Origin of the sequence: Bdellovibrio bacteriovorus (genome assembly GCF_048286975.1) — a bacterium.
In the GTDB taxonomy this organism is placed as follows: Bacteria; Bdellovibrionota; Bdellovibrionia; order Bdellovibrionales; family Bdellovibrionaceae; genus Bdellovibrio; species Bdellovibrio bacteriovorus_H.
This window is the reverse complement of sequence record NZ_JBLVRT010000001.1, coordinates 455,533-681,977: the sequence shown is the minus strand read 5'-3', so window position 1 is coordinate 681,977 and position 226,445 is coordinate 455,533. Positions and strand designations below refer to the sequence as shown.

At 49.9% G+C, this 226,445-nt stretch carries 223 protein-coding genes, 2 tRNA genes and 1 other RNA gene (2 of these 226 only partly in view); 138 read left to right on the top strand and 88 right to left on the bottom strand.

The features are described 5' to 3' along the window. The 4 genes from ACNQKP_RS03355 to ACNQKP_RS03340 form a co-directional block, all read right to left on the bottom strand. Positions 1-2,498: the 5' portion of a penicillin-binding protein 1A gene (locus ACNQKP_RS03355; RefSeq protein ID WP_417862839.1), read on the bottom strand. 178 nt of this gene lie to the left of the window's left edge; the window shows 2,498 of its 2,676 coding nt (coding positions 1-2,498); the start codon lies at positions 2,496-2,498; its stop codon lies beyond the left edge, outside the window. Between the two features lie 81 nt (positions 2,499-2,579). Further along, on the bottom strand, positions 2,580-3,977 hold the full coding sequence (locus tag ACNQKP_RS03350; RefSeq protein ID WP_417862838.1) for a hypothetical protein: 1,398 nt from the start codon (positions 3,975-3,977) through the stop codon (positions 2,580-2,582). A gap of 177 nt (positions 3,978-4,154) precedes the next feature. Next, positions 4,155-4,589: a large conductance mechanosensitive channel protein MscL gene (mscL, locus tag ACNQKP_RS03345; RefSeq protein WP_417862836.1), complete on the bottom strand. Its 435-nt coding sequence runs from the start codon at positions 4,587-4,589 to the stop codon at positions 4,155-4,157. A gap of 15 nt (positions 4,590-4,604) precedes the next feature. After that, positions 4,605-5,315 (bottom strand): DUF481 domain-containing protein, encoded by a 711-nt coding sequence (locus ACNQKP_RS03340; protein ID WP_417862835.1) that lies wholly within the window; start codon positions 5,313-5,315, stop codon positions 4,605-4,607. A gap of 71 nt (positions 5,316-5,386) precedes the next feature. On the opposite strand from ACNQKP_RS03340, the gene ACNQKP_RS03335 reads away from it, so the two are divergent. The 6 genes from ACNQKP_RS03335 (at position 5,387) to ACNQKP_RS03310 (ending at position 10,438) form a co-directional block, all read left to right on the top strand. After that, positions 5,387-5,689 (top strand): hypothetical protein, encoded by a 303-nt coding sequence (locus ACNQKP_RS03335; protein WP_232468877.1) that lies wholly within the window; start codon positions 5,387-5,389, stop codon positions 5,687-5,689. A 72-nt stretch (positions 5,690-5,761) separates the two neighbouring features. Continuing rightward, positions 5,762-6,424, top strand: a complete 663-nt coding sequence (gene ftsE, locus ACNQKP_RS03330; RefSeq protein ID WP_417862834.1) for a cell division ATP-binding protein FtsE — start codon at positions 5,762-5,764, stop codon at positions 6,422-6,424. Further along, positions 6,421-7,314, top strand: coding sequence for a cell division protein FtsX (locus tag ACNQKP_RS03325; protein WP_417862832.1), 894 nt, complete (start codon positions 6,421-6,423; stop codon positions 7,312-7,314). Before ftsE ends, ACNQKP_RS03325 begins: the two co-directional genes overlap by 4 nt. 3 nt (positions 7,315-7,317) lie before the next feature. Continuing rightward, positions 7,318-8,433, top strand: a complete 1,116-nt coding sequence (locus ACNQKP_RS03320; protein ID WP_417862831.1) for a murein hydrolase activator EnvC family protein — start codon at positions 7,318-7,320, stop codon at positions 8,431-8,433. Positions 8,434-8,437: 4 nt separating this feature from the next. Beyond that, positions 8,438-9,814 (top strand): S41 family peptidase, encoded by a 1,377-nt coding sequence (locus tag ACNQKP_RS03315; protein WP_088566621.1) that lies wholly within the window; start codon positions 8,438-8,440, stop codon positions 9,812-9,814. A 63-nt stretch (positions 9,815-9,877) separates the two neighbouring features. Then, complete coding sequence (locus ACNQKP_RS03310) at positions 9,878-10,438, top strand: hypothetical protein (RefSeq protein ID WP_417862830.1); 561 nt, start codon at positions 9,878-9,880, stop codon at positions 10,436-10,438. Positions 10,439-10,499: 61 nt separating this feature from the next. On the opposite strand, the gene ACNQKP_RS03305 is transcribed toward ACNQKP_RS03310, so the two are convergent. Together ACNQKP_RS03305 and ACNQKP_RS03300 are read right to left on the bottom strand one after the other, a co-directional pair. Next, entirely contained in the window at positions 10,500-11,201 is a 702-nt protein-coding gene (locus tag ACNQKP_RS03305; protein WP_015089357.1) for a hypothetical protein, read from the bottom strand. 126 nt (positions 11,202-11,327) lie between these two features. Then, positions 11,328-14,093, bottom strand: coding sequence for a hypothetical protein (locus tag ACNQKP_RS03300; protein ID WP_417862828.1), 2,766 nt, complete (start codon positions 14,091-14,093; stop codon positions 11,328-11,330). Between the two features lie 181 nt (positions 14,094-14,274). Here ACNQKP_RS03300 and ACNQKP_RS03295 point away from each other — a divergent pair, with 181 nt between their 5' ends. Then, entirely contained in the window at positions 14,275-14,625 is a 351-nt protein-coding gene (locus ACNQKP_RS03295) for a thioredoxin family protein (RefSeq protein ID WP_011162783.1), read from the top strand. Continuing rightward, positions 14,612-15,070 (top strand): DUF4430 domain-containing protein, encoded by a 459-nt coding sequence (locus ACNQKP_RS03290; protein WP_417862826.1) that lies wholly within the window; start codon positions 14,612-14,614, stop codon positions 15,068-15,070. The genes ACNQKP_RS03295 and ACNQKP_RS03290 overlap by 14 nt, the downstream gene beginning before the upstream one ends. 53 nt (positions 15,071-15,123) lie before the next feature. Here ACNQKP_RS03290 and ACNQKP_RS03285 read toward each other — a convergent pair whose 3' ends face one another. The 7 genes from ACNQKP_RS03285 to ACNQKP_RS03255 are packed head-to-tail and all read right to left on the bottom strand — an operon-like array spanning position 15,124 to position 22,439. Then, on the bottom strand, positions 15,124-15,759 hold the full coding sequence (locus ACNQKP_RS03285; RefSeq protein ID WP_417862824.1) for a peptidylprolyl isomerase: 636 nt from the start codon (positions 15,757-15,759) through the stop codon (positions 15,124-15,126). A 35-nt stretch (positions 15,760-15,794) separates the two neighbouring features. Continuing rightward, positions 15,795-18,095: a glutamine-synthetase adenylyltransferase gene (locus ACNQKP_RS03280; protein WP_417862822.1), complete on the bottom strand. Its 2,301-nt coding sequence runs from the start codon at positions 18,093-18,095 to the stop codon at positions 15,795-15,797. Continuing rightward, positions 18,088-19,473 carry a protein TolB gene (locus ACNQKP_RS03275; protein ID WP_011162787.1) on the bottom strand — a complete coding sequence of 462 codons (1,386 nt, stop codon included), beginning with the start codon at positions 19,471-19,473 and terminating at the stop codon, positions 18,088-18,090. The genes ACNQKP_RS03280 and ACNQKP_RS03275 overlap by 8 nt, the downstream gene beginning before the upstream one ends. Before the next feature lie 13 nt (positions 19,474-19,486). Beyond that, entirely contained in the window at positions 19,487-20,347 is an 861-nt protein-coding gene (locus ACNQKP_RS03270) for a TonB family protein (RefSeq protein WP_417862820.1), read from the bottom strand. 8 nt (positions 20,348-20,355) lie between these two features. Beyond that, positions 20,356-20,772 (bottom strand): ExbD/TolR family protein, encoded by a 417-nt coding sequence (locus tag ACNQKP_RS03265; protein WP_011162789.1) that lies wholly within the window; start codon positions 20,770-20,772, stop codon positions 20,356-20,358. A gap of 2 nt (positions 20,773-20,774) precedes the next feature. After that, complete coding sequence (gene tolQ / locus ACNQKP_RS03260; RefSeq protein WP_011162790.1) at positions 20,775-21,512, bottom strand: protein TolQ; 738 nt, start codon at positions 21,510-21,512, stop codon at positions 20,775-20,777. Between the two features lie 60 nt (positions 21,513-21,572). Continuing rightward, positions 21,573-22,439 (bottom strand): hypothetical protein, encoded by an 867-nt coding sequence (locus ACNQKP_RS03255; RefSeq protein WP_226987880.1) that lies wholly within the window; start codon positions 22,437-22,439, stop codon positions 21,573-21,575. A 196-nt stretch (positions 22,440-22,635) separates the two neighbouring features. Here ACNQKP_RS03255 and ACNQKP_RS03250 point away from each other — a divergent pair, with 196 nt between their 5' ends. The 7 genes from ACNQKP_RS03250 to ACNQKP_RS03220 are packed head-to-tail and all read left to right on the top strand — an operon-like array spanning position 22,636 to position 29,075. Beyond that, positions 22,636-23,091 carry an RrF2 family transcriptional regulator gene (locus tag ACNQKP_RS03250; protein WP_011162792.1) on the top strand — a complete coding sequence of 152 codons (456 nt, stop codon included), beginning with the start codon at positions 22,636-22,638 and terminating at the stop codon, positions 23,089-23,091. After that, complete coding sequence (sufB, locus tag ACNQKP_RS03245) at positions 23,084-24,541, top strand: Fe-S cluster assembly protein SufB (RefSeq protein ID WP_011162793.1); 1,458 nt, start codon at positions 23,084-23,086, stop codon at positions 24,539-24,541. The genes ACNQKP_RS03250 and sufB overlap by 8 nt, the downstream gene beginning before the upstream one ends. A gap of 42 nt (positions 24,542-24,583) precedes the next feature. Then, positions 24,584-25,342 (top strand): Fe-S cluster assembly ATPase SufC, encoded by a 759-nt coding sequence (gene sufC / locus ACNQKP_RS03240; RefSeq protein ID WP_011162794.1) that lies wholly within the window; start codon positions 24,584-24,586, stop codon positions 25,340-25,342. A 9-nt stretch (positions 25,343-25,351) separates the two neighbouring features. After that, positions 25,352-26,611 (top strand): Fe-S cluster assembly protein SufD, encoded by a 1,260-nt coding sequence (gene sufD / locus ACNQKP_RS03235; protein ID WP_417862817.1) that lies wholly within the window; start codon positions 25,352-25,354, stop codon positions 26,609-26,611. Between the two features lie 5 nt (positions 26,612-26,616). Continuing rightward, positions 26,617-27,846, top strand: a complete 1,230-nt coding sequence (locus tag ACNQKP_RS03230) for an aminotransferase class V-fold PLP-dependent enzyme (protein ID WP_417862815.1) — start codon at positions 26,617-26,619, stop codon at positions 27,844-27,846. Then, entirely contained in the window at positions 27,843-28,403 is a 561-nt protein-coding gene (locus ACNQKP_RS03225) for a NifU family protein (protein ID WP_011162797.1), read from the top strand. The genes ACNQKP_RS03230 and ACNQKP_RS03225 overlap by 4 nt, the downstream gene beginning before the upstream one ends. Before the next feature lie 6 nt (positions 28,404-28,409). Next, complete coding sequence (locus tag ACNQKP_RS03220; protein ID WP_417862813.1) at positions 28,410-29,075, top strand: hypothetical protein; 666 nt, start codon at positions 28,410-28,412, stop codon at positions 29,073-29,075. Here ACNQKP_RS03220 and ACNQKP_RS03215 read toward each other — a convergent pair. From ACNQKP_RS03215 to ssrS, 3 genes are all read right to left on the bottom strand, one after another. After that, positions 29,046-29,603 (bottom strand): hypothetical protein, encoded by a 558-nt coding sequence (locus ACNQKP_RS03215; RefSeq protein WP_417862812.1) that lies wholly within the window; start codon positions 29,601-29,603, stop codon positions 29,046-29,048. The two genes, ACNQKP_RS03220 and ACNQKP_RS03215, sit on opposite strands and share 30 nt — an antisense overlap. Next, positions 29,585-31,555: a hypothetical protein gene (locus ACNQKP_RS03210; protein WP_417862811.1), complete on the bottom strand. Its 1,971-nt coding sequence runs from the start codon at positions 31,553-31,555 to the stop codon at positions 29,585-29,587. Before ACNQKP_RS03210 ends, ACNQKP_RS03215 begins: the two co-directional genes overlap by 19 nt. Before the next feature lie 118 nt (positions 31,556-31,673). Then, a non-coding RNA gene (gene ssrS / locus ACNQKP_RS03205) (6S RNA) lies at positions 31,674-31,853 on the bottom strand. Between the two features lie 140 nt (positions 31,854-31,993). Here ssrS and ACNQKP_RS03200 point away from each other — a divergent pair. From ACNQKP_RS03200 to ACNQKP_RS03170, 7 genes are read left to right on the top strand one after another with little or no spacing between them, the layout of a single operon-like run. Beyond that, positions 31,994-32,152 (top strand): hypothetical protein, encoded by a 159-nt coding sequence (locus ACNQKP_RS03200; protein WP_157865624.1) that lies wholly within the window; start codon positions 31,994-31,996, stop codon positions 32,150-32,152. A 56-nt stretch (positions 32,153-32,208) separates the two neighbouring features. After that, on the top strand, positions 32,209-33,615 hold the full coding sequence (xseA, locus tag ACNQKP_RS03195; protein ID WP_417862810.1) for an exodeoxyribonuclease VII large subunit: 1,407 nt from the start codon (positions 32,209-32,211) through the stop codon (positions 33,613-33,615). A gap of 1 nt (position 33,616) precedes the next feature. Further along, the gene (locus tag ACNQKP_RS03190; RefSeq protein ID WP_011162803.1) at positions 33,617-33,841 is read left to right on the top strand and encodes an exodeoxyribonuclease VII small subunit; all 225 of its coding nucleotides are present in this window, start codon (positions 33,617-33,619) and stop codon (positions 33,839-33,841) included. Positions 33,842-33,844: 3 nt separating this feature from the next. After that, positions 33,845-34,714, top strand: coding sequence for a polyprenyl synthetase family protein (locus ACNQKP_RS03185; protein ID WP_417862808.1), 870 nt, complete (start codon positions 33,845-33,847; stop codon positions 34,712-34,714). Position 34,715: 1 nt separating this feature from the next. Continuing rightward, the gene (locus tag ACNQKP_RS03180; protein ID WP_417862807.1) at positions 34,716-35,492 is read left to right on the top strand and encodes a TlyA family RNA methyltransferase; all 777 of its coding nucleotides are present in this window, start codon (positions 34,716-34,718) and stop codon (positions 35,490-35,492) included. After that, positions 35,461-36,465 (top strand): patatin-like phospholipase family protein, encoded by a 1,005-nt coding sequence (locus ACNQKP_RS03175; protein ID WP_417862806.1) that lies wholly within the window; start codon positions 35,461-35,463, stop codon positions 36,463-36,465. The genes ACNQKP_RS03180 and ACNQKP_RS03175 overlap by 32 nt, the downstream gene beginning before the upstream one ends. An 8-nt stretch (positions 36,466-36,473) precedes the next feature. Then, positions 36,474-37,796 (top strand): aminopeptidase P family protein, encoded by a 1,323-nt coding sequence (locus ACNQKP_RS03170; RefSeq protein ID WP_417862804.1) that lies wholly within the window; start codon positions 36,474-36,476, stop codon positions 37,794-37,796. A 42-nt stretch (positions 37,797-37,838) separates the two neighbouring features. Here ACNQKP_RS03170 and ACNQKP_RS03165 read toward each other — a convergent pair whose 3' ends face one another. Continuing rightward, positions 37,839-39,155 carry a PAS domain-containing protein gene (locus tag ACNQKP_RS03165; RefSeq protein WP_417862802.1) on the bottom strand — a complete coding sequence of 439 codons (1,317 nt, stop codon included), beginning with the start codon at positions 39,153-39,155 and terminating at the stop codon, positions 37,839-37,841. 297 nt (positions 39,156-39,452) lie between these two features. Between ACNQKP_RS03165 and ACNQKP_RS03160 the strand changes: the two genes are divergently transcribed. Further along, positions 39,453-40,814 (top strand): hypothetical protein, encoded by a 1,362-nt coding sequence (locus ACNQKP_RS03160; RefSeq protein WP_417862801.1) that lies wholly within the window; start codon positions 39,453-39,455, stop codon positions 40,812-40,814. Here ACNQKP_RS03160 and ACNQKP_RS03155 read toward each other — a convergent pair. Next, on the bottom strand, positions 40,811-41,554 hold the full coding sequence (locus tag ACNQKP_RS03155) for an HAD family hydrolase (RefSeq protein WP_417862798.1): 744 nt from the start codon (positions 41,552-41,554) through the stop codon (positions 40,811-40,813). The genes ACNQKP_RS03160 and ACNQKP_RS03155 overlap by 4 nt on opposite strands. A gap of 51 nt (positions 41,555-41,605) precedes the next feature. Here ACNQKP_RS03155 and ACNQKP_RS03150 point away from each other — a divergent pair, with 51 nt between their 5' ends. Next, on the top strand, positions 41,606-42,061 hold the full coding sequence (locus ACNQKP_RS03150) for a hypothetical protein (protein ID WP_417862796.1): 456 nt from the start codon (positions 41,606-41,608) through the stop codon (positions 42,059-42,061). Between the two features lie 3 nt (positions 42,062-42,064). Beyond that, entirely contained in the window at positions 42,065-43,699 is a 1,635-nt protein-coding gene (locus ACNQKP_RS03145) for a glycerol-3-phosphate dehydrogenase/oxidase (protein WP_417862794.1), read from the top strand. Here ACNQKP_RS03145 and ACNQKP_RS03140 read toward each other — a convergent pair whose 3' ends face one another. Then, positions 43,700-48,493 carry a hemagglutinin gene (locus ACNQKP_RS03140; RefSeq protein WP_417862793.1) on the bottom strand — a complete coding sequence of 1,598 codons (4,794 nt, stop codon included), beginning with the start codon at positions 48,491-48,493 and terminating at the stop codon, positions 43,700-43,702. A 261-nt stretch (positions 48,494-48,754) separates the two neighbouring features. Here ACNQKP_RS03140 and ACNQKP_RS03135 point away from each other — a divergent pair, with 261 nt between their 5' ends. The 8 genes from ACNQKP_RS03135 to ACNQKP_RS03100 all read left to right on the top strand — a co-directional run bounded on the left by ACNQKP_RS03135 (position 48,755) and on the right by ACNQKP_RS03100 (position 58,754). Next, complete coding sequence (locus ACNQKP_RS03135; RefSeq protein ID WP_417862790.1) at positions 48,755-49,786, top strand: hypothetical protein; 1,032 nt, start codon at positions 48,755-48,757, stop codon at positions 49,784-49,786. Between the two features lie 102 nt (positions 49,787-49,888). Continuing rightward, a complete protein-coding gene (locus tag ACNQKP_RS03130) occupies positions 49,889-50,932 on the top strand; it encodes a rod shape-determining protein (RefSeq protein ID WP_015089392.1) in 1,044 nt (347 codons plus the stop codon). Positions 50,933-50,991: 59 nt separating this feature from the next. Beyond that, positions 50,992-51,462: a hypothetical protein gene (locus ACNQKP_RS03125; protein ID WP_417862788.1), complete on the top strand. Its 471-nt coding sequence runs from the start codon at positions 50,992-50,994 to the stop codon at positions 51,460-51,462. After that, entirely contained in the window at positions 51,443-52,399 is a 957-nt protein-coding gene (locus tag ACNQKP_RS03120; RefSeq protein WP_417862786.1) for a zf-HC2 domain-containing protein, read from the top strand. Before ACNQKP_RS03125 ends, ACNQKP_RS03120 begins: the two co-directional genes overlap by 20 nt. After that, positions 52,396-54,363: an ATP-binding protein gene (locus tag ACNQKP_RS03115; protein WP_417862784.1), complete on the top strand. Its 1,968-nt coding sequence runs from the start codon at positions 52,396-52,398 to the stop codon at positions 54,361-54,363. Before ACNQKP_RS03120 ends, ACNQKP_RS03115 begins: the two co-directional genes overlap by 4 nt. 316 nt (positions 54,364-54,679) lie before the next feature. Continuing rightward, complete coding sequence (locus ACNQKP_RS03110) at positions 54,680-55,423, top strand: molecular chaperone (protein ID WP_417862783.1); 744 nt, start codon at positions 54,680-54,682, stop codon at positions 55,421-55,423. After that, entirely contained in the window at positions 55,420-57,837 is a 2,418-nt protein-coding gene (locus tag ACNQKP_RS03105) for a fimbria/pilus outer membrane usher protein (protein ID WP_417862782.1), read from the top strand. The genes ACNQKP_RS03110 and ACNQKP_RS03105 overlap by 4 nt, the downstream gene beginning before the upstream one ends. Continuing rightward, positions 57,834-58,754, top strand: coding sequence for a hypothetical protein (locus tag ACNQKP_RS03100; RefSeq protein WP_417862780.1), 921 nt, complete (start codon positions 57,834-57,836; stop codon positions 58,752-58,754). Before ACNQKP_RS03105 ends, ACNQKP_RS03100 begins: the two co-directional genes overlap by 4 nt. Positions 58,755-58,808: 54 nt before the next feature. On the opposite strand, the gene ACNQKP_RS03095 is transcribed toward ACNQKP_RS03100, so the two are convergent. Further along, positions 58,809-59,330 carry a hypothetical protein gene (locus ACNQKP_RS03095; protein WP_015089400.1) on the bottom strand — a complete coding sequence of 174 codons (522 nt, stop codon included), beginning with the start codon at positions 59,328-59,330 and terminating at the stop codon, positions 58,809-58,811. Between the two features lie 340 nt (positions 59,331-59,670). Here ACNQKP_RS03095 and ACNQKP_RS03090 point away from each other — a divergent pair, with 340 nt between their 5' ends. After that, a complete protein-coding gene (locus tag ACNQKP_RS03090; RefSeq protein ID WP_417862778.1) occupies positions 59,671-60,276 on the top strand; it encodes a hypothetical protein in 606 nt (201 codons plus the stop codon). On the opposite strand, the gene ACNQKP_RS03085 is transcribed toward ACNQKP_RS03090, so the two are convergent. Beyond that, positions 60,266-60,682 (bottom strand): JAB domain-containing protein, encoded by a 417-nt coding sequence (locus ACNQKP_RS03085; protein WP_417862777.1) that lies wholly within the window; start codon positions 60,680-60,682, stop codon positions 60,266-60,268. The two genes, ACNQKP_RS03090 and ACNQKP_RS03085, sit on opposite strands and share 11 nt — an antisense overlap. A gap of 160 nt (positions 60,683-60,842) precedes the next feature. Here ACNQKP_RS03085 and lpoB point away from each other — a divergent pair, with 160 nt between their 5' ends. The 3 genes from lpoB to ACNQKP_RS03070 all read left to right on the top strand — a co-directional run bounded on the left by lpoB (position 60,843) and on the right by ACNQKP_RS03070 (position 63,329). After that, a complete protein-coding gene (lpoB, locus tag ACNQKP_RS03080) occupies positions 60,843-61,442 on the top strand; it encodes a penicillin-binding protein activator LpoB (RefSeq protein ID WP_038450554.1) in 600 nt (199 codons plus the stop codon). A gap of 3 nt (positions 61,443-61,445) precedes the next feature. Further along, positions 61,446-62,696, top strand: a complete 1,251-nt coding sequence (locus tag ACNQKP_RS03075; RefSeq protein WP_417864085.1) for a COG3014 family protein — start codon at positions 61,446-61,448, stop codon at positions 62,694-62,696. A 168-nt stretch (positions 62,697-62,864) separates the two neighbouring features. Further along, positions 62,865-63,329, top strand: coding sequence for a hypothetical protein (locus ACNQKP_RS03070; RefSeq protein WP_417862776.1), 465 nt, complete (start codon positions 62,865-62,867; stop codon positions 63,327-63,329). A gap of 70 nt (positions 63,330-63,399) precedes the next feature. Here the strand turns inward: ACNQKP_RS03070 and ACNQKP_RS03065 are convergent, their stop codons facing one another. Further along, positions 63,400-63,945, bottom strand: a complete 546-nt coding sequence (locus ACNQKP_RS03065; protein WP_011162824.1) for a polyhydroxyalkanoate synthesis regulator DNA-binding domain-containing protein — start codon at positions 63,943-63,945, stop codon at positions 63,400-63,402. A gap of 264 nt (positions 63,946-64,209) precedes the next feature. On the opposite strand from ACNQKP_RS03065, the gene ACNQKP_RS03060 reads away from it, so the two are divergent. Beyond that, entirely contained in the window at positions 64,210-64,713 is a 504-nt protein-coding gene (locus ACNQKP_RS03060) for a hypothetical protein (RefSeq protein ID WP_417862774.1), read from the top strand. Between the two features lie 105 nt (positions 64,714-64,818). After that, a complete protein-coding gene (locus tag ACNQKP_RS03055; protein WP_417862772.1) occupies positions 64,819-66,702 on the top strand; it encodes a tetratricopeptide repeat protein in 1,884 nt (627 codons plus the stop codon). 61 nt (positions 66,703-66,763) lie between these two features. Here the strand turns inward: ACNQKP_RS03055 and ACNQKP_RS03050 are convergent, their stop codons facing one another. Further along, a complete protein-coding gene (locus tag ACNQKP_RS03050; RefSeq protein ID WP_417862770.1) occupies positions 66,764-67,402 on the bottom strand; it encodes a hypothetical protein in 639 nt (212 codons plus the stop codon). A 44-nt stretch (positions 67,403-67,446) separates the two neighbouring features. Between ACNQKP_RS03050 and ACNQKP_RS03045 the strand changes: the two genes are divergently transcribed. The 7 genes from ACNQKP_RS03045 to ACNQKP_RS03015 all read left to right on the top strand — a co-directional run bounded on the left by ACNQKP_RS03045 (position 67,447) and on the right by ACNQKP_RS03015 (position 74,830). Continuing rightward, complete coding sequence (locus ACNQKP_RS03045) at positions 67,447-68,046, top strand: hypothetical protein (RefSeq protein WP_417862769.1); 600 nt, start codon at positions 67,447-67,449, stop codon at positions 68,044-68,046. Positions 68,047-68,122: 76 nt separating this feature from the next. After that, entirely contained in the window at positions 68,123-70,198 is a 2,076-nt protein-coding gene (locus tag ACNQKP_RS03040; RefSeq protein ID WP_417862768.1) for a PrkA family serine protein kinase, read from the top strand. Further along, entirely contained in the window at positions 70,198-71,295 is a 1,098-nt protein-coding gene (locus ACNQKP_RS03035; protein ID WP_011162830.1) for a DUF444 family protein, read from the top strand. The genes ACNQKP_RS03040 and ACNQKP_RS03035 overlap by 1 nt, the downstream gene beginning before the upstream one ends. A 12-nt stretch (positions 71,296-71,307) precedes the next feature. Next, the gene (locus ACNQKP_RS03030; RefSeq protein ID WP_417862766.1) at positions 71,308-72,837 is read left to right on the top strand and encodes a SpoVR family protein; all 1,530 of its coding nucleotides are present in this window, start codon (positions 71,308-71,310) and stop codon (positions 72,835-72,837) included. A 101-nt stretch (positions 72,838-72,938) separates the two neighbouring features. Further along, the gene (locus ACNQKP_RS03025) at positions 72,939-73,196 is read left to right on the top strand and encodes a translation initiation factor (protein ID WP_200859546.1); all 258 of its coding nucleotides are present in this window, start codon (positions 72,939-72,941) and stop codon (positions 73,194-73,196) included. Between the two features lie 96 nt (positions 73,197-73,292). Beyond that, a complete protein-coding gene (locus ACNQKP_RS03020) occupies positions 73,293-73,970 on the top strand; it encodes a response regulator transcription factor (protein WP_232468861.1) in 678 nt (225 codons plus the stop codon). Positions 73,971-74,017: 47 nt separating this feature from the next. Continuing rightward, positions 74,018-74,830 (top strand): gamma-glutamyl-gamma-aminobutyrate hydrolase family protein, encoded by an 813-nt coding sequence (locus tag ACNQKP_RS03015; protein ID WP_417862764.1) that lies wholly within the window; start codon positions 74,018-74,020, stop codon positions 74,828-74,830. Between the two features lie 13 nt (positions 74,831-74,843). Here the strand turns inward: ACNQKP_RS03015 and ACNQKP_RS03010 are convergent, their stop codons facing one another. From ACNQKP_RS03010 to ACNQKP_RS02995, 4 genes are read right to left on the bottom strand one after another with little or no spacing between them, the layout of a single operon-like run. Further along, entirely contained in the window at positions 74,844-76,364 is a 1,521-nt protein-coding gene (locus tag ACNQKP_RS03010) for a DEAD/DEAH box helicase (RefSeq protein WP_417862763.1), read from the bottom strand. Positions 76,365-76,414: 50 nt separating this feature from the next. Continuing rightward, positions 76,415-77,356: a tRNA adenosine(34) deaminase TadA gene (gene tadA / locus ACNQKP_RS03005; RefSeq protein ID WP_417862762.1), complete on the bottom strand. Its 942-nt coding sequence runs from the start codon at positions 77,354-77,356 to the stop codon at positions 76,415-76,417. Continuing rightward, positions 77,356-78,108, bottom strand: a complete 753-nt coding sequence (locus tag ACNQKP_RS03000; protein WP_417864084.1) for a TerC family protein — start codon at positions 78,106-78,108, stop codon at positions 77,356-77,358. The genes tadA and ACNQKP_RS03000 overlap by 1 nt, the downstream gene beginning before the upstream one ends. Positions 78,109-78,146: 38 nt before the next feature. Continuing rightward, positions 78,147-79,205, bottom strand: coding sequence for a hypothetical protein (locus ACNQKP_RS02995; protein ID WP_417862761.1), 1,059 nt, complete (start codon positions 79,203-79,205; stop codon positions 78,147-78,149). 178 nt (positions 79,206-79,383) lie between these two features. Here ACNQKP_RS02995 and rpsU point away from each other — a divergent pair, with 178 nt between their 5' ends. The 6 genes from rpsU to ACNQKP_RS02965 all read left to right on the top strand — a co-directional run bounded on the left by rpsU (position 79,384) and on the right by ACNQKP_RS02965 (position 84,716). After that, positions 79,384-79,578 (top strand): 30S ribosomal protein S21, encoded by a 195-nt coding sequence (gene rpsU, locus ACNQKP_RS02990; protein ID WP_038452062.1) that lies wholly within the window; start codon positions 79,384-79,386, stop codon positions 79,576-79,578. A 92-nt stretch (positions 79,579-79,670) separates the two neighbouring features. Next, complete coding sequence (locus tag ACNQKP_RS02985) at positions 79,671-80,117, top strand: GatB/YqeY domain-containing protein (protein ID WP_011162840.1); 447 nt, start codon at positions 79,671-79,673, stop codon at positions 80,115-80,117. Positions 80,118-80,131: 14 nt separating this feature from the next. After that, positions 80,132-82,000: a DNA primase gene (gene dnaG, locus ACNQKP_RS02980; RefSeq protein WP_417862760.1), complete on the top strand. Its 1,869-nt coding sequence runs from the start codon at positions 80,132-80,134 to the stop codon at positions 81,998-82,000. 14 nt (positions 82,001-82,014) lie between these two features. Continuing rightward, the gene (rpoD, locus tag ACNQKP_RS02975; RefSeq protein ID WP_417862758.1) at positions 82,015-83,844 is read left to right on the top strand and encodes an RNA polymerase sigma factor RpoD; all 1,830 of its coding nucleotides are present in this window, start codon (positions 82,015-82,017) and stop codon (positions 83,842-83,844) included. Positions 83,845-83,990: 146 nt separating this feature from the next. Next, positions 83,991-84,067, top strand: a tRNA-Met gene (locus ACNQKP_RS02970). A 292-nt stretch (positions 84,068-84,359) separates the two neighbouring features. Further along, positions 84,360-84,716: a hypothetical protein gene (locus ACNQKP_RS02965; RefSeq protein WP_417862757.1), complete on the top strand. Its 357-nt coding sequence runs from the start codon at positions 84,360-84,362 to the stop codon at positions 84,714-84,716. Between the two features lie 17 nt (positions 84,717-84,733). Here the strand turns inward: ACNQKP_RS02965 and ACNQKP_RS02960 are convergent, their stop codons facing one another. Both ACNQKP_RS02960 and ACNQKP_RS02955 read right to left on the bottom strand, forming a co-directional pair. Continuing rightward, positions 84,734-85,411, bottom strand: coding sequence for a hypothetical protein (locus ACNQKP_RS02960; RefSeq protein ID WP_417862756.1), 678 nt, complete (start codon positions 85,409-85,411; stop codon positions 84,734-84,736). Positions 85,412-85,532: 121 nt separating this feature from the next. Beyond that, positions 85,533-85,859: a hypothetical protein gene (locus ACNQKP_RS02955; RefSeq protein WP_417862755.1), complete on the bottom strand. Its 327-nt coding sequence runs from the start codon at positions 85,857-85,859 to the stop codon at positions 85,533-85,535. Positions 85,860-85,948: 89 nt separating this feature from the next. Between ACNQKP_RS02955 and ACNQKP_RS02950 the strand changes: the two genes are divergently transcribed. Beyond that, entirely contained in the window at positions 85,949-86,719 is a 771-nt protein-coding gene (locus ACNQKP_RS02950) for a helix-turn-helix domain-containing protein (protein ID WP_417862754.1), read from the top strand. Positions 86,720-86,734: 15 nt separating this feature from the next. Here the strand turns inward: ACNQKP_RS02950 and ACNQKP_RS02945 are convergent, their stop codons facing one another. Together ACNQKP_RS02945 and ACNQKP_RS02940 are read right to left on the bottom strand one after the other, a co-directional pair. Next, positions 86,735-87,262 carry a hypothetical protein gene (locus tag ACNQKP_RS02945; protein ID WP_417862753.1) on the bottom strand — a complete coding sequence of 176 codons (528 nt, stop codon included), beginning with the start codon at positions 87,260-87,262 and terminating at the stop codon, positions 86,735-86,737. Between the two features lie 149 nt (positions 87,263-87,411). Next, on the bottom strand, positions 87,412-87,654 hold the full coding sequence (locus tag ACNQKP_RS02940) for an AbrB/MazE/SpoVT family DNA-binding domain-containing protein (protein ID WP_417862751.1): 243 nt from the start codon (positions 87,652-87,654) through the stop codon (positions 87,412-87,414). Between the two features lie 280 nt (positions 87,655-87,934). On the opposite strand from ACNQKP_RS02940, the gene ACNQKP_RS02935 reads away from it, so the two are divergent. Next, the gene (locus ACNQKP_RS02935; RefSeq protein WP_417862749.1) at positions 87,935-88,135 is read left to right on the top strand and encodes a hypothetical protein; all 201 of its coding nucleotides are present in this window, start codon (positions 87,935-87,937) and stop codon (positions 88,133-88,135) included. Between the two features lie 45 nt (positions 88,136-88,180). Here ACNQKP_RS02935 and ACNQKP_RS02930 read toward each other — a convergent pair whose 3' ends face one another. The 6 genes from ACNQKP_RS02930 to ACNQKP_RS02905 all read right to left on the bottom strand — a co-directional run bounded on the left by ACNQKP_RS02930 (position 88,181) and on the right by ACNQKP_RS02905 (position 95,264). Further along, positions 88,181-88,666 (bottom strand): methylated-DNA--[protein]-cysteine S-methyltransferase, encoded by a 486-nt coding sequence (locus ACNQKP_RS02930; RefSeq protein ID WP_417862747.1) that lies wholly within the window; start codon positions 88,664-88,666, stop codon positions 88,181-88,183. After that, positions 88,663-90,102 carry an AlkA N-terminal domain-containing protein gene (locus ACNQKP_RS02925; RefSeq protein WP_417862744.1) on the bottom strand — a complete coding sequence of 480 codons (1,440 nt, stop codon included), beginning with the start codon at positions 90,100-90,102 and terminating at the stop codon, positions 88,663-88,665. Before ACNQKP_RS02925 ends, ACNQKP_RS02930 begins: the two co-directional genes overlap by 4 nt. A 153-nt stretch (positions 90,103-90,255) precedes the next feature. After that, a complete protein-coding gene (locus tag ACNQKP_RS02920; RefSeq protein WP_417862742.1) occupies positions 90,256-90,771 on the bottom strand; it encodes an outer membrane protein in 516 nt (171 codons plus the stop codon). 124 nt (positions 90,772-90,895) lie between these two features. Beyond that, complete coding sequence (locus tag ACNQKP_RS02915) at positions 90,896-91,129, bottom strand: CsbD family protein (protein WP_088566556.1); 234 nt, start codon at positions 91,127-91,129, stop codon at positions 90,896-90,898. 194 nt (positions 91,130-91,323) lie between these two features. Beyond that, positions 91,324-92,889 carry an exonuclease domain-containing protein gene (locus tag ACNQKP_RS02910; protein WP_417862740.1) on the bottom strand — a complete coding sequence of 522 codons (1,566 nt, stop codon included), beginning with the start codon at positions 92,887-92,889 and terminating at the stop codon, positions 91,324-91,326. Next, entirely contained in the window at positions 92,880-95,264 is a 2,385-nt protein-coding gene (locus ACNQKP_RS02905; RefSeq protein ID WP_417862738.1) for an ATP-dependent DNA helicase, read from the bottom strand. Before ACNQKP_RS02905 ends, ACNQKP_RS02910 begins: the two co-directional genes overlap by 10 nt. Positions 95,265-95,364: 100 nt before the next feature. On the opposite strand from ACNQKP_RS02905, the gene ACNQKP_RS02900 reads away from it, so the two are divergent. Beyond that, positions 95,365-96,306, top strand: a complete 942-nt coding sequence (locus ACNQKP_RS02900) for a hypothetical protein (RefSeq protein WP_417862736.1) — start codon at positions 95,365-95,367, stop codon at positions 96,304-96,306. On the opposite strand, the gene ACNQKP_RS02895 is transcribed toward ACNQKP_RS02900, so the two are convergent. Then, positions 96,303-97,058: a substrate-binding periplasmic protein gene (locus tag ACNQKP_RS02895; protein WP_417862735.1), complete on the bottom strand. Its 756-nt coding sequence runs from the start codon at positions 97,056-97,058 to the stop codon at positions 96,303-96,305. The genes ACNQKP_RS02900 and ACNQKP_RS02895 overlap by 4 nt on opposite strands. A gap of 51 nt (positions 97,059-97,109) precedes the next feature. On the opposite strand from ACNQKP_RS02895, the gene ACNQKP_RS02890 reads away from it, so the two are divergent. The 5 genes from ACNQKP_RS02890 (at position 97,110) to ACNQKP_RS02870 (ending at position 102,386) form a co-directional block, all read left to right on the top strand. After that, positions 97,110-97,382 (top strand): peptidylprolyl isomerase, encoded by a 273-nt coding sequence (locus tag ACNQKP_RS02890; RefSeq protein ID WP_417862734.1) that lies wholly within the window; start codon positions 97,110-97,112, stop codon positions 97,380-97,382. Positions 97,383-97,384: 2 nt separating this feature from the next. Then, on the top strand, positions 97,385-98,668 hold the full coding sequence (locus ACNQKP_RS02885) for a Na+/H+ antiporter NhaC family protein (RefSeq protein ID WP_417862732.1): 1,284 nt from the start codon (positions 97,385-97,387) through the stop codon (positions 98,666-98,668). A 43-nt stretch (positions 98,669-98,711) separates the two neighbouring features. Further along, positions 98,712-99,515: a hypothetical protein gene (locus ACNQKP_RS02880; protein ID WP_417862731.1), complete on the top strand. Its 804-nt coding sequence runs from the start codon at positions 98,712-98,714 to the stop codon at positions 99,513-99,515. A 9-nt stretch (positions 99,516-99,524) separates the two neighbouring features. Next, a complete protein-coding gene (locus ACNQKP_RS02875) occupies positions 99,525-100,940 on the top strand; it encodes a HAMP domain-containing methyl-accepting chemotaxis protein (protein WP_417862729.1) in 1,416 nt (471 codons plus the stop codon). A 168-nt stretch (positions 100,941-101,108) separates the two neighbouring features. Then, entirely contained in the window at positions 101,109-102,386 is a 1,278-nt protein-coding gene (locus ACNQKP_RS02870) for a hypothetical protein (RefSeq protein ID WP_417862726.1), read from the top strand. Here ACNQKP_RS02870 and ACNQKP_RS02865 read toward each other — a convergent pair. Further along, positions 102,367-103,254, bottom strand: a complete 888-nt coding sequence (locus tag ACNQKP_RS02865; protein ID WP_417862725.1) for a DMT family transporter — start codon at positions 103,252-103,254, stop codon at positions 102,367-102,369. The two genes, ACNQKP_RS02870 and ACNQKP_RS02865, sit on opposite strands and share 20 nt — an antisense overlap. 150 nt (positions 103,255-103,404) lie before the next feature. Here ACNQKP_RS02865 and ACNQKP_RS02860 point away from each other — a divergent pair, with 150 nt between their 5' ends. Continuing rightward, the gene (locus tag ACNQKP_RS02860; RefSeq protein WP_417862723.1) at positions 103,405-103,959 is read left to right on the top strand and encodes a DUF4383 domain-containing protein; all 555 of its coding nucleotides are present in this window, start codon (positions 103,405-103,407) and stop codon (positions 103,957-103,959) included. A 49-nt stretch (positions 103,960-104,008) separates the two neighbouring features. Here the strand turns inward: ACNQKP_RS02860 and ACNQKP_RS02855 are convergent, their stop codons facing one another. The 3 genes from ACNQKP_RS02855 to ACNQKP_RS02845 all read right to left on the bottom strand — a co-directional run bounded on the left by ACNQKP_RS02855 (position 104,009) and on the right by ACNQKP_RS02845 (position 106,281). Then, on the bottom strand, positions 104,009-104,416 hold the full coding sequence (locus ACNQKP_RS02855; protein ID WP_417862721.1) for a glycine cleavage system protein H: 408 nt from the start codon (positions 104,414-104,416) through the stop codon (positions 104,009-104,011). A gap of 81 nt (positions 104,417-104,497) precedes the next feature. Continuing rightward, positions 104,498-105,910 (bottom strand): type I glutamate--ammonia ligase, encoded by a 1,413-nt coding sequence (gene glnA, locus ACNQKP_RS02850; protein ID WP_011162866.1) that lies wholly within the window; start codon positions 105,908-105,910, stop codon positions 104,498-104,500. A 32-nt stretch (positions 105,911-105,942) separates the two neighbouring features. Next, on the bottom strand, positions 105,943-106,281 hold the full coding sequence (locus ACNQKP_RS02845) for a P-II family nitrogen regulator (protein ID WP_015089459.1): 339 nt from the start codon (positions 106,279-106,281) through the stop codon (positions 105,943-105,945). A gap of 252 nt (positions 106,282-106,533) precedes the next feature. Between ACNQKP_RS02845 and ACNQKP_RS02840 the strand changes: the two genes are divergently transcribed. From ACNQKP_RS02840 to ACNQKP_RS02815, 6 genes are all read left to right on the top strand, one after another. After that, on the top strand, positions 106,534-107,136 hold the full coding sequence (locus ACNQKP_RS02840) for a gamma-glutamylcyclotransferase family protein (RefSeq protein ID WP_417862718.1): 603 nt from the start codon (positions 106,534-106,536) through the stop codon (positions 107,134-107,136). Continuing rightward, positions 107,129-107,611 (top strand): tRNA (cytidine(34)-2'-O)-methyltransferase, encoded by a 483-nt coding sequence (locus tag ACNQKP_RS02835; protein ID WP_417862717.1) that lies wholly within the window; start codon positions 107,129-107,131, stop codon positions 107,609-107,611. Before ACNQKP_RS02840 ends, ACNQKP_RS02835 begins: the two co-directional genes overlap by 8 nt. Before the next feature lie 130 nt (positions 107,612-107,741). Further along, entirely contained in the window at positions 107,742-110,408 is a 2,667-nt protein-coding gene (gene secA, locus ACNQKP_RS02830) for a preprotein translocase subunit SecA (RefSeq protein ID WP_417862715.1), read from the top strand. A 120-nt stretch (positions 110,409-110,528) separates the two neighbouring features. After that, entirely contained in the window at positions 110,529-111,203 is a 675-nt protein-coding gene (locus ACNQKP_RS02825; protein ID WP_417862713.1) for a hypothetical protein, read from the top strand. After that, positions 111,184-111,789, top strand: coding sequence for a hypothetical protein (locus tag ACNQKP_RS02820; protein ID WP_417862711.1), 606 nt, complete (start codon positions 111,184-111,186; stop codon positions 111,787-111,789). Before ACNQKP_RS02825 ends, ACNQKP_RS02820 begins: the two co-directional genes overlap by 20 nt. 86 nt (positions 111,790-111,875) lie before the next feature. After that, positions 111,876-112,319, top strand: coding sequence for an outer membrane protein assembly factor BamE (locus tag ACNQKP_RS02815; RefSeq protein WP_041576814.1), 444 nt, complete (start codon positions 111,876-111,878; stop codon positions 112,317-112,319). Positions 112,320-112,322: 3 nt separating this feature from the next. Here ACNQKP_RS02815 and ACNQKP_RS02810 read toward each other — a convergent pair whose 3' ends face one another. The 5 genes from ACNQKP_RS02810 to ACNQKP_RS02790 all read right to left on the bottom strand — a co-directional run bounded on the left by ACNQKP_RS02810 (position 112,323) and on the right by ACNQKP_RS02790 (position 116,862). Next, entirely contained in the window at positions 112,323-113,015 is a 693-nt protein-coding gene (locus tag ACNQKP_RS02810; RefSeq protein WP_417862709.1) for a hypothetical protein, read from the bottom strand. Position 113,016: 1 nt separating this feature from the next. After that, entirely contained in the window at positions 113,017-113,673 is a 657-nt protein-coding gene (locus ACNQKP_RS02805; protein WP_417862707.1) for a matrixin family metalloprotease, read from the bottom strand. Positions 113,674-113,739: 66 nt separating this feature from the next. Continuing rightward, on the bottom strand, positions 113,740-114,264 hold the full coding sequence (locus tag ACNQKP_RS02800; RefSeq protein ID WP_011162876.1) for a hypothetical protein: 525 nt from the start codon (positions 114,262-114,264) through the stop codon (positions 113,740-113,742). A gap of 73 nt (positions 114,265-114,337) precedes the next feature. Further along, complete coding sequence (locus ACNQKP_RS02795) at positions 114,338-115,837, bottom strand: acyl-CoA synthetase (protein WP_417862705.1); 1,500 nt, start codon at positions 115,835-115,837, stop codon at positions 114,338-114,340. A gap of 14 nt (positions 115,838-115,851) precedes the next feature. Continuing rightward, positions 115,852-116,862 (bottom strand): ketoacyl-ACP synthase III, encoded by a 1,011-nt coding sequence (locus ACNQKP_RS02790; protein ID WP_417862703.1) that lies wholly within the window; start codon positions 116,860-116,862, stop codon positions 115,852-115,854. Between the two features lie 144 nt (positions 116,863-117,006). On the opposite strand from ACNQKP_RS02790, the gene fabG reads away from it, so the two are divergent. The 10 genes from fabG (at position 117,007) to cyoE (ending at position 125,602) form a co-directional block, all read left to right on the top strand. Then, positions 117,007-117,756: a 3-oxoacyl-ACP reductase FabG gene (gene fabG / locus ACNQKP_RS02785; RefSeq protein WP_417862702.1), complete on the top strand. Its 750-nt coding sequence runs from the start codon at positions 117,007-117,009 to the stop codon at positions 117,754-117,756. Positions 117,757-117,790: 34 nt separating this feature from the next. Continuing rightward, the gene (locus ACNQKP_RS02780; protein ID WP_417862700.1) at positions 117,791-118,792 is read left to right on the top strand and encodes an alpha/beta fold hydrolase; all 1,002 of its coding nucleotides are present in this window, start codon (positions 117,791-117,793) and stop codon (positions 118,790-118,792) included. Beyond that, complete coding sequence (locus ACNQKP_RS02775; RefSeq protein WP_417862698.1) at positions 118,789-119,568, top strand: alpha/beta fold hydrolase; 780 nt, start codon at positions 118,789-118,791, stop codon at positions 119,566-119,568. Before ACNQKP_RS02780 ends, ACNQKP_RS02775 begins: the two co-directional genes overlap by 4 nt. A gap of 145 nt (positions 119,569-119,713) precedes the next feature. Beyond that, the gene (locus tag ACNQKP_RS02770; protein ID WP_417862697.1) at positions 119,714-120,250 is read left to right on the top strand and encodes a c-type cytochrome; all 537 of its coding nucleotides are present in this window, start codon (positions 119,714-119,716) and stop codon (positions 120,248-120,250) included. Positions 120,251-120,286: 36 nt separating this feature from the next. Then, complete coding sequence (locus tag ACNQKP_RS02765) at positions 120,287-121,144, top strand: SCO family protein (protein ID WP_417862696.1); 858 nt, start codon at positions 120,287-120,289, stop codon at positions 121,142-121,144. A 6-nt stretch (positions 121,145-121,150) separates the two neighbouring features. Beyond that, positions 121,151-122,107, top strand: a complete 957-nt coding sequence (coxB, locus tag ACNQKP_RS02760) for a cytochrome c oxidase subunit II (RefSeq protein WP_011162884.1) — start codon at positions 121,151-121,153, stop codon at positions 122,105-122,107. A 10-nt stretch (positions 122,108-122,117) separates the two neighbouring features. Beyond that, positions 122,118-123,725: a cytochrome c oxidase subunit I gene (ctaD, locus tag ACNQKP_RS02755; RefSeq protein WP_011162885.1), complete on the top strand. Its 1,608-nt coding sequence runs from the start codon at positions 122,118-122,120 to the stop codon at positions 123,723-123,725. Beyond that, on the top strand, positions 123,712-124,377 hold the full coding sequence (locus ACNQKP_RS02750; protein ID WP_080701406.1) for a cytochrome c oxidase subunit 3 family protein: 666 nt from the start codon (positions 123,712-123,714) through the stop codon (positions 124,375-124,377). Before ctaD ends, ACNQKP_RS02750 begins: the two co-directional genes overlap by 14 nt. A gap of 3 nt (positions 124,378-124,380) precedes the next feature. Continuing rightward, complete coding sequence (locus ACNQKP_RS02745) at positions 124,381-124,716, top strand: cytochrome C oxidase subunit IV family protein (RefSeq protein ID WP_011162887.1); 336 nt, start codon at positions 124,381-124,383, stop codon at positions 124,714-124,716. Between the two features lie 7 nt (positions 124,717-124,723). Next, positions 124,724-125,602 carry a heme o synthase gene (gene cyoE, locus ACNQKP_RS02740; protein ID WP_038450612.1) on the top strand — a complete coding sequence of 293 codons (879 nt, stop codon included), beginning with the start codon at positions 124,724-124,726 and terminating at the stop codon, positions 125,600-125,602. A gap of 27 nt (positions 125,603-125,629) precedes the next feature. Here the strand turns inward: cyoE and maiA are convergent, their stop codons facing one another. Then, positions 125,630-126,286, bottom strand: a complete 657-nt coding sequence (gene maiA / locus ACNQKP_RS02735; RefSeq protein ID WP_417862694.1) for a maleylacetoacetate isomerase — start codon at positions 126,284-126,286, stop codon at positions 125,630-125,632. 118 nt (positions 126,287-126,404) lie between these two features. Between maiA and ACNQKP_RS02730 the strand changes: the two genes are divergently transcribed. Genes ACNQKP_RS02730 through ACNQKP_RS02720 form a run of 3 tightly spaced genes read left to right on the top strand, consistent with a single transcriptional unit; the run spans position 126,405 to position 128,692 of the window. Next, positions 126,405-127,076 carry a hypothetical protein gene (locus ACNQKP_RS02730; protein ID WP_417862693.1) on the top strand — a complete coding sequence of 224 codons (672 nt, stop codon included), beginning with the start codon at positions 126,405-126,407 and terminating at the stop codon, positions 127,074-127,076. 54 nt (positions 127,077-127,130) lie between these two features. Further along, on the top strand, positions 127,131-127,688 hold the full coding sequence (locus ACNQKP_RS02725) for a porin family protein (protein ID WP_226987892.1): 558 nt from the start codon (positions 127,131-127,133) through the stop codon (positions 127,686-127,688). 23 nt (positions 127,689-127,711) lie between these two features. Next, the gene (locus tag ACNQKP_RS02720; protein ID WP_417862691.1) at positions 127,712-128,692 is read left to right on the top strand and encodes a fumarylacetoacetate hydrolase family protein; all 981 of its coding nucleotides are present in this window, start codon (positions 127,712-127,714) and stop codon (positions 128,690-128,692) included. A gap of 28 nt (positions 128,693-128,720) precedes the next feature. Here the strand turns inward: ACNQKP_RS02720 and ACNQKP_RS02715 are convergent, their stop codons facing one another. After that, a complete protein-coding gene (locus ACNQKP_RS02715) occupies positions 128,721-129,290 on the bottom strand; it encodes a superoxide dismutase family protein (RefSeq protein ID WP_011162893.1) in 570 nt (189 codons plus the stop codon). 57 nt (positions 129,291-129,347) lie between these two features. After that, complete coding sequence (locus ACNQKP_RS02710) at positions 129,348-129,470, bottom strand: hypothetical protein (RefSeq protein ID WP_015089486.1); 123 nt, start codon at positions 129,468-129,470, stop codon at positions 129,348-129,350. A 242-nt stretch (positions 129,471-129,712) separates the two neighbouring features. Here ACNQKP_RS02710 and ACNQKP_RS02705 point away from each other — a divergent pair, with 242 nt between their 5' ends. Both ACNQKP_RS02705 and pbpC read left to right on the top strand, forming a co-directional pair. After that, on the top strand, positions 129,713-135,181 hold the full coding sequence (locus ACNQKP_RS02705) for an alpha-2-macroglobulin family protein (protein WP_417862690.1): 5,469 nt from the start codon (positions 129,713-129,715) through the stop codon (positions 135,179-135,181). After that, entirely contained in the window at positions 135,178-137,196 is a 2,019-nt protein-coding gene (pbpC, locus tag ACNQKP_RS02700; RefSeq protein ID WP_417862688.1) for a penicillin-binding protein 1C, read from the top strand. Before ACNQKP_RS02705 ends, pbpC begins: the two co-directional genes overlap by 4 nt. On the opposite strand, the gene ACNQKP_RS02695 is transcribed toward pbpC, so the two are convergent. Genes ACNQKP_RS02695 through ACNQKP_RS02680 form a run of 4 tightly spaced genes read right to left on the bottom strand, consistent with a single transcriptional unit; the run spans position 137,197 to position 141,882 of the window. Beyond that, entirely contained in the window at positions 137,197-137,604 is a 408-nt protein-coding gene (locus tag ACNQKP_RS02695; RefSeq protein WP_011162896.1) for an OsmC family protein, read from the bottom strand. A 52-nt stretch (positions 137,605-137,656) separates the two neighbouring features. Continuing rightward, the gene (locus ACNQKP_RS02690; protein ID WP_011162897.1) at positions 137,657-138,160 is read right to left on the bottom strand and encodes a response regulator; all 504 of its coding nucleotides are present in this window, start codon (positions 138,158-138,160) and stop codon (positions 137,657-137,659) included. Positions 138,161-138,171: 11 nt separating this feature from the next. Next, positions 138,172-141,570 (bottom strand): ATP-binding protein, encoded by a 3,399-nt coding sequence (locus ACNQKP_RS02685; protein WP_417862686.1) that lies wholly within the window; start codon positions 141,568-141,570, stop codon positions 138,172-138,174. A gap of 6 nt (positions 141,571-141,576) precedes the next feature. Beyond that, positions 141,577-141,882, bottom strand: coding sequence for an Hpt domain-containing protein (locus ACNQKP_RS02680; protein ID WP_417862684.1), 306 nt, complete (start codon positions 141,880-141,882; stop codon positions 141,577-141,579). Between the two features lie 123 nt (positions 141,883-142,005). Between ACNQKP_RS02680 and ACNQKP_RS02675 the strand changes: the two genes are divergently transcribed. Beyond that, positions 142,006-142,899: a phosphate/phosphite/phosphonate ABC transporter substrate-binding protein gene (locus ACNQKP_RS02675; protein ID WP_417862682.1), complete on the top strand. Its 894-nt coding sequence runs from the start codon at positions 142,006-142,008 to the stop codon at positions 142,897-142,899. 218 nt (positions 142,900-143,117) lie between these two features. After that, positions 143,118-143,534: a nucleoside diphosphate kinase regulator gene (gene rnk, locus ACNQKP_RS02670; RefSeq protein ID WP_417862680.1), complete on the top strand. Its 417-nt coding sequence runs from the start codon at positions 143,118-143,120 to the stop codon at positions 143,532-143,534. On the opposite strand, the gene ACNQKP_RS02665 is transcribed toward rnk, so the two are convergent. Continuing rightward, the gene (locus ACNQKP_RS02665) at positions 143,531-143,911 is read right to left on the bottom strand and encodes a cell wall hydrolase (protein WP_417862678.1); all 381 of its coding nucleotides are present in this window, start codon (positions 143,909-143,911) and stop codon (positions 143,531-143,533) included. The genes rnk and ACNQKP_RS02665 overlap by 4 nt on opposite strands. Positions 143,912-144,038: 127 nt before the next feature. Here ACNQKP_RS02665 and ACNQKP_RS02660 point away from each other — a divergent pair, with 127 nt between their 5' ends. After that, a complete protein-coding gene (locus ACNQKP_RS02660; RefSeq protein WP_417862676.1) occupies positions 144,039-145,019 on the top strand; it encodes an NAD(P)H-quinone oxidoreductase in 981 nt (326 codons plus the stop codon). Between the two features lie 6 nt (positions 145,020-145,025). Here ACNQKP_RS02660 and ACNQKP_RS02655 read toward each other — a convergent pair whose 3' ends face one another. Beyond that, positions 145,026-145,892: a M14 family metallopeptidase gene (locus ACNQKP_RS02655; RefSeq protein WP_231839245.1), complete on the bottom strand. Its 867-nt coding sequence runs from the start codon at positions 145,890-145,892 to the stop codon at positions 145,026-145,028. A gap of 114 nt (positions 145,893-146,006) precedes the next feature. On the opposite strand from ACNQKP_RS02655, the gene ACNQKP_RS02650 reads away from it, so the two are divergent. Then, entirely contained in the window at positions 146,007-146,909 is a 903-nt protein-coding gene (locus tag ACNQKP_RS02650; RefSeq protein WP_417862673.1) for an aminoglycoside phosphotransferase family protein, read from the top strand. Positions 146,910-146,971: 62 nt separating this feature from the next. Continuing rightward, positions 146,972-147,586 carry a DUF899 family protein gene (locus ACNQKP_RS02645; protein ID WP_417862672.1) on the top strand — a complete coding sequence of 205 codons (615 nt, stop codon included), beginning with the start codon at positions 146,972-146,974 and terminating at the stop codon, positions 147,584-147,586. Here ACNQKP_RS02645 and ACNQKP_RS02640 read toward each other — a convergent pair. Together ACNQKP_RS02640 and ACNQKP_RS02635 are read right to left on the bottom strand one after the other, a co-directional pair. Continuing rightward, positions 147,583-148,431, bottom strand: a complete 849-nt coding sequence (locus ACNQKP_RS02640) for a pirin family protein (RefSeq protein WP_417862670.1) — start codon at positions 148,429-148,431, stop codon at positions 147,583-147,585. The two genes, ACNQKP_RS02645 and ACNQKP_RS02640, sit on opposite strands and share 4 nt — an antisense overlap. Further along, the gene (locus ACNQKP_RS02635; RefSeq protein WP_417862668.1) at positions 148,388-148,798 is read right to left on the bottom strand and encodes an STAS/SEC14 domain-containing protein; all 411 of its coding nucleotides are present in this window, start codon (positions 148,796-148,798) and stop codon (positions 148,388-148,390) included. Before ACNQKP_RS02635 ends, ACNQKP_RS02640 begins: the two co-directional genes overlap by 44 nt. Before the next feature lie 111 nt (positions 148,799-148,909). Between ACNQKP_RS02635 and ACNQKP_RS02630 the strand changes: the two genes are divergently transcribed. Next, positions 148,910-150,070 carry a benzoate/H(+) symporter BenE family transporter gene (locus ACNQKP_RS02630; RefSeq protein WP_417862666.1) on the top strand — a complete coding sequence of 387 codons (1,161 nt, stop codon included), beginning with the start codon at positions 148,910-148,912 and terminating at the stop codon, positions 150,068-150,070. Here the strand turns inward: ACNQKP_RS02630 and ACNQKP_RS02625 are convergent, their stop codons facing one another. Next, positions 150,071-150,688, bottom strand: a complete 618-nt coding sequence (locus ACNQKP_RS02625; protein WP_417862664.1) for a 16S rRNA (guanine(527)-N(7))-methyltransferase RsmG — start codon at positions 150,686-150,688, stop codon at positions 150,071-150,073. It lies immediately after the preceding gene. 196 nt (positions 150,689-150,884) lie between these two features. Between ACNQKP_RS02625 and ACNQKP_RS02620 the strand changes: the two genes are divergently transcribed. From ACNQKP_RS02620 to infA, 5 genes are all read left to right on the top strand, one after another. Further along, positions 150,885-151,655, top strand: a complete 771-nt coding sequence (locus ACNQKP_RS02620) for a transglycosylase SLT domain-containing protein (RefSeq protein ID WP_417862663.1) — start codon at positions 150,885-150,887, stop codon at positions 151,653-151,655. A gap of 61 nt (positions 151,656-151,716) precedes the next feature. Beyond that, positions 151,717-152,214, top strand: coding sequence for a thiol peroxidase (gene tpx, locus ACNQKP_RS02615; protein ID WP_417862661.1), 498 nt, complete (start codon positions 151,717-151,719; stop codon positions 152,212-152,214). 94 nt (positions 152,215-152,308) lie between these two features. After that, positions 152,309-153,664: a DEAD/DEAH box helicase gene (locus tag ACNQKP_RS02610; protein ID WP_417862660.1), complete on the top strand. Its 1,356-nt coding sequence runs from the start codon at positions 152,309-152,311 to the stop codon at positions 153,662-153,664. A gap of 256 nt (positions 153,665-153,920) precedes the next feature. Beyond that, complete coding sequence (locus tag ACNQKP_RS02605) at positions 153,921-154,238, top strand: RNA recognition motif domain-containing protein (RefSeq protein WP_374031806.1); 318 nt, start codon at positions 153,921-153,923, stop codon at positions 154,236-154,238. A gap of 64 nt (positions 154,239-154,302) precedes the next feature. Continuing rightward, positions 154,303-154,524, top strand: coding sequence for a translation initiation factor IF-1 (gene infA / locus ACNQKP_RS02600; RefSeq protein WP_011162918.1), 222 nt, complete (start codon positions 154,303-154,305; stop codon positions 154,522-154,524). 34 nt (positions 154,525-154,558) lie between these two features. Here infA and ACNQKP_RS02595 read toward each other — a convergent pair whose 3' ends face one another. Together ACNQKP_RS02595 and ACNQKP_RS02590 are read right to left on the bottom strand one after the other, a co-directional pair. Further along, a complete protein-coding gene (locus tag ACNQKP_RS02595) occupies positions 154,559-155,806 on the bottom strand; it encodes an NAD(P)/FAD-dependent oxidoreductase (protein WP_417862659.1) in 1,248 nt (415 codons plus the stop codon). A 79-nt stretch (positions 155,807-155,885) separates the two neighbouring features. Continuing rightward, entirely contained in the window at positions 155,886-156,470 is a 585-nt protein-coding gene (locus ACNQKP_RS02590) for a dihydrofolate reductase family protein (RefSeq protein ID WP_417862657.1), read from the bottom strand. A gap of 183 nt (positions 156,471-156,653) precedes the next feature. On the opposite strand from ACNQKP_RS02590, the gene ACNQKP_RS02585 reads away from it, so the two are divergent. After that, a complete protein-coding gene (locus tag ACNQKP_RS02585; RefSeq protein WP_417862656.1) occupies positions 156,654-157,892 on the top strand; it encodes a DEAD/DEAH box helicase in 1,239 nt (412 codons plus the stop codon). A gap of 20 nt (positions 157,893-157,912) precedes the next feature. On the opposite strand, the gene ACNQKP_RS02580 is transcribed toward ACNQKP_RS02585, so the two are convergent. The 3 genes from ACNQKP_RS02580 to ACNQKP_RS02570 all read right to left on the bottom strand — a co-directional run bounded on the left by ACNQKP_RS02580 (position 157,913) and on the right by ACNQKP_RS02570 (position 159,749). Beyond that, positions 157,913-158,260, bottom strand: coding sequence for an arsenate reductase family protein (locus tag ACNQKP_RS02580; protein WP_417862654.1), 348 nt, complete (start codon positions 158,258-158,260; stop codon positions 157,913-157,915). Positions 158,261-158,262: 2 nt separating this feature from the next. Next, the gene (locus tag ACNQKP_RS02575; RefSeq protein WP_417862653.1) at positions 158,263-158,811 is read right to left on the bottom strand and encodes a glutathione peroxidase; all 549 of its coding nucleotides are present in this window, start codon (positions 158,809-158,811) and stop codon (positions 158,263-158,265) included. Between the two features lie 80 nt (positions 158,812-158,891). Beyond that, positions 158,892-159,749, bottom strand: a complete 858-nt coding sequence (locus ACNQKP_RS02570) for a class I SAM-dependent methyltransferase (protein WP_417862652.1) — start codon at positions 159,747-159,749, stop codon at positions 158,892-158,894. Positions 159,750-159,896: 147 nt separating this feature from the next. Between ACNQKP_RS02570 and ACNQKP_RS02565 the strand changes: the two genes are divergently transcribed. The 14 genes from ACNQKP_RS02565 (at position 159,897) to ACNQKP_RS02500 (ending at position 172,680) form a co-directional block, all read left to right on the top strand. Further along, positions 159,897-160,652, top strand: a complete 756-nt coding sequence (locus ACNQKP_RS02565; protein ID WP_417862651.1) for an SDR family NAD(P)-dependent oxidoreductase — start codon at positions 159,897-159,899, stop codon at positions 160,650-160,652. Positions 160,653-160,780: 128 nt separating this feature from the next. Further along, complete coding sequence (locus ACNQKP_RS02560; RefSeq protein ID WP_417862650.1) at positions 160,781-162,286, top strand: CRTAC1 family protein; 1,506 nt, start codon at positions 160,781-160,783, stop codon at positions 162,284-162,286. Further along, complete coding sequence (locus tag ACNQKP_RS02555) at positions 162,286-162,618, top strand: nuclear transport factor 2 family protein (protein WP_374031815.1); 333 nt, start codon at positions 162,286-162,288, stop codon at positions 162,616-162,618. The genes ACNQKP_RS02560 and ACNQKP_RS02555 overlap by 1 nt, the downstream gene beginning before the upstream one ends. Before the next feature lie 385 nt (positions 162,619-163,003). After that, positions 163,004-164,656, top strand: coding sequence for a recombinase family protein (locus tag ACNQKP_RS02550; protein WP_417862649.1), 1,653 nt, complete (start codon positions 163,004-163,006; stop codon positions 164,654-164,656). 60 nt (positions 164,657-164,716) lie between these two features. Then, positions 164,717-164,908, top strand: coding sequence for a hypothetical protein (locus ACNQKP_RS02545; RefSeq protein ID WP_417864097.1), 192 nt, complete (start codon positions 164,717-164,719; stop codon positions 164,906-164,908). Next, on the top strand, positions 164,842-165,489 hold the full coding sequence (locus ACNQKP_RS02540) for a recombinase family protein (protein WP_417862647.1): 648 nt from the start codon (positions 164,842-164,844) through the stop codon (positions 165,487-165,489). Before ACNQKP_RS02545 ends, ACNQKP_RS02540 begins: the two co-directional genes overlap by 67 nt. Positions 165,490-165,597: 108 nt before the next feature. Further along, positions 165,598-166,791: an HNH endonuclease gene (locus ACNQKP_RS02535; RefSeq protein WP_417862645.1), complete on the top strand. Its 1,194-nt coding sequence runs from the start codon at positions 165,598-165,600 to the stop codon at positions 166,789-166,791. Beyond that, entirely contained in the window at positions 166,781-167,683 is a 903-nt protein-coding gene (locus tag ACNQKP_RS02530; protein ID WP_417862644.1) for a hypothetical protein, read from the top strand. Before ACNQKP_RS02535 ends, ACNQKP_RS02530 begins: the two co-directional genes overlap by 11 nt. Further along, positions 167,680-168,396, top strand: coding sequence for a hypothetical protein (locus ACNQKP_RS02525; RefSeq protein WP_417862642.1), 717 nt, complete (start codon positions 167,680-167,682; stop codon positions 168,394-168,396). The genes ACNQKP_RS02530 and ACNQKP_RS02525 overlap by 4 nt, the downstream gene beginning before the upstream one ends. A 68-nt stretch (positions 168,397-168,464) precedes the next feature. Next, positions 168,465-169,376, top strand: coding sequence for a hypothetical protein (locus ACNQKP_RS02520; RefSeq protein ID WP_417862640.1), 912 nt, complete (start codon positions 168,465-168,467; stop codon positions 169,374-169,376). Then, entirely contained in the window at positions 169,330-169,878 is a 549-nt protein-coding gene (locus tag ACNQKP_RS02515) for a hypothetical protein (RefSeq protein WP_417862639.1), read from the top strand. Before ACNQKP_RS02520 ends, ACNQKP_RS02515 begins: the two co-directional genes overlap by 47 nt. A 273-nt stretch (positions 169,879-170,151) precedes the next feature. Further along, entirely contained in the window at positions 170,152-170,460 is a 309-nt protein-coding gene (locus ACNQKP_RS02510) for a hypothetical protein (protein ID WP_417862637.1), read from the top strand. Further along, complete coding sequence (locus tag ACNQKP_RS02505; protein WP_417862636.1) at positions 170,418-170,825, top strand: hypothetical protein; 408 nt, start codon at positions 170,418-170,420, stop codon at positions 170,823-170,825. The genes ACNQKP_RS02510 and ACNQKP_RS02505 overlap by 43 nt, the downstream gene beginning before the upstream one ends. A gap of 100 nt (positions 170,826-170,925) precedes the next feature. Beyond that, complete coding sequence (locus ACNQKP_RS02500) at positions 170,926-172,680, top strand: DUF262 domain-containing protein (RefSeq protein ID WP_417862634.1); 1,755 nt, start codon at positions 170,926-170,928, stop codon at positions 172,678-172,680. A 996-nt stretch (positions 172,681-173,676) separates the two neighbouring features. Here the strand turns inward: ACNQKP_RS02500 and ACNQKP_RS02495 are convergent. From ACNQKP_RS02495 to ACNQKP_RS02480, 4 genes are all read right to left on the bottom strand, one after another. Continuing rightward, positions 173,677-173,767: transfer RNA gene (locus ACNQKP_RS02495), tRNA-Ser, on the bottom strand. 78 nt (positions 173,768-173,845) lie between these two features. Then, positions 173,846-174,349, bottom strand: a complete 504-nt coding sequence (locus ACNQKP_RS02490) for a hypothetical protein (RefSeq protein ID WP_417862633.1) — start codon at positions 174,347-174,349, stop codon at positions 173,846-173,848. Then, the gene (locus ACNQKP_RS02485; RefSeq protein ID WP_417862631.1) at positions 174,346-175,455 is read right to left on the bottom strand and encodes a 3-oxoacyl-[acyl-carrier-protein] synthase III C-terminal domain-containing protein; all 1,110 of its coding nucleotides are present in this window, start codon (positions 175,453-175,455) and stop codon (positions 174,346-174,348) included. The genes ACNQKP_RS02490 and ACNQKP_RS02485 overlap by 4 nt, the downstream gene beginning before the upstream one ends. Positions 175,456-175,499: 44 nt before the next feature. After that, complete coding sequence (locus ACNQKP_RS02480) at positions 175,500-176,771, bottom strand: NAD(P)/FAD-dependent oxidoreductase (RefSeq protein WP_417862630.1); 1,272 nt, start codon at positions 176,769-176,771, stop codon at positions 175,500-175,502. 61 nt (positions 176,772-176,832) lie between these two features. On the opposite strand from ACNQKP_RS02480, the gene ACNQKP_RS02475 reads away from it, so the two are divergent. Together ACNQKP_RS02475 and ACNQKP_RS02470 are read left to right on the top strand one after the other, a co-directional pair. Further along, entirely contained in the window at positions 176,833-177,459 is a 627-nt protein-coding gene (locus ACNQKP_RS02475) for an ABC transporter ATP-binding protein (RefSeq protein ID WP_417862629.1), read from the top strand. Continuing rightward, positions 177,456-178,691, top strand: a complete 1,236-nt coding sequence (locus ACNQKP_RS02470; RefSeq protein ID WP_417862627.1) for an ABC transporter permease — start codon at positions 177,456-177,458, stop codon at positions 178,689-178,691. Before ACNQKP_RS02475 ends, ACNQKP_RS02470 begins: the two co-directional genes overlap by 4 nt. A gap of 25 nt (positions 178,692-178,716) precedes the next feature. Here ACNQKP_RS02470 and ACNQKP_RS02465 read toward each other — a convergent pair whose 3' ends face one another. From ACNQKP_RS02465 to ACNQKP_RS02450, 4 genes are read right to left on the bottom strand one after another with little or no spacing between them, the layout of a single operon-like run. Beyond that, on the bottom strand, positions 178,717-180,057 hold the full coding sequence (locus tag ACNQKP_RS02465) for an AmpG family muropeptide MFS transporter (RefSeq protein WP_417864082.1): 1,341 nt from the start codon (positions 180,055-180,057) through the stop codon (positions 178,717-178,719). Next, entirely contained in the window at positions 180,054-181,697 is a 1,644-nt protein-coding gene (locus ACNQKP_RS02460) for a hypothetical protein (protein WP_011162931.1), read from the bottom strand. The genes ACNQKP_RS02465 and ACNQKP_RS02460 overlap by 4 nt, the downstream gene beginning before the upstream one ends. A 20-nt stretch (positions 181,698-181,717) precedes the next feature. Continuing rightward, entirely contained in the window at positions 181,718-182,173 is a 456-nt protein-coding gene (locus ACNQKP_RS02455; protein WP_417862626.1) for a GNAT family N-acetyltransferase, read from the bottom strand. Beyond that, positions 182,170-182,649, bottom strand: a complete 480-nt coding sequence (locus ACNQKP_RS02450) for an HNH endonuclease (protein WP_417864080.1) — start codon at positions 182,647-182,649, stop codon at positions 182,170-182,172. Before ACNQKP_RS02450 ends, ACNQKP_RS02455 begins: the two co-directional genes overlap by 4 nt. A 214-nt stretch (positions 182,650-182,863) precedes the next feature. On the opposite strand from ACNQKP_RS02450, the gene ACNQKP_RS02445 reads away from it, so the two are divergent. From ACNQKP_RS02445 to ACNQKP_RS02415, 7 genes are all read left to right on the top strand, one after another. Next, positions 182,864-183,337, top strand: coding sequence for an FKBP-type peptidyl-prolyl cis-trans isomerase (locus ACNQKP_RS02445; protein WP_011162933.1), 474 nt, complete (start codon positions 182,864-182,866; stop codon positions 183,335-183,337). Positions 183,338-183,600: 263 nt separating this feature from the next. Continuing rightward, positions 183,601-184,086, top strand: coding sequence for a YajQ family cyclic di-GMP-binding protein (locus ACNQKP_RS02440; protein ID WP_011162934.1), 486 nt, complete (start codon positions 183,601-183,603; stop codon positions 184,084-184,086). 129 nt (positions 184,087-184,215) lie between these two features. Then, entirely contained in the window at positions 184,216-184,578 is a 363-nt protein-coding gene (locus ACNQKP_RS02435; protein ID WP_011162935.1) for an RNA recognition motif domain-containing protein, read from the top strand. Between the two features lie 66 nt (positions 184,579-184,644). Next, positions 184,645-185,244 (top strand): arylesterase, encoded by a 600-nt coding sequence (locus tag ACNQKP_RS02430; protein WP_011162936.1) that lies wholly within the window; start codon positions 184,645-184,647, stop codon positions 185,242-185,244. Next, positions 185,241-185,906, top strand: a complete 666-nt coding sequence (locus ACNQKP_RS02425; RefSeq protein ID WP_011162937.1) for an ABC transporter ATP-binding protein — start codon at positions 185,241-185,243, stop codon at positions 185,904-185,906. Before ACNQKP_RS02430 ends, ACNQKP_RS02425 begins: the two co-directional genes overlap by 4 nt. After that, positions 185,906-188,455: an ABC transporter permease gene (locus tag ACNQKP_RS02420; RefSeq protein ID WP_038450659.1), complete on the top strand. Its 2,550-nt coding sequence runs from the start codon at positions 185,906-185,908 to the stop codon at positions 188,453-188,455. Before ACNQKP_RS02425 ends, ACNQKP_RS02420 begins: the two co-directional genes overlap by 1 nt. 46 nt (positions 188,456-188,501) lie before the next feature. After that, the gene (locus tag ACNQKP_RS02415; RefSeq protein ID WP_011162939.1) at positions 188,502-189,518 is read left to right on the top strand and encodes an L-threonylcarbamoyladenylate synthase; all 1,017 of its coding nucleotides are present in this window, start codon (positions 188,502-188,504) and stop codon (positions 189,516-189,518) included. On the opposite strand, the gene ACNQKP_RS02410 is transcribed toward ACNQKP_RS02415, so the two are convergent. Both ACNQKP_RS02410 and ACNQKP_RS02405 read right to left on the bottom strand, forming a co-directional pair. After that, positions 189,508-190,392, bottom strand: coding sequence for a cation:proton antiporter (locus ACNQKP_RS02410; protein ID WP_417862623.1), 885 nt, complete (start codon positions 190,390-190,392; stop codon positions 189,508-189,510). The genes ACNQKP_RS02415 and ACNQKP_RS02410 overlap by 11 nt on opposite strands. Then, positions 190,389-190,907 (bottom strand): hypothetical protein, encoded by a 519-nt coding sequence (locus ACNQKP_RS02405; RefSeq protein WP_144313896.1) that lies wholly within the window; start codon positions 190,905-190,907, stop codon positions 190,389-190,391. The genes ACNQKP_RS02410 and ACNQKP_RS02405 overlap by 4 nt, the downstream gene beginning before the upstream one ends. Before the next feature lie 120 nt (positions 190,908-191,027). Here ACNQKP_RS02405 and ACNQKP_RS02400 point away from each other — a divergent pair, with 120 nt between their 5' ends. The 5 genes from ACNQKP_RS02400 to ACNQKP_RS02380 all read left to right on the top strand — a co-directional run bounded on the left by ACNQKP_RS02400 (position 191,028) and on the right by ACNQKP_RS02380 (position 194,407). Beyond that, a complete protein-coding gene (locus ACNQKP_RS02400; RefSeq protein WP_417862620.1) occupies positions 191,028-191,903 on the top strand; it encodes a GNAT family N-acetyltransferase in 876 nt (291 codons plus the stop codon). A 35-nt stretch (positions 191,904-191,938) separates the two neighbouring features. Further along, the gene (locus ACNQKP_RS02395; protein ID WP_417862619.1) at positions 191,939-192,703 is read left to right on the top strand and encodes a lysophospholipid acyltransferase family protein; all 765 of its coding nucleotides are present in this window, start codon (positions 191,939-191,941) and stop codon (positions 192,701-192,703) included. A 32-nt stretch (positions 192,704-192,735) separates the two neighbouring features. After that, the gene (gene dinB, locus ACNQKP_RS02390; RefSeq protein WP_038450667.1) at positions 192,736-193,806 is read left to right on the top strand and encodes a DNA polymerase IV; all 1,071 of its coding nucleotides are present in this window, start codon (positions 192,736-192,738) and stop codon (positions 193,804-193,806) included. 213 nt (positions 193,807-194,019) lie between these two features. Further along, positions 194,020-194,190, top strand: coding sequence for a hypothetical protein (locus ACNQKP_RS02385; protein ID WP_417862617.1), 171 nt, complete (start codon positions 194,020-194,022; stop codon positions 194,188-194,190). Positions 194,191-194,257: 67 nt separating this feature from the next. Beyond that, positions 194,258-194,407, top strand: coding sequence for a hypothetical protein (locus tag ACNQKP_RS02380; protein ID WP_417862615.1), 150 nt, complete (start codon positions 194,258-194,260; stop codon positions 194,405-194,407). A 27-nt stretch (positions 194,408-194,434) separates the two neighbouring features. Here the strand turns inward: ACNQKP_RS02380 and ACNQKP_RS02375 are convergent, their stop codons facing one another. Next, positions 194,435-194,794 (bottom strand): arsenate reductase family protein, encoded by a 360-nt coding sequence (locus tag ACNQKP_RS02375; RefSeq protein ID WP_417862613.1) that lies wholly within the window; start codon positions 194,792-194,794, stop codon positions 194,435-194,437. Continuing rightward, complete coding sequence (locus ACNQKP_RS02370) at positions 194,787-195,842, bottom strand: agmatinase family protein (protein ID WP_417862611.1); 1,056 nt, start codon at positions 195,840-195,842, stop codon at positions 194,787-194,789. Before ACNQKP_RS02370 ends, ACNQKP_RS02375 begins: the two co-directional genes overlap by 8 nt. A 154-nt stretch (positions 195,843-195,996) precedes the next feature. Between ACNQKP_RS02370 and ACNQKP_RS02365 the strand changes: the two genes are divergently transcribed. From ACNQKP_RS02365 to ACNQKP_RS02345, 5 genes are all read left to right on the top strand, one after another. Then, positions 195,997-197,613, top strand: coding sequence for a peptide-binding protein (locus ACNQKP_RS02365; RefSeq protein ID WP_417862609.1), 1,617 nt, complete (start codon positions 195,997-195,999; stop codon positions 197,611-197,613). A 53-nt stretch (positions 197,614-197,666) separates the two neighbouring features. After that, positions 197,667-198,698: an ABC transporter permease subunit gene (locus ACNQKP_RS02360; protein ID WP_011162951.1), complete on the top strand. Its 1,032-nt coding sequence runs from the start codon at positions 197,667-197,669 to the stop codon at positions 198,696-198,698. Further along, complete coding sequence (locus ACNQKP_RS02355; protein ID WP_088566475.1) at positions 198,695-199,714, top strand: ABC transporter permease subunit; 1,020 nt, start codon at positions 198,695-198,697, stop codon at positions 199,712-199,714. The genes ACNQKP_RS02360 and ACNQKP_RS02355 overlap by 4 nt, the downstream gene beginning before the upstream one ends. Positions 199,715-199,877: 163 nt before the next feature. Next, the gene (locus tag ACNQKP_RS02350) at positions 199,878-200,471 is read left to right on the top strand and encodes a hypothetical protein (protein ID WP_417862607.1); all 594 of its coding nucleotides are present in this window, start codon (positions 199,878-199,880) and stop codon (positions 200,469-200,471) included. Positions 200,472-200,578: 107 nt separating this feature from the next. Further along, a complete protein-coding gene (locus ACNQKP_RS02345; RefSeq protein WP_417862605.1) occupies positions 200,579-201,469 on the top strand; it encodes a hypothetical protein in 891 nt (296 codons plus the stop codon). A 58-nt stretch (positions 201,470-201,527) separates the two neighbouring features. On the opposite strand, the gene speA is transcribed toward ACNQKP_RS02345, so the two are convergent. Together speA and leuS are read right to left on the bottom strand one after the other, a co-directional pair. After that, positions 201,528-203,432 carry a biosynthetic arginine decarboxylase gene (speA, locus tag ACNQKP_RS02340; RefSeq protein ID WP_417862603.1) on the bottom strand — a complete coding sequence of 635 codons (1,905 nt, stop codon included), beginning with the start codon at positions 203,430-203,432 and terminating at the stop codon, positions 201,528-201,530. 85 nt (positions 203,433-203,517) lie between these two features. Beyond that, complete coding sequence (leuS, locus tag ACNQKP_RS02335) at positions 203,518-205,908, bottom strand: leucine--tRNA ligase (RefSeq protein ID WP_417862601.1); 2,391 nt, start codon at positions 205,906-205,908, stop codon at positions 203,518-203,520. A 464-nt stretch (positions 205,909-206,372) separates the two neighbouring features. Between leuS and ACNQKP_RS02330 the strand changes: the two genes are divergently transcribed. The 4 genes from ACNQKP_RS02330 (at position 206,373) to ACNQKP_RS02315 (ending at position 209,552) form a co-directional block, all read left to right on the top strand. Then, entirely contained in the window at positions 206,373-207,371 is a 999-nt protein-coding gene (locus tag ACNQKP_RS02330; protein WP_417862599.1) for a diguanylate cyclase, read from the top strand. 44 nt (positions 207,372-207,415) lie between these two features. After that, on the top strand, positions 207,416-208,453 hold the full coding sequence (locus ACNQKP_RS02325; protein WP_417862597.1) for a cation diffusion facilitator family transporter: 1,038 nt from the start codon (positions 207,416-207,418) through the stop codon (positions 208,451-208,453). Further along, entirely contained in the window at positions 208,422-209,120 is a 699-nt protein-coding gene (gene trmB, locus ACNQKP_RS02320) for a tRNA (guanosine(46)-N7)-methyltransferase TrmB (RefSeq protein ID WP_417862595.1), read from the top strand. The genes ACNQKP_RS02325 and trmB overlap by 32 nt, the downstream gene beginning before the upstream one ends. Before the next feature lie 123 nt (positions 209,121-209,243). Further along, positions 209,244-209,552 carry a hypothetical protein gene (locus ACNQKP_RS02315; RefSeq protein WP_417862593.1) on the top strand — a complete coding sequence of 103 codons (309 nt, stop codon included), beginning with the start codon at positions 209,244-209,246 and terminating at the stop codon, positions 209,550-209,552. 3 nt (positions 209,553-209,555) lie between these two features. Here the strand turns inward: ACNQKP_RS02315 and ACNQKP_RS02310 are convergent, their stop codons facing one another. Next, complete coding sequence (locus ACNQKP_RS02310) at positions 209,556-209,843, bottom strand: 2Fe-2S iron-sulfur cluster-binding protein (protein WP_417862591.1); 288 nt, start codon at positions 209,841-209,843, stop codon at positions 209,556-209,558. Between the two features lie 107 nt (positions 209,844-209,950). Here ACNQKP_RS02310 and trxB point away from each other — a divergent pair, with 107 nt between their 5' ends. The 4 genes from trxB (at position 209,951) to ACNQKP_RS02290 (ending at position 214,039) form a co-directional block, all read left to right on the top strand. After that, on the top strand, positions 209,951-210,895 hold the full coding sequence (gene trxB, locus ACNQKP_RS02305) for a thioredoxin-disulfide reductase (RefSeq protein WP_417862589.1): 945 nt from the start codon (positions 209,951-209,953) through the stop codon (positions 210,893-210,895). 7 nt (positions 210,896-210,902) lie between these two features. Then, the gene (locus ACNQKP_RS02300; RefSeq protein WP_015089558.1) at positions 210,903-211,400 is read left to right on the top strand and encodes a response regulator; all 498 of its coding nucleotides are present in this window, start codon (positions 210,903-210,905) and stop codon (positions 211,398-211,400) included. Between the two features lie 181 nt (positions 211,401-211,581). Further along, a complete protein-coding gene (locus ACNQKP_RS02295; RefSeq protein ID WP_417862588.1) occupies positions 211,582-212,319 on the top strand; it encodes a hypothetical protein in 738 nt (245 codons plus the stop codon). Then, entirely contained in the window at positions 212,306-214,039 is a 1,734-nt protein-coding gene (locus ACNQKP_RS02290) for a S8 family serine peptidase (protein ID WP_417862587.1), read from the top strand. Before ACNQKP_RS02295 ends, ACNQKP_RS02290 begins: the two co-directional genes overlap by 14 nt. On the opposite strand, the gene ACNQKP_RS02285 is transcribed toward ACNQKP_RS02290, so the two are convergent. The 4 genes from ACNQKP_RS02285 to ACNQKP_RS02270 all read right to left on the bottom strand — a co-directional run bounded on the left by ACNQKP_RS02285 (position 214,036) and on the right by ACNQKP_RS02270 (position 217,568). Continuing rightward, the gene (locus tag ACNQKP_RS02285) at positions 214,036-215,166 is read right to left on the bottom strand and encodes a hypothetical protein (protein ID WP_417862586.1); all 1,131 of its coding nucleotides are present in this window, start codon (positions 215,164-215,166) and stop codon (positions 214,036-214,038) included. The genes ACNQKP_RS02290 and ACNQKP_RS02285 overlap by 4 nt on opposite strands. Positions 215,167-215,411: 245 nt before the next feature. After that, complete coding sequence (locus ACNQKP_RS02280) at positions 215,412-216,269, bottom strand: PilZ domain-containing protein (RefSeq protein WP_417862585.1); 858 nt, start codon at positions 216,267-216,269, stop codon at positions 215,412-215,414. 94 nt (positions 216,270-216,363) lie between these two features. Further along, positions 216,364-217,026: an HAD family hydrolase gene (locus tag ACNQKP_RS02275; protein WP_417862584.1), complete on the bottom strand. Its 663-nt coding sequence runs from the start codon at positions 217,024-217,026 to the stop codon at positions 216,364-216,366. Positions 217,027-217,052: 26 nt separating this feature from the next. Beyond that, the gene (locus ACNQKP_RS02270; protein WP_417862582.1) at positions 217,053-217,568 is read right to left on the bottom strand and encodes an OmpA family protein; all 516 of its coding nucleotides are present in this window, start codon (positions 217,566-217,568) and stop codon (positions 217,053-217,055) included. 111 nt (positions 217,569-217,679) lie between these two features. Here ACNQKP_RS02270 and ACNQKP_RS02265 point away from each other — a divergent pair, with 111 nt between their 5' ends. Further along, entirely contained in the window at positions 217,680-218,336 is a 657-nt protein-coding gene (locus ACNQKP_RS02265; RefSeq protein ID WP_417862580.1) for an O-methyltransferase, read from the top strand. A gap of 169 nt (positions 218,337-218,505) precedes the next feature. Beyond that, entirely contained in the window at positions 218,506-219,597 is a 1,092-nt protein-coding gene (locus ACNQKP_RS02260) for a hypothetical protein (protein ID WP_417862579.1), read from the top strand. Positions 219,598-219,639: 42 nt separating this feature from the next. On the opposite strand, the gene ACNQKP_RS02255 is transcribed toward ACNQKP_RS02260, so the two are convergent. The 5 genes from ACNQKP_RS02255 to ACNQKP_RS02235 all read right to left on the bottom strand — a co-directional run bounded on the left by ACNQKP_RS02255 (position 219,640) and on the right by ACNQKP_RS02235 (position 226,375). Next, positions 219,640-220,437 carry a hypothetical protein gene (locus ACNQKP_RS02255; protein ID WP_417862578.1) on the bottom strand — a complete coding sequence of 266 codons (798 nt, stop codon included), beginning with the start codon at positions 220,435-220,437 and terminating at the stop codon, positions 219,640-219,642. Between the two features lie 49 nt (positions 220,438-220,486). Further along, the gene (locus ACNQKP_RS02250) at positions 220,487-223,681 is read right to left on the bottom strand and encodes a DNA polymerase III subunit alpha (protein ID WP_417862576.1); all 3,195 of its coding nucleotides are present in this window, start codon (positions 223,679-223,681) and stop codon (positions 220,487-220,489) included. Beyond that, positions 223,665-224,987, bottom strand: coding sequence for a hypothetical protein (locus tag ACNQKP_RS02245; protein WP_417862574.1), 1,323 nt, complete (start codon positions 224,985-224,987; stop codon positions 223,665-223,667). Before ACNQKP_RS02245 ends, ACNQKP_RS02250 begins: the two co-directional genes overlap by 17 nt. Further along, entirely contained in the window at positions 224,935-225,591 is a 657-nt protein-coding gene (locus tag ACNQKP_RS02240) for a recA protein (protein ID WP_417862572.1), read from the bottom strand. Before ACNQKP_RS02240 ends, ACNQKP_RS02245 begins: the two co-directional genes overlap by 53 nt. A gap of 139 nt (positions 225,592-225,730) precedes the next feature. Next, positions 225,731-226,375, bottom strand: coding sequence for a hypothetical protein (locus ACNQKP_RS02235; RefSeq protein ID WP_417862570.1), 645 nt, complete (start codon positions 226,373-226,375; stop codon positions 225,731-225,733). A 16-nt stretch (positions 226,376-226,391) separates the two neighbouring features. Here ACNQKP_RS02235 and ACNQKP_RS02230 point away from each other — a divergent pair, with 16 nt between their 5' ends. Then, positions 226,392-226,445 carry the 5' end (the start) of a hypothetical protein gene (locus tag ACNQKP_RS02230; RefSeq protein WP_417862569.1) on the top strand. 921 nt of this gene lie beyond the right edge of the window, so 54 of the gene's 975 nt are visible here — the first part of the coding sequence; its start codon is at positions 226,392-226,394; its stop codon lies beyond the right edge, outside the window.

Below are 226,445 nucleotides of genomic sequence, written 5' to 3'. Positions count from 1 at the left end.
GTCATCTGCGGAAGACCTTCGTGAGCCGCTTTCATGTAGTCCACCCAAATCGGCAAAGCAGAGCGTCCACCGACCTCGCCTTTACCCAAGCTTTTCTCTTTGTCAAAGCCCACCCACACGCCAGTGGAGATCTGCGGGCTGTAGCCGATAAACCACGCGTCAAAGTAGTTGTTCGTGGATCCAGTCTTACCAGCGACCTCACGGCCCACAGCTCTTGCGCGACCACCCGTACCACCGGCGTCTTCAACCACGCCTTTCAACAATGTTGTCATCACATAGGCTGTGGAGGGACGAATCAGCTGATCGGCATCCTGGAAGAAGATACTTGGATCAAGTTTGGCATTCTTGCCTTCTTTCTTTTTCATTTCCTCGACCTTGGCTGGATCATTCATGGCTTCCAGGAAGGCTTTGCGACGCTCTTCAAAACCGTCATTGATGGTTTTGATCTCTTTGTCAAAACGTGCATCCAAAGAAACTGTTTTTAGCAGATTCTTACCGTTGGCATCATCAACCTTGTGAATCAGCAGCGGTGAGAGTCTTTTGCCAAGACGACCGAATTCAGCGAAAGCCTTGGTCATCTCGTACAAAGTCACGCTGCTGGAGCCCAGAGCCAGCGTGAAATCCGGATTCAAAGGACTGTAGATTCCCAAACGGCGAGCGTATTCCATAGACCAGGGAACACCGACGTCCTCGATGATTTTTACTGTCGGGATATTCAAAGACTTTATCAAAGCGTTGCGGAACAGGATGTCGCCACCGAAGCTTTTGGAGTGATTGGATGGCTTCCAAACCTTCATGTCACCCTGGCCTTCAGCATCGTCAGCGGCGCCACCTTCTTCATATACAATCGGGGCATCCATGATAGGAGTTGCCGGAGTGTAGCCTTTTTCCAGGGCTGAAGCGTAAACAATGGCTTTAAAAGCAGAACCTGTCTGGCGGGGAGCTTGAATTGCACGATTAAATTCACTTTTTGCAAAGCTGGATCCGCCGACCATCGCCAGGACATCCTGATTTTCCTGATCAAATGAAATCAAGGCCCCTTCAACAAGTGGTTCCTGATCCAGCTCAAGACCGATGAATTTGCTTAAGTCCGGCGCAGCGGCGGTTGGCAGGCCTTTTTTCTTGCTGGCCAGTCGTGTGGAGCTGAATTGATCTGCAACCACCTTCACCAAAATCACATCACCTTTTTTTAGTGCGTCTGAAGGCTTTTTGATAGCGGCCAGATCATAGCGAGCCTCAGAATCCGGCTTGCGCGCCCAAGTCATGGTTTCAATGTCAATCACGCCGCGGGTCTCTGGCAGTTTCACGTAAACCAAACCCAGCGCATCGTCGACTTTTTCAACGACACCATTCACGGTGTCTTTCAGTTTGATATACGGAGGCAGCAACGGATGCAGCTTTTCATCCTGCGCTGATTTCACCGGTACGATATCGGCGAACTTTCCGTCCGGAAGAATGATTCTTTCCGGAGTGAAGTCCGAGATCAGCTTCTTTTGATTTTCCTTCAGGAATTCTTCGATAGCGTCTTCATCAGAAAGATTTTTGGCCGGACCACGGTAGCCCTGACGTTTATCCAAAGACTTCAGACCTTCTTTTACAGAGTCCTGAGCGGCCATCTGTTTGGTCAGATCAAGGCTGGTGTAAATTTTAAGGCCCTTATCCAAAACCATGTCTTCACCCAGTTGATTCACCAGCAACTGACGAACGGTTTCCAGATAGAACGGCGCATATTCTTCGTAGTTTTCACGAACGTAAACCTTCACCGGCTCTTTGATGGCCGCTTCAGACTCTTCCTTGCTGACGTAACCGACATCAGCCATGCGGCGCAGAACATAGATCTGACGTTCTTTGGCGCGCAAAGGATTTGAAACCGGGCTGTAACGGGAAGGCGCCTGAGGAAGACCCGCCAGGATTGCCATTTCGGACAAAGTCAGTTTGGAAACCGGCTTGCGATAATAAGTCTGGGCGGCCTGTTCAACACCGTAAGCTCCCTGACCGAAATAGATCTGATTCAGATAAAGGAAAAGGATGTCTTCCTTGCTCAGATTCTTTTCCATCTCAATTGCCAGCAGAATATCACGCAATTTTCGAGTCAGAGTTTTTTCAGAGGACAGAAGCAGTGTTTTTGCCACCTGCTGCGTGATCGTCGATCCCCCTTGAACGGAGCGACCGGCGCGCAGGTTGGCTAATGCCGCACGGAAGATGGCTTGGGGGTTGATCCCTTTGTGCGAGAAGAACTGATCATCTTCGGCCGCCAGGAACGCATTGACAAGATTCTTTGGAATCTTTTCGTAAGGAACCAAGGTGCGGCGTTCGCGGAAGAACTCACCGATTTTCTTATTGTTGCGATCATAGACCTGACTGACCAGCAGGGGCTGGTAGTCTTTCACAGTGATCAATTGTGGCAGGCCGGATCTGACAGACTGAATGATGAGATAGACACCGAGGATGCCGACAAGACCGAGGGCGACGCAAAATAGCAGGATCTTTTTTAACACTGTGGGGGGCTCCTTTAATAAGCCCCCATTCTAACAGTGCAAATGGGCAGGGTCTAGGGACACTGGCCCGAAGGCTGGGTCTTACTTTCTGCCTGATTTGGATCCCGAACTGCGGGAACGTTTCGAGGAGCCCTTCGCAGCTTCACCCAGGTAGCAATCAATTCCGGAACTAGCTATGTTGGCCTTTACGTCTTCGATAATCTCAGTTTGCGCGGAAATCTCACTAGAAGCTTCCTCAGATGTGTATTCCGCACCACGTTTTGGCGCAGGACCCAAAGTCATCAGGGAATTGTTGGCCCGGTTCAAAGCCTCGGTGTAGCTCTGCTGTTTAGTAGCCAGGGCTTTCAATTTGGTCTGCATGTTTTCCTGAGCCGCCTGCATCTTGTTCTGAGTCAGGGTCATCAGTTCAGTGACCTTCTTTTCGGCCTGTGTTTTTCTTTTTGTTGTGTCCGCTTTCATCTGATCCAACTGCGTGGAAGCCAGATTCAAAGAATCATTCAGCTCGTCCGTGCTGGCTTCAGCATTGCGGATTTGATCGGTGATCGATTCCATCTTGGCAGAGCTTTGTTCATTCAAAGATATGCGCGCTTGCTGGAAGCGGTTCATACATTTGTTGAACGCATCCAGAGCCGCTGCTTTTTGGGCTTTGGCTTTGGAAATATGGCTTTTGTTGGAGGTCGCGTTCACTTTACCATAGGATTCTGCGGCCTTGGTGTATTCTTGATTGCAAGCATACTTGGATGTTTCTGCTGTCAATTCCAGCATTTTGGTCGCTTTTTCACGAACCGCATTTGTCATCTCAGAACGCAAAGAGATGATTTTGGAGTTGTACTCGCGCAGCTTTTCTTTGGCAGCATTTTGGCTGGCCTGGAATTCAGAGATCTTCTCACGCTCTTGCTCGTCCAACGACGTTTTAGTCTCTTCCAGTTCCTGCTGGGCATCGGTCAGAGCCTGTTGTAGTTCCTGAATGGTCGTATTGAACGTTTCCTTGATCTCAGCTTCATCATCAGCCAGTTCGGCGATGTCTTTTTGAGTGTCTTTGATCTCGGTTTCAAGACGCTTTTTTTCGTCGTAATAGTCGCGACCATTCATCTGGGGGCAAGAGCCACCAATATTGGAGCCTGCCGGAAGACCCATCAAAGTTCCAATGGCGTCAGTGGTGTCAAAGCTATCAGTGCCCAAAGTTTCGGAGCAGGCAGCGGCTTTTTCCGCACATCCGGAACCCAGGCCGGCTTTGCGGCAGGCTTCGGCGATTTTGTTTTTAGCAGAAGAGATTTCGCTGCGAGCCTGGTTGCACTCAGATCGCTCGCGTGCTTTTTTGCTTTCAGCTACGTCTTCGGCAGATCTGGTGCCAATTGTGATTCCGCCAGTACTTGATTCAGCAAAGGATACAGAAGGGGCTATCAATGAAAGCACGCTCAGGATGTTGATAACTGTTTTGACAGATGCATTTTTTTTAGAGCTTGAAATCTTATTCATTTGATTTCCTCCCCGATGATAATGAGTGGTGCAATACCAGTACCAATTATCGGCAGACCTGCCCAAAAGGTTTACGTCTCAGAGTGAGATTTCGGCCAAAGCCAGTACAGGTGGGAAAAGAAAATAAAAAAGCCCGGCTTGGGACCGGGCTTCGAGGTGTTTTGAAACTGAAAAGGTCTAGGAAGCAACCGCACTTCCGCAGTGAGCGCACTTGCGTGCTTTCATCGGGATGCTTGAGCAGCACTCTGGACATTCTTTCGTGGTCACTGGGGCGGGCTCTTCGGCCCGCTTCAATTTGTTTGCGGCTTTAATAATCAGGAAGATTGAAAAGGCCACGATGACAAAGTCCAGAACCACGTTGAGAAAGGTTCCGTAGTTCAATGTCGCGACACCGGCGGCCTTGGCGGCGTCCAGTGTCGGGTAGGAGTCGCCATTGAGAACAAGGAAAAGATTTGAGAAATCAACTTTGCCCATTCCCAAAGAAAGAACTGGCGTCAGAACATCTGTTACAAATGAAGTAACAATCTTGCCGAACGCCGCACCGATAATGATACCCACAGCCATGTCCAGGACATTGCCGCGCATGATAAACGTTTTAAACTCCTTAAACATGGTTGCAGTCCTTTCTTAGAATTTTGCCACAAGGTTCATTGTACTTGTGGTTGTTGTGTACTTGCCATCAACAGGAATGGAATTTTGATATTGTAATAGATAAGCCAACTTCAAAGAGAAAACGGAGTTCAACATCACATTCAATGAAGCTTCCGTGTTGAACAAATAAGCATCCGTGGTTGTGAAGTTCGGCAGATACTCCGCCCAGTACTTGAATGACAAAGTTTTATCCAAAGCTTTGTTAAATTCGGTGAACAGACGTCCCATGTTGTCATGAGTCGTTCCGCCGCCTGTGGGAAGTGTTTTTTGATAACGATAACCGACCTCGAAGAACCAGTTCATTTCGTCAGATTTGATCACGCTGTACTTCAAACCCAGGTCGGAAGAGTCCCTTTGGATGTAGCCGTTGAAGATATCGCTTTCTGCCTTTTGGCCGGCAAACACGCCCAGATAGTCGGTCAGTTCACGTTCGTAACGAGCACCGATTTCCCAGTTGCGGGCAGATTCAACACCGTTGGAGTCCGTTTTTAAATAGCGCCCGAACGCGGAGTAAACGTTCTTGTCTTGAGTGTAAGTGGTTTTTGCTTTCGCAGCATAACTCTCAGAATCACTGTTACCGCTGACAATTACGGCACCAGCTTCTGCTTCACCGGTAACCGGTGCTGCGGCGGCAGAGAACGAACAAAGCAAGGCGAACACACTTGCGGCAATCGAGAACATCTTCATACACAAATCTCCTTTTATTTATCCAGGATTTGACTCTAGTTTTAATTCGCCGTTCGTCCAAGAAAAAATTGATGAGAAACACAGTAAAATCTGCTAATTTTTCCGGGAGGTTTGTGCAGGTGCAAAAAGGTTTTAACTCAGATATTACAGTGCGCGGTCAGAAGTTCCACATTCAGACAGAGGATTGGGGAACGCAAAATCCTTATCTGGTCAGCAGAATCTTCTGCAACGGAGCTGTGATGAAGACCATCAAAACACCCTATGACACTGTTTTGAAGCTGGGGTCTGTTCAGTCGGAGGAAGCCATCAAGTTGGCCCTGCGCCGTCAACACACCACGATAATTGATACCCTGATGGCGGGAAGCCTTCCTTAAATCCTTCAAAAACACCAAAACCTCGACTTGTGGCGAGTATTCATCAGCAGTCATCTTTCATAAGATGAAGGGATGATTGAATTCTCTCATGTCTATAAGACCTACCCCGGCCCGGTTCATGCGCTGAAAAATATCGATTTGCGCATCGACAAGGGTGAGTTCGTGTTTTTGACCGGTCCCAGTGGGGCGGGAAAAACAACTCTGTTCAAGATGATCTCGGCCTACGACATCGCCACATCAGGCGATGTGAAAGTGGCCGGTCACGATCTTTTGACGATGCGAGATGCACAGATTCCCTTCTTTCGCCGAAAAATTGGTGTGATCTTCCAGGATTTCAAACTTTTGAAGGATCGAACGATCTTTGAAAACGTCGCGCTGCCATTGCAGGTGCGCGGCGATAAGGCACCGGCCATTCAGCGCCGCGTGTATGAAGTTCTGGAGCAAGTCGGTCTTGCACACAAACATGATCAGTACCCTGATTTTGTTTCCGGTGGTGAGCAGCAAAGAACCGCGATTGCCCGTGCGATTATTCATCAGCCGGGTGTATTGATCGCCGATGAGCCGACGGGAAATCTGGATCCGCGCTTAAGTGAAGAGATCATGGATCTTTTGGAGCGGGTTTGTTCTCAGGGAACCACGGTCTTCGTGGCCACGCATGATCATGAGATGGTTCGTCGTCGCAAGAAGCGTACGTTGCAGTTACAAGACGGCATGATCGTGGGGGACACCAAGTGAGACCACACCAAAAGAACTGGGCGTTGAAGGTTTCCACCTTGGTTGTTGTGACTGCGTGTTTTGTGGTGATGGGCGCAGCCCTTCTGGTATCGCAGAACTTCCGAAATATCCTGACCCTGTGGGGTGAGGACGTGCAGATGACGGTTTATCTTTCTCAGGATCTGTCTGAAAAAGGCCGTCAGGACATCGAAAGCAAAATCAAAGAAAATGAAAATGTGGCAGGCGTTAAGTTTGTCACGCAAGAGCAGGCCTTGGGGGACTTCCGCTCCCAGATGGCCAGTTATGCTCCGGATATTTCCCAGGATGAAGAGCTGCTTCGCCTGATTCCGGCAAGCCTTCTGGTGCAGTTGAAATCCGATGTGGCCGCCGCTGAACAGACCACGGTTTTGCAGTCCATGGCCGGAAAGCTTCGTCAGCTGGAGGGTGTGGATGAAGTCAGCTATGGTCAGGACTGGGTCGAAAAGTATGCTGCACTGGTGAATGCGATCGAGCTGACCTTGCGCGCGTTATGTCTGGTGATTCTGGCAGCGTCCCTGTTTGTTATGTCCAACGCCATTCGTGCCTCGGTTCAGGCTCGCAAGGACGAGATTGTGGTTCTCGAGATGATTGGTGCCACGCCTTCCATGATCCGAAAGCCATTCCTGGTGGAAGGAGCGGTGTTGGGGGTTGTTTCCTCGGTCTTGTCGCTGGGTCTTTGCTTCGGCGTTTATATCGGGATCAAAAATCTGCTGACCACGAAGTTAAGCTTCCTGCAGCTGGGGGAGCACATTCAGTTCCTGGGCCCGGTGCTTTTGGTGGTGTTTGTTGTCGCCGGCACTGGTCTGGGCGCTTTGGGATCTTATCTGTGTGTGCGCCGTATGAATGACGGTTTCGCCGGAAGTCAGGGGTAGTCGTTGAAGCTTGCACAGATTCTTTTGGCATTGGTGTTTTCATTGTCGTTGGGGGCGAAAGCCGCAAACCCCAGCGATGTGGACAGCCTTGCCAAAGACTTTGAAGCGACAAAAAAGAAGCTGGAAGACGCCGAGCTGAAGCAGCGTCAGGTCCTGTCCGCCCTTTATCAGTTGAATAAGAAGATCAAAAAAATCGTGACTGAAAAAGGGGAGATGTCCCAGCAGCGTGCTTTCCTGGAAGTGAATATCCGAAACCTTACCCAAAAAGTGGAAGACCTGGACCAGAAGTCCCGCCAGCAGAGAACCCTTTTGGCGGAACGTCTGCGGGCTATGTACAAGCTGGGCGGGCCTTCGATTGCACGTTTCCTTTTTTCATCCAGCAGTTCGGCTTCTTTGGAAAGAAATCTGAAGATTCTGGGAGTGGTTGCGGGCCGCGATCTTGAGCTGATTAAAAATTATTCCCGGGACCTTAAAGATCTTGAAACCAAACGCAAGACCCTGGCACAGCGCCTGGACAACATGAAGTCGGTCGAGCAAAAGATCGCTTCGCAGGAAAAGGCCCTGCGTAAAGAGCAGGACCTTAAAGGCAAGCTTTTGGACGGGATCCGCAAGAACAAGCTTTTTGCCATCAACAAGATCAATGGCCTTCGTGAAAAGTCCCTGCAGTACAATATCGATGATACGGGTCTGTTTGATCTGCTCTTTAAACCTTCGTTTGCAGACCAAAAAGGTGAGCTTTCTGCACCTCTTGAAGGTGTGATCACCCGTAAATTTGGACTTATGAAAGGTCAGGATCACCCCTATACTTTAACTCACAAAGGAATCTTTATTTCGGCGGCCAAGGGTAGCAATATCAAAGCCGTGTTTGAAGGCAAGGTTTCCTATGTCGGAACGCTTCCGGGCTTTGGAACAACTCTGATTGTGGATCATGGAGATCATTACTACAGCGTCTATTCCCATGCACAAGAAGTGAAAGTGAACACCGGTGATGAAGTCACGGGTTCCCAGGTGCTGGCTCAAGTGGGTGAAGCCCCGCAGGACGGCAGTTCCGGACTGTATTTTGAAATTAGACATTTTTCTGAACCCTACGACCCGCAACAGTGGATGAAAGGACTCTAACACTATGCAATCACTCAAACGCTACTGGAAAACCTATATTTTGGGCGGCGCCCTTCTGCTGGTTTTGTTCATCATGGCAGAAACAGGTTTTCAGGTAAGAGCCTTTGCCCAGGAAAGGTATGCGGATCTGCAGAACTTCAGCAAGGTTCTTAATCTGATTCAACAGTACTACGTTGAAGAAGTGAATACCAAGAAGCTGGTTTACGGGGCGATCAAAGGGATGTTGCGCGAGCTTGATCCACACACGAACTTCATGCCACCGGAAATGTTCAAGGATTTTGAAACAGAGACCAGCGGTGAGTTCGGCGGTTTGGGTATTGAGATCTCGATTCAAAACGGCATTCTGACGATCATTTCTCCGATCGAGGATGCTCCAGCCTGGGAAGCGGGTATCAAGGCTGGGGATAAAGTTGTGGCTATCGATGGAACCACAACCAAGGGGATGAGTCTGGCCGAAGCCTCCGTGATGATGCGCGGGAAAAAAGGCAGCAAGATCGTTTTGCGTGTGGTTCGTGATAACGAAGAAAAGCCTCGTGATATCACCGTGGTTCGTGGCAGTGTGAAAATCAAATCTGTAAAGTACACGGATCTGGGTGATGGTTTTGCTTACGTTCGTATCACGAGCTTCATCGAAAACACCTCCAAAGATCTGCAAAAGGTTGTTGAAACCCACATCAAGAACAACAAGAACATGTCGGGCCTGTTGATTGATATGCGCAGGAATCCGGGTGGCTTGTTGGATCAGGCGATCAAGGTTAGTGATATGTTCCTGAAAGAAGGAACAATCGTGTCCACTATCGGTCGTAACAAAAACGAAAAAGAAGTGGCGACGGCCTCTAAAAAAGGTCAGTACACCAACTTCCCGATCGTGATCCTGGTGAATGAATACACGGCAAGTGCCAGTGAGATCGTGTCCGGAGCTTTGCAAGATAACAAACGTGCTTTGATCGTGGGTCAAAGAACATTTGGTAAGGGCTCTGTGCAGTCTGTGATCAAGCTGGGTGATGGCAGCGGTCTGAAGTTGACTGTGGCTCGTTACTACACGCCGAACGGTGTTTCAATCCAGGCTGAAGGTATTCATCCTGACATTGAAATCGAAGACGTGGATCCAGATGCATTCTCTAAAGCGATTGTGAAATCTGTCACAACTCGTGAAGGCGATATTGCCGGTCACTTGAAAGGTGATCGTGAAAAAGCCGCAGAGAAGCTGGATGTGAAAGAGGGCGCAGAAGAAGGCGCACTGGCTTGGTGGAAAGACGTGGGATCAAAAAAAGATGAAAAGCTGTCGCCGCGCGATAAGCTGTTCAAAGCTGATTATCAAGCATATCAAGCATTTAGCTACCTCAAAGCATGGGATACTTTGAAGGCTTTGACGCGCTAGTTATTGATTAAGAATTTTAGAGGCCCTACTCTAGCCGCACATCCAAGGCAGAGGGGGCCTTTCATGTTAAAGTTTGTTATCTTCATCACAGCGCTGTGTTCTTTGGCTCACGCTCAGAACGTCGGCTTCGAAAAAGGGAACTCCCTCACTGTCACTCCAATTCAAGGTCAGGTTCGTGTTATCTGCGGCGGTTTTAACGGCAACGGAACGGCATTGTATTCTTGTCGTGATATCGTGATGAAACCGGGTGCCTACGATCACTTTGTGGGCCCACGTGATGCCCGAGTCACTAAGGTGGAACTGACGGCGTTCCATCAGGATGGTTCCAATCGTTCCAAAACAGAAGACTATCAGGGCGCTCGTGGTATCAGTGCAGATGCCTTTAATCTGTGGATCTCCACATTGTTCCAAAAACCATTGTTGGAGCTGGGCACGAACAACGTGAACTACCGTTTGGTCAGTGGAAACACCGTTTATGCGGAAGGATCTTTCCAGGCGGTGGTTACGAAAACAGCCATGCGTGAGTGCCCGATGGCAACTTACCAGTCCACGGATGTGAATGACTGCAACTCGCAGTATTCCATCTGCCAGCGCTACTTCAAAGAATTCAATAACTGCCAGTAAAAAATAAAAAAGCCGGCGTCATTACTGACCCGGCTTTTCGGAGTAGAGATCTTCTTAAGTCTTACACGCACTCTTTAAGCTTTTTCACAACTTCCATTGCTTTAGCTTTATCAACGCCTTTTACTTCCATGATCGCATCTACGAATGCCTCTTCAGAAGTGCCGCGTTTGCCGGATTCTACGATCTGGTCGTGGCGCTCGATGATTTGAGTGTAAGAGTCACGCTCTGCTTTAGAGAATCTGGTCAAGATAGCCTCTGGCAGAGTTTCCAGTTTGGACAATGCTGCTGTGGTTTCGGTCAGCTCTGCTGCGTTCAGGTCTTTTGCTGTTTTACGAGCGCCCGTCAAAGAAGAGTTCGCCATCAGTTTCGCAGAAGCAGTTGCTGCTGCATCGATGGATTGACCTTCGTTAGCGTCGTTTTTGCTGATCTCTGCCGCCATCTTTTTAGCTGCAACGATCGTTGCCAGGCTGTCCAGACGTTGTGCGGACTTGGATGGATCTGCTTTCAGAGCCATGGAAAGAGCATTGTTCTTGCCAGAAGGAAGCGCCAGCTCATTGATGATGTTGTCCTGAGCGACTTTCAGCTTCTGGGCATCCAAACCTTTGGAGGTCATGCCTTTACCGAAAGCGGCTGCTTTAACCTGCTTCGTGTATTCCACCAAAGCTTCACGCGCTGGTTTTGCACCAGGGGCTGCGTGGACCGTCAAAGACAGGGACATAGTTGTCACCAGGGCTGCCATACCGAACACAAATGCTTTTTTCATACTCTCTCTCCTTAGTACTTGTTAATTTTTTAAACAGGGCACTCCAATTTTTGGGACTCTCCAATCCCAGAAGCACCTTGCTTAGTTTAATCGTTTCAACACTCTATATATCAAAGGCCGTACCAACTAGTTCTTGCCCGGCATCGCCATGCCTCTCATCTGAGCGATCTTGGCCTGAATCTCATTTTGGAACTGACCTTGTTCCGCATTGAGACGTTTGATATTGCGGATCTTGTCCCAGCTCACAGCATTCGCCATAGAGCCGTACATCATCACTTCCTGCGCCAGGGACTGAAGCTGCTCCAGCGCCTGAACCGCGATATCACGTTGTTGTTGGTTCAAAGCCACCACCGCACCCTCAGTCGCGTCGCCCACACCCAACAGGGTGGAAACGCCCGCCAGAGCCGTTTGAATCTTGGTCACTTGTTCTTCCAGCTGATAGTTTTCCAGAGGGGACTGAATCACTTCACGGCCTTCGATGGTTCTAACTTCAATTTTCTTCAGCAAATTGTTCAGAGCAAAGAACTCGCCTTCAACAGCCTTCAATGCCGCGTGGGTCGGAGCGTTTTTAAGAAGATTTTCAAACTTCAGATCAAACTTCGCGGATGGCTGAAGCATTTCCTGCAACAGCGCCAGGTACACGCGCTCTTCCTGGAAGACAGCGTTGATGATTCCATTTGCCATTGGCCCGCGGTTGAAGCTGCTTCTTTCGTTGTTGTACATTTTGCGAACCATCTTCACGACGATTTCGTCATAGCTCTTGGAGAATTCACCAAAGGCCTTTTGCATCTGGGATTCTGTTTTAGCTGTCCACCAAGCCGGGAATGCAGACTCTTCTTTAGAGCCAACTGCATTGTCACGGGCTTCGTGAACCAGGTATTCCACAAAACCTGTATATTTTTTGCCGCTGGCTGCGCGCACTGGCCAGTTGTAGATTCTTTCAACCGGAGCATCGGCCTTGATGCCAAAGCACGGATCAAATTCATCATTCTGATTTGCCAAAGTCGGTGGCAGGAACACAGACGGGAAGCCCGTGTGAGCACCGGCAATTTTTGGAGTTTTCACAACTTTGCCGTTAGCCTCCACATCCGGACCGCAGATCATCTGCATGACCAGGAAGTCTGTGATCTTCGGAGTTTTAAACAAACCCACCTGACGGTAGTAGCTTGTGCCAGCCAAAGTTTCCGCCGTGCTTGGAGCTTTTTCGTAAGCCTGACCGAACCCACGGCCCACTTCCAGAGAAGGATCCGGAGAACCCATGTAGCTGCGGATCTCGTTCATCACACGGAAATAGTTTTGAGAGCTTGAAACATTCTGAGCAGCAATGCGCATGTTGTTGTTCAGCTCCAGCAAACCTTTGCCGATCTGGTCGCGGTCACCGGTGGAAAGTTTGGCGATGATGCCATTGATCGCTTTCTTTTCAGCTGGGTACAGATATTTCGTTTTGTCAGATTTCATCAAAGCTTCGGCCTTGATCGCCGCTTCAGCCACGGTGTCCAGCTGCATGCCTTCGATAAACTGTGGGTGAGTCAGGTAAAGGTCCTCGCGACCTTCAGCCATATCCAGCGGAGTCACGCCATTCAGTGGAGCCGTGCGCAGCAATGGCTGCACCTGGGATTCGTTGAATCTGGCGTTGCGGATTTCATTCACGAAATCGTTATAGAAGGAATAGCTGCTGTTAAACATGCTCGTCAGGCTTTTCAAAGCTTCAGACCAGTTGTGGTGAGCTTCATAGACCTCAGCCATGTTGATCATGCGCCAGTCCATCATCTTCTGATGGAAGTGTTTCATTTCATGTTTCAAGTTGTCGGTAGAACCATTCCACTTCGCGGTTTTCAGGGTGTTCACATGGTTCACCATGTCGCGGTTCATGTCGTGGAAGTCAGCTCCGTCAAAGATGTTTTTCCAGGCAAAGGTCACATGACGGTTAAACCACATGTCCAAAGCCACGAACGCCGAGATCTGAAGACCTTTAACAATCAAAAGACGCAGACCTTTTACCTGCATCGTGCCCGGAGTCAGCCAGACAGCGATATCAACACCAGTCACACGCAAAACCACTTTCGTCAGAAGAGCCTGACCCAAAGCTGCCGCACCGGAGGAAATCAACATGGAAGCGATACCTGGAGCGTACTCCCAGATTTTCTTGTGGATAACAAGGTACTCGTAGGCTTTGCCGCACGGATCTTCTTCCACACCAGCCGCCGTGTCTTTCTGGGAAACTTTTCCGCCCATCATGACTTTGGCACACGCCTTCACGTTAGGATCCGAAGCGACAGACGAAAGATATGTCTGCAGGAAAGCACCCACGGTCATGCCCAGGTACGGGATCATGTGGTGAAACTTAGGGTTTTTGATGTAAGTGGAAAGCAGGTTGGAAGTCAGACCTTGGGAATACATGAAAGTGAAGAAGCCAAACACTCCCATCGGTGAAAGCTGGTGCTGGATATGCTGTTGCATTGCCACGGGATTTTGCGAATAGTTCGTGATCAGCTGACCGGCCACAACCGCGCCCATCGCCACGAAGAACATCGCAGATTCCGTCGGCAGGTTTCTTACAGTGTGGGACAGGGATGCTTTGGAGGCGTTTTTAATGCGCACCATTTCATCCAGCATCATCTTGTTGATGGATTTTGGAGAGAACTTGCGAAGTTGTTTTTCTTCCCCGAATGGGATTTCCATCGCCAGCTTTTTGGTTGTTTTATCAAAGACTTGAGCTTTCTTGGATTCCTTGTCGACATAAAGGGTGTAGCCCATGGGCTCCAGGAAATCGCGGTACTGGGCAAGTTGAGCTTTCTCTTTCTCAGTCCAATTGGCTGCGGCCTGGGCCACAGGGGCCAGGATCATGTTAACAGCGGCAATGGCAGTCAGAATCTTAGAGAACCATTTCATAGCTTCACCTCAGTCTCTGAATGTATAGAAGCAAGCTTTGGGCCCCTCAAAAGCGATTAAATGGCACGGGACTTGTCTCATACCGCGACGAGGCCGCAAACGGGCACCGGGGTGTCTAAATCTTGTGATTGTCTCATTCTGGGATTTGGGATAAGCCTAGCGCCACAAAACAGGAGGCCCCATGGCTGTCGTAGAAATCACCAAGAACAACATTCAAGAGATCGTTGAAAGCAACAACATGATCATTCTGGATTTCTGGGCGACGTGGTGTGCACCTTGCCGTCGTTTTGCCCCGATCTTTGAGTCTGTGGCTGCAAAACACCCGGACGTGATTTTCGGAAAGATCGACACCGAAGCGGAAGTGGAGTTGGCGGACAAGTTCCAGATCAAATCCATCCCGACTTTGATGATCATCAAAGAAAGCGACATCATCTTCAGCCAGCCAGGTGCTTTGCCGGAAGAGATCTTTGAGCAGATCGTGGTGAAGGCTAAAGAAATCGACATGGAAGAGGTTCGCCGTGAAAACTCTTAAGCCGTTGTTGCCACTGCTGGTGGTGCTGGCAGCATCCCAGTCCAAGGCAGTGTCCTGGAGAATCTTTGGCGCCTGCAAGAACACTCCTGTGCATGAGGGAACCTATCAGGCGGACCTGACTAAATCAGTAGGCGTTCTGAGCCTTGAAATCTTTGATGCGAACAAGATCCCGTACGTGGGATCTGCGGAAGGCATTAATTCCATCATCAACAGCCCGATCGGTCTGGACAGCATTGAAGTTGTGTCCGACACCGAACTGCGCGCTTATGGCTGGTGTTACACTATCAACGGCAAGCAGCCGACAGAAATGCCGGACAAGATTCATTTCAAATCCCAGGACGACAAGCTGACCTGGTTCTATGCGTACTCCACCAATAAGAATAATGAGTGGACGGATTACTGCTCCCCGGCCTACTGGATCGCGGCCGATCAGTTCTGCAAATAAAAAAAGCCCGGTGTTTCCACCGGGCTTTTTAGTATTCAAATTTGAATTCGAAATTACTTCTGGATCGTTACGTGTTTGATCACGATTGGTTCAACCGGGCGATCCATAGCTCCTGTTTTGGAGTTCTCGATGGATTTAACCACGTCCATACCTTCAACAACTTCACCGAACACAGTGTGACGGCCATCCAACCAAGGAGTTGGAACAGTTGTTACGAAGAACTGGGAACCATTGGTGTTAGGACCCGCGTTCGCCATGGAAAGGATGCCTGGTTTGTCGTGTTTCGGAGCGCCAGCTGGGAACTCATCTTCGAAACGGAAGCCTGGGCCGCCAGTTCCAGTTCCAAGTGGGCAACCACCCTGAATCATGAAATCTTTGATCACGCGGTGGAAAGTCAGACCATCATAGAATGGCTTCTTCACTTTCTCGCCAGTTTTAGGATCAGTCCATTCTTTGGTGCCTTCGATCAGGCCCACGATGTTTTCTACTGTTTTCGGCGCTTTATCTGCGAAAAGTTTTACTTTGAAAGTGCCTTTAGATGTCTCAAATACTGCGATCATGTCTTTTCCCTTCTTCGTAGTCTTTGCCTTGGATTCGGTCTTTGCATCTGCGCGGAAGCTGAAAGCTGCCAATAGGAATGCAAAAAGGTAGATCCAAAATACCTTCTTAACATCGATATTCTTCGACATTGGGGTCTCCTGACTTTTGTCCAACCCCTTCACTATTAGTGAGGCAGCCGTCGAGGGTCAAGTTCCTTCAAAAGTGCAACGTTGGCCTGAAGTAGGCCTAAGACTTCATTCAGAAGCTCTGATGGAGGCAGATGAAGCGCCAAGGCAAGCGCATGAAACGACTCATGATTTGGGCTCAGTTCAGCAAGCGACTCTGACGCAACAAGTTGAAGCATCTGCTCAATCTGTCGCAGTCGGTCATAGTTCTTGAGCAAAACACCTGATTTCTCCTCTAAAGCGCTGATTAAATCAGCGGTTCCCGTTGAGGAGGGTTTGAATTTCTTCTTTAAAACTGCGGTCTGCGCCGCCAGTTCCACATCCACAAGTCCGCCTTCGCTGTACTTCAAATTGGGATGTGCTCCCTCAACCTTCAACTGAGTGCGGATGCGCTCAAGTTCATCCAGCTCAGCGGAAGAAAGCCCCAGATCCAAAAAGCCCAGATTATTGTGAGTGCTTTCGCCAATCCAGCGGGCTTTCAAATAAGCCTGACGTTCCCAGGCCGAACTTTGAGTTTGCAGATAATCTTCCAGATCCTTTTGCACAATAACCAAGGGCCCGGCTTTTCCGGACGGGCGCAGGCGCATGTCGATGGAATAGATATTTCCACCACGATGACTTTCAGTCAGACGGGTGATGAAACGTTTGGCGAGCTTAAAGTCTATTTCGACCGGTTCCTCCGGCACGACAAAGATGAAATCTAGATCTGAGCGGAAGCCCATTTCGCGGCCGCCCCATTTGCCCAACGCCAGAATGCGCAGCTTTGAGGGATATTCTTTTTTCAGAGCATCCAGCAACGTGGTCGCCACAGAATCCGCAGTGGAGGTCAGATTCGCGGTCAGCTGCTGAAGGTTTTTATCTTCAAGATACTCGCTTCCGTTGATGACTTCAGAAAGAAGCTTCTTTTCAGCCAGCTCTTCCAGCAGGGTGCCCAGATCTTCCGAGTGTTTGTCCTGAGCGCGGTACACGAAACTGTCCAGCAGTTCAGGGCGGTTGCACAGAATGCGGGAAAGATACGGCGAATGACCGAACAGCCACGCCAGTTCCTGCAGCAGTTCTTTTTCGCGCAATAGCAGCGCAAAGAAGCTGGCTTTGGCCCGCGTGCTGCCGATGAAATCTTTTAACAGCAACAAACCCCGGCGAATGTCGCCTTTTTGTTCCTGCAAGGTTTCTAGAAAAGCCCCCAAAAAGGCTTTGCGTGAAAGCTCATCGCGGCCCTTGTTGCGGGAAAGAACTTCCTGCCCCAGAATTTCCTGCCAAAGTTCCTGCAGATCCTGATCCGGCAAGCCTGTGCGTTTCAGTTCTTCTTCCAGCGAAATCTCTTTCGGGGCTTCCCCCAACAGACTTTTTACGATGGAATCACAGCGAATCATGTCGAACTTCAGATTCGGCAAGGCCTGCATCACAAATTCAGGATGCGTTTCGTTCAGTACCAGTAAGTGAGTCTGTTCATCGTTCAGTGCCTGAACATAGTTTTCAAGCCGGCGCAGATTCCAATAGTGCTGGCGCAGGAACTTGGCTTCTTCAGACGGCAGAAGCTCTTTCATTTCCAGCAGTAATAAAGCCTCAGTGGTTCCGCGCACCTGCAATGTCAGATCGCGGCCACCGTGAATGACCTGAAGGGCGTGGGTGAAAAGCTCGACATCGCGAATGCCCCCGATGCCCAGCTTTAAATCCACCACTTGATCCTGCGAGCGTTCCCAGTAATGCACCTGAATTTTAGAGCGCAGGGTTTTTAAGTCTTCCAGCAAAGTAAAATCCAGATGTTTGCGGAAAGAAAACTTCTGTGCAAATGCCAGCACTTCCTTCTGCACATCTTCATCACCGGCAATCGGGCGCAGACGAACAAAGGCCAGACGTTCCCAGGTTTCGCCATAGTTGCCATAGTAATCTTTGAATTGATCCAGGGTTGGAATCAGCGGCCCTTGTTTGCCGCCGGGGCGCAGGTCAAAGTCCACGCGAAAGACAAAGCCCGCCGCAGTTCGTTCAGTCAGAATCTTTTGAAACTTGCGCAAAGCCGAAAGGCCTTGGGCAGAGTCCTCCTGACTGACCAGTAGAACATCCACATCCGAGCTTAAATTCAGTTCTGAAGACCCCAGCTTGCCCAGGGCGAAAAGTGCGATTTTTTGATTGGAAAAGCAGTGAGCAAAAGCGTGGCGTAAAAGAAGATCCGCGGCCCCACTCCATTGCTGGCAGATTTGATCGGGGGCCATAGAGTCGGTCTTGGCGGCGTCAGCAAAGCGAGACCAGATCTCGCTGCGCTCCTGCCGTAACTGATCCTCGATGGATAAGTTAGTCAATGTTGTTGGACCATTTTGGCTTGTAGTAATTGTTGTTGTCGTTGGTCACACGACGCTCTTCAGTTCCGTCCACGGTGGAAATATAGATCTGATTTTTCCCAGTGCGGTTGGACGTGTACATCACGAATCTTCCATCCGGAGAGAACGAAGGGTCTTCGTTACTTGCCATGCGACCGTTTGGTTTCTTTGCGGAAGTCAGACGGATCATTCCAGTGCCGTCCGCGTTCATCACAAAGATATCAAAGTTGTTGTCGCTCTGGCCGGCAAAGGCGATTTTCTTGCCATCCGGAGACCACGACGGGGACGAGTTAAACACACCTGCAAAAGTGATGCGTTTCACATTGTTCCCGGCAGCGTCTGCCGTGTAAATCATCGGGCGGCCCGCACGGTCTGAAGAGAAGCTCAGCAACCCTTGTGGGGATACTGTCGGCTCCACGTTCAATGCTCCGGCAGGTCCATTGGTGATTTTTCCAACCAGAGTTCCATCCAGTCCCATTTTGTAGATGTCCGGGCTGTTACCCTGGGAAATGGTCAGATAAATGTGTTTTCCGTCAGCCGAGAAGGACGCGCCTGAATTGATACCCTGGCGGTAAGAGATCAAAGATCTTTTCCCGGTCGTCAGATCCAACAGCAGCATGTCGGCGTTGCGGAACTTTGCACCCACACGTTTCACATAAGAAGTGTAGGCGATCTTTTTACCGTCCGGAGACCATGCTGGAGAAATCGAGATACTGCGATGATTGGAAACCTGTTCCATGTTCGCCCCATCCCAGTCCATCGTGAAGATTTCTTTGCTCTGGCCGCTGCCTTTGTCGCTGGAAACAACCACGCGGGACAGGAACGGACCTTCAACTCCGGTCAGGGCTTTCATGACGTCGTTGGCGAAAGTGTGCGCGATACGTCGGGCACTGCTGGTTGGGCCTTTATACTTTTTGCCCAGAACCAAGGCCGCACGGGGAACGTGGTAGGTGTAGGTTTCCAAAGTCACTTCGTTGCCGACAACCGAGTAACCCGCACGGATCAGGAAGTCAGCGCCGATGGAGGACCAGCTTTGGAATTTGAATCCGTTCGGCAGACCCGGAGCCGGCATCAAGCCGGTTTTGGAGGTGTCTTCCAGGAAAGCACTCTGGTTGATGAACTGGAAGTAAGAGGAAACGGTCAGATCGTTTGTGATCGTATTAAAGATCTCAACCCCGACACCCTGATTGCGGGAGGCCGTTGAAGGGGAGCCTGTGTATTGCAAAGGCGGGAACGCCATCAGGCTTTTTTTGGTGCGTGCTTCGCCCAACTTAATATAGATGCCATTGTTGTTTTGGGCATGGGAGAAAAGAGGGAATAGGCCGATAATCAGAGCAAGGGCCAGTATCTGTTTCATCATGATGTCCTCCTAGTTATTCCGGGAATCCGATCAGGATTCCGTCCACAGAGAATACGGCAATCAGTTTTTCCGGCGGAGCCGGGAATGGTGCCGAACGGTCAATGGTTGCTAATACTTCTTCATCGTAGCTGGGATTGCCACTGGATTTAACAATTTTTCTGCCCAGAATATTGCCGCGCGAATCCACGAACACACGCACCTGCGCTTTGTAATCGCGCTTCGCCAGCCATTCCGGGATTGTCCAATTTTGTTTGATGTGACGATCCAGATCGGAAATGTAGTTGTCGTTCTGAAGCTTGGCAATTCCCGTCAAAGATGTGCCAGGCGACAGGACGTTTCCTCTTATCGGCGCACTTCCGGTGGCGGCCTTGCCGGTTCCGGCAGCGGCCGCGGCTTTTTTCTTATCTTCGGCCACGTCCTCTTTGATTTTTTCCAATGCAGCCATGGCTTTGAGTTTGTCCAAAGCGTTTTGCTGCTGGGATTTCACTTTTTCCAGATTGATGCCCTCTTCCTTGGCTTTCGCCGGAGGAAGTTTCACAGGTTCTGGTTTTGGTGGGGTTTTCTTTTCCACCACTTTTTCCGGGGCCTTTTCAGGCGGTTTTTCTTTTACGGGTTCCTTGGCGACTTCTTTTTCAGGAAGGGCCGGTTTGGGATTTTCTTTTGCCGGGGGCGCCAGATCCTTGGGTTCCACCTTGTCCGGCAGGCCCACCATATCCACACGCACGGCTTGCGAGAAATCAATCGGTTCCGGATCAAAAAAGACCGTCTTCAAAGTAAAGATCGAGATAATAAGCGCGTGCAGGGCAAAGGAGATCCCTATGCCGCGGGTTACTTGCTCATCATTCTGCTGATCTTTTTCCTCTAAATAATTCACAGCTCAGGTCATTGATCTTTCGGCTGAGTGATCAGGCCGATGTTAAAGATGCCAGCGGCACGCACTTCGGCCATAGCTTCCGCGACGAAGCCATAGTCCACTTTGCGGTCTGCCTGAATGTACACCTGTTTGTTCTTTTTATTTTCGAAGATCGCTTTCAGTTTCGGGCGCAGTTCGTTCATGGCGATCTTTTGTTTGGCGATGGTCATTCTTTGATCTGAATTGATCACCAGTACAAAAGGCTCTTCATTGACTTCAACACCGGAAGAAGAGGTCTTGGGCAGATCCACTTCAATCCCCTGTTGCATCAAAGGAGTCGTCACCATGAACATGATCAGCAATACCAGCATCACGTCCACCAAAGGCGTGATGTTGATTTCGCTTAATGTCGCCCGGCTTTTTCCGCCGCCGCCACTCATTCCCATGATTAATTTCCTTGGAAGAAGTTACGTTTAACGATGTTCAGGAAGTCGGCGCCGAAGTTATTCAGAACGATCTCCTGTTTGCGGATTTTAGAGATAAAGTTGTTGTACAAAACAACCGCTGGAATCGCTGTTGCCAGACCGATTGCGGTGGCAATCAGGGCTTCCGAGATACCCGGCGCTACAACCGCCAAGCTGGCTGTTCCGGTCTGACCAATCTTGTGGAAGGAACCCATGATCCCCCAAACGGTACCGAAAAGACCGATGAATGGACCGGTGGAGCCGGTTGTTGCCAGAACTGTCAGGCGGGATTCCAGTTTGGAAATTTCGCTTTCAGTGGCTTTGTTCAAAACGCGCTCCAGATTGTCGATGCCGGAAAGGATCGGTTTATCGCCTTCGGTTTTGGAAAGCAGCGGGGATTCAGAGATCTTTTTCATCTCCAGGTACACGGCTTTAAACACGCGGGCGACAGAGGAGTCTTTATATTGGTCGATGTCTTCAAACAACGTGTCTAAAGAATTTACCTTCCAGAATTTGGACAAGAACAGTTCATCGGACTGTTTCATGTTTTTGAACGTGACATATTTGGAGTAACCAATGGCCCAGCAGAAAACGGACATCACAATCAGCATCAACAAAGTCAGCTGAACAATGGGACTTGCTTGAGCGATAGCATCAATGGAGCTGGTGTTCACTGATACAGAGGGTGCAGCTTGGGCCGCGTTGACAAAAATAGGGGACATATCTAGACCTCCGTTAAGGTACGTCTTAAAAAGATATGCCCAAATGCATTTTGGATCAACCTATTGAGCAGGACCTTGGTTTAGAAGACGGAGCAATTCTGGCAAATTCGTCGTGATAAGGCCTTCTGCCTTATAGCGAGTTGCATCAGCAAGCTGAGCTTCATTCTCGATAGGACCCAGGAAGATTCTTTTGTTGCGACGACGCATCTCTGTGATGATCTCGTCGTTGAACGCCGGACGCTTCATCAATGTAAATGGAGCGATGAACACATCACCCTTAAATTGAGTCGATGGCAGAATCCACAACGAATCAAAGCTGAGCAATCTCATAATATCCGGATGGCTGGTGCCGTACACCCATTCTGGTTTCAGCTCTTTGATGGTTGTCATCACGATCAAAGCGTCGCTTTGAATCAGCGTGCGTTTGTTGGGTTTGAAAGCATCAATGGCGTTGACCACTGTGGAATGCACGTCGTGCACGTTATCCACGACATTCAGGACAAAGCGCGTTTCCGGGAACTGTTCGTAGTATTCTTTCAGTGCCGGAGTGGTCTTATAGAACTCGTTGATCTGCTCCCACGGATATTCCGACAGTTTTCCACCGGTCATGATCTTGGCCGTCGGATTGGCTTTTTGTTCGGCCATCTTCATATCGATGAATTCACGGTCGCGGTTGGCCGGCAAAATGAACGGCACTTTGTCCTGGGAGATGCGCACATCGGCCCAGATCACGGCATCAGGTTTGAGTTTCAGGGTCTCTTGAACCTTCTCCAGGGTGTCGGCTTTGACGATCACGATCGGAGCGGGGCCAGAAAAGAAGGCGTGTTCGTAGACCGGGAAGGATTGGCCCAAGCCCCATATACGGGCCATAAGCAGTAAAATACCAAGGATAAGGAAGCTGACAGCGGTAATGAAAAGGATTCTCATAGGACCTTCGTATAGCATCCTAAGACTTTGAAATCAGCACATTTTTTCAAAACAGAAGGAAAGATTCCTGTCATAACCTTAAATACGTTAAAATTAGGCGTATTTCGCCTTGTTTTTCAATTGGCTTTCTATTAGATAGAAGGCGACGCCGTGTCCGCAGAGGACCCTCTGAGGGCGCCGGTGAAGGGAACCTTACATGAATAAAATCAATCGCAAGCTTGAATACGCTCTGATGGCTCTGAAATACATGAGCCAAAAGATCCCCGGGGAGCTCACAACCGCCAAAGAAGTGTCGGATTCATTCCACACACCTTTTGATGCGACTGCTCGTGTGATGCAGCAGATGGCCCAAAAGGGTGGGATTTTGCGCGCCGAATACGGAGCTAATGGCGGATATCAAATCACTAAAGACCTTGCGAAGGTTTCCATACACGACCTTGTTGAGGTGATTGAAGGACCAACTGCGTTGGTGAAATGCCTGCACAAGGAAGCACCTTGTGAAATTCAAGGCACCTGCAACATCGTGTCTCCGATCACAGCTTTGAACGACAGACTTACAGACTTCTACAAAAGCCTGAGCCTGAAAGAACTATTGGTGGAAAGAATGGCAATGCCAGCGAAAAAATCCTCAGAGGCGGTGGCCCATGGATAATAACAAATCCTCCAGCAATCCGCTGGAAAGTTACGAATACAAATACGGTTTCACCACCGACATTGAAACAGATCAGGTTCAGCTGGGTCTGAACGAAGACATCATTCGTCTGATCTCTGCAAAAAAGAACGAGCCAGAGTGGATGCTTGAATACCGCTTGAAGGCGTTCCGTCACTGGCTGACGATGGTGGAGCCTGAATGGGCGCACGTGTCTTATCCGAAGATCGACTTCCAGGCGATCCGCTATTATTCCGCGCCGAAAAAAGCGACGGACGAAGCTGACAAACCAAAATCTCTGGATGATCTGGATCCGGAGCTGATCAAGACATTTGAGAAGCTGGGTATTCCGCTGACCGAACAAAAGCGCATCTCCGGTATTGCCGTGGATGTGGTGTTTGACTCTGTGTCTGTGGGCACGACTCACACCGAAGTGCTGGATAAAGCCGGTGTGATCTTCTGTTCTATTTCTGAGGCGATTCACAAACATCCGGATCTGGTGAAAAAGTACCTGGGCTCTGTTGTGCCTCACACGGACAACTATTATGCCGCTTTGAATGCGGCGGTCTTCACTGACGGATCATTCTGTTACATCCCGAAAGGCGTTCGTTGTCCGATTGATCTTTCCACTTACTTCCGTATCAACGCCAAAGACACCGGTCAGTTTGAAAGAACTTTGCTGGTGTGTGATGAAGGCGGTTACGTGAATTACCTTGAGGGCTGTACGGCGCCTCAACGTGATGAAAACCAGCTGCACGCCGCAGTGGTTGAACTTGTGGCCTTGGACAATGCCGAGATCAAGTATTCCACAGTTCAGAACTGGTACACAGGCGATAAAGAAGGCCGTGGTGGTATCTATAACTTTGTGACCAAGCGTGGAAAAGCTCTTGGGAAGTATTCCAAGATCTCCTGGACCCAAGTGGAATCCGGTTCTGCGATCACTTGGAAATATCCTTCCTGCATTTTGCAGGGTGAAGGCTCTGAAGGGGCGTTCTACTCTGTGGCTTTGACTCACGATCTGATGCAGGCGGATACCGGCACGAAGATGATTCACATTGGTAAAAACACCAAGAGCACGATCATCTCCAAAGGTATTTCCACGGACAAGTCCTCCAATGCTTACCGTGGTCAGGTGAAGATCCTGCCTTCGGCGGAAAATGCGCGCAATTACTCCCAGTGTGATTCCATGCTGGTGGGCGATCAAAGCAGCGCGCACACTTATCCTTATATTGAAGTGAAAAACAAAACTGCGACGATTGAGCACGAAGCGACGACTTCACGTATCAGTGAAGATCAGATTTTCTATTTGCAGTCCCGCGGTCTGGATATGGAAAAAACAATTTCGATGCTGGTGAACGGCTTCTGTAAAGAGGTCTTTAAAGAGCTTCCTCTGGAATTCTCTGTCGAAGCCGTAAAACTGATCGAAATGAAACTTGAGAATAGTGTCGGCTAGGGCCGGCAGAGCGTGGCTGAAGCAGCTCAATAAAGGTGAAATATGAATTTACTAGAGATCAAAAACCTACATGCAAGAGTTGAAGAAAAAGAAATCCTGAAAGGTCTGAACCTGACAGTGAAACCGGGTGAAGTTCATGCCATCATGGGCCCGAATGGTTCCGGCAAATCCACACTTTCCAAAGTGCTTGCCGGTCACCCGGCGTATGAAGTCACTTCCGGTGAAGTGAAATACGAAGTGAACTTCAACATGACCAACTTGTTGGATCTTGAGCCGGATGAAAGAGCCAAAGAAGGCATCTTCCTGGCATTCCAGTATCCGATTGAAGTTCCGGGTGTTTCCAATTTCACGTTCCTGCACACGGCTTTCAACTCTGTATTGCAGCACCAGGGTTCTGAACCAATGCCGGAAGGCGAGTTCCGTGAATTCCTTTATCAGAAAATGAAACTGGTCAGCATGAAGCCTGAGTACCTGGATCGCCCGGTGAACACAGGTTTTTCTGGTGGTGAGAAAAAGAAAAATGAAATTCTGCAGATGGCGGTTTTGTCCCCGCGTCTGGCGCTTTTGGATGAAACAGATTCGGGTCTGGACATCGATGCTTTGCGTGTTGTTTCTGAAGGGGTGAATAAACTTCGCCGTAAAGACAACGCGATCATTCTGGTCACTCACTATCAGCGTCTGTTGGATTATATCAAACCGGACTTCGTTCACGTTTTGGCGAACGGCAAAATCATCGAGACTGGCGACAGCTCTTTGGCGCTGAAGCTGGAAGAAAAAGGCTACGACTGGCTGACGGTATAGGAAGTGACTATGAACCTGTTAACGAGCTATGAAAAATTCAGTCAATCCAACCCTGCAGAAGGCGCATTGTCCGCTTTCCGCAAGGCCGGGTATGACTATGCTCTGAATAAAGGTCTTCCGACCCGCAAGGATGAAGACTGGCATTATACCAGCGTGAAGACTTTGAACGAAGGCACGTTCCTGCCAAGCGCAGTGAACCCGGTAGAGCCCAGCCACGAAACTCTGGTAGAAATCAAAAAAAATCTGAATCCGGAATTTGCCAATATCGTTTTCTTTAACGGTGTATTGAACAAGACCCTGTCGGCAGAATTGCCAGCGGGTGTGAGTCTAAAAGAACTTTCCCAGTATCCGGCACAATTTGATGACACCTTTGATGCCTTGAACGGCGCCTATATGGCAAAACCGTTTGTGGTGACTGTTGCCAAAGAAACGTCTGTGGAAAAACCTGTGAATTTCGTCTTCTTCACGTCTGCGGAAGGGGGCCCATCACTGATGGTAAATCCTCGCCTGAGTCTTGACGTGGGCGCGCGTTCTTCCGTGCGTGTGCTGGAAAGCCATTACGGCAAAGCTGGCACCACTTACTTTGCAAACTCTGTCAGTGATGTGCATGTTGGAGAAAGTGCCAAGCTTGTGTACGTGCGTGTTCAGGCTGAAAGCGAAAGTGCGGTGAATATCGGTCGCACACGTCTGGTGGTTGAAAAAGACGCCAACGTGGAAAGCCTGGCTTTTGCGACGGGCGCCAGACTGTCCCGTCATTCTTTGGATGTGATCTTGAACGGCCCTGGTTCCAATACGGAAATTCTGGGTGTGTACGCGGTTCGTGGCAATCAGCATGTGGACAACACTTCCTTGATCAACCATAAGGTTGGCGAGTGCAATACCAATCAGCTTTATAAAGGAATCCTGGACGGGGAGTCCCGTGCGGTATTCTGCGGAACTGTTCGCATCGAAAAGGGTGCGCAGAAAGCCAACTCGGCCCAGTTGAATAATAATCTTCTTTTGAGCGGCAAAGCGGAAGCTGACAGCAAACCTTGTCTGCAGATTTATGCTGACGATGTGAAAGCGGCGCACGGATCCACAGTGGGTCAGTTGAACCGTGAAGAACTGTTCTATCTGCAGTCCCGCGCCATTCCGAAAGAGAAAGCCATCCCGATGCTGAGCTACGGGTATCTTTCTGAAGTGATTTACAAAATTTCCGACGAGAACATCCAGAAATGGTTGTCTCGCCATCTGGACGAGGCGTTCAGCAGCCTTGCCCTGAATCGGTAAGTGATATGAGTAATCTAGACGACATATTTGCCTCTGTAAGATCCCAGTTTCCGGCTTTGACTCAGAAAGTTCATGGCAAGAACCTGGTTTATCTGGACAGTGGTGCGACAACTTTGAAGCCGCAATCGGTGGTCGACCGTATTGCGCATTTTTATTCTTATGAAACTTCCAATGTTCATAGGGGTGCGCACTATCTGGGTGACGTGGCGACCGGGCATTTCGAAGCGGCCCGCCAGAAGGTGGCCGAATTCCTGGGCGCCCGTCAGTCCGAAGAAATCATCTTTGTTCGTGGCACCACCGAGGGCGTGAACCTGGTGGCAAATTCCTGGGGCCTTTCCAACTTGAAGGCCGGGGATGAGATCCTGATCACCGTGATGGAACATCACGGAAACATCGTGCCTTGGCAGATGGTCGCGGAAAAAGTCGGCGCCAAAGTTGTGGCCGCGGATATTCTGGACAATGGCGAGCTGGATCTTGAAGACTTCAAAAAGAAATTGAACGCCCGCACGAAGATGGTGGCGTTCACCGCGTCTTCGAATGTTCTGGGCACGAACACAGACATGAAACTTTTAACCAAGCTTGCTCACGAAGTGGGTGCGAAGGTTCTGGTGGATGGGGCGCAGATCGTGTCTCAGTTGCCGGTGAATGTTTCTGATATTGATTGCGACTTCTTTGTGTTTTCTGCGCACAAGCTTTTCGGCCCGTTTGGGTTTGGGGCTGTGTACGGGAAAAAAGAGATTCTGGATCAGATGCCCCCTTATCAGGGTGGTGGCAGCATGATCTCCAAGGTGACGATCGAAAAAACCACGTTCAATGATGTGCCGACTCGTTTTGAGGCCGGAACTCCGCATGTGGAAGGTGCCGTGGGTTTGCATGCAGCGCTGACGTTCGTTGAGAACATCGGTCTGGATAAGATTCATAAATATGAGATGGATCTTTTGAACTACGCAACTGGCAAGCTTCTGGAGATTCCGGATTTGAAAATCTATGGAACCTCTCCGGATAAAGGGGCGATTTTGTCCTTTAATCTGAAAGGGGCTCATCACTCTGACATTGGTCAGATTCTGGACCAAGAAGGTGTGGCTGTCAGAGCAGGACACCATTGTACGCAACCCCTGATGGCGCGTTTGGGAGTTCCAGGCACAGTCAGAGCGTCCCTTTCAGTGTATAATAATCGTGAAGATATTGATTCTATGGTTAAAGCCGTGGTGAAGGCCCGGGAGATGTTGTTATGAGCACCCAAGATGTACTGATTCGTATTCAGGCAACTCCAAACCCCAATGCGTGGAAATTCGTTTTGGATCGCGCTGTATTGAATGACGGCAAGGCGACCTATGCTGATGCCAAGGAAGCTGAGCAGAGCATTCTGGCGTCTTCCTTGTTCCAGGTGGAGGGCGTTCGTCAGGTTCACTTCTTCCAGAACGTGATTACGATCACGCACAACTTTGATGCGGATCCGGAAGAGATTCAACGCAACGTTTGTTCGGTGATTCAGACCCGCATGCCGGCGCACAACCCGGCAGTGACTCAGATGGATGAAAAGAAACTTCGCCGTGCCAGCCTGCCTCCGGAGGTCCAGCAGATCGAAGAGATTCTGGACCAAACGGTCCGTCCCGGTTTGCAAGGTGACGGCGGGGACTTGGATGTGGTGAAATATGAAGACAACAAGCTATATGTCTTCTATCAGGGAGCTTGTGGAACCTGCCCGAGTGCCACTTCAGGTACACTGATGGCCATCGAGGGAATTTTGCGGGATCAATTCAATCCAACAATTGAAGTTATCCCGATGTGAGGATGAATGCAGTCAGCGCAAGGTGCTCAGAAGCAAACTCCGGACAAGGTTGAAAGATTTCGTCTGCTGTGTGAGCGCCTCTCGCTGGTTCTGCAAAAAGAGGGTTTGTCCGTCAAACCCTACCGTGACCCCTCTCTGCAGCACTTCTGTCGGCTCGCAGATGAGCAAAAAGACCTGGCTCTGCAAACTCTGAAAGATTATGTGGAGATCTGCCAGGAAGTTCAGGCTGAAAGTTACTCACTGAAAGACTCTCCGCGCTTTTGCTGGAAAGCGCTGCGCCGGTGGGGTCTTGTGCCTTCTTCGGACTTCTTCGACAAGCTTGAAATGTCGAATATCGTCGAGATCTATACCAGCGACAATCTGCAAATCTTCCGCAACCTGCGCTTCTTTGAGGTTTCAACCTACACTCTGGAAGAGCTTTATACCCTTGAGTGGTGGAAGCTTTACGGGCGTGACGAGGCGGTGACCCGGAACCTCTTTGCGGCGGCCTTGGATCTGCTCAGTGGCAAGGTCCCGGGAACCATGAGGTTTCAGGTGGGAAAGCATCAATTGTGGGAACTGTGTTCAGAGGGCCTGCGGCGCTTTGAAGTGGAGCCTCGTTATGCGAGCTCTCTCCGTCGCAACGGAGAGATTCGTGGGTTTCTATTTACGACGACGGTGGACTGTCTCTGATCCCAGTTGTTCTTCTGCGGATCTTTTCATATCAAGCGCTGTGGCTTCCATGGTGTCTTCGTTGCGGCTGACAATCACCGCTGAATTGCCCAGAACTTCTTCCTGAGCCAAAGCTTTCACCGCCAAAGAGATGGCTTTCTGTTTTTCTTTCGAGAATCCCGTCACTGTGATTTTTAGTTCAACCACCTGGCCGATTTTAACGCCGGACAAAGTGTCAGAGGTGATGCCGTCAACAACGCTCACGCCTTCCGGCAGGGACCAGGTGTATGCCAGATCCCCTTGCAGGGTCTGATTCACCAGAACGCGGCCGACAAGGTTCACTTCGTCGCTGCCGGATTCAGGGATTTCGTCCTCGGATTTTAGTTCAACATGGAAAAGAGCCAGATGCTTGCCAACAGGAGCCGGTCGCCACGTGGACTTGCCAGTGGAGGCGGGTGTGCGGTTTTCCGATTTCCCCGCGAATGAGAAAACGGAAACGCCAACTGCCAGGGAGAGAACTGCGGTGATGGTTATCTTTCGGTTCCACATATGGCGGCCCCCCCTTTGGTTAAGCTGTAGGTCGCATTGGTGTTCATCTGCGATGCTGTTTTGTTATAGGCATTAATCTTAACGTTAAGGATGTAGTATCCTGCCGGCACTCCACTTAGGGAGATACTCTCCGAAGTGGTGGCCACATTGCGACTTTGTTTTACGATGTAATCTGATGAATATCCGGCTTTCCAGTAAGTATCTTCAAAGTAGACGTAGTCTTTCTTGTACAAGACAAGGTCCAAATCCAGTTTGGTACTGGTGTAACTCAACCCCAGGGTCGTGGAAGTTCCATCGTGATAGTAAAGATAGAAGTCGTTGTTCACCTGCTGGTCCGAGCGCTTGACGCTGTCCCGGGCTGTCATCAGCTGTTCTTCTTTTCCGACGGTGAACTCGGTCGTACCTGAACAGGCTCCGCCGGTTGCGCCCAGATAGAAGGCATAGTCCTTGGTGGTCTTGGTCTGCTTTTCTTCCGTCAGAATCGCATCCCACTTTGCGTTGGCGCCGCCGATATTGCGGGAGAGCAGATTGTTAAACAGTCCCACGCTTGGCACCGGATAGGTCGTAGTGTTCACAAGGCTTGTCGTAATTGGATTGGATTTCTTGTGGCCTGAAGTGTCTTCGCCAGCGAATGTTTTCCAAATATTGGTGAAGGTGACGCCGCCGCCGTATTTGGTGGCTTCATACTGTGCATCATCCTTGCGGGTGGCTTTATACAAAGCGCGTGACACAGAAACTTCACGGAAGGTTCCTGTGCCTGCAAGGTCCGCTGACGTATTGTCATAGCTGGCGGCCGTTCCGTCCTGCCAAAGGTTGAAGGAAATGCTGACCCCAGCCGTGTTGCCGGAAGCGCGATAGCCGTAGGTGTCCACGTAATAATGATACCGAGGATCTGTCGGTGCACGACTTTCATCGGCACTGTTGAAAGCGGCATCTGCACCGCTCAGTACGGCCGCCTGGAAATAGTTGGCCCAGCCTTCGCTCCAGGAAAGTCTGGCATCAATGACAAAGTTCCCGGTATGAGATCCCCCTGGAGACCCGGAGTTCCCATAGACGTCTTCAAGGAAATGACCGTACTCGTGCAGGATCACTGAATCATCAAAGTGGTCCGTGTCCGAAGACTTCACATCACCATTCACGCCGCCTAAAATATATAATTTGCGCTCTCCCGGCGAATAAAATGACAGTGGAGAATTTGAGCCAAAATAAGAGTAAGGATTAAATCCGGCTTTCCAGAATACGGTCACTTTGTCAGCCACCCACCAGGCGTTGGTGTCTGTGGACGGGGTGCCACCGTTGTTCTTACCGATATTTCTGCGGATGTATTCATTCGCTAACAGAATGTCATACATGATGTTAAAGGCGCCGCCCTCAACACGGGAAGAAATGCTTTCGTTGGCCTCGGCATAAACCGGGGTCGATGTCAGATCCTTCGTTCCGGCTGTGATGTCGCCAGCCGTGATAGTGAAGGACTTTTCAGCATAGTGAGGAGTATTGGCATAAATGTCTGCCAGGACGCTCACTTTCAAATAGTCATTGTAGGCGCGCGAGAACACTTTGAACGTGTAGGTGCCAGCCGTCTTTGGGATCTTGAAGGACGCAATCCCTTGGGTGGTGGTTTCGCCCTGCTGGATGCGGGTGCCGGAAGCATCATAGATATGGAATTCAGCAAAGGCGATCGGAATGGCATTGGCTGCAGAAACCACGGAGGTCAGTCCGTTGGTAGAGCTGCCTGGAGTGAAGCTTAAACCGCGATAAAGGAACTTCGCCGGCAGTGTGACGGTCACGGATTGGGAGGCATCCATGTCGGTGGGCTTGCCGTAATAGGTCGGTTCAGGGGAGGCCGGGGCATTGGATGAATAGTCGCCGCCTTCAAGGCCGCCACCACCACAAGCTGTCAGAATAAGAGTCCACGCGCTGATAAAACCAGCCATCATCCGGTTCAAAGTCATGTAGAACTTATCGGACTTACGGGGGGTGGGCTGAACGCGGGAAAGCCCTATTTCTTAATCGAAATTATTGAGGAAATGACGAAGTTTTTTGCAGGACTGTCTCGGCTTGAGACAAATAAAAAAAGGCTCGAAGACCACTCTGAAAAAGTAAACCTGTTTTAGCTAAGGTGGGTAACCATGATAACAACTTTAGGCTTCTCAGTACGAGCTGAGCTTGCTCACCATTGTCAGGGACAGTCCCCAAAAATATGCTTGTAAGGTTTATTTTCGATAGAGATTTACGCCGTCGAACCCTTCTGTAAACCATTCTATCATGTCTTTTTATATCGTCAATCGAACCGGACTCTTACTTTCCGGTAAAGCTCCGATAAATTGCTTATGACACCAGAAAAGCTCGATTTTATTTTTCCCTTCGTGGTTTTTTTCTATGGACTCCTGATGGTTGTTGTGTTGGAGAACCCTGTCCTGGCGCGCATCGGGCAGGAGCGCATGGGTCAGGCCTATGCCAATTTGGCCAAACACAAATCCCTGGGTTGGGTGTGCTTTTTCGTGGGCGGATTGTGGTCCGTTCAGAACGTTTGGCACTCCAGTCTATAGGTCGTTGACTCTCAATGTATTGACTCCACCCCGAGGGAGCATTAGCCTCTGCTCCCATGTCGGACTCTCCTAATCAGCCTCTTCGCAAAACAGATGTTTCAGCCCAAGCCAGTCTTGGAGCTGCGGACCTATTGACGAAGAACAACGAACCTTCCGTGCTTTCCGTCGAGCAGCTTAATATCTATGTGAAGCAGTTGCTGGAAGGTCAGATCGGCCAGGTGTGGGTGAAGGGTGAAATTTCAAACTTCAAGGCTCACACCTCCGGTCACTTTTATTTCAGCCTGAAAGATTCCCGCTCCCAGATCACGGCCGTGATGTTCCGTGGTAACAACGCCCGTTTGAAATTCAAACCTGCCGATGGGATGGAAGTCATCGTTCGCGGCCGCATCACGGTGTATGAGCCGCGTGGTAACTATCAGCTGATGTGCGAGATGATGGAACCCGTCGGTGCCGGAGCTTTGCAAAAAGCTTTCGAGCAACTGAAAATGAAATTGAAGGCTGAGGGTTTGTTTGAATCAGCCCGCAAAAAACCGATTCCGACTTTCCCAAGACATATTGCGATCGTGACGTCTCCGACCGGAGCGGCGATTCGTGATATTTTGAACGTTCTTTCCCGTCGCGCCAAAGCCATCCAGGTGACGGTGGTTCCAACCATCGTGCAGGGTGAGGCGGCAGCTCCACAAATTTGCGAGGCCTTTAAAAAAGCCACCGCCCTTCCGGGTGTGGATGTGGTGATTGTCGGGCGCGGTGGTGGATCCATTGAAGACATGTGGTGTTTCAATGATGAACGGCTTGCGCGTTTGATTGCGGCAAGCCCGGTCCCGGTGATTTCTGCCGTGGGACATGAAATTGATTTTACTATCGCTGACTTTGTGGCGGACTTGCGTGCGCCGACACCTTCGGCTGCGGCAGAACTTGTGGCGAAAAGCTCGGGCGAACTGGCCAACAAGGTTGTGTCGCTGGAGCGCATGCTGCATCTGACTTTTGAAAAGAAGATGAAGTTCCTGCGTGAAAAGATGCTGGGTCTTTCCAAGCGCCTGGTGGATCCGAAGCGCCGCTTGCAGGATCTGGAGCTTCGCAATGATGATCTATTGAACCGTCTGGAGTTCGCGATCAACCGCCGTCTGGCGGAGCGTCGCCACCGGGTGGAGCTGATGAGTCAGAAACTGGGAAGCCCCCAGGATCTGATTGATGAAAAGAAAAAGGATCTGGAATATCTGAAGGCACGCTCTGAAAAGGCGCTGCATTTTTCGATTGAAAGAAAAAAGGCCCGCATGGGCAAGGTCATGGCTATGCTGGATAGTCTCAGTCCCCTGAAGGTGGTTGAGCGTGGCTATTCAATCGTGACCAAAAATTCTGAAGTTATTAAATCTGCGAGTCAGGTGAAAAAGGGAGACCTTTTGGATATCCGCCTGGCTCAGGGCTCAGTGACCGCCATCGTGGATGGCGTGAAGGAGGAATAGAATGGATTTTGAGAAGAAACTAGGCCGTCTTGAAGAGATCGTGCAAAAGATGGAAAAAGGCGATCTGGCTTTGGAAGAGTCTTTGAAGCTGTTCGAGGAAGGTGTGAAGCTTTCCCGCGAATGCCATCAGCGTCTGAATGAAGCTGAATCCAAAGTGAAACTGTTGATGTCTGTGGGAGCTGACGGCCAGCCGGTGACCACTGATTTCACTTCAGAGGAGAACTAAGCCTTGGATCTCGCAATTCAGATTGATCAGGAAATCGCCGCGCGCACCCAGGCTGTGAACCAGTTTGTGGAAAAATATCTGTCTGATATGGAGCTGCCAGCAGGCAGCGCCATTTCTGAGTTGCGAAAGTCCATGCTTTATTCCGCCACCAATGGCGGAAAACGTTTCCGTCCGGTTCTGTCTTTGCTGGTCGGTGAGTTGTTTGGTGCCGGTAAAGAGCGCATCTTGCCTTTCGCCGCTGCCGTGGAAATGATTCATACGTATTCTTTGATTCATGATGATCTGCCGTGCATGGATAACGATGACATGCGCCGTGGGAAACCCACCAATCACAAAGTGTTCGGCGAAGACTTTGCCCTGCTGGCCGGGGACGCTCTTTTGACTGAAGCTTTCATGCTGATTGCGGAAAATTATGGGGACAACAGTTTCCTGGTAGGTCAGTTAACACGCCTGTTGTCTTCGGCGGCAGGAATTCGAGGCATGGTCGGCGGTCAGGCAATTGACCTGCGTGCTGGTGACAAACAAATGTCACTGGAAGAACTAACCCATCTGCATCGTCTTAAAACCGGTGCGTTGATTCGTGTGGCGGTTGAGGGTGCGGCTGTGATTGCCGGGGCGAAGCCGACTGAAATTGAAAGTCTTAAAAAATTCGGCGAAGGCCTGGGCCTTGCTTTCCAAGTGGCCGATGATGTTCTGGATCACGGCGAAAAAGGTCAGGATCTTCGCAGCTTCACTGGTATCCTGGGTCTTGAGGGCACAAAGACCTATTTGAAGGATGTCAGTGCTTCGACTTTGGCGGAATTGCACAAGGTTTCTGCCGATGCTCCGCTTTTGGAGTATCTGATCAGCTTTAATCAAAACCGTCAGGTGTAATATGAGCGATAAACTGCGTTTGGATCTTTATCTTGTCGAAAAGGGTCTGGCGCAGTCGCGCACTCATGCTCAGGAACTGATCGAGGCCGGTCAGGTTTTTCTTTTTGAAAATTCGCAAAAGCGCATTCTGAAAAAGGCAAGCTTTGCCGTTTTGGACTCCCACCATGGAAAAATTGAAGTTGAAGCCGGTCCGGCAAATCGTTTTGTGTCCCGCGGGGGCTTGAAGCTGGAAGGCGCTTTGGCGCAAGCCGGGGTTTCCGTGCAAGACCTGAAAGTTCTCGACGTGGGTATTTCCACAGGGGGCTTTACCGATTGCCTTCTGCAAAAGGGCGCTGCCCAGGTGCTGGGTGTGGACGTGGGCCACGGCCAGGTTCACAGCAGCCTTCTTACCAATCCGCGACTGACAGTGATTGAGGGTATCAATGCCCGAAATCTTTCCCGTGAAGAAGCGGTCAATCAGGCGACCCCAAAGGAAAAGTTTGATCTGGTCGTCATGGACGTTTCTTTTATTTCGATCTCTTTGATTGTGCCGGAATTGGCGCATTTTCTTAAGACTGAAGGCTGTCTTTTAAGTCTGGTGAAGCCCCAATTCGAGGTCGGCGTTGACGGCCTTGCCAAGGGGGGTATAGTCAAAGATGTTTCACTGTACAAAGAAGTCGAGACGCGAATAAAGGAACTTTGTTCGCAAAATGGATTTAAGGTTCTCGACTACTTCCCATCTCCGATTCAGGGAAAGGACGGAAATAATGAGTTCTTCGTTTTTGCCAAAAAAATCTAGTTGGATTGTCTTGTTCCTGTTTCTGGCAAGTTGTCAAAACTTGAGAACCCGTGAAGACATCCGCAAAACTCCGCAGCCAACACCAGGTCGTCCGGGAGTCACCCAACCGCGTCCGCCTGAAAACGTCGGCACTCCGCCTCCGATGGAAGCTGACGACGAAGAAATCACTGAGGTGGCGCCACCACCTCCTCCGGCGCCTGTGATTCCCACAATGCCCAAGATCGGCGTGATCCTGGGTGGCGGCGGGGCCAAGACCTACGCGCACATTGGGTTCTTGCATGAGCTGCAAAGAGCCAAGGTTCCGGTTTATGCCATTGGTGGAGTTGAATTTGCCGCTCCGATGGCGGCCCTTTACGCCAACAAAGAACTGGCCAACGATGTAGAGTGGCAGATGTTCAAGCTGAAGGATGAAGAGGTTTTGAAAAAATCCCTTCTGGGCGGCGTGAACAAGAATAACGAGGTGACGGTGTTGAAGGACTTTGTCGGTGTGGCATTCAACCGCGCCAAAGTGGAAGACTTCAAAGTGCCGTTTGCCTGTCCGTCATACAACTTGAAGAAGAATCAGGTATACCTGATGAACCGCGGAGGCATCGATCAGTTGATGTACTCGTGCATGGCGTATCCGCCGTTCTTTAAGCCTTATCAGAACAGTGTGGCAGGCGTTCGGGACATCACGGCTTTGGCGAATTACCTGCGCCAAAAAGGGGCTAACTATATCGTGATGGTCAACGTGCTGCAGGCTCCGGGGGGTTCCAAACCCTTCACGCTGGAGTCCAGCGCTACTGACAACGTCTTATGGAGTGAAGTCGCGGGACTGTATAATAAGCCTTTGCCAGGAGTTGACACTGTCATCTCGCTTGACACATCCAGCTATGGTATTATGGATTTCGACAAGCGTCGTGAGATCATGAACAAGGGCGCAGACTCAGCTGCCCGTCAGTTGAAGGGTCTCACCCGCAAGTGGGGACTTTAGGAGAATTTATGAGCAGAAAACCCATCTATGACATGAACATCTTTTCCGAAAGAAGAAAGAAAGCCGGGGAGCAAATCCCAGGCGGCGCTCTGGTAGTGGCTTCTCATCCGGAATACATTCGTAACCATGATTGCCATTTCCCGTACCGTCAGGATTCCAATCTGTTTTATCTGACCGGCTGGGAAGAGCCCGAGTCTGTTTTGATTCACCGTCCGGGTTTGACTCCGGAAACAGTGATGTTCGTGCGCCGTCGTGACGTGGAAAGAGAAACCTGGGATGGTTTCCGCTATGGCCCGGAAGGTTGCGAGCGCGAATTTAAAATCGACAAAGCCTATCCGTTTGATGAACTGACCAAGGTGGCGCCTCAGCTTTTGAAGGAAGTCGACCGCGTTTATTACAGCCAGTACAAAAACCAGGAGATGGATCACAAGATGCAGGAAATTCTGCAGACAGTGAAAGCTCTTCAGGGTCGCATGGGGAATGGCCTGTTGGCGATTCACGATGCGGATATTTTGCTGGGCGAGCTTCGTCTGGTGAAATCCGAATACGAACTGACTCAGCTGCGTGAGGCGTGCGAAATTTCCGCTCAAGCTCACTTGGCAGCAATGCGTTTCACCCGCCCGGGTGTGACAGAACGCCAGGTGCAAGGGGTGCTTGCGCACAACTTCTATATGAGAGGTTCTGCCCGTGAAGGTTACAACTATATCGTAGCTTCCGGAAATGCCGCGACGACTTTGCATTATAACTTCAACGATCAGGTCTGCAAAGACGGGGATCTGTTGCTGATTGATGCCGGTGCGGAGTTTAATTACTATACGGGCGATATCACCCGCACCTATCCGGTGAATGGCAAGTTCACGGACGAGCAGGCGCGTGTGTATGAAGGTGTTTTGAAAGTTCAAAAGCAGATCTGTGACTATGTAAAGCCTGGAATCTTCTTTAAAGACCTGCACGACATGGGAACGTCTTTGCTGACGGATCTGATGTTGGATCTGGGTTTGTTGTCCGGGCGCAAGGATGATCTGATTCAGGCGCTGGCGCAGAAAAAGTATTATCCACATGGTATCGGCCACTGGCTGGGCATGGATGTGCATGATGCGGGTTTGTATTTCAAAAAGAATGAACCGCGTCCGATCGAAGCCAACATGTGCTTCACGATCGAACCAGGTCTTTATATTCCTGCAGACGACGCGTCGGCTCCTCAGAAATACCGTGGTATCGGTATTCGTATCGAGGACAACCTGCGTGTGACGTCTTCAGGTTCCGAGAATATGACTTCGTCTGTTCCGAAAGAGATTGCTGACATTGAAAAGGTTGTTGGCCAGGCTTAAGCGTTTTATGCCAAAAAGGCTCACCGAAAGGTGGGCCTTTTTTTATGCCATCATGCTGTTGTCAACATGACGAAGGCTTTGTGAAATCACGTAAAGATGATTCTTCAACTCGCTGGATCGAACCAGTCCCCATTGGCTTTCGTTTTCGATAGAGCGCAGGGTCTTTTTAAAGCTCGCGGTCAGATTCTCCATGTCCCCGAGTAAGGACTCCAGGGCGCTGGAAAATTCCTTCACCCGGGCCATTTCGATTTTCCCCACAACGCAAATCACATCCATGCCGGCGGTCACCTTGGACAGCATATTGATAGAGCGGTTCAGGGACTTGTTTTCTTTGATTAATTTCTTGGCGGTTTCTTCCACGTCGGCGAAGTTGGCCGAAATAAGATTTTTCAAAAGATGGCAGTTCTTTAAAAGGAACTCCTCCTGTTCAGAACTTTGAGTCTCGTCGATCAGGTGATTCATCATTTCAATTTGCAGGCGTGACGTGGCCATTGAAAAGTACATGCGCGAAGCCGCGACGCTGAAGTTGGCAAAGATCTCGTCAAACTCCCGCGAACTTTCGGCAATTTCCATCGCCAGTCGTTCCAGATTTTTGGAAACCACGCTGAGGGTTTTCCCGGCTTCGCCCAGTTTGGCGGCCGAGATGGTCAGATTGGTGGTGACGATCTGCACTTCGCGGCAGATGTCGCTGATGTTCTGCGCCTGGTTGTTGCGGCTGAATCGTTGGTTCAGTGAATCGGCCAGATCAAATGCCGTGCGTGCGGCTTTGGTGCATTTACCTGAGGCCTCCTGCATTTCGCCCACGCGTTCGGAGCGTTCGGCAGTCAAAGAAGATTTTTTTTCAAAGTGCAGCAGCAGCTGGTCACGGGACTTCATTTCTTCCAGCAGGGCTCGGGTCATAAAGGCGTCATAGCTATGAAAGCCCCGCTTAAGAAGTTCTGAAAGTAAAAGGTCCTGGCTTTGCTCCACGCTCAGTCCTGAGTTTTCACGGGAAACCAGTTCTGCATAGATCTTTTGCACTTCGCCCAGAAAGACGGAAGTTGGCTTCAGGCGGATCGACAAATACCCATCGGACATCGGAAAAGCCATGGCAAAGACCCAGTAGTACTTTCCGTTCTTCGATCTATTCTTGACGAAGGCGGCAATGGGCAGGTTGTTTTGCAGATAGCTCCAGAACAGTTTGAAAACGCTGCGGGGCATGTCCTGATGGCGAATGATGTTGTGGGGGCGACCCAGTATTTCCTCTTCTGAGTACTCGCTGACTCTGATGAAGACTTGATTGCCTGACTCGATCCGCCCTTTAAAATCAGTCTTGGAAAAAAACAGCTCGTCCAATGCAAAGTCGGCTTCAAGAGTCATCGTATCACCTCGTGCAAGGTCCGCTATATACTCGACAGCAAATTCGCAGCAACAAATATGAGAGATCTAATGGAATATTCCACCGCCTCGGTGGAGGTGTTCCTCGGGTCTGCTGGGTGAAACGTTCGGCGAGTTTCCGGGCGCTGGTTGTTGCTGTGGGAGCGGATTTGCGGCTGCTATCGTGGAAGCTCTGTAACAAGCACCGGTCGGAACGACCCTCTGCTGATCTGGTACGGAACACCTGCTTGGCACAATCATTGATCTCTAAGGCTTTGAAAACTTAAACAGGAGATATCCATGAAAAACAATTCAGTGAACTGGAACAAGCTGGGCTTGGTGAGTCTTTTGATTGCCGCCGGCCCTGCGGGAGCCGCAGATAAAACCGTCCATTGGGACACAAACGCCTATTGGAGAGGTGCAGATCAATCCTATGAGTGTTACGACCGGGTTGGAATTTACCACGAAGGCATCTGTCTGGAGGGCTCTGCTTCCGCTCAGGTGGCGGCGGTCATCAACAATGATCTTCGCCGAGAAGGTGGTAACGAAACTTCGATGGGCGACATGGTCACAGAGGTGGAAGGAAAGATATCCAAAACTTTCGCCAATCGCCATTTCAAGCAAATATTTATTTCGATCAGCGCCATCCCGAAAAATCAGGTGCTCGACTACAATGAAAAAAATGAACAGAACTTTCACAACTCAGATCGTTTGCGCGCGGATGGCTATGTGGATCGTCCGTGGTTCCTGGCCAACATCGGTGCCAATATCCGGATGACCGACTCTCAGGATGTGACGGTTCTGGCCGGAGCGTTCCCGGTCAGCGGCCTGAACCCACTGCAGGGTAAGCCCAGTCGTTACTATGTGACAGCTCCCTATGGCTTGATGGTTCGCTATGACAAAGGCATTCAGATGAACTATCAGCTGAAAGAAGAGCTGGACCGCGTGTTGCTGGCGTCCTTCAGTGTGGTGGACGGGGACACCATCAAAGGTGAATCCAGTCTGGATCCGGCGGACTCACGCGCGAATTCTTATCCAGCCTATGGTGGGACGGTGGAATTGCGCGTAGCCAATGCCCTTCGCAAGGTCTTCGACAAGTCAGCTCCGTATCTGAAAAATCATGACCTGTACATCGGAGTGACGGGTGCGCATGGAGACGTGGGAAGCTTCCCGGGTGAAAAAAGAGCCCAGGATGATATGACCACTTACTTGGGATACATGTTCACATCCAAGTACGGTGAGGCCGAAGTGCGCGTCTTCCGCGCGGACTTCACCCGCAACAAACAAGGTGATGGCAACGGCCGTCGTCCTCATGCCCAGCATGTGAATTCAAAAGCTCATGGTGTGGAAGTGGCGATGCGTGGGGTGGAGGCGGGGCCCTGTGCCTGGGACTTCTATTACAACCAGCATGTGTTCAATACGGACGCTGCGTTTGCCGATGGTGAATTTACGTTTGAAAAGGTTCGCGGGGTGCGCGGCTGGGCTGCCGGCACCACCTGTCGTAATCTTTTGGGTCTGAAGAATCTGGATATCGGTTTTGAGTATGGCAGCACCCAGCTGGATCGCAAAGGTGCCAAGGAAAACTTGAAATATCCAAACAAGGCCAATCAGTTCAATCTGACATTAAGCTATCGCTTTAACATGAATAAACTTGTTCGTTAGATAAAGCGATGGGACAGCCAGGAGAACTTTTCTGCGTTCTCCTGCAGTTCCTTTTCAGTTTTGAAAAGTTTGTCATCACGGGAAGCGGCGCTGACGGCTAGGCTCAGATGCGTCGCTGATTGCAGCAGGTTGTAATCCCCCATGGTGTTGCCGGAAGCAAAGAACGGCTTTTTGCCGCCGGTGGCTTCCAGAAGTGCTTCCACTTTTCCTTCGCAATAAGTGATAGTGCCTTTTTGGCGATCGCTGATCACGCCGTTATCCACCTGCGTTTCCACACCCAGCACGTCGTTTTTGGTCAGTCCCAGCATTTCAGCGCCGGGTTCCACCGCCCATTTTACCGAAGCGGTGATGATGTAGACTTTCACACCCTTGGAAATAAACAGATCAATTAATTTTTTTTGTTCCAAAAAAACAGGAACCGGGAAGTGACCTTTGACCGCATCGATGGCCCACTGGTGCACCTGCTCCAGTTTTTGTCCCTGACAGATTTGGGCTAGCCAAAGGTAGGCTTTGCGCGGATCTGCGGCTTTCATGTTTTCGTAGTGCTCCCAGGGTTGTGGCGGAAGAGTCACAAGTTTGTTGTCGATCTGGTGATGGAAGAAAGTCTCCCCAAGATCGGTATCCCACAAAGTACCATCCGCATCAAAGGCGGCCACGGGTGCAGAATCCTGTTTTAAAACTTGGTCCAGTGTCGTATTTATGCGGTTCCAAATGTCGGTGGAATAGTCTTTGTATTTCATAGTGTCTTAGTATGAAATATGAAAAGTAAAATGACAAGGAGACCTGAGGGCATGAGCCTGTATTGCCGCGTGATTCAGCCGGAAGATTTGCAACAGATTTTGGATCTGGAAAACAAGAAACTCGCAGAAACCTATCCGGATGAAATGGAACGAATGATTGCCACATGGAATTCCAAATTCCGCGTCGAGGCTCTGAACCATTACATTGCCCTGGGCTGGAGCTTTCTGGCCTTGGAGCAGGACACCAACAAACTGATGGGCTATTTCATTGCCCAGCCGTTGTTGTTCCTCGATGGGCAGACGCAGACGCTGTGGGTGGAGCATGTTCAGTACAACTCCTTGCAGGCCCGGGATGAACTTTGTGAGCTGGCCTATAAACTGGGCCGCGAAAAGCATCTGCAACGGGTTTACTTCCCTAACGACAACGGAGTGCCAAACTCTGTAAAAGCTTTCAAGGCCGAAAGCTGGCAGCCGGGGACTCTTTCCGTCAAGACGACAAAAGGATAAGCCATGAAGAATTTCTCCTTCGCAAACAGAATTCAAAATATCAACAAGATGAAATCCCAGGATTTTGATCTGGTGATAATCGGAGGAGGAATCAATGGAGCAGGGGTGGCGCGGGACGCCTCGGCGCGCGGCATGCGTGTGGCTTTGATTGAGGCCCGTGACTTTGCTTCTGGCACGTCGTCAAAATCTTCCAAACTTATTCACGGCGGCATTCGTTATCTTGAAAACATGGAGTTCAAACTTGTTTTCGAGGCACTGAATGAAAGAGGCCGTTTGTTTGAAATGGCGCCGCATCTGGTGCATCCGCTGCGTTTCATGATTCCTCTTTATCAGGAAAGCCGTGTGGGCATGGGTAAGATGGGTCTTGGTATGTGGCTGTACGATGCCTTGTCATTGTTCCAGGCGCCCGAGATGCATGAGCGTCTGAATGCCCAAGCCTCTATCGAGCGAATGCCGGCAATCCGTCCCAACAACCTGCTGGGCTCTTATGTTTATTCTGACGCCTATATGGATGACGACCGCCTGGTTCATGAAACCATGAGATCGGCCAATGAAAACGGCGCGCTGTGTGTGAACTATGTGAAAGCCACCGGGGTTCATTTTGGCCCGGATGGAAAAATTCAATCGGTAAAGTGCGAAGACCAGCACTCCAAAGAAAAGTTTTCTATCAAAGCCCGTCACGTGATCAGCAGCGTGGGCCCATGGACAGATGAGCTGGGTGAAAGCATCTTTAAAGACTGGAAAAAGATTCTTCGTCCAACCAAAGGGATCCACCTGACATTACCGAAGCACCGTCTGCCTTTGACCAGTGCAGTGGTGATGGGTGCGGAAAAAAGTGATCGCATTGTGTTCGGTATTCCCCGTCATGAGATGATCATTATTGGAACCACGGATACCGACTTTAAGGAATCCCCGGAAAATGTGACTACCACACCGGAAGATGTGAAGTATCTGCTTTCAATCACGGATCACTATTTCCCCGGTGCCAACCTGACCGCTCACGACATTATCGCAAGCTATGCAGGCGTTCGTCCTTTGGTGGCGGATGGATCCAGCAGCGAAGGAAAAACCAGCCGAGAGCACACGATTCTGACTGATGATCGCGGCATTACGTTTGTGGCTGGTGGAAAGTACACTACTTATCGTTTGATGTGTGAACAAACCGTGAAGGCGGCGTTGAAGTCTTTCACGTTTGAAGAGCGTGTGACCTGGGCTAAATCAAACACCGTCAAACCATTGAATCAATACACCAGTGTTGATGCCTTCCAACAAGCCAAGATTCAGGCGGATCTGTGGGCGCGTGAAACAGGGCACCCGGTTGAAGACATGCGTCTGCTGGCAGAGCGTTATGGCATGGAAGGCGAAGAGATTCTGAACAAGTATTCTTCTGACATGACCTACTGGCAGTTGGAAGCAGCTCAGGCGATTGATTCCACAATGTGTCTGCATATGCGAGACTTCTTTGCACGCCGGGTTCCGTTATTCCTGGCGGACCGCAATCACGGAGTAAAGCACATGGAAGAAATCGGCAAAGTCTTTCAGGAAAAGCTGGGCTGGAATGAAGTCCGCCTGAAAGAAGAACTGCATATGCTGACCGAATACATGGCCCACGAAGTGGAATGGAAAAAGCATTTCTAATTAAGGAATAAAGTATTCAGAAACGGCCGGCAGACCATTTTGCATGGCCATAAAGACCAGGCGTTTTGGTTTCGGCCCTGACGCCGCTTTGATCAGAATGCGACGGCCCTGACAGGTGATGGAATCCGTCGGCATCGGAAGCTCGGTGATGGTAAAGTGAGTCCCGGAAGCCAATGGCCATACGGCGGTATTTCCCAGATCCCCGGCATTGTGTATCGCAACCTTATATAGTTTCTTATCAACATTTCCACAGTAGTAAATCGCAGATCCTGCGGAATCATAAGCATAGGCGCTTGGAATCTGCGGCAGGGTTAGCAGCGTTTTAACATTTCCTGAGTACAGCACGTGCATTTTTGCCGTCAGGATCGAAGCATTCAATGGCGGCGTGTACATCCAGCCACTGAGCTGATCAAAATACACGGGCGCAGCCACCCGGTGAACCCCGGCGACGCCCAAAGAGCAGTCCGTGGAAAGTCCATCCGGACAGTCGTCGGAATCAGAATCCACGCTAATACGCCCACCGACGTGATGGGTGGTGGTGGGGGTGATCAGACGGAAGGTGGCATTGTTGTGGGCCGTTCCGTTCCAGTAAAGATTGTTCATCAAAAGATCACCGGCCTTGTAGGCCACGATCTCGGGCGAATAACCGGCCAGCAGCAGGTCGCCATAATTGATCGAAGCTTGGGTATAGCTTGGTGTGGCTCCTTCACCGTTCAGAATCTCTTCCCACATGCCGGTGGTGCGATTCAGGCGGCAGATGCTGTGATAAACGGTGTAAGTGCTTGGAGGGGTGGTCAGCACTCTGTTGCTGGCGCAGTTCATGTAGACATCACCATTGTCAGGATTGGTGGCGAATTGGTTGGCATCCCACCAGTTCCCCAAGAGAATGGACTGCAGATTGGCGGCAATGCCGAAATTGACTCCCGCATTGGCGCCATCACCGGCCACGAGACGGACTTCCGGAGAAGCCCCCGGGAATATCTCACGCAGTTTGTTTTGCTGGTGATCCAACAACATCACGCCATCGCCCACACTGTGATCAATGTAGGTGACGGATGCCAGACGCATATCAAATCCGGACCCGCCATCGCCAGCGTCTTTGCGCTGACCGAACAGGGTATAGACCTTTCCATTCACAACGGTGCGGATAATTCCGCGCGCCGAGAAGAAGATTCGGCCATAGCGATCAACAAAGACGTCATCCAGTGCGACCGGGCAGGAAGTCGCGTCGACTCCATCCGCACATTCCCCTTGAGCACCGGTTCCCAGAACCCGCACCCAGGTGCCATCATCCTGCAGCTGGCTGACGCCATTTTCGGTGGATCGATTGGCGCGGTAAACTCGGCCGTCCATGCCCTGAACATCATAATAAGTCAGTGAAGAGTTCCCAAAAGGATGATTCGGGAACACGCCATTACCAACGAGGGTCACCGGATCAAGCTCTGTCATCGGGCCGTAGGCATTGCCCGGCACACTGTAGATTGCCTGAACGTAGGCTTTCTGAATAGCGCTGGACGCAGGGTCAAATCTTAGGCTGAAGAATGAATAAGGCATCGTGTTTAGATCCCAGGTCGGTTGACCAAAGACCCCGGCCCCCGAGAATCGCACGCTTTCGACGCGAGGAACTGCCAAAGAACCTTTATACAGACGGATACGACCCCCGTTGTCTTTGGCAGTCTGGGGTTTTTCCGAAATGAAATAAAGATCCCCGTTAGGCATGGGTATGAACGGGGAACGTCGGCGAATTGACCAGGTTTCATCAACTGACGAAGTCTTGATCAGATTGATTTTCAAGTCCCGTGGATCGGCCACTGTGTCAGCGGTGTCCGTTCCAAGATTTCCTGCCGGATCCGCGCCGATCAGGGTTTCAATCGTCATCGGTGTGACGTTGGTGTCGATTCGACGAATCATGTCGCGGTCATAAACCAGAATGCGGTTTTGATAATCCAGCGCTGTACGCAAGATCGCCTCGGCCCGGGCCTGTTCCACCGGAATGCCATCTCCAAAGGCATTTTCATTTTCTTTCGCCAGACGCAAAAGGACCTTCGAGTTGTTGGTGGTCGGATCGATATAAATGATGCCGTATGAGGAATCGTTGAAGAAGATTTTTCCATCGGTCGTGACCAGCACAGTGCCGGGCGCGGTGTCCGTGTTCACATTGGTATTGAAGACGGTGCTTTTGGCATTTCCGTCATGTCCCGGATCCTGGTTTCCGGCAATAAGATTGTAAGCACCACTGTTCAGCGGGGGGCTGGTGACCTGTGAGGTTTGTCCGTTATTGTCAGTCACGCGAATCTGCAGCTTAAAGAAAGTGTCGTTGGGAACAGTCGAGTTCCAAAGATAGCAACCCGTGCGCGGAGCCGAATACGCACACGCTGTTGCATTGCTGGAATTGTTTGCCAGTGTATCTGAAATCAGAGTGAACGGCTGACCGTCGATGGCATAAAACAGTTCGACTTTCGCGATCGTGCCATTGTCGCTGGCTTGCCAGCTGATGTGAGCGGCAGCGCCATTGGCAAAGTTCATATCAAAAGTATTCGGTGGATTATTCGGGGTGGTCGAATTCACCGTCAGGAAGTTTGCCACCAGGGGAGGTGGATCGTTGATATAGTTGATGGTGTTATAGTCCTTTTCAAGGGTTGCGGAATTGGTGCTGATATTGCCACCGACGTCCATCACCCAGGCATAGATGCTATAGCTGCCAAAATTGATTCCCAGGAAGAAATCAAAATCCACCAGAGTCAACGTCGGCAGTTCAGCAAGGCCCGGTTTTGGCGCTTTTACGCTGACCCAGCAGCTGTCAGAGGCATTCGGTGCGCTGTTGGTGGTCTTTAAACAGAACTTGGTGACGGCAGTTTCCGCATCTGACGCTTTCAGGCTGACGGTGACGTAAGACCGTACTGTATCGTCCGGATCAAGCTGCCCATTGATCTTCATTTCACTTGCCGTGATCACGGGCTTGATGGTGTCCAGAATCACATCAAAAGCATTGCTGGTGCCGGTGCCAGTCAATCCGTGGCTGTCAGTCAAACGTGCGCGCACCAGCACATTGGTGTTGTAGGCATTTGGCGTCCAATTCACGGTGAAGGATTTGTTATTCATGGGACCTGCAAGTCCCAACGCGCGACTGGCAGCCACATTCCAGGTGGTGCCGCCGTCAGTGGAATAGTCCAAATACAACGTGTCTGCGGCAGTCACTGTGGCTTCAGTGATGTACACCACAAATGGATAGCTGATGTTGATAGCCAGAGTCGGCACTGGATCCAAAGTCAAAATCGGCGCTTTGCTGTCATAAGTGATAGTAAAGACAGTCGCGGTGGAAACGTTGCCGGCTTCATCACGGGCGTAGAAGCGCACGTTACGAAGGCCTTGCTGGTCACCATTGGCACTCAGATCAAAAGAATAGTTCTGAGCCGCTGTCGAGCAGGCAATCCAGCCGGAATCACCCAACGCCGGAGGCGCATTGATTTCTTTCATCATAATGAAAGTTGCATCACTGCAGTCATTGACCGTGAATCGTGCATCCGGATTGTTTGTGGTACTGGCTGAATTCAAAGTGACTGACGGAGCCACAATCACATTATCGCGAATCACAGAGTAAGCGGTGTGATTTGTTGTGTTGCCCGCGCCGTCCGTCGAGGACAAGGTGAAGTTTTTTAGGCCATCAACGGCCGTCAGGGTGACGTTAAAGCTGAAAGTTCCTCCAACACTGCAGGTCCCGGCGGAAGGAGAGGTTGTATAGTCACCGGCAAAGCTCAAAGAGGTTCCGGCCTCGCATGTCCCCGAAACAGTGACCGCGGACTTGTGTTTGCTGCCAGCCAACGGGCTTGTGATATTCAACGCCGGACCAACGGTGTCGATGATGACCGAGCCGGATTCAATAACCGCCGTGTCGGGCTGCCAGTTGTCGGCCTGGTCCCCGGCGATGAAACAAAGGCGGTATTCGCCATCACCTGCAAAGCTTAAAGTCGCCGGAGTTCCCGCAGGAACCGGAGTGGTGGCCATGATCGCCGCCCACTGATTGCTGCAATCGGTGTCCTTCACAATCACATAGCGATATTGAGTGGCATCGGCAGGCACGGTCACAGTGATGGAGCGATCCGCATCGTTGTTTGAAAGAGCACTGCCTAAAGAACCTAAAGTCACCGGCAAAAGTGGCGCTAAAGAGTCTTTGTTGAAAGAAGAGCTGTTGGCCGTACCCGTGTTCCCGGCACTGTCAGTTTGCGAAACCTGCAAAACAGTTGCGCCATCATTCAGCGCACCCACAATCACCGGACCGCTGAAAGTGCCATTGCTGCAAGAGAAGGTCGCCAGCGTCGTGCCCTGGAAAAGAATCGAAACCGGACCGTCATCACTTTCGCAGGTGCCATCCACCGGCAGGGCCACAATCAGCGCATTGCCAACTTCAGGCGGCAGCGGTGTGGTGAAACTGACGTTCGGTGCGATGATGTCTTTGGTAACTGCGGTTTCATTCGACGACTTCACGCCCGCCAGGGAGGTCACTTCCAGCTTTACTGTGTATTCCGCATCCGGCCAGCCTTGAGTGTTCACATCCAGGCTGAAACTTCCGTCCTGGCAGACAGTGGTAAATGTCTTAGGCTCCATCGTCGAAAGGCTGTTCAGGCTGGGCTGAATGATCACGTCAATTTTTTGATTCGGGTAATAGCATTCACCGCGCAGATTGTAGCTTGAAAGGCTGTCAGAGGAATTGATGACCAGGGATTCAATTTTGGTCCCGTTGCTGTCGGTCAGTATCGGCGCTGTCAGGGAATTATAGTCCGTAAGATTGCCCACGAGGGTACAACCCGAGACCAGACCCGTGATAAGGAGTATCGATAGTGCCGTTACGTTCATCTACTACACTTATCGGCTGATGTTTCGTCGTATTTAGACGAGGATCACTGGCATTTCGCGAAATCTGGCGGAAAAGTGTCTCAAATTGTCACACCTGTCACGGAAGTAACAGAATGGCACTCTGATTCCCTAACAGTTGCATTATGACGTTGGCAGGGTCTTTGAAGTAAAGGCGGTGTTGACCGTATGTGGAGGTATAGCATGCGCATTCATCTGCAACTTGCCCTGTCTGTTTTGGCTCTGTCTGTGGCAGCCTGCTCCAATGGTGGAGGCGGTGGCGGCGGCGGTGCTGCTCCGGTTCCGACAACTTCCACACCCACACCAGCTCCTGTCGATGTTCAGGGTGAATTCACCTATGAATACAAATTCAACGGCTGCACCACCGGTCGTCAGAAGCTGACCTCCAAGAACGCTTATTGTGATGCCCTTTTGAACGATGCTTTGAACAACAATTGTGCCCGCGAAATGCGTATTGAAACCTACAACCGCATGTGCACCACCAACACTCAAGTCAGCAGTCCCGGAACTTTGCCGGCGATGAGCACGGCTCGTTGCGTGGTTAACGGGATGGATTTGAAAGATCGTACGTTCCTGCAAAACATGAATCCGTTCAATCCGCAAAGACGTCAGATTTATCGCGATATGTTCTGGAGCGGAAAGAACGATCAGGGCTACGACATTCTGGGTAGTCTGGTTGACTCTTATGGGAAGGGTCGTCTGTTGTTGACGCCATCGCAGGCCGGCCGATCCGCTATGGGTGAAATCCAGTTGCACCAGCAGCGTGGTGACAGCAAGTTCTCCGTACGCTCGGGCCTGGGTTCACAGATCAGCCTGAAGGTCACCAATCTGGAAATTCAAAAAGAAGTCGAAGCAGTTTGTCTGTCGGACAAGTCCTTCAAACGTACCAAGGCGGATCTTCGCCGGGTGAAATGCTCCCTGACTCACTCTGAATCCGGTCGAAAAGAAACCCGCCGTGATGAAGAGATCGTGTGGGACGTTGCCAATAAAGTGGAGCGTGAAATCTTCCGTGGACGTTCAACGGAAAGAATCACTCTGCGCCTGAAACCCGCTGCTGGAGCGCAAGAAGAGCGCATCGCCATTGAGGCGGTGGATTTGGATATCGACAAAACCATGCTGGCTGAAACAACCTTGAACGAGGGCTTGGAGGTTCGCTTCCGTGGTCAATTGACGGGCACCGACCTTACGATCCAGTGCGCACCTGCGTCAAAATAAACTCAAAAAAGGCCTAAATATCAGTATTGACTCCGGTTTTTATAGAACCTAGACTTGAACTGTTTAAAGCCCGATGAATATTACACTGAAGTGAGATTCAGCATGAGTTTTTTTGACAAAGTTCAAGACTATTTTTCCAATGACATCGCCATTGACCTTGGCACCGCCAACACACTTGTTTACGTAAAAGGCCGCGGAATCATCCTTGATGAACCTTCCGTGGTTGCGGTCCAAAAAAATTATCGTGGCATGCAAAACCGCGTTCTTGCCGTAGGTAAAGAAGCCAAAGACATGTTGGGACGTACACCTGGCAGCATCGTGGCGATCCGCCCGATCAAAGATGGTGTTATCGCTGACTTCGAAGTCACCCAGTCCATGCTGAAGTACTTCATCGGCAAATCCCTTGGCGAGAAAAAATCCTTCATCCGTCCTCGTATCATCATCTGCGTTCCTTACGGAATCACTCAGGTGGAAAAACGCGCGGTGAAAGAGGCGGCTCAATCCGCAGGGGCTCGTGAGGTTTATCTGATCGAGGAACCAATGGCGGCAGCTATCGGTGCCGGTCTTCCGATCACTGAACCATCCGGCAACATGGTTGTCGACATGGGCGGTGGTACCACGGGTGTGGCGGTGATTTCTTTGGGTGGTATTGTTTACTGCAAATCCATCAAAGTTGCCGGTGACAAGTTTGACGAGGCGATCGTGAACTACGTTCGTCGTCAGTTCAACCTTCTGATCGGTGAAAGAACCGCAGAAAACATCAAAATCCAAATCGGTAACGCATATCCCTTTGAAGAAGAAAAATCCATGGAGATCAAAGGCCGTGACCTTGTGGCCGGTGCTCCTAAAACCATCGAAATCACTTCTTCTCAAGTGAACGATGCTTTGATGGATCCTTTGTCTGAAGTTGTGGATGCTGTTCGTACCGCGCTGGAAAAAACTCCACCGGAACTGGCTTCCGACATCGTGGATAACGGAATCGTTCTGACGGGCGGGGGCGCTTTGCTGGCGAACCTGGACGTGCTTCTGAGAGAAAGAACTGGACTGCCGGTTTCTATCGCCGAAGACCCACTTTCCTGTGTGGTTATGGGCTCCGGTAAAGTTCTCGACCAGCTTGACCTTCTCAGACAGCTTACAGTCGATTAGTATAGTAAGGGCATCCACAAACGGATGCCCTCGAACGCACGAATGGACTTAAAGGTTCTATGACTGAAGCTGACGTACAATCTATCGCTTTGTTTTTCTATTTTTCCCTGCTTGATGATCAAAAAGCGATAGAGGCTTCATCCCAAGCGCTGGCCCTTTGTCGGGCTCGCAAGGCGCGAAATCCTGATTTAAAAAACTCTGTAGCCATAGTTGCCGCCACCAAAACGGTCTGGGACAAATTTAAAGTGCGCGTTTCCCGCGGGCGTCCCAACACCACGGTGGAATCCGGCTGGCTGATTCCTGATGCGGTCGATCTGGGCCCATGGCGTGAATTTCAGAAATCCGCCTCAGAAGACGAGCTATTGACTGTTATTTGGTCTAAAATCCTGAAGATAAGTGACGATGATATTTCAGCCGGTTTGGGCATCACCGAAGGCACCATTCGATATAGATTGGGCCGGGCTTTGCGCAAACTGGGAAGCATGACCCAAGGTGTGAGTAAATTAAAGCATGGCTCAGCAGGAAAATAAAGTTCAGCTCTCCAAGAAAAACAAAAGAGAGATTTCTCCGTTCATCGGGCATGAGCTGCTTTATGACTATTTGACGGGGACTCTGGATCCAGAACGCCGTTCGGCGGTTGAAGATCATGTGAAGTTTTCGCGTGATGCCCAGTTGGATCTGGGTAAAATTGAAAATGGCCAAAAGTACGCTGAACGCCTGGCTGACACCCGTGTGTCTGAACCAATTATTTCACAAATCAACGCACCTTCCAGCTATCTGACAGTTCTGATGCAAAAATCCAATTTCGACAAGTGGCCTCAAGGCCTTAAATGGGGCCTGGAAGCTCTGGTTGTTGTCGGGGTGATTGTGACTTTGCTGTCTGTGACTCCATGGCAAAAAGTCATGCAGTTGGGCAGCCTGACCGGATCCAAAGAAGTGATCCTGGCTGAAGTTTCCAAAACTGAAACCACTACGGTGGTGCAGGAAACTCCTGAATTCGTGGATGAGGGGGCCAAAGAGGCGGCTCCGGCCGTGACGGCGAAGGCTCCGGATAAACCTGCGGCTGTCACTCCGACTCCGGTGGCTCCGGCGATACCGACACCTGCGGCACCGGCTGCGGTGGCGGCAAAACCTGAAAAACCGGCAGAGACTGCTCCGGCAGCGGCTTCCGGTGGGTTCCTTTATCGTGGTGAAATCTCTGCGACCAACATTGAAAGCATTGGCCCCAAGATCAATGAGAAGATCCTTGAACTGGGTGGTCGAAAAGCCGGCTCTGTGGAGCTGGGCTGGAGGAAAACTCCGACTTCCATGTACTATCACCTCACAATTCCTGAAGCGAAGTATCAGGATCTGATGAACTATCTGGGCACTTATGGGAAGACCAAATTTTCCAAAGAAAAACACCCTCGGGTGATGCCAGACGGAATCATCCGTCTGATCTTCACTTTGGATGAATCCAAAAAGTGAAAACACTCCGGAAGAAACCCAAACGATCCCTGCGCACGATCCTGATTATCTGGTTCGTCCTGTTCTCAGTCGTGCCGCTGGCGTTTGTTACCGGTTATTCCATGATCAAATACGAAAAAGCCATCGATCATGAGCTGTCCCAGCGCCTGAGCGGCAATGCCCGTGAAGTCGAATTGATTCTGGCGGATCTTTTAACAAGCATTCAACAAAAGCGTGACCGTTACGTGCGTGATCCAAGTCTGGTGTATCACATGGCGGAAGGCGACAGCGGCACCATCCGAAATATCTCGTCCCAGTGGATCAAGGCAGACAATCTTTCCAGTCTGACTTTCTTCAATCGCGAAGGCCGCATGCTGGCCTCGGTTTTCAAGGATGAAAAAGAAAACGTGCGCAGCTTTGTTCCTGTGCAAGACGCTGTCTTCCTGTCGGCGAAATACATGGCGCAGGTCAAAGATCAGCGAGAAATTTCTTTGGCTGAATTCGGTGACAAACAGAAAGTAAATCTGATCCTGATTTCAAAAATCACCGGGGCCGGTGGCCGCGTTGTGGGTTACATGGAACAGGTGATGGATCTGAACAAAGCCTTTGTATCTAAGATCAAAAGCCGCCTGAAACTGGAACTGATCTTTTTCTCGGACAACGGTCAGGCCATCGTTGCCAGTCATCCGGATTTTTATCTTTATAAAAAAGACTTCTTCCGTCCTTATTTCCGCCCGGGGTCTGAGCCCTTCTTTGATCTGAATGTGCGCAGCACGCCCTATGGTTTTTTGATCTATCCACTGAATTGGGGTATCACAAAGTTCTATGTGGCGTTGGGTGCTTCCAAGAGTGAAGCCAAAGCGGTTCTTAAGAACGTGAACTATGCCTTTATCAGCGTCGTGGGTGCGGTTATTGTCTTGTTGGTTCTGACGATTCTGGTGACTTCAAGCTGGGTTCTGAAGCCGCTTTATGAGCTGGTTGAAGCCCTGCAGTCCTTTGAATCCCAGGAACAGGCCGTCACCATCCCGGTGAAAAACGACACCGAAATTGGCCTTCTGACCGAGTCCTTCAATGAAATGAGCAAAAAAATCTGGGTGGCCCGTTCGGATCTTCGCAAGAAAATCACCGAGCTTGAAGCGGCCAACAAAGAGCTGAAAGACACTCAGACCAAGCTTGTTCACTCTGCAAAAATGGTCAGCCTGGGTCAGTTGGTGGCAGGTGTGGCGCACGAGCTGAATAATCCGATTGGATTTATTTACAGCAACATGACCCACCTTAAAGAGTATTCTGAAAGACTGATCGAACTTGCTGAAGTGGCAGAAAAAGATCCGCCGAAACTGCCGGCCCTGAAAGAAGAGTACGAATTTGACTATATCGTGAAGGATCTGCCGAAGCTGGTGGCATCTTGCCAGGATGGAGCTCGTCGTACGCGTGATATCGTTTTGGGTCTGCGCAACTTCTCGCGTTTGGAAGAGGCCAAACTGCAGGAAATCGACGTTCATCAAAGTTTGGATACTACTTTGAATCTGTTGCAGGGTGAAATCAAAAACCGCATCGAGATTCATCGTCAGTATGAACCAACTCCGTTGATCCATTGTTATGCCAGCCAGGTGAATCAGGTGTTCATGAACATTCTGTCCAATGCGGTTCAGGCGATTGAAGGCAGCGGTCACATCTGGATTTCCACTTCGGCCTTGAAGGACTACAAAGGTTCCAAGGACAAACGTGGCTGGGTGCAAGTCTCAATTCAAGACAGCGGTAAGGGCATGTCCGCCGATGTTTTGGAAAAAATCTTCGACCCGTTCTTCACCACCAAGGGTGTCGGTCAGGGGACGGGTTTGGGGTTGAGTATCTCTTACGGTATTGTTCAGAATCACGGGGGCGAAATTCAGGCCCGCTCGGAAGTGGGCGTAGGTACAGAGTTTATCGTGATCATCCCGGTGTATCCGCCGATTCAGGAAAAAAATCCCCAACTAACGTCCTAAAGCTTTAGTCCAGTTAATCCGAGAAGAAAGACATGCGTATCATGGCAGTCTTTCTTTCGATTTTGATGTTTTCCGGGATGGCAGTGGCAAAAAGTCATAAGCTGCATTTCTCCGGAAGAGTCGCGGAAAAAGTCGACGTGAAGACAGCGAAGAATGGTGAATTGCAAATCACAAAAAATTCACCTCACCTTAAAGTCGTAGTTCACAAGCGGGCTCCGGCTTCTCTCGTCACCGTTCAAGCGCCCTAAGACTAGTTGTTAAGGACTGGTTTAAGATGTCTTCTTTTGCCGAAAAATAGCCCCTATCATTGGGATATATGGCAAAAATCTTCTCAATGTCACTGATCCTGATTTCGGTCACTTTGGCAGTTCCGTCCCTTTCGTGGGCTTTCCGATTTTCTCCAATGGTTGTGGAGTTCGCTCCCAGTGGATCAAGGTCCACGCAAGTGCTGGTGATTGAAAATCCCGGAGATGAAAAACTTCCTGTACAAATTGAAGCCTTCGCCCGCAGCACCAATGCCAAGGGTGAAGAGGTGCGCACTAAGACCGAAGACTTTGTGATTTACCCTGAGCAGGTCGTGCTGCTGCCGAAAGAAAAGCGCAACGTGCGTGTGTCGTGGTCCGGAGAAATCAAAGACGGAAAAGAAAAAGCCTATCGCCTGGTGGCTTCACAACTGCCGGTGGACTTCCGCGAAAAAAACTCTGATCCGAAAAAAACCAGTGTGAATCTGAAGTTCCTTTTGCAGTACGTGGCCTCGGCTTATGTGATCCCGGAAGGGGCCGCACCCAAGGTCATCGTCAAGGAAGTGAAACGTATTGGGGCCCGCAAAGTGGCCGTGACGTTCACGAACGACGGAAAAGCCCACAAGGTTCTGCTGTTCAAACACTTAAAAATCAAAGCCGGTGAATCAGTGATTGCGGATCTCACGACGAACAAAGCCGTTGAATCCATCAATCTTCTGGCCGGCGACACGGCCACGGCCGAAGTTGAAACCACGAAAGATGTCCCGGCCAATCAGGCTTTGAGCGCCACCATCGAATTGAAGGATCTTGAGAATTGAGATCCTGTTTCGTTTTACTTCTTACTATTCTGCTTCCGGTGCTGGTTATGGCCCAAGGCCGTCCGCCGTTGGGAAAACCCTTCCTGATGGCGCCCGTGGTTTTGGATGGCCGTCCGCTGACGGAAGCATGGTTGTTCCCGCGCGATCGTGCTGAAGAGTTTTCCATCGAGGCGCGCACCTTGCTGGAAGCGGTAAAACCTTACATGAAGGATGAATTGTTTTTGCGCCTGCAAAGCAATGTGACACCGGACGGTGTTTTGACCACGCAGTTCCTGGAGGCCGTGGGCTTTTCAGTGTCCTTTGATCCGCCCACGCTGGAGCTGCGTCTAAGTCTGCCAGCCAAGTATCGCAAGGCTCAGGATCTGGATTTGAACTTTGTTGAATTTGAAAATCAGAAATACCTGCGGCCGGATCAGCACAGCGGGTACCTGAATCTCAGAACCCAGCAATCCTGGCAGTATGGGCCTGATGTGGAAAGCGAACGCCGTCCCCTGACTGGAAACCTGGAACTGGTTGAAAACATCAAAGGCTTTGTCTTTGAATCCAGCGCGGATTTTTTAGAGGACGCCGATTCCCAATGGCGCCGTCAGGACACACGCATTCGCTATGACGATGAAGAGCGCATGATCCGCTACACGTTGGGGGATTTAACCTTCCGTTCAACCGGTTTTCAAATCACACCCTCGATCGCGGGTCTTGCGGCCACGCGGGAGTTTGCAATCCAGCCGTATAAAACCTTAAGGCCGCTCAGTGACACGGAAATCATCATCAAACGAACTTCTATTGTGGAAATCTATGTCAACGGCCTGCTGTTCAGTCAGGTGCGTTTGGCCCCGGGGGTTTTCAATATTCGTGATTTCCCTTTGGCAACCGGCCAAAGCAATGTGCGCATCAAGGTGAAGGATGATCTGGGACAGGAAGAAGTTTACGACTTCTCGCTGCTTTATGAAAACAGCCTGCTGGCTCGTGGGGTGGAAGAGTTTTCGTACGCTGCGGGTCTTCCGTGGCAGCTGTCCGGTGGTGACCGGGCTTATGATGATTCGGCGGCCTTTGTCAGTTTGTACAACCGTCGTGGGATCACGGATCAGCTGACGGTTGGTGTGAACTATCAGGGCTATTATGAAAAGATGCTTTTGGGCGCTGAGGTTTCCGGTGTGTCGAATCTGGGATATCTGTCTTTGCAGGTGGCGCAAGGATCACAGTCTGCACAGGAAAGTGGTTTTGCCGAACGCCTGACGTATCGAAGTCTGGACAAGGTTTTGGGTCGTCAGATGCCATTGCTCTTGGCTTTGGAGTTTGAAAATCAGGATCGTGATTTCAGTCCTGTGACCGTGCAGAATCCCGTCGTGGATCCTTTGCGGTACCTGCGCCGTTACGATGCGCAGTTGAACTTCCGTTTGGATTCATCCTGGTTGTGGGGCGTGGGTGCCAACACACTGGAATATATGACGGGTGAAGACCAGCGCACTTACAGATCCAATTTGATGATCCCGCTTAAAAGCCAGATGCGCCTTGAATTTGTCTATAACAAGGTTCTGCAGGACGAGGAAGAAGACCGCTTCCTGATTTCATTCTATTGGAATGAAAGCCAGGGTTATTACAGTGCAAGTTCCTATTACGATTCACTTCAAAAAACCACCAATGCCACCGTGGCTCGCAACAATCGCTATCAGTATGATGATTATCGCTGGAATGCAAATATCCAAAACAGCGAACTGGGCAACACCCGAAGCATTTCGGGGGAATATCTGAAGCAGCCTTTCAGTGTGCGTCTGGATCACATGAACAATGCCCAGCAGGGGAGCGAATACAACCTGACGTCGTTGGGATTGAATACCGGCTTTGCCTGGGTGGGTGGACATGGGGCCTTCACACAACCAGTCACCGACAGCTTTGTTTTGCTTCACGCCAAGAATCTGGAAGACGGTCAGGCCATCATGATCAATCCAACCGGAGATCGCGGGCAGGCTCAGCTGGGGCCGCGCCGAACCGTGGTGCTGCGTGATCAGTCGTCATATTACCGAAATACGGTGAATGTAGATATCACGTCTTTGCCGATGGGCTATTTGCTGGATAAAGAATTCTATGGAACTCAGACCACTTATCGCAGTGGTATCCTGCTGGATTTAAAGATCGCCAAAAAAGTCATGGTGAAGGGGCAATTGCTGAACTCTTCAGGCAAAGCGGTGGAATACGCCGCCGGAGATGTGTTTGATGCCAACGGACAGCTTGTTGATAATACCTTCTTTACCAACAAGCAGGGACGTTTCCTGATTGAAGGTTTGGAACCAGGTGTTTACCGGGTTGTGACAGATCAGTCGAGCCTTGCACCATTCACATTTGAGATTCCAGGCAATGCCGATAGAATGCTGAATCTGGGTACAGTCAAAACCGGAACCAAGGAGCAACGATGAAACTGATCGTGGGTCTTCTGCTTGCAGCCCTCACTTTCGCCGCGGTCAGAGCTTCGGCCTGCTCTGCGATGGGCTTGATTCTGGCGCAACCTGCGCCGTATTTCCAGACGGGCGGGACGATGAAGGACACCTTCAACGTCACCGTCTTTGGCAACACCACCCAAGGTGCTTGCAACTATTTTCTGACTTTCGATTATGGATCTTCGAATTCCTACACGAACCGTTCGGCGAAAAAAGGTTCTGATGTCTGGCCTTATCAGATCTCGGCTGACAATGCGGGATTGCAGATACTAAAAAAGTTCCCGGAAGTGAACTCGTGCTCGGATGTTATCTGCGACAAACTTCAGGGAAACACGTTCTATAACACCAAGACTTCGTCCTACACTGTCGCCTTTAATACTGCCAATGACTGGCGCTCGGCGGGGACCTATCTTGATACGGTGACGGTGCGTTTATATCAGGGAAATACCTCGAATTATACGCTGGTGGCGTCGCAGGCATTTCTGCTGACGTTCGGATCACATAAAAAAGCGGATCTGTCCGTGGTGTCTTCGGGCGGGGCGTTTGATCTTTCCAAAACCACGCACACGATCAACTTCGGAAACAATCTGACCACCGGTGCGCAGGGTACGGCGGATGTCATTGTTAAATACAACTCGGGTTATAACTTGTATGCCTGGTCTGACAACGGTGGAAAGCTGAAGCAGGTCAATGGCACTGACACGATTGATTATACGTTTAAGATCAACGGAACCACTTATGCGATCCCGTGGTGGACTCAGATTGCCACACAGACGGGGACTTCACCAGCCAGCGGGTTGGTGAATCCGGTGACGATCATCATCGGGAACACCAGTGGCAAGGCTCAAGGGTCTTACAGCGACACGATCAATCTGACCATCCAATCCAGCCAATAAAAAAAAAGCCGGTCACTGGGACCGGCTTTTTAGTTTGTTTTTCAGTTCTTAGAATTACTGAGCTGCGATCGTTACGGTCACAACGTCAGAGTATGTGCCGGATGGAAGAGCTGCAATTTCAGCTGCCGTGGAAGTGGCTTTAACAACCACAGAAACCGCAGAGCTTGTTTTTGCCGTCAAACCACCAGAAGATGCTTCACATGCCGCCGTCAAAGCGCAGTCAGCAATAGTGATTTTCGCCGAAGAATAATCCAAAGAGTACTTTACTTTGGCTGTGCCTGGGCCGCGCAATTCACCAGCTTGAGCAGAGGACACCGTGATCTTGTAACCACCCGTGGAGTTTGAAACTTCATGGAAGATACTTGCGAAAGTTTTGGAAGTCACAGCTCCGTTTACGATCTGATCCACGTTCAGAGTCTGGTCCACGTTGGCATCGTTGCCACCCATGCTGGTCAGGGAAAGATAAGTGTTATTTCCAACAACACCAGTGATCGTCAAAGCGCCTTGGGAAGCGGCGAATGCGTTAACAGAGAAAGCCAGGGCACTGACAGCGGCAAGAGTTTTGATCATTTTCATGGAGGGGGATCCTTTCAAAGGGGGTTCGGGGGTAATGAGTTAAGTTGACAGCTTCTTAACTTCACTTTCTATGCCGACACCCGGAAGGCCCTAAAGTGGTTAATGACTCGTGATTGATGCGCAGTTTTTTGACAATTGAGACAAAATTTTATCTCACCCGTTCAGAGTAGCCTGAAAAACCCGCGGCTTTGATCAAGAAAATGTATGGAAGTCTCTGTTTTTAAACGAACTTTAACCGGGAACGTAAGGCTGTAAACCCGTGGATCAAAACCCCAAAAGTGTCTCATTTCAAGACAGTACTAAACTTGAGAAATGGAACACATTGGCCGATAAGGGGGCTATGACATCGCAGAAGTCTCAAAAGGAAAACTCTATGCTTCTGGCTTTGCTGCTCTTTGTGGGGGCGGCAGTGATGATCTTTGTCTATTTGGGTTCAGAGGATCCACCGAAGAAAGTGGCCTCGGCTCCAGCCGCTGCGAAGTCCGAAAAGTTTGAAAAGTCAGTGAACCGCCATCTGATGTTGACCAACGAAAAGATGGAGATGGCCCGCCAGCGTATGCAGGTGGAAAACGCACGACTGATGAATTCAGATTTCAATTCCACCACCGCTCAAAGTGCCTATCACAATGAAAACCGTCTGGATCTGACTTCAGACACACGTGCTCAGGAACTGGCAGAAGAGTTGGGGCGTGGTTCGCGCAAAGAGGAAACTCTTTCACCGCACGACATTGTTCAAAAGGAATTGTTCAACGCCGAACAACAGGCCGAATATTCTCAAGCCTATAAAGAAGAGTACGCACGTCAGTTTGTTGAAAATGCCCGCCGTGGTGGATACCGTGTGATTTTAAGTGAAGACTTGTCCCGCGTTCTGTCGGTGACTCCGATTCGCAATCCAAGTGGTGCGGGCATGAATGTGTTCGACTACAGTTCAGAGGCTATACAGTAAGACTGCGCACCGCCCGCGTCTTTCGCCACTTCTTAAAATACCCATGATCAGCCATACTGAAATAGTTGTTTTCACAGACGACGAGATGATCGTTCAGGGGAATTTCAAACATCTGTGCCAGTTGATGAATTTTCCGGGTCAGGATCAGATCCTGTTCGGATGGCAGCACGTTTTGGCTGGGGTGATTGTGCGCCAGAATAAATGAACTGGCGTTGGCCTTGACCAGGCAGCGGAAGATGTCGCGTGGGTGAATCATGCAAAAATCCACAGTCCCCCGAAACAGCATTTCTTTGCGGACCAGATTCATTTGCGAGTCCAGGGCGATGACCCAAAGCTCCTCGGCATAGGGGTTGATTTCGTTGCGCAGGATTTCATAGGCTTGCAGGCTTGTGGACACTTCTCTCATATTTGTCCTTTGTTGCAAAATTACGGGGTTTTTAATGGAAATCTGGCCTGATTTAGCGGACGGATTTAGGACAGCCGTCCTGAAACGGAGGGGCATGACTTGCGCCCCGAAATACCCCAGCATAGACTTTGGAAGTGTCCGAAATGGACAGGAAGGTATTATGAAAAAGAATCTGACTTTTGCAGCCGTGGCTCTTTCTTTCTTGGCAATGACCAGTTGTGGTCCGAAAGCTTTCGTGAAAGGCCAGTACGACGACGTGAACCGTGAAAATCTTCTGAATGATCAGTGGTCAGAAACTGACATGCAGAAAGCAGTTCAGGATCTGGTGGCAAGTTTGATGACTTCTCCGTCCATCAATGGCGCTAAAAAAATGCCAGTGGTTATGGTGACCGGCCTTCAGAACAAGACCAGCGAACACATCGACACTCAAAGCATCATGGACATGGTTCGTGTTGAGCTTATGAAATCCGGCAAAGTTGGTTTCATCGACAAAGAAGCCCGTCAGGATATCGCTGATGAATACAACTATCAGAATTCCGGCATGGTTGAAGAAGGCACCAAAAAAGGCCCAGGCGGTCAGATTGGCGCAGACTTCATCATCAACGGTCGTCTGGATTCCATCGTTCAGGAAGTGGGCAAAGACAAGTCCGTTTACTACAAACTGACTTTGAATCTGACCAACCTGAAATCCAGCATGATCACATGGTCTGACCAGAAGCAAATCCGTAAAACATTCAAAAAGAAATCTATTGGTCTGTAATTGATGAATCGTTTTGCTCAAAGACTCACGCACGCCGTGGGTCTTTTTTTAGTTTTGCCTCTGATGGGCTGCGCGACTTACCAAAATAAGGTGCAGCCGGCCCGCGAGGCATTGGCTCGTCATGATTTCACCAAGGCACTGGCGGATTTAAAACCGCTGGCCGACAAGGAAAATGACGATCAGCTGGCGTACCTGATGGACTACGGTGTAGCCCTTCAAGTCGCCGGGCAACTGAAAGAGAGCAATCAGATTCTGATGAAAGCCGATCGCCTGGCCGAACTGGTCGACTATCAGTCGGTTTCCCGCATCGCCGGTTCTCTGGCGCTGAATGAGGAAATGGTTCAGTACAAGGGCGACACTTTTGAAAAGATCTTCATCAACGCCTATCTGGCGATGAATTTCCTGGAGATGGATCAGCTGGATGATGCTCTGGTTGAAGCCCGTCGTATCAATGAAAAATATCTGAAATACCGCGCCGATGAAAAACAGGCGTTTGAACTGAACTCGTTCAGTAAATATCTGTCGGCCGTGATCTGGGAAGCCAGCCGCAGTTATGACGATGCTTACATCGCCTATGCCGAAGCCTACAAAATTGACCCGTCGATTGCCACGATCCGCGAGGACCTGATTCGTTCGGCGAAACTGGCCCGTCGCATGGACAGCTACAAGGAATGGAAAAAGAAATTCCCCGATGTTGTGGAATCCGACCGTTGGTATGACCGGGCAAACGGGGAGCTGGTGATTATCTATCAGCAGGGTTGGGGGCCGCGAAAATCCGCGGGTAAAAACAACGGTCACACTTTGCCGACGCTGGTGCCGGTGATCAGCCAAACTCAACGAGCACGCCTGTATCTTTCCACCGACGTGGAGCCTTTCCTAAGCCGCGAAGTTTACGATGTGCAAACCGCCGCAATGAAAACCCTGGAAGAGGATTACGGAATTCTTTTCGCCAAACGGGTGGCGGGTGTTGCCACCAAAGCGGTGTTGTCCGATCAAATCCGTCAGCAGAATCAGGCTTTGGGGGATTTGGCTTACATCGCCTTGTTGATGGCGGATCGCGCGGATGTGCGACAGTGGTCTTTCCTGCCACAGACTATTCAAATCATCCGTGTGCCGTTGCGCGCGGGAACCTACAAGTTCCGTCTGGAAGGCGTGGACTACAGCAACACAGCCACCGGGGAAGGTCTTGATTCCCGCGACGTGGAAATCAAAGCCGGTCAGAAGAAATTCGTGATCTGGCGATCGCTGAAATAACTGATCCCGAATCAAATTGTGTCTTTCAGTTGTGGCTTAGACAGTCGCCACACCATGAGATGAAAATAAACAAACAAATGAACTGGCCCGCTCTTGGCAATCCTTCTTGGCGATGTCGGCCCATGACCTGGGTTGATTGAGTTTTTAATTCAAAACCAAGGAGTTTATATGAAATGTCTTTTGATGAGTCTTGTGATGTTGGCTTCCGCACCTGCTTTTGCGGATTTTGGTGGCACGCCTGAAAGCAAGGATTCTGCCTCCGTGATGGTGGGAAGCGGGGATATGTCGGATCGCGTGGAAAAGGCGAACTGCCGTGTTATTTATAAAGTCGGACAGGGACTTATTGAAGTCTATGGAATCTATGACGAGGATCGCAGACAGTCCGTGGGTCTGGGGGCCGGTATTGCGGTGAACAGCAGCGGTGTGACGCGAACAAAGCATTTCTGCACCAGCATGGGTTTAAAGTTCAGCTATCATCTGGATGATAATGCCATCAATCTGTTCTGTAATTCTGCCGACGGGAACGTGGCTCAAAAGGTCGAGATCATTCTGGATAAATCCGGCAAGCTGGCTAGCTACAGCACACGAAGCACTGTTTATGGCAGAACAGAGTCTTTCAGCTGTTCTCGTTAATTCCGTTAAGAAAAATAAAAAAGGCCCCGCATTGCGGAGCCTTTTTTGAAACCCTTGCTGAAAGGTCTTCTTAGTTGTTCAACAAAGAAGTGCCTGGCAGGTTTGGAGTTTCGTCGTCTTGCTGAAGACCTGGAAGTACAGTCGCTTTTTCAGCAGCTACTTTAGCAGTAGTGTCTGTGTTGTAGCGAGTCGCTGCAGTTGCAACGCGGTTTTCCAAGTTTTGCTTAACGCTGTCAGTAGAAGCGTTTTCAACAACTGTGTTTACTTGTTGCTTGGTCATGTAGTCCTGAGGGAACGCGCCAAGTTTAGCCAAGTAACCAGAGATGCTGCCGTTACCGTTCTGGATGATCTCACGCAGTGTGAAAAGAGGAGCGTACTGAGATGCTTTCTTTTCAGCTTCGAAGATGATCTGAGTCAGAGTCGCAGCAGTGATGTCATTTTTAGACTTGTTGTCGATAACCATCACTTCTTCGTTAGTGCGGATCATCTTAGCGATATCGTCCAAAGTCACATAGCAGCTTTGTTGAGTGTCGTAGAGTTTGCGGTTCTGATAGCGCTTGATGATTTTAACTTTAGAATTTGGCTTCGATGTCATTGTTTCGTTTTGGTTGATCAAAAGTGCCTCCCAATTTGAAATTTCCCCAAAGTCCCAAGGGGTTAACAGTGCCTTATGATTCGGCGTCCCCTTGCAGATGGGCGCAACCTATCCCTGCCGCCACCCCTTGTCAAGGGGTCCTAAAATCAAAAGAAAAGACTCTAGGCGTTATTTATTCTGCAAATAGCCATTCGTTTTTTCGAATTTTACAGACCTTTGTCTAAAGTTTTTTCCAAAGGCCGCCGAAATGTTAAAGAACGACCTTCAATCTTGGGCGGATTATTAATGAAAAACGAGCAAAAACAAGAGTTTAAGTCCTCTGGTGTCTTGGCCCTGCTGGGTCTTGTAGGATTCTCTACAGCCATCATTGCGACCCCCTGGAATCGCCAGATTCAGGACTCTAAAAGTGAGACAGCCCGCCAAAAAGCCGAGGTCGTTGGGTATCAAGTTGTACAAATTTACCGCGAAGCATCAAAAGATACAGTGTCGGAAGACAAAGCCGGAGGCAGGCTGCCAGCTTCGGTTTCAGAGGATAAGTCCGCTTTGAATGCTGAAAACCTGCGCAGCACAGGGACCATGGGAACCGACCCGTGGGGCCAGCCATACCGCTATCGCATCCTGTCCGGAGCTGCCGATGCTGCCGGCAAAATCAAAATCCTGGTGTGGTCTTCCGGTCCAAACCAGAAAATCGAAACAGCTTCTCTTGATGACGAAGGCAGGCCTCTTGAAACCCAGCCTCTATATGAAGGGGATGATCTGGGAGTCCTTTTGAGTGTGTCTCATAACTAGGCACTTTCGCATCCGCGCCCTTGGTCGCGTTTCCTCAATGGGTGCTTAAGCCGCATCAAGCAATTCTCATAAGAAGCCGATCAGCCTAGTGACTAAGGAGATTTCATGTTTCCATACACTAGGACCGCAATCATCGTTCCTTTCCTGATGACCCTCACGGCTTGCGCGACCTTCACGTCAAATGAGTCTGACGACAAAGCCCCTTACTACGAGGCATCATTCAACGATAGAAATCGCGCTCCTGCTTCCTTTGCTCCGGCGGTGGTCTCTCCGGAAGACAATGGTGCGGCCTCCTTGGATCCACTCTACATGCGCACACAAGCGGACTATTACTTCGCGATGGGAGAGGCCTACGCTCTGGAAGGCAACTCCCAGAAAGCAGTTGAAGCTTTCAAAATGGTTCTTATTTACGATACCAATTCCCCGGCTGTGAATATGCGTCTTGCGGCAGAATTCCTGAAGCAGGGCATGATCACTGAATCTTTGGCGCAAGCTGAAGAAGCAGTGGCAAAAGACCCTAAGAACGTCGACAGCCACTTGTTGCTGGGTGGTTTGTATTCCTCCCTGAAGCTTTATCCAAAGGCGATGGAACAATACAACACCGTGATGAAACTTCAGCCCGAGAATACCGAAGCGCCACTTTACATTGGTGCTTTGTACTCTGAGCAGAAGCAGTCTGACAAAGCGGTGAAGTACTTTGAGTCCCTGCTGAAAAACCCTGAATACAACACTCCGTATCTGGCTCACTACTATATCGGACGTGTGCGCCTGGAGCAGTCTGAAGCCAAATACCAAAAGGCGGCAGAGGCTTCCTTTAAGAAAGCACTGGAGTTGAAGCCGGATTTCGCGGATGCGGTTCTGACTTTGGGTGTTCTTTATTCCAAGCAGAAAACGGAAGACAAAGCCGTGTCCCTGTACCGTGCTTTCCAGAAAGAAAACTCTCCAAGCCCGCGTGTGGCGGAAGTCCTGGCGCAGATCTATATCGAGCGCGGTGACTATGAAAATGCGTATGAGCAGCTGGAAGTGATGGAAAATGATTCCGACGAACCACTGAATGTTCGCATGAAAATGGCTTTGATCCTGATTGAACAGAAACGTTACGACACTGCGGTGGCAAAACTGGAAGAGATCCTGAAAGATGCTCCAGAGTCAGACAAAGTTCGTTTCTATCTGGCAGCGGTTTACGAAGAAACCCGTCAGCATGAAAAAGCCGTGAAAGAGTACACGAAGATCCTGTCCACCAGCACTTATTATGGTGAAGCCGTGGTTCACGCTGCTTACCTGCTAAAAGGGTTGGGCCGACTGAATGAAGGTTTGGAAGTGGCGGCCGCTGGTTTGAAAGCACGCCAGGATCAGCCTCAGATCTTTGCGATGTATGCTTCCCTGCTGGATGAAAAAGGCGACTATAAAAATGCCTCTGCGACACTGGAGCAGGGTCTGAAAAAGTTCCCGGAAAATGCTCAGCTTCGTTTCTATTACGGCACGATCAACGACCGTATGGGCAACAAAGATGTGGTTGTGAGCGAAATGCAAAAAGTTCTGGAGCTTGATCCAAACCACGTGCAGGGTCTGAACTATCTGGCCTTCACTTGGGCTGAAATGGGTGTGAAGCTTCCGGAAGCTGAAAAACTGGCGCGTCGTGCGCTGGAGCTTGAGCCGACGGATGGCTATGTTCTGGATACTCTGGGCTGGATCTTGTACAAACAAAGCAAGTTCGCTGAATCCATCAAGTTCCTGGAGGCCGCTTACAAACATCAGTCCACAGTCAGCATCATTGCTGAACACTTGGGTGATGCTTACTACAAGCACTCAATGGTCGATAAAGCCAAGAAGATGTACAAGAAAGCCGCGGATCTGGAAACTGAGCCTAAAAAAGTTCAGGAAATCCGCAGCAAGATCACTGCAATTGAAAAGCAGGAGCTGAACGGCACACCTCGTTTGCCAGCTTCCGTTGAAAAGCCGGTGGCAGAACACGCTTCTGAAAAGTAGATTTGAAATTTACAATTAAAACTAAAAAAGCCCGCGTACTGCGGGCTTTTTCTTTTTAAGCTTAGGAAGCCGGTTCGGTTCTCTTTTCCTGAAGCAGGCCGCGTTCTTTCGTCGCCAGGAACGAGTAATGGGCGGCATAAAAGATCACAGGTAAAGACACGATGAACCCCGCGCCCCACAAGATTCCCGAGATCAGAACCGCCAGCGCCATATAAAAAGCGATGATGAAATATTCGCGGAAGTTCTTCAGCGATGCCAAGGCGGCAATATCCACAGCTTTCGCCAGTGCTGTGCCATTTTCAATGGTCATGCGCAGAGCATGAGTCAGCACCAGATAAAAATACACCGCCAGAATCAAAAGACCCCAGGACATCGGGACGGTGTGCAGGAAATCCTGCGGGCTTTCCAGAACTCCGATGGCGGATCCCAGCAGAGTGCTGGTCGGTAAAAGAATCAAAGAGCAGATAATAAATGACAGGGCATTTTCTTTCAGAAAATTCAGATCACGCGGCCAGGCTTTCAAAGTCAGATAACGATTGGTCACTTCCTGTAAAAACAGCAGGCCGAAGGAAATCAGCAGGGCACTAATATAAGGGGTAAAACGCACCGCCAGAACGAACAGGGTGGCCGTACAGCCCAAAAAGAGGCTGTTTTTCCAGTCTGTTTTTAATTGAATCAAGGCTTGTTTAAGAGAATTCATTTCTCTATGCTAAGGCAATGATGAACAGGTTCAATTATTTTTTCATGTTCGTATTAACCCTTTTCCTTTCCGGATGTGTCACTAAGACAGTGAAAGAGGGTGCGTTTCAAAAAGCGCAGTGGGAAACCAAGGCCCTGATCAAAAATCAGAAGGAAAATAAGACCCAGTCATTAAATATTGATATCTTTGCGATCAAAAACGAAAGAGCACGCTTTGAAATCACGGCTTTGCTGGGGTTTCAGGTGGCCAGTGTTGTGATGAGTCCGACAGAGATCTCTTATGCTGTTTATCCTCAAAAGACGTTCTTTTATGGGCGCAATACCGAACGTGCGTTCGCCAATGTGATTGGCATGCCACTGCATCCGATGAATCTGGCCAATATTGCTTTTGACGAACCTGTCAGAGGCCCCGGTTGGAAATGTGGATTGGATCCCGCAGGGCTTATTTATCAATGTGAGAATATCGCCAAACAAACGCGCGTCGAGTGGTTGGATCGAAAAGAAGGGCAAAAGAAAGTCGTAATTACGGCCCCGCAATTTGAAATGCAGTGGCACTTTGAAGCACCCAAGACTGAGGTCCAGTTTAAACCAGAGCTGTTCACCTTGAGACAACCGCAAGGGTTCAAAGCAATACAACTAAATTAAAAAACTCGTTAACCGTCTAGTAATGAGGCATACTCTAACAGAGTAGGTGTGTCACCAATCACCTTGGGGAGAGAATATGGCCTCTAAGTTTGATCTGCATTCACTGGTCGCCAACTGGCAAAACTCAAGCACTCATGCCAAAGAGCATTGGAGTGGCACCTTCGAGGAATATCTCGACCTGGTAAAACAAAATCCCAAAATCACGCGAAACGCCTATCAGCGCATGTATGACATGATCGTTGAGGAAGGCACTGAAACGTACATTGATTTCAAAAAAGAAGTCATTCGCTACAAGTTTTTCGACGACGTTCATAACAATGGCAAAGACGCGGTCTTCGGCCTTGATGTGCAGTTGATGAAATTGGTGAATGTTCTGAAAGCGGCGGCCCTGGGTTACGGAACCGAGAAACGTGTGATCCTGCTGCACGGCCCGGTGGGAAGTGCGAAATCCACCATCTGCCGCATGCTGAAAAAAGGCCTTGAGCGCTACTCGCACACCAAGCAGGGTGCGGTGTACACGTTTGAATGGATCGATGAAAAGCTTGAGCTTGACGGCATTCTTGGAAAAGGTGTGAAGGTCTTCCATTCGCCAATGAATGAAGAACCTTTGCTGCTGATTCCGGAAGAACTTCGTTCCACGGTTTATGATTCCATCAACAAAGGCCAGGAAGGCAGCTTCCGTGTGCATGTGGATGGTGAATTAAGCCCGCCTTCTCGTTTTATCTTTAAAGCCCTGATGGAAAAATACGACGGCAACCTGATGCAGGTTCTGTCGCACGTGCGTGTGAAAAGATTGTTCATCTCTGAGGCGGACCGTGTGGGTATTGGCACCTTCCAGCCGAAAGATGAAAAGAATCAGGACTCCACCGAGCTTACGGGTGACATCAACTATCGTAAAATTGCCGAATACGGATCTGATTCCGATCCGCGCGCCTTCAACTTTGACGGGGAGTTCAACGTCGCCAATCGCGGGATGATTGAATTTGTCGAGGTTCTGAAGCTGGATGTGGCCTTCTTGTACGATCTGTTGGGGGCTTCGCAAGAGCACCGTGTGAAACCTAAAAAGTTCGCACAGACCCATATCGATGAAGTGATCATCGGTCACACGAATGAACCGGAATACCGTCGTCTGCAGGACAACGAATTCATGGAAGCTCTTCGTGACCGTACCGTGAAGATCGACATTCCGTACATCACGCGCTGGAGAGATGAAATCAACATTTACAAGCGCGACTTCAATTCCCAGAAAGTGCGTGGAATCAGTATTGCTCCGCACACGGTTGAAATGGCCGCAATGTGGGCGATTCTGACCCGTCTGGAAAAACCGAAGAAAGCCAATTTGACCCGTTTGCAGAAACTGAAACTGTATAACGGTAAAACGCTGCCGAACTATACTGAAGACAACGTTCGCGAGCTTCGTAAAGAAACTGTGCGTGAGGGTCTTGAGGGTATTTCAGCCCGTTATATCCAGGATAAACTTTCCAACGCCCTGGTGGCGGCTCAGCAGTCCAACAAAGGATCTGTGAATCCGTTCATGGTGTTTAAAGAGCTTGAATCCGGTTTGAAAAGTCACTCGTTGATCGCCAACGAAGAGCTGAAGACCGAGTTTAAGGAACTTCTGGGTGTGGTCATGCAGGAGTACGAGGAAATCATCAAAGCTGAGGTGCAAAGAGCCATCAGTGCCGATGAAAGTGCCATGCAGCGACTGTGTGCCAACTATATTGATAACGTCAAAGCCTATACGCAAAGAGAACGAGTTCGCAATCAGTTCACCGGCAACGACGAGGAGCCGGATGAGCGTCTGATGCGATCTATCGAAGAGAAGATCGAGATCCCAGAGTCCCGCAAGGATGATTTCCGTCGCGAGATCATGAACTACATCGGGGCCCTGGCTTTGGAAGGCAAGAAGTTCAACTACAAGATGAACGAACGCCTGCACAAAGCCATCGAGTTGAAACTCTTCGAGGATCAGAAAGACAGCATCAAGCTGACCACTTTGGTAAGCAACGTTGCTGACAAAGACACTCAAGAGAAGATTGATATTGTAAAAACCCGTCTCATCAAGGACTTCGGTTACGATGAAATCTCTGCTACGGATGTATTGCATTACGTGGCAAGTATCTTCGCCCGAGGGGACGTAAAGAATAAATAATGTCGATACGCGAAGACCATAACAGATTCAGAGAGATCGTTAAAGGCAAGGTCAAAGAGGATCTGCGCAAGTACGTCTCTCAGGGCGAAATGATCGGGAAGCGTGAAGATGAATTCGTGAAGATTCCGCTTCCGCGCATCGATATTCCCAACTTCCGGTACGGTCCCAAACAACAGGGCGGGGTCGGTCAGGGGGAAGGGCAGCCGGGTCAGGATGTTGGTGATCCGGGTGAAGGCGGACAGGGTCAGGCCGGCGAAGCTCCGGGCGAACACCTTGTCGAAGTCGAAATGTCGATGGATGAACTGGCGGACATTCTGGGTGAAAAACTGGAATTGCCGCTGATTCAGCCCAAAGGCGCCAAAAACATTGATTCCCTGAAGACAAAATTCACAGGCCTTGCGCCGGTGGGGCCAGAGGGCTTGCGCCACTTCAAATCATCTTACAAACGTGCCTTGAAGCGCATGGTGGGTTCCGGAACTTATAATTCCGAAGACCCGCTGGTGCTGCCGATCCGCCGGGATATGCAGTACAAGTCCTTTAAGAAAGTGCAGCAGCCACAAACCCAGGCCGTGGTCATCTATATGATGGACGTGTCGGGTTCCATGGGTGAAGAACAGAAGGAAATCGTCCGTCTGGAAAGTTTCTGGATCAACACCTGGCTGCGCAAACACTATAAGGGCCTTGAAACCAGATTTATTATTCACGACGCCTCGGCCAAAGAGGTGGACGAAGACACGTTCTTCCGCACCAGTGAGTCGGGTGGAACCCTGATCAGCTCGGCCTATAAGCTGTGCCAGGAAATCATCCAGACGGATTATCCCACAAATGAATGGAACATTTATCCGTTCCATTTTTCAGATGGCGATAACTGGTCGGGCGAGGATACGCGTCTATGTGTTAAGATGCTGCAGGAATTCTTCCTGCCGAACTGTAACGTTTTCAGTTATGGCCAGGTGGAAAGCAAATACGGCAGCGGGCAGTTCCTGAAGGACCTGCAAAAGGAATTTGGCGAGGATGAAAGACTGACGCTGAGTCAGATCGAAAACCGCGACAAGATCCTGGATTCAATCAAAGACTTCCTGGGAAAAGGAAAGTAGGGCGGAGCTCGTATGGCTAATCTGACACCCGAACTTGAAGCCGAAAGAAAAAGAATCTGCCAGATCGCGAAGGACGCGGGCCTTGATTTCTTTGAGACGATCTTTGAGCTGATCACCTACGATCAGATCAATCAGTTCGCCGCTTACGGTGGATTCCCGGTGCGCTATCCGCACTGGAAGTTCGGGATGGAGTACGAGCACCTTTCCAAGAGCTATGAATACGGCCTTTCCAAAATCTATGAAATGGTGATCAACACCGACCCGTGCTATGCGTACCTGATGGAAGGCAACGCCATGATGGACCAGAAGCTGGTCATGGCTCACGTGTACGGTCACTGTGATTTCTTTAAGAACAATATCTGGTTTTCCAAAACCAACCGCAAGATGATGGATCAGATGGCGAATCACGCCACACGCATCCGCCGCTACATGGACCGTCACGGTCAGGATGTGGTGGAAAACTTTATCGACGTGTGTTTGTCCCTGGAAAATCTGATTGATCGCTACAGTCCGTATGTGGAAAAGTCTGTGGTAAAGCCGCAGAATCCGCCACCAGCGCAGGAACCAAACTATCTGCTACGCGTGGATCGTTCCTATATGCGCGACTATATCAATCCGCCTTCTTTTGTTGAAGAACAGCGCCGCAAGGCCGATGCCGAAGCGCAGGCCAAAGCTCAGCGTTTCCCGGCGGAACCGGAAAAAGACGTTCTTAATTTCTTCATTCACTATGCCCCGTTGACGGACTGGCAGCAGGATGTGCTGTCGATCATCCGTGATGAGGCTTATTACTTCTCGCCTCAGGGTATGACCAAGACCATGAATGAAGGGTGGGCGTCTTACTGGCATTCCAAGCTGATGACGACCAAGATTTTGAATGATTCTGAAATCATCGACTTTGCCGATCACCATGCCGGCACGATGGCAATGGCTCCGAACGGGTACAATCCCTACAAAGTCGGCATCGAACTTATGCGCGATATCGAGGACCGTTGGAACAAAGGGCAGTTCGGTCGCGAATGGGAAGAGTGCGATGACGTGCGCGAGCGCAAGCACTGGGATAAGAAATTGGGCCTGGGCCGCGACAAGATCTTCGAAGTCAGAAAAGTCTGCAATGACGTGACGTTCATTGATCAGTTCCTGACCGAGGACTTCTGTGTGCGCAACAAAATGTTTGTGTACAAGTTCAATAAAAAGACCCAGAAGTTCGAGGTCGACACCAAGGACTTTAAGGCGATCAAAGCCCAATTGTTGTTCCATATGACGAACTTTGGTCAGCCGATCATTCGCATTGAGGACGCCAATTTTGAAAACCGCGGGGAGCTGCTCCTGACGCATCTGCACGAAGGCATCGACATGCAGCCGGATTTCATGAGCGAAACCCTGAAAAACGTATTCAAACTTTGGAAGCGCCCGGTGAATATCGCGACCGTGATGGATGAAACTCCGCAGCTTTTTAGATTCGATGGGAAAGAGTATACTCAGCACAAGTTGGGTGAAGAGCCCAGCCCTAATCCATCCAATCAAGAGAGCTCAGGTTCGTGAAAAATACTCGCTTAGTTTTTAGTACTGATCCCCGTGACAACGTTACATGTCCCAACTGTAAGGAATTAAAATCCGAATGCCGTTGTCGTCCTGAGGACACGGTGCAAGAAGGTCAGTTCACAGTAGTGTTCCGCTTGGAAAAAGGGGGACGGGGCGGAAAAACAGTCACGGTTCTTGATGGATTCCCTCGTAATGAAGAGTACTTAAAGACTTTGGCCAAAGAATTCAAAGCCAAATGTGGCGTCGGTGGAACCCACATCCTGGGCGACAAAGCCGGGATGATCGAGATCCAGGGTGACAAAAGAGACCAATTGAAGAAGATTCTGGAAGCGAAGAAGATCAAATTTAAAGGTATGTAAAACTGGACCCTGTGCAACTTGCACTTTACATTTGTTGGGCTCATGCTTTTAAATATGAATATGTTTACGACTTCCACTCCTTTAAGGGGAACGGACTTGGCTGCAAAAAAAATCGTGATTGTAGATGACTATGAAGAAAGCTGTAAGCTCCTGGCGGAGATTCTCAGCTCCACGTATGAGTGTTCTTACACCTCTGACAGCACTTCTGCGTTCCGCTTGATCAATGAAAAACGCCCGGATCTGATTCTGTTGGATTATAAAATGCCAGGGGTGATGGGTGTGGATGTGTGTCGTATGGTTCGCGAAAGCGATTCCACGAAAAACACGCCGATCATCTTCGTTTCCGGTGCGGCGACGATTGATGAAAGAATCAAGGCGTTTGAAACAGGTGCTGATGACTTTATTTCCAAGCCTTTCCATGTGAAAGAGCTGATTTTGCGAATCAAAGCTCGCCTTTCTGAAAAAGAACCGGAAGCGGCTTCTGAGCTGAATGCGGCGAATTTGAAAATGAACCTTCTTTCCCGTCAGGTATTTGTCGACGGTGAGGAAGTGAATCTGACGCCAAAACAGTTCGATATTCTGAAACTGCTGGTGGCCGGAAAAAACAATCTGGTCACTCGTGAAAAATGTCTTTCAGAAATCTGGGGCGACACGGAAGTAACTTCCCGAAATGTGGATTCACAGATCAACTATCTGAAGCGTAAAATTCATAAATTCAACGGCCGTATTGTTGCGGTTCCTTCGTTGGGCTACCGACTGGAAGCTCAGGAATAGGCAGAAAGAAACTTGCCCGCAGGGTTTTATGGGTCCACAATTAATTTATGGACACAGCAAAACCCTTGCTGATTGGTCTTTCTCCTCGTCTGCTGTATAAAACTCCGGACGGCTTTGAGATCAAAAGCAAATCCATTCAATATCTCGAACAGAATCTGGCGCACTTGATAGCCAAACACGGCGGCTTGGTGTTTATGGTTCCGTCTTTGGAATCTTCCGGCTTGCTTGAAAAAGATGATCTGAATGTTCATCAATATGCAGAAATTCTGGATGGTTTGGTCCTTCAGGGCGGGGTGGACATCTGTCCGACCTTGTATGGTGAAGAACCTATCGAAGTCATGGCCCATCACAAGACCGATCCGATTCGTGATCGTTATGAGTTGAAGCTGCTGAAGGCCTTTGCGACCCGGAACAAGCCTGTTCTGGGAATTTGCCGTGGTTTTCAGTTGATGAATGTCTTTAAGGGCGGAACGTTATTTCAGGATCTGCCAACCCAGCTTCCCAGCAATCTGGCGCACTTTAAATCCGAACTCTATGAAAAGCTCACGCATCGGGTGGAGATCACTCCGGGCGGAATGTTGCAGAAGATGTATACCGAAGGCGGAGAGATTGTTTCCATTCACCATCAGGGTGTAAAAAAGCTGGGGAATGGACTTCAGGTGGAGGCGACTTCCGAGGATGGACTTGTTGAAGCATTCAGCTCCACTCAGGACGGATTTTTTGTCGGGGTTCAGTGGCATCCGGAGTTTCATATCGACGAGGAAGAAAGATTCCTGTCGTCCGAGCCTTTGGTGAAAAAGTTCCTGGAGGCCTGTAAGGGCCCCCTGGTGAAACCTTCAGAAAAAATTCTGGGTCTTTGATTAATTCTAAAACTTAGTCCTTGTTGCGCAGACGGCTCCAGAAGCTGCGCTTCTTCGGAGCGTACTCGCTTTTGCCAGCAGACTTGCTTTCACTTTTGTTAGCATGCTTTGCGTGAGATGGTTTGGCGTGAGACTTGTGAGAAGCCGCACCCTCGGATTTGTGCTCGGACTTCGCATGCGGCTTGCCGCCACCGTGCGCAGGTTTGTTGCCGCCATGAGCAGGTTTGCCACCGGCTTTCTTTCCGCCACCCTGGCCGCCTTGAGGCGCACCACCGCCACCACCTTGACGACGTTGGCCGCCGCCACGGTTTTTAGCCTTATTCTGCAGGCGCTGGCCTTCAAGAATGGCTTTGGCTTTACCCACAGTCATCACCGGAGCATTGGCAATTTCAGTGGAATGGAACGGATGATCTTCAACCACGTTCACTTTGGTGCGTGTGGTTTTCTCAATCGCAAACAGGAAAGATCTTTCTTCCGCGGTACAGAAAGAAATGGAAACACCCGTTGCACCGGCACGTGCAGTTCTTCCGATACGGTGAACGTAAGATTCTGGAATATGCGGAAGCTCCAGGTTGATCACGTGAGTGATGCCGTCGATATCAATACCACGGGCCGCGATGTCCGTCGCAACCAACACACGCACATCACCGTTTTTGAATTCCTCCAGCGCACGCTGACGCTGGTTCTGGGATTTGTCACCATGAATGCCGGCCGCGGTAACGCCCGCTTTGGTCAAACGATCCACCACGCGGTTCGCGCCGTACTTCATCTGAACAAACACCAGCACCTTGGACAAAGCTTCATCCTTCAGAATGTGCAGCAATAGATCCAGCTTTTGAGGCTTGTCTACGAACATCACATGCTGCTCAACTTTTTCAGCTGTGGAAGAAACCGGAGTTACTTCGACTTTCTTCGGATTCACCAGAATACGGTTGGCCAAAGTCTGAATCTCGTGCGGCATGGTTGCAGAGAAGAACAGGTTGTGACGCTTTTGTGGCAGCAGGGGCAGAATTTTTTTAATATCCTGCATGAAGCCCATATCCAGCATGCGGTCCGCTTCATCCAGGACGAAGATTTCCACGCGATCCAGTTTCAAATGCTTTTGTCCGTGCAGATCCATCAGACGACCTGGAGTCGCCACCAGAATGTCCACGCCACCTTGCAGGGCGCGCACTTGCGGGTTTTGTCCCACGCCGCCGAAGATCACAGCGTGCTTCATGTTCAGGTGTTTGCTGTATGCTTCGATGTTTTCGTGAATCTGAATTGCCAGCTCACGCGTCGGAGTCAGAATCAGGCAGCGCGGGGATTTTGGTTCAATCTTGCGCGTGTGTTTGGAAAGGTTTTGCAGAATAGGCAGGGAAAACGCTGCGGTTTTTCCGGTGCCGGTTTGGGCAATGCCCAACAGATCGTGCCCTTCAAGAATAACAGGGATGGCTGCCAACTGAATCGGGGTTGGAGTTTCGTATCCTGCTTCTTTAAGTGAAAATTGAAGAGGGGCAATCAAAGGAAGGTCGGTAAATTTAGTCGTCGTCATGTGACGGAACTTCTACAGGTCAGGGGCGACTCTGTAAACCTCTATCTTCCTTAAGGTTTTTTGGCAGATCTGGCAGCAACCTTTTGGGCGGTTTTGAGTAGTTTTTGCACGGCCCAGAGGATGTCTTTGTTATATCCGAACACTTTAGCGGCGTCTTTGGCTGAAACCCAGTCAACACCTTTGTGATAAGAGGCATCTTCAATTTTGCCCGGCGGGGCCCATTTTTGATCCAGGACGCCGACATAAAACACTGTACGGCAGGCGTGAACTTTGCCGTCCCAGGGAAAATCATAAACACGTTCAAAGGCAGAATCTTCCAGGATGCGGATCTTGTAACCGGTTTCCTCCAGACACTCACGGGCGGCGGTGCTGGCAGGGGTTTCGCCTTTTTCAACGGCTCCACCTGGCAGGAAGAAATAAGGCACTTGTGCGGTCGGATCCACGGCGTGGAATCCCAGAATTTTTCCTTCGTGCAGAACCACGACGCTGGCGCGATCGCGGAAAACTTTTTGCGCTTTTTCAGATTTCTTTTCGTCGCGGCGGCCTTTGAAAAAGCCCTGCAAAAGTTCACTGCAGTCGTCTTCAAGAATACCGGCGCTGACTTCGACCTGATGATTCAGGCGTGGGTCCTTCAGAATATGATAAAGACTTTCCACCGCACCGGCTTTGGCGTCTTTCGCACCATAAACCACACGTGAAATGCGCGACTGCTGAATGGCGCCCGCACACATCACACAAGGCTCTAAAGTCACATACAAAGTACAGTCACTTAAACGCCAGCTGCCGCGCTTTTGCGAAGCTTTATGCAAAGCCAAAAGCTCGGCATGCCCCAGTGGCGACTGCTGACGTTCGCGGGTGTTGATCGCATAAGAGATCATCCCTTCCGGTCCCACAACGATGGCGGCCACAGGCACTTCTTCACGCTCGGCCGCTTTGCGGGCCAGCGCCAGTGCTTTGCGCATCCATTTTTCGTCGTGGGCAGGGGTGTTCACTATTTTGTTTCCTCGGCGATTCTTTCGCGCAGTTTCACTGGTTCAGAAGGTTTCTTGCGACGCATGCGAATGTTCAGCATTTCCACGCCCACAGAGAACGCCATCGCGAAGTAAACATAACCTTTCGGAATGTGAACTTCCAAAGCTTCCACGATCAAAGTGAAGCCGATCATCAGAAGGAAACTTAATGCAAGAATCTTAAGTGACGGGTGAGAATCCACGAAGTTGCTGATGGATTTTGCCGACACGATCATCACCGCAGCAGACAATACAACCGCTGCGATCATCACGGAAATCTCATTCACCATGCCCACGGCGGTGATGACGGAATCCAGAGAGAAAACGATGTCCAGCAAAAGAATCTGGATAATCACTGCGTTGAAGGAATGCGCCACCGGATTGGACTGGGAGCCTTCCACGCCTTCAAGTTTGTGATTGATTTCCATGGTGGCTTTCACAATCAGGAACAGACCCCCCAGAAGCAGGATCAGATCGCGACCGGAAATTTCCTGGCCGAACACTTCAAACAAAGGTGCTGTCAGGCCGATGATCCATGACAAAGAGAACAGCAAAATCACGCGCGTGATCACTGCCAGACTCAAACCTGCGATGCGGGCTTTGTCCTGCTGGTGTGGCGGAAGTTTTCCGGCAAGGATAGAGATAAAGATAACGTTGTCGATGCCCAGAACCAGTTCAAGGGCAAACAAAGTGAAGAACGCGATCCAGATTTGCGGATTCGCAAGCATTTCCATCATAAAGGGGAACTCCTGTTGTTGTTCCCCAACTTAAACTATTTCAAAGGTGTTGGGTATTTCAGATCGCGGTTCAGGAAGTCCTGCATCCAGATTTTTTTCATCCCCAGGCTGTCCCACTTCTTTTTAAGGTCATAGGTCGCAAACGGGGTTTGAATCTGGTATTCAAAGTCCGCATGTTCGGCCATCACATGGAACGTCAAACTTTCGGCAAAGTCTTCCCAGGGGCTGACCGCCGCATAGGTGCTGATAAAGTCTGTGGGCGCCAGCTGGCGATAGAAGTCTTCCATGTCGGCCACACTCAGCTGTTCTTTGCAGCCATAAAAGCAGAGCTTTGACCACAGTGGAAACATTTGGAGGTCCTTGGGTCTCATGGGCGACTGCCAACTAAGAGCGGTCCAGGAATTTGGCGCGGGGATCATTTTTAAAACATCATCCGGGTTGTTGACCGGAGCGCAGGCTTCCCCGGCCGGACAGATAAAGTCATTGGCTTTGTTGGAAAAATCCAGAATGTGTCCGATTTCATGAACGATCACATAGTGCAAAGCCGACAGGGAATTCGGCAGTACAATGCTGGATCGTGGGCCTTCCGGCAGATGCACAAACGGCGGCGGTGTCAGTCCAAAAGCCTTTTGTTCCTTCCACCCGATCACGGAAGTGGCGTCGTAGTTTTGCTCAAGCAAAGCTCTGCGAAGTCCCATGAAAGAACCCTGCGGCTGGCTGTTGGAGTCCCAGGCAAGAACGCCGGCATAGCCCAAAACCTCTGTGTCGTTTTCGATAAAGATCACCTTCATAGTGCAAAAGGTCTGTTGAAGCTTTGCGGGGATCACATCATAGATACGTTCCAACGCCGGAGCCATGGCTTCACTGCCGGGTTGGCAGCGACGGGATTCTTTTGGATCCTGAATCGGATTCACAATGCAGGCGATTTCTTTCAGGCGCGCGCGGCAGTCTGTGGGTGCTGCTTCCTGTGACCAAGAGCTCTTTGCCTTGGAAAAGCGCAGTTCATCGGGCTTAAGGACATAGAACGCTTCCCAGGCATAGGCTTGGTTGGTTCCGACGAACAACAGTGATATCAGATAGATAAGTGCTTTCATAGGGTCCCCTCTGTTGCATTTGTCCCATCCGATTTTGGCCTGTTCAATAAAAAAGCACCGACTTGAGAATAATATACCGCGTCAGGACCCCAGAACTTGCCCCTTTTGTGCTGCTTTGTTATACACTCTTTCTCTCAAATTCATAATCCACACGGGAAGGAAGGTGATTGTCGTGGCAATGGTTAAGATCAAAGACGGTGAGTCTTTTGAATCTGCGTTCAGAAAATTCAAAAAGTCTTGCGAAAAAGCAGGTATTCTTTCTGAGGTTAAAAAACGCGAAAACTTTGAAAAACCTTCTGTAAGACTTAAAAAGAAGTCTATCGCCGCTCGTAAGCGCGCTGTAAAAAAATCCAGAAAAGGTTGGAACGACTAGTTCCCTTTTTGAAAGTTTGTTTTTTCAAGAGGCGACCACTGGTCGCCTCTGTTTTATGACCGAATCCTCTCTTAAGTCCTTTTGGAGGCACTATGGAAATCAGAGACAAAATCTCCGCTGACGTTAAAGCTGCCATGATCGCAAAAGAATCCGCTAAATTGGGAGCTCTTCGCATGCTCCAGGCTGCGATCAAAAACCGTGAAATCGACATGAGACCGGATCCAATCACTGCTGATGAAGTGATGAACGTGATCAAAAAGCTGGTAAAACAGCGCAAGGAATCCATCGAACAATTCCAGACAGCAGGTCGTACAGATCTTGTTGATCAGGAAACCGCGGAACTGAAAGTGCTGGAAGTTTATCTGCCAGCGCAAATGGGCCGTGATCAAATTGAAGCTCTTGTTACCGAAGTAATTGCAGCATTGGGTGCTAAAACCGTGAAGGACATGGGTCCTGTGATGAAAGAAGTCATCGCGAAATCCGGCGGCGCCGCAGACAACAAAGTAGTGAGCGAAGTTATTAAATCCAAGCTTTCCTAATTTGTTGGAGATACATGCGATTTTCACAAGACTTTATCGAGAAGGTGCAAGAGGCCAACAACCTCGTTGACATCATCTCTCAGTACACTCAGTTGAAACCTAGTGGTAGCGGCCTTATGGGCCGCTGTCCGTTTCCTGATCACGCTGAAAAAACGGCGTCTTTCTCCGTTTCTGAAACCAAACAGGTCTATCACTGTTTCGGTTGTCACAAGAGTGGCAACCTGTTTTCGTTTTTGCGCGACTATCAGGGGATGAGTTTTCCTGAGGCGGTGGAATATCTTGCGGGACGTGCCAGCATCCCGATGCCAGCTCCGGACAAGGAGGATGCGCAACGTGATCAGGCCAGCGATAAAAAGAAGTTGTTGTTAAAAGTAAATAAGCTCGCTGCTGATTATTTTTCAGAGCAACTTAGGCGTGCTCCTCACGATCATCCGGTGAAGAAGTATATCGCCAGCCGGGGGCTGTCCCAGGAAGTGATCGAAACTTTCGGCGTGGGTTATGCCCTGCCGGAATGGGACGGGCTGGAGCAATACCTGCTAAGCAAAAATGTGCCGATGGCGCTGGCCGAAGAAGCCCGCCTGGTGAAGGCTCGCAACAACAAGTCCGGGCACTTTGATATCTTCCGTGACCGCTTGATGTTCCCGATTCTTTCCGCGATGGGTGAGCCCATCGCTTTCGGGGGCCGTTACCTAGAGAAAAAAGAAACTGAACCCAAGTACCTGAACTCTCCAGAGACCCCGGTCTTTGTGAAGGGGAAGGTGTTGTACGGATTGTCACAGACAGCCCGTTACATCCGCAGCGACGATCTGGCCCTTATAGTAGAGGGGTATATGGATCTGGTGTCCCTGTATCAAGCCGGCATTCGCAATGTCGTGGCGACGATGGGAACCGCGCTGACGCCGGACCACGGGAAAATGCTGAAGCGCATGACCAAAAACGTGGTGGCCCTGTTTGACGGGGACAATGCCGGGATGGAAGCGGCCGAGCGCAGTTTGCCGATCCTGCTGGCGGCGGATCTTTATCCCAAGGGACTGACGCTGCCGAATGGAATGGATCCGGATGATTATGTGAAGAAATACGGATCTGAGGCCCTGAAAGTCGAACTGGAGCGTGCTCCAGACCTGTTTGTGATGATTTTGGCCCGTTGGATGGACGGTTATCGCGGTGACGCCTCTGAAAAGGTGAAGCTGGCGGATAAGCTGAAACCTTTGTTTGAGTCCATCCCGGATCTGCGTTTAAGAGACCTGTACTTGGCAGAGGCGGCCCAGAAAATGAACGTAGGGCTTCCTTGGCTGCGTCAGGCTGTGGGAATACAAGGCAGCGGCCCTGTAAATTCACATAATCGCCCTGCGATGACTAGGACGGTGCAGCCAAACCCGAATATGGGCTCGGCTAACCAGAAACCCCCGCAAGAGGTGTCCTCTAGTGTAGAGGGCGGCAAAATCAGTCTGCAGGGTGCCTCTAAAGCAGAGCTGATGCTGTTGGGATTGGTACTCAAAAGTCGTGCCAATTTTGATCAGTTTGTGAATGAAAATCTGCTCGAGAGTGTGGCCCACGAAGGAGTGAAAAAGATCCTCGAAAAAGCCACGGATGTGTATAGACAAGATCTCAGTAAATTTGATAAATTGACCAGTCTGCTTGTCTCTTACGTCGATCAGCCTGAATATTTATTCCAAGTGAGCCCAGCGAATGAGGGCGATCCAGGGTACGACGAAGAGGCAGAAATGAAACTCCTGCGCGATTGCTTTAAGCGCGTAAAAGAAAATTTCCTGCGCGATCAAGCAAAGCGCTTAGCACGTGATCTTAAAAACGAACCTAGTTCGGATAAGTTGGAACAGATTATGAATATTCAGAGAAACCGAATCTCTCTGAATAAAGGGTAAAAGGCGGGTATTTGATGAAACCGAACCTACCAAACAAACAAGAGAAAGAGCCTGTGAAGGTTCTTTCTTTGCAGGAACAGGAAACTCTGATTAAAGAAGAAATCCAGAGATTCCTGAAGCTTGCAAAGGAGAAGGGTGCGCTGACCATTGAGGAAATCAATGAGCTCCTTCCTCCTGAAATTGTTGCTCCATCTGTATTGGACTCGTTCATGCAGGGCCTTGAGGCCGGTGGTGTAGTAATTTCAGACTTGTCTGAAAGTTCGAAAGAGGAAGAGGGCGAAGGCTCCTTCCTGGAAAACGTCGATTCTGAAGACGAAGAAATTGATGACGAAGAAAAAGCGGAAAGTGAAGACGTTAAGGGCAACGACCCTGTACGCCTTTACCTGCGCAAAATGGGAAGCGTTTCCCTGCTGACCCGTGAAGGGGAAGTGGAAATTGCCCGTCGTATTGAAAAAGGGGAGCGCGAGATCGTTCGTGCGATCCTTTTGTCCCCTCTGGGTACCTACGAGATCATCCAGCTTGGTAAGCGCCTTGATGAAGGCCGTATCAAAGTTAAATCGATCTTCCGTGGCCTTGAGGACGAGGACACTCAGTACGATGAAAAGGAATACATCGATAAGATCCATGAGCTTATCGGTCGTGTGACTGAGTACCAGAAAGCGGCGGAAAAGCTGTTTATGACTCTTCGTAAAGAAGAGACAAACACTCCGGCTCGTCAGGCTGCCATGAAAGAGCTTGTTGTCATGAATGACAAGTTGATGGCGAACTTCGAGTCCGTGAATTTCAACCGTAAGACTATCAACCGCGTTGTGATCAAGTTCAAAAACCTGGTGAACCGTATCGGAACTCTTCGTCGTCGTATCAAAGACGGTGTGGAGCGTACATTCTCCAAAGACGTTGCAGCTATGGCTGAACGTATGAAACTGATCGATGCGAACGAAAAAGAACTGACCCGTATGACCCGCGATACTGGTTTGAACTATCAAAAGTTCAAATCCTACGTATTGCAGGCTCAGGAAGCGGAAAAGCGTATCAGCCGTTTGGATTCAGAAACTGAAATGAATCACAACTGGGTGAAAGAAACCTACACTGCCATCTGGAAAGGTGAGCGTGAAGCTGATGCCGCGAAATCCGAGTTGGTTGAAGCCAATCTTCGTCTGGTTGTATCCATCGCGAAGAAGTACACCAACCGCGGTCTGCAATTCCTGGATCTGATCCAGGAAGGTAACATCGGTTTGATGAAAGCCGTTGATAAGTTCGAATACCGTCGTGGTTACAAATTCTCGACTTATGCGACTTGGTGGATCCGTCAGGCGATCACTCGTGCTATTGCCGATCAGGCGCGCACGATCCGTATCCCTGTACACATGATCGAAACCATCAACAAACTTGTTCGTACATCCCGTTACCTGATCCAGGAACTTGGCCGTGAGCCGACCCCGGAAGAGATCGCGGATAAAATGGACATGCCAGTTGATAAGGTTCGTAAAGTTCTGAAAATTGCGAAAGAACCTATCTCTTTGGAAACTCCAGTGGGTGAAGAGGAAGATTCACACCTGGGCGACTTTATCGAGGACAAAAAGGTTATCAATCCTGCAGAAGCGATTGTGAACCTGAACCTTGCTGAACAAACCCGCCGTGTGCTGTCGACTTTGACTCCAAGAGAAGAAAAAGTCCTGCGTATGCGTTTCGGTATCGGGGAAGAGTCAGATCATACTTTGGAAGAAGTGGGTCAGGACTTCAACGTAACCCGTGAGCGTATCCGTCAGATCGAGGCGAAGGCTCTAAGAAAGCTTCGTCATCCTTCTCGCAGCAACAAACTAAAAGCGTTTGTTGATTCCTAGTGGCCAGCGGCCGCAGTGCCGTTAGGCTGAAGCAGCTCAAATTTCAAAGGCTCCCTTCGGGGAGCCTTTTTTCGTTTAAGGCCTAATGCGATGTGCGTTTGCCAAAGGCGGGGGAGGTTTGATAGGCTTTCCCCATTCCAGATCGTGGGGGGCTAGCTTAGTTGGTTAAAGCACGGTGCTCATAACACTGGGATCGGGGGTTCAAGTCCCTCGCCCCCTACCATTCCTCTGTTTCTTCTTATCTGCCGTTGAGACATTCATTTAACTAGAAATTTGCTGGCTTTGTCGGGACGCGAAAGCCGAGGCATCGAGCCTCGTCTTTCTAAGCGTTCGACATTTGCGGCCTTCGCCGCAAGAGCCTCACGCATGCTCCACACTAAAAAGTGCCACTGGCACTTTTTAGCGCGGGCACAACCTCGCCCCCCTGCCATTTTTGTGAAGCAAAAATCCTTTAGTCTCCAATTTCCAATATCTCTGTCGGGACGTCAGTGCTAAAAATATAAATGGGGGTACTCATGAAATTCCTATCTATGGTTTGTGTGTTGATTCTTGGATGTTCGGCGCAGGCGCTGACGGCAAAGGTTGTGAACTCGACAGATGTTCGCTTCATGGCAGATTTGATTTTGACCCGTGCGAGTGGCGGAGCCCCTCTTAGCATTGTGGATGATAAGGTTTTGGCGCCGGGTGAGGCTTTTGAAAAAAACTATGGTGTGCTGGACGCGAATGAACTTGTCCTAAGATACGAAGTCATTTCCACTGACAATAAACCGATCTGTTTGGGCAAGGTGGATTTGAACTCGAAGAGCAGTTTTAAACTTGTCGTCGACGGTCACCCTGGCATGGCTCCTGCGGACTGCAAAGTTACACAATAAACTGCGCTCCTCAGTAGTTAGTGGGAGCCTTTGGCTTCTTTTGTCGGGGAGGCTTTGGTTGCGCTGGCTTCTGTTGGTTTGGCTAGGTGCTTCTCTGCTTTCTTGCAGGCGGCGTAGTCTTTCAAGATTGTTTGCAGAGAGACTGCCGGTGATTTTTTGATGCCGGATTGGATACCCGGGAAGAGGGCGCCCAGTTTTTTCTCTACTTCGGGCATGAAGTCGTCGGCGCTTTTTCTGTTGTAGCTGATCTTGCTGGAAAGGTCGGCGCATTCTTCGATCTTTTTCAGATCGAATCCGTAAGATCCTGAATCCACTTTTTCAATCAGCTCGTGGCAGATTTCGGTGGTTTGCACATCACAGGCGGTCGATTTATTTTCGATTTGGAATTTGCATTCGGCCATTCCAAGCACGTCACCTTTTTTATCAAGCTTCGTGTATTGCAGGTACACGCCGGATTCATTTCTGTAAACCGTCGACACGTATTCGTTTTTCAAGGACACGATCTTTTTGAATTCAGACTGGGTCTTCTTTTCGTAAATCTCGTTGCCCGAGGATTTCACGACGGACTTGTATCCTTGAGCGACCATTTCGTCGTGGGTAAGGCCGAAGCCAAAGTCTTTCACCTGATTTGAGTCAGCAAAAGAAAGTTGAGAAACGAAAATAGTGGCGATGCAGACTGAAGTTGTTCTTAGCATGACAAACTAATCGGCACATTCCCGGGGTGAATTGATACTCGACATTGATCCGGCAGGGTAGCGGCAGATCGTAGGGAATCTGCCGCTACTTTGCTTCTATCGGTATTGGTTCAAGTTGGGCTTAGCAACCCGGCATGCAGCCTTGGATGTGTTCACCCCAAGAGCAGCAAGCGGCAGCTCGGGTTTCAGCTCCTTCGGTGTATTCGCCACAGTTCTGATTCTGGTTCTGGCCTGGGGTCAGGCTTTGAATGTATTGATTGTTGTACGTTTTTTTCGGTCTTCTGCCGCCATAGCATTCGGCCACGCACTCGTTGTGGTTGGTGTAGGCGTCGTCGATGCAGGCCTGATAACACCAGTAAGCCACGTTCTCTTTTGGTGGAAGGTAGCCTGCCAAAGCCGTTGCGCTGAATAGAACCATAAGGGCCGTGTGGGTAAGTACTTTGATCATTGATAACTCCTTGTTGGAATTAGAAATGTCAAAATTAGATACTTTTATCAAATATGTTTAAATTGGTATCCATTAGTGATACTAAACCCATGAATATGGATCAAATTAGCCAACACACCGATGCCAAAAAGCTGCTTAAAAGCCTTCAAGAGGTTTTAAAGTCCAAGAAGATCACCTATGCGGATCTCGCACTTCAGATGGAAGTGTCAGAGGTCACCGTCAAAAGGCTTTTCTCAACCCAGAACTGCAACCTGCAAACGGTCTTTAAGATTTGTGACCTTGTGGGGATTTCGTTCTTTGATCTGGCGGCGCTCGCGAATCAGGACAAAGAAGTCGACTATGTTCTGTCGGAAGATCAGGAAAAGTTTTTTGCGGCGAATCCGGCCATGTTTGGAATTTTCAGAGCACTTCATCGCGGGGTCAGTCCCGACAAGCTGGCCGAAGTCTGGAAGCTTTCAAGCCAGAAGATGTTCAAAGTCCTTCGTAAGATCGAACAATTTGGATTGTTGGAAGTTCTTCCTGAAAATCAGGTTCGCATTAAGGCTGTTGGCAATATTCGCTTTCAACACAAAGGCCCTTTGGCTCGTGCAATTTTGCGCCCGCAGATTATGCAGTTTTTAGATCACGTCGATGTGGTTCTGAAGAACAAAGATGTGTGCATGCATTCGGCTGAAGTGGAATTATCCAAATCAAGCATCACCGAGCTGGTGGAAGAGATTCACGCCCTGGGGGCGAAGTATCGCGCCCGGGCTTTGCGCGACAAGAATCTTTTGTCAGCAGAACAGCTTCAGTCGGTGCGCTGGCTGTATGCGTTTGCACCGTTTGAAACCAACTGGCAGCAGTACGAACTTAAAGATTAGAAAAAGGTTACAGCTCTATCGTGACACGGTTTCAATAGGCTGCGGGTTCCAGATGACTTGTCCTTCGGAATTCAGGTCGTAGCCATAGCGGAACTTGAACGTGCCAGTTTGAATAAGGCGAGCTGGTGTGCACGGGCCCAGTGGCAAGTCGATCTCGTGACCCATGGTCAGGGTCACAACTTGGTCGTTGGTTGTCAGACACGAAGAGGGGCTTCCGTCTTTGTAAGGAATCAGGACATGGGAGTTTCTGTTGGTGGATTTGCCTGTGCCATGCAGATAAGTACAGCCTGTATCTGTGGTTCCAGGCTTGAGGATATCAACACCCGAGGTGGTCAGAGCCCATCCCAAATCCTTGATCTTAAGATCTCGCGTTTGTTTTTGAATTTGTCTTTTTGTAGACTTCGGTTTCCAGCGCGTGCCTTCGCAAGTCCACTGTGTCCACTCTGTAAAGGTCAGTCCCTGCAGCCTATAGGTGCCACCGGGAATTTCACCAGCCAGAGAAAAAAGGGGCAACGAAACAATCAGTGCGACAATAAGCTTCATAAGAAATCCTCGCCGTTAAGTTCTTATGATCAGCTTAGTTGGAGTTGAATTGATGTCCAGATTAAAGCAACGCACAATGTGCATCTTCTTGGCCAGGGTCCTCGAAGAAGATCGAATAACCACAAATTCAAGGAAACTACAGGCGGAGTTTACAAGCTGACGCCGGGCTCTTTTTCTTTTTCGGTTTCAGCAGTCCACTCCAGCAATGACAGTTCAGATGTTTTTGTCCAATCAACTTGTTTGCGGTTGATGATACGGATATTTACTTCGTCACCGTTCACAGTCCACAACAGGGTGTCGCCTTTGGCGATGCCCAAAGCCTGACGAACGCGCGCCGGGATTGTGGTTTGGTTTTTACGGGACGCTTTTGAAGTTGCACCTGATTTGCTCATTGATGTTCTCCGTCCCCTCATTTTAGGGGGCGGGGCTGGTGGTTGTCGTCAATAGTCTTGTTCCAAGCTTGCAAAACAATCCGTTGGTCCGTTTCAAAGACGCCGGTTTGACCCCGAAAACGTGATTTTGAAAATAAAAAGGTCTTTATTTTGGTGTGCAACCTTATGGAACTGCGGGGGAATTCCGCTCTAAAAAAGAATTAATTCTGTTTTAATCGGGGCTTAAGAACCTCTTGGTATTCTTGTTTTCAAGAACTCAGTAACCAAATGGAGGTTCACAATGAGATTCGCAGTTATCGCAATGTCTATGATCTTGTCCGGTTCATTTGCTTTCGCTGAAGGTATGCCTGCCGCATCCTCTACCAACGAACATCAAGCCATCCAAAAAACTGTCGCCAAGGCAGAAAAGAAAGGCAAAAAGCACGGCAAGGAAAAAGACAAGAAAGCTGAAGAGCAGGCAGAAGGAGCTGTAACCAAGTAAGCCCTCCCGTTGTTGTTCAAGGGGACCCTTCTGGGTCCTCTTGTTTTAGAACTGTTTTGATTCCAGTCTTAGCAAAGCTTCTTTGCGTTCCAAGCCCCCCGAGTATCCGCCCAGGCCCCCGCCTGCGGCAATCACTCGATGGCAGGGCACAATAATGCAAATCGGATTCTTTCCATTGGCGGTTCCCACAGCGCGAACCGCTTTTTCTTTCTTAATTCGGCGGGCGATGTCGGTGTAAGACGCGGTTTTGCCATAAGGAATTTTTTTAAGCTGCCGCCAGACCGACTCTTGAAACTCTGTCCCGACAACATCCAGTGGGACATCGAAATCCTGGCGCTGGCCTTTAAAATATTCCGTAAGTTCGGTTTCGGTTTGCTTAAGAATCTTAACGGCACCGTTTTTCCCGGCAAGGGCAGAGGCCAGCGGAATCCCCGCGGTCTTTTCCCAATACAGGGACTGCAGGCCCTTTTCAGAGGCAACCATGTATAGATCCCCTAACGGGGAATTCATTTTCCACTGAAGCTGATTCATTTTTTTCTCCCGGTTTTCTTCAAGACTTGGGAATACTCCCGCCACAACAAGGCGGCGACATAGCCGCGCCACGGGCTGAAACTTTCAAACTTGGTCTTAGGGTATTCAGCAATCGCACGAGCAATAATCAAATCGGTGGCGGGGAAGGCATCGGTGTGACGAAGTGCCTTCAATGCCATGTAACTGGCTGTCCACGGGCCAATCCCGGGAATGCCAAGGGTCTTTTCCACGAAACTATCCACATCCTGGGCCGGTTCCAGCGAAAGGTGGCCGTTGATCAGTGCCTTGGAAAGGGCCACCAGAGTCCCTTTGCGTCGGGTGGTGGTTTTTAAACTTTTCAGATCAGCTTTAATCACCTGCGCAGGAGTTGGGAACAGGCGCACCGATTTTCCATCGCGCAGAAGCCCTGAGTCGCTGCCTGCAAGCTCGATCAAATCATTCACCAGTGCGCGACCCCGTTCAACACTCACGACCTGACCCAGAATGGCGGCGACAACCACTTCAAACGGATCCCAGGATGAAGGCAGACGGATGCCCGGATGTTTTTTAAGCAAGGCCTTCATGTCTTTGTCGGTTTCAAGCGCGTTTGCGATAATCACCGGATCTGAATCCAGATCCAGCAGACTGCGCACGCGGGATATGATGGTGTGCAAGGCTGTTGTGTCGGGGAAGTCGATCTCTAGCTTTATGCACGATTCATCAGGCAGATCGCTCAAAGTGATCTGTCCCACTTTGCCGTTCACTTCAATAATTCTGTGCATGAGCCCTTCTTCAAACCACTCCAACTGTCCCACCGCGTGGGAACGGTAAAAGTGCAGCAGTCCGTTGAAATCAAAAGGGGGGCGGTAAGAAAGCCGGATGGTTAAAGTCGATTTGTCCTTCACAGGCTTTCGGCGGATCTCGGAGGGACTTTTCTTAAAACGTTCTTTGAAGGCATCATTGAATCTGCGAATGGAGTTAAAGCCGGCCGCAAAGGCGACTTCGGTGACAGGCAACGCTGTCTCGGTGATCAGTTGTCGGGCCAAATTCAAACGGTTCTCAAAGGACAACTGTTTCGGCGTCTTTCCGACTTCTTCGATGAAAAGTCTGCGCAGGTGACGAGCGCTCACGCCAAACAATTCCGCAAATTGATCTTCGTTGAATTCCAGGGTTTCAATTTTATCGATCATCTTGATCGCACGGCGGACTAAGGCTGATTTCCCAATCCAGGCCGGTGACTGTGGGGCACTTTCTGGTCGGCAACGCAAGCAAGGACGATAGCCGGCCTGTTCCGCCGCCAGATGATTGGAAAAGAATTCGACATTTTCACGTTTGGGTTTGGCAGGACAAATCGGACGACAATAGATGCCCGTGGTTTTGACTCCGACAAAAAACTTGCCGTCAAAACGGGGATCCCGGGCCAACATGGCATTATAAAATACATCGTCCTTTTTCATGAAGCCAGTATAGCGCGGTTTTCAGACTGACTATAGCCATTTTCGGACATGTTCGGTTGAGGTGCTTCTAAAACGAAAAGGGCTCTGGGTCGTGGCCCCAGAGCCCTTTCAAGTCGAGTTTTGGCAATCAATAAGTCAGGTTCAAGTCATCAACTAAAAGTTGTATGAAAGCACGGCATTCGCAAAGTTATAGTGGTCTGCGGTTTTGTCGCTGAGCCAGTTATAGATCGTCAGGTACTCGAAACCCACACCCCAATTTGGATTGATGGTGTAGGTCGCTCCAATATTCAAAGTCGGCCCAAACAGGGTTTCGTCGTCTCCGGATGTTTGGATCTGATCCATGTTGGTCAACGCCACCCCTGGAGAGATGTAAAGATCCAGATCATTCTGGTCATACAGGTGAGACGCCACAAAGGCGCCCAGGGTGGTGCTTTCGGGTTTGTTCGCATCCGAGTTTTTCGTGGAGTGCATGAGCATGGCGCCCAACCCGAAAGTGCCAGTACGGCGCTCGTACTCAACGCCAAAGTTTACCGCGGCTTGAGTGGAGCCCAACATGAGCTTTACGTTATTTGTTCCATTTTTTATATCTTCAGCAGTCTGGGCCTGCGCCAGAGTGGAAATACCTGTGGCGATCAATAGACCGGTGAATAGAATCATCAGATGTTTCATGGTGCTTCTCCTTGTTGTGATTTCTGATTTTGAGTTTACGGGAGAGGAGTCGGGGCCCCTCTGAAAGAATGCAGGAAACAGAGGGACCCCTAGGATGCGTCATGGAGGTGACACAAGCCGTTTGTTAAGAAACTTTGTGGAAACGAGTCGGTGGATGCTCGTATTTTTTAAGCAGCGAAGTCAGTTTTTCTTTTACTTCCACTTCATGCAGTTCGCATTTCTGCTGAACCAAACCATAGATGGCTTTGATGCTTCCGCGTGTGCTTTCGATTTCTTCAGCGGTCAGTTCATTCCAAGCTGCACGCAGCTCAGCTTTCAAACTCTTCCAATTTTCTTTTGAGATTTGTTTGTTCATCATTCTTCAACCCCTTGGTATCTGTAGAATGACTAATGCAGGATCGGCTCCAACCGTGAGCACAGCTTAATTTCGTTCTGAGCGAAATGGCGGTAAATTTCGGGGCAAAAGTCCCCTTTTGTGAGGAGAAATTCCGACCTATTTATAGCTCGTCTTTGAAATCATGTCCTATTTTGCAACAGAATCGGACTCGAAGTTCAATATTTCCGCTGGACTGACACTTGGCCATTTTTGCTGCGCACGCGTTCAAGTTCGGTCAGCAGAACGGCCATGCGGTCGTAGGTGTCCACCGAATGCCCGCTCCAGGTGCTGCGTGTTTGGGGTGTGGGCTCTGGGGTGGGGTGTCCGCCACGCAAATGCAGTTGGAATTTTTTGCCTTTGGCGCTGAGGGAATATTCAATGTCGCAGTTTAAAAGTTTGGTCATGCGACGGGCGCGCAGGTAAGCGTGCGCCGCACGTTTAAAGTGACGTTCAAATTTGTCGGCAATGTCTTCGGCGGTCAGTTCAATTTCGATTTCTTCGCCGGTATCGTCATCGCAGTCCGCAGCTTCGGCCTCGATTTCGGCTTCATCGAGTTCTTCTTCGTCCGGAGCATTTTTCACAAAGATCAAACCTTGCGCAAAAATAGACCTTAAGGACTTAAACACATCCGGGCTTTTTCCCAGACGCTCGCAGAAAAGAGCAAAACCGGATTTCAGAAGTTCTGCATCCAAAGGTTCAAAGAACATTTCGGGATTAAATGTCTGGTCTTCCGATTTCAGGGATTCATTCAGCTTCAGAATCGAATCAAAGACCAAAGCATTCGAGAAAGGCCCGATGCTGTGTTCGTCATCTTGTTCCGGACTCATTGATGTAAAGTCACGGCTAAAGAACACCAAGCCGCGTTCTCCGGCTTTCAAGCTGATGTTATAGCGAGGATTGTATTTTTTGATTTCGTCGGTTTCAAGCAAAGCGGATTCCAGCGGCGTCCGGCATTCTGTCACGATCAGGTCATAGGCTTGGGTCAGCATCTCAAGCTTGAAAGAGTCACGGCCCTTTTGCCCTCGGAAATAACTATTCACCCGATCATGCAGGGACGTGGCTTTGCCGACGTATAGGATTTCACCCCATTGCGAGACATAGCGATAAACACCCGGCACCTTGGGCAAATTCAGGCGTTTTTCCTTGGCCATTGGATACTCATACTTGGTGCGCTTCTTGGGGATCTCGGTGGTTAGCCAGGTCTGCATATCCACGAAGGTCAATATTCCTTTGCCTTCCAGTTCTTTCACCAAGTGCTGCCAGATTATTCTCGTGGCTTCAACGTGGCTTGCACCGCGCTTGAATTCACCCGAAGCATGGCCGAAATATCCGGCCAGCCCCTTAATCCCCCGCGCCGGCAGGTTGGGGAAAAGTCTTTTGGCAATTTCATGAGTGCAAATGATTGGAAACTCAGGGCGCTGCAAAGATTCAAAAGCGGCCTTCAGAAAAGGTTTTTCAAACTGGGCAAAGTGAATGACTGCCGTACGATCTTGAATATCCACATACAGACGCTCAAAGATTTCAGGCAGCGGCGTCGCACTTTCAAGTTCTTCAGCGGCAATTCCTGTCAGGGACAAAATGCGACGGGGCACCGGGCGGTCTTCGGTTTGTGCCGAAAGCAAGCTGTGAACTTCGTCTTTGTCGGACAATGACCAAGCCACTTCCAGAATATCAGCAGCGCCGGGTTTGGCGCCTGTGGTTTGTAGGTCTAAAAAGAAAACAGGAAGATCTTTTAAGAGCATGGCACTTCGCTGTTTTTCCAGAAGGTTTCAATATCAGCCAGAATTTTTTGTGATACCAGTTCGCGCGGACTTTCCTTGAACCAGCCCTGCGGCATGGCTTCAGCATAAACCGGATTCAGGAAGCGGCTGTCCATCAGGATGATCACACCCTTGTCGGTTTCAGATCGGATCACCCGGCCTGCCGATTGAATGGCTTTGGCCATGGCCGGATACACATAGGTGTAGTTAAAACCGTTTTCTTTGCCATAGCGGCCGTCAAAGTAAGTGCGAATCTGTTCGCGCTCAAAATCAAAGCTTGGTAACGCCGGTCCAATGACAAAGGCCCCGATCAGCATGTCGCCCGGGAAATCAACGCCCTCAGAGAATACACCGCCTTGAACACCCAAAAGTAAAATCGGCTCGTTAGCGGCTTTCAGTTCTTCCAGATAAATCTGGACATCCAGTTGTTTCATGTCGCGCTCTTGGCGAAGCACACGCAGATGTGGCACTTGAAGCTGTTTTTCCACTTGCGCCAGAAACTCAAAACTTGGGAACAGGGCAATGTAATTGCCTGCCTTCACGCGGGTGACCCGGGAAATAACTTCGGCCACTTTGCCCGAGCTGACCACGCGGTCGCTGAGCTTGGTGGAAATCTGCGGGATGATCATCAACTGACGGTTCTCGGGTTTAAAAGGCGACTGGAATTCCAAAGTCTTGGATTTTTCCAGATCAAACCCCAAAAGCTCCTGATAGTAGGTGAAAGGCTTCAGGGTGGCAGAAAATGCCACGACATTCTTGAACTGCTTATAGGCAATTTTCAGTTGCTCCGAGGCATCACAGCAGGTGACCTTCAGCATTTCCGTGAAGCGGCTGTTTTGATAAGTCGTGAAAAACTCCGGACCGCTGTATTCAAGGGCCGCGATAAAGTCACTCCACAGATTCATCAGGCGCAGCATCGGATCTCGGGTGATGATCTCGGTTTCGCTTTCAAGGTATTCCGTGGTCAGGGCGCGAATCGAGCGCTCATGATCCAGGAAAGGTTCAATATCAATGTCGACCTTACGGGAACCGCCGTCTTCGCCGTATTCCTGAATAAGGGATTTGGCTTTGCGGATCAGGGACCCGGCTTGCAAGGAAAATGTTGGTGGCAGTTTGGTGAAGTCGCCTTCCAGAATGTCCAGCTCCTGCACACTCAAAGATGGAGAAAAATAATCCTGCGCCCGGCTGGGCAGATTGTGAGCTTCATCGATCACCAGATTCGGCTTTTCGCCGGCTTCCAGTAACGGTTCCGAAAGACGACCCAGCAGGCTGCGCGGGGCGAAGGCATAGTTGTAATCACCAATGACAACATCAGCGCGCTCGATGGCTTCGACGGAAAGTTCAAACGGGCAGACTTCGAATTCTTTACCCATTTCGACAAGTTTTTCCTGAGTCAGCGTGCGCTTTTTGGAAAGTTTGTTCACCAGATCATGCTCGGCAAGTTTGGTGTAGTATTCGCGCGCAAATTCACAATAACCAGGATTGCACAGGGTTTCAGCCTTAAGGCACATTTTACTTTTTGCTGTCAGGGTCAAAGAACGGATCTTGCTGCCTTGTTCCTGCAGCTTTTCCACCGCTTCTTCAGCGACAATATGCTGCGAGTTCTTCGGAGTCACATAAACGGTCTTTTGCCCGCGGGACAAAGAGTCTTTCAAATTGGGATAAAGCACGCCCACGGTTTTTCCAAGACCCGTCGGGGCCTGCACCAGCAAGGGGTGTTCATCGGCCACCTGGGCTTCAATACCTTCAATCAGCTCGCGCTGACCGGGACGCGGGGTCGCAAACGGGAAAGACATTTCTTCCGCCATTTTCTGACGGGCTTTGAAAAGCTTTTCTTTCACCTTGGTTTCTTCAACCAGTTCATCCAGACGCAAAGCCAGCCACAGTTCGTAGTGGGCGATGTCCAGTTCCACACGCAGATCCATGGACTTAAAATTGCGTGAAGAAACCAGATGCAGATTCAAAAATGGAATGCGCCCGGTTTCCTTGTAGTGGAAGTATCCATAGGTGCGCAGCTGCCAGATGTAAGGATGATTGTCATCAGCACGAAGTTTGCGCCAAAGTTCTTCGACATCAAACGCAGTTTTGATTTCTTCGATCTGCACTGGGTTTTCAGTGATGCCGTCGGCACGTCCGGAAATATGGAATTCATAAGGCCCGGCTTCAAAGACCCAGCTCATTTTCTTTTCCGGAGTATAATCATCGAATTCGCGCTGACGGCGGCGCTGGATGGCCATATGGATTTCCTGCCCGCTCATTGGAGGCGCGCCATAGCCGGAATGCAGCTCGATGCTTCCGCGTCGAGGGCAGGGCAGGGCAAATTGTCGGACATCCAGGGATACTTTTCTCACCCTCATAAATAATCATAATCGGGGCGTAATAGCGACCCATGGCGATCCACGTTAAGTGGCTGATTCCTGTAATGACAATCGTGAGTGGGCCCCTTAACCTGATTCTATGAGGTTGTTTTCGGTTCTTTTTTGTTTATTTCTAGCTAATCCGGTTTATGCCGAAGAACCTCAAAATCCGCCCGCAGAGCCTGTTCCCAAGCCCGGCGTCGTTCAGGAATCCATGGCTGTGGGAAGGATTTATCTTGAGGACACTCGAGCAAGTTTGTCCAATCGAGTGATCCGTCTTTCTGAAAGCGTTGATGCCCTGTTTGGAAATACCAGAGCCGACGATGCCCGCAACACCAGCACATTGCGTGTGTCGCAGACGTACTATGTCCGTGACGGCGACCTGGGCTCCGAGGATCTATCAACATCTTTGAATCTTTATCTGCCGAATTTTCAGAAATGGGAAAAAAGCATCCGTGACAAATACTTCTCGCGTAAAAACACCGACGAGGAAAGCGGTCTTGAAACCGAGGAACAGGCTCAGCGTTACTGGGATCTGAACACCGAGGCGGGGKTGGTTGTGACCATTCCGGTGAATTACTTTGTGAAGCTTCGTCTGCGCCGGAACTTCTTGCTGGGAATTTTTGAAAATTCATTCTATCAGGAATTCCGCTGGTCCAAAAAAGACGAATGGGAAGAAACAACGTCTTTGACCACGGACTATGCTTTCAATCGTGAATTACTGTTCCGATTTATCAACGAAGCCAACTGGGCGATGACCAACGAACGATTTGGAACTCACCATGGGCCGTCGTTGATTCAAACCTTCACGGCAGATTCGGCCTTGTCCTATGACTTCCGCTTTAACACGAAAATGGAAGGCTATTCTCTATACGGAGACAGTCTGGTGTTGTCATCAACCTACACGCAAAGAACCAGCATCGACTGGATTTATCTTAAGACCACGCCCGAAATCGCCTGGGCCCGCAAAGATGACTTTGCACCGGTTATGACGCTTTATTTGAAAGTGGACTTGATCTTTGGGGACGAGGGCAAAGATTAAAGCCTGTGCTCGCCGATACCTTTGCTTTTCAGCAAGGCAGGCCAGGAGCCATCGTTCAGAACCATATCAATCAGTCGGTTCATCTCGCCGGCGGTAATTGGACTTCTTTCTTTACTGAGCAGAACACCCAGTTCGTAAAGCTGATCGGGTTTCTTGGAAACCAGGATCTTGTCGCGATCATCGGGATGTTTGCTGAGGTAAATATCCAGATATTCTTTGGCAATGACGGCGATATCGGCCCGTTTCATCACGACCGAGCGGATGTTTCCGTCCGGAGTGTTGGTGAATTCAACATTGAATCCCTTTAAGGCTTTGTTGCTGGTGGACAGCCCCAGGAATCCATAGTGGTAACCCTGCATGCCCTTGATGGTTTTACCTTTTAGTTCAGAGAAGAAGCTTTGATCTTTGGCGCGTTCCTTATTGGCGACAAAGACCTCGGCACCAAAGCGGAAGATTTTGCTGGTGTCGACTTGTTCATTGCCCCAACCCCAGGATTTGCTTTCAAATGCAATGATTTGATATCGCCCGGATTTCATATCGTGGTATCTTCGGGTGGAGGTCGTTGGCACAAAGGTGAACTTATATTTGCTCTGCTTTTTGTTTAGTAATGCAATAAAATCCAGCGTCAGGCCTTCGTAGCGGCCGCTGGAGTTGATCACATAGGGTGGGAATTCATAACCACCGACATGGACTTCCACAGGTTTTGCCCATGCGGAAAAACTGAAAAGAAGCAGAAATAAAGTGAAATTCACATTTACGACCTTAAGGAACCTTTGAGTGATCGTCAAATTAAAAGGGGCAGTATGAAAATCAGAGCCAGCCATATTTTGGTAAAACATCAATATGAAGCCGAAGATATTCTGCGCGCACTGAAAAGTGGAAAGACTTTTGAAGAGCTTGCGCAAAGATATTCCCAATGTCCTTCGGCGCGTGCGGGCGGGGATCTTGGAGTTTTCGCCGAAGGTCGCATGGACGAAGTATTCGAAGAAGCGGCCTTTGCTCTCAAGTTGAATGAAACAACTCCGCAACCGGTGCGCACGCGCTTTGGTTACCATATCATTCGACGAACGGAGTAGGCATGAGACCCTTTCTTCCTTTGCTGACTTTCGTTGCGGTTTTTCTGGGGAGTGGATTTTACTATCTGTGGCAGGGTGTGGATTTCGCTTTTTATCAGTTACCGTCGCCGGTGGCGACGCTGCCGGCTGTGATACTGGCCTTTATTCTGATGAAGGGTGCCTTTGACCGGAAGTTGACCACTTTTATGCAAGGCCTGGGTGACTTTAATGTTCTTTCCATGTGCATGATCTACTTGCTGGCCGGAGCATTTGGTGCCGTCGTGAAAGCGATTGGTGGTGTGGATGCCACGATTTACTGGGGACTGAAGGTGATTCCGGAAAGTCTGATGGTGCCAGGTTTCTTTTTTTTGGCGGCATTAATTTCTACCGCAATTGGAACCTCGATGGGAACGATCTCGGCTCTGGGGCCGATTGCTTTGGGTTTGGCGACGGCCGGTGGGGTGGATAAGGCGGCTATTTTCGGAGTTCTGGTTGGTGGTGCGATGTTTGGAGATAATCTTTCATTTATCTCTGATACCACCATTGCGGCGACACGTTCGCAGGGGGCTTCGATGAGGGACAAGTTCCGTGTGAACTTTGCGATTAGTTTGCCTGCGGGCCTTATCACTTTTATTCTTTTGTACTTCACCGTGAAGTCCGGAGTGGCAGTGCCTGTGAATCCGGGAGATCTCTATAAAGCGTTGCCGTATATTGTGGTTTTGATTCTGGCTTTGTTGGGAATGAATGTGTTTTTGGTCTTGATCCTGGGGATCGGTCTGGCTGCAATGCTGGGCCTGTTCTTTGCCGACTATACCGTCTTGCGCTTGGGTCAGGATATCTATTCAGGGTTTAAAGAAATGCAGGAGATCTTTCTGCTGTCGATGATCATGGGTGGTCTGGGTCAGATGATGAAAGAGCAAGGTGGTCTCGGCACCTTGAAGAAGGCGCTGGAGCATCTGCGTTTTCGGAGCAGAAAATGGGAGAGGCTTTGGTCTGAGTTCAGCATCGCTCTGTCGGTGTCGGTCGCAAATTTTGCTGTGGCAAATAACACAGTAGCAATTGTCATCACTGGCGATCTGGCCCGTGAAGTGGCAAGGGCAGAAGGTGTTCCCCCGGCGCGCAGTGCAAGCATTCTGGACATTTTTTCGTGCGTGGTTCAAGGGGTGATTCCCTATGGAGCACAGATCCTTCTTGCCAGCCAAATGGCGAAAATTTCCCCGCTGGAGCTGGCGGGAAGTGTGCACTATTGTTATCTCCTTCTTTTATTGACGATAGTCTCGATGGTCTGGAGAACCTTGCGTTGCTAGGATAATTCCGAAAGAATGTCATAAATATCCGGAGGCAAATTGCATGACGTTCTTTAGAAATATCACCATTGCGAGTGTTTTGTTGTCTGTATGTACGGCGACATCCGCTGAAGTTGTTAAAGACAACTCCTTTTTGATCGAAGAAGCTTACAATCAGGAAGCCGGAGTCGTTCAATTTATCCAGGCTTACCAGTACATGGACCCAGCTCATGACTGGACCTATAGCTTTACAAACGAAATTCCTATCACGGATGAAACCCATCAATTTTCCTATGTGATCCCGGTTTTGAAACTGAACGGGGTGGAAGAGGAAACGAATGTGGGTGATGTTCTTTTGAACTATCGCTATCAACTGCTCAATACGGATCTTGTGGCGATTGCACCGCGCTTTACGCTGATTGTTCCAACCGGAGACTACAAAAAAGGCTTTGGCAATGGAGTGGCGGGCTTTCAGTTCAATCAGGCCGTGTCTTTGACTTTGAATGAAAAATGGACCAATCACTGGAATGCCGGCTTTACTTACACTCCCGATGCAAAAAATGCCGTTGGTGATACGGCATCCATCTTTGGTTTCAATTTTGGAACCAGCGTGGTTTACAACGTGACTCCAAAGACGAACCTGTTGTGTGAGTTTGCATTCAACAATACGGAAACGGTCGAGGGGCAGGACACCAAGGGCAGTGAGTCCACATATTATGTTGTTCCTGGTATCCGCACCGCGTTTGATGTGGGTCAGGAAACCGAAGTGGTTCCTGGTATCGGAGCATTGCTGGGGTTGGGCCCTTCCGCGGTCGAGCACGAGCGCGGTGTGTTCGTCTATCTTTCTATCGAATCCAAGCTTTGGTAAGTGGCCGTCATGGGTTGGACTTTAAGAAAAAGACTGTTGTTTTTGTGTGTGGGATTCATCGTCGTCCTTATTGGAGTGGCGACGTTGTCGTATGTGAACTCCACGACACTGATGAATCAGTTCGACAACGTGGCTAAAGTTCAACTGCCGGCAGTTCGTAATATGACGCTGGCGGATATGATGCATGATGGATTGAGATCTGTTGTGCTGGCCTCTTTGTTGGCGGCGGAAGGAAACGAAGCCGAAAAGTTAAAGGAAACCGCTCAAGAGATGGAAGAAAAGGCGCAGGATTTTAAACAGTACCTGAAGACTCTGGAAGAGCTTCCGCTGAATGAGGGCACTCGCCAGGCCATCGCCGAAACCAAACCTGAAATGGAAAAGTACATCGATCAGACCCGCAAAATTGTAGGTCTTGCCGGTACTCAAGGGTATCGGGCTGCTTTGGGCGAACTGGGAGAGTTCAATAGCAACTTTAAAGTTCTGGAAGAAAAAATGGAGTCTCTTGGCGAGCTGATTGAAAAGGATGCTGAAGTCGCCTATCAGTCCGGCACAGGGCTGAGAACTTTGAATGTGGTGGTGGCGGTCGTAGGTGTTTTGTTCTGTTTCGTCGGTGGATTCCTGGTCACTCAGAGCCTGGTTACCCGCATGACCCGTTTTGCAGCCAACATAGAAAGCTCTGGTGATTCCCTGGATGAAACCAGTGGACATTTAAGCAGAGCCAGCCAGGACCTGGCCCAGGGTGCCACCCAGTCCGCGGCTTCACTGGAGGAAACGGTGGCTTCGCTGGAAGAACTGTCTGGCATGGTGAAGCTGAATTCCGAAAGTGCGAAAACGGCATCAGCTTTATCGGCGGAAAGTTTCGCGGCTTCACAAGCCGGGGCGGATTCTGTGCAAAAGCTGATCGGTTCCATGGAAGCTCTGAAGCAGTCTTCAGCAGCTATTCGGGAGGTCAGTCAGGTCATTGATGATATTGCCTTTCAGACAAATCTGCTGGCTCTGAATGCTTCCGTTGAAGCGGCGCGGGCTGGTGAGATGGGTAAAGGCTTTGCGGTTGTGGCAGATGCGGTCAGGGGGCTGGCGCAACGAAGTGCGGATTCGGCCAAAGGAATTTCGAAGATGATCGAAGACAGTGTCACTCGAATTCATGAAGGCAGTGAGGCCGCGACACAAAGTGGAGAGCAACTGCAAAAGTTTCTGGATTCTGCCAAGAAAGTGCTGGAGATCAACAATGAGATTGCCGGAGCCAGCCATGAACAGGCCCGTGGTATCACCCTGATCAGTGAGGCAATGAACCGTCTGGATCAGGCGTCACAAAAGAATGCGCAGGTTGCTCAGGAAGTCGCGCAGACCAGTGATGAAATGTCGCAAATGTCCCAGGCTATGCAGGGGCTGGTGAGTGAATTGAAATCTTTGGTTGGAAGGTAAACGTGCTTTGCCGGGCTCGCCCAGAGCCCCGTAAACAAACAACTCCGGTTGTTTTTTCATTCAGAACTTGTGCACTTGCATACAATCTGGTGAAAAAAGTTTTTACACCGGGAAAAAGATTAAATTCCTAATGTGAGTCGGCCGAAGACCTCTGTGAACGGAGGTCCCATGGCAGGAACCACAAAAATCACCAAGTCTCTTTTGTTGGCAGCACTTTTGACTCTGGCGGCATGCGCACCAGCCAATGATTTCCCGGCGATTGATGAAACCGGAAACGAAAGCGCCTCGATAGTTCCGCCGACTCCGGAAGTGGAGTCCCCGGAAGAAGAAGCGGGCGGCAATGCCGGTCCAGGCGGTGGTTCTGCGGTCACAAGTCAGAAGTTGTTGCTAAATCAGGCGATGACCCTGCGTTATGAAAAATCCGGCATCCTTGAAAATAAAGTCGAACTTCCGGCGGGAACCCAGATCGAGGTTCCGTCCAATTACGAAGTCAAACATCTGGATTACCGCACCTCCAGCGGAGCCATTGAAAGATCCAGCACCGGATTCCTGTATCCGGTGAAAATCGTTTCTGTCACTGATGCGTTCAAAACGCAGTTCCCGCAAAGCAAGATTGATGAAATCAACAAAACCTCGGGCGGGCTTTTCGTTTTTGCTTCCATTGTCGGAAATCTGGAAGGCACCGAAGGAAACTTTGCAGTCGTTCAGGCGGCAACTCCGGGCGAAGGCTTTTTGAAGTATTATCAGCCCAATGGAAAGCCCAAGTTCAATTACGTTAATTCTGTGACCAAACGTTTTGGTGCGAAACTAAATCAGGGTGTAAAACCCGAATCAATGTCAGCGGCTCAGCGTGAAAAGTACCAGAGCATCTTTGCAGAACTGCAGAAAGCGGTAAACCGTGAAGTGGCCACGCCCAAGTCCTATTTGATGATCGATAAAAAGGTCGCGACCCAAAGATCCATCGACTTTGAAAAAACCGGAGCTATCACAACCACCGGGGCCTGGAGCATAGCGACTCAAGGGACGGCTGTTCGCCACGGGTTTTCTAATGTTCCATGTGCAGAATTTCAGTCAGAACTTTTGCGCCAGGCCTATCAGCGCGCAGGCTATCGGGTGACGGATGACTTTAACAAAACCAAAGGCAATCAGCTGATCTGGTCCAGCACCGCGGCGGTCGTGAATTATTCCATGGCGCTTTATAAGGCTGGCTGGATTGCCTGGGACTCCACAAAGTATCGCCCGATTTTGGGTGCAATCATGATGAATGGCGCGGGATATACTCCGGGGCATACTTATATTTCCGGCAGCAATGACGGTTTAATCATCGTGGATAACGGCGCCCCTCAGGGCCGGGATTTAAGAAAAACGACAGATAAAACGATTTCCATCATGTTCCAAGTGGGTGTGTTCTTCCTTCCTCCGGGAATCAACCCGCCCGCTTGGTAAGCGTCAGCACATTTCCCAGCAGACACAGAACCACACCCAGGATGATATAAGGCGTCCAGTGGAAGTTCTCAAAAAAGCTGGAAAGTGTCAGAGCAATCACCGGAGAAAGCACGCTGGTATAGGCGGCTTTCTCCGCTCCAATTCTTCCTGCCAAAGACAAGTAAGCGCCAAAGGCGATCACGGATCCGAACAGCGCCAGATAGAACAGGGCCCCCAGGAAACGGGCATTCAGGGGAATGCTCAAATCATGTTGCAGCACCAAGGCCATAATCAAAGTGAACAAACTTCCGTAAAGCATGCCCCAGGTGTTGGTGACGACCACGGGAATGCGCTTTTGATAGCTTTTCTGCGCGACCATGTTTCCCATGGAAGCCGAGAGTGTTGCCAGGAAGCCCACCAGCAGACCCCAGATGGTTTTTGAGCTGGGATCAAAATTCAGAATCTCGTTCAGGAAAATAAATACGATCCCCACGCCACCAAGCAAAGAACCCCAAATCACATTCTGTGTGATGGGTTTTTTGAAGAACAGACGCATTCCGAACATGTTGTAGTAAACCAGCAGGGTGAAACTTAATGCCACCATCCCTGAGCTGACCATCGTTTCCGCCACGTAAGTCAGCATGTAGTTGATGGAAAACATCAGCACGCCCTGACCTGCAAACAGCAGATGATCCTGGCGGGAATACTTCAGGTTTTGTTTTTTCCAGAAACAGAAAAGTAACAAGATAACCGTGGAAAGCAGGAAGCGCCAAAACACCGAAGTCACCGGCGATGCCGCATCGATCTGGAAGGTGATCACCAGCCAGGTGGAACCCCAGATAAGGGTGCAGATTGCATATAAAATCAGATTTTCAAACCTTGCAGGCATCGGCGAAATTTAGCAGAAGGTCCAAGTACGGTCACCGGATTCCTGTCGAATCGCATCTGGGCCAATGAATCTTGTCAAAATTCCATAAGACTTCTGCCGATGCCCCCGGGGAAGGCGGATAATGATGCTGTTTAAACAAAGGAGCATCTTATGGAACCGCAAAGATCGAACTTTGAAAAAACACCCAAAGAGATTCCGAAACAAGAGAAAGTCTCGAAACCGATTCAGCGTCCTGAAGATAAGCCGGTCGTACTGGCCGAAAATGAAACCTCGCCCGCGCAGTGGGTGTGCATGGTTGTCGGGGTGGCTTTTGTGCTGGTCGGAATGGCAGGGTTTGTGCTGCCGAACCTGTTTGGAATGCATCTGGGTTGGACCCATAATCTGGTGCACATCTTCTCGGGTATTGCGGCTTTATGGTTTGGCGTGAATAATTCTCTGATTTCAGCTGAGCGCTTCAGCTATATCTTCGGTGCTGTCTATGGAATGTTGGGCCTTGCCGGTTTCTTATTTGGTTCCAACACCACGATGATTCCGCCAATGATGGACTATGATTCCTTCTGGTGGCGTTTGATTCCAGGCTACCTGGAGCTGGGAACCGCTGATCATATCGTGCACCTTTTGATCGGGGCGGCTTTTGTGATCGGAGCCTGGCTGACGGCCCGAAAGCTGGATCGCATGGCGCCGAAGGGAACCACCTGGCATTGATTCAAGGATAAAAAAAAGCCCCGGTTTTCCGGGGCTTTGTCGTTAAGGACTAGTCTTCGTCCTCATCTTCGTAATCGTCGTCTTCATCCTCATCATCATCGTCGTCATCATCTTCGTCTTCATCGTCCTCATCGGCTTCTTCATCAGCCTCGATGCGGATCAACCAACCCTCTTCATACGGGTCTTCCATGATCAAAGATGGATCGTCGATAACCTGAGAGTTTACTTCCACCACAGTTCCGGCAACCGGAGTGTAGATGTCCAGTGGACCGTCATCAGTTTCAAGAGTTCCGATCACAACATCTTCTTCGACCTGTTCATTTTCTGCAGGAAGGTCCACAGAAGAAATGGATTCGAAGTCTTCAAGACCGTCTTCGTTGATACCGATAGTGATGAGTCCATCTTCCTTTCGGATCCACAGATAGCCCATAAAATTTCTTACGTCGTCAGATGCCATATTCTTTCCTTATCTAAAGCTGATCTAGTCCAGTGGTGCGAGCTTGCTCGCACCACATCCTCCGCGTGGCGGGGGGCGCGATTAACAATCGTAGTACAAGTGGAACTCGTAGGGAACCGGTCTTTGTTGAACCGGACGCACTTCTTTGTCGATTTTGTACTGAACCCAGGTTTCGATCAAGTCGTCAGTGAAAACATCGCCTTTTTTCAGGAAGCTGCAGTTTTTCATCAGATGATTCAAGCTTTCTTCCAAAGTGCCCGGAACAGAAGGGATCGCCGCTGCTTCTTGAGGAGGCAGACCATAGATGTCTTTGTCCAGTGGATCACCTGGGTTGATCTTGTTGATGATACCGTCAAGACCCGCCATCAGGATGGCTGCTTCTGCCAGATAAATGTTGGCAGATGGATCTGGAGTACGGAACTCAATACGTTTTGCCTTCGGATTTGGACCGGAGTTCGGGATACGCATTGCCGCAGAACGGTTTTTGAAGCTGTAAGCCAGTTTTGTCGGAGCTTCAAAGCCCGGAACCAGACGCTTGTAAGAGTTGGTTGTCGGGTTGATGATACCGCAAAGAGCCGGAGCGTGTTTCAAAACGCCACCGATATAGTGCAAAGCCATTTCGGAAAGGCCTGCGTATTTGTTGCCGGCAAACAGGTTTTTTCCATCTTTCCACAGGGACATATGGATGTGCATGCCGGAACCGTTATCACCGAAGATTGGTTTTGGCATGAAGGTCACAGTTTTACCGTAGCGTTTTGCCACGTTTTTCACGATGTATTTGAACCACATCATTTTGTCGCCCATGTTCAGAGCAGTGTCGAAGCGGAAGTTGATCTCACCCTGGCTGGAGGCAACTTCGTGGTGATGACGTTCCACTTGCATGCCGCATCTTTCAAGCTCAAGGCAGATTTCGGTTCTTAGATCCTGCTGGGAATCTGTTGGCAGGGCCGGGAAGTAACCCTCTTTCGGACGGATTTTGTAACCCAGGTTTTTTCCACCTTCGTCGCGGCCGGTGTTCCAGACAGCTTCGTCACTGTCGATCATATAGAAGGCAGAGTTGTTTGTTTGTTCGTAACGGATGTCATCAAAGATGAAGAATTCCGCTTCCGGACCGAAGTAGGCCGTGTCAGCAATGCCGGTGGACTGCATGTAAGCGATGGCTTTTTTAACCACTTGGCGAGGATCACGGTTGTAGGCTTGAAGTGTTTCCGGAAGGCAGACATCACAGATCAAAGACAAAGTTGGCACCTGCATGAAAGGGTCCATCATCGCTGTGGATGGATCCGGCATGATGATCATGTCTGACTCTTCGATGCCTTTCCAGCCGCGGATGGAGCTTCCGTCAAAGCCGTAGCCTTCTTCAAAAGCCTCAGCAGTCAGTTGGTGCAAAGGCACAGTCAGGTGCTGCCAAGTTCCAAGCATATCGCAGAACTTCAGATCCACCATCTTGGCGCCTTTTTCATTGGCGAATTTTAATACATCTTTACCGGTCATCGTGAGCCTCCCTGGGGGTTAAAAAACATAATCTAAAGAGCCTGTTCGTCCTTCTCACCGGTGCGGATGCGAAGGGCTGAGTCCACAGGAAGCACGAAGATTTTGCCGTCACCAATCTTGCCTGTGTGAGCTGTTTTACGAATGGCCTCGACAGCGCTGTCGACCAGAGCTGAAGGAAGAACCACTTCAATTTTTATTTTTGGAAGAAAGTCGACAACGTATTCGGCGCCTTTGTAAACCTCAGTGCGCCCTTTTTGCCGGCCGAAACCACGAACTTCTGAGACAGTGATCCCTTCAACGCCGACCTCTGAGAGAGCATCGACCACATCATCAAGCTTGAAGGGTTTTATGATTGCCTCAATTTTTTTCATCTACTTCTTTGTTCGGGAAAACGAACTTCTAAATTTGGATTTTCAAAAGGATAGCAAAGGAACTCAGGAATGCAAAAACTAGAAAGGTCATTTATTTTTTTTAATTTCGTAATAACGCAGACCAGTAAGTGTCACTCCTTGGAAAAAAAGAAAAATCGCTGCCAAAGCGGCTTGCGGTGCCATGTGGTTTTTGGTACACACGGGACCTCATTTTCGGAAAATCAAACTTTGTTGTCGTACTCGGGGGGGATAATGACTACAACGCGTTTTTTCGTTTACGGTTCTTTTTGCGAGGGCATGGTCCATTTCGGCAAGATCCAGAATTTCGTGGAATCTTCAGTATTTGCAAGGGTTAAGGCAACTGCCTACCGCTTGAAAGTGGGCTTCCCGGCGATGGTCAAAGGGGGATCTGACCTGGTTCCGGGACAACTGATTGAACTTAAGGGATCCGATCTATTGTTGAGCCTGATGGATGAGTTCCACGGCTACAATCGCATGGATCCCGACAAGAGCCTTTACTCCAGAGAAGAGATCGAAGTGCACCCGGAAGGCATGTCCGCTCCGGTGAAAGCTTGGATCTATTTCCTGAATCCTCTGAAGCTGCCTGTGAATGCCACGGTGATTTCAGGCGGAGACTGGAGACGCTCCATGGAAGAGCAGCCGGTGCTGACTTCCAAACTGAGTGACAAGCAGGTCACTTATATTCAGAGACTGGGTCGCTCCTCTGGCCGGGAGATTGTACCGATTGATTTGACGCTCTATCGTGAGCTGATGAATCTTGAGCTGATCGTCGATAAAGGTCGTCGACTGGCGCTGTCCAAACTGGGCCAAGAGGTTTACAGACACCTTGCCTAATACAGAAAAGCTTTTCCGCATTGTTCTTATCGAGCCCGAAATCCCGCAAAACACCGGAAATATCGGGCGCACGTGTGTTGGTACCAACTGCGAACTGCACATTGTGGGAAAGATGGGCTTTGAGATCAACGACACCAACTTGAAGCGGGCGGGGCTGGATTACTGGCCTCACCTGACGTGGTACCGCCACGAAACCTTCGAGGACTGGTGGAAACACGTTGAAGATCCGTCCCGCATCTGGCTTTTTACCACCAAGACCCAGCGCACCTATTTTGAACCTCAGTACCAATCCGGAGACTGGTTCGTTTTTGGTAAAGAAACCAAAGGACTGGATCCCGAGTTCCTGCAAAAGCACCCGGAACAAACTGTCACGATCCCCATGATTGGGGAGGGGGCTCGTAGCCTGAATCTCGCCACCAGTGTGGCGATCGCGGCTTATGAAGGTCTTCGTCAGGTGCGATTTACATTGCGATAGTTTAAGGCTTTGGTCGGGGTCGCTCTCGAGGAAGTCTTTGAAATTCTGAATGAAATCGCGTCAATGACGCATCCAGAAATTGCCCCCTTACCTTGCCGCTTATGTCAATTTGGGTCTATCCTCATAGGCTATGGTTACACAAATTTTGACAAAAATGTTCGGAACGAAGCACGACCGTGAGATGAAAAAGATCCAGCCCACTGTGGATCGTATCAATGCCCTGGAACCTCAGATGGCAGCTCTTACGGATGATCAACTCAAAGCCAAGACTCCCGAGTTTCAAGAGAGACTGAAGAAAGGCGAAACAGTTCACGATATTCTGCCGGAAGCATTTGCGGTCTGCCGTGAAGCCTCCAAGCGTGTATTGGGAATGCGCCACTATGACGTACAGTTGATCGGTGGTTATGTTCTGAATCGCGGCAACATCGCTGAGATGAGAACGGGTGAAGGTAAAACCCTGGTGGCGACTTTGCCGGTTTACCTGAACGCTCTTACGGGCCGCGGTGTGCACGTTGTAACTGTGAATGATTATCTGGTTCGTCGTGACGCCGAACACATGGGCCGTCTTTATGGCTGGCTGGGTCTTACCACGGGTATTATTGTTCACGGTCTGACAGATCAGCAGCGCAAACAGATGTACGCTTGTGACATCACTTACTGCACCAACAATGAGCTTGGCTTCGACTATCTTCGCGACAACATGAAGTTTGATTTGAACGACTATGTTCAAAGACCTCACTATTATGCCATCGTCGATGAGTGCGACTCCATCCTGGTCGATGAAGCGCGTACCCCGCTGATCATTTCCGGTCCTGCGGAATCCTCCACTGACAAATACTATGCTGTGAATCAGATCATCCCGCACCTGAAGCGCGATGTTCACTTCAACATGGAGGAAAAGTCCAAAACAGCCTCTCTGACTGACGCCGGAAACGCGAAAGTCGAAGAGCTGATGGGTCTTTCCAACCTTTACGATCCACAAAACATCGAAATTCTGCACCACGTGTACCAGGGTCTGAAAGCTCACTATCTGTATCGTCTTGATGTGGAATACATGATCAAAGACGGTGAGATCGTGATCGTCGATGAATTCACCGGCCGTTTGATGCCAGGTCGTCGCTGGAGCGATGGTCTGCACCAGGCCATCGAAGCCAAAGAGGGCGTTGAAGTGAAGTCTGAAAATCAGACTTTGGCGACCATCACCTTCCAGAACTATTTCCGCATGTACGAAAAACTGTCTGGCATGACCGGGACCGCGGATACAGAGGCAGTTGAGTTCAAAAAGATCTATAATCTTGAAGTGAACGTGATTCCGACCAACCGTCCGATCCAGCGTAAGGATCAGGAAGACGTGGTTTATAAATCAGAAAAAGCGAAGTTCAAAGCCATCACCGCTGATATCAAAGAGCGTATGGCCAAGGGTCAGCCGATTCTGGTGGGTACTGAATCCATCGAAAAATCCGAGGCCTTGAGTTCGTTCCTGCGCAAAGAAGGTGTTAAGCACGAAGTTCTGAATGCAAAACACCACGAACGTGAAGCGGAAATCATCGCACAAGCGGGCCGCAAAGGGGCTGTGACCATCGCCACCAATATGGCCGGTCGTGGTACTGACATCATGCTGGGCGGTAACGCTGACATGCTGGCAAAAGCACAAGTGGGCAACGATGATTCTCCGGAATTCGCGGAAGCGGTTCAGAAAATCAAACCTCAGGTTGAAGCTGAGCGTGCGGAAGTTCGCTCTGTGGGTGGTTTGTACATTATCGGCACAGAACGTCACGAGTCCCGCCGTATCGACAACCAGTTGCGTGGTCGTTCCGGTCGTCAGGGGGATCCGGGTGAATCCAGATTCTATCTGTCTTTGGAAGACAAGCTGATGAGAATCTTCAACGGTGAGCGTATCCAGAAAATCATGGAAATGCTGAACATCCCTGAAGATGAACCAATCACAGCTAAAATGGTGACCAACGCGATCGAAGGCGCTCAGCGCAAGGTCGAAGGACACAACTTTGATATCCGTAAAAATCTGATGGAATACGACTCTGTGATGAATGCGCAGAGAAACGCGATCTACGGCATGCGCCGCAAAGTTCTTGAAGGTCAGGAAATCGAAAGAACCACTCTGGACTGGCTGGGTGATGTTGTTTCCAATCTTTTGGACACGCACATCCCTGAGGGCGGTAAAAAAGAAGAATGGAGTCTGGAAGGTCTGAACAACTCCCTGGCACAAAGCTTCGGTTTCAAAATCGACTTTGCGACCATGGCCGTGAACACCGAGACTGTGACTGATGCTGTGAAATCCGGCGTGAAAGAAGTCTGGGATCGTCAGAAAAATTCCATGGGACCGTTCTTTGAGCAGGTTCAGAAGATGATCCTTCTTCAAAGCATCGATCATCACTGGAAGAACCACTTGTACGTGATCGACAAATTGAAAGAAGGTATCTCTTTGCGCGGTTACGCACAGAAAGACCCTTTGATCGAGTATAAAAAAGAGGCGTTCAAAGCCTTTGAGACTCTGAACAACACCATCAAGTCTGATGCGATCGAAAAAGTGATGCGCGTTCAGCTGGTGGCTCAGCAGAATGAGCAGGAAGTTTTGGAAAGCCTGCGTCCGGAAGAAGCGGACCTGGATGAATTGGATTATTCATCTCCTAGCGAAGCGGACATCGGTCACAGTATTCCTGAGAATGAAGATGCTCCAAAGCGCAAGATGACATTCCAAAGCGGCCCTCGTGACGACCGTCCGATGAACCGTGAAGAGCGTCGTCGTATGGACAAAGACTCGAAGGGAAAAAGATAATTGGCTTCTTGTCCAAGTTGCCACCAGCCGGTAGAGATTCTTGATAAGCATCTGGGGACTCTTTTCACGTGTTCCCAATGCAATGCGGTTTTCTTTGTCGACTGGAATGGACAGCCAGAAATGGCGCAACACGAGCCGGAGCCAGAAACTCCGGCCGATTTTCAGGGGGGACAGGATTTCCAGCAGCCTGGAAATGACTTTGTCCCGCCGATTCAGGATTTCTCTGCTCCGCAGGAAACTTTCACTCCTGACAATTCCATCCCGGAACAATCCTATCAGGATCAGCCTTATTCCAATGATCAGCAGTATGCTGAGCAGGCTTACGAGCCGTCGCAGGATCCGGGGATGAATGCGCCTCCGCACGACGATGTTTCTTATTCTGAACCTGTGCAGGTTCCGGGGGACGTTCCACCGATAGAAGAAGCCCCTTATGATTTCAGTCAGACTTTGGATTCGGTGAATTCGCAGCCAGCCTCTGAACCGGCACCGATGTCTTCAGACACCGCCGATTTTTCTGACGTCACTGACTTTGCCAACGCTGACACGGTTTCAGGGCCCTTGGCCTATACGGTCACTATCGATGGCATCGAGTCCAGTCGACTGCTGGCTCAATTGCGCGAAGCCATGACCGATTCCCGCTTTGGCTGGGATGTGGCGGGATTGCTGGCAAATGTGGGAGGCGGAAGACTTGTGTTGCGGGGCCTGACTCCGGCTAAAGCCTCTGTCCTGATCAACCGAATAAAGTATCTGCCTTTTAAAATTTCCTGGAGGCAAGATGTCCTGTCTGGTTCCTAAAATTTCGTTAAGCTTTTTGACAATTCTTTTGTCTGCGTCCGTGGCATTGGCCAGTGGGGGTGAAGAGCATGGCGGAGGCCACGGCGAAAAGAAGGAAGCCGCTCCGAAAGAGGTCAAATCCCGCGAGGAAAGCTATGGTGTGGTTCAGGCCCGCGTGGCGGCTTTGGAAGCCAAAATTAAAGCCGGTGAAACTGAAATTCAGAAACTGATTCTGGAAAAGCAGCACACCAAGGACCCCGCCAAGGTTAACGAGATTCTAGGCCACATGATGACCCTGCACAAGGACATGGAAAAGAATCTGAAGGACTATGACAGGGAAAGAACCCTGCTGAAATACCGTTACCCGGAAAAGGGGCTGGCGGACAAACGCGAATACGAACGCATTGATTTAAAGTCCATCGAAGAAATGGAAAATCAGATGAGCCTGGGCTCGTCAGTGAAGCGCACTCTTAAAAAGGTTCGCAGTCAGTACGAAACTCCGGAAGATGTAAAAAAGGTGGAAGCCTCTGAGGCTGCTGACGGGCATAAAAAGCCTGCTCCTCAGGCCCCGGCCAGTCTGACTGATCCGGTTATTCTGAAAAAATAAAATTCCCTGTCCCATATTGAGACAAAAGAAAGTTGCTCGCTTTCGAGGAACGGGCGAAGCTGGTACCTTAGAAGAATGGGGGAAGTATGCTCCGATATGCGGCTATACCGTTGATTTCGCTTGGCCTGATGTTGTCTGCCTGCCAGACATCCATGCTGAAGCAGTTTGAAGAAATCACGCCAGGAATGGAAAAAGACGACGTTCTGGATCTGATGGGCAGCCCCACCCAAACTCAAAGATTTCATGGCAAAGATCGCTGGACTTATGTGTTCTATGATAAGCGCATCAAGTTTGTGAAAGAAGTGCAGTTCTTTGAAGGCAATGCCATCTATGTTGGTGATATCTGGCAGCCGCCGGCAGAAAAGAATGCCGTGGCTCTGGATTCATTGAATGATCGCAAGAACCGCGAGATCGATGAGCAGATCGCCCGCGATGTCGAAGGTCACCGTCGTTCCTATGATGAGTATGAAAAGAAGTCAAAGGGCGAGGACAAGGTTCGTTACGTTCCGGATTTCGAGCCGGTTCGTTAGTACTTACTGCCCCTGAGGCAAGACCAGGGGTTCACCCAGGACAGAGATCACTTCATAACCGGTGATCTCTAAAGTGTCTGAAGCATCTTTCCCGTAAAACTTCACACCGGTCCAAGCCCACTCACGCGGCCATTCATCCACCACATTGCGGAAGAAGATTTTGCCACCCTCACGAATACCGGGGGCGGTGATGTCAAATTCAAAGTCACTGACGGGGCTTGCAAAGATCCGTGCAAATGGAATCGGGAAGGCCGCGATGTGATTCTGATCATCGCTGACCACGCAAGGGATGCGCACAACCATCTTCGGAATTTCACCGGAAATCGCCACACCTTCCGCCGAGAACAAAAGATCGACCGTAGGGTAGCGGTCACATACAAACACGCGGGAGCCGGCAGGGCTTTTCATCAGGAACAGACCCAGCTTGATGCCGGGACCATCGCTGAACTGATCCAGCTCGACATTTTTCAGAATCTGGTATTTGAAGGCTTTTTTAAATTCTTCAGGGGACGCTTCGCTCAAATCGAAACTGTCAGAGACCGTGCCCACCGAACTTAGGCCGCCGTCCGAGGCGACTTTGCGCTTCGGCGAAAGTTTCTCGTTCAGTGTATGCAATACAAACGGAAGAGCCGCCATCAGTAAGATCAGGCTCATCATGCGCGACATTTTTTGTAGCGGTGACTTTTGTCTCTTCATATTAATACTCGCACTTTATTGTATCACGATCCGCCTGAGTCAGGGTGTTGCGGATTGTGTCTGAACTTAGAATGCTCCACATAACGCTGGCTATGGTGTTGTCACGGTGTTTGAGACCCAACACATGTCCCAGTTCGTGCACCATCAAGCTTTCCAGATGCACACCTGAACCCATAGACGGGGTGTCGTAAGTAAAGAAGTTAAAGAACTGGTCGTTCAGGATCAGATCCGCTTCATAGATCTGGTTCGAGCGCCAGTACAGGGTCGTCAAAGCCTGATAGTTCTTTTTCGGAGCTTCCTGCCAAGGCCACTCGGTCAGTACGTGTACGGTGCTTTTAGCGTCTTTGGTAGCGGCATTGGCCTGGGAATCTGTCACGCGACTGAAGGTAAACAAAGTCATTCCGGCAGCATCGTTCCAGTGCTGGGCGGCCTTGTTAAGCGCTTCTTCGAACCCAATCGGATAGCTGCTGTGAAGTTTTAATTTTACAGGGATGTTGGATTTCCAGGAAACGCGCTGACCGTAAGAGTTTTGCACAAAGCCACAGTCGGCTTGATTTTCACTGGCTAATAGATCGTCGTCGCCGGGCCCAAGATTGGGGCCCTTTTCGCAGGCGCACAAAGATAGTAGTGTGAGAGAAAGGACGATCCACTTGAACATATACTTGTCAGTTTACACGAGTTTTAAACGCGCAACCTGACAAGAAATGAATACTCGACCTAGGACCTAGTTATAGAACTGAGCGATATCGTCGTGGTTGCGGATATAGGTTTTGAAATCCGGGGACACATAGCTGGACTCATGGATTTTACCCATCGGGCATTTTTCCAAGCCCGACATGCTTTCGCCATCCCAACCACAAGCGCCGACATACCAAGCTAGCTGGCTGTAGTCGACTTTGTAAGCAACCAGGGTAGTTCCTTTAAAGATCGCCACGACTTCTTCCAAAACGGTTTTGCCGTCAGTGTGGAAGTCACCTTGTAAAACGGTGTCGATCCAGATGAAGGCTTGTTTGTCAGAGATGCGTTCAAGTTTTGTGAACTGGAATTTTGTCAGGAAAGAGTCGCGCACGCCGTTTGTGTAAACAATCATCTCGCGGTAAGGCTTCACGCACTCTGCAGATTTACAAACCGATTTGTAGTCTGCGATCAAGTCGTAGAACTTGTTCGCGCCCACGAATTGCTTGTCAGCCAAGGCGTTGAAGGAAATCAGATTCACGGCCAACATCAGGCCCATCATCAGCTTTTTCATAAAAAGTCTCCGTTCAGGTGGACTTGGTATAACCCCCGTGGGGGCTTTTGTATAACTGAAAATGACGGACTTGTTAGAAGCTTTGATTCGCCGTTTCCGCAAGAACGCGCTTCAGAATTTTACCGCTGTCACCTTTGGGAAGGCTCGGCAAAAACACGAAATGCTTGGGAATTTTGAATTTCGCTAGGTTCTGAACGCAGTGCTGGTGCAGGGTTTCCGGCGTCAGGTCATTGCTGCTGCGAACCACAAAGGCTTTGCCGACCTCGCCCCATTTGTCATCCGGAATGCCAATAACTGCCGCCTCTAAGACGCCGGGGTGGGTGCGCAGGATCTGCTCCACTTCAGGGGGGTACACGTTTTCTCCACCCGAAATGAACATGTCTTTCTTGCGGCCGACAACATAGTAATAACCTTCGTCGTCACGGCGAACCAGATCACCGGTGCAAAGCCAGCCCTCTTTGATGGTTTCCTGTGTGGCCTTTTCATTGTGCCAGTAGCCTTGCATGATCATTGGACCACGCAATAACAACTCGCCCACTTGATTGGCGCCCAGCTCGCGGCCTTCAGGGTCGACGACTTTGGCTTCAATATAAAAGTTTGGAAAACCGATAGAACCGATCTTTCTGAGTGCATCTTCTTCATTCAGTGAAAACACATTCGGTCCGAATTCAGTCAGACCGTAACCCTGGCGCACCGGAACGCCTTTTTGATCCCAGGTCTTGATCAGCTCCAAAGGCATGGGTTCACCGCCCACAATCGCATAGCGGATTTTTTCCAGGTTGATGTCGTTGAAGCGGGGGGACCTTGCCATCATTTCCATGGTGGTCGGAACACCGAACAACAGTGTGGCTTTTTCTTTTTCGCTTAAAGATAAAATTTGTTCAGCATCGAATTTTTTTAAGAACACAACCTTGGCTCCACGATGAATGAACGGCGTCGTCAAAACATTCCAGCCGCCTGTGTGGAAGAACGGCAAAAAGATCACCGTGCAGTCGGTTTGAGAAATATTCAAACGCAGGGTTGTGTTGATCGAGTTCCAGAAGATCATCTTGTAAGTCAGGAGGGCCCCTTTTGGGGAGCCCGTCGTGCCTGACGTGTAAAGGATCATGGCCGGGTCCTCTTCCTTCGGTACGAAGGGCATTTCCCCTTGGGCCGGAGGGTTTTGCAGGTCGGTGGCAAAACTGTCTGGACCCTGCAGCAGATAGTGCCGCGTGCCCGGAAGGTTTTCGACGATGTCGCGATAAGCTTCCTGGAACAAAACCAGCTTCGGCGAAGAATCCGTGATGATGTGATTGACCTCTCGCTGGGTCAGTCGGAAGTTGACGGGAACCATGATGGCGCCCAGGCGCTGCAAGGCAAAGAACAGGAATACGTATTCCAGTTCGTTGGTGGCCAGAACCGCCACGCGGTCGCCCTTGCAGATGCCGAACTTTTCGTGCAGCACGTGCGCTCCGGCGTTAGCCAGATCGAAAAATTCAGCGTAGGAAAATTCACGACCCGTATCGCCATCTTTAATGGCGATATTTTTCGGAGAATAAAGCTTCCAGCGTTTCAGCCAATCCAGTTCCATCATTACCTTCTCGTGGATTAAGTGTCGTATCCCCACTCCAGAGCCAGTGCAGCCATGCTCATACCACCGCCAGAGCCCAACATAAAGACCAAGTCGCCTTTTTTCATTTTTTTCTGGTTGGCCGCATCCGCCACCGCCATGCCGATGCTGGCAGATCCGGTATAGCCATAGCGGTCCATCACGTAGTGGGCGCGATCGCGCGGAAGCTCCAGTTTGTCCAAAGTTTCATAGATGCTTTGAACGTTGAACTGGGTGATGAAGAAGTGCTTGATATCAGACGGCTTCTTCTGGATACGATCCAATAAAATGTTAGTCAAACGCGGCCAGTGAATGCCATTGGTCTCGGGCGGAATGCGTTTTGGGAAAGCCAACAGGTGACCTTTGTTTTCCACCACCTGGTGGGTGACCGGCTGGGCGGTGCCCCCGGCATAGATGCCCATATAGTCGTGGTACTGACCGTCGGTGTACATCTGGCTGTCGATGAATCCGGAATCATCTTTGGATGGTTGCAAAATCACCGCGCCTGCGCCGTCGGCGAACAGGGAAGCAATTTTGTAATCATCAAAGTTCAGATATTTGGACATCGCATAGGCGCCCACCACCAGTATGTTTTTATATTTGCTGTCGGCGAAAATATATTTGGAAGCGATATCACAACCCACAACAAAGCCTGCGCACGCGGTGTTGATATCATAAGTTCCCGCATTCACCGCACCCAGGCGGTACGCCACCACCGAGGCGGTGGACGGGGAAAGATAGTCAGGTGTGTCGGTAGAAACAATAATAAGATCCAGATCCTTTGCTGTGATGCCAGCGGTTTTCATCGCCTGTTCGGCTGCGGGCAGAATCAAATCAGACGTGCGCTGATCTTCAGTCATCCAGCGGCGTTCCTTGATGTTGCGGTTTTCCGCCAGGAAGGATCCGATGTCTTTTTTGTAAAGATCATTAAAGTATTGATTGGTGATCACACGCTCAGGCGCGTACATCCCGGTCCCTGCAATTGTCGCTTTTCTTGTCGTCGTCATCATTTAATCCTTTGCGATTTCGCTAATCTAGAATTCAATTTGCGGTCTTTGGCAAGAAAAGAAATTTAGAGCATTCACTCTATACTCCGAGCGAAAAAGTGCTTTTTCCTTTGACGGACCGGGGGCTTGTCGGGGTACTTCAAGTTCATGACAAATATTAATTTTGATTTCAAAAACAAAAATGCCATCGTGACCGGCGGAGCTTCCGGTATCGGTTTTCAAATCACCAAAAGCTTTTTGGAAGCCGGTGGAAATGTTTCCATCTGGGATTATTCTGAAGCAGCTTTGCAAACGGCGAAATCTGAATTTGCAAAGTACGGATCGCAGATTCACATCGCGCAAGTCGATGTGGGCAATCGTGATTCTGTAGCGAAAGCCGCGGCGTCTTTGCCATGGGCTGTGGATATTCTTGTGAACAACGCAGGTATCACCCGCGACAAATCTTTTGCAAAGATGTCACCCGAGGACTGGGATGCAGTCATCAATACCAACCTGACAGGTTTGTTCAATGTCACAAAATCTGTTTTGGAAAAATTCAATCCGAACTCCAACAGCAAACGCATCATCAATATCGCGTCTGTTGTGGCGCTTTATGGAAACTTCGGTCAGACCAATTACGTGGCGGCAAAAGCCGGCGTGATCGGCATGTCCAAGACATGGGCGAAAGAACTGGGTCGCAAAGGTTTCACCTCCAATGCAATTGCTCCGGGTTTTATTGCAACAGCCATGACCAAAGCGATGCCTGCAGAAGTTCTTGACGGCATGAAAGCTAAAGTTCCAGTGGCGCGTTTGGGGGAAGTGGAAGACATCGCCAATGCATGTCTGTTCCTGTCCAGCGAACAAGCGGGTTATATCAACGGCGCTGTGATCAGCGTTGATGGTGGTTTGGTTCTATAAATGATCTGACAACTTTTTATAAGGAGTGACTTCGATGAGATTTCTGTTCTTGGCTTTGAGTGTCTTGGTATCAGGTTTCTTTGTGTCCTTGGAATCTTTGGCAAAGGCTGAAGCGTTCAAAGGCTTCGTTCAGGTTGCTCCACAAAAAGAGTTGTTTGTGGATTATGTTCCCGCCAAAGAAAAGCAGCCCACGGTTGTTTTGGTCAACGGGCTGACCTACAGCACCCGCCAGTGGGATTCTTTCGTGAATGCTCTGCTGGCAAAAGGTGTCGGCGTTTTGCGCTATGATCCGATCGGGCAGGGGCAGACTTTGTTGAAGTATGCTCCGGTGGTGGCGCCGATTCCGGTTCAGGATCAGGTTGCTGATCTGAAGTCGCTGTTAGATAAAATGAATTTAAAAGGTCCTTACAATATTGCAGGACTGTCTTATGGCGGTGGTGTGGCCGCAGGCTTCACCGCCGCTTATCCATCCCTGGTGAAAAATCTGATCATGATGGCGCCGTTCACGCGTCCGCTGGATGGTCAGGATCAGTGGATTCGTGCGCAGATCTGGGCGACACGTCAGATCTTCCCGTTTAATAAAATGTCGGATGATGATCTGTATGACTATTATCTGCACCAGATCATCTATGCGACTTATCCGCAGGCAGAACCCATTGTGCTTGAAAATCCGTTTAAGCTGGAAGCCACCTTCCGTCTGGTTCAGGGTATTCGTAAGTACCGACCGATTGATTTGACGGATTCCATTCCGGCCAAATCCTTACATTTGCTGATTGCGCGTCAGGATCAATACATCAACACCAGCGTGCTGGACGAATATTGGGATGCAGTTCCGGAAAAAGCCCGCGCCAGTCGTTTGTACATCAATGGCTCTGAACACAAGATGGTGGAAGCGGTTCCAAATTTCACGGCAGCCTGGGTTTATCAGATTGTCACTGGTAACAGAAAACTTTCTGAAGGCCGTGACTTTGAAGGTTATCCGTTCCGCGGTGAAGTTCGCAGCGGTCAGGAAGAAATTCAGGTGGGTCGCGAATGATTCATCACGAGGTTGTCGACGGACTGGTTCCGGAAAGTGTTTTTTTCATCCATGGGAACCTGGCGTCCAACCGCTGGTGGTATCCAGCTCAGGAATTCTGGGAAAAGCATGCGGCAGGGAAAAACTATTCCGGTTCTTTGATTTACGCTGAATTCCGCGGGTGCGGTAAAAGTGCCGCCCCCAAAGACAGCAGCGAAGTCGACATGCACCTGTTTGCCGAGGATTTCATCGCGTTGCTCAAGAAACTGAATAAGGGTCCGTACCACCTGGTGGGTCATTCCACCGGGGGTCTGATTGCGGCGCTGATGTTGTCAAAAGCACCCACTCTGTTTAAAAAAGCTGTTCTGCTGGATCCTGTCGGGGCACAAGGCGTCACGTTTGATGCGTCGATGATCACCGCGTTTGAGCAGATGAAGCAGGACCGCGCGCTGACGGCGGCAGTGATCGGATCCACGATTCATAATAATAATCCTCAGTCCCAATACTTCCAGGAAGTGGTGGTGGCCGACGCCTATAAGGCCGTACAAACTATCGGTCACTGGGTGCTTAAAGTCCTTGATGGGCTTGATGTTCGCGAGGATTTGAGGTCCGTGGAACACGAAGTTCTGGTGCTCCATGGAGAGCACGACAAGCTGCTTTCTGAGGGTGATTCTCAAGCTCTGGCGGCGTTGTTTTCGCGTGGTAAATTCGCGCAAATTCCTGACCTGGGACATTGTCCAAATATCGAGAATCCCGAAACCTTTGTGAACATCACTCGGAGTTATCTGTTCTGGTGACGGCGTGGCGCGTTGCGCCGCGCGAAATCAACTCGACCGGGTCGGCGTAATAGGTTGCCCATCAGCCTGTTTTCGGTTAGTTATCGTTTAATATATTACAATACTGTGACAAAACTACTTTGCGTCCCCCAGGGAGTGCCAACCTATGTCTGAGCCTAGAGATGAGTATAACCGTAGTGGTCTGCTGGCGTTTGCCTTTTCAATGGTATTCGTCTGTGCATTCTTCGTTTACATCGTTGCGATCAATAAAGGTGTTGATCTTGGCGAGAACGTTGTAGATCCAAATGCCCCTGCAGTAGAGGGCGCTGTTCCTGTCTTCGATATCACCAAAGTTCAGGATCCTTGGGTTTCCACTCCTGAAATGGTTGCTTACGGTAAGAAGTTCTACTCCACAAACTGCGCTATGTGCCACGGTAACGAGGGTAAAGGCGACGGTGCTGCGGGTGCGGCTTTGAATCCAAAACCACGCAACTTGGTTGAAGGTAAATGGACTCAAGGTGAAGGCGTTATTGCGCACTTTAAAGTTCTGCAAAATGGTATCAAAGGTTCCTCCATGGCGGCTTATTCTCATTTCAAGCCTGCTGACCGTTGGGCCGTGATTCATTTCATCGATTCTATCACTGAAAATAAATCTAAAGACGATCCTGCTAAAGTCGCTGAGTTTGCAAAAACCGCACAATAATTAAGGATTTAATTAATGCTTGCCAATGAGCTGGTATTGAAAACAAAGACAATGGGAACGGTTCTGACGACGGCCGTTCTTGTTTTGTTTTCAGCAGGTGCTCAAGCCTACGACGGCAAGCCGGCTCCGATGGTTGCCAACGAGCAGCCCAAAGAGCTTGAAGGCGTGGGTATCGACGAAAAGTTGGGTTCTAAAATCGACCTGACTTTGAAAGTGAAAGACGACAACGGCCAGGAAGTGGCGCTGGGGTCTTTCTTCGACGGTAAACATCCGGTGATCATTTCGCCGGTGTATTTTTCCTGTCCGGGTCTTTGTAACTTCCACTTGAACGGTCTGACCGACGCGCTCAAGTTGATGGATAAAGATTGGACGATTGGTAAGAAGTTTAAATTGCTGTCTGTGAGTTTTGACTCAAAAGAAACTCCCGACTTGGCGGCAAACAAAAAACAGACTTACATGAAGCTGTATGACCGCGCCGGCTCTGAAAAAGAATGGCACTTCATCACGGCGGACGAATCCACGGTGCAGGCAATGATGCAGTCACTGGGGTTCAAGTTCAGATGGGACGAGAAAGCTCAAGAGTGGGCGCACGCCTCTGCGGCGATTGTAATCACTCCGGACGGAACGATCTCGCGCTATCTGCCGGGGATTATGTTTAATCCTCAGGACATCAAGATCGCTCTGAACGAAGCGACCGATGGTAAAATCGGAACCTTCGTCGACAGCTTGGTGCTTTATTGTTTTAAGTATGACCCACATCAAAGCAAGTACACGCTTGTTGCCTTCAACGTAATGAAGATGGGCGGAGCGGTGATGGTTTTGGTGATGGTAATTTGGTTATTGCCTGTATGGATTCGCGCTCGCAGAGAGCAGAACAATACGGCGGGGAGATAAAGGTACATGATGTGGTTTAATATTGCGAAGGCCCAATCCTTCATGCCCACGCAGGGAACCGAGATTGCGAAGCAGGTCGACAATCTTTATGGATTCTTGCTTGTAACAAGTTTGATCGCCTGCGTCCTAGTGATCGGTGGGATGATCTATTTCGTTTGGAAATACAGACGCAAGTCTTCCAACGACAAGACAGCCTATATCTCTCACAACACAGCGTTGGAGTTCTTGTGGTCATTCATTCCACTTGTAATCTTCCTGGGTGTGTTCGGCTGGGGCTGGTACATCTATCACCAAATGCGCGCGATGCCTAAAAATGCGTTGGAAATCAACGTATTGGGTAAGCAGTGGGCTTGGGAAGTTGAATACAAGAACGGTTTCAAAACCGTGAATGAGGTTGTGGTACCAATCAATCAGGACGTGAAGATCCTTCTGACTTCCTCTGATGTGATCCACTCCTTCTTCGTTCCATCCTTCCGTATTAAACAGGATGCGGTTCCAGGCCGTTACACAGCTTTGTGGTTCAAAGCTGACAAGCTGGGCGAATTCCACCTGTTCTGTACTGAGTACTGCGGTACTTCTCACTCCGGCATGATCGGTAAGTTGAGAGTTGTTTCCCGTGAAGACTTCGACAAATACCTGGAACAGGGTCAGGAAGAAAGATTCCTGCCACTGGGTGAAAAAGGTAAGAAATTGTTTGCGGTTAAAGCCTGCGCGTCCTGCCACGCAGTCGACAGCCCTGCAACAATGGTCGGTCCTTCTTTGTTCCAAAAATTTGGTCACGAAGAAGTTATGGATGATGGTTCCAAGATCGTATTCGACGAAAACTACATTCGCGAATCCATCCTTGAGCCAAACAAACACATCGTTAAAGGCTTCCCTAAGGGCGTTATGCCCACCTTCCAGGGTCAGCTGAACGAAAACGAATTGAGTGCTCTTGTCGAGTACATCAAGAATCTGAAGTAAGGAGTTGAGCATGGCGAAAACTACAGCTCACGGCGACAACTATATTAATTTTGAAAAAGGCATCTGGTCCTGGCTGACTACTGTCGATCACAAACGTATCGGTTTGATGTACTTCATCACTGTTATGTTCTTCTTCTTCATCGGTGGGGTTATGGCCCTGTTGCTTCGTTTGGAACTTTTTGCTCCAAATGCGGCTCCAAACGTGGGTCAGATCCTGGCTAACGGTGACGTTTACAATCAGGTGATGACATATCACGGGGCGATCATGGTCTTCATGGTTATCGTTCCTGGTATCCCTGCGATCCTGGGTAACTTCTTCCTGCCTTTGCAAATCGGCGCGAAAGACGTGGCCTTCCCAAGAATCAACCTGCTAAGCTGGTACTGCTTCATGGCGGGTGCGATCCTGGCGATTGCAACGTTCTTCACTACTAAAATCGACACTGGTTGGACGTTCTACACTCCATACTCCATCAGAACGGGTACAGCGACAGCGATGATGGTTCTTGCAGCCTTCATCATGGGTATGTCCTCCATCCTGACGGGTCTGAACTTCATCGTGACCGTGCACAAACTAAGAGCTCCTGGCATGACCATGCACAGAATGCCTTTGTTCATCTGGTCTTTGTATGCAACAGCGATCCTTCAGATGCTGGCGACTCCGGTTCTGGGTATCACATTGCTTCTTTTGGCGGTGGAAAGATTCCTGGGTATCGGTATCTTCGATCCTAAACTGGGTGGTGACCCGGTATTGTTCCAGCACTTCTTCTGGTTCTACTCTCACCCTGCGGTTTACATCATGATCATCCCGGCAATGGGTATCATCTCTGAGCTGATCACGACCTTCTCCAAAAAAGTCATCTTCGGTTACACGGCGATTGCATACTCTTCTTTGGGTATCGCGGCTGTATCCTTCTTTGTTTGGGGTCACCACATGTTCGTGTCCGGTCAGTCTGAAACGACTGGTATCATCTTCTCCTTCCTGACAATGCTGGTAGGGGTTCCGACGGCGATCAAGATGTTCAACTGGGTTGCGACCTTCTATAAAGGTTCCGTGTCCTTCCAGTCTCCGATGCTTTACGCTTTGGGCTTCATGTTCCTGTTCGCTATCGGTGGTGTGACTGGGGTTATGCTTGCGACTTTGCCAATCGACGTACACTTCCACGACACTTACTTCGTGGTAGCTCACTTCCACTATGTGATGGTGGGTGGTACTTTGATGGCATTGATGGGCGGCTACTTCTACTGGTTCCCGAAAATGTTCGGTAAGATGTACAACGAAACCACAGCTCGTATTTCTTTCGTGTTCATCTTCATCGGTTTCAACGTGACCTTCTTCCCTCAGTTCGTTCTGGGCGCGATGGGTATGCCTCGTCGTTACTTCGACTACATCCCGGCGTACGAGAATCTGAATAAGATCTCCACAGTGGGTTCTTGGTTGATCCTTATCGGCTTCCTGTTCGGTCTTTACACAATCGTTCAGGGTCTGTTGAAAGGTGAAAAAGCTCCGATGAATCCTTGGGGCTCTAAAACTTTGGAGTGGCAGACGGCTTCTCCTCCTCCACATGACAACTTCAGTGTTGAACCAGTAGTAACAGCGGGGCCTTATGAGTACAGATAATACAGCACACGGCGCTCACACAGCACACGTAGCTCACCACTTTAAAACGGCTGAGCAACAGTATTCCTCTGGTAAAGAGGGTATCTGGTTGTTCATGCTTACAGAGATCCTGATGTTCGGTGCGATCTTTGTGGGTTACGCTCTTTATCACAATGAATATCCGGCGATGTTCGCTGAAGGTGCGAAGTCTCTTGATTGGAAGATGGGTTTCGTAAATACCCTGGTTCTGATCTTCTCGTCCTTCACTATGGCGATCTCGATCTCCTTCATCCAGAAGAACCAGCAGAAAAAAGCGGTCCTTGCCCTGGCAACGACTGTACTTTGCGGCGCGATCTTCATGGTGATCAAGTACTTCGAATACCAGCATAAATTCCACCTGGGTCTGTTCCCGGGTAAATTCCTGGATGTTGCGAAAGTGGGCGCAGAACACGCAAACCTTGGTTTGTACTTCGGCTTCTACTACGTGATGACGGGCCTGCACGGTATCCACGTCTTGTTGGGTATGGGTCTGATCACCTGGTGTTTGATCCGCACTATCCGCGGTGATTTCCACAGTCAGTACTGGATCGTTGTAGAAGGTGTTGGTTTGTTCTGGCACATCGTCGACTTGATCTGGATCTTCCTATTCCCTCTTCTGTATTTGGTGGGGTAACAAATGGCTCAACATAACGACAGTAATTCGAATGTTCTTCATCCGCACATCACGCCACTGGCAACTTACTTCAAAGTTGCCCTGGCTTTGTTCGGTCTGACCTTCCTGACAATCATCGCCCACAACTTCAGAGCTGAATTGGGTGCTTTGGCTGCGCCAGTGGCGTTCCTGATTGCTTTGGTTAAGGCTACATTGGTCTGCCTTTGGTTCATGCACTTGAAAGACGACACCAAGATGAATCGCTTTGTCTTTGCATCTGGTTTCTTCTTCCTGGCGTTGCTGTTCGCGATCTGCGCGATCGACTTCGCGACTCGCGTTCACGAAGTCAGCCCGCTGTAAGATTATCGTGCTACGAATCTACGCAGATCTTACCAAGTTTGGCATAGTCGTTTTCTCAGTCCTAGCGGGACTGGCCGGCTATGCCACTGGTTTTCAGATCGAAAATCCCTTTGATTGGAAAATCTTTTTAGAAACCCTGCTGGGGATTTATTTCCTCAGCTCGGGCTCTCTTGCGCTCAATCAGGTTCAAGACTGGAAGATCGACCAAAAAATGCCCCGTACAGCCAAGCGTCCGATCCCTTCCGGTAAAATCAAGCCGGCAGCGGCGGGTATTTTGTCGGTAGGTCTTTTGCTGGTCGGTATGAACATGCTGTTCAAGCTGGAGCCCGTGGCCGGCTGGGTGGGGTTGTTCTGCGTTTTCCTTTATAACGGTCCTTATACTTTGTGGTGGAAACGCCGTTGGGTGTTTGCGGCCGTTCCGGGGGCGATCCCGGGAGCTTTGCCAGTGACTATCGGTTACGCGGTGGCAAATCCGGACATCTTCAACTCGGAGTCTTTGTATCTGTTCCTGATCATGTTCCTGTGGCAGATGCCGCACTTCTGGGTGCTGGCAATCCGTTACAAAGATGACTATGCAGCGGGCGGGATTCCGACTTTGCCGGTGGCTTTGGGCATGGAAAAAACCATGTTCCAGGTCGGCCTTTACACCTTCGTTTATGTGGGTGTGGCTTTGGCGGCGCCGATGTTTGTTCACGCCAGCTGGATGTTTGTTCTGCTGACGTTCCCGTTTGTGTTCAAGGTTCTGCAAGAGTTCTATCGCTACTACAAGTCCAATGGGACTGAACGTTGGCTGGCCTTCTTTATGTGGCTCAACGTTTCCATGTTAGTCTTCATCATCATCCCGGTGATTGATAAATGGAACTTCCTCTTCATTCATCATAACTAAAAGAAAAGGCCCGTTTCCGGGCCTTTTTTATTTTTTGAATTCTTCGGGTGTATCCATCTGATTGAAGGGGTGGGCTTTCTTGAAAGCTTCCAGCTTCAGGCAGTTGTTGTTGATCTTCACCAGGGTCGGGAATTTGGTGATGTCGGCTTTGTATCTTTGAGACGTTAAAAGCTGCGGGATCAGGAAGATGTCGGCCATGGTGATTTCATCGCCGAAGCTGTAAGTTCCAGAGAACCCTTTAAGGGTTGTTTCTAGAACTTCCAAGCCCTGATAGATCCAGTGCTGGGCCCATTCGTCTTTTTGGTCCTGATCGTAGCCGTGTTTGCTGGTCAGGTACTTCAGGGTTTTCAGATTGGCCATCGGGTGCATAAAGGAATTGATCACCTCGCACACTTGGCGGATGCGGGCACGTTTGTAGGCATCTTTCGGCATCAGTGGGGTTTGTGGGAAAACCTCGTCCAGATACTCGATGATGGCAAAGGATTCCGGGATGATCTTGCCGTCGTGAACCAGCGTGGGAACACCGCCCAGTGGGTTGATGGCTTTGTATTCGGGGGTCAGCTGTTCGCTCTTCAAAAGATTGATGGGCTTGTATTCAAAGGCCAGGCCCTTGTGGTGCAAAGCCAGACGAACACGGTATGAAGTGGAGCTTCGAAAATAGTTGTAAAGTACTATCGAGGACATATACTGACTCCTATTGAGCCTCACATTTCATTCTGCTTTTGATTTTCAGTCAAAGGACTTTTCGATGCCCAATCGCTTTATCTTTTCTCTGCGCTTTTCCTCTAAAGTATTTTTGAAAATGGCAGTCCTGGCTTTTGCCATGATCGTCTTCATGACCTTATTCCGACTGAATCTCTATTTTCTTTCGGTCTTTCATGCGACTCCGGATGCGGCGTTTGTTGAAATTGCCCAGTCCTTCCTGGCCGGCTTCCGTTTTGATCTTTTGATTTTTGGATTTCTTTTTATCCCGCTATATTTTCTGGTGATGATTCAGGCGGTTTTGCAGAAATGGCCGCGCGCAGGCTTTCTGTTTTATAAAGTCTATTTCACGATTGTCTGGTTCCTGATCTGCGCGTTGACGTTTGTGGACTTCTTCCATTTCGCGAAGTACGGAAAACGCATGCGTTTTGCGGATTACAATTCCTGGAGCATGCAAAGCTGGTTGGAACAGTTCCAGTCCATGCCGCCGAACCAGTCCTGGATCTTCTGTATCATCACAGTTCTTTTGTTCAGCCTTGGATACATGCTGGTGAAAAGCCTTAAGTTCGGGGAGTGGAAAGACGAGTATTCTCCACAGGCCGGGTCGAAGTTTGAAGTCCTGTGGCGTGTGCTGCTTCCCCTGGTGCTGATTGTTTTGGCCGCTCGTGGAACCGTTGAAGCACACCATCTGGCTTTGGAGCACAGCGAGGTGTCGCTGGATAAGGTTATAAACGAGATGGCACTAAATGCTGTGTGGTGTTTTGATAAGTAATTCAAATTATGGGACTATTTGAGGGCTTCAATGAAAGCCTTTAGGAGGATTAAAATGAAAAAGTTGGCTCTAACAGTGATGGCGGCTTTGGGTATGATGTCATCCGTTGCGATGGCAGATATTGATTATGGTTTGGAAGTGGGTATTCGTCAGCAGTCCGGTGAAGTGGATTCTAATTTGGCTTCTGTAAAATCCCAAATGGGTTTCCAGTTCGGTGCAACAGCTCATTTCCCGATCTCCGGTGCATGGCACATGCGCACAGGTCTGCTTTACACTCAAAGACCGGTGATTGTTGAAACAGATGCGACTGGTGATGAAAACAAGATCAGCATGAACTATCTGGATGTTCCAGTGGCGCTTATGTACAAATTCGAAGAATACGCAGGCGTGTTCGCCGGTGTATCTTTGGGTCTGAACCTGGACAGCGATGCTGAAGTCGGTAAGGTGAACGATGTTAAATCGCCACTGACTCCGATCATCTTCGGTGCCAGCTTCAAATTTGCCCCGCAATTGGGCGCGACTTTGTACTATGAAACCGCCAGCGGTGATGCAGCTGACGGTCTGAAAAACTACCGCGCGGTGGGCGCGAACTTGCAGATCACTTTTGACTAAGAATTTTTTGAATAGGATACGACGTGAAATTAGGTTCTCTTAAATCGTCTCAAAGCATGGATGGTGAATTGTGTGTGATCAGCCGCGATCTGAAGACCGCGGTGAAAGCCACGGCGATTGCCCCTTCCTTGCGTGAGGCGATGGAAAAATGGTCCGAGAAAGAAGCTTCCCTGAAGAAACTTTCTGACGACTTGAACGCGGGCAAAGCGGCCGGTGCTTTTGCCGTTAAAGAAGGTGACTTCCATTCCGCGCTTCCGCGCACGTGGTTGTTTGCTGATGGTTCTGCTTTTATCTATCACATCAAGCTGGTGCGCATGGCGCGCAAAGCTCCACTGCCAGAGACATTGAGCACCGTTCCTTTGATGTATCAGGGCGAATGTGGCCAATTCCTGGCGCCGACCGAAGACATCCCTCAGCGTGATTTCGCGCACGGGACAGACTTTGAAGGTGAAGTGGGTGTGGTGACTGATTTCGTGCCAATGGGTGTGACACCGGACGAAGCACTGAAATACATCCGTCTGTATGTTCTGATCAATGACGTGTCTTTGCGTGGTTTGATCCCCGAAGAGCTGGCGGCGGGCTTTGGCTTCTTCCAAAGCAAGCCGGCATCAGCCCTGGCTCCGTTTGCTGTGACGGCAGACGAGCTGGGTGAAGCACTTAAAGACGGGCGCATTCATCTGCCTCTGAACGTGAAGTACAATGGGGAATTCTTTGGCAAAGCCAATGCAGGCGCCATGCACTTCCACTTTGGTCAGTTGATTGCTCACGCGGCAAAAACCCGCAATCTGGCGGCTGGTTCCGTGATCGGCAGTGGAACTGTTTCCAATGAAGATCACGCCAATGGTTCAAGCTGTCTGGCGGAAAAACGCATGATTGAGCAAATCGAGACAGGCGCGATCAAAACGCCATTTATGAAGTCCGGCGACACCGTTGAAATGGAAATGTTCAACGCTCAAGGTGAAAGCATCTTCGGACGCATCTTCCAGAAGGTGAAGGCCGTTTAAGCCTTCACCCGTTCTTTCGGGCCCTTGATTAAAGGGCCTGAATCACTCCACACGCAATGCGCGCGCCAGAGTTTCCTGCCGGTTGGGATTTCAAATCATCCTTGTCCGCGTGAATCACAACCGCTTTGCCGATAATGCTTTCAGCACCTGGCTTCATGGTCATGCCTTTGATAACCAAAGTTGTGATCGCCTTGGATTTATTGTCGGCAATCAGGTTCCCCATATCACCCACATGACGTCCATGACCGTCGTGACCTGCGTGAGATCCTTTGGTCGGATTGAAGTGGCCACCGGCTGAAGAAAAGTCCGCAGCAGAACAATCACCTTTTTCATGGATGTGGAAACCGTGAGGACCTGGTTTGATGCCTTCAACCATGGTTTCGATTTTCATTTCGCCATCACCTTCGGTGAAGTGAATGATGCCTTTCAGTTTGGAACCTTTGATGGTCTTCAGAACCGCTTGGGCTTTTTGAGGAGCGGCTGTCGCCGTCGGGGTTGGAGTGGATTCAGCAGGGGCTGGAGCTTCCGCCTTCTTTGATTTGTACATACAAGAAGTCATCGCAACGGCCAACAAACTGACAAGCAACATTCTTTTCATAGGGATCCCCTTTCAGTGTTGTGCTGAATATTGTCCCTGATCCCTTAGTTGATGTCATCAGCCATTCGCCAGATAGGCTATAATACCGACTACGATGAATGTGGTCAGATAGAAGTATATTACCACACGTCCAAGGCGAATTTTCGGAGCCAGAATAGCTCTTGTTTCAAGAGTCGTCATAGTGACCTCCCTTTACTGAGAATGATTTTCTCATGGTTCTGCGCAATCTCACCAATAGATAAAAGCTAATCACCTCATAGAGAAAATCTTACGTCTTTCCCTTGTGATTTCGAGATGAGCTTGAATACGGAACTAAGTCCAGTTTTGAGAATGAAAGCCCTTTGAGAACGTCGGCATAGGGCATCAAGCAGTGACCTTCCGGAAAGCCGCATCCAAGCTTAAGAGGCAGAAGGAGTTCGCCTATGATCAGCTTGTTTTTCTCTCTTCTAACCACCGTGTCTTTTGCTCAGCAAAAGGTTCAGGTACAGACATTCACTCCACAAGGGTTTGTAAAGTCTGTCGAGCAAGTGCGGGTTGAATTCAATCAACCGATGGTCCGATTTGGCGAGATCAAACTGGATTCCCCGGTGCAGAGCTCTTGCTTTGACGCAAAAAAAGGACAGGGCCGCTGGATCGACACCAAGAACTGGGTCTTTGATTTCACCGAGCCTCTGGCTGGCGGACAATCGTGTGAAGTGAAGGTCCATGCACAGACTTTCAGTTTCAACACCGGCGGGCCGCACATCAAAAACATCTTCCCACAAACCTACCGCGATGTGGATCCCGAGCAGAGCTTTGTGGTCTTTGTGGATTCAGCCGTAAAAACAGAATCCCTGGCTGCGGGTGTGTACTTTGTGATTGAAGGACTGGGCGACCGTGTTCCAGTTCAAGTCATCACCGGGGGCGAAGCCACGAAGACTTATCAGGCGGCTGAAAGCGAATACAAGTACGAAAAAGAGCTGTTCAAAGGGGACTATGTCGTTTTGAAGGCGCAGCGCCCATTCCCCGCCGGGGCACGTGTCAGCCTGGTGTGGTCGAAGGCGGTGCAGTCTCCTTCCGGGTACGCCTCGAAAGAAGATGAAGTTTTTGAGTTCAATGTGCGTGAGCCGTTTAAACTGTCTTTCAACTGTGATCGTGAAGCTGCGAACCGCCCATGTGTTCCCTTGATGGGAATGCGCCTGAACTCGTCCTCCGCATTTTCGGCGAAGCTGGCGCGGGAAATTTATATCCAGTCCGCCGACGGGAAGAAAATCAAGGCCACGAATCTGGATGCAGCTTCGGGTGGCAAAGACACTGTCAGTTATTTGGAATTCAAGGGACCTTTTGTCGCCAACAGCCAGTACACCGTTGTGATTCCGGCAAAAATGAAAGACGAGGATGACCGTCTTTTGTCCAATCAATCTCAGTTTCCGTTAAAAGTAAAAACGGGGGAAGATCCGTCACTGCTTAAGTTTGCCTCCACTTTCGGAGTGATCGAATCCGGTCCTGAAGCCGCGATGGCTGTGACTTTGCGTCGCGTGGAAAAGTCTGTGGACACTCAGTTTGCGGGCTGGACGGGGCAGTTGAAGGCCAATGACTTTAAGTCCGTCATCAAAGCGCTGGGCGAAGTGATGCGCAATCCTTACGGCGAAGAAGCCATTAAAAACTGGCAGGGAAAAAACACGCAGAAAATCAAAGTCGATAAGCCGGCGAAAGCCACCGACCTGGAGGTTGTGGGAATTCCTTTGAAAGCTCCGGGTTTCTATGTGGTGGAAATGAAAAGCCCGCTCTTGGGGCAAAACCTGCTGGATCAGAAGAAGCCTTTCTATGTGCGCTCGGCAGGGCTTGTGACAAACATGTCCGTGCACGTGAAGCACACGCGCAACGAAGCCTGGGTGTGGGTGACAGAGCTTAAAACCACCAAGGTGATCGCGGGCGCGAAGGTGTCCATCTTTGATAATGCCGGAAATGCTATTTCCAGCGCGACCACGGATGCGCGGGGTTGGGCTTCATTCAAGTTCGCAAAACCTGTTGATGATTGGGCGACCGATCCGCAAAGCGGTTTTTATGGTGGCTTCTTTGCCATGGCAGAAAAAGGCGATGACTTCAGTTTCACGCACACCAGCTGGGATAAGGGCATTGAGTCCTGGCGCTTCCAGATTCGCTCAGGCGACACGGATTCCCCATGGCTGGGCCACGCAGTTTTGGATCGCACCTTGCTAAAGCCTGAAGAAAAGCTGTCAGCAAAGATCGTTCTGCGTAAGACCAGCCTTTCTGGCTTCTCTTTACCAGCAGGGAGTGAATGGCCGACTCGTCTGACGGTGGCCCATGATTCGGGTCTTCAGACTTTCAAGCTGCCTTTGACCTGGAATAAGAAAACTGGCGTGGCCCTGTTAACCTGGCCGGTTCCTGCGGGTGCGAAGCTGGGCCGTTGGACCCTGACCTTGGAAAAAGACACACCAGCGATGAACATTGCCATCGGCGACGTGGCAGTGGAAAACTTCCGCGTGCCTTTAATGCAGGTAAGACTGGATGGGACAAAGCCGGTTTATGTGCAGGAAAAGAATATTCCGGTGCAGGTGTCGGGCACTTACTTTGCCGGCGGCCCTACCGGGGAATTGCCAGTGAAGATGCGCTGGAACGTTGAGCCCGGATACTTCTCGCCACAAAATGAAGACTTCCAGGAATATGCTTTCGCCAACGGTGCTGTCAGTGAAGGTCTGTTCCGTCAGGGCGAGGAAGAGATTCAGCGTCATGTCCCACAAAGCGGCACACGTGATTTCAAGCTGAACAAACAAGGCGTGGCCCAGGAATCCATCTCGGGGATTAAATACGCAGCAGCCCCGCAGAATCTGCGCACTGAAATTGAATACAAAGACCCGAACGGTGAAATTCAGTCCCTGAGCCGCACGTTCCCGCTGTGGTCTTCGTCCCTGGTTCTGGGGATGAAGTCCCGCGGCTGGTCCGCAACTCCGGATAAGGTGGAGTTTGATGTGGTGGCTCTGGATCTGCAGCAGCGCCCACTGAAGAATCAGAATGTTCAGGTCGATCTTTATACCAGTCGTTATTACACTCATCGTAAGCGGCTGGTGGGTGGCTTTTATGCTTATGAAGATTTCCGTGAATACAAAAAAGTCGGCGAACTGTGTCGCGGGGTCACGGATACAAGTGGACAGTTCCTGTGTAAGGGAAAAACCAAGGTTTCCGGTTCCGTGATTGCAGTGGTGTCTGGAAAAGATGCCCAAGGCCGCACGAGCTATAGCAACGTCACTCAATGGATTATCCGTCCCGGTGAAAATCAGTGGTTTGGATCTGAAGACAATGATCGCGCGGATCTGATTCCATTTAAGAAAACCTATGAACCCGGTGAAACCGCCGAGTTCCAGCTGCGCACGCCATTCCCGCAGGCCAAAGTTCTGGTGTCGGTCGAACGTGATGGCATTTTGCATTCAGAAGTCATCGACGTCAGCGGCGACAGTCCGGTGATTCGTGTTCCGATCAAAAAAGAATACGCTCCGAATGTGGTGGTATCAGCCTTTGCGATCCGGGGACGACTGGCGGATCCAAAACCAACAGCGTTGGTGGACTTGGCGAAGCCCGCTTACAAACTGGGCCTTGCGCAAATCAAAGTGGGTTGGAAAGAAAACACTTTGAAGGTCGCTGTGGCTACGGACAAAAAGACTTACAGTGCCCGTCAGAAATCCCAGGTCACCATCAGTGTGAAGGACAGTCAGGGGCGCCCAGCATCTAGTGCAGAAGTGGCTTTGGTGGCGGTGGATGAAGGGCTGCTGGCTTTGCGCGATAATGATTCCTGGGATTTGCTGTCTTCGATGATGCGTTTACGCCCGCACACGGTGCAGACTGCGACCTCGCAGACCCAAGTGGTGGGTCGTCGTCACTTTGGTTTAAAGGCGGTACCGATTGGCGGTGACGGTGCCGGAGGCCTGCGCCGCGAGTTGTTTGATACTTTGTTGTACTGGAACCCAAGTGTGAAACTGAACGCCAAAGGCGAAGCCAAGGTGGATATCAAACTGAATGATTCCACCACCAGCTTCCGCATTGTGGCGGTGGCGCTGCAGGGGCAGGATCAGTTCGGCACGGGCTGGACATCCATTCAGTCGTCCCAGGACGTCATGATCATGCCGGGACTGTCCTCGGTGGTTCGTGACGGCGATGAATTCCAGGCAGGCTTCACGGTGAGAAATGCCTCGGACAAGGTTCAGAATCTGAATTTGAATCTGGCAGTGGCTCCAAATGCGGGAACACACCCGGCGCAGACATTGCGTTTGGCAGCGGGTGAAGCCAAAGAGATCTTCTGGAAGATCAAAGTTCCTGCCGGGGCTTCCCAGCTGGAATATATCTTAAGTGCGCGCACCTCTGATGGTCGTGCGGTGGACGAGATCAAAAAGACCCAGCAGATTCTTCCGGTGCGTGTGGCAAGAATTTATCAGAGCGAATTTGGCAACTGGCCTGATTTCAAGAAACTTTCCCTGCAGCAGCCTGCCGGGGCGGATCTTGCCCAAAGTTCTCTTGTTATTGAATTGAACAGTTCGTTGGGTGGTTCCACGGAAGGCATTCGTGAATTCTGGAAGAACTATGTGTATTCATGCCTTGAACAGCAGGTTTCCAGAACTGTGTCTTTGAATGACAAGAAGGCCTGGCAGAAGCTGGAAGAAAAGCTTGATACCTATTTGGATGGCAACGGGCTGCTGCGCTACTTCCCCGGCAATGCCGTTTCCGGCAGTGTGAATCTGACAGCTTACGTCTTGAATATCGCGCATGAAGCAGGCTTCACTTTCAGCGATGAACATGAAAACCGCATGCTCGATGCCATGAACGCTTATGCAGAAGGCCGTCTGCGTGAAAGTCATGAAACCGATCGCGCCGACAGTGTTCTTAAAAAGATCACCGTCATGGAAACTCTGTCCCGCTATCGCCGACTGAATGTCGCCACCATCCCGGCGGTTGAGTATTCGCCGAATCAGTGGCCGATGTACACGTTGATTGAATGGTATCAGATTCATCTGTGGGAAAAAGACGTCCCAGGCCGCGAACAAACCCTGAAAGATATCGAATCCATTTTGCGCAACCGGTTCTATTTCTCGGCCAAGCGTTTGCAGTTTAAGGACGAGCGTTTGGAATCCATGCCGTGGCTGATGCGCGATTCAGAAAGCTCGGTCTTGCGTTTGATTCTGACCATGATGAAGCTTCCACAGTGGCAGTCTGATATTCCTCGCCTTTATCAGGGGGCTTGGTCCCTTCAACAGGAAGGGGCCTGGGCCCTGACCTCAGACAACGCCTGGGGCGCGATTGTGATGAGACGCCTGCAAGAACACTATGGCAAAGAGAAAGTCGAAGGCACCTTCGTGGCCGAGCTTGCTGGCGCGTCTGAAAAGTATGCTTGGTCCAAGGGCAGCTCTGGTTCCTTGAGTCTTCCTTGGCGCCAGGACAAGGCCGAGCTGAAAATGGATCAGCAGGGCGCGGGTCGTCCGTGGATCACGGTTTCAGTCAAGGCCGCGGTGCCGGTGACCAAAGCGGTCTTTGCCGGGTTTAACGTCGAAAAGACCATCACGCCGGTTGAACAGAAAGAAAAAGGCCGCTGGAGTGTCGGGGACATCGCCAAGGTTCAATTAAAGGTCAAAGCCAAGGCCCCACAGACATGGGTGGTGGTGGAAGACCCTATTCCAACGGGTGCCAGTGTGATTCAGGCTTCTTACGCCACTTCGGTGGAAAGAAAGTCTGAACTGATTCGCTTCTATCATTCCTGGTTCCCGCAAGAAGAACAGGTGATGGAATACACCCTGCGCATCAATCAGTCAGGAACCTATGTGCTGCCAGCTCCACGGGTCGAAGCCATGTACAGCCCGGATCTGTTTGCTGAATTGCCAGAATCCGTCTGGAGCGTGCAATGAGAAAGAAACTGATCTGGGGACTTGCAGGGGTGGGAATGCTGGGGGGAGTGGCTGCTATGGCCATCATTGCCAGCAGCGTGCCTTCCTTGCCAGCCTATGATTCGGTGAAAAAGTCCTATGTCAGTTCCGATCTTTTCCTGGTGGACCGCAATGGCAAACCTTTGCATCAGTGGCGCCAGGATCTGAAAGAGCGCACATTGTTGTGGGCGGATCACAAGGATATCGCTCCGGCCATGATCACAGCCTTGTTAAAATCCGAGGATAAGAACTTCTTTCATCACTGGGGTGTGGATCCCTTGGCGATGGCAGCTTCGGTTTATCAGCGCAGTGTGAAGGATTCCCCGCGCGGGGCCAGCACCATCACCATGCAGCTGGTGAAGCTGCTTCATCCCAATAAAAAAACCTGGCAGGGACTGTCCGGAAAAATGCGCCAGTCTTTCGCGGCCATGAAGCTTGAAAGCCAATGGAGCAAAGAGCAGATTCTGGAAAGCTATCTGAACCTGGTCAGCTTCCGCGGCGAACTGCGCGGGGTGAACGCGGCCTCGTGGATGATGTTTGGAAAAAGTGCGGCGGATCTTTCCCGGGTGGATGCGACCCTCTTGTCGGTCCTGATTCGTTCACCAAATTCTGAAACAGCCCAGTGGGAAAAGCGCGCCTGCTGGCAGGAACCGGATCTGTGTGCGACCTTCAAAGACAGCATCAGTCGTATTCAGCCGCAGAAGATGATTTCTCAGAATCAGCAGGCCTTGCACCTGGCGCAGCGGTTTTCCAAAGAAGGCCGTCGTGGGCAGATCCAGACAACCCTGGATCGCGATCTGCAAAGCTATATCCAGGAACAGATCACTTCCCAGATTCGCAGGCTGCAGGCGCAGAACGTGAATGATGCCGCGGTGATTGTGATTGAAAACCGCACCGGCGAGGTCTTTGCCTATGTCGGAGGATCCGGTGATCTTTCCAGCGCGCCTTATGTCGACGGGGTGCAATCCTTAAGACAGGCGGGGTCCACATTAAAACCATTCTTGTATGCCACGGCATTTGAAAAGAAATTGTTGAGTCCGGAATCCTGGCTTGAGGATTCCGCTGTGGATATCGTCTTTGACCGGGGAGTTTACAAACCCCAAAATCACGACCGCCAGTTCTATGGCTGGGTGATGGTGAAGACGGCCCTGGGATCTTCACTGAATGTTCCGGCCGTGAAGGCCTTTAAACTTTTGAATGATGAATCCTTCTGGGGAAAGTTAAAGACTCTGAATTTTAGAAACCTGGAAGAACCCGAACACTATGGCCCGGCCTTGGCGCTGGGAGTGGCGGATGTGACCCTGGAAGATCTGGCGCAAGGCTATCGAACCTTGGCACAGGATGGATTCTTGTCGTCGCTAAAGTTTGAACCTCAGCAGGAAACCGCTGAAGCCACGGAAGTGTTTGAGGCTGCCAGTGCACGCGAAGTGAAAGAAATCCTGTCCGACAATCAGAACCGCGCCTTGGGGTTTGGTCTGGATTCAGCTTTGGCACTGCCGGGGGCGGCGGTGAAAACCGGCACCAGCAAAGACATGCGCGATAACTGGTGTGTGGGCATGAATGACCGCTTCACTGTCGGTGTGTGGGTTGGAAACTTCAGCGGAGAACCCATGTGGAATGTGATGGGCGTCAGTGGTGCGGCCCCGATCTGGAAGCGCACCATGATCTGGCTGCAGGATCACTATCCGTCGGAAGCCCGAATGGCTGAAGTCGTACCGGTCAAAGAGTCTCAGCCTGAAACTTATCCGGGGGCGCGCATTTTGTATCCGCAGGATGGCATGGTGCTGGCGCTGGATCCGGCGATTCCGGCGGGCAATCAGAAGATGCCGCTGCTGGTGGAAAATGCTTTGAAGAAAGATCTGTACTGGAAAATCAACGAAGACAAAAAAATAAAGGCGACCGAGTCTTATCTATGGTCGCCTTCACTGGGCCGTCACCACTTTGTGCTTTATGAAGGAGACAGCAAAGTGGCCGAGGTTTCTGTTCTGGTGAAATAACTAGATGTCATAGTGGAACAAAACCGGAACCTGCATGTCCGGGTGAACGCTTTGTTTCACCGGACAGGTCATGGCGATTTGTTCCAGTTTTTTTCTGTAGTCGTGCGGGATGCTTTGAGGCATGTGAAGAACCACATTCAGCTTCACGATACGGCGCGGGTTTACGCCCATTTCTTTTTCCACTTCAAAGCGGGCGCCTTTCAGCTCCACGCCGTCTTTTTCGGCGGCAATAGCCATCACCGTCATCATGCAGCTGCCCATGGCGGCACCCACAAGATCGGTCGGAGAAAATGATTCACCTTTGCCATTGTTGTCTTTAGGGGCGTCAGTTTCCAGCGCGGCACCGGATGGGCCGTGTTTGATTTCACTGTGTTTGTGACCTTGATAGACTCCGGACATTTTAACCATGGGGCAACTCCTGTGAAGTTAACATGGCCTCAAATCGGGAGCCGGTCAAATCTTAGGACGACATTTCCTCGATAATCTTACGCAGTCTCATCTCAGAGGATTTAGACATATCCGCATAGATTTTGCGAAGGTGAGAGGATCTCACAGCATCGTTTTTGGAGGACTTCATCTCACGGCCGAACTTCAAAGCCGCACAGACGCTTTCAATCACGACTTTGCGTTTGGAGTCCTTGGTGATGAAGTCAAAGGCACCCAAAGAAAGAGCTTCCAGGGCGCGGGAATGATCACCGTGAGCAGTCAGCACCACAAACGGAGTCATCTGACCCAAAGAGCGCACATAAGCCAAAAACTTAAGACCGTTCATATGGGGCATTTCAATATCAGACAAGATGGTGTCGAATTCCTGGGCTTTAACGAACTGAAGGGCGGCAGAGCCGTCCTCGGCTTCCACGATTTCATCCACAAATTCTTTGAGGAAATGCTTCAATAGCTCTCGGATATCGGAATCGTCCTCGACGATGAGCAATCGGCTTTTCTCTTCTTGTGGCGCAGCCATCCTTGGTTCTCCTACAGAGAGTATTTGTTAATGACTCCCAACAGGGTGTCCTTCTTAAACGGCTTGGCGATGTGATCGTTGCAGCCGGCCCGTAAAGATTTCTGCCGATCTTCCGCCAAAGCGTGCGCCGTCAAGGCGATGATAGGAACCGGAGGCTTGTGACTTTCCTTTTCCCATTCACGGATGCGATCGGTGGCCGCGTAGCCATCCATCTCAGGCATTTGCACGTCCATAAAGACGATGTCAAACTCACCTGACTTTATCTGATCTATGGCTTGAAGTCCATTCTCTGCTTCAATTATTTCAAACGGTTCGTTCTTAAGATAATGAGTGAACAGGGTGCGATTGTCCTCGGTGTCATCGGCAATCAGGATCTTCACTTTGTGGCTTGGATCACGCTGCTTCGGGCTTACGAAATCCAGTTCAGGGGTGCGCATTGGCACCGGCATATGGTTCACTGGATTATAGATCTGTTCGCGATACGGAATCGTGAAGAAGAAGGTCGTTCCAGTGCCCGGGCGGCTCTTAAACCAGATCTGACCACCCATCAGCTCCACCAGGCTCTTGGAAATCGCCAAGCCCAGGCCTGTGCCACCATACTTTCGGGTGACGGAGTTGTCGGCCTGAGAGAACTTCTGGAAGATCATGTGCTGGCGATCGTCGGGAATACCAATGCCCGTGTCGGTAACACTGATAAGAAGAGTGTCCTTTTTGGACGGATTTTTACCAATAACCAGACGCACCTGACCTTTATGGGTGAATTTGATCGAGTTCCCAATCAGGTTGATCAGCACCTGCCGAAGTTTGGTTGGATCTCCCATCAGGTGAGGCGAAACTCCCGGAGCAATTTCGCAAATGCATCCCAGACCCTTTTCCAGAGCGCGGGGTTTCATCATGTCTTCAACGTCGGCAATCAACTTTGTCATCTCGAACGGAATATTTTCGATAGAGACTTCACCGGCCTCAATTTTGGAAAGATCCAGAATATCATTAATCAAAGACATCAGGACTTCGCCGGCTTTGCAGAAGATCGTCACATAGTACTTTTGATCGGCATCAAGCTTGGTCTCTTTCAGCAGTTCGGCCATCCCCATGATTGCATTCATCGGCGTGCGGATTTCGTGACTCATCTGGGCCAGGAATTCAGACTTGGCCTGGGAAGCCTTCAGCGCCTCGTTCTTGGTGGTGATCAGGGACTGTTCCACGCGACGAAGTTCGGTGATGTCCTGAGTGGTCACGTACATGAACAGGGCGTTGCCATAGTCGTCGTATTCGGTGCGGCCCTGACAGCGCACCCAGATCAGGTCATTGGAGTCCTGCTTTTTCATGCGCAGATCCACATGGAAGGGGGCGATATTTTTATGCGCTTCAGCCAGAGCCTTGTCAAAGACGGGCAGGTCCTCGGATAAAATCAAAGAGCGGAACAAATCATAGCTGGGAACCACGTTGTCCGGAGTTAAGCCCAGCAGGTGGAATTCTTCTTCCGACCACAGGCATTTGCCAGTGCGTATGTCCCAGCGGAAAGAACCGGTTCGGGAAAGAGACTGCGATTCTTTCAGCAGCTCTTCTTTCAGCTTCAGTTCTTTTTCAATTTCTTTTTTCCAGCGCATGTCGGTGCCCATCATGGCCAGAAGGATCTTGTCTTTGTTTTCCGTATTCACGCGGGCCCAGGAAACTTCCAGAGGCACACGTTCCCCGGTGATCTTTTTCAATGATGCTTCAGCTGTGTGAGTGGATTTGCTGGCATCGCGTTCACGCAATGAGTTTTCAATCACGGAATAGTCGGTTTCAAGCCACAGACTGAGATCGCTGTGCTTCAAGGTCGGCCCTGGAGCTCCGGTCAAAGTTTGCGCCGTCGGGTTGAATCCGCGCACGCGGAAGTTTTTTCGCAAACTGTCTTCGACGTCTTCAACCTCAACAATGAAAAAGACTTCGTTCAGTGAATAGACGACATTTTCAAGGAAGTCGCGGGCGGCTTTGGTTTTGCGGAAGTCTTCGCGGACCTCGTCAAATTTCTGGTACAGTTCCTTGTACTCCTCTTCCTCAGGAACAGGCAGAATTTCCCTGAAATCATGAGACTTCAGCTTGTCCATGCCATCCGCCAGGACCTGCGACGGGAAGAACATACGGCGATAAACCAGCCACGCGGCAGCCAGGGCCAGACTCCACAGCAGGAATCCGCCAATAAAGAACCACGGCAGTTTATAGGACAGCGGTGCCAGGCTTTCATTCAGATCCATCTTGCTGATGATGATCCAGTCGGTGTTGTCGACGACATTCACGCGGCCCGCCGACTGCAGGCTGCGGGTGCCCATGTAGTCTTCGCCGGAATCAAAAGCCACACCGCGCTCCATATAGCGACGAACCTGATTCGGTGGAAGAATCAAAGACAAAGAAGCCGAGCGAGATCGCTCTATGCTTTCCAGGGCGGCGCGGGAGTCATCCTGCTGGCGGACCTTTTGGATGAAGTGATCCGGGCTTTCCAGATACAGGCGAGGGCTGTTGCGCACAAACCCGTCGGTGCCGAAAGCGACAACTTCACCGGTCATGCCAAGACCCAGTTCTTTCCATTTGCGGTTGTGGCTCAGGATCTGATCGATACGCTCCAAAGAAAGCTGGAACACCAGGGTCCCGACAAAATGGGTCTGATCAAAAAGGGGCATCGTCAGGAAGGCGGCGGGTGTGTGCCAGAAGTGGCTGATCGGAGTGAAGTCAAAATACTTGGTGGCACCCTTGGGTGCATTCAGGGACCAGCGATACGCCTGAGCGAGGCGGGAGTTTGAAAGCGGGCCGGAGATAAGATTATCCCCCAGTGCCAGGGACTTCGCTGCCGAGTACGCCACGGTGCCGTTGGGTTCAATCAGCAGGACATCGCTGAGCTGGGATCGTTCCATGACATCAAAAAGTTTCGAATGAAGACTTTCATAGCTGCGGAAGTAATTCAGATCCGAGAACCCGTTGATCGATGCCAGTTGGGGCAGAGGGCGGTTTTGTGTGCGTGCGCTTTGCTGGAACTGGTATTGTAAAAACAGAGGCAGGGCGGTGAGCTGTTCCAGAATACGGGGATAGTCAGAGATCTGGGAAGGATTGCGTTCTTCCATCTCTTTCCGCCAGGCGGTGGCCTTGCCGTTGGCGCGAAGCCAGTTTTGCAGCTGCTGGTGTTCCTGGGGATAACGACGAAGGAACTGCAGGATCGGGGTGTATTCCGACGTCAGCACCAGCGCATTTTTCAGATAGGAAAATTCTTTTTGAATTTCATCTGATTTGAAGTCGCGAATTTGCACCAGTCGTTCGCGGGTGCTTTGTTCCAGGGAAGAACTGCCCATCTTGTAACCGACAGTTCCGGCAATGAGCAAAGTGCCCAGTACCAGAACTGAGGTAAAAAGAAACAAGCGGTTCTTGTGGTTCATAGGCTCCTACATCGGGACGTAATGGATCTCGACATTCAGAAAGTGAATGCGCATTTTCTTCACAAGTTCAGGCAAAGGGGTTGCATCATTTTTCTTTGCGGCAACTTCCATTTGCGCGGCAAGGTCGCTGAGTTCGGCAAAGCCGTATCCAGCAGCGGCACCTTTGATTTTGTGAGCCATTTGCGCGATGGACTGGAGATCGTTTTTCTCCACGAGAGCGCTAAGGGACTCAATGTCCTTCTTCCGATTCTCAATAAACTGAGGAATCAGATCTTGTAGATCAGCATCGATTTCAACCTTCACCTTAGACATTTCCATGCCCTCCTTATCCTCGAAAACAGCTCATGTTTACAATTCATATTAGTTTATGACAGTGTTTATTGCATACATTTAATACCAAGAGTAAATTCGATGAGAAATTTGCAGGAGAGCCCTTTGCTAAAGCATTTGCTGGTCTATTTTTTACCGGTTTTTTTGATTACATGCACGTCACAAAAGGAACTGGGAAGTCGTGAGAAGCCCATTCAGTTTGCATTGGTTCCAGGGCAGGATTCCGCCGTGCTTATGGAAAACGGCAAGCAGCTGGAAAAGTGGATTTTAGAAAAGTCCGGACTGCATGTGCGCATGCAGGTGCCAGTCAGCTATGTGGCCGTGGTTGAGGCCATCGGTTCACAGCGAGTGGATGTGGCGATCTTAAACACGTTTGGCTATGTCTTAGCCCACGATAAATATGGCGCGCAGGCAAAATTGATTGGTGTGAATCGTGGTATTTCTGAATATTGGGGTCAGATCATCTCGGCGGATCCAAAAATAAAAACCCTGAACGATCTTCAGGGAAAAAAGTTCGCTTATGTGGATCCGGCTTCAACGTCTGGCTATGTCCTGCCTGCAAAACTTTTCAAAGATCACAATATCAAGCTGGGCGACACGGTTTTTGCCGGCAAACACGACAGCGTGGTGACGATGGTTTATCAGGGGCGTGTGGATGCTGGTGCGACTTATCACACACCTTCTGAAGACGGCGTTCCTCAGGACGCGCGCCGACTGGTAAAGACCCAGTTTCCGGATGTGTATGAAAAAGTGCATATTGTGCAAAAGACCGACTCCATTCCCAGTGATCCAGTGGTGTTTCGCAAGGACTTTCCGGCCGATATCGGGGCTCGGTTGATCGCGGCCCTGAAAAGCTTCCCGTCCACGCCGGAAGGCGCAAAAGCGCTGAAAAACCTCTATCACCTGGAGGGATTCAAGGATTGCTCGGACAAAGACTATGAACAGGCCCGCAAAATCCTGTTGGAAATAAGCCAGCAGGTTCAGGAACCCGCAAAGTAATCAGTGACTTACGGTCTTTTCGCACTCGACCTTGAAAAAACGGGCTGAGTGCGGTTTAATGACTTAATGGGCCTCGCAACATTCGCAAATCTTATTCTAAGATTCTGTTGCAGCAGAGAAATTCTGCTGAAGGCCTAGTTTTACCTTTTTAGTTCCCCGCATTTTTTTAAAATTCAAATTAACTTAAAACAAACGCTCTTATTCCTTTAGGAGGAGTTATGAACAACAACAACAGCACTGAGCCTCGCATTTTAGTCACTGATCTGGATTTCCATCGTCTGTCTGCATTGGTTTCCCAGGTGGAAGGCCCCTTTGCCGAAGCACTGGAAGAAGAACTGAGCCGCGCCAACGTGATCGCACAAAAAGAGATTCCAAGAAACGTGGTGACGATGAATTCCCGCGTGCAGTTCCTGGATGAAGTTTCCGGTCAGGAAAGTGAAATGACCCTGGTGTATCCGCAGGATGCAAAACTGGAAGAAGGCCGCCTGTCCATTCTGGCACCTGTCGGTATTGCGTTGCTGGGTCTAAGTGTCGGTCAGGAGATCAACTGGAAGCTGCCAAACGGGCAAAGCAAAAAACTGAAAGTGCAGGCGGTGACTTACCAGCCGGAAGCATCAGGAAATTTTGATCTTTAATCGCGAAGCTCTCGGCACACGAGAGCTTTCTTTTCTTCGTTTTTGGTGTAGGTGGCTTTGAATTCACGGCCACCCTGTGACAAAGACAGTTGCGCATCGACGCGAACGTCTTTGGAGTTCCACAGTTGCACATAGGTTTGATTGTCCAAAAGGGGAATCTGATAAACGCGGGTCGGGGTGCTTTCAACGACCACCAGATTTTGCAGCAGATCGACTTTGCCCATCTGCATGTTTTCCGCGGGATCAAAATACTTTTTCATACGCAGGGAAGCAAAGTTCCCGTACTCGCCGTCAAAGCGGCAGGTGTAGACCGAACTATCTTCGGCTTGAGTTGTAGCAGCACTTGCGATGATGAGCCCCAGCAGCCATTTCTTCATGCAAATCTTATCGTGTTTCTGGTCTTCGGGCTTAACGCCCGGCAACTGGCCTATGGCCCAGTTTCAAAGTCTTGACGACGGAAAAACAGGGGCGCATTTTGAATTATTCCCAGAAGGAGTCACTTTCATGCGTGCAGTTGAAATCACCCAACCCGGCGGACCTGAAGTTTTAAAAATCACCGAAAGAACCAGGCCTGAACCTGCCAGCGGCGAAGTGTTGATCGAGATCCATGCCTCGGGTGTGAATCGTCCGGACTGCGCGCAAAGACAGGGAACTTATCCACCACCTCCGGGGGCCTCCGATATTCCGGGGCTTGAGATTGCCGGAAAGATTGTGGCCGTGGGTGCGGGTGTCAGCAAGTGGAAAGTCGGCGACATGGTGTGCGCGCTGGTTTCTGGTGGTGGTTATGCTGAATACGTTGCGGCCCCTGAGGGGCAGTGCCTGCCTGTTCCAACGGGAATGAGTGTTGTTGAAGCCGCCGCTTTGCCAGAGACCTTCTTCACCGTTTGGACCAACTTGTTTGAAAGCGGTCGCCTGCAAAAAGGCGAAAGTGTTCTGATTCACGGCGGAGCCGGCGGCATCGGCACGACGGCCATTCAAATGGCCTCGGCCATGGGTGTGCGGGTTTTCACGACGGTGGGAAAAAAAGAATCCGTATCGATATGTCAGGAGCTGGGGGCTGAACGAGTGATCCTGTACAAGGAAGAGGATTTTGTCAGTGTGGTGAAATCACTTACGGCTGACAAGGGTGTGGATGTGATTCTGGATATGGTGGGCGGGGATTACTTTGCCCGCAACATTGAGGCCCTGGCCGTCCAGGGGCGGCTGGTGCAGATCGCAACGATGCAAGGGGCGAAGGTGGAGCTGGATTTGCGCAAAGTGATGTTTAAGCGTCTGACTTTGACGGGTTCAACCTTGCGCGCACGCCCGGTCGCGGAAAAATCCCGCATTGCCACGGCGTTGTTGCAGAATATCTGGCCGCTCTTGAATAAAAATCAGATGCGACCGGTGATTTATAAAGTTTTGAAATTGGAACAGGCCGCTGAGGCCCACGCGATGATGGAAGCCAGTCAGCACACCGGAAAGATTGTGCTGACGACCCGTTAGACAAGTTTATTCCAAGTGCTCTCTTTGACGGGAGCTCTTGTCGCATTTGCCGGTGAAGGCATGATTCACAGCGCGCTGTTTCGGCGCGTTTTCAAAGAAGCGGCGAAGACCCGGCACATTCACTTCAATCATTTGTTTCATCTGATTCTGGGACGGGGAATGAGTCGTGCCCATTTCAAAGAGCAATGACCACACGCCATGTTTCCAGTAAGCATAGTCTTCAAATGCGCCATCGGCGGCATAAAGAAGTTCTTTGGAGTTCCCCACTTCATAACCACTTTCCACCACGGCGTCTTTGGAAAGGCCGATGAAGGTGCTGTCGTATTCGGTTTTGGTGTCACGTGTGGAAAAACCCCAGGGATATAAAACGGCCGGCCAGTGCGTGTGCAAAGTGGCGGAGCTGACGATCTTGGCGTTTTCCAGGAACTCTGCCAAAGCTTTCGTGGCTTTGGAGCGATGAGAGGCGCCGTTCACACACGGACCCGGGTAATCACGGTTGGGATCCACGGTGCCACTGGAAGTGCGCTCATAGCGATTGCGGGAGTTGTAGCCGGAGATATTCAAAACCGGAATCACGTACACGGTGTGACCTGGAATCGGGTTTCTGGCAAACGCTTCAGCAGCCCCCAGGGCGACAGCGGTGGAGCCGTATTCATTGCCGTGGTGAGTGGCAACAATCAGATCGGCGATTTCACCGTTTCCGATTTTAAGACCCGAGATCATCTGACCGGAATCAGACGGACCGATATCGATCCATTGAGCGTTGGTGGGATTTTCCTGAACAATGCGGCGAAGAGTGTCAGTCACACTCGCGTAATTGCTTGCAGGAGCGGCTTTCGTCATCAGAAATAAAGACAGAATCATTTCTAGCATGAATTCAGGCTCAGCGCGTTCCTGTCTTAAGTCAAAAGCCCCTCCGCCAATCTGGATCAAGGTCCAAAAGGTACCTGCTTACTTTTTCCGAAGCGCTGTGCCAGAGTCAATAGTATGAATTTTCCCGCACCGTTCGTGAAAAACATCCGCGACACTTTTGGCATTGCTGGCGAAGAATGGCTGCACGGCCTTCCGTTTTTGTTGCGCGGGCTTTGTGAACGCTGGGATCTGACGATCACCGGGCACGCCGAAGATCTTTCTTATAACTTTGTGGGATATGCACGCACCAATGCGCAAAAAAATCCTGTGGTGATCAAAGTACTTTGTCCTGATGGAGTTCTGGATAAAGAGCTGCAATGGCTTAAATACTATTCCGAAGTCACTCCGGCAGTGCTGGCGGTGGAATCGGATCAAAGAGCTTTTATGATGCAGATGGTGTCTCCGGGCAGTTCACTGAAATCACTTGTGAAGGCCGGTAAAGATGGCGAAGCCACGTCAGTGATTGCGCAAATGATCCGGTCTTTGGGTAAAGAGCGGCCCGCGGGGATCCTGCCTTACAAGCATGTGCGCGACTTCCTGCCGACACTGTCACTATTGCACGGAAAACTTTCTTCAGAGCTGGTGCTACTGGTGGCTGTTCTTTATGACGAACTTTGTATGACGGCTCCGCGCGATGTGCTTTTACACGGGGACCTTCATCATGACAATATTCTGGCTTCTGCCGACGGTTGGAAGGTTATTGATCCACATGGATATGTGGGTGATCCAGCCTTTGAAGTCGGGGCGATGATTTCAAATCCGCTGGATTGTTATCCTTCAGGACAACTGCTGGAAAAGATTCTTGATCAGCGTCTGGACATTCTATATCGCGAGCTTGCGATGGATCCTCATCGTATTTTGGGATGGACATTCTGCTATTCGATGCTGTCAGCCGCCTGGAGCATTGAGGATCGACAAGAGGTTCCGGAAAACCTTCTGCAGATTGTCCGGATACTTGGCAGTAAGATCGCGTCATGACCTGACGGAATACACGCGGACAAAAACTTCCACTGTAACTAGAATGAAGGCAGGGGGCGTTTATGTTGAATGAAAATCCTCTGGGCGAAATCCAAAAGATTGAAAACGACATCTATCGTTTGCAGCGCCGGCTGGAAATCTTAAGAAAAGAAAATCCTCCGCTGGAAGTCAAAAACTACATTTTTAAAAACTTAAACGGAGAAGTCACCTTGCGCGATCTCTTTGACGGCAAGGACCGGTTGCTCGCCATTCACAACATGGGGCAGGGCTGCCGGTCGTGCACGATGTGGGCGGACGGATACAATGCTTTCTTGCCTGCACTGGAGGAGCAATTCACCGTGGTCATGTTTTCAAAGGATTCTCCGGAAGTGCAGCGGCGTTTCGCCAATGACCGGGGCTGGAGATTCAACATGGTGTCTCATGGCGGAGGTCTCTATATCCGGGAACAGAGTGTGGTGCCGGGCAAAAACAATATGCCGGGACTGGTGTACTATGAACGCCGTGGCGAGCGGATCTTCAAGAAGAACAGCAGCGTCGTGGGACCCGGGGATACTTTCTGCCCGGTGTGGAGTCTGCTCAGTCTTGCCGGCATCGGCATGGATGATTGGACACCCCAGTACCGTTACTGGAGCCGTCCGGAAAGAATGGATGACGGCGGGATGAATCTGAGTCTTTAGCCGAATTTCCCGGCCTGATAGTCTTCAATGGCCTCGATGATTTCTGCTTTGGTGTTCATCACAAACGGTCCGTGAGAAACCACGGGTTCATTGAAAGGATCAGCATGAGCAAAAAGGATCACGGCATCTTCTTCCGCATTCACGCGCAAGGTATCACCGTCGTTGTTAAACTCAACCAGCTGAAATCTTTCAGCGGTGTGACCGTTGACGGTCACAGTTCCACGCACGAGGTAAAAGAAAACATTCCTCGGCGCTGAAACTGTCAGATCCAGCTGGGCTGAGGCTTTGAGGTGAAGTACCTGACACTGAATATCCACTAGGGGATTGAAGGCGCCATTTTGTCCCAACCAGTTTCCCGAAACCACTTCCACGGTCACTTTGCCGTCGTCGGTTTTGATCTTTGGAATATCCGGGGCTTGCAGGCCTTTGTAGCTGGGTTTGGTTCTTTTAAGTTTGGCGGGAAGATTCACCCACAGCTGAAGAATCTCCAGCGGGCCGCCATTTTTCATGAATTCGGCAGAAGAGACCTCTTCATGAACCAGCCCGTCTCCGGCAGTCATCCATTGCACACCGCCGGCGTTGATCACACTTTCGTGTCCGCCGCTGTCACGGTGGGCAATGTCGCCTTCAAGAATAAAGGTCACGGTTTCAAAACCCCGGTGCGGATGGGGACCAAAGGGCAATCCATGATTTGGCGACGGATAAGTCTGTGGACCGTGATGATTCAAAAACAAAAAAGGATCCACGATGCGCACTTGATTGGTGGGAAGTGCGCGACGGGTGACAAGATCGTCTATATCCTCACGGATTGCGGAGGCCACTTGCTTTATTGATCGTTGCTTCATCCGGTTCCTTTTCCGCCAGCCAGGCGCGGGCCTGATCCAGCTCTTTGCGGGTGAAAACCTCGATGTCAGTGCCCACAATCGGATCAAAGAAATTACTGACGTTTTTCACCCAGTGGATGTCTGTGACTATAGCAGCTTTTGGGATTTTCTTGAGATTTTTTATGCCAAAACGAAGGTCTTTCCAGAAGGCCGCAAGCTCTACCTTGCCGATATCACGCACTTCCTCCAGAACACTGACTTCACCCCAGTCGTCGATGCGTTTTTGTATCAGATTCAGAAGGGGTACGACGGAATCCTTATTAATATCTCCATCGACCAGAATTTCGATGTATTTGAATTCGGGGTGTTCAGCGGTCACTTTCAACATGGCAAACTCCTTCTTGCAGATGAGTTTGTTATCGTCTTTCACAAGGCGGAACGGGGACAAATTAAATTCCCCCTCCTTGTTGAACGGCAAAGTGCGTGGTAGCGTTCAGGCATGAAATCAATGACTTCCGTTCTTCCCAGTGTGGCGACAGGCATCGTGGCGGTGCTGGTGGGCTTTGCAAGCTCAGTGGCCCTTCTTTTCCAAGCAGCCCAGGCCGCAGGGGCTACGACGTCTCAGGCGAGTTCCTGGGTCTTTGCCGTTTGTGTCGGGGCGGGGTTGGTTTCGATTCTTTTCTCGTGGCATTACAAGATGCCGATCCTTGCCGCGTGGTCCACGCCGGGCACCGCTTTGTTGGTGGCTAGTTTTGCGACTCCCATCCCGATGCCGGAAGTGATCGGAGCCTTTGTCTTCTGTGGTGTGCTGATCGTGCTTTCCGGGATCACGGGAATTTTTGCCCGCGTGGCCAACCGTATTCCGGTGGCGCTGGCGTCGGCCATGCTTGCCGGGGTGTTGGTGCGTTTTGGGATGGATGTGTTTCATTCGCTGAAGGCACAGCCCGTATTGGTGCTGATCATGCTGGCTGTTTATTTTGCTGCCCGTCGGTTCAGTCCGCGTTTTTCCGTGCTCTTTGTATTGCTGGCGGGTGTGCTGGTGGCGCAGGTGCAGGGGATGTTGGATTTCTCTTCGGTGCACCTCGAATTTGCCAAGCCTGAATTTGTGGCTCCCGCGTTTTCTTTCCCGGTGATGATCGGGATTGGATTGCCACTGTTTGTGGTGACGATGGCCTCGCAGAATCTGACCGGAGTGGCCGTGTTAAAAGCTTCCGGCTATCAGCCGCCGATTTCTCCGGTGATCACAGGAACGGGTCTTGCCACCATGTTGCTGGCACCCTTCGGGGCGTTCTCGGTGAATTTTGCGGCGATCACGGCCGCGATTTGTGCGGGGCCGGAAGCCCACAAAGATCCCGCCAAGCGCTATATCAGCTCTATTTCCGCGGGTGTTTTCTATTTGTTGATTTCACTTTTTGCCGCCTCGATCATGGCGGTGTTTGCAGCCTTCCCGAAGGAACTGATTTTGTCGGTGGCGGGCATTGCCTTGTTTGCGACGATTGCCAATGGTCTGGCTTCCGCCATGCGTGAAGACTGGAGCCGAGAGGCCGCTCTGCTCACGTTCCTGGTGACCGCTTCGGGTGTAACATTGTGGGGGATCGGCTCGCCATTTTGGGGCCTGGTCGCCGGAGGCATTGGCCTTGTGGTGACAAGGCCAAAATAATCAAATCAGAACCAGATGACGTTCCACATCCAGCACCGGAGAACTCAGAGGCTGGATGGTGACCTTCAGGTCCTTGAATTTCTTGCGGGCCAGAACGACTTCTTCGTCGATCTTTTCTTTGCGGCCTTTTAGCAGGAAGTACCTGCCGCCTTTTTTATAATAATCACGGCTGAATTCCAAAATTACATCGACCGGCTTAAATGCGCGGGAAGAAACCACTTCGATTTTTTCAAGCTTTGGCGGGATCTCGCCGTGTATGCGCAGATTCGGCGCAATGCTTACGCAGCGATTTAAGAAGTCCTGTTTCAATTTGGATTTTTCAAACAGATGATATTCCACATTCGGGAACTGGATCGCATAGATCACACCCGGCAGGCCCCCGCCGGAACCAAAGTCCGCCGCGACTTTCACATCTTTGGGAAAGTCTTTGATCGGCAGCAGACAGTCGATGACGTGATTGTCGATCAGTTCTTCGTAGGTCATTTTTCGGCTGATCAGATTCAATTCTTCGTTGGAGGACCACAACAGATCCAGATAGGCCTTCAATTGAGGCAGAGCTGCTTCGTTGAAACCAAGCTGTAAAAAGACCGGACGACGTTTTTCGAAATGTTCAGACATTCCCCAGTTGTAAAGACTTCGCAGCCAAAAGGGAAGTTCAGACTCTGGGCCGGTTCACTTTTTTGCCGCGAACAGGCCTTCGGTGTGTAGGAAATCCATGATTTTCGGTTTACGGAAAAAGGCCCAGAAAATTACAAAAACTTCGACAGTTTGGCCAACAGTAAAGAGGGCCTCCATTTATGCCGATGGGTTCAGAATGCAAAACACCCCTCGACACAAACTATTTTTCGTAGTCGCCCTGTTGCTTGTTGTTCAGATACTGGCGGGTTGTAAATCCTCTAGCTCCACGACGGTGGCTTCATCGGAAAACTCCTCGTCGTCGACTCCTGATACTGACACCGACACCGGCGCCACGACGCCGGATCCCGTGGAACCGGAAGTGGTTCCACCGGTGACGCCTCCTTCAGTTGATAATAATCTGCGCGAAGTCATTCCTCTTTGGGAAGACAAGGTTGCGGACGGCAAGGCTTGGTCCACTCACGTTTACAGTGCACTGGATAAACTGGGTCCGAATCTGCTGGATGTGATTCCTGCGGACCGCAGTCTGTTCTGTCCGAAATATTCCAGTCTGTCCTATGCACAGCGCAAGCAGTATTGGGCTTTTGTTCTGTCGTCCATGGTCAGATTTGAGAGTAACTTTAAAACCGCAATGTCCTACACCGAGGACTTCAACGACAGCAACGGCAATCGTGTGATCAGCCGTGGCTTGTTGCAGATTTCCATCGAGTCAGGCAATGCCTATGGCTGTGGCTTTAAGTCCACCAAAGATCTTCATGATCCATTGCAAAACCTGAGCTGTGGTATCAGAATCCTGGATCGCTGGGTGGGTCGCGACGGACGTATTGCCGGTAAAGTAAACGGTGCCTGGAAAGGCGGCGCTCGTTACTGGTCTGTGCTGCGCGCCGGTGACAAGACCAGCTATAAGTCCATCGTCAGCTGGAGCCAGAATCTGTCCATTTGCAAGTAGATCGTTTTGATCTTCACCGGATCGGTGCTATGCTGGGTTCGCTTAAACAAAAGGAGCATCCATGGCATCGATCACACTCAAGGGCAATCCCGTTAACACTTCCGGCACTCTTCCTGAGGCGGGCACTGCTGCCAAAGACTTCAAATTTGTGCGCAACGATCTTTCTGAAGTCTCTTTGAACACCTTCGCAGGCAAAAAGAAAGTTTTGAACATCTTCCCAAGCGTGGACACCGGCACTTGTGCTGCATCTGTTCGTCGCTTCAATCAGGAAGCTTCCAAACTGGATAACACAGTTGTTCTGAACATCTCTGCGGACCTTCCGTTTGCTCAAGCCCGCTTCTGTGGCGCTGAAGGCATCAAGAACTGCGAGACTGTTTCCACTTTCCGCAGCTCTTTCGGCAAGGACTGGGGCGTTCAAATCATGGATTCTCCGCTGGCGGGTCTTCTTTCCCGTGCCGTGGTGACTCTTTCTGCTGATAACAAGGTTTTGTATGTCGAGCAGGTGTCCGAGATCGTGAATGAGCCAAATTACGAAGCGGCTTTGGCGTCTTTGAAGTAATCAGGTCTGTTATAATTGCAAAGCGGCTTTGGGCGAAGGCTCAAAGCCGCTTTTTTTTGTCTCTTTTCAACAGGTTGTGGTACACCTGCCCGCTATGAAATTGCATAATTCCCCCGTTCGCGCCCATAGCTTTCAGGAAATGAACCTGGCACCCGTGCTGATGCCGGCTTTGACCAAAATGAAGATCTCCAAACCGACGCCGGTACAAAGCCAGGCCATCCCGGCAAGCCTGGATGGTTCTGATATCATTGCCATTGCTCAGACCGGCAGTGGCAAGACGCTGGCTTTTGCCTTGTCTTTACTGACCACTTTGCAAAGAAAGCCTGAGGCGCGCGGCCTGATTCTGGTGCCCAGCCGTGAAATGGCCCAGCAGATCTACAAAGTCTTTCTGGAACTTTGTGCAGAAATGCCGGTGTCTGTGTGCCTGGCAATCGGCGGGACCACGGGTTCAAAGCAAGCCAACCAACTGAAGAAAAATCCGCGTCTGATCATCGCGACGCCGGGTCGCATGAATGACCATCTTTCCGGCAACAAGCTGCTTTTGCAGAATGTGGAAGTGATCGTCCTGGATGAAGCCGACCGCATGCTGGACATGGGCTTTGCCCCGCAGCTTCGCACGATTCAAAGCACTCTGCGTGGTCCGCGCCAGACAATGATGTTCTCGGCAAGCTTTGGTTCCAATGTGGAATCCATCGCACAATTGTTCATGAAACCTGATGTGGTGATGGTGCGTTCAGAAAAAGCCGAAGCGCCGGTGGAAAGCCTGAAACAAAAGGTTCTGTTCCTGGATCGTTCGATGAAAAATGACCGTTTGCTGGATGAACTCAACGCCACTCGCGGCGGTGTGATCGTCTTCACGGGCAATCAGGAAAACTGCGAGGCAGTCGGGAACTATTTGAAGGAATACGGTTTTTCAACCGACCTGATTCACGGCGGGCTTTCTCAAGGGCAAAGAAACCGTGTGGTTCGAGGCTTCCGTGAAGGCGAAATCCGCATCGTCGTGGCAACCGATCTGCTGGCGCGGGGCCTGGATGTACCGCATGTGGATCACGTGGTGAATTTTGATCTGCCATTCCAGTCAGAGGACTTCCTGCACCGAATCGGACGGACCGCTCGCGCGGGCCGTGGTGGTGAGGCCATCACCTTTGTCACGCCGTCAGACACACGCATGTACGCCAAAATCAAAGGCTACTTGCAGGGCGCTCAGGAAATCAAAGTCGATCCGACTTTTGCGTTCATTGATCGCTCGAAAAAGTTTGATAAAAACAAACCTGCCAAAGGCAATGAACCTCCTCGCCGGAATGCGCCGGGGAAACCTCAAGCCGCGAAAAGCGCGACCCCCGTGGGAAAACCTAAAAGCAAAGGCGGCAAAATCAATCCCTTTGCCGGTAAAACTGTAGCGCCCAAAAAATCAGGACCGAAGAAGTCAGGATTTGCGAAGAGAAAATAAAGAAAAGGCTCTCTGAAAACAGAGCGAGTGTGACTCACCCCGATGAACGGCTTGATGTATTTTGACTGATTTCAGTGTCAGTTCGGCGGTGAGCGACTTGAGGCAGTGTTTTGTATACTTTCTTCATATGCCGATTTGGCTATATCTATCGCCACTCGCGTGTGTTCTACTAAGGATCACACTGTCGTTCACATAGTTCATTAGATGTCCTTTTGTCTTCTGCGAATGGCCCCCAAGCTTTTAACGGAGGCAAAAAATGGGAAAAAAAATTTACGTCGGCAATCTTTCTTTCAATGTCGATCAAGATCAACTAAATGATGTTTTCGCGGAGTTCGGCACTGTTGATTCTGTCAACATGATCACGGACCGTGAAACAGGTCGCAGCAAAGGCTTCGCTTTTGTTGAAATGTCCACTGATACCGAAGCTCGCGCCGCAATTGAGAAATTGAACGGTATGGAGTTGGCGGGTCGTGCAATGAACATTTCTGAAGCTAAACCACAAGAGCCACGCTCTGGTGGCGGCCCACGTCGCAATGGCGGCGGCTTCGGCGGCGGCTCTCGCCGTTCTTACTAAGAACCATGGGAAGGCCGGTTCCTCAAAAGACCGGCCTTGTTTTTTTTAAAGTGCAGGGAGGCCTATGGCAAAGGACGATTTGGTAAGTATTGACGGAAAAGTATCTGACATGTCCGGCGGGGGTGTTTATTTCATCACTCTTGATAACGGTGTTGATATTCGCGCGCGCTTGTGCGGAAAAATGAAAAAGTTCAGAATCAAAGTTGTGGTCGGTGACCGTGTCACCGTGGGTTTGTCACCTTATGACCCCACCCACGGACTCATTACTCATCGCTTTAAAGCCTAATAATTTTCCAGGATCCTTAAGGCGCGAATCGAATTTAGAAACGATTCGCGTTTACAACCGACATATCAATAAACGGTTTCTTGCCTTCGATAAGATCTGCGACCAGCAGTCCTGTGCCGGCGCCGCTTTGCAGTCCCAGCATCTGGTGGCCCACGGCCAAAACCAGATTATTCAGATTGTTATGATATCCAATCAAAGGCACACCATCCGGAGTGCACGGGCGAAGTCCCGCCCACAGTTCCCGGACTTGAAGCTCTTCAGGCAAATGCAAGAATTCTTTCGCACCTTTTTTAATGCTCTCGACACGTCTTTGCGTGATCGAGAAGTCCTGATCGACCAGTTCCAGGGTGCCGGCAATGCGCAGAGAGTTTTCGCGTGGGGTGATGGCGATCTTTTTTTCGACCAGCATGATCGGGTACTGCGGTTGCTTTTCCAAGGTCGGAACGATCATCGCATAACCTTTGCCACCCAGAATCGGCACACGCAGACGCATCATCTTGGCCATGGATTTGGACCAGCTGCCGGTGGCCATGACAATCTGCTTGGCGCGAATGATGCCTTGGGATGTTTTTACGGACTCAATGCCGTTGCCGGAGATTTCCATATCCTGCAGTTCGCAGTTTTCTAAAATCTCGCCGCCGTGTTTGCGGATTTCTTTGGCCAGCGCCTGGACCACCAGATAGGGTTCAGCCATGGCTTCTTTATCAAAGTAAACGCCGCCCAGAAGGGGAGCCTTCAACGCGGGCTCCATCTGCTGGATGTCGTCGCCATTCAAAATCTTGCCCGTAACACCGATGTCTTTGACGTATTCCAGCTCCTCAACGGCGGCGGCCACACCGGCTTGGGTGCGGCTGACCATCATCAGACCTTTTTGCTGGAAACGGATTTCTGGATAAAGCTGTCCCAGCTTTTCATATTCAGTCAGGCTTTTCTGGGAAAGCACCACCAAGGCGTCCACGGCGCGGCGAGCCTGAGTGGCGTTCATGTTCTTCATAAAGTGGTACATCCAGTTTGCCAGATCCAAAGACAAAGAAGGTTTGATATAAAGAGGACCCTCTGGATTCAGCAGCCACTTCATGGACTTAATCAGCATGCCCGGCATTGGCAAGGGCATCGCGAAGCAAGGGGTCATCCATCCGGCATTGCCGTAGGAACAGCCTTTGCCGACTGTACCTTTATCAATTACACATACTTTGGCGCCCCGACGAGAAAGTTCAGCACCCACAGACGCGCCAATAATACCGGCGCCTACGACCAGAATATCCACTTCTTTATTTTGCATTTCTACATTTGATAAAGTTTCATACTCAAAAGCAAGTGGGGCTGGGCCTGAATTTTCGTGGTCATGAGGATATTTGCATTTAGTGAAGGTCGTCGTGAATATCCGCTGGACGATAGCGCAGGAACACGTTTCCGTTTTTAAAACTGCGACACTCTATCAGCTGCAGATCCCGGCGGGACTTCAATCCGTCAAACTGGGACCGTCCAGAACCCAAAAGAAGAGGCAGCACCACAACGGAATATTCATCAATAAGTTTGGCCTCGGCCAGCTGGGCGACGATACTGCCGCTTCCCAGGATGGCGATATCCGGGCCATTTTGCTTTTTTAGCTTTCTGATTTCACTGACCAGTTCACCTTTGATCAGCTCTGAGTTTTCCCAGGTCACTTCGTTCAGACTGTGCGAGACCACGTATTTTTTCATGCGGTTCATGCCCTCGGCAATTTCGGGCATGGCCTCTTTGGCCGAAGGGGTGGGCCAGAAGCTGGCCATCATGTCATAGGTTTTTCTTCCAAACAGCAGGGCACCGCCACCTTTGGCATTCCCGGCGACAAAGGCGGTGAATTCGTCGTCTTGTTCCTGATTATGGGCCCAGCTCATGTCTGAATTTTTATCCGCAAAATAGCCATCCAGCGAGACAGAGTTAAAGACAGTGATAGTGCGCATAGGGCCTCCTTGCAGTGCCCCTATTTTAAGTCCGTTTCAGGGAATTGAAACCCTGCAATTTGTCATTTCGATTTAAGGCCCGGTTGAGGGGTAAATTCTGGAAATTTCTTCCTTTTTTCAATTAAAGGTCCCGCTTTTTCAGGCCCTGTGGTAGATGCTTCGTTTAATTCCAAGAGGTTTTCCGTGAAGTTTGAAAAGTTCCATTTGTCCGAAGATCTGCTGCGTAACCTGAACGACAATGGTTTCTTCCGCACCACCGACATCCAGTACAAAGCCATTCCATCCATTCTCAAGGGCGAGGACGTCCTGGCGATTGCTCAAACCGGAACCGGAAAAACCGCCGCCTTTGCCATTCCAATCATCAATATGATCCACACGGAAAAAAGCAGCAAACGTGCGATCGGGATCAAATGTCTGATTTTGGTTCCAACCCGTGAATTGGCTCAGCAGATCGGTGAGGTCTTCAACAAGCTTTCCAAACACACCAAGGTCAAGCCTTTTGCCCTGTTTGGGGGTGTGGAACAAGATGCGCAAATTCAGAAACTTCAGGACGGGATTGATATTCTGATTTCGACTCCGGGTCGCATGTTTGACCTGATTGCCCAGGGGCATGTGGACATCAGCCGCATTGAAACTTTGGTGCTGGATGAAGCCGATCACATGCTGGATCTGGGCTTTATTGATGACATCACCTCTGTGAAGCGCAAGTTGACGAAACGTCACCAGACTTTGTTCTTCTCTGCGACGATCAATCCTGAAATCAAAAAGCTGGCGTTTTCTCAAGTTCGCAGCAGTGCGATTCGCATTCAGATTTCGCCGGAAGATCCCGTATCTAAAAACATCACGCACTTCGTGATGCACGTTGAAATGGACGACAAGCGTTTCTTCCTGGCGGAATACCTGCGCCAGAATCCGGATGGAAAATTTATTATCTTTGTTCGTACGCGCGTGCGTGCGGAACGTGTAGCAAAAGCCCTGGCTCGCGTCGAAGTTCAGTCTTTGACCTTGCATGGGGAAAAGGATCAGACCGACCGTGCAGAGGTTATGAAGACCTTCCGCAAAGGGGACTGCAAGATACTTATCGCCACTGACTTGAGTGCTCGTGGTATCGACATCCCGGATGTCACTCATGTGATCAACTATGACCTTCCCGAAAAGCCGGAGAACTACGTTCATCGCATCGGCCGCACGGGTCGTGGCTTCAATAAAGGTGTGGCGGTTTCTTTCTGCAGTACGGAAGAAAAGCCGTTGCTGGCAGAGGTTGAGTCTTTGATCACCAAAAAGATCGAAGTCCTTAAGGTCAGCAAACAGGATTATAAGGCTATCGTTGAAACACAAGACCTGTCTTTGGATGCAAGTCTGCAGGAGCTTTTGAACAGCGAAGACAATTACAAGAAGGCTTCCAAAAGAAAGAAGAAGTAGAACGGCGCCGAACGATCTGCCTAGTTCTTCTCTAAAAGCTCCTGAATCTTTTCAAAAGGACGTCCAATGGCAGCGGCTTTGCTGCCAATCAGGATCGGGCGTTCCATCAGTTTGGGTGTATTCACCAGATGCTGAATCACTTCCTCGGTATTATTCACATCAAAAGGCGCTTCAGTATAAAGCGCCTCTTTCGTGCGTACCAAGCTCGACACCGGGGTGCCGAGCTTTTGGATCAGCGAACGCAGTTCGGCTTCACTTAACGGGTTTTCAAGGTACTTGCGCACCTCAAGTCCTTCGATGGAACGAAGGGCTTCGATCGCCTCGCGGCTTTTGCTGCAGCTGGGATTGTGAAGCAGAACCCAGGTCATGACTAGCGAGCCAACTCTGCTTCAATCGCTTTTACGATTGTTGGATCTTCCGGGGTCATGTCTGGAGCAAAACGCGCCACTACGTTTCCGGATTTGCCGATCAGGAACTTTTCAAAGTTCCACATGATGTCAGAAGGACCGCCGGACAGAAGGCCGTGCTCTTCCAGAACAGATTTCAGTTTGCCGCCTGGAACCTGTTGTGCTGCTGGCTGCAGAGTTGTCAGTTGTTGATACAGTGGATGTTGTCCTTCGCCCTTAACAACCATTTTTGCAAAAACCGGGAACTTTACGCCGAATTGAGTGCGGCAGAATTCCTGAATCTGTTCGTTGGAGCCAGGCTCTTGAGCGCCGAACTCGTTTGCCGGGAAAGCCAGAACACGCAGTCCTTTTGATTCATATTTTTCGTGAACTTTTTCAAGGCCCTCGTACTGTGGAGTCAGTCCGCATTCGGAAGCCACGTTCACAACCAAAAGAACTTTTCCTCTATAGTCGGCCAAAGTCGCTGTTTTACCATCTGCGGTACTGAATTCGATTTGATGAAGAGTGCTCACAAGAATCCTTTCATTGGGTGCCCAAGGCCCCGGACTAAGCATTTCTTTATCCAATCCTGCGGTGCAGGTAAAGAGATTTTCTAAGTCGTTGCCACGAGGAACTCTTCTCCTTTGGAGGGCTCTAGCCCGTCAGTTCTGCCTTTGAAGTATCTTTCGATGATCTGCGCGCGCGAGAAGTGTTGAGCATTTGGGAATCCGGCCTGCAAAGCCAGGGCGGTCATTTCTTCGGGGCGGAAGAAGCTAATGAAAGGCGTTCCGGCTGCCTTGGCTTTTTCATAGACCATCTGGTGACCGAGTCGTTCTTCGGGGTCAATTAAGTCCAAGGGCACCATGTAAGTCATTGCTAATGTTGAGCCTTTTGCAAACTGCGTAACCTGGCGAAGGGTTTCTTTATTGGCCTCCAAGGTCAGATACATAGTCACGCCAGTAGAGGCAACTACGGCAGGCTTGTTTGGATTGAAGCCGTGCTGGATCAGCTTTTCTGTCCAGGATTCTCCGACTTCAAAGTCTACTGGCACAAACTGCAGATTGCCGATGGTGTCCAAGCGGGTTTCGTTCAGGCGCTTCTTTTTCCAAGCTTGGGTTTCGGGTTGATCGATTTCAAAGATGCGGACTTTGTCGGAGACCTCAGGGTGGCGCTGGGCGAAAGTGTCCAGGCCCGCGCCCAGAATCACATATTGATCAACGCCCATTTTGACTTCTTCCAGGACCAGATCTTCGAGAAATCTTGCGCGTCCTACGATAGAGGCGCGATAACCTTTGGTCCCCATCGGGTGCATGTCGCCGCGCTTTTGCCAGCCTTCTTCCGGGGCGATCAGCTTCAATCCCACGTCGTCATTGAAAACCGGAGGATATGCATCCAGTTGCAGATGAATGGCACGCCATAAGGCGACGCGAACTGCGGTGTGATCAGGGATGGTTTTTGGTGTGTTGTTCATGTTTATCTCCTGGTCCAGGATTATTATGAGAGACGGTTCCATCCATAGTCCAGTTGCTTGGAATTGGAGTGGATTTTGTGTTCCTAAATCTGGACCTGTGAGCCAGCTGTCCTTGCTGAACTGCAGGCTCAAATCCATAATTATACTATGGATTTATTTATAGTTACCGGCGGTTCCAAGGGACTGGGGGAACAGGTGTGTCTGCAAGCTCTTGAGAGAGGGCATTCGGTCATCAATCTTTCCAGATCGCGTCCAAGTATTAAATCGTCACGTTTCAAACATATAGCGGCTGATTTCAGCCGCGGACTTAAGATGATTCAAAGAGTTGAATCTGTTCTTAAGAAATTGGATGTGACGGCTTTCAGAAAGATTCATTTAATCAACAATGCTGCGTTGATCAGCCCGGTGGGGTCGCTGGTGGATTTGGATCCGGCCGAGATGAATGCTCATCTGATTACGAATCTAATTTCACCTCTTTTGCTTTCACAGGTTTGTGCGCATAAAGCGATGGCAGACAAAAAGCCGCTGACGATTTTCAATATTGGATCCGGCGCCTCGTTTCGTCCCATCCCAGGTTGGTCGATGTACTGTTCTTCCAAGGCGGGCTTAAAGATGTTCACCGAGAACACGGATCTGGATTTGCAAAAATCCAAGAACAAGAAAATTAAGATCTATCACTTCAGTCCCGGTGTTTTGGATACACAGATGCAACAGACTATTCGTGGTTTCAAAAAGAAGGACTTTCCGGATGTTGCTAATTTTAAGAAGATGAAGGCTGATCATCAATTGCGAGCGCCTTCGGATGTGGCTTCTCTTGTGGTTCGATTTTGTCTGACTCCTCAAATGGCCAAGAATTATTCCTGCCTGATCTCGGTTCAGGATTTAGAAGGGACTTTGAAATGAACCGTATTTTCCTCTGTGTGTCTGTAATTGCCATATGTTTTCTTGTTGGTTTTCAAATTTCCAATCCCGGTGGTTCCTCTGAAGAGAATAGAGCGGATCTGAGCTCTACGGCCTCGCAATTTCAAGATGTGACCGAGTCATCCGGGATTCCCAAAGTGCATTCCGGAACTATTGTCTTCGGAGATTACGATGGTGATGGTTGGGTGGACATGCTGGCGGCGGGAAAACTTTTCCGCAACGTCAGTAATGAAAGGAACATCCGTTTTACCGATGTGACGGACTCTGTGGGAATTCAGGATCTGAAAGGGGCACCGTTATTTGTTGATATCGACAACAACGGGTTGCTGGATATACTGACCACCAAGGGACAAGCGTTCGTGCAAGTGTCTGCAGGTCGTTTTGTAGAGTCTTCGAAGGCGCTAAGGTTTGCACTGCCTGATCATGCTCATGACATGGCGATCGTCGATGTCAACAAAGACGGCCTGATGGATGTCCTGGTTGGTTTTGCTGAACCTAAATTCGGTGATCCTTTGCTGCCGGCCAAGATGTACTTAAACATCAAGGGGAAGCAATTCCTGGAAGCGAATCCTTCCATGTTTGCCCAGAATCCGAATTACCTGCGCGGGATTGCTGTCGCGGACTATGATAACAACGGGCAGACCGATGCCTATTTTTCCAACTATCGTCTGCGACCAAACAACTTTTATACTCTGAATCCCACCATCATGGTGGATAAGGCTCCGCTGTTGAATGTTCAGGGCGCTTATGATCCGAAGAAATTCTATGACAGCTCCCGCAAAGAATACTATGGCCCTCGCTATGGGCATACCATTGCTTCGATCTGGGCGGACCTGGATAACGATGGCAATCTGGATTTGTGGGTTTCCAACCTGGTACACAAGTTTGTCGGCATGACCCCGAAAGGAACTTTCGATCAGCGTGGTTATCTGTGTGATGATTCCAAAATCTATCGCAACACCGGGCATCCTTCGTATCGCTTGATCGACGTTCGGGCGGAATCCGGCATTCCTTATCGTCCCATCGGGGACTTCTCGAAATACAAAGGGGATGAGCTGTGGGCACAGACCACAGCTGCTGACTTTGATAACGATGGCCTGCTCGATGTTTACATCAGTCAGGTTTATGATTTGGCCTACTCGTATTCAGTCCTTTACAAAAACACTGGCAACTTCAAGTTTCAAGAGGTCAGCGCCGTTCATGGGACTCGCGTCTTTGACAGCTATGCCGCTGCCTGGGCGGATCTGAATAACGACGGCAAGATGGATCTGGTTCAGTCCGGCAGAGCAAAGAACAAAGAAGCTCCGGCCATTCGCGTTTTGCAAAACGTGATGGCGGATGGGAACAACTATCTGCGCGTGCAGATCAAGGGGATTCGTTCAGGGACTCAGGCTGTGGCGGCACAAGTGCGGGTTTATCATTCTGGTGGCGTGTTCTTGCGCCAAGTGGATGGTGTGACGGGTACGATGAATCAGCAGAATGATCCGACTTTGCATTTCGGTTTGGGGTCGGTGAAGAATATTTCCAAGGTGGAGGTTCGCTGGCCTTCGGGGAAAGTTCAGGTCCTTGATAATGTTTCTGTGAACAGCACTTTGAAAATTGAGGAGCCCCGCTAATGACCACCGAACAACGAGTCGCTTTGGTTCAGGGACAGCTAGAGGCTTACAACGCCCGGGACATTGAGAAGTTTTGTTCGTTCTATCATACCGATGTCACCGCCTACCGCTTGGGGCAGGATGTGCCTTTCATGGTGGGCATGGAGGCTTTTCGCAAGAGCTATGGCGAGAAGTTTAAGAACACGCCGGATCTGCATTGCACTTTGAAAAGTCGGATTGTTTTGAATGGGAAGGTGCTGGATGAGGAGTCCGTGGTTCCCAGTGGGTCGCATGTGGTTGCGATCTACGATTTTAAGGATGGATTGATTAAGGATATTTGGTTTGTGTATTGAGCTGGGAATAAATGGCGAAATAGCAGCCTCAACTGACACCGCGAGACCTGAGTTTAAGGCTCGCGATGGCGCCAAAATTCAGTCGAACTTTTCGACAATTTCAAAAAGTTATACACGGATGTTATCAGCCCTTATCAAGGTTTGATAAGATCTCCTCCGACAAAAACAATGTTGCGCAGGTTAAATATAAGACACCTCCGTCTAACGCAACGCTAAAGACGCAAAGTGCGAACCACAAGATAGAGGATGAGCAGGAAAAATCATCCGAATCGTCAGTACAACCCACGTATCACGGTCTCTACAGACCCCGAAACTCCTTTTACATCGGAAGACTTTCGCAGGCTCTGGAAGATTCTCTGTTCCTTGAAGGTCAAGGAGGCTTCGAGTGAAGCCTAAATTGGTTACATATTTTCGAGTATCCACTCAAGGACAGAAAGAAGACGATACGATTCAACGTCAAATTATGACGTTTGAGTTGCAGTGGACAGTTCTTTCCAAGTCCTTTGAATTGTATGAGCGTGTTCCTGGCGGACGCCAAGAAGACCATTATTTTAAGGACGAGGGCTACAATCTTGAGGAGTGGAAAGTTGATACCGACTTCCACCGCCTTATGATGCTTATCCAAACTGAATGCGTTGATGCAATCTATGTCGATGAAGAAAATCGTCTTTTTCGAGCTCGCTCCCGTGAATTTCGTGGACGTGTTCTTGATCTGATTGAGCAAAACGGTGTTCGCGTTATCACAAAAAACGGTGAAGTATCTACAGGCTCATTGGCAATGGAAATTGTATCGGCTGTGGGCGCCGACGACAAGCGCGCCATGCTTCGCAAATGCCATGAAGCTAAAATCACCCGTTTGGCATCAGAGGGAAGGCCACCGACAGGTAGAGCGCCCTTCGGTCTTCATTGGAATAAAAAGGAAAAGAGATGGGAGCTTGTGCCTGAGGAGGCTCATATCATCCGATGCGCAGTAGGCCTTTCGATTGGCAAGATTTACGAGGATATGCCCGACGGCATGAAGGGACTGATTGAATTGAGGCCTGGAGGGCTGCCTGATAAAGAAGTTGCTCAAGCTCTTACAAATGCAGGCTTTACTAAAAGAATTACAACGCGATCAATTAGCCACGGGATTGATTACAGTGGTGTCAAAGCTATTTTTGCATCAGACACCTATCGCGGAAAGATTATTTTTAAACTAAAAAAAGCCGATCAAGTCGGAAATCCTAAATTTAAGAACGGAAAGGAACAGCGACTATCTTACGAGGTTAGTGTACCCAGAATCTTATCGGATGAGGACTGGGATAACCTCTGTTTTAAGCGTAATCAACGAAGAAAGTGGGCAAAAAGGAATGTCCAGCACGAGTACCTTTGCAAAGATCTCCTCGTATGTTCTACGTGTGAGGTGCCACTGGCTGCCCGCCCTAAGGATACTGAGCGTTTTCTAAAACGTGAGAAGCGTCTTGTGCGTTATCCACCAACTCTTTACTACACCTGCGCTCGTAAGCAAAAGACTAGTGGATTTCGCTGTTCGGCTAATAAATGTCACAGTGCCCCTCTTCTTGATGACCTTGTTTGGAGAAAGATATCTGAGCTTTTGGAATCGCCTAAAAGACTTTTAGATTTGCACGCTAAGCATATGGAGTCCTCCGAGAACCTAGCACGCGTTGAAAGACTACATTCAGCAGTAGAAAGCTTAAGGACGCAGCTCGTGAAACTTCAATCCATTTCTGCAAAGCTCGCCGCCAATGTAGGCACGGGGAAGATTTCATTGGAGGACTATGAGGTCGCGACTATTGAAAACAAAACTACTCAGGCAAGGATTAAAAGTGAAATTCATGCGACAGGAGAGGCCTTGAGAAATTACGGACGCGATCAAAGCAGCGCCCTGAGTCTTGTTCAGAAGTCGACAGCTATGGTGCAGCACGCTTCTTTTCAAGAGAAACGCGATCTGCTTCTCGCCATTATCTCAATGATCAAAGTAAGTCCTGATGGAGAGATTGATGTCTTGATTAAGGGTGGCATTTCGTTGCAAATTTAAATGGTGCAATAATATTAAATATTGTTTGATAATATTTAATATTATTGATTTGATGTTCCAGTGAAGGCAAAAACCATAAAGAAGACTCTAGACATTCCAAAGAAACTCAATGAGCAGATTGATGGCATTATTGAAGCTAATTATGGTTTGACGTTTACGTTGATTGCGCGCCAAGCGCTGGAAGCATGGCTAGAAGATCCGAGATTCGTGGTGAGTCAGAAGAATATGGCAAAGGGAAAGACCTCAAAATGAAGAAGTGCGTAGCTTACTTCCGATCTTTCAAGTGGGAGAGTCAGTCTGAAATTGGTCAAAAGGTAATTTCGTGGGCGCAATCAGAGAGTTTTGAGTCCGTGGATATTTTATCTGATGAGAGGAGCTCCGAAAGCGAAAGTTACAATTTTCTTATGAATAATCTTTCCAATTGGAGCAGCGGAACCTTTGTTATTCCGTCTCTTTGCCATCTTGAAGAAGTTGTCCATGATTTGGATTCGTTTCTTTCTTTATTCCAGCTCTTTCACCTCAATAACATTCATTTTGTTTCGCTTGATGATGATTTGAATTCAAATGAACCCGCAGACATCTTCATGAGTAATCTTTTTGCAGCAACTGTGCGGGCACGCGCAGCTCTTAAGTCGTCAAGAATTCGACATGCTCAATTAGAAGCAAAGAAGTCTGGCTATCAGGTTGGCGCCGTAAAGAAGAGAGATGATGAGCAGATCATCAAACTTCGCGCAGAAGGATTGACGATTAAGCAGATCGCTGAAAGATTGGGAATCTCAACGTGGCCAGTTCAGGAGGCTCTTAGGGAATTTCGCGAAGCGTCAGAATTATAAAATAATTTAGGCTTGCGCCTTGCACACTACCATTATCTTGTGCTCAAATCGATTACACCGAGTCTAGGTTGGGCTTTGGTGTAGAAAAGCAACAAGGAGGAGTGCAGCATGGTAACGCCAAGTCTGCCCGCGGCCACAGCGACCGCACCTAAAAAATTAAAAAGTCGTCCGTCAATCAAAGAATCTATTCAGCTTAAGCTATGGCTGAAAGCCGGAGGGCTCTGCTCTTTTCATGGTTGTCAGGAGCCGTTGAACTATGACTCCCTGACTTTACATGAGACCAATTTTTCCAATATCGCACATATCGTTGCATTCAGTGAGGATGGACCACGCGGAAAGCACCCTTTGCCGATTGCTCGCAGAAATGATTATGACAACTTGATGTTGGTGTGTACTCATTGCCACAAGCTGATTGATTCCAAAGAAAACGAACATAAATTTCCCGTGGACCTTCTTCACGCTTATAAGCGTACGCATGAAGAGCAGGTTGAGTTCGCGAGAGAGCTGGTTCAAAAGCGCAGCAAAACTCATCTTGTGCGCTGTCGCGCGAACATACAAAACGAAATGGTTCAAATTTCTCTTGAGGAAATTCAGGATGCGATTCAACCCCGATATCCAGCCTCCCGTCGATTTACTGATCTTGATCTGACACGATTTGCTGGCGATGATAGCCCAGCTTATTGGCAGTCAAAGAAGCAAGAGGTCTCCCAAGCTATTGAAAAGATGCTTACTCCGGGCGGAGCGACAGATGCCGTCGAGCATATCTCAGTACTTGCAATGGGGCCGATGCCTCTCCTAATGCACTTGGGTAACTGTTTAAGCAACAAGATCCCAACAGATCTATTTCAGCGTCACCGCGACACAGAGCGCTGGGCGTGGAAGACCGAAGGAAAGGTGTTAGATTTTACGTTCACCAAGGTGAAGGATGGCGCGAGTGCCGATGTGGTTTTGGCTCTAAGCTTAAGTGGCCGAGTGCGTTTAGAAACGCTTATAGGTGGGCCTCTTGAGGCGGCTACCATCTATGAGATCTCTTTGGATGGCGAGGCTCCTTCGCCGACATTCCTTAATCGCAAAGAGACTCTAGCGAACTTTAAGACGGTATATAGAAAGGCTATTAGCCAGTTGAGCAATCAGCACCCGGGTTTAAAAACAATTCAAATGTTACCAGCCGTCCCCGCGCCAATTGCGGTGTTATGCGGGCGTGAGCTCCTGCACAAAGCTGATCCTGTTCTCGCGGTGTATGATTTTAACAAAGATAAAAACGGATTTGATTTTACCATGGAGGTAAACAATGGACGCTAATAAATTTCTCAAAGACCTTCTTAAGGCTCACGAAGTTGCGCCAGATAGTAAAGAAATGAAAGCTCTTGAAGAAGAGCGCGCTAAAGTTGAAAAGTTAATCAATGCGGAATATGCCGACACGAAGCCGACCATTAAATTTGGCGGCTCCAAGGCCAAGGGAACCATGATCTTAGAGAGCTATGATCTTGATCTTCCAGTGTATTTCGCGAATGGTGACCGCAAAGATGAGTCGCTTCATGACATTTATAAGTCTATGGCGAAATGTCTTGAAAAGGAATACCATGTTGAGCAAAAGCGTTCTGCCCTTCGCTTGAAGAAAAAGGGCAAGCAGAATGAGCATGAAGACTTCAGAATTGATGTTGTACCTGGTAGATATACTGACGACACGAAAACTGATAGCTATCTTTACGTAAACGATCAGTCTGAAAAAGAGCGTCTTAAAACGAATCTTCAAACCCACGTTGATCACGTTAAGGATAGCGGATTTTTGGGTGAAATTCGCTTATTGAAGTTGTGGAAAGTTCGCAATAATATCGAGGTCAAGACATTCATCCTTGAGCTTCTGACGATCAAGATTCTTTCTGACGACAAGTACAACGAAACTTTTGAAAAGAATCTTAAGCATATTTGGACGAAGATTCGCGATGGTATCGATGATATTACTCTTGAGGACCCAGCAAATCCAAGTGGCAATGATCTTAGCAAGATCTTCACTTCATCAATGAAAGCAGATCTTAAAGCGGCGGCCAAATCTGCTTTGAAGAAAGTAGAACAAGAGGATGGATGGTATGCAGTTTTCGGCGAAGCTAAGCTCGAATCGCAGAAAAGCTATGCTTCTGCTTATGTCTCCCCGAACGATGTACGGTCTAAGCCTTGGAGAGCCTGGTGGTGAAAATCGCTTGGTATGATCGAGATCCTGCTTTGCTAAGGGGATACGAGGAAGAGATCGAGCACAGCTTTCCGGGGTTGCGTCTTGTGCTCCATGAGGGAAAGGTCATTGCCAAAGGAAGGTTTGATGTTTATGCCGATGGCAAGATTTACGACTCTTACAGCATAAGCATTCACTTTCTTGATGGTCATCCGCAAAGCCTCCCCTTAGTGTTTGAAGAAGGCGGCAAGATACCAAAAATTGCAGACAGGCATGTTAACATTGACGGTAGTGCATGCCTTTTTGTCTTCTTTGAAAGAAAGAAATACTGGTCAAACCCGAGATCACTTACGCAGTTTTTAGGTGGAGCTGTAAATGCCTACTTCTATTCTCAGTCATACTATTCAAAAAATGGCACTTACCCTTTTGGTGAACGCAATCATGACGTCTTGGGCGTTCTAGAGGCCATTCAGGAGCATTCGGGGGTGGAAAGCCTCGAACACGCAGTCAAAGTAGTGCGCTTACTTGAGCATAAAGAGCTAAAAGGGCATTGGAGTTGTCCGTGTGGACGTGGCAAAGCTTTGCGTGAATGTCATGGTCCGTATATCAGTGAGTTAAAAAAAATACTAAGCCCTGACGACGCGAAATCCGTTATGAACCGAATAAAAGAAATTCATAAAGAATGGTCTACGCAAAGGCAAAGAGACTTTAATGTCTTGGGTCGACTAGGACGATAGTCGGTTTTTTCACGAAGTTATAAACAGCCTGAGTTGGTTTCGATAAAGTATACCAAATGAGGTTTATAATGAGTGAGGATAGTCAGAATGAAACCGTTGATATTGATGCTCCCTGGTACGTTAAGGTGCCGTTGAAAATCGGCATCTGGCTTAGTGAAACTGGAAGAGCTGATCCGATGTTGCGAATATGTTTCTCGGCGATATTGTGGCTTGTAATCATCTTTGTGGCTCAGCTGCTTGCCTATAGAAATGCACAGATCTCTCTCTTTGAGCTTCCGCCAGATTTGACATTGTCTCGGCTCGGCTTGTTTGAATTAGTTCAAGCTTCAACAGTTTTTCCTTGGCATCTCTTTCTTGCTATAACGGGACTGGTGTTGCTCTTTCCGCCGGTAAGGTGGTTGGGTGATCTTTCAAATCATTATGGGAAAATTAAGGGTAGGAAGTGGCTATCGACGGTACTTCATATAGTAATTTTCCTATTGGTTTCTTTAACCATTCCTGTATATCAAAGGTTATTTCATTCCAGCCTAGAGTATGCGATGTTTGTCGTTATTTCTCTTTCAAGCTTCGCTGCGGCTCTCTACTTTTTGGATCTGCCATTCAATATAAAACGTGTCAAGGACATCAAACAGCACAGAATTGGTGTATATAGCTTCAGCGTGATGTTTGCAATTGCGCTGCTATTCTTTTCTGGATTTACATTAAATGTCGCGCAATCACTGAAAGAGCAAGAGATAAAATTTCTATCAATTATCTGTCCAAGCATCACGCTGGTATCCGCAAAAGTTGGCGATGGATATCGACCAGGTTGGCTTATTTCCAGAAATGACTCTTTTGTTTTGATTCGAGAGCTCAGCGGTGATGTTTACAGAACAGTGGATCTATCTAGAAGTGACGTTAAAGAATTTTCCTATTTAAAAAGGTTTGGATCAAATGAAGAAAGAAATCGCGCTTTTCCTGCTTGCTTTGACTCTTTATAGTGCTGCCCGGGCAAATGAGAGGGGCCCTGGCACGGTCTTTCTAAAAAAGGATGGAACAAATGAATACGTAAAGTCCTTTGAAGAAAAGGATGGAAAGGTAAAAATTGTGCCTTGCAAGGGACAGCAAAGGACCTTAAATAGAAGTGACGTTGAGTTCTTTGCGCAATCAAATGTCTGTGCAAAGATTAGCATTGATGCCTATTCCGCTTTTCTCAACTCAACCAAAGATAGCTTAGTCTCAAGTCAAATCGAAAGTATTGTCATCTTTGTGCCGCCGGAGCAAAATTTCGAACAGGCGGCAAAAGTAGGTAAGGAAGTATTCGGCGACACCGCTCAGGTGGTTAGAGGATCGACTTTCCGAGTTAGTGCAAGGGTGTCTCATAAACCTAAAAATAGCACGCTAGCCGAGAAGAGGTCTGCGACCGGAAAATCTGTTTGGGTAGATCCATCTGGGTTCCTTGAAATTACCAACGGCGTGGCCCCAGATCCTGTCAACAAATAGAAGTAAGCACTTTCCAATAGATGGCTTAAATAAGCGACGATGTCCTCCAGTTCACTTTCGAGTGACATCATTTAGTATGGGGGGATCTGCCATGATCCGTTCGCATCTCCAAATTCTATAAAAGTGGTGCCACAAATATTCAATCGTATGCTTGTCTTTGCAACCGTATTTGATTTGGCGAAAAAGATTCCTGAGCAGTGCAGCATGCGGACGCGTTGTCCCCTAAAACACATAGGGGAAAGATTTTTTTCCTTCCTAATCAAGGAGGACAGCATGTCTCAAGATCTTAGTGTCAAAGAAGCCGCCGCCGAAATTAACGATTGCAAACACAGGTATGGAACAACGCCTTTTCTCAAATTGCCGGATAATGAAAGTGCGCTTTCTGCTGTGGAAGCATACCTTCAATCCTCTGATGGATGGCCTCTTATTGTCCTTGGCCCTGCTGGCTCTGAAAAAACCCACCTGGTTGGCTCTGTCTTCTCTGCTCTAAAAGACGATAGTCCTCAGCTCAGTTTTGAAGACTTATTCACTTCTGCTCCATGCAAGAAATATTGCCCTTTGATCTCGACTGCGCAGCAATAGCAAAATCATTTAAAGCCATTTTCATCGACAGCATTGACTTCGCCTTAAGCAAAAGAGTCTCTGATGAATGGTTGATCTTTCTTGAGGAAGCTTCGCGGATGGGTTGTAAGGTTATATGTACGGCCACCGATCTTTACGATTGGTCAAACAGAAGTTTTCAGATCATAGAAATCAGCATGTCCTTCACAGGTCGCCAGCAGTTGGCGCCGTTCTTCTTCTTTAAGACCTTTGGAAGAAGTCCATTAACGGACGAAGAATTTGCTTTATGTGCTAATGCTTCGAAAGAAGGATCTTTTCGAGTCATACAGGGGCGAATTAAAAGTGAATCTTTGCGTCGTCATCTCGAGGATAGGGGAATACTCTAGGGGAAATAGCGCGACACCAGGCTTCTTCATCTGGTTAAAGGTCTTAATGGAATAGGTGCGTAGCCGCGATTCATTGAAAGGCGTGAACTCTTAAAATATAATGCAAAACAAGTTTATACATCCAGAGGGACAAATGATTAAAAGAGGCTCCATCGACAGCGATAAAATCAGCGTAAAAAATATCTTTGAATTGTGGTTTCGTATTCCCGAGTATCAAAGACCTTATAGATGGGGACGCGAGCAAATAGAAACATTCTTAGAAGATGTATCTCAGGCAGCAATACTCAATCCGGCGGGAGAATACTTTTTGGGTTCTTTCGTTTATCAAAAGAAAGCTGGCACTCGATCCCCAGTAAGCTTCGATGAAAATGATCTTTTGGACGGTCAACAGCGCCTAACAACACTGATGCTTCTTTTTGCGGTCATAAGAGACTTAACCGGTAATCAGACGCGGAAAGACACCTGTCAGAAATTTATCTATCAACAAGCTAACCCTGACTTGCGTATTCCTGAAAGATTTCGCATTTTCTTTGAAACCAGAGACGGTGCTCGAGACTTTTTGGAAGCCTTCGTTAAGAAGCAAGATGCAACTCTTGAAATTGAATCCATAAGAACGGAGGCAGCCAGATCGGATGATGTAACTGTAAAGAGTATGGCTGAGGCGATTCAGACCATGAACTCCTTTTTTTCATCACCCGAAGCCCCTTCTATCGACACTTTCTTTCCGTTTCTATTGAACAATGTTTTAATGGTATATGTTGCCACTGAAGATTTTGAGGACGCTTTCCAGCTTTTTACTATCCTAAATAACCGAGGTTTGCCGCTAAGCCAAAGCGATATTCTTAAAGCCTGGAATCTGGGTGTTCTTCAGAACGATTTAGATAGAAAGAGATATAGCCAGTTTTGGGAAGACACTGAAAGTGAATTCGGCGAACACTTTGATAGGTTTCTGTCTTACATCAGAATGTTGCTTCTTAAGGATAAGGCGCGTTTAAGTCTTCTTAAGGAATTTGAGGACCGTATATATGGAAATGACAATAAGTCAAAAAGACCGCTCTTGAGTAAGGGCCTTGAAACACTAAAGCTTATTGAAAAGCATCGCGAGAACTACGGCACTTTATTCTCAGGTAAGAATCAAAGCTTAGAAATGGACTGGAAGTTCGACAATTTAATTTTGATTATGGCGAACGCGCTTCCATCGACTGATTGGATTCCACCATTGCTTGCGTACTTCGATAAATACGAATTTAAGAGCATCTACGATTTTCTGGTTTTGCTTGATAGAAAATTCTCAGGTGACTGGGTGGCTGGAGAAACTCCAACCACGAGAATCGAAAACATGGCCGCCATTATTACGGCAATTGAAAAGTCTGCGTCGATAGATAGTTTACTATCAAGCAGTATCTTTGCGTTCGATCATGAAAGCTTTTTATCGAATGTTCAAGACGACGTTTATGGTAGAAAATTTGCCCGATACTTACTATTTAAACTCGATTTCTATTATAGTAGCTCAGAAGGGCCGTATCATCTGCCCGAAACAATCAGCATCGAACATATCGCTCCACAAAATCCATCTTCTGACAGTCAATGGTATAAAGATTTCTCGGAGAAAGATCGCGAGGAGTGGACTCATAAGATTGGGAATCTGATTTTGATGGGTAGGGGTAAAAACTCTTCTCTTGGAAGGCTGGATTTTGAAGATAAGATGAAAAAGTATTTTGTTAAGAATATTCAGACCAATCCAAACTCTCTGCGAATCTGGGCTAATTTTGATCAGTGGACACCTAGTGATCTAAGAAAGAATCACTCAATGGTTATCGAAAGAATTCGTAAAGAGTACGATATAAATGTCTAATCGGGCGGTCTAAAAGGCTCTCCGAACGGCAATTTTTGAAATTGTACTGGGCCATTCTGTAATTAGGGAATAGCCCATAGGCCATTCGACAGAACCTTTTTCTTCCGTCAGAAAAGATAAATGATCTTTGCAGGAGCACCTCTTGGCAACGCTTGGCACTCTGTTCTCAACGCACGAATCATTTAAACGTCAGGGCATTGTTTAAACGACTAAATACCCTCACTACACTACAGTGGTTCAAAGTAGTATCCCAGCGGGCACCTTTTAGAGTCGTCTCTTGAGAAGTGCTCTACATGGTCGCGCGGTCCGTGCTCCACTCTTTTTTTATGATGCCGTACCTTGCCATGGCACTGGTAGCATCTTATCTCTTCTCCCTCTACGACCTCCGACACTGGACTTCGTTTCCACTTCCATACTCTTTGGCCATCGATCAGATATTGGCGCTTCACTTCGCATTCATAGATTTTATCTTTCATCGGATCCTCCCTTTCTTAGAGGTTCGAGTTTTTTAATCTGGATTTGTGCGAGACCTTCAAAGACCGTGGTCTGAGTGTAGTACTCATTGAGATTGAAGTTGCTGCTGATCTTGTCAGGCTCTCCGCTCAATGCGATGGCGAGAGAGTATCCGAAGTGATTGCAAAGCTTTTTAAGCTTATCGATTGTCTCCGAAGGATAAGAGCCCTGTATCCAGCCATGAAGCACAGAGGGGGCGCATCCCGCGATTCTAGAGGCCTCAAGTATTGAGATGTTTTGTTCTCGCAAAATCTTCTGTAAGAAAGTCGCGAGTGGTGTTTTGTGTGAGCTTCTTTTCTGTCTTGGCATAATGAATTTCCGCCTTTCGTTTTAGCTTTCGAAAAACGTTGTATTGAAAATCTCATGCCAAAAGTTGCGGAAATCAGCTCGAATAGGGTAAAAATAACGGCAACTGTGGTTTCGCCGTTTCTATTAACTATTTAATTTTTCAGGGGAACTTGCGGTGTCAGTTAGAAATGAAATTGGCGGAGAGAGAGAGATTCGAACTCTCGGTAGGCTTGTGACCTACACACGCGTTCCAGGCGTGCGCCTTCAACCACTCGGCCACCTCTCCGCAAACAGGAACGTAAAGAGAAGCCAACGTATCATAGCGCAACGCGGCAATGCAAGGACTTGTACCAAAAAATTGGGTCTATTCTCCGAAGTATTCGTACAGGTCTTCCTGCAGAACCCGGGCGTAGTGGGCCTTTTGCTTGGCTTTGCGAGCTTGGGCCTCCACAAAGTTCCAATAGATCACCTGATAGACAAAAAAGACGAAGATTCCTCCGGCCACGGCCAGGAACAGCGGGCGGTTGTCTTCCCATTCGGCCATCCCGGTGAATAAAACCAAAGGGTGCATCAAAAACAAAATGGCGTGCAGCCACATTTCTTCGGCTGAACAAAGCTTGCGATGAACCCATTCATCTTTCGTCACAAGCAAGCACGATGCGCCCGCCATAATGTAGTACACCACCTCGGTGACCGGTGTCCGGTCCACAAAGGCCAGAAACAGCAGGCACACAATCACTGACATGGTGTCGATGGGGTGCCCGATGCGTTCCCACCGTGGAAGTCCGCGACGGCGATGAAACACGAACTCATCAAATAGGATGGCCGCCCCTTGAATGCCCGACACAACTAAAAATGCGCTGATCATAGTTTCTCCATCAAACTTCCACACACAGTGAGGCCCGGACCGAAAGCATAGCTGATGATCGGTGTCCCTGACGGAACGCTGTCGTCGCGAAGAATCTGCTCCCACAGGTGCGGCAAGGTTGCCGAAGACATATTCCCGCGCTGACGAAGCAGGGCGCGGCTGTGGGCGACTTGTTCTTCCTTCAGCTCCAGATGCTTCACAACCTGATCAATGATCTTCGGTCCGCCGGGGTGAACGGCGAACAGGCCGTTTTTGACGACATGGGAAAGATCGTACCCACGTTCTGCCAGCCAGCGTGTGGTAAAGTCGCGAATCTTATCACCCACCATCATCGGCACGTCCTTTGACAGACTCATCTTCATACCCCAGTCCGACACCATCCATTCCATGGCGCCAGTGGTGTTGGGAATGAGTTCTTCATACAAGGACTGCATCTTGAATCCCTGTTTGGGCTGCTGAGTGGACATTGAATAAGCAATGCAGCCGTCGGCAAACAGGCTTTGAATCACCATTTGTTCCAAGGTGGGATCTTCGGGATTCAAATGCAGACTGCAAAGCTCCGTGTGCACCAGGTCCACGGTCAGCTTTTTCCCCAGAATGTTTTCATTCGCCAAAAAGCCCGAGGCCATGCGCAGGGCGGGGAAAGCACCATAGCATCCCATGTGATAGGAATGCGTGACGGTGACGGGCTTGGGCGCTTTCACGGCGGTCATCTGAGCCGCACTGGGCGAGATGTATCCGGTGCAGCTGACGTGAATCAGATCATCGGGGAAAGTGCGATCGGCATAGATGCGCTCAAAAAGCTCTTTCACAGTCTTGTGATAGTACTCGTGGCGCATGTGCATGCTGACGCCGTGAGAGCTGGACTTAACCGGATAGATCGGCTTGTCATCCCAGTTGGAGCGTTCCACATCCGGAATGAAGAAATACCTTTTTTCGATCTGCGTTTCCGGGCATCCCACTCGTTGCAGCATCTTCAGGTAGTCCTCTTGCGAGTATCCCTGATTCTTTTGTGCCAGTTTGTGGGCTTCGGAAAGCCATTCAAGGCATTCCTTCTGGTTTTTCTGATAGGGCGGCTGAATGGAGTGGAAGTTTTGTAAGTACATGTCTTGAGGCTAAGGACAGCCTCAAGACTTGAATAGATCCAGTGTTACGAAACAGGCGGCTTAGGTTTGGAACGCCACTCTTTATCGACGATCAAACGCGCACCTCTTTTAAAGGTGAAGTAAGCATAAGCCCACTGCCAGATAACGAAGACTTTGTTTTTAAAACCAATCAGATAATAGACGTGAATGAATAACCACAAAATCCATGCAAAGAATCCGCTGAATTTCAGATTGCTGATTTGTGCGATGGCTTTACGGCGGCCAATTGTGGCCATCTGGCCCTTGTCGAGATACTTAAAATCAAGTCGGGGTTTACCGCTGAGTTCTCGCAAAATCTGATTCGCAGCATGGGTCCCTTGCTGCATAGCCACCGAAGCAAGTCCAGGCAGGGCTTGGCCATTTTCGGTCAGGTAACAAGCTTGATCGCCCAAAACAAACACTTCCGGGTGTTCTTTCAAGCTTAAATCTTTTTCGATGATCACTCGGCCCGCGCGATCCAGAGGCACGTTGAGAGTTTTGTTGATGCTGGAAGGCTGAACACCCGCGGCCCACAAGATGGTGGCGGCTTTGATGACCTCATCGCCCAACACCACGGAATCGGATTTCACATCCGTGACTCGCGTGTTGGTCCAAATCTGCACACCCAGGTCTTCCAGATCTGCCGCGGCTTTGCGGGAAAGATCCGGATGGAAGGCGGCAAGAATTCTTGGGCCTGCTTCAATCAGAATCACGCGGGTGCGTGACGGATCAATGTGGCGGAAGTCTTTGGTTAAAGTGTGACGGCTGATTTCACCGATGGTGCCGGCAAGCTCGACACCCGTTGGGCCCGCACCCACGATCACGAACGTCAGCTGTTGTTTCTGCTTTTCAGGATCAGTTTCTTTTTCGGCGCGTTCGAAAGCCATCAGCAGGCGGCGACGGATTTCGGTGGCTTGTTCCAGAGTCTTCAATCCCGGAGCATTTTCTTCCCATTCGGGGTGCGCGAAGTAACTGTGTTTGGCTCCGCACGCCAGAATCAGATAGTCGTAATCAACATCGCGATCCTTCACGTGGATCTTTTTATCTTTCAGGTCGACACTTTCCAGGTTGTCCATGAAAACAGAGACATTTCTGTATTTGGAAAGTATTCCGCGAATTGGGCCGGAAATTTCTGCTGGAGAAAGTCCTGCTGTGGCTACCTGATAAAGCAAAGGCTGGAACAGATGATAATTACGGCGATCAATAAGAGTGACAGAAACATCTGCGTTGTTTCCAAAAACACGCGCGGCTTTCAGCCCCGCAAAACCACCACCGACGATGACGACTTTTTTTGGCATATGAACCTCTGAGAGCACTGTAACATTGCCTTTTGCAAGAGATGATGAAAATCTTTGTGTCATGGAAGAAAATCTGAACATAGAGTTAAAAAACATCAGAGTTTCACTTCCCAACGGAAGATTGCTCTTTTCTGTCCGTCAATTTGACATTCCCCATGGTCATCATCTGCTTTTGCAGGGAGAAAGTGGTGCTGGAAAAACAACACTGTTGCATTTAATCGCCGGTCTGTTCACTCCTCAGGAGGGCGAAGTTTTTGTGGGCCCTCATCGTGTCAGCCATCTTGACGATGACTCCCTCTGTGATCTGCGCAGAGATAAAATCGGGGTGATTTTTCAAAAGCTGAATCTGCTGGATCATTTGACCTGCGAAGAAAATGTTCTGCTGGTTTCAGAATCTGCAAAAGAGTCTTTGCAGAAAGTGCGACTGGGTGAAAAGGCCCAAGACCGCGTGTCTTACTTAAGCCTGGGTGAACAGCAGCGTGTGGCGGTGGCCCGTGTGCTGGCGCAAAAGCCTGAAATTATTCTGGCGGATGAGCCGACCTCAAGCCTTGATGAAACCAATATGGAATTTGTCATGCAAGCCTTGAAAGAGGCCGCTGCCGGAAAGACTTTGATTGTAGTCAGTCATGATCACCGGATCACGAAGTACTTTGATCAAGTGATGTCGTTCAAGGAGCTGACCGCATGAAATCCTTCCAGTTGGCTTACCTGAATCTGACCCGTCGGCCGGTTCCTTCCTGCCTGGCTATTGCCGCCATTGCGATTTCGGTGGCGTGTGCGGGAATGTTGCTTCGTTTGAACAATCTGGCGGAAAGCCGATTTTCAACTTTGGGAAAAGGCGGGGATGCCATTATCGGCGCTAAATCCGGCGGAACTGATATTTTGCTGGGTGCTTTGCACGCTGAAGGTGAATATCCGGGTTATCTGCCATTAAAACTTTTTGAATCTTTGCGCCAAGAGCAAACAGTGCGCTTTGAAGATGGTGCCCAGATCAAACCTTCCGTTATCAAATCCGTCATCCCGTTTTTGTATTTTGCAAAATGGGGAGACGTGCGAGTTGTTGCGACTGACGAAAGCTTTGTGAGCAGGCCTCGTGCTGAAGACAGTCCCAAGCTGAAAGAGGGCCGATGGGCTACAGGGATCAATGAAGCTGTTGTCGGGTATTTGCTTGCACAAAAACACGGTCTTAAAGTGGGCGATCAGTTAGACGGCAAATTGTGGCTGGGACCCAAGGTGTTTGCGAGCTCTTCAGTGAAGTTAAAGGTCGTGGGGGTCTTTGATTCAACCCATTCCACTTGGGATCGTCTGGTTTTCACTGACTTATCCACAGCGCAAAATGCGATGAAGATTTTGAATATGACCGAGGCCTCTATCTGGGGGCCAGGGGTTTTGAATTACTTCCTGGTTTATTTGAATCCTCAAGGATTCGACAGCCTGGCAAATCTGGTTAACAACCGCACGGTGGGGCAGGCGGTGGATGTTCCGGTCGAAATAAAAAAACTGAATGAACTGGTCGGCGCCGGGCAAGAGCTGGGAATCTTTGTGACGATCTTGATTCTTGTGCTGGGAGGACTATCCATGGCCGCCATGCTGATCACCCGCTTTGAGGCGATGAGCCTGCAGCTCGCAGTTTTGCGCGCCATGGGCTATCGCAAAAGTTCTATTGGTGGCTGGCTGTTGTGGGAAGGTTTCTTGCTGGGATTGGCGGCGGTGTTCTTTGGACTGGTCATGGATGTGGCGGGATTCCCGGCGCTGCGACTGATGCTGGGAACTTCATTGCCGGGGCCGGATATCGTGGCAAGTTCGATTTTTGAAAGTGCGCCGGTGTGGGTCACCGCAATCGTGGCAACGACCGCTTCAGTCTTTGTGCCGCTGTACCGGGTGTATCATCAAGATGTACACTTCTCGCTTAGAAACTAAAAAGGCCCCGTACGGGGCCTTTTCTTTAGGTGCTGGCAGATTTTAATTTCGTATTACTTCGAACCAGCAGGATACATAACACCAAAGCCGGAACCCCGATCAGCGCAGTTCCCAGGAAGAAGAGTGCATAGGATTCCATCAGAGCATGGGTTTCGCTAAGTTTCTGAACCGCAAGTCCCGAGAAGCCTTTCAGAACTTTTCCTAACAAAGCATAGAATGAACTAAGCAAGGCGTACTGAGTGGCCGTGTATCCGAGCGTCGTGAGACTCGACATGTATCCAACCAGCGCCGTCCCGGCAAAGCCCGTGGCAAAGTTATCCACGATCATGGCGCCCGTAAACACTTCAGTGCTGGGTCCCATCATCGCCAAAACCGAGAAGCCAAGGTTGGAAGCCGGACCAATCACCGCACCAATAAGCAACGTCGAGATAAAGCCAAAACGCACGGCGGTCAGGCCGGCCGCAGCCACGCCCACTACCGAGGCGATCAAGCCGACGGACCCGCGAACAGCGCCCACAGTTTCTTTGCTCAGTCCCAGATCCGCATAGAAAGGATTTGCCATCGGACCCATGACAAAGTCAGAAAGGCGGTACAAGCACACTGCCGCCAGAATCAATAAAGCGCGCTGACCGTGTTGCTTGAAGAAAGAGATAAACGGACCTGCGACGGCATCAAACAAACCTCGCGCAGACCACAAAGACACAGCCCCGGGAACATTCGCCGGTCCGTGCTTGGGTTCAGCGGCAAATAGTGTCGCAATCACACCCACGGCCATCAACGCGCCCATGGCAGAATAAGAAACCGACCAGCCAATCGCGCCAGCCAGGATCAGAATCAATGCATCTGTCACCAGCAAAGAAGCGCGGTAACCCAGCTGATATGAAGACGACAGCAAGGCCATGTCTTCACTGGCATCAGATACCTCAATCCTCCACGCATCGACCACGATGTCCTGGGTGGCGGAAGCAAAGGCCGCGATCGCCGCCAGCAGGGTGAACAGCGCCAAGCCGCCTTCAGGTTTGATGTAGGCCATTGCAAACAGACAGATCCCCACCAGAATTTGGGAGATGATCATCCAGCCGCGACGGCGTCCCAGCCAGGCCCCGAAAATCGGGGCATTCATTTTATCGATCAATGGAGCCCAGACAAACTTCAGAGAGTAGGCAAGACCCACCCAGGAAAGAAAGCCGATGGTCGCCAGTGCGATACCGCTTTCACGCAACCAGTAACCCAGGGTGTTTCCGACCAGCATAAACGGCAGGCCTGAGGAAAAGCCCAGGGCCAGCATAATTGAAACTTTGGGACGAGCCAGGGACTTGATTGTGTCCATCCAGCTCAGGCGGCGAGATTTTTTTGCAGTCGTCATCGGTGCGCGGTCTTTCCAAGTTGCTTTCTCATCTTCCACAGAAGATGACTGATGTACGGTCGGCGTATTTCGCCAGTGGTTACCATCAATAGTTTTGTGATCTTCAAATTCACCGCATCGGTGTAAAGAAGGATCAGCATTTCATAAATGAAGTTCGTGTTCAATGTCACGTGGTTGTCGGTGCCAACGCCCAGTTGCACGCCTTTTTTCTCCCACCACGAAAACGGATGGTCCTTGTAGTCTTCAAACTTGCCGGTCAGCTTGTTGTTTGAGGACGGCAGGGACACCAGGGTCACGCCTTTTTGAATCATACGATTCAGAACATCGTGCTGATAGTGTTCGACTTCGCGGGCGGTGTGGAACTTGGCTTTGACGAACAGAATGTCTTCTTCCGCAGTGATCTTGGTCCCTTTCAGGATTTTTTCCAGAACGTGGCGGTTGAAGCCCCAGTCCAGTTCGGTCAGCTCGCGGTACAACGGATCTTTTTCAGAAATCGGCTGACCCTGTTGGTTCTTGGCCAGAATGTCCTGATAAATCCGGTGGAAGTATTTGTTCGGATTGATGCCCAGACTGATTCCGTGTTCCAGAGTGTCGATGTGCCAGATGTTCATGGCATTGTCGACGGCCTGGATGCCCTTTTTCAGAGTGTGCCAGGTTTCACCATGGTGCGAACGGATTTTAAAGCCACGGTACTGAAGTTTGCGGAAGCCCGCCTGCATTTCGTTGAAATGTTCTTTACGGTAAAGTTCGCGCTCATCGCCGACAGTGTCGACATCGCGCAGGTGGCGCTCCAGGAACGGATACTTGTCGATCATGTCGACCAGCTCGTTGATTTGTTCCATGAAGTGTTCCTGGCGGGTTTTGAACTTTTCAGAATCAAAGTGGTTGGCTTCTTTTCTGAAAGACGGCGACAGGATGAAGTCAAAGTTCGGATGCTTTTCCTGGAAGGCACGGAAGCCGTCATACAGGCCCAGCACCACGTCTTCGGATGTCACATTGTCGATACCCGGAATTTGCTCTGACGAGCTGGCGGTTGAACGGGACAGCGAGAACTTCAAACGCACGCGGCCGACGTTGAATTTATAATACAGCTCTTCAGCCATGGAATAGGCCGCTTCCTTGTGAACTTCGCGATTGATGAAGATCAATTTTGGAAGATACAGAATTTTCAGATAGCGCGAGAAGCCTTCATTTTCCTGCAGACGGATCAGACGGTCGACGTCTTCAACCGAACGAATGGGCAGGGCTTTGTCGCCATAGACCTCTTTGATTTTTTGTTCATAGATGTCTTTGTCCGGGCCTTCCAATAGTTTTTTCAGGCGTGGAAAGATGAACTCGGCGGTGATGGCTCCGGTCAGGTGAATGTGCTCTTCGTTGTATTTCAATGGAAAATTCTTGAAAAACTCAAACAGCGCTGCGGACATGGGGTGCTTCAGTAGTGACGAGATCGTCACCTGATTGATCTGAAAACGATTCAGCAGATCACGGAATTCGACCACGAGGCCGTAGGCATCCAGATTCTCTGTTTTCATTTTCGAAGACAAAAGCAGATCAATGGTGTCAGAAAGCGAAATCCCGTTGGTTTCGCTGATGATGGTGGTCAGTGCTGAGGTCAGCTGATTGTGAACATCCTTATTCACCGATTCCTCCTGCAAAGAGGTTAACGGGGAATAAGATGCTTGTACATGGTTTTATGGGGACCGATATCCTTGATATCAAACAGCGGTCCATAGAATGAAAATCCAAGTCTTTCATAGAACGGAAAAGCTTTGATGCGCGCATTGAACCACACCAGGTCACAGCGACGGCTTTTTAATTCTTCCACACCAAAGCGCACCAGTTTTTGTCCCAGGCCCAGACCGCGATAGCTGTCATCCGTGGCCATGCCACGCAGGCGATAAGGATAGCCGGCAGAAAAAGCGGGATGTGATTCCTGGATGAAGGTCGCGACGGAAACAAGATTTCCGGAAATAAAAAGGCCGAAGTGGAACGTGGTCGGAAGATCGTCTCCCGGATTCACGCATTCTTCGGCGCGCAGATGAGGCTTAAGAACTCTTTGGCGGATCGGCAGAGTTTCGGCGGTGGTGATGGTTTTAAATTCGTACTCAGTCGTCATCCGGTATTCAGTCTTAAATAGGGCGTCCAGTCGGGAGGCACGTGATCCTCGCCGATTTCCAGTTGCAGTGTTGGCAACCATGATGGAGCACGGGGCTCACTCAGTAAAGGCATATTGGCGGTGCGGGGAGTTCGGTTTGCTTTTCTTTGATTGCAGTCCCGGCAGGCGGAAACAACGTTGGTCCAGTTTTTAGGGCCGTTATGAGATGCGGGGACAACGTGATCAAGAGTGAGGAGCTTGGCGGCGAGTTTGGTGCCACAGTACTGGCAGGTATAATTATCGCGGATATAAACGTTTTCCCGGCAGAATCGGACGGCTCCGGCAGTCCGGGGTCGTACATACGTCTTCAGCCGCAAGACACTGGGCAGCTGAAACCTTCGTTGTACCGACCGGGCAAACGCAGAGTGATATTCCAATATCTCCACTTTTCCCTGAAACCACAATACCAAGGCCTTTTGCCAACCTACGATCTGCATCGGCTCGTAGCTAGAGTTGAGCAACAAAGACCTCAGCGAGGACATGTGCATCATGCGTTCCCCCCTCAGGCGCGATCCTAAATATGATTATATCTAGCTCTGCGTCTCAATTTCAAGTGTCTCGTTAAATATTCAAAAGAACTGGGTCTTTTCGGTTGCCTGAATAGGTCCAAAATGGGATACCGTCGGCATCAAGCGCACAGGAGGCATATAAATGAAAAGAGTCTTGGCATTTAACTACGTTTTAAAAGGACCTGACGGCAACGTATTGGACGCTTCTGAGCGCAACCAGCCGCTTCCATTCCTGGAAGGTGCGGGTCAGATCATTCCTAAACTTGAAGAAGAAATCAAAGACCTGCAAGAGGGCGATAAAAAAACTGTGAAGCTGGCAGCGAAAGACGCTTACGGCGAAGTGAAAGACAATATGTTCATGGACGTTCCTAAAGCGGAGCTTGCGCACCTTCCACAATTGGAAGTCGGTGCTCACCTGCGTTTGGAATTGGGTCAGGGTGCACACATCGTGCGCGTGACTAAAATCACTGACGAAGCAGTTACTTTGGATGGCAACCACCCATTGGCAGGTCAGGATCTTGAATTTGCAATTGAGATGGTTTTGATTCGTGAGGCGACGGCGGAAGAAGTTTTGCATGGACACCCGCACGGACTCCACGGCAACAGTGGCCACTAGTCGGCCGATGAAAAGGGCCCATCCGACTGCGTTGTCGGGGGACCCTTTTCGCTTCGACGTGCTTGGAGCACGCCTCCGCTTCAAGGGGACCCCTCCGCGTGGCAATCGGACTTCCTGTCCGATTCCCTTCGGGCAAGGCTCGAAATGCCCTTTTGGCATTTCGATGCGGCTGAACCCTTTTGATCAGCCTCATTGTAGTTTGATGGATTGGCTGATCGGATTTTAACTTTGAATTTCTTTTGAATTTATTTGGGAGTTTTTCGATGCCTTCGTTTGATATTGTTTCTGAGATTGATGTTCAGGAAGTGGACAACGCCGTAAATCAGGCGCGTAAAGAGATTGAAGCTCGTTACGATTTCAAAGGCAGTAAGGCTGAGCTTCAATGGGATAAGAAAGAAATGGTCCTTCTGGCGGAGGATGATTACAAAATTGGGGCGATGGCCGGGATTCTGCAAACCAAATTGCATCGTCGTGGGATTGATATCAAAGCGATTAAATTCGAAAAAATTGAAGAAGCTGGTGGCAGAATGCTTCGCCAGAAGGTCACTTTGGTACAGGGAATTGACCGCGAGATCGCTAAGGATATCATTAAATTGATTAAGGATTCCAAGCTGAAGGTGCAGCCGCAGGTTGCGGATGACAAACTGAAAGTGACGTCAAAAAGTATTGATGAGCTTCAGGAATGCATCAGTCTGGTGCGTGGTGGGAACTTCCCTCTTCCCTTACAATTTAATAATATGCGCGCTTAAAATTGGGCTTGCACGTTTTTTGGGCTATGCTAGCGTTATTGGTAGTTAAAAGTCCCCGTGTGAGTGTACTCGATTTCATCTTGTTCGAAGGCTTCCTCGGGTATTATGGCCCAACCATAGGAGGTCTTTGTGGCTAAGAAACTTTATGTAGGCAACTTGCCTTACTCTGTAGACGATGAGGCACTTCATCAACACTTCGCACAGTTCGGTGCGGTAGATTCAGCAAAAGTGATCATGGATAGAGAAACCGGTCGCTCTAAAGGCTTCGGCTTTGTAGAGATGTCCGATGACTCTGCTGCTGATCAAGCTATCGAAAGAGGCAACGGTATTGAGTTGGGCGGTCGTCCTATCAATATCTCTGAGGCTCGTCCTCAGGCTCCTCGTGAAGGCGGCCCACGTCGTGGTGGTGGCGGCTTCGGTGGTGGTCGCGGCGGTGGCGGCGGCGAAAGACGTGGTGGCTTCGGCGGCGGTGGTCGCGGTGGTCCTCGCTAAGCAGCCCATACTTTGACGAAGCTGGACTTGTCATTGTCTTAAAAACTAAGGTCTCATAGGAACCCTATGAGACCTTTTTTATTTTCACTCATTCTTCTTTTTAGTTCTTTTTCGTTTGCACAAAAAAAACTGATCGTTCTGGGTGATTCGCTCACCGAAGGATATGGCGTTGCCAAAGAGGCCGCGTTCCCCGCGGTCCTGGAAAAGAAACTTCACGAGGCCGGTAAGAAGGAATGGACCATCATCAATGCCGGGGTCAGTGGTTCCACCACAGCGTCGGGGCTTAGCCGCATGAAGTGGGTGTTTAAATCAAAGCCTGATGTTGTGCTTTTGGCCTTGGGGGCCAACGATGGTTTGCGCGGTTTGAAAGTCGAAGACAGCGAAAAACATCTGGCTCAGTCCATCGAATACGCACAATCCCAAAAAGTAAAAGTCATTCTGGGTGGTTTGTACATGCCACCGAACTACGGCAAGGACTATACCGACAAATTCAAAAAAATGTACGAGTCGCTGGCCAAGAAATACAAGCTGACCTTCATTCCATTCATCCTGGACAAGGTGGCGGGAAACCCAAAATACAATCTGGCCGACGGGATTCATCCCAACGAAGAAGGTCATAAAATTATCGCAGACAATGTGTTTTCAGTTCTAAAGGGGGCGTTGTGAGTTTGATCCTGAAAGATGTCAAAAAAGGTTTCCTGCAAGGGGAGTCCGAGATTCAGGTGCTAAAAGGCCTTAACGTCACCATCCAGCCAGGACAGGTCGTTTCTGTTGTGGGCCAGTCCGGCAGTGGCAAATCCACGTTGCTTTCAATTCTGGCCGGCCTTGAGCGCGCGGACAGCGGCGAGATTCTGGTTGATAACATCAATCTGACCCCGATGAGCGAACAGCAAATGACTTTGTTCCGTGCCCAGAACATCGCGGTCGTCTTTCAACAGTATCACCTGATCGCGCATCTGACGGCGGTGGAAAACGTGATGCTGGCGCTGGAGATTCTGAAAATGGAAAATCCCAAAGCCCGCGCTGAAGAAGCCCTGACCGAGCTGGGGCTGGGGCATCGCCTGAATCACTTCCCCAGTCAGCTGAGCGGTGGGGAATGTCAGCGTGTTGCGATTGCACGTGCGCTGGTGGTAAAACCTAAAATTCTGCTGGCCGATGAACCAAGCGGGAACCTGGACATCCACACGGGCGACAAGGTCATGGATGTGTTCTTTGATGTGGTTCGCAAACACAAGATCACCACGTTGCTGGTGACTCACAGTGAAGCTCTGGCGAAAAAATGTGAACGTACTTTGCGCCTTGATGAAGGCCAGTTGAAGGAAGCGTAATGATTTTTCGACTTGCCTGCCGGGAGCTTCTGCGCAGCTGGCGCTTTGGGCTCTTTTTCATATTCAATTTAAGTCTTGGTCTGACGGGCTTTGTCTCGCTTCAGGCCTTCAATGTGGCCCTGGAAACAGAAATCAAAGCCAACGCCAAATCCATTCTTTCTGCGGATCTGGCCGTGGCTGCACGCCGCGAACTGACTGACGATGAAGCCAAGAAAATGCGGGAAGTGGTGCCGGCAGGTGCCACTGAAGGCAAGATCTATGAATTCTTTGCGATGTTAAGTTCGTCCAAGGGTTCAAGACTGGTTTTGGTCAAAGCCGTGGATCAGGCCTATCCGTTTTATGGGGAGCTGGATCTTGAATCCGGCCGCCAGATCACCGCGGGCAGTGATAATAAAGATATTCTCTCCGCACCCAAGGCGTGGATCTATCCCGAGCTGAAATCCCAGCTGGGACTTGATGTCGGCGATGAGATTCAGCTGGGGCAGTTGAATTTGCAAATTTCGGATGTGGTGAAAAAAGACGCCACTCAGACCTTCCGCATGGCAAGCCTGGCGCCCAGAATCTTTGTGAACCGCGAGCTTTTGCCACAGTCGGGTCTTTTGCAGTACGGAAGCACGTTCTCGCTGGCGCACTTGTTTAAGCTGCCAGAAACCACGGATCACAAGCTGGTGCGCGATCAGCTTTATAATGTTTTGACCGATCCACAGATCAATGTCGAAACCCCAGAAACGGCGGGTGAAGATTCCGGGCGTCAGTTGGGTTATTTGTCAGACTATCTGGGGCTGGTTGCGATCGTGGCCCTGTTTATGTCAGCGCTGGGGGCGGCCTACATTTACCGTCTGTTCCTCTCCACGCGGATGAAAGAAATCGCCATCTTGCGCACCCTGGGTCTGCAAAGTGGTGAGGCGGTCAGCGTTTACATCCTGCAAGCCTCCATGCTGGGATTGCTAGCCACCATTCCGACCATGCTGTTTAGTTTGTTGGTGTTGCCTTTGCTCAGCAAACTGCTTGCGAACTTCACTCCGTTTGATCTAAGCCCGACGGTGACGCCGGAAGCGTTCCTGATTTGTCTGTTGATGGCGGTGTTTGGCAGCTTTGTGGTCAGCATCCCGTTCCTGATGAAGATCTTTGATCTGCGTGCGGCGAAGCTGTTCAGTGAAGAAAAGTTTGCGGTGGGTGAAGGGCAGCGTCGTTATTGGACGTTCCTGCCGTGTGTGGCTTTGTTCTATTTCCTTTCGGTGTATCAGGCACACTCCTGGAAGATCGGCAGTTTGTTTGTCGGTTCGATGGTGGCTGTGGTGCTGGCGCTGCTTTTGATCGGCTATGGCACTGTCAAAATGGCCGGCTGGATTCGGGGCTTGAACCGCTGGTTCCTGAAGTTCAGCTTCTTAAGCCTTTCCCGCCGGGCGGGGGCGAGTCTTGCGATCTTTGTGGCATTGGGCTTGGGGGCTTTGCTGATCAATATCCTGCCACAGCTGAAGAACTCGCTGCAGGCGGAATTCCAGCTGGATGCCAACAGCAAGATCCCGTCACTGTTTATGTTCGATATTCAGGATGAACAATGGACGGGTCTTGAAAAGATTCTGGCGGATCGTGAAGTGAAACCATTGGGCAGATCTCCGCTGGTGCGCGCGCGTATCCTGAAAGTGAACGATCAGGATTATGAAAGAAAGCTCGACACCCAGGGATTTAAAACCCGTGAAGAAGAACGTGAAGCCCGCTTCCGCAACCGCGGGATGAATTTGTCCTTCCGTGAAGGTCTTTCTGATTCTGAAATCATGATTGATGGCCGGCCGTTCTCAGGTCCTTTTGATCCGGAAAAACAAAAGCGAGCCGAGCTGTCGGTGGAAACCCGCTTTGCCGACCGCATGGGCTTTAAGATCGGTGATGTGCTGGTCTTTGACGTTCAGGGTGTGGAAGTGGAAGGCGAAATCATCAACCTGCGCAAGGTGAAGTGGACAAGCTTCCAGCCGAATTTCTTTATTATGGTGCAAAACGGTGTTTTGAACGAAGCCCCGAAAAGCTGGATCGCGGCGATTCCGTTCCTGCCAGAACAGCAAAGATCTGAACTGCAAAATGCCATCGCCAAAGAATTTTCCAACGTGTCCGTTATTGATGTTGTGCGCACGGTGGATGATGTCCTGAAGACCGCCGAAAAAATGAGCTGGTCCCTGGAACTCATGGCGGGTCTGGCGCTATTGACCGGATACATCGTGTTGTTCTCGATTGTGCGCAGTCAGATCAAGCTGCGCCGTTGGGAGCTGAACATGCTAAAAATCCTCGGCGCCAGCTGGGGAGAGGTCGCAAGCTTCATTCTGACCGAATTTGCATTTCTTGCATTTATTGCCTCGTTCTTTGGGGCGGCTTTGAGTGTGGTGGTGAGTTTTGCTCTGAATACATTCATCTTTGAAAGCGACTTTAAGTTGTCATTGATTCAGCCGCTTTTGTCGGTGGTGATTATCACGACTTTAAGTCTGGTGATTTCATTCCTGGCCAGTCTGGATATCGTGCGTGAAAGCGCCCTGAGCATCCTGCGGGAAGAAAAATAGACGGGAAACCTTTCAATCCCGTCTGCTTTGATGTACAAAAGTATCCATGATGTCGCCAAACGAGGCCTTGGCCAAAGCCAAAATCATACTTGAAGAAGGGGGAGTCATCGGCTTCCCCACCGAGACCGTTTACGGTCTGGCGGCCCGTATTGATATCCCTTCGGCCATCGAAAAGATTTTTACCACCAAAGAGCGTCCGTTCTTTGATCCCTTGATTGTGCATGTGGCGTCCATTGAACAGGCCAAGAAGGTCACGGCCTTCTGGGGACCGGCTTCTCAGGCGCTGGCGGAAGCTTTCTGGCCGGGTCCGCTGACCATGGTGCTGCCACGGGATCCTTCCGTAAATGCGATGATCACGTCGGGTCTTGAATCCGTGGGCATTCGCATGCCAAATCACCCGCTGGCTTTGGAACTGTTGCAGCAGGTGGGTGTGCCTTTGGCGGCGCCAAGTGCCAACAAGTTCGGTCGCACCTCCCCGACGTCCGCGTCCCATGTACGGGTGGAATTTAAAAATGAAAACGTTTTCGTGGTTGATGGTGGCGATTGTGAAATCGGCATCGAATCCACGGTCTTGCTGGTTCGTCACCGTCCTGAAGGTGTGATGCTGTCGATTCTTCGCCGCGGGCATATTCTGAAATCAGATCTTGCGCGTGTGCTGGAAGAAAAAGGCCTGGCTTATGAATTCATCGAGCAGGTGGATAAGCGCGAATCCCCAGGCCATATGAAACATCACTATATGCCGCCAGTTCCGCTGGTGGTGTGTCTGGATCCGTCCCGCAGCCCGGAAAGTGTGCTGAAAGAAGTGAATGAAAAGATCGGCGAACTGCCGGATGAAATTGAAAGCATCAAGATCATCAAACCTAAAGCGGGCATTCATTCCTACGAGGTTTTAAAACTTTCCGAAGACCCGTTGCTGGCAACACGTGAATTCTATGGTCACTTGCGTGACGTGGCTGCGCGCGGGAAAGATTGCATTCTGTTTTACCGTGAAGCCCACCAAACCGGTGAGCGCTGGGAATCCCTGTTTGACCGCCTGAATAAAGCGGCCTCTCTTATTGTCTGAGTTTTCTTTGCAAACGGAAAGTCAAAGCCGGAACCATGGAGGTGATTATCGCCATGGCAACAAGGCTTGTGAACAAAGTCATGTCAATCAGTCCGGCCTTCAAGCCGAAGGTGGCCATCAGAATCTCCATGGCGCCGCGGGCGTTCAGTGACAGACCAATAGTCATGCTGTCGGTGTGATTGAACTTGCGCCAGCGGGAAACCGCGTAAGACCCGACGATCTTTCCAGCGAAGGCAATCAAAGTCACAATCGCCACCTGACGGGCATCAAAGTGCTGGGCCAGATTCAGACCCCAGCCGATTGTGACGAAAAAGATCGGAGCAAAAACCCAGCGGGTGAAGCTTTCAAGTTGTTCAATGCGTTTTTCTGAAATCAAGTTCCAGTCTGAAATGAAAAGTCCCGCCATGAACACAAACACCGGCAGATGCGAGGCAATCCACGGCCCCATGCTTTGGGGTGGCAGCAGGAATGAAAACATGATCCACGCCAGAATATCACACAAGGTGGCAGCACTGACGATCAGGCGGCCCAGATTGGTTGTGTAAAGATTGGCTTCTTTTAAAAGCTGAATGATCACCGGCAGGGCTGATACGGCCATGGCGGTGGCCACGAACAAGGTGTTGCTGTCTTCCGGAAGCAGGTACAAGGCACCAGCATATCCCGTCATCAATGGGAATATGAAAGCGCCCACGCTGATCCACGAGGCTTCTTTCAGATGAGCCAGTGTCTTTTTAAGACTCAGCTCCAGGCCGGCGGCAAACAGAAAGACATAGGCTGCGATCGTGCCCAGCAGGGACACGGTTTCAGTTTTGGGAATATTTAGCAGGGTGGGGCTGAGGATCAGACCCGCAGCGATAAATAGAAACAATTTCATTTGCGGGATTTTCTCCACGCGAAAAAGCCCAGTGTTCCAAACGAGGTCAGGATAGCAAGGACCAGCATTACTGTGTTGCTGGTGGAGGGATCTGCAGAACCGGTGATTCCGAAATAATAGACGGCAGTTTTCAGGATGATCATCGATTGGATCATCACCCAGATATACGGCCACAGCTCACGCGCGGTTTTTTGATCTTCAGTCAGCTCTTTTACGGGCTTTTGTGCCTGAACCGGATAGTTCCAGTTGTTGTGACGGTGATAGTCCACCAGGATGGCATTCCAGCCCGAACGCAGATCTTCAAAGCTGACAGGTTTATCGCAAGTCTTCAGATGTTGCGCCAAACGTTCCGCCGCATCCTTGGTCAGAAGCTCTTCCGTTTCAAGGGAGTAGTAACCCGCGCGATCTGGAGAAAGGTCCTGTGGCAGGTTTTGAATGATTTCCTTCAGGTAGCTTTCAGCTTCCTGATTCAGCGGGATATCGGAAAGTGGTTTGCGAAAAACGGCTGTTTCCATAGATGTACCCTTCTCATAGCATAGCCCTTTAAGGGAATGCCAACAATATCCTGTCGGAGTTCTGACAATCTTCACATTTAAAGCCCGCTACACTGAGGTTGATCTTAAGGGGGGCCTTCGATGATCAACTCTCTGGCTTATGCAAGTCTTGAGCGAGTTTCCACGAATCTGCAGTCGTTCTATCAGCTGCGTCTGAATCGCATCCATAAATTCAAAGCCAAGATCCATATTCAGTCAGATGTGGGGCCTTTTGAAATTAAAACGGTGACCGATGTTGAAGAACTAAAAGAGGCGCTGACTTTGCGTTACGAGGTCTTTCATCGCGAAATGCAGGGCAAGAAAGCCCCGACAGGGGTGGACGTCGATGAATTTGACTTTGACTGTGACCACCTGATCATCAAAGAAAAGCGCAGCAATCGAATTGTGGGAACCTACAGATTGAACTGCTCTTTGTTCACGGATGAATTTTATTCCGGCAAAGAATTCATGATGAATGGAATTCTGGCTCAGCCGGGTGTGAAGCTGGAGCTGGGTCGCGCCTGCATTCACAAGGATTTCCGCCGCGGGGTTTTGATCTCGCTTTTGTGGCGCGGAATTGCTGAATACATGGCGGCCTCAGATTCCAAGATGCTTTTTGGTTGCGCGACAGTGAAGACGGATGATCCCCGCGATGCAGCCCTGTTGACTCGGTACTTTGAAGAGGAAGGGCGTATTGTGCCGGGGCTTCGCACCCGTCCGACGCTGGCCTTTACGATGCCGATGCTGAATCATTTTTTAGAAGAAGTCCGAAGCCCTCTCGCGGAGACTCAGAGAGCCCAGGCTGAGGAACTTCTTCCCCCTTTGTGCCGCGCCTATTTGAAAGCCGGAGCCTATATCGGCGGGGAGCCGGCATGGGATCGTGAATTCCAGTGCATTGACTTCTTGACCATTCTCCATCGGGAAGATTTAAATAGGACCCTGTGGAAGCGATTCAAGCTGGACTCCGCGGAGTCCTAAAACTTACTGTCTTTGTTCTGATTATCCTGACATTCATGTTGTGGTCGTATATCTGCCATCTGGTGGTGCGCGACCCGCAGAAAAGGCTTCAGCGCTTTTCAAATAACTCGCGCTTTTTCTCGGGCCTGATTCTGAAGGTTTTCAATCTGGATCTGACGGTCATTAACAAGCCGGCAAGTGATCAGAAATGTCTGATCGTTTCCAATCACATGGGCTTCGTCGATATTCTGATGCTGGCGTCCTGTCACCCGATGCTGTTTGTGACCTCCAATGAAATGCGTGAAACCCCGTTCCTGGGTCTTTTGACTGAGATGGGTGGTTGCATTTACGTTGAGCGCCGCAGTCGCACGAAGATCCTGGATGAAATGAAGTCCATCGTGAATGCCCTGCGTGCGGGATTCCGTGTGGTGCTTTATCCGGAAGCGACCTCCACCAATGGTGAACGTGTGTTGCCGTTTAAGAAAACCCTGATGATGGCGGCGGCGCAGGCCGGTGTGCCGATTCAGCCGGTGGTGATCAACTTCCGCGAAGTGAATGGTGAAGAGTTCAGCCTGAAATGGCGTGATCATCTTTGCTGGTATGGTGACATTCCCTTTGCGACCTCGATGTGGAAGTCTGCGGTTTTGAGGTCTGTAAAAGGTGAGATCGAGTTCCTGGAACCGATTTACTCGACCCCGGAAGATGACCGTGGTCTGATCGCCGACAAAGCCCACGCGGCGATCTCGGCCAAGTTCGTTCCGGTGAAAGGTCTTCCGGCCGAACCCCAGCCTCCAGCCGAGATGCAGGCAGATCCGACTTGATTTAGTCCCTCTGATATGTAAATAATGTGTAAATGAGGAAGATCATTCACATCGACATGGACTGCTTTTACGCGGCTGTGGAGGTGAAGTACCGTCCTGAGCTTAAGGGGAAGCCCTTGGGAATCGGCGGACCACCGAACACCCGCAGTGTGCTGTGCACCGCGAGCTATGAAGCCCGCAAGTTCGGCGTGCGTTCGGCAATGCCCTCTTCGCAAGCGGTGCGTCTGTGCCCGCAGCTGGTTCTGATTCCTCCACATTTTGACTTATATAAAGCTGAAAGCCGCAAAGTCCGTGAAATCATGGAAAGATTCACGAACAAGATTGAGCCTTTGTCCCTGGATGAAGCCTATCTGGATGTGACGGAGTGTGAGCAGTTCGGTGGCAGTGCCACCTTGATTGCGCAGGAAATCCGTCGTTTGATCTTCACCGAACTGAACCTGACGGCGTCCGCCGGGGTGGCCCCGAACAAGTTTCTGGCCAAGATCGCCAGTGACTGGAAAAAGCCCAACGGGCAGTTCGTGGTCCGACCTCAGGATGTGGAAACTTTTGTGAAGGACCTGCCGGTTGAAAAGATCTTCGGAGTGGGCAAAGTCACCGCCCAGAAGATGCATGATCTGGGGCTTCGCACGTGTGGTGATATTCAGAAATACACCGTCCTTGAATTGTCGCATTGGTTTGGATCGCGCGCGGCGGAGCTTTATGATTTTTCCCGCGGCATAGATCATCGCGAAGTGATCACCGAGTGGGAGCGCAAATCGCTGACGGTGGAGGAAACTTACAACAAGGATCTTCCCACGTTGCAGGATTGTTTAAAGACGTTGCCGTCACTTTACGAGGACTTTGTGCGCCGGATGGATCGTGGTCAGTATCACGATCGCATCAAGGGTCTGGTGATCAAACTGAAGTTCTTCGATTTCAAACAAACCACGCATGAAGAAGTCATCAGCGAGCTTCCCACGTTGCAGGATTTTGAACGCCTGCTGGAAAAGGCCTGGAATCGCCGGGGTGTGCCGGTGCGCCTGGTGGGTCTGGGTGTTCGCTTGGGCACTCAAAAGAAATCTTCCTCGGAATCCGATTCTTCTCAGTTGAAGTTTGCCATTTAGTTGTAAATCACGGTTGGAAACAGGTGGTGCATTTTTTCTGGCATCACTGTTGCTTTAACAGTCCTTTGCCCACCAGCGGGGCCACAACGGCTTCGTTTGTTTTAAGAAAGGACACCACTATGAGAAAAATCGTATTTTCCGGCCTGCTCATAGCCACCTTGTTTCGTTATTCAGGCCTTCACCGTTAGGGCTTTACAGCAGGAGCTGTCGGGTTTGTCGCCGGCTCTGGCATTGATTCCTGGCTCTATGGCGGTCATCACGGTGATGATCGTGGTTTTGCACGTTCTGGTAAATGCAGAGGATCTGACTGAAGGGCAGTCACTGCGTAAGTCTGTGGAAAAATGGCTGGTCAAGCTGGCTGATATGTTGAGAAACAGGCGCTGAAAAATGAATCCGCTCTATTTGCTCACTTTTCTTTGTGGAAAGATAAAGTCAGCGATGGGAGGTAGTTATGATAAGCCTGTCAGTCGTGATCTTGGTGCTGGCATTAAGTTTTGGAGGATTTTACTTCATTCTTCGCAGCCGCAAAAACGGCTTCTTTGAGGAAGAGATCGGTAAGAAGAACCCTCCGGGATTTCATCCTCACCATCGAACAAAATAAAAAGGTCCCGCAAGGGACCTTTTTGCTTTAGAAAACTTTTTTCCATTCATCTTCTTTGAATCCGACCAGATGAGTGTCGTCGCCGATGACGAACGGACGCTTCACCAGTTTGCCGTTTTCAGAAAGAAGCTTGATGGCTTCTGCTTCCGTCATGGACGGAAGCTTCTCGCTTAATTTCATTTCCTTGTACATGACGCCTGAAGTGTTAAACAGGTTGCGGATGCTGCCGCCACGCTCTTTCAAAGCCGAAAGCATTTCTTTCAGCTCTTTTTGAGAAGGGGCTTTGTCGACGATGGGAAGTTTGTCGTATTTGACTTTTTTTCCATCCAGAAACTTCAAAGCTTTCACGCAGGTGGAGCACTTCGCGTACTCGTAAACCTTAAGCATTGCTCTTCACCAGCCAGCCGCACATTTTATACAAAATACGCGCGCCCACGTTGCCATCCCATTCAACTTCGCCTTCAGGCAAGCCGCCGGTGGAAACTTCGTTCAGGTCAAAAGCCACGATCTTGCGGCCGGAAGCATGCACTTCGCGGAACAGGAAGAAGACCTGATCCACGCTCAAGCCGCCCGGAACAGGTGTGCCAGTGTGAGGGCAGAAGGCCGGATCCAGACCGTCGATATCAAAAGAGATGTACACGTTCTGTGGAAGCTCTTTGATGATGTCTTTGCAGACTTGCTCCCAGGTTTCGCCTTTCAGCAGACGGCGTTTCAGTTCCAGGTCGTAGAAGGTCTTGATGTCTTCGCGGGAGTTGCTGAAGTCGTATTCTTCCTCGCAGAAGTCGCGGATGCCGACCTGAACCAGCTTCTGAGGCTTTTTAGCATCAGTCATCACATTATACATAATGGAAGCGTGGGATTGCTTGAACCCCTGATAAGCCGTGCGCAGATCCGCGTGAGCATCAATGTGCAAAACGCCGAACTCGCCTTTGAATTTATCGCTGACCGCGCGGATGGCTCCAAGCGGGGTGGAGTGATCGCCCCCCACCAGACCTAGCAGCTTGCCCTTTTTCAGGACGTCCGAGCACTGGTCATAAACCCATTGGGTCATCTCTTCACAGGCTTCATTGACCTGAGCTGCGAGCTTGTTCATTTTGGCTTCGTCGTCGCTCATGTTGGTGCGCATTCCGATCAGTTCCTGAGCCACGGCCTTGAACTTGTCGTTCATGTTGCAAAGGTCTTCAGGGAAGTCGCGCATGTGGTAGCCAACTTCGTAGGCTTTGCCCACTTCAATGTCAAAAAGGTCAATCTGTTCACTGGCTTGGCGGATGATCTGAGGCCCACGCGAGGCGCCTTCGCCGTAAGAGGTGGTTACTTCCCAGGGAACTGGAACAAGAACGACCTTGGACTCGTCTTCGGTCATCGGAATTCCGAAGATTCCGAACTCTGCAGAGATGGTGGTTGTCGGGTCGAATTTCACAGTCTTTTCAGACATTTTTTACTCCTTAAATTAGCCCCCATGGTATAGCATTTAAGCGCGGCGTCAATCGAGCAATAACTTGATTATTTTTGTCGCATAACCCATTTTAACCCAACTTTGGGAACCACTTAAATTCCCAGCGAAATTCTTTGGAGGAAACACAATGAATATGAAGGGACTCCTGGCTCTTGCACTGAGCTCAGCTTTGACAGCTCCCGCTTTCGCAGCAGCACCAAATGCTAATGCACCAAAAGGCGGAAATTTCGTAAACAACCTTGGCGGTGAACCACCAACAGTTCATCCGATCACAAGCACAGACGTGTACGGTTCCAACGTGCAAGCAATGGTGTGTGAAGGTCTTTTGTCTCGTGATTCTGAGACTTATGACTGGAAACCTCGTTTGGCAGAGAAATGGGAAGTTTCCAAAGACAACAAAACTTTCACTTTCTTCCTTCGTAAAAATGCAGTCTTCCATGACGGCAAGCCGGTAACAGCTGAAGACGTTAAGTTCTCCTTCGACGCGATCTTCGAGCCAAAATATGAAGCGGCTCACCTTCGTCCATACTATGAAGGTCTTTCCAAAGTTGAAGTTGTTGATTCTCACACTGTGAAATTCACAGCTAAAGACATGTACTTCAAAAACTTCGAATCCGCTGCGGGTCTGACCATCATCCCTAAGCACATCTATGGCGATGTTGAAAAATCCAAAAAAATGAACCGTCAGTTGATCTGCACTGGTGCATACTCCATGTCCAAATTTGACCGTGGTCAAATGATCCAGTTGAAGAAATTCGACAAGTGGTGGGGTTTGAACGAGCCATTGTACAAAGGCGCGTACAACTTCGACACTGTGACTCTTCGTTTCTACAAAGACGAAAACGTTCAACTTGAGCGCGCTAAAAAAGGTGAGCTTGATTACCTTGACCTGCGTATTGAATCCTTCATGAAAAAAACTGAAGGCGCTCCTTGGGGTAAAACTGTTCTTAAACACAAGGTTGCCAACAGTGCTCCTAAGTCTTACGGCTTCGTGGGCTGGAACTTCCGCAAAGAATTGTTCCAGGACAAAAACGTACGTGTGGCTTTGGCTCACCTGTTGAACCGCGAAGAGATGAACAAAAAGTTCCGTTATGGCATGTCTGACCTTGCTAACGGCGCTGTTTACATCAAATCCGAATACAACCCAGGCAACAAAGCTTTGGAATTCAATCCGAAGAAAGCTCAGGAATTGCTGGCTAAAGCCGGTTGGACTGACGCTGACAAAAACGGTGTTCTTGAGAAGACCGTTAACGGCAAGAAGTCTGAGTTCAAGTTCACTTTGATCTACCCTAATAAAGACGTAGAGAAATACTGGACTATGTACCGCGAGGACCTGAAAAAAGCCGGTATCGACATGGAACTTAAGTATCTTGAGTGGAACTCCTTCCTGAAGCTGGTTGACGAAGGTAACTTCGACGCTGTGACCATGGCTTGGGGTGGTGGTTCTGTTGATCCAGATCCAAAACAAATCTGGCACTCTTCCGGTGCGATCCCAGGTGGTTCTAACTTCATCGGTTACAAAAACCCAGAAGTTGACAAGCTGATCGACGAAGCTCGCGTTGAGCCGAATAAAGCAAAACGTGTTGTTAAGTTGAAAGAAGTTTACAGAAGAATCGCTGAAGACGCTCCATACGCGTTCCTGTTCAACGACAAGTACGTATTCTATGCAAATTCTTCACGCATGGGCACTCCTGCAGAGACATTTAAGTACGAAATTGGTACAGACTACTGGTGGATGAAGCCTCAATAGGCTTCTTCCTCTGGATTTGTTCATCTGTCTCTTATTAGTTTGGGAGTAGGGCTTTGATCGTTTACCTGATTCGCCGATTACTACTGATGATCCCGACATTCTTCGGGATCACCATCATGACTTTCGTTCTTATCAATCTGGCTCCGGGCAGCCCCATTGAGCAGAAACTGCAGGCAATTCGCTTCGGTTCTGCTGGTGGCGGTGGCGGCGGAGCTGCTGGCGTTAACAGTCGCGGTGACTCCGCGGTTAACGAAGAAGTGATTGAGGCCCTGAAGAAACAATACGGTTTCGACAAGCCTTTGCACGAACGTTACATCATCTGGCTTAAAAATCTGTCCCGTTTGGATTTCGGTGAAAGCTTCACCTACCAGGAGCCGGTCATTGACGTGATCAAAAGTAAGTTCCCGGTGTCCTTGCAGTTCGGTATCGCCTCTTTGATCCTGACTTATCTGGTGTGTATCCCTCTGGGTGTTCGCAAAGCCATCAAGGCCGGCGGCGCTTTTGACCGTATCACCACTATTATTCTGAATCTGACGTACTCCATCCCTCCATTGGTTTTGGGTATCTTCCTGATCGTTGTGTTCGCCGGGAAACTGAACATGTTCCCATTGGGCGGATTGCACTCAGACGATTATGAAGTGCTGACCACCTGGGGTAAGATCGTGGATCGCGCTCACCACTTTGTGCTGCCGTTGATCTGTTACATGATCGGTGGTTTCACGGAGCTTTCCACTTTAATGCGAAACTCCATGCTGGATGTTGTGAAGTCCGACTTTGTTCGTACGGCACGCGCCAAGGGTCTTTCTGACAACGTGGTTATCTTCAAGCATGCTCTTCGCAACGCTTTGATCCCGATCGCAACCGGTTTGGGTGGCTTCTTCGGAGCCTTCCTGGCGGGTTCTTTGATCATTGAACAGATGTTCAATTTGGACGGTATCGGTTTGCTGGGTTATCAGTCTATCATGGCGCGTGACTATAACGTGATCATGGGTCTGACATTTATTTCGTCTTTGCTTTTGATGTTCGGACGTATTTTCTCTGACATCATTTATGTTCTTATTGATCCAAGGATTGACTTCAAATGATCGAAAAATATCTTATTCGCAATGAATTGACGCTGAAGAGATATAAGCGATTTAAGCGCGATCGTGTCGCTGTTGTCTCTGTTTGGATTCTTTTGGCTATGTTCTTCGTGAGCTTCACGGCGGAACTTTGGGCCAACAATCACCCGCACGTGATGAGCTACAACGGGAAGTTGTTCTTCCCATTGTTCAAGGACTATCACCCAACTGCCTTCGGCCGTGATGACATCTATGTGATGGACTATCGTGAGCTTGAAATGAAAGAGGGCGACTGGGCGGTATGGCCGATCATTCAGTGGGACCCGTATGAAAGCAATAAAACCGTTGAAACCTATCCATCCCCACCAACCAAGGTAAACTGGCTGGGTACGGATGAGAGCGGTCGTGACGTGATGACCCGTCTGTTGTACGGCTTCCGTTACACGATGTTGTTCGCGATCGGTTCATGGCTTGCGACTTATGCGATTGGTATCACCATGGGTGCTATCATGGGTTACATGGGTGGTAAGACCGACTTGGTAGGTCAGCGTCTGGTTGAGATCGTGGAAAGCACCCCGATCCTGATCGTTCTTTTGACGATCATCTCTATCTTCACTCCAAGCTTGCCGTTGTTGATCGGGTTCTTTGCGATCTTCAGCTGGACCGGGATCTCTGCTTATATGCGTGCCCAGTTCCTGTCTTTGAGAAAGCGTGAGTACGTTGAGGCAGCTAAAGCGATTGGTGCGGATCACACCCGTATCATTGGTAAACACATCCTGCCGAACGGTCTGACTCCGATTGTGACCTTTGCGCCGTTCTTTATCGCGGGTGGCGTGAATACGTTGTCCTTCCTGGATTACCTGGGCTTGGGTCTTCGTCCGCCGACTCCTTCTTGGGGTGAGTTGCTGGCTCAGGCTCAAAAATGGTTCACGATTGCAGAGTGGATTGTTTGGGGCCCGATGGTGGCTCTGGTTCTGACTCTGACCCTGTTGATCAACATCGGTCTTGCAGTCCGCGACGCCTTCGACTCCAAAATGTAGATAAAAAAACAGGTGGCTTAAGGCCACCTTTTTTTATCCCCAAAAAAAGGTGCCTGGTGACTTTTTACACCTACACCGCATCATACTTTCTGTCTTTAAAGTTGATCCCCCGGTGGCCTCTCGATAAGGTCCAAACAATTACCACTCTATTCCTTGGGGATTCATGAAGTTTGTCGTTGGCCTTCTAGTGTCTGTATTTGCTGTTTCAGCTCACTCTCAAGTTCTTGGCAAAATCAAAGGTGCCGGTGAAATGACGGCGAAGTACTTCCGTTTGGATGGTTCTGCGGATGTTCGCAACGTGAAGTGCACGGTCGCTTTGAATCTGGATCAAACGGCTGACGTGGTTGAGCTAGGTTTTTCTTTCTATGAGTGTGAACAACTGGGTGGTTGGAATGATCTGCCAGTGTCCTTGAAAATTGATGGCAACAAGCTGGTAAACTCTAAAGGCATCGAGCAGGGGCGTATCTATGCGGATGGCACGTTGGAGTTCACAAGTCTTTCCCGCTCCCAGGTGACTTATCATGACGAGAAATACGATGGCTTCTGCCGCTTGTATTCCACGAGTAAAAAGACCCTGAATCTGGACACTGTGATCAAATATACGTTTGTAAAGACGGCGACAGGTTACCAGATGAACCGCGAGGTTTCTGAAGACCGTCTGGCTTATAAATCCCGTCGTGATTATCCACGATGTCCTGCGGTTGTGATTCCAACGGCGGTTAAAATGACCTCCAGTCTCAATGCGGGCCTAAAGTAATATATCAGTTCGGGATTCTTTTCATTTTTGAGGGGCTTGCATAGTCCCTCAATACTTTCCCCCTAGCCTGATCCCATCAAACGCACTTGTTCGTGCGGGGGGATCTTATGATATCCAAAAGGATGCACGCGGGAATCTGGGGATTGTTTCTGGCTCTGATGCTGAGCTCTTGTAAAACGCCGGTGTCTTTCACCGAGGAATTCAGTTCCAAAACTTCTGAAGAAACCACGACAACAGACGATTCCACCAGCGATGACAGTGCTGATGATTCCACTGACGACATCAGTGACGATTCAGAAACGGTGCCGGATTCCGAAGTGGTCGGCGAAGTCTGCGACCAGCTGGATTCTGACTCTCACAATGCCTCTCAGGGCGATATCATGCAGGATCCTTTCTTAAATATATCCTTTGCTTCGGGCAAGGGGCTTGTTTTGCCCCAGGGCCCTTGTGTAAAGCGCACGGTGAAAGAGGACTCGGATACTCGCCGCGAGATTCTGTATGAATATTCCTGCAGTGAAGTTAAAGGCGTCGTGAATCTGATCAGTACCCGTGAAGAGGAAAACGGCGCCGTGATTTCGGTGATCGACACCGATGTTGATGTTTATGGTAAGGCGGGCTTGGTGCGAAACATTCAGTCCACTCACGCGCACACGCGTCTTGCCAGCGGAGCGATTCAGATTGATCGCGAGTTTGAGGAAACTTCGACCGTGGAAGGTGTTCAGCATCAGATCACAGGGGTTTCTTTCTATGACTTTATTCCGGATGAAGATTCTGCCAAAGGGGCGGGCTTTGTTCAGATCAGTGGAAGTGTGAGTCACGTCAAGGGTGGCGTGGCTCAGAATGTGTACAGTGTGTCTTCCGATGGATTGCATCGTGCAGTCTGCGGATTTGATGACGGGGTGGTGACGATGAGATCGTCTGACAAGATCACCACAGTGACCTATTCCGGCTGCGGCAAGCCTGTGATCACTCAGGCTGATGTGGAAGTGGTTGAATAAAAAAAAGCGGCGAATTTTCATCCGCCGCTTTGAATTTTGAAAAGAAAGAATCCGGAAATTATTCCGCTTCTTCCAGGTATGTGTAACCGGAAAGACCTTCTTCGTAGTGCTTGATCAGAAGCTTGGCTTCTTGTTTTGTGATCGAGCCTCGTTGGATGGATTCCTCTGTCGCCTGACGAACGCTGTCGACCATTTCAGAACGGCCGTACTGAACGTAAGACAGAACTTCAGTCACAGTGTCACCTGGAACGTAGTGGTCAATAGTGTAGCCCACGCCGTTCAAAGAGATGTGAACTGCATCAGTATCCCCGAACAAGTTATGCAAATCACCCAGGATCTCTTGGTAAGCACCGGTCAGGAACACACCCATGTAGTACTGCTGGCCATCAGTGAACTGATGCAAGCGGATGGTTTCTTTTGGTTCGCCGGAAGCTGTGTCGATGAACTTTTCGATCACACCGTCAGAGTCGCAAGTCAGATCCGCCAAAGTTGCTTCACGTTTAGGCTCTTCGCCCAGACGGTGAATAGGGATCACCGGGAACAACTGACCAACCGCCCATGAATCCGGTACAGACTGGAACACAGAGAAGTTTGAGAAGTAAGTGTCGCACAGTTCTTTACCCAAAGCTGTCACGATGTCTTCACAATCCGGAGTCGCGCGCGCCAGTTTGATCATCTTGGTTGCGATCGCAAAGTACATGGATTCACACCATGCACGCTGCTCAAGACTCAAGACGCCGTAAGTGAACAATTGCAGAGTTTCTTGTTTGGCCTGTTCAAGGTCATTGAAGCACTCGTTGATATTGTCTTTGTTCACCTTTTCATAGATGTACTGCATGTCCTGCATGATGGAATGATCCGTTTTCGTCGCTGGGCGAGGCGGCTCATGGCGGTGAAGATCGTTCACGCCCATCACGTTGAACACCAAAACCGAGTGGTGAGCCACCAGGAAGCGGCCGGACTCAGTCACGATGTTTGGATGTGGAATGCCTTTTTCATCACACAGAGTCTGAAGCACAGACACGATGTCGTTGGCGTATTCCTGCTCAGAATAATTCACAGAGCTGTCAGAGTGGCCGGAGCCGTCATAGTCCACGCCCAAGCCGCCGCCCACGTCGATGTACTTCAGGCCTGCGCCCATTTTGTACAGCTCAGTGTAGAAGCGTGCGCCCTCTTTCAAAGAGGACTTGATGGACTGGATCTGCGGAACCTGAGATCCAATGTGGTAGTGCAGAAGTTCCAGGCAATCCAACATGCCTTCGTTTTTCAGGAACTCAACGCCTTCCACGATTTCAGTGGAAGTCAGACCGAACTTGGAGCGTGCACCAGAGGAATCAACCCACTTGCCGGCACCTTGAGTGTTCAGCTTCGCGCGGAAACCGATTTTTGGACGGGCGTTGAACTTTTTCGCCACGTCCACGATCATTTTCAATTCTTCTTTACGATCCACCACGATGATGGTGTTGCGGCCCAGTTTCTGGGACAGGATCGCTGTTTCGATGTATTCCCAGTCTTTGAAACCGTTGCAGATGATAAGGGCATCTGGAGTGTTCATCAAAGCCAGGACAACCAGAAGCTCAGGCTTGGAGCCTGCTTCAAGACCCATGGAGTAGTCTTTTCCGTATTTCACCAGCTCTTGAACCAGGTGACGCTGTTGGTTCACCTTGATCGGGTAAACGCCACGGTACTGGCCTTTGTAGCCATGATCAGCAAATGCTTTTTGGAAGCAGCCGTTCAAAAGCTCCACACGGGATTTAATAATTTCCGGAAAACGAATCATGATGGGAACGCGGATACCGCGGTCCAAAAGATCTTGGGTCAGCTCATGCAGATCCACTGTCGGACCTGTAGCACCCATCGGAGTGACAGCAACATTGCCTGCGCTGTTAATTCTGAAATAACCGTTGCCCCAGTTGTTGATCCCATAAAGCTCAGCGCTTTTTTCAGGACTCCAATTAGACATCTCTTCTGGCCCTCACGACTAGGGGGCCCGGATAAAAGGACCCCACGTTGTTTTTTCAGGGGTCCTTTTCGGTAAAAGAACCCAGTTATTTAACGATCAAGTTCAAAATTTTGCCGGCTTTGTAAATCACCTTGTCGGGATTCTTGTCGCCAAGCACTGCTGCCACCTGTTGAACGGCTTTCGCCGCGGCAACAGCTTCCTGTTCGGAGGCTGCTACGCCAATTTCGATCGTGCCGCGCATTTTTCCATTCACTTGCACGCCAATTGTCACAGTGTCATCAGCGCACAGGGTGTTATCATATTTTGGCCATGGAGCCAAAGCGCAAAGTCCCTCTCCGTTCATTTTTTCCCACAATTCTTCAGCCAAATGCGGGGCAAACGGAGCCAGAATCTGTACCAGCGGTTTTACGGCCAAAACAGAGCGGCATTCTGCACGGTAAAGCTCGTTCACCAGGATCATCATGGCGCTGATCGCAGTGTTAAAGCTCATGGACTCGATGTCCTCTGTGACTTTTTTAATCGTTTTATGAACTAATTTCTCAATCTCCGGAGTCAAAGCCTCGGAAGTTGCCACCAGCTGACCGTCGTCGTTCACCACAAGGCGGGTGATACGATCCAGGAAGCGTTTCACGCCATCGATACCCGTCGGAGCCCAAGGTTTGTCCTTGTCCACCGGACCCATGAAGCTGATAAAGGTTCTCAAAGCATCGGCACCGTGGGAACGGGCAATGTCTTCCGGAGAAATCACGTTTCCACGGGATTTCGACATTTTCTCGCCATCCGGGCCCAGGATCATCCCCTGGTGCGCCAGTTTTTGGAACGGTTCATCGTGGGTCACAAGACCGCAGTCAAAAAGAACCTTTGTCCAGAAGCGGGCATACAGCAAGTGACCGACCGTGTGTTCAGGGCCGCCGACGTAAAGGTCGACCGGCATCCAGTACTTTTCAGCCTCGGGGCTGAATGGAGCTTCGGTGTTTTTCGGGTCAATGTAACGCAGGAAGTACCAGGAAGAACCCGCCGCACCCGGCATGGTGTCCGTCTCACGACGGCCTTCTTTGTCGCCGTCCATGTACTTCACCCAGTCCGCGTTGCGCGCCAGCGGTGCTTCGCCGGTGTCAGCCGGTTCGTAGTCAGCCACTTCCGGCAAAATCACCGGAAGTTCATTTACTGGAACGCCTTTGGAGCCATCAGCAAAGTGAACAATCGGGAACGGCTCGCCCCAGTAGCGCTGACGGCTGAACAGCCAGTCACGCAGTTTGTACTGAACTTCGCGAACGCCCAGTTTGTTTTCTTCCAGATGCTTCAGCATTTTGGAGATGGCTTCAGCTTTATTCAGACCGTCCAGGAACTCGGAGTTGATCATGATGCTGTCGCCTTCAAATGGCAGCATATCACTTTCAAGAACGGACTTGATCGGGATGTTGAACTTGGTTGCGAATTCAAAGTCGCGGGCATCGTGACCAGGAACGGCCATGATTGCACCCGTGCCGTAATCCATCAGCACATAGTCAGAAATCCAGATTTCAATCTTGTCGCCCGTGATCGGGTGAGTCGCGTGGGCACCAGTGAACACGCCGGTTTTTTCCGTGGAAGCTTTGCGGTCCACTTCGGATTTTTTCGCCGTGTCAGCGATATAATTTTCCACCGCCGTGTATTGAGGCTGAGAGGTGATTTTCTTAACCAGTGGATGTTCCGGAGCCATCACCATGAAAGTCACACCAAATAATGTATCAGGACGGGTGGTGAAGACTTCGAAGGTGTCTTTTTCGCCGTGAACCTGGAAAGTAATGCGCGCACCTTCGGATTTGCCAATCCAGTTGCGCTGACCTTCTTTGGTTCTTTCCGGCCAGTCCAATTTGTCCAGATCATTCAAAAGACGTTCAGCATAGTCCGTGATTTTCAGCATCCACTGTTTCATCGGAACGCGGATCACCGGGTGACCGCCACGCTCGGATTTACCATCGACCACTTCGTCGTTGGCCAAAACAGTTTTCAATGCCGGGCACCAGTTGACTGGAACTTCCTTCTGGTAAGCCAGGCCGCGCTCATAAAGTTTCAGGAAGATGAACTGAGTCCACTTGTAGTAATCAGGCTCGCACGTGGAAATTTCGCGGCTCCAGTCAAAGCTGAAACCAAACGTCTGCAAAGTTTTGCGGAAGCTGTCGATGGCTTTCTTGGTGGTGATCGCAGGGTGAACACCAGTCTGGATCGCGTACTGCTCTGCAGGCAAACCGAAAGCGTCATAGCCCATCGGATGAAGAACGTTGAACCCGTTCACACGCTTGTAGCGGGAAATAATATCGCCCGGAGTGTAAGAGGCCATGTGCCCCACATGCAGACCGGAAGCCGAAGGGTAAGGGAACATATCCAGGGCATAATATTTCGGCTTGGAACTGGTTGTCTCAGCTTGAAACGCTTTCGCATCAGCCCATTTTTTCTGCCACTTTGCTTCGTACTCGGTGAAGTTCAAACTCATAAAAACATCCTTCAAAATTCAAAGAAAACACCATCACCATAATTAGCGAAAATCCCCTGACAATTCAACGAATAAGACCCCCTTAGCGCCCACATCAGACCCCACATCAAAACACAGAAAATGTAAGAATTCTTCCCCCGTCTAAAGTCCGCAAATCACTTCGCGCGCGGGCGCATCAACAAGGTCCTGACCGATGAAGGAGGGCTGGGGGCTGGGTTCCGCCGCAAGTTCCGCAGGTCCGGGGGTAATCGTGGAACGCAACAGCTCCCGACGAGCCAAAGGGCTAGTAAGGAAGGAAAAAACCACCCGAGCGAGGACTGTTCGAAGCGCCGGAGCCCAGCCCCCAGCCCGGCTTTCCCGGAGGCAGGATTAAAGTTTGGTAGTCTGGTCTTATGATTAGAAAATTGTCTAAATAATTCCCAGAATTAACCGATCAGTATCCCAAACGTTACACTGGTATGTAGATGAGTTTTGAAGTCAGCCCCAAACAACCAAAAAGTCGCCGTATTCTAGTAATCGACGACGATAAGGATAGCCTGGAAATTCTCCTGGAGCCTTTGCGCTGGGAGGGCTACGACGCGCGCGGTGTGACCACCGAGGCGGAAGCTCATAAACTGATCGAATCCTGGATCCCTCACATTGTTATTTTGGACTGGATGGCGCCTTCCATGGCGGGTTTGCGGGTTTTGAAATCCGTGCGTGAGCGTCTGTCTCACGTTTCCTGCGTGTTTGTGTCGGAAAACTCCAGCACTGAAGCTATCATCGAGGCTCTGGACTCGGGTGCGGATGACTACATCGTAAAACCATTTGTGCCGCTGGAGCTTCTGGCGCGCATTCGTTCGCAGCTGCGCATTCGTGATTTGCACGAGCAGTTGCTCTTCGCCAATGAAAAACTCAAAGAGCTTGTTGATACCGATGACCTGACGGGTCTGTACAACATGCGTTCGCTGTATCAACGTCTGGACTTCGAGATGGAGCGCGGTCGTCGCTTCCACCGTGATGTCTGTGTCGTGATGATGGATATGGACTATTTCAAAACCGTCAATGACGGGCATGACCATCTGTTCGGAAGTTATGTGCTGTCCGAAGTGGGTAAGATCATTCGCGCCAACACACGCAATATTGATATCCCAGCCCGCTATGGTGGGGATGAATTCCTGATGGTGCTGACAGAGACTAATCATGCCGGTGCCATGTACTTCTGCGAGCGCCTGCGTGAAAACATCGAAAAGACCACTTTCCGCAATGGTGAGGACTCAATGAAGCTGACGGCCTCCTTGGGCTTTGCCATTACAATTCCGGGTGAAAACATCAGTGCCCGTGAACTGGTCCGTCGTGCCGACCACGCTTTATATGAAGCCAAACGGGCCGGGCGCAACCAGGTGGCTCATTACAAACCGGATGCCGCTCCTGTGGTGGAAATCAAATCTGCCATTCATAAGCGCCGTAAGGCTGCTGGCTAATTAGTCGTTGACCTCGCCCGGGGTATCTAAGAAAACGCTCTTATATGCAAAGTTCTATTTCATCTGCTGATAAAATCCGTAATCGTGCCGCGTGGATTTCCGCCATTGCCAGTGTCGTGATATTCACCATGAAGGTGGTGGCCTATCGCCTGACCAGCTCGACCGCTGTGCTGTCTGATGCATTGGAAAGTATCGTGAACGTCATTGCCGCGATTGTGGCGCTGTTTGTGATTCGTTTCGCCGCTCAGCCCGCGGATGAGGATCATCCCTATGGGCACGGCAAGGCCGAGTATTTCTCTTCAGCGTTTGAAGGCGGTATGATCTTCTTTGCCGCCATCATGATTGTCGCCGAAGCCGCCAAAGCCCTGATCTATCATGAACCAACACAGAAGCTGGAGATGGGTTTGCTGATTGTGGGCGGAGCCGCCCTGGTGAATCTGGCTTTGGGTTTGTATTTGAAACGCGTGGGGACGACTCATCAGTCAGATGCCCTGAAGGCCAGTGGGGCCCATGTGTTGTCGGACGTTCTGACCACCGCCGGAGTGATGGTTGGTCTGGGACTGGTTTTGCTGACCGGAATTCAGTGGCTGGATCCGGTGATTGCGATGCTGGTGGGTCTGCAACTGGCTTATTCAGGATTCAAGATTGTGCGCGAATCTTTGGGTGGTCTGATGGACCAGCAGGATATGGAGTCACTCGAGCTTCTGGCCAGTGCGCTGGAGAAAAATCGGGTGCCTGGTGTTATCAACATTCACCATCTGCGCGTGATTCGCTCGGGTCGATTCCATCACGTGGATGCCCATATGGTGGTGCCGGAATATTGGGATGTTTCTCAGGTTCACGCCATGACAAGTGACTATGAGGCGGGCGTGGTAAAGGATTATGAGTTTGACGGGGAGCTGGCTTTCCATGTGGATCCTTGTAAAAAATCCTACTGCGACAGCTGCGAGGTCCCCCAGTGCCCGATTCGTTTGCAGCCTTTCCGCCACAGGCAGGACTTCTCTGTGAAAAGCTTGACCGACGACCCGGCTCCGACTAATCAAGGGACCCATGACAGATCAGGCTCTAAGAAGACAAATTAATATCACCAAAGACCTTCCCAACCAGAATGCCTACACCCTGGCGTTGAACGGCGAATATGCGCATGTGGCTTTCGATGAGCTGCGTGCTCCGCTGAACAAGGGCAAATGGCGTTCGGACGTTTTCAAAGCCGATACTGGCATGCCGATGGACGTGGAAGTGGGCACCGGGAACGGGACTTACTTTGCTCATCACGCCAAAACCCATTCTGACCGCCTGTTGGTCGGCCTTGAGCTGAAATACAAACCTTTGATTCAGTCCATCCGTCGCGCGGTGAATGCTGGCTGCAAAAATGCGGCGATCACGCGTTTCCACGCTTTCAATATTGATCATCTTTTTGCTGAGGGCGAGATCGACAACGTCTATATCCATTTCCCGGATCCATGGACATCCCCGAAAAAACCGAAGAACCGTTTCGTGTGCAAAGATAATCTGGAACTTTTGTACCGTCTGCAAAAGCCGGGTTCTTTCATCAATTTCAAAACCGATTCTTTGGTGTACTTCCTGTGGGCGATGGATGAAATCCGTCAGTCTCCGTACAAGATCATTTTTGAAACTCAGGATCTGCACAACTCAGAAATGAAAGATCAGAACTTCGAAACGGCTTTTGAGAAAATCTTCCTGCGTGAAGGGATCAAAATCAATTTCGTCAGACTGCAGAAGGTCTAGCGGTCGGTGAAAAGGGCCCGCCTGCTGCGTGAATCGCACTTTGGGCTGGTGTGGGGTGGCAGAAATCCTCGTTTTAAATTTCCTTGGGATATACTGAGAGAGTTTTGGGAACAGGGGGATTCTATGGCATCCTTTCTTCGTTTTTCTTTATTCTTCATTGGTGTATTTTTCTTGTTTGGATTGGAGCCGGTTCTTGGGGCGATCACCCGTGAAACGGATTTTTTGGCACCTGTAGAGCCGACCACGGTTTTACGCAGTTCTGTGATTCCTTGTTACGGACGAAATCAAGCGGGCATTGGGCGTAAAACCAATATGTCCCGGGTTGAAGGGGAGCGCTGCTCGGTTCCGCAGCCGGTAGAAGCCCGTCGTCTGGATCGCCCGGATCACGAGGTGGATGATCCCGGCAAGGACTTCAACCGCCGCGAGCTTTAAGCTTTACCAATATGTCGCGTCGACGGTGATGTTTCCCCGAACCCGCGTCTGACAACTGATGCGCACGTCGGATGCGATGCTGTTTTTCTCCCGCAGAAAGTTTTCTGTGTCGTTTTCGCCAGATAGATTCTCTTTGCCGTCCACAATAATGATTTTGCACTTTGCGCAAACGCCGTCGCCATCACAACTGGAGGCCACGGGAAGGCCCGCCTCCAGAAGCGCCGTCATCAGGACGGTGTCAGCAGGAACCTCTACGGCAGGCATGTTCTTTTTAAAAGAAATCACGGGCATAGCCCATTGTAGCTGACGCAGTCCAAAACGTGCAAAGAACTAATGAAAACGGGGCTATTTGTGGTAGCCTTGATCCGTTATTGTCCCGACCAATTGTGAGGTAATCTATGACTCAGGATCAAAAAGTTGAAAACGTCATCATCATCGGTTCCGGCCCTGCTGGCCTGACTTCCGCTATCTATACTTCCCGCGCCAATCTGGAGCCTTTGATGATCGAAGGTGAAGAGGCCGGCGGTCAGCTGATGACCACGACAGAAGTTGAAAACTTCCCGGGCTTTGACCACGGGATCACGGGTCCTGACCTGATCACGGTCATGAGAAAACAGGCTGAAAGATTCGGCACTCGTTTCATCACTCGCAACGTGACGAAAGTGGACTTCTCACAGCGTCCGTTCAAAGTGTGGATCGGAGACAAACTTCACCTGGCAAAATCCATCATCATCTCTACCGGCGCCAGCGCGAAGTATTTGGGTCTGCCTTCTGAAAAAGTTTATGCCAACCGCGGTGTTTCCGCGTGTGCAACTTGTGACGGTGCCTTCTTCCGCAATCAGGAAATCGGCGTTGTTGGCGGTGGTGACACCGCGATGGAAGAAGCGCAGTTCCTGACTCGCTTTGCCAGCAAGGTGTACCTGATCCACAGACGTGACCATTTCCGTGCTTCCAAGATCATGGTCGATCGTGCATTGAAGAACCCAAAAATCGAAGTGCTTTACAACACTGAGGTGACCGAGGTTCTGGGTGACGGTAAAGGTATGACCGGCGCAAAAATCAAAGGCACTCTTGATGGTGCTGTCAAAGAACTTCCGATTACAGGTCTATTCCTGGCCATTGGCCATAAGCCGAACACCGACCTTTTCAAGGGTGTTTTGGATATGAATGAGACAGGCTATTTGATCACCCAGCCCAACACCACGTATACTAACATTCCAGGTGTCTTTGCGGCGGGAGACGTGCAAGATCACGTATATCGTCAGGCGATCACGGCAGCCGGTACAGGTTGTATGGCGGCGATCGATGCTGAAAGATGGCTGGAAGCCCAGGAAGCTCACTAAGGAAGATATGAAGGACAAAAGAATCAACACCAAGGATTTGATCGAAAAGATCGAGAAAATGACCAAGGCCCGCATTGCTTCGCAGGAAGTGGTGCCTTTGGATCAGTTCCGTGAAGCCAAGAAAAAGCTGGATCCAAAAATCATTCTTGTGATCGAGGATGACGAAACCATGCGCCTGGCGATGAAAAGAATCCTTGAGAGTGAAGGTTACGTGACGAAGCTTGCTGCCGATGGCACCGAGCTTTCCACGGTACTGGATGATCACTCGGTGGATCTGATTCTGATGGACGTTGGATTGCCTTGGATCAACGGTTTTGAACTGGCCCAATTGCTGAAAGAGCACCGCGACCTGAAAAAGATCCCGTTGGTGTTCGTGTCCGGGAAAGCTTCCGAAGAAGACATGAAAAAAGCCTTCGAGATCGGCGCTGATGACTATATCAAAAAGCCATTCGACGTTGAAAAGCTGAAAAAAACCGTGGAAACGCTTTTGAAGCTGAATACGTAATCGAAGCGAATATGATTTAAAAAAATATGGACCCCTCAGTGAGTGATTGCTGAGGGGTTTTTTATTACAGACCAAAGTTCTGTCTCAAAACGGGAACACAGACTGTTTCCATACTTTCCCAATACTTCTTGCAGAAAATAGTGAACGTGGCCCCCTTTTTAACGATAGAATTAAAGGACTCATGGCACGTAAACACGTCATCATCTTACTTATTGTAATCACAGCGGTTGTGGCGCTTTCTTTCTTCCTTAAGAAGGATCAAGAGCCCACTTTGGCGGAATCCTTGAAAGAGGCCGCCGACGTTGTTGAATCCTCTGAAGACCGTTTAAGCGAAGAAGACATCGCCATGCAGTCTCCGGGCGCGCAAGTGCAGGTGACCGAGATTCCTTCGCATGGTCAAAACCAAGCGGAAGAATCACGTCGTTTGCTGGAACCCAAAAGAAAGCAGACTGTTTTGCCTAAGCCTGATGATCGCCGTTTGGCGCAGTCATCTGTTTTGTCCGGCACTTCCTGGAAAGTGTGGGAAGGTGTGACCGCCTATCCGCAGTCTGCGGGCAAGCGCAGTGCTTACTTGGCTGAAATCAACGGTTACTATCTGGTCGAAGAAGACGGCTTCCGAGGCGATGACCGCCATTTCTCGGCGTCACAGCCATTGGCAGTTTATAACGAGCGTAAGGGTATTGCGGGCGTTGTGACCGGCACCATTCAGATCACTGTGAATGAGGGTGTGAATATCGATTCCCTGATTCAGGAATATGACCTAAAGGTTGTGGGTTCGATGCCGGAAGCGAATATGTATTTTGTGACCTCGGCACAGGACACATTCAATTTGTCCTCTTTGAAGGAACGTTTAAGCAGCGAACCTGGCGTCAGTCAGGCCCAACTGGAAATTTTGAGCAGGAAGTATGAAAAGTTTTAGTCCTAAAGCCAAAATGCTGATGGGCCTTACGGTGATAGCTGCTATCACGGGGACTTTATTTACCAACTGCGCGAAGAACAGTTTCACTGCGGTGGGTGAAGAGCTGACTGGTACCGGCGCTGATCCTTTGTTGGGTTACGCTTGGCATATCAATAATACCGGACAAAAAGTTTTTGCGGCTGATGCCGGAACTGCCGGTGTTGACCTGAATTTGTTGCAGACTTGGACGGAGGGGCTTACCGGAAACGGAATCAAAATTGTGATTTCCGATGACGGTGTTCAGGATGCTCATCCGGATTTGAAGGACAACTTCCTGTATGGGGTTTCCAAGAATTATCACAACGCAGCTCCGTACACCTCCAGCAATGCGCCTCCAAGTTCTTCCGATGACAATCACGGCACATCCGTGGCGGGTCTGGCGGCGGCAGTCGGGGACAACGGCGTGGGCAGCAAGGGTGTTGCTTACAAGGCCAAACTGCTGGCTTATAACTTCCTGTCCACTGGAGTTTCACAAACTTACAGTCGCATGGCTGAACAGCTGAGTGGCGGTTATGATGTTTACAATATGAGCTGGGGAAATTCGCAGAACTATCTGCCGGACCCGGTGGCTGCTTGGGAAGCTGCTTTGCTAAGTGGCGTGATCAATGGTCGCAGCGGTAAAGGTTCCATCTACGTTAAATCCGCTGGCAATGACTTCCTGGTGGAATGCAAAGGATCGACGGACACATACTGCATTGGTAACTCGAATCTGGATCCGGACAACAGCACGCCTTATACGATTTTGGTTACGGCTTTAAATTCTACGGGTGATGCGGCTTCGTATTCTTCTGTTGGTTCGAATGTCTGGATTTCCTCCTTCGGGGGCGAGTCCGGGGATGATTCCCCGGCGATGGTGACCACCGACCGCACGGGGTGCACGGCAGGTTATGCTCAGACCAGTATCTCTGGCAAAGTGGAGTTCGAGCGGGGTAACAACGGAAACAGCAATTGCAATTACACGACGACTTTCAACGGAACTTCTTCGGCGGCTCCGGTTTTGACGGGTGCGATTGCGCTGCTTCTGGAGGCCAATCCGAACTTAAACTGGCGTGATGTGAAATACATCCTGGCCAAAACAGCGGTGCAGGTTCGTCCGAACTCAGGGGCCATCAGCAACCATCCTCTTAGAAATTATCCCGGGAACTCTGCCAAGAATGTGATTTTACCATCAGGTGCAGTCTGGGAAAATGCCTGGGTCACCAATAGTGCCGGATTCAAATTCCACAACTGGTACGGCTTTGGCCGCGTGAATGTGGACGCGGCCGTGGCGATGGCCAAGAACTATACTTCAACATTTACGACAAGCATTCAGGCGACGTCATGGATTGAAAACACCACACGCGTCGCAATTCCTGATTACAGCGCAACCGGTGTCAGCAATACCGTGACGGTGACAGACAATCTGCGCATCGAAGGGGTTCGTATCCGCTTGAAGGTGGATCATGACCGCGTGGGCGATCTGGGTGTGGAGCTGACGTCTCCATCGGGCACCAAGAGCATGATTTTGAATATGCGGAATTCGTTGTTGGGTCAGGTGGACTATGACAATGAGGTTTTCCTGAGCAATGCCTTCTTCCAGGAACGTTCGAACGGCACTTGGACAATCAAAGTCATTGATGGTGGTTCGACCTTCAATGGGGATCTGGTCAGCTGGGGCGTTCAGATTATCGGAACGCCTTAATTTCCAATAAACATGGACGAGATGCAGCGGGTTTCAAGATTTCCGCTGTAATAAGACGTTGAACCCACACGGGTGAAGGTCTTCGTCGTGCTGTCATAGCTGAATTTTTCAATATTGTACGGAATGTTTCCCGTCGTGAAGTTCGTGGTCACAGCGCCGCCAGTGGCAACATACAGATGCCCCTCCACTTCGTCATAAACCATCGCCGAAGCCCCATAAATCACACTGGGAACTTCATAAGCATTCACCGCATCTGAAATGGTGTTGGCAGTTTCATCGACATCATAAGTGTAAATGGAATTTAGCATTGAGCCTGAGATCCCCGCATACGCGACAGCAATACGCCCGGAATCAGGCATGTAGACTGAAGACGTTGGATAAGCTGTCAGAGCAGGGCCGGATTGCGCTGCCAGGCATCCCGTGGTTCCGTTCCATCCCGTCAGTCCGTTCATGATGCCAATTCGGTTGTTGGCACTGGAGGCATTCTGGGAATGAGTGTAGATGATATTGTAACCAGCGGCATTGGATGATGTCGGGTAGGTGGCAAGCGAAGTGATATTGGTCACCGAGGCGCTGCACGCGCCACCTGGTCCCTGCACCCAGGCATTGGTGCCAGTGCCGGTTTCGCGGGATTTTCCGGTGTCGAGTTTTTCAATTGCCGTTGTACGGCTGATCAAAAGGCCATCCACGACCGAGAATAAAAAGCGAGCGGCCGACTGTAACGCGCCAATGGGGGCCGTCGCGGAAGTGTTGTTGTAAAAAGTCGATCTTTCGCCAAGCAGTTCTTTTTTGATCAGCTCGATACGACGTTGTCCAGTGTGTTCAAGCAGGGCCAACAGATGCTCATCGTCATGGTCGACGATACTGACTGGAGTTGTGCCCGGAGCATCCAGAACGGAAGAAAAATCGGCGATGCGCCCTTCGTACTGAGCGGTTTCAAGACCGATACGGAAAATCACATTGGAGGAGGTCGTCGCACTGTAAGTGGTGTTGCCGGTGCCGGAATAACAGGCGCCGCTGGCGATGTACAGGTAGCGGGGTTTGGAAGCTTCTTCCAATTCTTTCTGACAACCCGTCAGCAGACCCAATGCGGTCCCCATCACAACAACGTACTTCAGTGTACTCATAAAGACTCCTTAATGGATTTCTCAAATTTAGATATCGGGTTTGTGTTAAAGAGTCTTGACGGTGATAAGAGAAAACTGGCCTCGATCTTTCATTAAGAGGGTTTAACGCAATAATTATTCTGAAAATTTGAAAGATGATTAAGGAGCAAACAATTCAGCTTCGCAATCTATACGACGATAGTCGTGAATAGGGGCAGATGCGCAGTCCTGCGAAACAGTATTTTTTGATGGTGTATGGAGTAAGATTAGCCGGCGCTGCGACGAACTTGATCCTGATAAGCCACGTAGGCTTTCAGCAAAGCATCCAGACGCAATGTCATGGTGACGTCTTGTTCGATGAACATCAAACGGCGAGGATCAGCCAGGTCACCCACGATTTTTGCGCGGAAAAGCAGACGGGCTTTGGATGGATCCGGTTCAAATGGATTTACAATGATCAGATCAAAAGGTTTATTCAGGAAGTCTCTTGGGATTTCATCTTCAAGCATGGTTCCGCTTAAAGAGATGTCCTTCGAGTAAGTGCGGAATGAGCGCACCTTGGAAACCAGCACGACTTCAATTTTGAAATTGTGACGGGGATCACGACGACGATCCGAGCCTTTTGGTTCAGGCTTGGTTTGTGCCTGTGGCACTTCCTCGGGTTCGTCGCCTTTTTTCTTGGGCTTTGGCATTTCGGATTTGTCTTTGCGGATCTTGGCCAGATCCAGATCATCTCCGTTAAAGTCTTTCTGGTGATAGCCACCGACTTCACGGTGCTTCAGCGGAATGTCGCCCACAACCACCTGGGTGTAGGGACTGTCAGCACCACCATTGGTGGCCGGCGCATTCTTGGTCGCAGTCAGTGTGTGTTCGTTTTCGCCCGGAAGTGAAGGCATGCCGTCCGGCTTCGGAGGCTGAACGATGACGAAGTAATTCTGATCAGATTCCAGGAAGTCTTTGATGGACAGCCAGCTTTCCCAGCCAGGTGTCCACAGGAAGAATTTGGAATGAGCATGTTCAGGAATGGAAAGGATCGACACTTGAGCTTGAACCACAGACATTGGCTTTGTCTGCGTCTTGGCCTCAGCATCATAGATGATCCAAATTTTGCCTTGGGTCTTCATTCCACTCCTCAAACTAATTCCTATAGAAGTTATCGGAGTTTTTTGGTTAATCCTTTACACTGCTCCCACGAATGGGACGAAGGTCCAGCGCACATCAGGCTCGGACTGAGATTCTTTCAACCAAACCTGAGAGTTCCTGATAGTGTTCCAAAACGGCCAGGGGTTCGTATGTCTCCAAAATAGGTGTCGCCGTATAGCCAAAACCAATCGCGATGGAGGCAACCCCGGCCCGTTGGGCCGAAACCATGTCCGGGATGCCGTCGCCGATCATCAGGGTGTTGCCGGGAAGGCGGCCTGCCAGTTTCATCATGGTTCTTAAAGGAAGTGGACTGGGCTTTCTTTCTTCCAGAGTATCAGCGCCGAATACATTCACCCATGGGTACTTGTCCAGGCCCAGGTGTTTCAAAATGGCTTTTGCCGGTGTTTCATTTTTATTGGTAATGATACCCATCGGCCCCTGATAGCGGGACAGGAAATCTTCCACACCCGGATAGATGCGGGTTTTTTCCAGCATCTCTTCTTCGTAGGTTTTCAGGAATTCCATTTCCAAGGCGATGATGTCGGCAGGTTCCAGTTTGTCGTCTTTAAACAAATCGGCGATGAGCTTTTTAATGCCCTCGCCGATATGCGAGATGATCAGTTCATCGCTTAGTGTTGGTTTTGAGTGATTCGCCAAGGTGCGATTGACGGCCACGATAATATCCGGGGCCGAGTCAATCAAAGTGCCATCAAGATCAAATACAAGAAGTGGATTCATAGTCCACTATCTTGCCGTTTCTGAAGTTATTCGACAATCTCAAAGTCCACGCGACGATCCCGCGCCATTTGGGACGAAGTGCCCAGGCTGTCACGGGCGACGGCGCCTTTGCCGATTGTTTCAAGCTTGTCTTCATCAACACCGCGAGAAACCAGATAGTCACGCACACGGGTCGCGCGGGCTTCTGACAGGCGCAGGTTGCGGTCGGTGTCCCCTTGAGGGTCGGTCAGACCAGAGATGCGGATTTTTTCATAGGAATTGGCGGTTTTCTTCAGCTCGCTGGCGATTTCATCCAAAGCACGGCGGCTGGAGGCATTCAGCTCGGAACTTCCGACATTGAAGCGAATGTTCTGAGACAGGGTTGAGAACTTGGTGGACTTTCGCAAGTCTCCGGCTGCTCCGGACAAGGCGGAATCGGGGCCGCGGCCGCCACGTTGGCCAATGACGCTTTCATCCTCTTTTTTGGATTTGCTGGAGCAGGCGCCCAGTGCAAACACCAGGGTCAAAGATGCGGCAATTTTAAGAGCTGAAGACACATTCATGAAAATACCTCCGTGTTGATAGAAACAGGTCCCCTTAGGCTAAGCGTGAGGGGAAAAGGGGGCAAATTAACTTCCTGTTAACTTCAAAGGCGGGATGTGCGAAGATGGGGTATGCGTGAATCCGTGTTAAGCCACAAAGACAATTATATGCTGTCACTTCTTTCTGAAGAAAGTGATCTGAAAAAACGTTCCCGTCAGTTTGCTGATGAACTGAATTTGGGAAGAATCAGCATCAATGCCGCGGAAGCGAAGTTGATTCAGACTTTGGTGCGCACGCATGGCTGCCGCAAATTTGTCGAGATCGGCACTCTGACTGGATTGTCTGCACAGTACATCTTTGAAGCCCTGCCTGATGGTGGTGAGCTATGGACTCTGGAAAAAGATCCAAAGCACGGCGAGTATTCATCCCAGATTTTCGCGCAACTGGATCAGTCCAAAAAGAAAATCAATTTGGTGATGGGTGATGCCCGCGAGGAGCTTGAAAAAATCGCAGCCTTGGGGCCCTTTGATGGCGTGTTCATCGACGGCAACAAAGCCGCTTACTTTGACTATCTGACCTGGGCCGAAAAAAACGTGCGTAAAGGCGGCCTGATTCTAGCCGACAACATTTTCCTGTCAGGATCGGTGTGGGGTGAGCCCGCACAGAAGTTCTCGGACAAACAAATTCGCATCATGCAGGACTTCAACAAACGCCTGGCAGACCCCACTTTATTCGAATCCGCCATCATCCCCACCTTCGAAGGTCTCTACATAGCCCTCAAAAAATAAAAGGTGCCTGGTGACTTTTTACACCTACGCCGCGTTATCTCATTCTGAGACAGCGGCTTGGCCCTGCCTTTGCTTTGTTTCTTCTCTATCAGGTCCGCCTCGAACCTCGAGGATCCGGCCCGCGGAAGTGCCGTTTTTCAGTACTCACGCGTAAAGAAAAGGAGCAGTTATGAAAAAGCTTAGCGTTATTCTGGCGATCAGTTTGGGTTTGGCCGCTTGTGCGGAAAAAGATTCTGATTACGCAAGAAAGCACCGCAACAAGGCTGGCGACAAGGCTAAGATGGAACAAATTGTCCCGGGCGCAAGATCTGCTCCGATCTGCGAAACACCAGAAATTAGTATCTGTGAAAAATCCGTACTGCCGATTACTGCCGACATTAAAAAGAACGGCTTTGAAGCTGCGGTTAAAGCTCTGAAGGCAGAACTTTCATTGCCGGAAGAGTTTGACGGCTCAGCAGAGTCCTTTAAAAAACATATTCCCGAGGATCTGAAAAGATATCAGGCTCAAAGTCGCCTTTTGCTCTTGGCCGATAAAGAATATCGCACAATTTATAACTATGATGAAGACGTGAAAGAGGCCACAGAGATTGTACACAAGCTGATGATGGAATTCGTGAAAAGTGAAAAGCTGGATGAAGACGGTCGCATGGGCCTTGTGGGTGCTTTGAATACGACGGTGGTGCAGTCGGTTTCTGAAACATTTGAGCTTTCCTATCAGGGTAAGGACATTGTGACTATAGACATGTCATCAGCTTGTGGAATTGATGGTTTGAATGTGATGGCGCGCTCTTTGTTGCCAGGTGGTGGTCCGAACGGTGTAATCTATATCTGCCCTGGACAGTTGTTGTTGAATGCCGGAAAAACCAAAGTGGAAAGAATCGCGGGCCTGGTGATGACATTGGCGCATGAGATGACACATCAGCTGCAGTACCGTGGATTTGAATTGGACAATCGTGTTCTAACATGTGTGAACTCGGACCTGGCAGACAAGTCGGCAAAGTTTGTTGAAAGCAAAAACAAGGAAACTCAAGCCGACATCGTGGGCTTCCGCATTCTGAATATTTTCCTGAAGCAGGATAAAGAGTTGTCTGTGCAGACGGAAAAAGCCAAAGCGGCTCTTTCTTGGATGTGCCATCTGGAGGAGCATGATACTGAAGGCGACAGCTCAACTCATCTGGATAACAAGTCCCGTTTGAAAAACTTCTTTAAGCTGAAAGAAACCGAAGACCTTCTGGGTTGCAGCAAAGGACCACGCTGCTAAAAAGAAAGCCGCATGATCTGTGATGCAGAAATGCGGCTTTTTTTATTTGGAAGAGTAAGCTTCCACTTTCATTTCGATGGAGTAGTCCTTCGACGCTTCTTTCAGCGGAGCCAGAGTCCAGTCCCACTCCCGCAGCTTGGTAAAGCCGTCAAAGTTCACTGGATAAGACCCTTGATAGATCTTTTCCCCTTGAGGGTTGCGATAGGTGACTTCACGGTCCGTGTATATCAGCTTGTGCCCTGAACACTGGCGCAGATTCTTCAGATGAATTTCCCCGAAGGCCGTGCAGATCTGATCTTTTTCAGTCAAAGTCAGATCCTTTTTCATGTATTTTTCCAAGGCTTCCATCGGCAGCAGGGCCAGCTGAGACAAAAGATTTCCGGAAACAATCAGATCGGCTTGAAAATGGAAAAGCTGTTTTGCAGACAGATCCTGAATCAACTTGTTCAGGTCTTCCAGTGATTTCAGATTTTCAAGTTCGTGCAAAGATCCACCCAGATCCTGCGTGACCAGTTTCAGGCGTGAATTGCGTTTGGCCGCCCAGTGATGCTTCAATGGATGGATGACATCCACCAGGGTGATGCTTTCAAAATTGTCCACCAGCAGGTGCAGCGGGATTTCATGCAAGTGGGCACTGCCCAGAACCACCACGGATTTTTTCTGAGGCAGGTCTTTTACAACTTGCAGGAAAGTGTCCTGACAGTTTTTCAGATGTGGCAGCCAGATTTTTTTACAGCGCTCAAAGCGGTGTTTTAAAGAAATCGAATGATAGACGAATCCGTACTTTTTAGCGACGGATGTGGCAGGAGTGAAAATCATTTCAATGGCTTCGCGGATCATGCCGGCACCATATCACCGTGGGATCGGACTTGAAAAGCACTTTCAAAGCCTATCCCAGCGGCAGAATGCGTTCGGCGCGGATATTGGTGATGGCGCCTACTTTTTCAACCTGGCCATGGATTTCCAGCAGCGAGCGGGTATAAATCGTGGTGCGGTCTTTCTGATAGATCTCAGGGTGAATGACGATGTTCATAAAGCCGAACTCGTCTTCCAGGGTGATAAAGCACATGCCCTTGGCCGTGGGCGGGCGCTGAGTGATGGCCACCAGACCTGCAACCCGCACCTTGGTTTTTGTTTTCATGCGTTTTAGATCGTCCGAAGAAAAATAAGGCACAAAACGTTTTTCGCGCAGAGCTTCGCTTTTGCTTTGCAGATAGGTTCTAAGCACCGACATCGGGTGGGATTCAACGGAATACCCCTTGCTGTCATATTCGCGGCGCAGGCGGTCCCAGTTGGATTCAAAGGGCAGATGTTCAGGTTCATCCTCGTCTTCACCCAGCTCAAACTGTTCTTTGGGGTGGCCCCACAGGAAGCTTTGCTGATCCAGGCTTAAAGATTCCAGATTCCAGATCAGTTCCCGCACATTGCCGTTGAAAGATTCAAAAGCGCCGGCGGCGGCAAGTTTCAGCAGCATACTGCGTGGCAGTTGGGTGCGACGAATAAAGTCGGCCAGATTCTGATAAAGACCTTCGTCTTTGCGGCTGTCTTCAATTCTGCGAATTAATGCTTCGGGAATGCCATAAATAGATCTTAATCCCACACGCAGTTGATCACCCGAGGCGGTTTTTTCAATGGTGTAGTCATAGTCGGACTTCTGCACGTCCAAGGGTGCCACCACCACGCCGTTTCTTTGAGCCTCGGCGATGATTGTGCGGGGAGCGTAAAAGCCCATGGGCTGACTGTTCAAAAGCCCGCAGGCAAATACATCCGGATAGTGGCATTTCAGATAACAGCTGGCATAAGTCAAAAGAGCAAAGCTGGCCGAGTGACTTTCGGGGAAGCCATAGTTGGCAAAACCTTCGATGGTTTTATAGATCTGATCGGCGTATTCACTGGAAATCCCGTGACGGGCAAACCCGGTGCGCAGGCGCTGCTCGATGCCACCCATGGTGGCTTTGCGTTTCCAGGCCGAAGACATCACCCGGCGAAGTTCATCTGCTTCCCCCGGAGTAAAGTCCGCCACAGCCACCACCATCTTCATTACTTGTTCCTGAAAGATGGGAACGCCCATGGTTTTTTCTAGAATCGGCTCCAGGGCCGGATGCGCATATTTGATTTCTTTGGGGCGATTCTGGCGCAGTTTCAAGAATGGATGCACCATGCCCCCTTGCAATGGGCCGGGGCGGATCAGGGCGATTTCAATCACCAGATCATAAAAATTCCGCGGCTGCATGCGCGGCAACGTGTTCATCTGCGCGCGGGATTCAATCTGAAAGACACCGACGGTTTCCGCACGGCAGATCATGTCGTAAGTGGGCTTGTCATCGGCAGGCAAAGTGGCAAGGCTGTAGTCCTTGCCTTTCACATCACGCAAAAGATCAAAGCACTTGCGCAGGCACGTCAGCATTCCCAGACTTAAAACGTCAATCTTCATCAGACGCAGGAAATCCACGTCGTCCTTGTTCCACTGAATGACATAGCGGCCATTCATGGTGGCTTTTTCCACGGGAACCATTTCGGTGATGGGATCCTGAGTGATCAAAAAACCGCCGCTGTGAATGCCCAGATGACGGGGGAATCCGTGCAGCTGCTGAGCCAGCGCCATGAACATCTTCCAGGGGCCCGGCTCCATGCCGAAATCCGCGGCCACGGCGGGATCCAGCAGGCGCTTCATTCCATCGCGGCCCATGAACTTGATCATGGCGTTGATCTTGGCCAGAGGCATGCCGAACACCTTGGCGGTTTCACGAATAGCCATACGGGAACGATAACGAATCACCGTGCACACCATGGCGGCGTGGCGTTCGTTGTATTTTTCATAGATATGCTGAATCACTTCCTCGCGGCGGCTGTGTTCAAAGTCGATATCAATGTCCGGCGGTTCGCGCCGTTCCCGCGACAGGAAACGTTCAAACAGCAGATTCATTTTCACCGGATCAATCGCAGTTAAGCCCAGACAAAAACACACCACCGAGTTGGCAGCGGAACCACGGCCCTGATAAAGAATTCCTCTGGCCGAAGCGAAATCACAGATCTCTTTCAGAGTCAGAAAGTAATCTTCGTACTGAAGATCTTTGATCAGTTCCAGTTCGTGTTCGATCTGTTTTAAGGCTTTGTCAGGAATGCCCTCAGGGTAGCGGCTTTCGGCGCCTTTCAATGTGAGGTGGCGCATGTGTTCGGTGGGTGTCATCCCGGAAGGCAAGCTGGATGCGGGATAGCGGTAACGTATCTCATTGAGTGAAAACGTCACACGTGCCGAGATCTCCACAGTTTTTTCCACAAGATCAAGCCGATCCTGCCACAGCCAAGAGATATCATCGAGGCTTTTTAAGCATCTCTCGGAATTCTGAATCAGTCTGTTTTTGGCTTCGGCTAAGGTGGTGTGATGAAGCGTGCAGGTCAGAACATCAAACAAAGGTTTGCGTTCCGGACTGTGCATGAACGGGCGCTGGGTAACAAACAAACGAGCCTGGTATTTTTCTTCCAGCGCAAATCCCTGTCTGCAGAATTCCTGGGATTCCCAGGTCAGATCCCGCCACAGCGGCAGATACAGACGGTTGTCGAAAATCTTTTCAAGCTTTTCATAGCGTTCGTCCGTCCACGGCGGAATGGCCAGACACAAAAGACCCTGATTGTATTTTTCAATCTGTTCCAGACTGAGTTTGGAAAAGCCCTTGGCCGCCTGACGTTTTCCCAATGTCAGGATCTCACACAGATGCGAATAACCCTGTTTGTTCATCGGGATCAGCACGACGGAACTTTCATCGGTCAAAGTCAGCTCTGAACCAATCAGATAATGAAAGCCGTCCTTCACTTGTGGCGAGGCCGTGAACAAGGACGGGGACTGAATGGTCTGAAAGCCACGGACCACGCCGTACAAGCCGTTCAGATCACACAGCGCCATGCCGTCGTAACCGAACTCCACGGCTTGCGCCACCATTTCTTCAGGACTGGAAGCCCCTTGCAGAAAAGAAAAATTACTGCGACCCAGAAGTTCGACGAAGCCTTTGGCGCGCGGCCGGGGTTTGGCCGGCAGCCTGGAATTTTGTGAAGGAACCAAAGCTTTATTAGTCAAAGTACCCATGCAAGTAGACCTGTGAATTTATGCGATCTTTGAAAACCCACAGCAGTTGACCTTGATGAGAGAGCGCAAAGTAATAATCTCTGTTTTTTAAATCCTGAACTGAAATCTGCCACCAGGCCGATTCAATGCGTTCACTGGGAAGCGACGACACAAACCGAAGCTTCTGCACTTCACCCGCGCTCAGTGCCTGGGGTTTTTCTAGCAGCAGGGACGGGCGCGGGCTGGAAGCCAACGCTTTTGCATAGACCGATTTGATCTGCAAAGCCTCGTCCTGTCTTTCCACCAGATCCTGAGGTTTAAAGTCCTCGGGCCAGTCGGTCACCAGACGGAAACTTTGTTCGGGGAAATGACTGGCTTCCATTTGCAGAAAGCCCATTTCACACTGGGATTGTTTGGCAAAACTGATCAGACGGCGCCAGCGATCCTCGGTGTTGTCGCGCGGTTCAAAGAAATCCAGCTGCTGGATTTTTTCCGGCACGTCAAACAAAGTGATTTCAAATTCCCGGATCGGATTTTCCAGAACCTGCTGTTCTAGCTTTTTGAACAGCAGATCCTCGAACAATTCCTGATCGCGCGTCGGGCTGACGGGTTCAATCGAAAGATTGTACCGTTTGTCCGAGTATTCACAGTGCAAAACCACATCCAGGCGCTGCGCATGACGGGCCAGGCCCTGCAGGCGCGCAAACAGAATGTCCAGATGAACTTTCAGACGGTTCATCAGCAGAGGCGCTGAGCCTAAGGGATCATCCAGGTAGCCATAGCCCACAAGAGGGTCGCGAGGCACAAGAGGTGAAATGACCTGAGAGTCCTGAGAATGCAGACGATTCCAAAGTAAAACACCAAAATCCCCCCAACGTTCACGCAGTGAATTCAGACGAAAATTCAGAACACCTTCCAACCCATACACACCCAGGGTGTGAAAGAAGGCAATCATGTGCTCGACCGGTTTTTTCTGCGCCCACGGGGAAAGACCCTCAAGATCTTTCAGGGCATCCAGTCCCAGGCCTTTGAAGCTTTCCTGTTCTTTGCCGCGCAGACTGATATGCGACGGACGCCACTTGGCCAGCATTTGTGCGCCGGCAGGAGTGTCAGCAATGGCGGCACTGGCATCAGGGGCAAACTTCGAGGCGATTTCCAGCGCTTTTTCAAGGCAGCCCATTTCGCCGCCCATCAAGTGCTGGGTCGAGCCAATGTCCACGAAGATATAGTGCGGGAAGCGGTACTGAGCGCGCGGGCTCAGCACCAAAAAGGCCTCAGCTGAGGAGCTTTCTTGCGGTGTTTTTAAATTGATGCATAAAGTTCGCATGAATCATACTCCCTGCCAGATTGAACGGCGTCGGACGGTGCAAGGCCCTTTGGATGGTGATAAAGTCGCGTTGAAAATGAATCATCAGACTGAACAGCGGATTTACAAACTTGCTGGCCTTCTGATTTACGAAAACCAAAGCGACCTTGTGCAGACGACAAAGTCGTTTCAATTTTTGCAGCTGATGGTTTTTCAAAAACATTTCTTTCAGATTGCAGCCGATCACTTCAAACAGGGAACTGGTGATCAGCTCCTGCAGCAGCCAGAAAAGCTGTTCGTTTTCTTTGGGCTCTTTGACCACCAGCAGTTTCTTCAGATTGATTTTGTAGTTGCTTAAATGAGCGGGGAAAAGCTGAGCATCCCCATTGATCCACGCCGCCCACTTATTTTGTGAATGCACGTTCTGAACGATGCGAATCCACAAGGAAGTGGCACCGGTGCCGGGAGCTCCCTGCAGCAGACTGAGGTCGCCTTGCGGGACTCCTTTCCACAGCAGAAAGTCATCCAGGACATTCACGCCGGTGGGAAGGCCCGGCGGCGGTTGCAGCTGCTCGGCAGAGACAAAGGGGATGTTAGCCAGTTCGGGAAGGGCGAGGGTGCTCATTTGAAGCTCTCCATTTACACATAAATTACTATGTAAATTATGTGTAAGTAAAGAGGCTATTTTCAAATATGGACCAAAGTTTGTGTTTCTAAAAAGACAATTAAAATCAAATATTTAAATTACCTAAATCAGGGCCTGATTATTCGCGAAGCTCTTTCGGGGACGCCACTTTGCTTTGAATGAAGTATCTGATCCCGATGCTGGCGCCGTACTGATCAGCGTACTCGCTGGATTTTTTGGTCAGTGAGTACGAGTAGCGTCCCTCGGCCACAATCGAGAAGCGTTCGCGGTTGATCAATTCATACTGAAGTGCCAGATCCAGGCCGGTTTCAGTGGTGGAGCGAGCGGTGGTGCCCATGTCCTCTTCCGGAGTGAAATCATTGTGAAGCACATCCACGGGCCCCATCGGATAAGAAGTGTAAAGAGCCAAGGAAGTCGAAAAGGGTTCGGTCCACCAGCGGCGATACCCCATTGTGATGTGCATCAGCTGGGTTTTTTCGGCGACGGTTCTGCTGCCGTCCTCACGGAAATAGGTCTTGTTCATATAGATTGCAGCGATTTCCAGACTGCCTTTGTTGTCGACATCGCCATTGGCCACCAAAGAAATTCCGGTGGTGTTTTTATTTTGTCCCTGCTCGTGACCATCATAGTTTGTTTTGAAGTAATAGGGACTGAGTGTGGCCACGACGTTACCACGTTGAGGAATGTAGGCTTGGACTGATTTTGCAGCCAGCAGTGAGATACTCAGCGACAGGAGGCAAAGTATAAGTCTAAAATACTTCATGTTTGGAGACTAAAACGTGAAGGGGAAAAAAGCACTAATATCTTTCGCGCGCAAAAGTGCTCTGGGGTCA

Excerpts from the sequence above, each read along its gene's own strand:
- ACNQKP_RS03350 (WP_417862838.1), bottom strand. The coding sequence starts at position 3,977 with ATGAATAAGATTTCAAGCTCTAAAAAAAATGCATCTGTCAAAACAGTT.
- mscL (WP_417862836.1), bottom strand. The coding sequence starts at position 4,589 with ATGTTTAAGGAGTTTAAAACGTTTATCATGCGCGGCAATGTCCTGGAC.
- ACNQKP_RS03340 (WP_417862835.1), bottom strand. The coding sequence starts at position 5,315 with ATGAAGATGTTCTCGATTGCCGCAAGTGTGTTCGCCTTGCTTTGTTCG.
- ACNQKP_RS03335 (WP_232468877.1), top strand. The coding sequence starts at position 5,387 with ATGAGAAACACAGTAAAATCTGCTAATTTTTCCGGGAGGTTTGTGCAG.
- ftsE (WP_417862834.1), top strand. The coding sequence starts at position 5,762 with ATGATTGAATTCTCTCATGTCTATAAGACCTACCCCGGCCCGGTTCAT.
- ACNQKP_RS03315 (WP_088566621.1), top strand. The coding sequence starts at position 8,438 with ATGCAATCACTCAAACGCTACTGGAAAACCTATATTTTGGGCGGCGCC.
- ACNQKP_RS03310 (WP_417862830.1), top strand. The coding sequence starts at position 9,878 with ATGTTAAAGTTTGTTATCTTCATCACAGCGCTGTGTTCTTTGGCTCAC.
- ACNQKP_RS03305 (WP_015089357.1), bottom strand. The coding sequence starts at position 11,201 with ATGAAAAAAGCATTTGTGTTCGGTATGGCAGCCCTGGTGACAACTATG.
- ACNQKP_RS03300 (WP_417862828.1), bottom strand. The coding sequence starts at position 14,093 with ATGAAATGGTTCTCTAAGATTCTGACTGCCATTGCCGCTGTTAACATG.
- ACNQKP_RS03295 (WP_011162783.1), top strand. The coding sequence starts at position 14,275 with ATGGCTGTCGTAGAAATCACCAAGAACAACATTCAAGAGATCGTTGAA.
- ACNQKP_RS03285 (WP_417862824.1), bottom strand. The coding sequence starts at position 15,759 with ATGTCGAAGAATATCGATGTTAAGAAGGTATTTTGGATCTACCTTTTT.
- ACNQKP_RS03275 (WP_011162787.1), bottom strand. The coding sequence starts at position 19,473 with ATGATGAAACAGATACTGGCCCTTGCTCTGATTATCGGCCTATTCCCT.
- ACNQKP_RS03265 (WP_011162789.1), bottom strand. The coding sequence starts at position 20,772 with ATGGGAATGAGTGGCGGCGGCGGAAAAAGCCGGGCGACATTAAGCGAA.
- tolQ (WP_011162790.1), bottom strand. The coding sequence starts at position 21,512 with ATGTCCCCTATTTTTGTCAACGCGGCCCAAGCTGCACCCTCTGTATCA.
- ACNQKP_RS03255 (WP_226987880.1), bottom strand. The coding sequence starts at position 22,439 with ATGAGAATCCTTTTCATTACCGCTGTCAGCTTCCTTATCCTTGGTATT.
- ACNQKP_RS03250 (WP_011162792.1), top strand. The coding sequence starts at position 22,636 with ATGAATAAAATCAATCGCAAGCTTGAATACGCTCTGATGGCTCTGAAA.
- sufB (WP_011162793.1), top strand. The coding sequence starts at position 23,084 with ATGGATAATAACAAATCCTCCAGCAATCCGCTGGAAAGTTACGAATAC.
- sufC (WP_011162794.1), top strand. The coding sequence starts at position 24,584 with ATGAATTTACTAGAGATCAAAAACCTACATGCAAGAGTTGAAGAAAAA.
- sufD (WP_417862817.1), top strand. The coding sequence starts at position 25,352 with ATGAACCTGTTAACGAGCTATGAAAAATTCAGTCAATCCAACCCTGCA.
- ACNQKP_RS03230 (WP_417862815.1), top strand. The coding sequence starts at position 26,617 with ATGAGTAATCTAGACGACATATTTGCCTCTGTAAGATCCCAGTTTCCG.
- ACNQKP_RS03225 (WP_011162797.1), top strand. The coding sequence starts at position 27,843 with ATGAGCACCCAAGATGTACTGATTCGTATTCAGGCAACTCCAAACCCC.
- ACNQKP_RS03220 (WP_417862813.1), top strand. The coding sequence starts at position 28,410 with ATGCAGTCAGCGCAAGGTGCTCAGAAGCAAACTCCGGACAAGGTTGAA.
- ACNQKP_RS03215 (WP_417862812.1), bottom strand. The coding sequence starts at position 29,603 with ATGTGGAACCGAAAGATAACCATCACCGCAGTTCTCTCCCTGGCAGTT.
- ACNQKP_RS03210 (WP_417862811.1), bottom strand. The coding sequence starts at position 31,555 with ATGACTTTGAACCGGATGATGGCTGGTTTTATCAGCGCGTGGACTCTT.
- ACNQKP_RS03200 (WP_157865624.1), top strand. The coding sequence starts at position 31,994 with ATGGTTGTTGTGTTGGAGAACCCTGTCCTGGCGCGCATCGGGCAGGAG.
- xseA (WP_417862810.1), top strand. The coding sequence starts at position 32,209 with ATGTCGGACTCTCCTAATCAGCCTCTTCGCAAAACAGATGTTTCAGCC.
- ACNQKP_RS03190 (WP_011162803.1), top strand. The coding sequence starts at position 33,617 with ATGGATTTTGAGAAGAAACTAGGCCGTCTTGAAGAGATCGTGCAAAAG.
- ACNQKP_RS03180 (WP_417862807.1), top strand. The coding sequence starts at position 34,716 with ATGAGCGATAAACTGCGTTTGGATCTTTATCTTGTCGAAAAGGGTCTG.
- ACNQKP_RS03175 (WP_417862806.1), top strand. The coding sequence starts at position 35,461 with ATGAGTTCTTCGTTTTTGCCAAAAAAATCTAGTTGGATTGTCTTGTTC.
- ACNQKP_RS03170 (WP_417862804.1), top strand. The coding sequence starts at position 36,474 with ATGAGCAGAAAACCCATCTATGACATGAACATCTTTTCCGAAAGAAGA.
- ACNQKP_RS03165 (WP_417862802.1), bottom strand. The coding sequence starts at position 39,155 with ATGACTCTTGAAGCCGACTTTGCATTGGACGAGCTGTTTTTTTCCAAG.
- ACNQKP_RS03160 (WP_417862801.1), top strand. The coding sequence starts at position 39,453 with ATGAAAAACAATTCAGTGAACTGGAACAAGCTGGGCTTGGTGAGTCTT.
- ACNQKP_RS03155 (WP_417862798.1), bottom strand. The coding sequence starts at position 41,554 with ATGAAATACAAAGACTATTCCACCGACATTTGGAACCGCATAAATACG.
- ACNQKP_RS03150 (WP_417862796.1), top strand. The coding sequence starts at position 41,606 with ATGAGCCTGTATTGCCGCGTGATTCAGCCGGAAGATTTGCAACAGATT.
- ACNQKP_RS03145 (WP_417862794.1), top strand. The coding sequence starts at position 42,065 with ATGAAGAATTTCTCCTTCGCAAACAGAATTCAAAATATCAACAAGATG.
- ACNQKP_RS03135 (WP_417862790.1), top strand. The coding sequence starts at position 48,755 with ATGCGCATTCATCTGCAACTTGCCCTGTCTGTTTTGGCTCTGTCTGTG.
- ACNQKP_RS03130 (WP_015089392.1), top strand. The coding sequence starts at position 49,889 with ATGAGTTTTTTTGACAAAGTTCAAGACTATTTTTCCAATGACATCGCC.
- ACNQKP_RS03125 (WP_417862788.1), top strand. The coding sequence starts at position 50,992 with ATGACTGAAGCTGACGTACAATCTATCGCTTTGTTTTTCTATTTTTCC.
- ACNQKP_RS03120 (WP_417862786.1), top strand. The coding sequence starts at position 51,443 with ATGGCTCAGCAGGAAAATAAAGTTCAGCTCTCCAAGAAAAACAAAAGA.
- ACNQKP_RS03110 (WP_417862783.1), top strand. The coding sequence starts at position 54,680 with ATGGCAAAAATCTTCTCAATGTCACTGATCCTGATTTCGGTCACTTTG.
- ACNQKP_RS03100 (WP_417862780.1), top strand. The coding sequence starts at position 57,834 with ATGAAACTGATCGTGGGTCTTCTGCTTGCAGCCCTCACTTTCGCCGCG.
- ACNQKP_RS03095 (WP_015089400.1), bottom strand. The coding sequence starts at position 59,330 with ATGAAAATGATCAAAACTCTTGCCGCTGTCAGTGCCCTGGCTTTCTCT.
- ACNQKP_RS03090 (WP_417862778.1), top strand. The coding sequence starts at position 59,671 with ATGACATCGCAGAAGTCTCAAAAGGAAAACTCTATGCTTCTGGCTTTG.
- ACNQKP_RS03085 (WP_417862777.1), bottom strand. The coding sequence starts at position 60,682 with ATGAGAGAAGTGTCCACAAGCCTGCAAGCCTATGAAATCCTGCGCAAC.
- lpoB (WP_038450554.1), top strand. The coding sequence starts at position 60,843 with ATGAAAAAGAATCTGACTTTTGCAGCCGTGGCTCTTTCTTTCTTGGCA.
- ACNQKP_RS03075 (WP_417864085.1), top strand. The coding sequence starts at position 61,446 with ATGAATCGTTTTGCTCAAAGACTCACGCACGCCGTGGGTCTTTTTTTA.
- ACNQKP_RS03070 (WP_417862776.1), top strand. The coding sequence starts at position 62,865 with ATGAAATGTCTTTTGATGAGTCTTGTGATGTTGGCTTCCGCACCTGCT.
- ACNQKP_RS03060 (WP_417862774.1), top strand. The coding sequence starts at position 64,210 with ATGAAAAACGAGCAAAAACAAGAGTTTAAGTCCTCTGGTGTCTTGGCC.
- ACNQKP_RS03055 (WP_417862772.1), top strand. The coding sequence starts at position 64,819 with ATGTTTCCATACACTAGGACCGCAATCATCGTTCCTTTCCTGATGACC.
- ACNQKP_RS03050 (WP_417862770.1), bottom strand. The coding sequence starts at position 67,402 with ATGAATTCTCTTAAACAAGCCTTGATTCAATTAAAAACAGACTGGAAA.
- ACNQKP_RS03045 (WP_417862769.1), top strand. The coding sequence starts at position 67,447 with ATGTTCGTATTAACCCTTTTCCTTTCCGGATGTGTCACTAAGACAGTG.
- ACNQKP_RS03040 (WP_417862768.1), top strand. The coding sequence starts at position 68,123 with ATGGCCTCTAAGTTTGATCTGCATTCACTGGTCGCCAACTGGCAAAAC.
- ACNQKP_RS03035 (WP_011162830.1), top strand. The coding sequence starts at position 70,198 with ATGTCGATACGCGAAGACCATAACAGATTCAGAGAGATCGTTAAAGGC.
- ACNQKP_RS03030 (WP_417862766.1), top strand. The coding sequence starts at position 71,308 with ATGGCTAATCTGACACCCGAACTTGAAGCCGAAAGAAAAAGAATCTGC.
- ACNQKP_RS03015 (WP_417862764.1), top strand. The coding sequence starts at position 74,018 with ATGGACACAGCAAAACCCTTGCTGATTGGTCTTTCTCCTCGTCTGCTG.
- ACNQKP_RS03010 (WP_417862763.1), bottom strand. The coding sequence starts at position 76,364 with ATGACGACGACTAAATTTACCGACCTTCCTTTGATTGCCCCTCTTCAA.
- ACNQKP_RS03000 (WP_417864084.1), bottom strand. The coding sequence starts at position 78,108 with ATGGAAATGCTTGCGAATCCGCAAATCTGGATCGCGTTCTTCACTTTG.
- ACNQKP_RS02995 (WP_417862761.1), bottom strand. The coding sequence starts at position 79,205 with ATGAAAGCACTTATCTATCTGATATCACTGTTGTTCGTCGGAACCAAC.
- rpsU (WP_038452062.1), top strand. The coding sequence starts at position 79,384 with ATGGTTAAGATCAAAGACGGTGAGTCTTTTGAATCTGCGTTCAGAAAA.
- ACNQKP_RS02985 (WP_011162840.1), top strand. The coding sequence starts at position 79,671 with ATGGAAATCAGAGACAAAATCTCCGCTGACGTTAAAGCTGCCATGATC.
- dnaG (WP_417862760.1), top strand. The coding sequence starts at position 80,132 with ATGCGATTTTCACAAGACTTTATCGAGAAGGTGCAAGAGGCCAACAAC.
- rpoD (WP_417862758.1), top strand. The coding sequence starts at position 82,015 with ATGAAACCGAACCTACCAAACAAACAAGAGAAAGAGCCTGTGAAGGTT.
- ACNQKP_RS02965 (WP_417862757.1), top strand. The coding sequence starts at position 84,360 with ATGAAATTCCTATCTATGGTTTGTGTGTTGATTCTTGGATGTTCGGCG.
- ACNQKP_RS02960 (WP_417862756.1), bottom strand. The coding sequence starts at position 85,411 with ATGCTAAGAACAACTTCAGTCTGCATCGCCACTATTTTCGTTTCTCAA.
- ACNQKP_RS02955 (WP_417862755.1), bottom strand. The coding sequence starts at position 85,859 with ATGATCAAAGTACTTACCCACACGGCCCTTATGGTTCTATTCAGCGCA.
- ACNQKP_RS02950 (WP_417862754.1), top strand. The coding sequence starts at position 85,949 with ATGAATATGGATCAAATTAGCCAACACACCGATGCCAAAAAGCTGCTT.
- ACNQKP_RS02945 (WP_417862753.1), bottom strand. The coding sequence starts at position 87,262 with ATGAAGCTTATTGTCGCACTGATTGTTTCGTTGCCCCTTTTTTCTCTG.
- ACNQKP_RS02940 (WP_417862751.1), bottom strand. The coding sequence starts at position 87,654 with ATGAGCAAATCAGGTGCAACTTCAAAAGCGTCCCGTAAAAACCAAACC.
- ACNQKP_RS02935 (WP_417862749.1), top strand. The coding sequence starts at position 87,935 with ATGAGATTCGCAGTTATCGCAATGTCTATGATCTTGTCCGGTTCATTT.
- ACNQKP_RS02930 (WP_417862747.1), bottom strand. The coding sequence starts at position 88,666 with ATGAATCAGCTTCAGTGGAAAATGAATTCCCCGTTAGGGGATCTATAC.
- ACNQKP_RS02925 (WP_417862744.1), bottom strand. The coding sequence starts at position 90,102 with ATGAAAAAGGACGATGTATTTTATAATGCCATGTTGGCCCGGGATCCC.
- ACNQKP_RS02920 (WP_417862742.1), bottom strand. The coding sequence starts at position 90,771 with ATGAAACATCTGATGATTCTATTCACCGGTCTATTGATCGCCACAGGT.
- ACNQKP_RS02915 (WP_088566556.1), bottom strand. The coding sequence starts at position 91,129 with ATGATGAACAAACAAATCTCAAAAGAAAATTGGAAGAGTTTGAAAGCT.
- ACNQKP_RS02910 (WP_417862740.1), bottom strand. The coding sequence starts at position 92,889 with ATGCTCTTAAAAGATCTTCCTGTTTTCTTTTTAGACCTACAAACCACA.
- ACNQKP_RS02905 (WP_417862738.1), bottom strand. The coding sequence starts at position 95,264 with ATGAGGGTGAGAAAAGTATCCCTGGATGTCCGACAATTTGCCCTGCCC.
- ACNQKP_RS02890 (WP_417862734.1), top strand. The coding sequence starts at position 97,110 with ATGAAAATCAGAGCCAGCCATATTTTGGTAAAACATCAATATGAAGCC.
- ACNQKP_RS02885 (WP_417862732.1), top strand. The coding sequence starts at position 97,385 with ATGAGACCCTTTCTTCCTTTGCTGACTTTCGTTGCGGTTTTTCTGGGG.
- ACNQKP_RS02880 (WP_417862731.1), top strand. The coding sequence starts at position 98,712 with ATGACGTTCTTTAGAAATATCACCATTGCGAGTGTTTTGTTGTCTGTA.
- ACNQKP_RS02875 (WP_417862729.1), top strand. The coding sequence starts at position 99,525 with ATGGGTTGGACTTTAAGAAAAAGACTGTTGTTTTTGTGTGTGGGATTC.
- ACNQKP_RS02870 (WP_417862726.1), top strand. The coding sequence starts at position 101,109 with ATGGCAGGAACCACAAAAATCACCAAGTCTCTTTTGTTGGCAGCACTT.
- ACNQKP_RS02865 (WP_417862725.1), bottom strand. The coding sequence starts at position 103,254 with ATGCCTGCAAGGTTTGAAAATCTGATTTTATATGCAATCTGCACCCTT.
- ACNQKP_RS02860 (WP_417862723.1), top strand. The coding sequence starts at position 103,405 with ATGGAACCGCAAAGATCGAACTTTGAAAAAACACCCAAAGAGATTCCG.
- ACNQKP_RS02855 (WP_417862721.1), bottom strand. The coding sequence starts at position 104,416 with ATGGCATCTGACGACGTAAGAAATTTTATGGGCTATCTGTGGATCCGA.
- glnA (WP_011162866.1), bottom strand. The coding sequence starts at position 105,910 with ATGACCGGTAAAGATGTATTAAAATTCGCCAATGAAAAAGGCGCCAAG.
- ACNQKP_RS02845 (WP_015089459.1), bottom strand. The coding sequence starts at position 106,281 with ATGAAAAAAATTGAGGCAATCATAAAACCCTTCAAGCTTGATGATGTG.
- ACNQKP_RS02840 (WP_417862718.1), top strand. The coding sequence starts at position 106,534 with ATGACTACAACGCGTTTTTTCGTTTACGGTTCTTTTTGCGAGGGCATG.
- secA (WP_417862715.1), top strand. The coding sequence starts at position 107,742 with ATGGTTACACAAATTTTGACAAAAATGTTCGGAACGAAGCACGACCGT.
- ACNQKP_RS02825 (WP_417862713.1), top strand. The coding sequence starts at position 110,529 with ATGGCGCAACACGAGCCGGAGCCAGAAACTCCGGCCGATTTTCAGGGG.
- ACNQKP_RS02820 (WP_417862711.1), top strand. The coding sequence starts at position 111,184 with ATGTCCTGTCTGGTTCCTAAAATTTCGTTAAGCTTTTTGACAATTCTT.
- ACNQKP_RS02815 (WP_041576814.1), top strand. The coding sequence starts at position 111,876 with ATGCTCCGATATGCGGCTATACCGTTGATTTCGCTTGGCCTGATGTTG.
- ACNQKP_RS02810 (WP_417862709.1), bottom strand. The coding sequence starts at position 113,015 with ATGAAGAGACAAAAGTCACCGCTACAAAAAATGTCGCGCATGATGAGC.
- ACNQKP_RS02805 (WP_417862707.1), bottom strand. The coding sequence starts at position 113,673 with ATGTTCAAGTGGATCGTCCTTTCTCTCACACTACTATCTTTGTGCGCC.
- ACNQKP_RS02800 (WP_011162876.1), bottom strand. The coding sequence starts at position 114,264 with ATGAAAAAGCTGATGATGGGCCTGATGTTGGCCGTGAATCTGATTTCC.
- ACNQKP_RS02795 (WP_417862705.1), bottom strand. The coding sequence starts at position 115,837 with ATGATGGAACTGGATTGGCTGAAACGCTGGAAGCTTTATTCTCCGAAA.
- ACNQKP_RS02790 (WP_417862703.1), bottom strand. The coding sequence starts at position 116,862 with ATGATGACGACGACAAGAAAAGCGACAATTGCAGGGACCGGGATGTAC.
- fabG (WP_417862702.1), top strand. The coding sequence starts at position 117,007 with ATGACAAATATTAATTTTGATTTCAAAAACAAAAATGCCATCGTGACC.
- ACNQKP_RS02780 (WP_417862700.1), top strand. The coding sequence starts at position 117,791 with ATGAGATTTCTGTTCTTGGCTTTGAGTGTCTTGGTATCAGGTTTCTTT.
- ACNQKP_RS02775 (WP_417862698.1), top strand. The coding sequence starts at position 118,789 with ATGATTCATCACGAGGTTGTCGACGGACTGGTTCCGGAAAGTGTTTTT.
- ACNQKP_RS02770 (WP_417862697.1), top strand. The coding sequence starts at position 119,714 with ATGTCTGAGCCTAGAGATGAGTATAACCGTAGTGGTCTGCTGGCGTTT.
- coxB (WP_011162884.1), top strand. The coding sequence starts at position 121,151 with ATGATGTGGTTTAATATTGCGAAGGCCCAATCCTTCATGCCCACGCAG.
- ctaD (WP_011162885.1), top strand. The coding sequence starts at position 122,118 with ATGGCGAAAACTACAGCTCACGGCGACAACTATATTAATTTTGAAAAA.
- ACNQKP_RS02750 (WP_080701406.1), top strand. The coding sequence starts at position 123,712 with ATGAGTACAGATAATACAGCACACGGCGCTCACACAGCACACGTAGCT.
- ACNQKP_RS02745 (WP_011162887.1), top strand. The coding sequence starts at position 124,381 with ATGGCTCAACATAACGACAGTAATTCGAATGTTCTTCATCCGCACATC.
- maiA (WP_417862694.1), bottom strand. The coding sequence starts at position 126,286 with ATGTCCTCGATAGTACTTTACAACTATTTTCGAAGCTCCACTTCATAC.
- ACNQKP_RS02730 (WP_417862693.1), top strand. The coding sequence starts at position 126,405 with ATGGCAGTCCTGGCTTTTGCCATGATCGTCTTCATGACCTTATTCCGA.
- ACNQKP_RS02725 (WP_226987892.1), top strand. The coding sequence starts at position 127,131 with ATGAAAAAGTTGGCTCTAACAGTGATGGCGGCTTTGGGTATGATGTCA.
- ACNQKP_RS02715 (WP_011162893.1), bottom strand. The coding sequence starts at position 129,290 with ATGAAAAGAATGTTGCTTGTCAGTTTGTTGGCCGTTGCGATGACTTCT.
- ACNQKP_RS02710 (WP_015089486.1), bottom strand. The coding sequence starts at position 129,470 with ATGACGACTCTTGAAACAAGAGCTATTCTGGCTCCGAAAATTCGCCTT.
- ACNQKP_RS02705 (WP_417862690.1), top strand. The coding sequence starts at position 129,713 with ATGATCAGCTTGTTTTTCTCTCTTCTAACCACCGTGTCTTTTGCTCAG.
- pbpC (WP_417862688.1), top strand. The coding sequence starts at position 135,178 with ATGAGAAAGAAACTGATCTGGGGACTTGCAGGGGTGGGAATGCTGGGG.
- ACNQKP_RS02695 (WP_011162896.1), bottom strand. The coding sequence starts at position 137,604 with ATGGTTAAAATGTCCGGAGTCTATCAAGGTCACAAACACAGTGAAATC.
- ACNQKP_RS02690 (WP_011162897.1), bottom strand. The coding sequence starts at position 138,160 with ATGGCTGCGCCACAAGAAGAGAAAAGCCGATTGCTCATCGTCGAGGAC.
- ACNQKP_RS02685 (WP_417862686.1), bottom strand. The coding sequence starts at position 141,570 with ATGAACCACAAGAACCGCTTGTTTCTTTTTACCTCAGTTCTGGTACTG.
- ACNQKP_RS02680 (WP_417862684.1), bottom strand. The coding sequence starts at position 141,882 with ATGTCTAAGGTGAAGGTTGAAATCGATGCTGATCTACAAGATCTGATT.
- rnk (WP_417862680.1), top strand. The coding sequence starts at position 143,118 with ATGAACAACAACAACAGCACTGAGCCTCGCATTTTAGTCACTGATCTG.
- ACNQKP_RS02665 (WP_417862678.1), bottom strand. The coding sequence starts at position 143,911 with ATGAAGAAATGGCTGCTGGGGCTCATCATCGCAAGTGCTGCTACAACT.
- ACNQKP_RS02660 (WP_417862676.1), top strand. The coding sequence starts at position 144,039 with ATGCGTGCAGTTGAAATCACCCAACCCGGCGGACCTGAAGTTTTAAAA.
- ACNQKP_RS02655 (WP_231839245.1), bottom strand. The coding sequence starts at position 145,892 with ATGCTAGAAATGATTCTGTCTTTATTTCTGATGACGAAAGCCGCTCCT.
- ACNQKP_RS02650 (WP_417862673.1), top strand. The coding sequence starts at position 146,007 with ATGAATTTTCCCGCACCGTTCGTGAAAAACATCCGCGACACTTTTGGC.
- ACNQKP_RS02645 (WP_417862672.1), top strand. The coding sequence starts at position 146,972 with ATGTTGAATGAAAATCCTCTGGGCGAAATCCAAAAGATTGAAAACGAC.
- ACNQKP_RS02640 (WP_417862670.1), bottom strand. The coding sequence starts at position 148,431 with ATGAAGCAACGATCAATAAAGCAAGTGGCCTCCGCAATCCGTGAGGAT.
- ACNQKP_RS02635 (WP_417862668.1), bottom strand. The coding sequence starts at position 148,798 with ATGTTGAAAGTGACCGCTGAACACCCCGAATTCAAATACATCGAAATT.
- ACNQKP_RS02630 (WP_417862666.1), top strand. The coding sequence starts at position 148,910 with ATGAAATCAATGACTTCCGTTCTTCCCAGTGTGGCGACAGGCATCGTG.
- ACNQKP_RS02625 (WP_417862664.1), bottom strand. The coding sequence starts at position 150,688 with ATGTCTGAACATTTCGAAAAACGTCGTCCGGTCTTTTTACAGCTTGGT.
- ACNQKP_RS02620 (WP_417862663.1), top strand. The coding sequence starts at position 150,885 with ATGCAAAACACCCCTCGACACAAACTATTTTTCGTAGTCGCCCTGTTG.
- tpx (WP_417862661.1), top strand. The coding sequence starts at position 151,717 with ATGGCATCGATCACACTCAAGGGCAATCCCGTTAACACTTCCGGCACT.
- ACNQKP_RS02610 (WP_417862660.1), top strand. The coding sequence starts at position 152,309 with ATGAAATTGCATAATTCCCCCGTTCGCGCCCATAGCTTTCAGGAAATG.
- ACNQKP_RS02605 (WP_374031806.1), top strand. The coding sequence starts at position 153,921 with ATGGGAAAAAAAATTTACGTCGGCAATCTTTCTTTCAATGTCGATCAA.
- infA (WP_011162918.1), top strand. The coding sequence starts at position 154,303 with ATGGCAAAGGACGATTTGGTAAGTATTGACGGAAAAGTATCTGACATG.
- ACNQKP_RS02595 (WP_417862659.1), bottom strand. The coding sequence starts at position 155,806 with ATGCAAAATAAAGAAGTGGATATTCTGGTCGTAGGCGCCGGTATTATT.
- ACNQKP_RS02590 (WP_417862657.1), bottom strand. The coding sequence starts at position 156,470 with ATGCGCACTATCACTGTCTTTAACTCTGTCTCGCTGGATGGCTATTTT.
- ACNQKP_RS02580 (WP_417862654.1), bottom strand. The coding sequence starts at position 158,260 with ATGACCTGGGTTCTGCTTCACAATCCCAGCTGCAGCAAAAGCCGCGAG.
- ACNQKP_RS02570 (WP_417862652.1), bottom strand. The coding sequence starts at position 159,749 with ATGAACAACACACCAAAAACCATCCCTGATCACACCGCAGTTCGCGTC.
- ACNQKP_RS02565 (WP_417862651.1), top strand. The coding sequence starts at position 159,897 with ATGGATTTATTTATAGTTACCGGCGGTTCCAAGGGACTGGGGGAACAG.
- ACNQKP_RS02555 (WP_374031815.1), top strand. The coding sequence starts at position 162,286 with ATGACCACCGAACAACGAGTCGCTTTGGTTCAGGGACAGCTAGAGGCT.
- ACNQKP_RS02540 (WP_417862647.1), top strand. The coding sequence starts at position 164,842 with ATGGCTAGAAGATCCGAGATTCGTGGTGAGTCAGAAGAATATGGCAAA.
- ACNQKP_RS02535 (WP_417862645.1), top strand. The coding sequence starts at position 165,598 with ATGGTAACGCCAAGTCTGCCCGCGGCCACAGCGACCGCACCTAAAAAA.
- ACNQKP_RS02530 (WP_417862644.1), top strand. The coding sequence starts at position 166,781 with ATGGACGCTAATAAATTTCTCAAAGACCTTCTTAAGGCTCACGAAGTT.
- ACNQKP_RS02520 (WP_417862640.1), top strand. The coding sequence starts at position 168,465 with ATGAGTGAGGATAGTCAGAATGAAACCGTTGATATTGATGCTCCCTGG.
- ACNQKP_RS02515 (WP_417862639.1), top strand. The coding sequence starts at position 169,330 with ATGAAGAAAGAAATCGCGCTTTTCCTGCTTGCTTTGACTCTTTATAGT.
- ACNQKP_RS02510 (WP_417862637.1), top strand. The coding sequence starts at position 170,152 with ATGTCTCAAGATCTTAGTGTCAAAGAAGCCGCCGCCGAAATTAACGAT.
- ACNQKP_RS02505 (WP_417862636.1), top strand. The coding sequence starts at position 170,418 with ATGCAAGAAATATTGCCCTTTGATCTCGACTGCGCAGCAATAGCAAAA.
- ACNQKP_RS02500 (WP_417862634.1), top strand. The coding sequence starts at position 170,926 with ATGCAAAACAAGTTTATACATCCAGAGGGACAAATGATTAAAAGAGGC.
- ACNQKP_RS02490 (WP_417862633.1), bottom strand. The coding sequence starts at position 174,349 with ATGATCAGCGCATTTTTAGTTGTGTCGGGCATTCAAGGGGCGGCCATC.
- ACNQKP_RS02485 (WP_417862631.1), bottom strand. The coding sequence starts at position 175,455 with ATGTACTTACAAAACTTCCACTCCATTCAGCCGCCCTATCAGAAAAAC.
- ACNQKP_RS02480 (WP_417862630.1), bottom strand. The coding sequence starts at position 176,771 with ATGCCAAAAAAAGTCGTCATCGTCGGTGGTGGTTTTGCGGGGCTGAAA.
- ACNQKP_RS02475 (WP_417862629.1), top strand. The coding sequence starts at position 176,833 with ATGGAAGAAAATCTGAACATAGAGTTAAAAAACATCAGAGTTTCACTT.
- ACNQKP_RS02470 (WP_417862627.1), top strand. The coding sequence starts at position 177,456 with ATGAAATCCTTCCAGTTGGCTTACCTGAATCTGACCCGTCGGCCGGTT.
- ACNQKP_RS02465 (WP_417864082.1), bottom strand. The coding sequence starts at position 180,057 with ATGACGACTGCAAAAAAATCTCGCCGCCTGAGCTGGATGGACACAATC.
- ACNQKP_RS02455 (WP_417862626.1), bottom strand. The coding sequence starts at position 182,173 with ATGACGACTGAGTACGAATTTAAAACCATCACCACCGCCGAAACTCTG.
- ACNQKP_RS02450 (WP_417864080.1), bottom strand. The coding sequence starts at position 182,649 with ATGCAGATCGTAGGTTGGCAAAAGGCCTTGGTATTGTGGTTTCAGGGA.
- ACNQKP_RS02445 (WP_011162933.1), top strand. The coding sequence starts at position 182,864 with ATGAAAAGAGTCTTGGCATTTAACTACGTTTTAAAAGGACCTGACGGC.
- ACNQKP_RS02440 (WP_011162934.1), top strand. The coding sequence starts at position 183,601 with ATGCCTTCGTTTGATATTGTTTCTGAGATTGATGTTCAGGAAGTGGAC.
- ACNQKP_RS02430 (WP_011162936.1), top strand. The coding sequence starts at position 184,645 with ATGAGACCTTTTTTATTTTCACTCATTCTTCTTTTTAGTTCTTTTTCG.
- ACNQKP_RS02420 (WP_038450659.1), top strand. The coding sequence starts at position 185,906 with ATGATTTTTCGACTTGCCTGCCGGGAGCTTCTGCGCAGCTGGCGCTTT.
- ACNQKP_RS02415 (WP_011162939.1), top strand. The coding sequence starts at position 188,502 with ATGATGTCGCCAAACGAGGCCTTGGCCAAAGCCAAAATCATACTTGAA.
- ACNQKP_RS02410 (WP_417862623.1), bottom strand. The coding sequence starts at position 190,392 with ATGAAATTGTTTCTATTTATCGCTGCGGGTCTGATCCTCAGCCCCACC.
- ACNQKP_RS02405 (WP_144313896.1), bottom strand. The coding sequence starts at position 190,907 with ATGGAAACAGCCGTTTTTCGCAAACCACTTTCCGATATCCCGCTGAAT.
- ACNQKP_RS02400 (WP_417862620.1), top strand. The coding sequence starts at position 191,028 with ATGATCAACTCTCTGGCTTATGCAAGTCTTGAGCGAGTTTCCACGAAT.
- ACNQKP_RS02395 (WP_417862619.1), top strand. The coding sequence starts at position 191,939 with ATGTTGTGGTCGTATATCTGCCATCTGGTGGTGCGCGACCCGCAGAAA.
- dinB (WP_038450667.1), top strand. The coding sequence starts at position 192,736 with ATGAGGAAGATCATTCACATCGACATGGACTGCTTTTACGCGGCTGTG.
- ACNQKP_RS02380 (WP_417862615.1), top strand. The coding sequence starts at position 194,258 with ATGATAAGCCTGTCAGTCGTGATCTTGGTGCTGGCATTAAGTTTTGGA.
- ACNQKP_RS02375 (WP_417862613.1), bottom strand. The coding sequence starts at position 194,794 with ATGCTTAAGGTTTACGAGTACGCGAAGTGCTCCACCTGCGTGAAAGCT.
- ACNQKP_RS02370 (WP_417862611.1), bottom strand. The coding sequence starts at position 195,842 with ATGTCTGAAAAGACTGTGAAATTCGACCCGACAACCACCATCTCTGCA.
- ACNQKP_RS02365 (WP_417862609.1), top strand. The coding sequence starts at position 195,997 with ATGAAGGGACTCCTGGCTCTTGCACTGAGCTCAGCTTTGACAGCTCCC.
- ACNQKP_RS02355 (WP_088566475.1), top strand. The coding sequence starts at position 198,695 with ATGATCGAAAAATATCTTATTCGCAATGAATTGACGCTGAAGAGATAT.
- ACNQKP_RS02350 (WP_417862607.1), top strand. The coding sequence starts at position 199,878 with ATGAAGTTTGTCGTTGGCCTTCTAGTGTCTGTATTTGCTGTTTCAGCT.
- ACNQKP_RS02345 (WP_417862605.1), top strand. The coding sequence starts at position 200,579 with ATGATATCCAAAAGGATGCACGCGGGAATCTGGGGATTGTTTCTGGCT.
- speA (WP_417862603.1), bottom strand. The coding sequence starts at position 203,432 with ATGTCTAATTGGAGTCCTGAAAAAAGCGCTGAGCTTTATGGGATCAAC.
- leuS (WP_417862601.1), bottom strand. The coding sequence starts at position 205,908 with ATGAGTTTGAACTTCACCGAGTACGAAGCAAAGTGGCAGAAAAAATGG.
- ACNQKP_RS02330 (WP_417862599.1), top strand. The coding sequence starts at position 206,373 with ATGAGTTTTGAAGTCAGCCCCAAACAACCAAAAAGTCGCCGTATTCTA.
- ACNQKP_RS02325 (WP_417862597.1), top strand. The coding sequence starts at position 207,416 with ATGCAAAGTTCTATTTCATCTGCTGATAAAATCCGTAATCGTGCCGCG.
- trmB (WP_417862595.1), top strand. The coding sequence starts at position 208,422 with ATGACAGATCAGGCTCTAAGAAGACAAATTAATATCACCAAAGACCTT.
- ACNQKP_RS02315 (WP_417862593.1), top strand. The coding sequence starts at position 209,244 with ATGGCATCCTTTCTTCGTTTTTCTTTATTCTTCATTGGTGTATTTTTC.
- ACNQKP_RS02310 (WP_417862591.1), bottom strand. The coding sequence starts at position 209,843 with ATGCCCGTGATTTCTTTTAAAAAGAACATGCCTGCCGTAGAGGTTCCT.
- trxB (WP_417862589.1), top strand. The coding sequence starts at position 209,951 with ATGACTCAGGATCAAAAAGTTGAAAACGTCATCATCATCGGTTCCGGC.
- ACNQKP_RS02300 (WP_015089558.1), top strand. The coding sequence starts at position 210,903 with ATGAAGGACAAAAGAATCAACACCAAGGATTTGATCGAAAAGATCGAG.
- ACNQKP_RS02295 (WP_417862588.1), top strand. The coding sequence starts at position 211,582 with ATGGCACGTAAACACGTCATCATCTTACTTATTGTAATCACAGCGGTT.
- ACNQKP_RS02290 (WP_417862587.1), top strand. The coding sequence starts at position 212,306 with ATGAAAAGTTTTAGTCCTAAAGCCAAAATGCTGATGGGCCTTACGGTG.
- ACNQKP_RS02285 (WP_417862586.1), bottom strand. The coding sequence starts at position 215,166 with ATGAGTACACTGAAGTACGTTGTTGTGATGGGGACCGCATTGGGTCTG.
- ACNQKP_RS02280 (WP_417862585.1), bottom strand. The coding sequence starts at position 216,269 with ATGAAGACCCAAGGCAAAATTTGGATCATCTATGATGCTGAGGCCAAG.
- ACNQKP_RS02275 (WP_417862584.1), bottom strand. The coding sequence starts at position 217,026 with ATGAATCCACTTCTTGTATTTGATCTTGATGGCACTTTGATTGACTCG.
- ACNQKP_RS02270 (WP_417862582.1), bottom strand. The coding sequence starts at position 217,568 with ATGAATGTGTCTTCAGCTCTTAAAATTGCCGCATCTTTGACCCTGGTG.
- ACNQKP_RS02265 (WP_417862580.1), top strand. The coding sequence starts at position 217,680 with ATGCGTGAATCCGTGTTAAGCCACAAAGACAATTATATGCTGTCACTT.
- ACNQKP_RS02260 (WP_417862579.1), top strand. The coding sequence starts at position 218,506 with ATGAAAAAGCTTAGCGTTATTCTGGCGATCAGTTTGGGTTTGGCCGCT.
- ACNQKP_RS02255 (WP_417862578.1), bottom strand. The coding sequence starts at position 220,437 with ATGATCCGCGAAGCCATTGAAATGATTTTCACTCCTGCCACATCCGTC.
- ACNQKP_RS02250 (WP_417862576.1), bottom strand. The coding sequence starts at position 223,681 with ATGGGTACTTTGACTAATAAAGCTTTGGTTCCTTCACAAAATTCCAGG.
- ACNQKP_RS02245 (WP_417862574.1), bottom strand. The coding sequence starts at position 224,987 with ATGCGAACTTTATGCATCAATTTAAAAACACCGCAAGAAAGCTCCTCA.
- ACNQKP_RS02240 (WP_417862572.1), bottom strand. The coding sequence starts at position 225,591 with ATGAGCACCCTCGCCCTTCCCGAACTGGCTAACATCCCCTTTGTCTCT.
- ACNQKP_RS02235 (WP_417862570.1), bottom strand. The coding sequence starts at position 226,375 with ATGAAGTATTTTAGACTTATACTTTGCCTCCTGTCGCTGAGTATCTCA.